Here is a 230686-nt window from a genome sequence, read left to right as displayed (position 1 = left end):
AGGCGCGCCGCCACCTCGTCCACGTGTACGACGGCGGGCTGGCCCACGACGCGGGGGACCGGGCGTTCCTGGTGATGGAGTTCGTCCAGGGCACCACGCTCGCCGCCCAGTTCGAGACCCTGAAGACCGTGCCCGCCAAGCTGCTGTTCAACTGGGCCCGGCAGATCTGTGTGGCGCTGCGCGGACTGCACGCCCTGGACCAGCCGTTGCTGCACCGGGACCTCAAGCCGGACAACGTCCTGCTGGGCTCCGACCTGACCGTACGGCTGATCGACTTCGGCCTCGCCGCCCGGCTGCTGGAGTCCGGGACCGTCCCCGGAGTCGCCGGCACCCTGACGTACATGGCACCCGAGACCTCCCAGGGGCAGAGCGTGCCCGCCTCCGACCTGTACTCGCTCGGGGTCCTGATGTACGAGGGGCTGACCGGCCGGCTTCCCTTCGCGCACCTCATACCGCCGCCGGGGATGCCCGACACCCTGCACGGCGACTGGCTCTACCAGCAGAAGAAGGCGAGCCGCGGGGTCGCCCCGCCGTCACGGCTGAACAACACCGTGACGCGCGAGACCGACGCCGTCGTCCTGCGCTGTCTGGAGTTCGATCCCGCCCGGCGCTTCCGCAGCGCGGCGGAACTCCTGGACGCGCTGGCGGCGGCCGAGGCCGGGGCCCATCGCCCGCCACCCGGCGAGAGCGCGCTCGAACAGGCCCGCGAGCAGGCCGCCGACGGCGATCCGGCCGCCGCGTGCCGGACCCTGCGCGCCTGTCTGGACTCCGCCTCAGAGGATCTCCCGCCCGCCGTCCGGCTGGCCCTGCGCAACGAACTCGCCCGGCTGCTCGACGCACAGGGCGACCCGGCGGGCTCCGCCCGGCAGCTCGCCGAGGCCTGGCAACTGGTGCGCGACAGCACCCTCCTGCGGACCCGGAAGGAACGCCGCGCCCTGCTGGAGCGTACGGCCGACGCCTACCGGCGGGCCGGGAACGCCTACCAGACAGCCCACTTCGAGGACCTCCTGCGGCGCGAGAGGGGCAGGGGGTGAGCGCAGCGGCATGAGCCCGCCCTCGTCCTTCGGTGACCTGCTCAGCCCCTCGGGGAGGCTGCGCAGGCAGTGGAAGGCGGCCCTCGACGACCCGGATCCGCAGAGCGCTCTGGCGCGGCTGCGCGAGGTCCGCGAACGGATGGAGAAGCGCCCGGAGGCGGCCGCCGAGATGTGGACCGGCTTCCTGCGGTCCATGGTCGGGCAGCCGTTCCGGCAGTTGCTCACCGAGCCCGACTTCGAGGCGCTGGAGCGGATCGGCGGGCTCGTCGCGCGGGCCGGGGCGCTCCCCCTCGACCAGGCGGTCAGGCCGCTCGCCACGGCGCTCCTGGGACGCGGTGAGGAGCAGCGGGCCAACGACCTGCTGACCCGGCTCTACTGGGCGGAGTCCGTCCAGGAGGGGGCCAGGGCCGGGCTGGCGGACGATCTGGCCCGCTCCGGCCAGCGGGACGTGCCCCGGCTGGAGGTCTACGGGGACCTGCTCGGCCGGCCCGGCCCACGCCCTCCCTCGGTCGTCGAGCTCGCCACCGACGTGCTGCGGGTGGACTTCTCCTCCGGCCCGGTACGGCTGCGGCAGGCGGCCTCGCTGGCGGCGGCCGGGCTCCCGGGGGCGGACCGCGCGGCCGGGCTCCACCGGCTGCTCGTCACGGGGGACACCGACGCGGCCCTGGGCCACTTCCTCGACGCGTGCGCGGCCGACCCGCGCGACGAGACCGCCCTCCTCGGACTCCTGGTCGCCCACATACGCGACGGCCGGGCCGCGGACATCCCGGAGTGGGCGTTCACCGCCGCCCGGAAAGCCTCGCCCAGGCTCGCCGCGGCGGCCCAACTCGGCCGCCTGCTGGCCTGGTTCGACGCCGCCACCGACACACCCGCGCCGCCCGCCGGCCGGCTGGTCGCACTCGACCTGAGCCCGGAGGCGGGCCGCTGGCCCGACTACGCGCTCGGCCGCCTGCACCTGCTGGACGGTGACGCCGCCCGCGCCCGCGATCTCCTCGTCCCCCTGGCGTCCGACGACTCCGCGCTCCCGCAGTGGCGCTACCACGCCGCCTGGTCGCACCTGCTCTCCGGCGACCGCGCGGGGCTCCGGGCGCTCACCGGCACCGTGACCCGGAGCCCCGACGACTGGGCGCTCGCCCGCCTGCTGCTGGACAGCGGACCGGACGCGGCGCCCGGCACCGACGCGGCCCACGCCGCGACGGCCGCCCCGCCCGGCTACGAGCGGATCGCCCGGGTCCGCGAGGCCCTGGCCACGGGGATACGGCCGGCCGCCGACGCGGACGCGTCCCCGGCGGGGCTGCCCGCCGGGGACGGGGGTCTGCCGGAGCGGCTGGAGGCGTTGCGTACGGCCCTGGGCGAGGCGTACGGCCGGGCGGCGCGGGCAGCGGGGGCGGCGGACATGGCGGCGCTGCTGCGGGAGCCGCTGTACCGGCGGCTGCCGCGGGCCGACCGGCTCCTGTGGTCGGGGCTGCACGCGCTGCGCGAGGAGCCGGAGGAGGGGCGCCGATTACTCGGCGCGGCCCTGGCGCTCGGGCACGAGCGGGCGGCGCTGGTGCTGGCGGCGCACCACCTGGAGGAGCGCCGCCCGGCCAGGGCGCACCGGCTGCTCGCCGGACGGAGCGGCCACAAGGCGCAGCTGCTGAGGGCATGGGCCGAGGAGGCCGGCGGCGGGCCGGACACGTCCGCCGCGGACGGCCTGGCGGAACTCGCGGACCGGCGCCTTCCGCAGCTTCCGTACACGCGCGGCGTGATCCGGCTGCACCAACTCGCCGGGGAGGGACCGCTCCTGGACCCCGAGGACGCCCCGTACCACGCCCGGCTGGCCGCCAGGGACCTCGACAGGGCCCTCGCCGCCGGGGCGGACGCCCTGCCCCCGGACGCCGCCGAACTGCTGCGGGCCGCGCGGACCGTCGCCCACGGAGTCATCCCCGGGCCCGCGGAACCGTCGCCCGCCGTCCCACGGCACCCCTGGGCCGAATGGGTCCTGGGCCTGGCACGGCTGGCCGAGGACCCGCAAGCCGTCGGCCTGGGGCTGTGCGGGCGGCTGATCGCCCTCGCGGAGGAGTCCGGCGAACCGCGCTCGCGGGCCGTGACCGTGCTGGCCGCCGCACTCGCCCGTGCGGGCATGATCAGCGAGGACCCCGGCCGGCGGAACGCCCTCGCGCTGCTGGTGCGCGACCTGGCGGACCGGCACCCCTCGCCGGAGGTGGACGCGCCGGCCGACCGGGTCACGGCCGCCGCGCTGGCCCTGCCCGCCGTCGGCCGCCCACCGCTCCCGGCGGCGCGTCCGTCCGGCGCCGTGCAGCCCGTACTGGCCCTGGCCTTCGCCGCGGGCGACCTCGCGCGGGGCGATCTCGGCGGCGCCGTAAGGCAGTTGAGGACTGCCCCCGAGGACAGCGCCGTGTGCGCCCTGCTCGCCGACACCCTGGACGGCCGCCCGCCCGCGGCGCCCCCGCCGGACGGCTCCGGGGAAGAGACCGCCCTGCTCCGCGTCATCCACGCGGCAGGGCTCGTCGAGAGCGATCCGGGCCGGTGCCTGGACCTGCTCTCCGCCGCCGCGGCCGACTGCGACCTGGCCGCCGTCACCGACGTCAACAGGCTGCTGCCCGGACTCCTGTCGCACTCCGGGGGCAAGCCCGGGAACGGCGGCAGACCGGCCAGGACCGCGGCCGCCAGGAACCGCCCCGGCCAGGCCCACCCGCTGGCCGGTCTCGTCAGGCGGCTGACCGACACCGGAGCGGCCGGATTCGACCCGGTGCTCCTGGCGGGCTGCGCGACCGCCGTGGGGGACTACGAACTGGCGGAGGAGCAGTGGACGCTCGCGTACACCGAGGCGGGCCAGGGGGAGCGCGACCCCGGCCCCGTCCTCGTGCAGTACGCCCGGCTCCTCTGCTACCGGGCCGTCACCGCACGCAACGCGCGGGATCCGCTGCGGGGAGCGGAGCTGCTGCGCCGGGCCGCCGGTCTGCAGCCGGCCCGGGGGCCCGCGCTGAAACGCGTGCCGTCCCGCGACGGAGCGCACGCGCTGGCGCGCGGCCTGGAACTCGACGTCCACGTCGGCCGCCTGCTGGGGCACGTCTTCCCCGACGCCGGACGCGAGGCGGTGCCCTGGGAGCGGCCCGGCCGGTACGCGGCCCTGGAGGCTGCCGTCGAGGACGACGCCGGGCTGCTCGGCGCCCTGAGGTCGGGCGGGCGCAAAGGCGTCCGGCGGCGCTGGGCCGATTCCCTGAAGACCCGGGAGTACGACGTCCGCCTCCACCACACCCTGGCCCTGCTGTACCGGGGCATGGCGCTCAACGCGCCCTCGTCCGCCGCGGAGACGGGCGGGCACCTCGCCCGTGCCACCGTGCTGTGGACCCTCCTGCTGGCCTCTGAAGGGTTCTGGGAGCAGCACGGGGAGACCCCCGCCGGACCCGAGGCCCAGTCGCGGCTGCGCCGCGTCGTGTGCCAGGAACTGTTCGACCTGCACCGCGGACTCGGGGCCGAGGCCCTCCAGGCGGGCGAGAGGGAGACGGCCCGGCTGCACCTGCGGGTGCTGGAGTCCGCCCGTACCGGGGAGTCCGCCGTCCACGGCCTCCTGCGGGAGTTCGGCATCCCGTGGTCCGTGCCGGTCGACGCGCGGCTCTGGGCCGAGATGTCCGCGCTGGCCGGTTCGGTCACCGACGCGTGGTGCGCCGAGGTCATCAGCACCGCGGAGAAGGCGGTCAGGGACCCGGCCGCCATCGCGCGGCTGTCCGAGGGGATCGACAAGGACTACGAATCCGGCATCCGCGGCCTGGAGCCGCTGATCGGTCTCGACGTCCCGCTTCCCCGCCTCCTGCAGACCGGACTCGACTGGTACAACGAGCTCCAGACCTGCCTCTACCAGATGCGCAGGACCGAGGAGATCCGGAAGGTGACCGGAAGGGCGCGCACGTTCGCCGACGCGCTCGCGCCGCTCTGCACCCCGGGCAAGGGATACCTCCCGGCCAACAGCGCGCTCGGCCGGCACTTCGTCTTCCGCGGGCTGTACGTCGCGCAGGACGACCGCACCGCCGGCCAGGCGTACGAGACGGCGCTGAAGTGGGACCCCGGCAACGTCAGCGCCCCCCAGCTCCTGGCGGACACACGGTTCGGGGACGCCCTGAAGCCGGTGCGACGGCACCTCGACGCGGGCCGCCACCGGGACGCGCTGGCCGCGGCGCGCGAGGCGTACGAGTGGGCCGCGACCGACGAGAACCGTGCGGTGGCGCTGATCTACCAGGGCCTGAGCCACTTCGGTGCCGGAAGCCGCTCCGAGGCCTTCGCGTGTGTGACCCGGGCCCTGAGGTTCGACCCGTCGTCCGACGCGGCCCGCACGCTCTACGACCGATACCGCACGTGACCGTGAAGGAGACCCATGAAGCCCAATCCGTTCCATGTACTCGGACTTCCCGTGTCCGCGAGCGACGAGGAGGTGGCGGAGCGCTTCCGGGAGCTCGCCGTGACCGGGGAGCAGGACGCGGGCGCCCTCGCCGAGTGGGCCAAGGACGAGCTGATGGGCCTCCCGGAGACCCGTGAGCTGCACGTACTGCTGGAGGCGCCGGGTGCGGACTACCGGGGCGAGCGGTGGGAGGACTTCGCCCGGCAGTACGGGCGCCCTCCCGTCGCGTTCGACGCGTCGTCCGGCCGGGTGGAGGCGCCCCGGGCGGCGGACTTCGACCTCGCCGCCGTGGCCCGGCGGCTGCTGGACGGGATGCTGACCGCGCCCACCGTCGACATCCGCCCCGCCCTGGACCACGCCCCGGTGCCGCTGCGCCTGGAGCGGCCGCCGCTGGAGGTGCGTGATGTCCTCTTCGGCTGAACCCTCTGCGACCGAGCCCTCTGTGGACGGGTCTCCCGCGGCCGGCTCTTCTCCGGACGGGTCTCCCGCGGCCGATCCCGGCTGGGACGACTTCGAGGAGCGCCCGCTGCCGGAAGGGCCGGGCGGGCCGGAGCAGCCGGACCCCGTCAGTCCGGGCCGTGAGATGGCCGCCGTGCTCCAGCGGTACTGGGCCGACCTCCAGCGCGAGAGCAACAGGGTCGACAAGGAGTCGGCGGCGGCCCGCAAGATCCTCACCGAACTCGCCGTCCACGTCGCACGGTTGGACGCCCTCCTGCGGGAGGCGGCCGGCCCGCTGGAGGAGGCCGGAGCCAAGGCGCTGGGCCGTCGGCTGGACGTGGCCAGGAAACAGGTGCTCGAACCGCTGCACGCGATGGACATCACCACGCAGGACCCCACCGGCAAGCCGTACGAGTCGGTCGCGGACGTCGTCGACATCGCCGGATGGCGGTACGGGCCCGAGTTCACCGCCGAAGTGGTGGCGGAGACCGTGGAGCCGATCGTGCTCGACCGCGGCACGGTCGTACGGCTGGGACAAGTGATCATGGGCGCCCCGCTGAGCGCCGGAATGGAGAACGACGCATGACGCAGTACGTGAGCAAGGCCGTCGGGATCGACCTGGGGACCACCAACAGCGCGGTCGCGGTGATGAATCCGACCGACACCGGCATCGTGATCCACCAGGGCGGGATGAACGCCCGCACGACGCCGAGCTGCGTGTGGCGCAACCCGCGCAACGGCGAACTGGTCGTCGGCCGGAAGGCGTTCGCGAGGGTGGGGAGCGAGCCGGAGCCGATCACCTCCGTCAAGCGCCTCATGGGCTCCCGCAGAACGGTGACGCTGGCGGGCGAGGAGCGCACCCCGGTCGAGATCTCGGCCGACATCCTGCGCGAGATGAAGCGGCAGATCGAGGAGGACGTCGCGGAGTTCAACACCCCGGACGTCAACTGGGTGGTCGACCGCGCCGTCGTCACCGTCCCCGCGTACTTCGACCAGCCGCAGATCGACGCCACCCGCAACGCCGCGGAGGCCGCCGGCCTGCGGGTGGTGGACCTGCTGCACGAGCCGACGGCCGCCGCGAGCCACTACTGCTGGCGGACCGGCACCCGGGACGGCACCTTCTTGGTCTACGACCTCGGCGGCGGCACCTTCGACGTGAGCGTGGTGCGCTGCAAGGCGGCCGACTTCAGGGTGCTCGGCATCAGCGGCAACACCATGCTCGGCGGGGACGACATCGACACCGCGCTCGCCCGCCACCTCCAGCAGCTCCTCCAGGACGACGACTGGGCGATGGACCTGGACCTGGAGAACGACGCGGAGGACCGGCTGCGCTTCCGGCGGCTGAAGTCCCTCGCGGAGTCCGTGAAGAAGGGGCTGTCCAACAGTACGGAGTTCATGCTCCGCGACTCCGGAGGGCTGACCGACAAGGACGGGCAGCGCGTCGTCATCGACACCGTGATGGAGCGTTCCCAGCTGGAGGCCATCGCCCGGCCACTGCTGGAGCGCACCTTCCAGTACTGCGACGAGGCCCTGGACCAGGCGACCAACGAGGCCGGGGTCACCCTGGCCGACGTCGACCAGGTCATCCTGGCCGGCGGGTCCACCCATCTGCCGCTGGTCCGCGAGATGGTGCGCGGCCGGCTCTGCTCGCCCGCCCCCGGGGCCGCCGCCCCCGACTCGCCGCGGGCCAGGTGCACCGAGCCGGTGTACGAGCAGGTCGACACGGTCGTCGCGCTGGGCGCCGCCGTGCGGGCCTCCGCGGTGGGCGGCCTGGACATCCTGAACGAGGAACGGACGGTCCGGGTGGGCTTCCGCGGCACGGTGGTCACGGCCGCCGACCGCACGGTGGTCGGCGGCACGGTCGAGGCCCTCGACCCCGATCTCGACCTCGACGGCGGTTCGGTGCGCCTCAGCACCGAGGAGTACGAGGACGAGGCGCAGCTCAAGGCGGGCGGCAGCTTCGCGTTCACCCGCATCCCCGTACAGCCCGACGCGCAGAGCCTGCTCACCTTCGAAGTGTTCGACGCGGACGGTGAGCTGCTGGCGACCGTGGGGCGCGCGGTCGTCCACGACCGCGACGCCGGGGCCAAGCCGGTCGGCAACCCGGTCAGCGCGGCCATCAACGCCAAGCCGATCCTGCTGGAGGTGTCCCGCGAGGGGCGTACGGAGCGCGAGGAGCTGATCCCCGCGCTGCGCTCGCTGCCGTTCAAGGAGCGGTACGCGTTCAGCCACCCCGGTGACACGGACACGGTGGACTTCCGCCTCTACCAGCAGGCCCGCCAGATCCAGGTCATCACGGTGCCGGTGCCGTCCTCCACCTCCAGGGGCACGGCCATCGACCTCGACGTGGAGATGGACGTGCACGCGCTCATCACCGTGCGCGGCTCCATCGGCGACCACCCCTTCGAGGCCCTCGTCGAGCTGCCACCGGAGGCCGAGCTGCCGGGTGAGGAGAAGGTGGCCGAGCTGAAGCGCGCCTTCGAGCAGGGCGTCGAGTTCCTGCCGGCGGGCGAACGCAGCGTGAAGAAGGCCAAGATGGAGATGGCGCAGACGGCCTTCTCCCAGGCCCTCGCGGGCGGCGAGAAGGCGGTCGCGGGCCACGAGTTCGAGGAGATGCAGGCCATCGCCGACTCCGTCGGCAAGCCCCAGGACGGGGCCCTCCAGCCGCCGAGGCCGGACTTCGAGCAGCTCGTCAAGGACTGCGGCCAGCTCAACCGGTACGTGGCCACGATCAGCGACAGGACCGAGGCCCCGCACGACGAGCGGGAGATCGCGGCGGCCGTCGAGGTCCAGCGGGAGCAGGGCGAGCGGGCCCTGGACGCCGGTGACCAGCGGTCGTACTCGGAGGTCATCACCCAGCTCCAGCACGTCTTCGACCACCTCCGGTCGGTGGCCTACCGCCACCAGCAGGAGAACGATCCGGTCGCCCCGACCGAGATGGCCGCGTCCCGGCTGCGGAGCGCCCTGGACATGCTCGACGAGGTACGCAGGCTGGTTCAGGCCTCCGGTACGGCGACGGCCCGGCACCGGCAGGACGTGGAGGACATCGGGCAGCGGCTCGCCGGACTGCAGGGCCTCATCGCCCAGGACCCGAACCGGGTCCAGCAGGAGGCGTCGCAGGAACGCCAGCGCCTGATCCAGGTGAAGAGCATCATCACGGGTTCGTCCGACGAAGGGCGCGGCCCCGCCATTCCCGAGGCCATCCACCGGGGGCCGCGGCGATGAGCGTCCGCTGCCCGGTGCTCCTGTGCCGCGAGGAGAACGCGTACGGGGCGGAGCTCTGCGCGGGCTGCCGCACGCCGCTGGCCGGTTACGCGCGGCTGCACACCTATCCGGCGTACCTGTTCAACCGGGGACTGGCCGCGGCGCGCGCGGGCCGCCTCGCGGCCGCGCGGGACTGTTTCGCCGCGGTGGTGCACTGGTGTCCCGGCGACACCGAGGCGCGCAACGCACTGGCCCTGGCCGGGCTCCGGCTCGGTGACCGCGCGGAGGCGCACCGGCAGTGGACGGAGGTACTCGACCGCAGGCCCGGTGATCCGAAGGCGGTGCGGGGGCTCGCACAGCTCGCGGAACCGGCGGAGGCGAGCCGGAGCAGCGGGCTCCCCGACGTCAGCGGTCCCGCCCCAGGGACCGGATGAGCAGGTCGGGGTCGACCCCGATCCTGTTCATCAGCTCGCGCCCCGACGACTCCTCGTCCTGCAGCAGGGCGAGGAGGATGGCGGCCTCGCCGACGCGGCCGGCGGAGGTGCGCCCGGCCGCGCTGCGCCGGCGGGCCCGGTCCAGCGCGTCATGGACCCGGGGGGACAGGTCGCGGCGCCGGGGGGTGAGCATCCCGGAGAGCTGCCGGTAGGCCCGTTCCCCGGCCGCCCCCTGCTCGTGCATGGCGCGCCGCAGCACCTCGCTGCCCATCGCGCCGAAGGCGAGCAGGAGCGTGTAGGTGCCGATCACCTCGCCGCGGGTGTCGGCCAGCAGGTTCGCGAGCCGCACGATGCCCACGGCGCTGCGGCTCAGGTCGTCCATCGGCAGCCGCTCGTCGCCGTTCGGCAGGAGCGCGATGTCCGTGACGGAGGTGTCCGCCCCGGTGCCGCTGCCCGTGCCGCTCCCGGTCTCCCCGTCCGTGTCGCTGTCCGCGTCGCTGTGCGGCAGCAGCCGGGCCAGCGGGACCCCGCACAGTTCCAGCAGCCGGGAGGCGACACCGCCGCCCACGGCGACGAAGGCCTCGGTGATGTCGGCCGTCGTGACGCTGCTCCTGCCGTCCGCGGCGGCGCGGGTGGCCGCGTCCGCGAACACCCGGTTGACCGTGTCGGACAGGAGGCTGATGTCGTGGTCCGGGCCCGTGCCGTCGCCGTCGGAGCCGGAGTCGTCGTCCGGGCCGCCCGAGCTGCGGCTGAGCACCTGATCGATCACCTGGTCGAGAGCTTCCATGACGTCCGCCCCGATGCTCTCCTCGATCCGCTGCCTGATGTCGGCCTCGCCGAGCAGTCCTTGCAGCAGATCGACCGAGGCGACCCCGCCCCGGTCGGCGGAGGCCGCGTGCACCCGCCGCATCAGCCGCTGGGCGTCGGGGGCCAGCGTGGTCGTCAGGTCGTCGTCGGGCGGTCCGGGCGGCTGGGGGTTCCCCGGGGGCGCGTTCCCGGCGATGCCCGCGGCCGGGTCGCCGTACAGGACGAAGGAGGCCCAGGCCGCGTCCGGCCGGTCACGGAGCGCGGTGCGGGCCGCCCGGACCGCGGCGCCCGCCGGCCGGCCCGCGAGCAGTTGACCGTAGAACTCGGCGGCGAACCGCCAGGCGCCCTCGTCGGCCACCTCGGTGCGGGTGCCGACGACGGTCTTCGCGCCCAGGACCATGAAGGACATGCACATGTTGGCCACTTCGCCCTCCCCGGCGGAGGCGCAGCCGTTGATGAAGGCCACGGGGGGCGCGCCCCGCGACGAGAGGGTCTGCAGCACGACCTCGCCCAGCAGCTGGCGGTCGTGCATCATCAGCCCGGTCGTGCCGGAGCCGGTCGCCACATGACCGCAGAAGTGGAAGAGGTCGTAGGGCGTGTCCTCCGAGGCCAGTTCCGTGACGACGTCGAGCAGGGTGGCCTCCTGCCCCAGCAGGACCGTGCACGCGATGCCCCGGTCACCGAGCCACGCCGCGACCTTGGCCACCTCCTCACGGGCGGAGGGCAGGTCGCCGAGGGTGTCGCCCACGATGAGCGCGCGGCCGACCCGGCTGATGGCGCGCCCGCCGACGACGGGGCGTTTGCCCATCAGCCGGCGCCCGAGGTCGTGTTCGAGACCGAGGAAGTCCGTACCGTCGTGCAGCAGTTCCCACGGGACCTCCTGCTCGTTCGTACGGACCAGCAGCGGACCGGACGACGCGTGCAGCCGGGTCACCAGCTCGGCCACACTGCCCTGCACCCGGGGGAACAGATGCTCGTGGAGCAGCCTGCCCCACTTGGCCAGCTCCTTGGCCGGTCCGGGGCCCGGCTCCCCGGCGGCCGCCTTCGTCAGGGCCTGGTCGATCCGGGCGCGGCAGCCCCTCACCAGTCCCGGGTCGACCTCGACCGTGTACTCCATCTCGAGCGGAGGACTGTCGCCGGCGGAACCGCCGACCCGCAGGTCGTATTCGTAGCGAACGGTCATGCCCTGCGCGGTGACCCGGACGTTCAGTGTGTCCGGTTCGCTCATGCCGGTTCGCTCATGACGGGCTGTGCCGCCGGATGAACGCCTCGACGAGCCGCTCCTCGGCCGCGGTGGAGGGCTGGATGATCTCCACCTGGTCGTCGCCCATGATGACCGTGATCGACGTGACGCGGCCGGTGCCGTCCGCCGGGCCCGTCCCGTTCCCCGGCGGGGCGTTACGTCCCTCGATCAGCCAGCCGCGCACCGTGTCGATGATCGGGACCAGGCTCCCGGCCCAGGTCACCACGAGGGTGGCCACCTCGACGACACCGCCGGAGCGCCGTCCGGGCGCGGGCCGTGCGGCGTACGCCGGTACGACCCGCTCGGCCCCGTTCTCGGACAGCTTCCGGCCCAGCGCGGCGCCGGCTTCCGCTCGGGCATCCCCGTTGAGGACCAGTTCGCAGGCGAACCTTCCGTCGGGCTTCGGCTCCACCACGTAGGACCTCCGTCTCTGCCCACAACCCTATGACGCACCGCCGCCGTACGGGAGTTGTTCGCGGACATGCCCGGGGACGGAGGACGGGGAGGGGCAGTCCCTCAGGCCGCGCGGCGGGTGACCGCCCAGGACGCGGCGGCCACCGTGCCCGCCACGGTGAAGACCGCCGGCCAGGCGCCGATCCTCTTGGCGAGCGGGTGCGATGCCGCGAAGGCGGCGACATAGGCGGTGGTCAGCCCGGCGGCGGCGCGCGGCCCGGCCTGCCGGTTCCACTCGTACGCCGCGGCGGTGCCCGCGGCCGCGAGGGCGACCCCGCCCAGCGGGCGCTTCCTGGTCCACCGCGCGACGGCGTAGCCGCCGACCAGTCCGCCCGCCGCCACCGCCGCTGCCGGAATCCTCGCCATCGCAGCCACCTCCACCTGTTCTCGTCTTCTCGTCCGGACCCGCTTCCCGGACCGGCTCCCCGGATCCGCGCTCCGGGCCCGCTGTCCCGGATCCGCTTCTCCGACCCGAGGCTAACGCGGCCTTCCCGCGACCCGTCGCCGAGGGGGTGTACGTACGTTTACCCTAGGGGTGAACGCACGTACACCCCCGCCTTCACGCCGAGCACCGTACGGAGAAACATGCCCGCGGACATACCGGTCCCCGTCGATCCCACGACCCCCGCCGTCCAGGCCCCGCACCCCCGCTTCGCCGTCGGCGTGCTGGCGTTCTGCGGTGTCGTGGTCGCGGTCATGCAGACGATCGTCGTCCCGCTGCTCCCGCACATCCCCGCACTGACCGGCGCCACGCCCGCCGCCGCGAGCTGGCTGGTCACCGTGACCCTCCTCACCGGCGCCGTCTTCACCCCGGTGCTGGGCCGGGTCGGCGACATGTACGGCAAGCGGCGGGTGCTCGTCGCCTCCCTCGCGGTGCTGGTGGTGGGCTCCGTGCTCTGCGCGGTCAGCTCCCACATCGGGGTGCTGATCACCGGCCGCGCACTCCAGGGCGCGGCGATCGCCGTCGTACCGCTGGGCATCAGCATCCTGCGCGACGAGCTCCCGCCCGAGCGCGTCCTGTCCGCCGTCGCGCTGATGAGCTCCACGCTCGGGATCGGTGCGGCCATCGGCCTGCCGGTCGCGGCCCTGGTCATCGAGAACTTCGACTGGCACACCATGTTCTGGGTCTCCGGCGTGATCGGCCTCATCGACATCGCGCTGGTCCTGCGCTGTGTCCCGGAGTCCCCGCTGCGCAGCCGCGGCCGCTTCGACGCCGTCGGCGCGCTCGGCCTGTCCGTCGCGCTCGTCTGCCTGCTGCTCGCGGTCACCCAGGGCGCCGACTGGGGCTGGGGATCGGTCCGGACGGTCGGCCTGCTCGCGACGGCCGTCGTGGTGGCACTGCTCTGGGGCGCGTACGAGCTCCGCGTCGCGACGCCCATGGTCGACCTGCGGGTCTCGGCCCGCCCCGCCGTGCTGCTCACCAACATCGCGGCCCTGCTGATCGGCTTCGCGTTCTACGCCAACTCGCTGGTCACCGCCCAGATGGTGCAGGAGCCGAAGGCCACGGGCTACGGGCTCGGTGTCTCGCTCGTCGTCAGCGGGCTGTGCCTGCTGCCGGGCGGTGTGGCGATGGTCGCGCTCTCGCCCGTCTCGGCGCGGATCTCGGCCAGGCGCGGCCCGAAGGTCAGCCTGGCACTGGCCGCCGGGATCATCGCCGTCGGCTACGGGGTGCGCTACTTCACCAGCCACAGCCTGTGGCTGATCATCGCCGGTGCCACGGTCGTCGCCTCGGGCACCGCGATCGCCTACTCGGCCCTGCCCGCCCTGGTGATGCGCGGAGTCCCGGTCAGTGAGACCGGGGCCGCCAACGGTCTGAACACCCTCATGCGGTCGATCGGACAGGCCTTCTGCAGCGCGACGGTGGCCGCCGTGCTGGCCAACATCACGTTCGTGGCGGGGGGCCGGACGGCCCCGACCCTCCACGCGTACCAGCTGGTCTTCGTGATCGCGGCGGGAGCGGCGCTCGCGGCCCTGGCCGTCACGCTGTTCCTGCCGGGCGGCAAGCCGGCCGCGGCGGGTACGGTCGGGGAGAGCCGCAAGGCGCCGGGCATCCGCCAGGGCGGTGTACGGACAGCACAGATCCAGGAGGGCGCATGACCGGCGGCCAGGCCACCGCACCGGCCCCCGGGTCCGCGGACGCGGACGCGGGCACCGGCCGGGGCGCGATCCTGCGCGCGGCGCGACGGGCGTTCACCCAGCGCCCGTACGCCGAGGTGACGATCCGGCAGATTGCCGCGGACGCCGGGGTGAGCCCGGCCCTCGTGGTCAAGCACTTCGGCCGCAAGGAAGAGCTGTTCAACACCGTGGCCGACTTCGGCCCGGCCGCCGCGGAACTGTTCGACGCCCCGCTCGCCCTGCTGGGCCGCCACATGGTCGTCACGCTGGTGACCCGCCGCCGCGCGCTCCAGTCCGACCCGCTCCTGCGCGTGGTGTTCTCCCTCGGCAACCAGGACGAACGCTCGCTGCTGCGCGACCGGTTCCACGAACAGGTCACCGACGCCCTGACCGCCCGCCTCTCCGGCCGGGACCGCGCGCTGCGCGCCGAACTCCTGGCCGGACACCTTCTCGGCCTCGGCGCGACCCTCAGCCTCCACCGCGAGGGAGCCGGCGCCCTGGCCACCCCGGAACACATCGCCGACCTCTACGCGCCCGCGCTCCAGAAGCTGATCACCGGCTGAACGGCCGGGGTAGGGTCTGGGCCATCCGACGAGGGGGGCCTCCTGTGACTGTCCGAATCCGCGCCCGCGGAAACGCCGCGGCACTCGCCGCGGCGGTCGCTCTGGTGACATCCCTGGCGGGCTGCTCGGAGGCGGCCACGTCCCAGGGCACCGGAAGCGATGTCCCGCAGGTGGCCACGTCGGCGGACGAGTCGGCCGACCGGGCGGGGGCGACCGAAGCCGCCGCGGAGACGGCGGGCGCGGGCGGGGACGCGCAGGAGGCGCCGCAGTCCGGGGCCGAGAAGGTACGGGACGCCTTCGCCGGCCTCCAGGCCACCCTCGACGACACCTGCACCCCCGGCGCCGGGGACTGCGCCTACTTCCTGGGCCGGGTGAACGAGGAACTGGCCGGGCTGGACGCGTCGATGAAGGCCGACCAGCAGGGCCCCGGCCGATTCAAGGAGCCCCTGGCGTGGACGGCCGCGCTGCGCACCGCGCTGGCCGGTGACACCTCGGCGGCCAACCTGGAGAAGCACTTCAAGGACCTGACCGGCACGCGCGACCGCGTCAACACCTGGATGCAGGGCCACCCGGAGGACTACCGCTGACCCCCGGGGCCCCGGAACGGGGCCCGGCCGCCGCGTCACTTGCCCAGCTTCGCCGCCAACGCCGCACGCCGGGCGAACATCTCGTCCTTGGACGTCTCCATCTCGCGCAGGGCCGTCTTCCGCTCCCGCTGTGCGAGCCGGTCCAGATAGAGGTGACCGCGCAGGTGGTCCGTCTCGTGCTGGAGGCAGCGGGCGAAGTAGCCGCGCCCCTCGATCACCAGCGGACCGCCGTCCTTGTCCCGGCCGCGCACGACCGCACGGTCCAGGCGCGGCACCATGCGGTAGGGGCCGGGGACGGACAGGCACCCCTCGGACTCCTCGACCAGCCGGCGCCGCTCGGGCGCCACCTCGTCCAGGACGGGATTGGCGATGTGCCCGACGTGGCGCACCCCCCACTCGTCCGTGATGTCCCACATGAACAGCCGCAGGTCCACGTCGACCTGGTTGGCGGCGAGTCCGGCGCCCTCCGCCACCTGGTTGGTGGCGAACATGTCGTCGACCAGCCGCGCGAGCTCCGGGGTGCCGAACTCGGTGACCTCCCGGCACGGCCGGCGCAGGATCTCCTCCCCGACGACGGTGATGCGGCGCACCGCACCCCGCTCCACCTCCGGCGCGAACCGGGGAAACGAGTCGACGGGCACACCCTGCACGCGCACCCGTAGGTCCTGCGAGCTGTCGTCGAACCGAGCGGCCATGGAGTACCAACACCTTCCGCGCATACGGGAGTCGGCCGGTGGCTGCCGACGGCGGCCAGCTTGACCGAACGCTTTGCAAAGTAGCACTCTTTGCAAAATGAGCGATGAAAAGCGTCAAGCCGCCTCCACGGGACCGCTGCCCCACCGCGCCCGCAAACCGCTCCCGGACCACCCCGTGCGCGTGGCCCTGCTGGATCTGCTCGCCGAGGCCGGCACGGTGACGTCCACCGAGGCCGCCGCCCGCCTCGGCCACAGCTCCGGCCTCTGCTCCTTCCACCTGCGCCAACTCGCCGCGCACGGCCTCATCGAGGAGGCGCCGCACAAGGGCGGCCGGGTGCGGCCGTGGCGGCTCCGCTGGGAGCCCTCCGGCGAGCCGGGCCGGGAGGAGGAGGCGCCGGAGGAGTTCCACGCGCTCGCACGCGGGCTGGAGGACGAGAGCTACCGGCACTGGCTGAGCCATCGCGATCGGGCGCCGGCCGAGTGGCGGCAGGACGAGTCCTTCAGCACCGTGGTCCACCTGACCCCGGCGGAGACAGCCGAACTCGCCGCCGCCGTACGCCGCTTGCTGGCCGGCTACCGCGACCGCGACCGGGACCCCGGAGCGCGCCCCGCGGACGCGGTGGCCGTGGCCGCGGTCACCCGGCTGTTCCCCCTGCTGCCGGACAACCCCGTTCAGGCGTAGGGGCGTTGACCCGCTCGTCGGGCCTTCATGGCTGCCTGTGCGGTCCGGCCCGTCTACGGGCGCGGGGCCGGCCCCAGCTCCAGTTCGGCGACCACCTGGTCGCCGCTCAGCTCGCCGGTCGTCCGGAAACCGAGCTTGCGGTAGAACCCCTCGGGCCCGCGCGCGCCGGGCACGTACGAGACGGTCGTACGGGTCTGCCCGCGCCGCCGCAGCTCGTCGTTGACGGCCTCCACCGCGAACCGTCCGTATCCGCGTGCCTGCTGTTCGGCGGCGATGTTCAGCCGCCAGAGCCCGGAGCGCGGCCGGTCGTCCGGCTGTTCGGGACGGAACCTGACGTCGAGGAAGGCCATGACGAAGCCCACGAGCCGCTCGCCGTCGACGATCAGCCGGGGCCATGCGGTCGCGGGCGTGGCATAGGCCTGGGCCAGCGACCAGGCGACCGGTTTCACCAGCCCGTCCTGGTCCGGCCGTACCTTGAGCGCGCAGGCGTCCTCGACGTTGTCGGAGGTGACCGGTACGAGGCGGAGTGCGGAAGACATCCGTGCAACCTACATTCCGGCCCCGCACCGCGCCCGGCCATTTCGGCGGCGGAAAGGGGAACGGGGGTGCGCCGTGAACGCGAACGGCGCACCCCGGATCAGGATCAGCTGAAGACGACCGACCGGAGCTTCAGCCGGCTGGAGGCGTGGCCGCCGTCGGGTCGCAGGGTGTAGTGGGCGCCGTCGCAGTCCGGGCCGGTGAACACCGTCGCGGTCGAACTCGTGTTGTTCCAGGGGGTGTCGGCCGGGTCCGAGGTGTCCGGGTCGTCCAGTCCGGGCAGGGTGACGCACTCCCGGCCGGGCGGGTCGAGCAGGGCGACCGTCTGCCGGTAGCCGTGGGACGTGGTGTACGTGTAGCTGAAGTCGCCGTCGGCCGCGCTCGCGGAGCCGGGCAGGCTCACGATGAGCGCGAGCGCGCCGAGGGCAGCGGCCGCAGTGGTACGAAGTCGCATGGTGGGGGCACTCCTTGTGGAATTCATCGCGCGGTTCATCCGAGATCGGACCGGAACGGGACAAGATCGTTCCGACCCGAGTCTGTCCCGGCACCCACCGCGCCGGGCCACGGATTCACTCGCACGCTGTACGCGCTCACCCGTACGGGAACGGCCGCATCGGTTCACTGTCGGCCATGTGGGTCACGCCCTGGACGGACTGCCCGAAACCGGCTGTGTTGTGCAACCCGCACGACCGCGCCAGGATCGGCACCACAGCGCAGCACCCCCGTCGCACCGCACGGAACTCGATCTGGAGGCCCCACCGTTCATGAGTGACTTCAGCATTCACCGCGGACAGGTGCACCACGCCTGGGACCGGACGGTCAAGCCCGTCGCCACGCTCGCCCCCGGTGACGAGGCGGTCCTGGAGTTCCAGGACGCGAGCGGCGGCCAGCTCACCGCCGGGTCGACCTCCGCGGACCTCGAAGAGCTCGACTTCGGCACCCTCAACCCCGTCACCGGGCCCCTGTACGTGACCGGGGCCGAGCCCGGTGACGCGCTGGTCGTCGACATCCTCGACGTACAGGTCGGGGAGTGGGGCTGGACGGCCTGCCTGCCCGGTTTCGGGCTGCTCGCCGAGGACTTCCCCGACCCGTACCTGCGGATCTCGACGATCGCGGGCGGGCACGCCGAGCTGCTGCCCGGTCTGCGGATCCCGGTGGTGCCGATGATCGGGACGATCGGCGTCGCCCCGCCCGAGCCCGGACCGCACTCGGTCATCCCGCCCCGCCGCTGGGGCGGCAACATGGACATCCGCCACATCGGCCCCGGCGCCCGGCTCGTCCTGCCCGTCGGGGTCGAGGGCGCCCTGCTCTCCGCGGGCGACGCGCACGCGGCGATGGGCGACGGCGAGGTCTGCGGTACGGGTATCGAGACGCGGGCGACGGTGCGGCTGAGGGTGGACGTCCGCAAGGCCGCCGCGCCCCGCACCCCGGTCATCGAGACGGACCCGGTCAGCGCCCGTACCGGCGCCGCCCTGGCCACGACGGGCATCGGACCGGACCTGATGGAGGCGGCGAAGGACGCCGTCCGCGCGCTGATCGACGAGATCTCGGCCCGTACGGGGCTCGTTCCGCAGGACGCGTACCTGCTGGCGAGCGTGGCGGCGGACCTGAAGATCTCCGAGATCGTGGACGCGCCGAACTGGGTGATCACGGCCCATGTGGAGCGGGCGCTGCTGAACGGGGCCCACGCATAGGCATGGACCCGCACCCGCCCGGTGGTCAGCCGGGCGGCGCCGGAGCCCCGGGGGCCGGTGCCGAGGTTCCGCGGCCGTCTGTGACAATTCCGGTCATGCCGTACTTGGTCGCTCCCGCGATCCCTGCCGGTGCACTGGCCGCGACCGGCCAGCCCACCCTGCCCGTCGCCGGCGGGGCGCTGTTGCGCCCCTGGCTGCCGGCCGACGCCGCAGCGGTGCGGGAGGCGTTCGAGGACCCGGCGATCCAGCGCTGGCACGTGCGGCGGGCCGATTCGGTGGCCGAGGCGCAGGGCTGGATCGAGGCGTGGCGGAGCGAATGGCCGTCGGAGACGGGCGCCCACTGGGCACTCGTCGACGCGGAGAACGACACGCTGTGGGGCAGGGTCGCGCTGAAGTCCTTCGCGCTGCGCGACGGTACGGCTGAGATCGCGTACTGGACCGTCCCGTCGGCACGCGGCCGGGGCCTGTGCCCCCGGGCGGCCGCGGTGGTCACCCAATGGGCGCTGTACGAGCGGGGGTTCCACCGCATCGAACTTGAGCACTCGACCGCCAACCACGCGTCCTGCCGGGTGGCGGTGAAGGCCGGATTCGAGGCGGAGGGCATCCGGCGCGGAGCGTGGCTGCACGCGGACGGCCGGCACGACGTACATCTGCACGCCCGGGTCCGTTCACCCCGTCCGGAGCTGTCCGGGGGCGGTCCGGCCGCTACCGGGGCGGGTTGAGCCTGCGGAAGTACGTCCAGCTGGTCTCGTTCGGCTCGCTCCACTTCTCCGGGGCCCGGCTGAACTCCGGGTGGTGGTCGGCGATGTACGCACGGGTCCGCTCGGGGACCTCGGCGTACGAGCCGAGCTTGCGGCCCCGGCAGTGGAAGGTGAGGCCGCCGGGCCGTTGGCCGCGGGCCATCCACGGGAGCCACGGGGACATCCGGGTCCACGACATGGTGGCCGGGACGCCGGGCGCCGGTCCGGCCAGGTCGGCCCGGTCGGCGAAGAACTGGAAGAGCTCCAGGGCCTTGTACGTGTCACCGGCCGAGTGGACGGGGTACTGGGCCACCGGCAGCGGCGAGGGGTAGGCGAGCGGGATCTCCAGGCTGAAACAGACCTGGCCGCCCAGTTCGGTCGTCGGGATCGGGAAGGGGCGCCACTTCTGGTTCGCCGGGTCGTTCCAGACGTGCACCACCGGCAGGTCCTGCCAGGTCTCCAGGATCTCGCGGCTTGCGGGGTCCAGGTAGAACGCGGCCTCGCGGGTGAGCAGTTGGTAGGCATCCGGTCCGGCCTCGGCGTCCTGGACCAGGCGGGAGACGTTGAGCCCTTCGAAGCCGAAGACGCGCTGGTAGGGCTCGTCGGGGGACCAGGCGTACACATCACCGGACCACCAGTACGTGACCTCCTCGCCGTCGAGCGAGGCGCGGGTGCGGGCGAAAGAGCGGAGCAGCTCTGCGGGTGTCGTCATACCCACTACTCTGCGCGGCCGTTGCCCCGGCCGGGCCGCAAACACCCCGGTCTCCGTCGGGATTCGCAGGAGACTGCGGCCCCACCCCGGCACCGAACCGCGCTCCCCGTCATCTGTATCAGGGACCGGGAGAGGCCCGGAAGCAGGTGGGGGAGAGGACGGGGAACCGTGCACGCATCGCATCGCCTGTGGTGTCTGGCTCTGTCCTGCTGCGTGCTCGCGGCCGCGACAGTGTCGTCCTGTACGGAGCCGGCGCCGGTCAGGGACGAGAAGCGGACGGCCCGGGACGCCTACGCGGCCGGGTACGAGAAGGGCCGGGCCGTGCGGGAGTCGGGCGGAAAGGGGGCGTCGATCGCCGAAGTCGTATGGGGCGGCTGTACGCGACGGGCGCTCGACGCGGGGCGGGTGGCCGAGGCGGACCGGGGGGCCTGGGTCAGGGGATGCCTGGACGGGGTCAGCGAGCGCGCCAAGGACCCACCGGACGGCCGGGTGACCGTGAGGACACAGGAGAAGGGCCTCCTCCCCGAATTCCTGGAATGGCTCGAAGAGGACAACCACGCGCTCGTGGCACACGTCAGCGCGATCACGGTCGTGGAACTGGGCACTCCCGGCCTCGACTTCGACATCGAGGTGACGACGGACTACCGGCCCCGCGCCGCCGACAGGTTCGACGCCGAGGAGATGTCGGCCGAGTTCGTCGAGTGGTGGGACGGGGACGACGGGGACGGGAAGGCACAGAACCTCGTCGTCCGCGGATCCCGTGGGGAGAAGATCGCGGCACGCAGACTGTAGGGCTGCGGCGCCGGCTGAGGTGGCCGCCCCGGCCGGGGGGCCGAGGGCCGCAGGGGAGGAGAGCGCGTGGAAGCCGCGATTCCCGTTGCGCGCCGGAGGGGTCTGTTTGATCATGACGGCCGAGGACCGCCCGCCCCGTGGCGGCCGCCGTGGACGAAAGGGCCTCCGTGCGCAAGCTCGTGTACTTCATCGCCTCCACCCTGGACGGCTTCATAGCCGGTCCGGACGGCGCCGACCCCAGTGGACCGGACGGATTCTGGCCGATCCCGGAGGACTACATCGGCCACCTGATCGCCGAGTACCCGGAGACCCTGCCCGGCCCCGCCCGTACCGCCCTGTCCGTCTCGGCGCAGGGCACGCACTTCGACACGGTCGTCGAAGGGCGCAGGTCCTACGAGATCGGCCTCGCGGCCGGCCTGCCCGACGCCTACCCGCACCTGCGGCACATCGTGTTCTCCCGGACGCTGGGCGAGAGCCCGGAGACCGAGGTGGAGATCGTGGCCGGCGACCCGGTGGCGCGGGTCAGGGAGCTGAAGCAGGAGGAGGGCAAGGACATCTGGCTGGTCGGCGGCGGGGAACTGGCGGGCGCGCTGTACACCGAGATCGACACGCTGATCGTCAAGCTGGGTCCGGTGACCATCGGCGCGGGCATCCCGCTCTTCTCCGACAAGGCCACGTTCGACCCGTCGAGCTGGACGCTCACGGATCACACGGTCCTGGACAGCGGGGCACTGTTCCTGACGTACGAACGCGCCACCACGACCGTCACCCTCTCCGTCGCCGACTGACAGAGCCGTCCGGCCACCCGCCACGTCCTCGACTTCGCCGGAACGCCGATGCCCCTGTTGTCGACGGCACTGAACTGGCGCCCAACTGGCAGTCGTTCGATATGAGTTCGGGGATGCGCAGCAGTATGAGCGGTGCGAACGGGGACGGCCGCGGCGGGCCGGAGAGCTACGTCGACGGGGGTCTCGAACCGCTCACCGCCTTCGACCCGCCACGCATCGGACCGTACCTGCTGCTCGGTCGGCTCGGAGCCGGGGGCATGGGGCGGGTGTTCCTCGCCAGGTCGGACAACGGGCGCACCGTCGCCATACGTACGGTGTCTCCGCCTGGGCGGAGACGTGGTGCGGAAAGGCCTCCCAGTGAGCGCGGCGTAAGGCTCCGAGGAGAACTCCTCCGCGGAGCCTCCTCAGCCGATCCCGTCCAGGAACCCGGAGATCACGGCGTGCAGCGCGTCGGGCCGTTCCAGGTGCAGGTCGTGGCCGGTCCCGGGGAAGCTGACGGCCGTGGTGGCGGGGCGCCGGCGCAGCATCTCGTCGAACTCCTGCGGCGAGACGAAACCGGCCTGGCCCAGGGCGAGCAGGGTCGGGCAGGTGACGGTGTCCCACTCGTCCCAGAAGGGGCGCCGTGCGTTCTCCGCGATGGAGCCGACCATGACGTCCCGGTCGAACCGCGGCCACCAGCCGCCGTCGCGTTCCTCCAGTCCGCTCGCCCAGCCCTCGCCGAGCGGCCCTCCGCCGAAGAAGCGGACGGCGGCCTCGCGCGAGGCGAACGGAGTCGGCCATGTGTCGAGCCAACCGCCGATCTTGGCAGGGGTGTTCGGGTCGGCGGTGCCGGGACCTGTCTCGACGAGGACGAGCGCGCGTACGTGCGCGGGGTGGGCGGCGGCGGTGAGCATGGCGGTGTGGGCGCCCAGGGACTGGCCGATGAGGACGGGCCTCCGCAGTCCGAGCTGATCGGCCACGGCGACGACATCGGAGACGTAGGCAGCGCGGGAGACGTCCCGCGGACGGCGCTCGGCGGCGCCGTGCCCGCGCTGATCGACCGCGACGACGCGGTATCCGGGGCTCAAGGACCGGGCCAACACGTCCCATTCACCGGTGTGCCCCGCCAGGCCGTGCAGCAGGACGACGGGCTGCCCGGGGCCGCCTCCGTCCCGGCACACGAGCCGGACACCGTCCCGCACCACGATGTGTTCGGACCAGGACATACGGGCCTCCGGGTGCGTGAAGGGCCAGTAGATCAGGAGCGCCATGGGAGGACCAGCAGGTTTCGCGCGCCGACCGGCACGGGACGGTGGCCCGGCCGGTCGGCGCTGTGACGCGGTGTGCGACGGCCGCGTCAGGCGCCGGTGCAGGTGGCGCCGCTGAGGGTGAACGCGGTCGGTGCGGTGTTCGTGCCGCTCTGAGCGCCGGTGAAGCCGACGGTGACCGATCCGGCGGCGGCGATCGTGGAGGTGTACGAGGCGGGGGCGACGCTCACCGAACCGCCGGTCTGGGTGGGGGTCCCGCCCCACATGTTGGTGACGGTCTGGCCGTGGGCGAAGGAGAACCCGAGCGTCCAGCCGTCGATGGCGGTGGTGCCGGTGTTGTGGATGGTGATCTCGCCCTGGAAGCCGCCGGGCCACTCGCCGACGACGCGGTACCCGACGGAGCAGCCGACACCGGGCGTCGTACCGCCCGACTCCGTGGTGACGGCGACCGTGGCCGAGCGCACCGATCGGTTCCCGGCCGCGTCGCGGGCGTAGACGGCGAAGGTGTACGCGGTGTCGGGGCTGAGCCCGGTCACGGCAACGGAGTTGGTGGTGGTCGAGGCGACGGTGCTCTCCGTGCCACCGCTGACGCGGACGACGTCGTAGCCGGTGACGCCGACGTTGTCGGTGGCGGCGGCCCAGCTCAGCGTCGCGGAGGTGGCCGTCACGGCGGAGGCGGTCGGAGCGCCGGGGGCGGTCGGGGCCTCGGTGTCGTCCTCCGCGGCACCGCCGTAGACGGTGGCCTCGCGGGAGGTCCGGGCGATGCCGTCGGCGCCGTGGAAGATGCGCTCGCCCCAGGAGCTGAGCCGCGTGGGGTCGAAGCCGATCGTCAGGTCGAGGATCGGGTCGGTGTTGCCGCTCCACGACCAGGCGATGTAACCGAGCCCCAGCCGTTCGGCGGTGGCCATCATGGTGTCCTCGTCCGGATCGCCGTACTGATCGGCGGGTCCGCCGAACTCGCCGATGACCAGGGGCAGTCCGGCGTCGACGAAGGCGTTCAGGTAGTCGGTGACCTTCTGGGCGGTGTTGTAGACGCTGTACATGTGGATCGAGAAGATCAGGTTGCCGGTGGAGTCGGCGTCGTAGACCGCCTGCGCGTTGTCGCGCATGACGTTCTCCCAGTCCTGCCCCCAGTTGGGCGCGTCCACCATGATCGTGTGCGCGAACCCGGCCGTGCGCAGCTTCTGGATCGCGGCGGTGGTGGGAGCGGTCCAGCCGGCCGGATCGGTGTTGCCCCAGGGCTCGTTGCCGATGTTGATGACGACGTAGTCCTCCTGACCGGCGAGGACGTCCTTCAGGCTGATCCAGTAGTCGGCGGCGTGATCGAGGGTGCCGGCGGCGGAGTCCTCTCCGTAACCGGTGGTGTCGTGCACCTCCAGTACGCAGATGAGCCGGTTGGCCTTGCACTGGGCGATGACGGCGGCGACGTCCTGCGGGCTGTTCCTGCTCCAGCGGAATCCGTCGGAGAGGACGACGCGCACGGTGTTGGCGCCGGTCGCCTTGATGTCGGCGAGCGACTGGGTCTCGCCCGGGTACCAGGTGTGGGCGTGGTTGACCCCGCGCATGACGAAGTCGTTCCCGTTGCCTTCGAGCAGCCGGCCGTCACTGATGTGGAGGCCGGTGGCGGCGGCGGGTACGGGGGCGGTGGCGGCCTGCGCCGGGGCGAGACCGCCGAAGGCGATCAGTCCGAGGAGGGTGACCAGGGCGGTCAGAAGGGCGGTGGCGGGGCTCCTGCGCGCTGGGTTCTTCGCCGTGCTTCCTGCTGTTCTCACTGCGGCTCCAGAGGGTGGGCGGATCAAGAGCTGAGCAACGACAGACGTTCCAAGGCTTCATGGGAGCGCTCCCATATTTGCGCGCTCCCATGAAGCCATCCAGTCAGGGGCACGTCAAGAGAACGGGCAGGGCCGGCGGTGGCCGTCAACCGCTCCGAGGCTTTGGCGGTGCCGCGTCGCCGGGGCGGGCGGGAGCGCTTCGCGGAGTCCGATCCGGTGACTTCGAGGCAGGACACTCACGCTTATTGGCTGATAATATTTCGACGAATTGAAGACGCGGGGTGGGTGACGGCGTGAGAGGTGCGGCGCGGTTGCCGGCACGCTCGGACGAGCTCCTCGCGGCAGCGGAGCGCGCGTTCGCGAGGCGTGGTTACTTCGGGACCTCGACGGCCGAAGTGGCCGCTGAGATGGGGGTGTCGCAGCCTTACGTGACGCAGGCGTTCCGTTCGAAGCGGAATCTCTTCGTACTGACCCACCGGTTCTCGGGCGAGAAGGTCCTGCGCGCCTTCCGCACCGGCCTCGCGGACGGGGGTTTCGACCCGGCCCGCATCGGCTCGGCCTACCGCGAACTCGTCCTGCGACAGGGGCCCGCCGTGCTCGTCTTCGCGCACGCGTTCTCCGCGGCCGCCGGCGAGCCGGTGATCGGGGAGGAATCGCGACGCCTTTTCGGCGAGATCCACCGGCTCCTGGCTTCCTCGGGCGCGACGGAAGCGGAGATCGCCGGATTCATGGGCCGCGGGATGCTGATCAACACGCTGCTGCTCATGGAAGGTCCCCACTACGCCGCCCGGCACGGCTTCGAACCGCTCACAGGGCTGGTTCTCGGCTCCTGACCAGCGGCCCGCTGCGACGCCGACGCCGGGTCGACGCCGGGCCGATGCCGGGGTCGGCCCGTTGATCGAGACAGAGAGTAGAAGCAGAAATGGGAACAAGACGTGTCTGAAGCCGTTCCGTTCACCGACAACATCCGCGACCTCTCCAACACGCAGGGCTACCAGTTCGAGTTCCACTGCGAGCGCTGCGGCAACGGCTACCGCTCCGCCTTCGAGCGCGACCTCCGCGAAACCGGCCAGAACCTCGTGCGCGGGGTGAGCAGTCTCTTCGGCGGGTCGTTCAACAACATCAGCAACGCCGCCGACCGCTTGCTGGACCGGGGTACGAACTCCGCCGCCAAGGACAAGGCGATGCGCACCGCCGTCGACGAGATAGCCAACCGCTTCAACCAGTGCCGGGGGTGCGGCGACTGGGTCTGCGGAGAGATCTGCTGGAACGGCCAGGTCGGCCAGTGCGCCCGCTGCTCCCCCATCGCCACGGAGGAGATCGCCCAGCTCCAGGCCGAGGCCCGGCGGCGCCAGATCGCGGACCGGCTCCAGAACACGAACCTCACGCGGGGCCTCGACGTCGGCCGGCAGGCGCAGCCTCGGTGCCCGTCCTGCGGGGCACAGGCGCTCGGCGGAAGCTTCTGCGGCGAGTGCGGTTCCTCGCTGCGCCAGGAGAAGACGTGCGGCTCCTGCTCCACCGTCAACACGGCGGCGTCCAGGTTCTGTTGCGGCTGCGGAAACGGCCTGAACTGAGGGCTTCCACCTCGTTGTCCACCGGGCGGCCTTGCCTCTGCTCGCCTGTTGCCGGCCGCCCGGTGGAGGACGTAGAAGCATCAGGAACGCGGACCCGGCCGTCCGCCCACACCGCGAGGGTGTCCGACGCCCCTGCGCCACGGGACTGAACGCCTCGCGAGCGAGCCGGAGCACCGCGAGCCGGAGCACCGCGAATCAGAGCACCAAGAATGGCCGAACGGCCACACCACGCCAGGAGAGCTCCCTTGTCCGGAAAATCCCCCGATACCATCTCCTCGGTCTGGGCACAGATCGAGGAGTGGTACGCCGAGCGCGACGCCACCCACTTCCTGCTGCCCCCGGCCACCGCCGAGGACATCGCCGCGGTCGAGACGGAACTGGGTGTCTCCTTGCCCGAGGCGCTCACGCTGTCGCTCCGGAGACACGACGGATCGAGTGACAGCGGCTGGCCGGCAGGCCAACTACTGTCCTGCGCCAGGATAATCAGCGAGACGACGGTCTGGCGGGACCTCCTCGCGGACGGCACGTTCGACGACGAGGCGGACTTCAACGCGAACGACGCGGACGCCCAGGCGCTCCAGCCGGGCTGGTGGAACCCCGGCTGGATCTCGCTGGACGCGGACGGCGGCGGAAACGGCTCCGCCCTGGACCTGTCACCGGGCCCCGACGGAACCGTCGGGCAGATCATCGACATGGACCACGAGGTGGGCCCGAGCGGCCCCACGGCACCCGACTTCATCGGCTACCTGAGCGACAGGCTCGAGGAGCTGGAGGACTGCACGGTGGTGGACGGGAAGTACGTGGAGGCCGGCTGAGCAGGCAAGCGGGGGGCTTCGGGGCCAGTCGACCCTTGTTGGGCGGCCCGACACGGAAGCTGCCGGGGTCAGCGCCCCAAGACGCTGTCTGAGAGGGCCACGAGCCCGACCATCGGGGGCCCGTAGGCCCGGCGCACCTTCACCACGTTCCCAGGCTCGGGATCGCTCGTCATTCCGTGACCGAATCGGTCGTCCTTCGTGCTCCCCGCAGGCGGTGCACCTGGGCATGGTGATTCCAGGGGGCATTCATGCGCAGACTGCTTGGTCTACTGCTCCTTCTTCCGTTGCTCGCCGGTTGCTTCGCGCCGGCACCGCCGCGCCTTGCCGCGTCCCAGGAACCCGAGGACGCGTTTCGTGTGCCACTGCCCGTGCCGACGGACGCCTCGGGCGGCTGGGCGCTGGTGAGCCGCCGCCTGGGGATCATCGGGCACGGCAGGGTGGCGGCGAGGATCGACGAGAGCGGGAAGGTTCTCTGGCGCACGGCACTGCCGGTTCAGTTCGCACTCACCGGACGGCCGGGGCAGACACATGCCGTCGCCACCCCGTCCGGGAGCGGGGTGACGCTCGTCGGCGCGGCCGCGTCCGGCCGGTTGCCACTCATGGCAGCACTCGATTCCCGCACCGGCCGCCTCACGAAGCTCGCCCCGCCCCCGGCCCGTCCCCCGGGGGAGTTGCGGCTCGTCACCGTCTCGTCGACACCGGGTACCGCCCGTCAGGCGGTGGCCGCTACCTGCCTGCCCAGGTCATCCTGCACATTGACCGCCTGGAACGCCTCCACCGGCCAGGTCATGTGGAAACAGCGAACCCGAGGCCCGGCCGTCTTCGCCGCCCCCTGCAAACAGGAAGGAGAGGCCGGACGTGCGGGCTCCCACGAGAATTGCGAACCGCTGGTCCTCGTCGCCGACGGCCTCCTCATGACTCTCCGGCACGGTGAGGACCGGCTCCGCACACGGCCCGTCGAGCTGCCCCGAGGCCACATCGCGCAGGTGCTCCCCACCCTCTACCGCATCCTCGTGACGACAGACCCCATCGGACCCGGTTGCCGCGCACAGGCAGCGGCGTACGACCTCACAACCCAGTCGCCCACCCCGGTCTGGCAGCGCACGGTCGCCTGGGACCAGCCCCAGGCGACTCTCCACGAAGGCTGCCGCAAGGACCCGTCGATCCCGCTCCTCATGGCCCACCGAGTGACCCTGCCCGACTCGGCGGGCGCCTTGGTCGGAAACGACTTCGACGGCACGTTCCCGCTGCGTCTGGAGCCCGGCGAGTACCCCGTCGCCCACGGCAGCGCTGTTCTCGCCCATCGCGTGGACGGCAGCTACCGCGATCCGTATCCCGTGCCGTCCGCTACCACCCGACGCAGCCGCCCCAGCGAGCTCAGCCCCACCGCAGAGAACCTGGGGCAGGGTGCCTGGTACCTCCCAGGGAGGGGCCGGAGGGGCGAGATCATCGCCGTCGACGTCCACGGGAAGATCACGTGGCGGCGTGCCACCAGCGGGCCGCCGTTCTTCCTCACGGACAACCGGCTGGTGTATGCCGACGGTTCGAACCTCGTCGCGATCCGCGCATCCGGCTGAGCGCCCTGCTCACCCGGCTCTCGGATCCTGCCCACGCCGCTCGCCGCCACGGACGGGTGCGCTTCGGGCGGGGGCGACAGACCGTGCCCGCGAGTTGGGCATGCGCCTGACCGTCTCACCGACGATCGTGGGCGTAGCCCTGCTGTTGTCCGCGACGCCGACGAGGTGGCACGGGGGCGAGTGCGGGAGCCGGCAGTGTCTGTGAACGGCCATGGGCGGTGACCGGCCGGAACTGTCAGTCCCGCATGGCATGCTGACCGCGGTCGACTCAGAGCGGCGAGGGAGACAGAGGCGATGGGTGCTGCGTATTACCGAGCCGACAGTGAGGACGGGGATCACATCGACGACCCGTCCGAGGACGCGCTGTTCATGCTGATCGACGACCTGAACACCTCGGACAACACCTTCGTCGTCATCCACCCCGAGGGCGACGACCCGGTCTGGTTCGCCTCCGTCGCGGTCCTGGACGAGGGCGGCTACGAAGTCGTCCGCCGAGACACCACCCGCCCCGAGCAGGACATCGCCACGGAGACCAGCATCGGGCGGATCGCCGCCGACCTCACGATCTGGATGGCCGCCCGCGACTTCGCCGGGCGGCTCACCCAGCACACCGACAACGCGTAGAGCGCGCCCGGTGCCGGACCGCCTGTGGCAGTCCGGCGGTGAGATGCCTGGGGCGAGCGGCTCTGACCGGTACGCCTGCTGCCCTCACCGTGGAGTCCGTGGAGTCCGTGGCCGCAGGGCTGCGACTGCCCGGCCGCCGGGGCAACCACGTCTCTCTGTCTGTCAGTACAACGCGCCTATGCGCACCGATCCGACGAAGTCCGCCCAAGCCCCTGGGCTTACGTGGAACCGCCCTTCGCCCGGCCGCTTGCTGTCGCGCAGGGAGGCGCCGACGGGCGTGAAGGCCGCCTCAACGCACTCGGTCTCGTTGCCGCCGCTGTGCGACGACTTGAACCACGCGGACTCCGGAACCTCAGTGTTCGTCCTTCGCATCTTTCAGATCCTCCTTGGCACGGCCGATCAGCTCCCGGGAAGCTTCGATGTCCAAGGCTTGTGCGCGCAGGTATTCGAATGCAAGTCGGTAGCGCTCCAGTTCCTCTTCCTTCTCCATGAAGACTGATCCGACATGGAGGTCCACGTACACCACGTCAAGCGACGGTTCGGTGCCGCCGAGGATGACGAAGCTGCCGAGAGCGGCACAGTGGGCGCCTCGGGAGAACGGCAGAACCTGAAGTGTCACGTTCCCGGAGCCGCTGCTGGTGAGGAGGTGGTCGAGCTGCTCGCGCATGATGGCCGTCGAGCCCATCACCCGACGGAGGACGGACTCATCGAGGATGGCCCAGAGGTGCGCGGCGCTGGGACGGTCGAGGATCTCCTGGCGGCGCATGCGGATGTCCACCAGACGTTCGATGTCCTCGGGAGACCGGCGCATCTCGTTGGCCTGCTGTAGCGCAGTCGTGTACCTCCGAGTCTGGAGCAGCCCCGGAACGTACACGCAGGAGAAGTGGTCCTCGCGTACCGCCTCGTCTTCGAGGGTGAGCATGAGGTTCATCGTCTCGGGGATGTGATCGGCGAACGAACTCCACCAGCCCTGCTGCTTGGAGTCCTTCGCCAGAGCGACAATCGCCGCGCGCTCGGCATCCTTTGCTCCGTACTCGCGGCACAGCGCGTCAATCACGAGCCACTTGACCGGCCCTTCGGTCGTCTCGTACCGGCTGACGGTGGCCTTGGAAACGCCGACGAGCTGTCCCGCCTCCTCCAGTGTCATTCCCGCGCGGGCACGCAGCTTGCGCATGGTTGCACCGAGGTGCCGGCGACGGGTGGTGGCCCTGGCTGACATGCGGATTCCTTCCAAGAAGTGACGAGTATGCCGGCCCAACGAGGCTAGATCGTCATTGAGTTGCCTCACTACCGGATTCACTCGATCGATAGGCGTGAGAAGTTACACAGCGAGATGTCTCGATGGCATACTCGCACCCCGGGCGCTACGCAGCGCAGTCAGTTCGTCACGGCAGTGCGACTCCTGTCGTGACCGAGGAGGGAGTGTCGATATGGCCGGGTGCAGCAGTTCTCAGACTCCGCACCGATATGTGCTGCTCTTCAAAGCGTGTCCCGAAAACATGCGGCAGCTACGCCGAGCCGTGCGCGCGGAGCTGCGCCCCTGGGGGCTGGCCGCGCTTGTGGATGAGGCCGAGCTCGTGGTTACCGAGCTCGCGACGAACGTGGTCAAGCACGTGGGTGTGGGGAGCGCCGCAACGCTGGTCATCGAAGTTCTCGCCGGCGCGGTTCGGGTGGAGGTTCATGACACCAGTAGCCAGGTTCCTGTTCTCACGGAACCCGGCTGCACCTCGGAGTGTGGTCGCGGACTCCATCTTCTCGTCGCCATGGCCCGCAACTGGGGCTCTCAAGTCACTGCGTCGGGCAAAGCTGTCTGGTGCGAGCTGGCCCTGTCCGAAGGCAGTGAACGAGTCCGGATCTACCGCGCCGACGCGGTTCTCGGCACGTACCGAACGCTGGTCGGGGCGGCTGCTGTGCCGGCACTTGGCCATTCGCAAGCGCAGAAGGAGGCGGCGACCACGTTGATTGTCGATCTGCTCCATTGGGCGGTCTCTCAGGGGTGTGACCCCGATGACGTCCTTGACCGGGCGCAGCGGCACTACGAGGCAGTGCTGGATGCGGCCGCGTGAGCGCGAGAGCATCTCGTCAGACGTGGGTCCAGTCAGGGCTTCTCGGCATGGGCCATATCGTATGAGTGTTCGCTGTCACGTGTGGGGCGGTCGGAGTGCATTGATGCGTGGCGCACACTTGAAGGCGGTCGCGTTGTCAGTGGGTTCTGTCACCCTCTGTGATGACTGGTGGGGAACCGTGCCAGTCGGGCTCGTTTGGAAGGAGGGTGCATGACCAGCACCGAGAGGACGTTTACCTCGGTTGAGATCTGCGCTGGGGCGGGTGGGCAGGCGCTAGGGCTGCACAATGCGCTGTTCCGGCATCTGGCGCTGATCGAGATCGATCCCCATGCGGTGGAAACCCTCCGAGCAAATGTGGAGGGGAACGAGGACTGGGACGGCTGCATGGTCAAGCAGGCCGATCTGACGAAGCTCAAGCCGAAGGACCTGAGACGAGAACTGGGGCTGGAGCCAGGCGATCTTGATCTCTTGGCCGGCGGTGTACCCTGCCCGCCGTTTTCGGTCGCGGGCAAGCAACTGGGGCGGGACGATGAGCGGGATCTGTTCCCCATCATGCTCGACCTGGTTGACGAGCTTGAGCCCAAGGCAGTAATGATCGAGAACGTCCGAGGGCTGTTGGAGCCCAAGGAGAAGTTCCAGGGTTACCGGGAAGAGCTGCTAGCGCGCCTGGAGTCCATGGGCTACAAGAAGTGCTACTGGACAGTGCTGGAAGCCAAGGATTACGGCGTGCCTCAGCTTCGGCCGCGCGCCATCCTGGTCGCGCTGAAGCAGGAGTACATCCCCTACTTCTCTCCTGCCAAGCCGGAGAAGCGTGAGCTGTGCACGGTACGGGCGGCGCTGGACCAGTCGATGGCTGCCCGGTTCGCTGAGGTCGATGACCCGCGAGCCGCGGACACACTGAAGACCTGGCGTGAGAACGCGATGAAGGGTGTTGCGCCCACTCTCGTTGGAGGGTCGAAGAAGCACGGTGGCGCTGATCTAGGCCCGACCCGGGCGAAGAAGGCATGGGCTGCACTTGGTGTCTGCGGGCTGGGGGTAGCAAATGACTCACTCGAAATGAAGCGGCAGAAGAGCGAGGATCGTGATCTTTTTGCCGACGCGGGGCCAAAGCTCACTGTCGCGCAGGCCGCGATCATTCAAGGCTTCCCGCAGAGCTGGAAGTTCAAGGGCAAGAAGACTGCTGCCTACCGGCAAGTGGGCAACGCCTTTCCGCCACCGGTAGCCCAAGCGGTAGGTCAGCAGATCATCACCGCGCTCAGGGCCGCCAAGGAGGCCGGTGTTGTCCCTCGCGTCCGGCAAAAGCGCACAGCTACTGGTTTGCAGGATAGCGAGCTGCTGTTCAAGCTGACTGAGATCTCAGGGCCTGCTGTTCCGATTGCGGCTGACCGCAGCGGCGATCGTGAGGGCGCAGCTGTCGGGTGATTCGTGTTCCCAGAATCTGAGCACCGTCCAGCCCGCTGCCTGGAGACGCGTGTCCGTGTCGCGGTCGCGGGTGACGTTTCGCAGGACTTTGGCGGACCAGTAGCCGGAATTGGTCTTCGGCGGGACGTAGTGGTCTGGGCAGCCGTGCCAGTAACAGCCATCGACGAACACAGCCAGTTTCGCCGGACGGAAGACGATGTCTGCCGTCCGGCGAAGGTCCGGCAGGGGCTTCGCGGCCACTCGGTACCGCAGCCCCTGCGCGTGCAGCAGACGGCGGATACGTAGCTCAGGCTTGGTGTCCCGGCTGCGGATTGCCTGCATATTGCGACGCCGAGCGGCAGAGGATGCCCAAGTGCCTCCCGGAGGGATCCAGCCGATCTCTTCACCCCTCATGCGTGGGCACCCTCATATGTTCGAGTAGCGCCCGGAGATCCGTGGCATCCATGCCATAGGGTGCCACCTCCTCTTCCGGATCAGCCAGCTCCTGCACCGAGGGGTCGTCGAGGATCTTCCCCATGAACTCCAGTTTACGTCCGAGCCGCCTATGGACGAGTTCATCGATTGTTCCTCTTGCGAGGAGAATGGTGATGCGTGTCTTGGTATCGGGAGCGAGCCCAAGGCGATGAATTCGATCCAAGCTCTGCAAGAACCGACCCGCAGCGAAGTCCCGATCCACGTAGATGGCATCGTGACACACATGATGCAGGCTTATGCCTTCCCCGAGTGTCGCCGGGTTGGATAGCAGGACCATGCAGTCAGGGTCTTTGCGGAACCTACGAATCTGCTCATCACGATCAAGGCTTCCGCCATACACAATCGCTGGTTTGAATTTAGCTAGAATGCTGCCCAGTGTGGTCAAATTTCGTACAAATGTTGACCACACGAGAGTCTTGCGTCCTGCCCGAGCATTTTCAGTGACTGTCTGAAGGACAGCCTCGTATTTTGGTGACAATTCATAGCGGGGAAGGTTGCGCATGAGGTCGCGAAGCGAATCAGTTTCCGATGTGTTAGGTGAAGGGATATAGAAGGGCAGTGGTTCGTAGCGGTCCAGTCCCTTCTCTAGCAGTGCCGGACTAGTGCTGGCCATCATTAGATAGGCAAGAGTTTTCCCCATTCTGGCGAACTCGTCCTGCTCTGGACCGAAACCTGCAGATTTTGCGCATAGAGCTGAATATAGTTTCCTGTGGGCGCTTGGAAGTTCCACGGAACGCACCTGAAGATCCACAGGAGGGAGGCCAAGTTCGTTTTTCGTCGTCCTAGTGAACAATGGGCGAAGGATTTTGCTCGCATATTTCAGATCCCCGCCACCCACGGCTTTGTCCACGGCATGGCGGCCGTGTCCTGGCCATACAAAAGAGAGAAGACTCTCCAGGTCTTTGGCACCATTCGGGGCAGGCGTACCTGTCAGAATGAGCCGATGGCGGGCCAGCGGACCGAGGGTCATGCAAGTTGTGCCGTAGGTGCCTCTGACACCCAGTTTCATCCGGTGGGCCTCGTCCAGAACCATCAGGGCAGGCGCCGCGCTCAGCCAGTCCGCAAGCTCTGCTTGGTACCTGTGCAGCCGCTCGTAGTTGACCAGCAGTACCTCGGCCGCGCTGTCCAGCTGGCGTTCGAAGATGCGGACCGGCAGTGGTGTCGTGAAACAGTGCTCGCATTCATCCTGCCACGCTTCATATGCGGATTTTGGGCTGACCACTAGCAGCCGCTTAACCATCCCCGCTTCACGAAGCGCCGAGTAGACAGCAATCGCTGTACGCGTCTTTCCTGCTCCCGGCACGCTGAAATTTGCCCCGTGCGTAAGCGAAAGAAGTTTAGCAATATCGCGCACCTGGAACTCTGTCAGTGGCGCTTTCCATATCCCGCCCAGCCGGCCTGCTACGTCCTCTGGAGCTACGGTGCCGACGAACTCTACTCCCTGACTGCCGGCGGCAAGGCGAGACTCGATCGCCTGTGAGTCCCGGACGGAACCTTCTGCCAATGCCATCAGGTCAGGAGTAAAGGAAACGCCGGAGGGGTCATGCCACTGATTCAGTAGAGTGAGATGAGAGAGGAAGTCTTCAAGGTCAACTTCGGCGGCCAGCGCCCCTCGCTGGCTACCGCTACTGAATCGAGCAGTCAGCTTTACCAGTGACGCGTGGTTCTCTGGCTGAGTCCGCAAGATAATTTTTGTGCGAGACTCGTCAAAACTAAGCTGCAGTGACTGGGCTACCGGATGAGTCACGACTAATCCTCGCTCGCTTTGATGAGCCATTCCATGCCGGCACCAGGTTCGAGAATTCCGCGATGCGCCTGCCTGGCAAGCTTTACGAGGCTACCCCTGACCCGCAGTAGAGCACTATCGAATCCCGCTTTATCCAAGCTATTGCTAGCTAGCGCCTGAGCTAGATCATTAACGCTCTGGTCAATAGCGGCACTGGCATCATCGAGGCGCTCCGCCGTTGTCTGTTGGACTCGCTTCAAGCGATCGTCACGCTCAGCCGAATCGAGGGCCCGCCGCATTCCCTTGCGAGCTGAAATGACGGTCCGCCGGGCCGCTTCACGGGAATCCGTGGATACATGGCGAGCAGATTCCGTGGCCTTGGCTTGCAGGATGTGATCAGTAATAGACCGTGCTTTCATGACAAAATCCGATGGAGGAGCCACAGATACGCTCAGTCCCGGGATCGCGATGCGGGCGGGAGCCGCGGGAATCATCCTATCGAGTTCCGAAGGGAGCGTTTTCGCGAGATAGTTATTGAGAAACTCTCTGTCAATCAAGCGCGTTTTCGTCTTTGCGAAATCGAGCATGATTGCTGCAATGCGATTTTCTTTTACCTGCTCAGCGAGTTCCTGGCTAGTTGCCTCATATTTGATATAATTCCGATGCAGTTCCTTGAAGTTCTCCTTGTGTCCCTCGAAATCGGTCAGGCTGAGCTCTGCGCCGTCCTTGGTCCGACTGCGTTCAATCATTTCGCGAATAACTCCAAGGATCCACCTCTCTTGTTTGAACGTCTTCAGCTGGACATGGAAATCTCTGGCGATGTCTATTGCGGATCGCCCCATAAGCTCCTGTTCTTCCATTGCGATCAACCGGTTGATATAGGAATAGTCTCTGCGCTCGTCCGGTCGCAGCTGAAGCGAGAGCTCTACTGTATTGATGTCCTCCCAAGTGAATGAGAGAGGCAGCACTCCGACGCGGATCGAGGATTTCTTCAGTCTCCGCAGTGCTGCGACTCGAGTGTTTCCGTTTACCAGAATCCCTTCATGAGTGATCAGTCCCGGTTCCTGCTGACCCACGCTGTTGAGGCTGGATGCTAGATCCGCGAATTCCGGGTCGGGTTCGTCAGGATTCGTCGGCTTGCTGATAAGCAGACGGTGCAGGTATTCCTGGCTCTCGTCGAGCCATGGATCTGTTCGCAGACTCTCGGCGAGCACCTGATCATGGCCGAGTTGTGCTCGAATTCTGTGCGTAGCGGGGTTGTAGTAGAGGTCGCGCAGTGGCATGTCGATCACACCAACATGGAGCGGGCGACCATTCCATTCCACCGTGACCGTCTCCCGTGATCCCTCTCCCTCGACGGCCTCCTTGAGTCGCTTTGCGATGAACTCGACGTTTTCAGCCGCTTTTGGTGGGAGGGTGAACTTCAGCATCTTCGTATTTCTCCTCTGTCTCCAGTGGTACTTGACCTCGCAGTGCCATCTGTGACTCCGCTCAGTGCTCAGTTGGCCTTGAGCGTATTCTGGACTGTCTTCCGGGCCTCTGAGGGGAGAGTCCGGTACTCGCCCCAGAGTTGCTCCATAATGCTGAAGTCCCGCTGGTCAGATTCCACCCACTGAGTGAAGTGGGCCCGCTCGATGTGACTCATCTGACTCAGAAGGCCGAGAACTCTGGCTAGGTCAGCCTGATTTCCTCGGCCTCCGATCCGGCAGCGGCGGCATTCGGTGACCATCTCCACTTCGACCCTTGCTCCTGGCTTGAGCACATCTCGTCGCGCGACGTCGAGTTGGGCGGTCTCCACGCCTCCCTCATACGCTTCGCCGGCGGCGATGCCACAGACTCGGCACAGGTGGCCATCGAGCTCGAAGATCTCGCGTCGCTGCGTTGCGGTAATGCTCGCTGCCGGCGTCTTGGCCTTCGCCTGTCCTGGCTTCCACACCTCTGCACCCATCTCAACGAACCGGTGCTCGCTTGATGTCAGCGTCCGGTCGTCGCGGTTGGTTGCGATCCTCCACCCGCGGTCCCGGAGGTCTCGCATCCGGCGGTCGATCTGGGAGGTCTCAGGGAAGGCGTCTCGGAGTTCGGTCTTCGTGAAGACCTCACCCACACCCACCTCGGTGATCAGCCAGAGGGCACAACGAGCCATCGTGCCTCTGCCGGTGTCTCGCCATGAAGGAATATCCTGGAAAATCACACTTCCCGCCTTTCGTATCCAAAAATGAAGTTCGGGCAACGAGTCGGCATGCCAAGCGCAACCGCGGTGTATGGCGGCCGTATCCACCATTGGACCTCTGGTGGAGCAGCGCGGCAAGCCTCTTCTGGTCTTTGCAGCCGAACGCAAACATGTCAGCTGACGAGAGTGCAGTAAACGCAAACACCGGCACCCGCAGGTCTAGTCAGCCGCAAACAAGCGGTAACCCGGAAGGGTTCGTTCCGGGTTGCGCTCGGGTGCACTCTGGAGAAAGGTTGACTCTCCTCAACACGTACTCAAGCAAGGGGGATTCATGGCTGCAGTCGGCCATGTCAGAGAGAGCTACTGGGAAGGGTGCAGTCCCGACCGCATAGAGTTCGTCCGCAGCTTCCGGCAGTTGCTCGGGACGATGCCCAACCCGAAGCAAAGCGCGCGGGCGTTGCGCCTGAACGTGCCTCTGAGCAGTCTGTCCTGCTACTGGAGTGGTCGTCGCGTGCCCGGGGTCAACCGGCTGCGGGCGATGCATGAGGCGCTGTCTGGTTCTATTGCCCCGGAGCGAGCGCCCGTTAGCCTCGCGGAGCTTGAGCTGCTGCGCAGCTCCGCTGTGCGGCGGTGCCGTGACGTCGCGGCGGCATCGAACCTGTCCAGGGGGCCGATCTCTGCCCTCGCGTTGGCCCCGGGCGAAGCAGTCGGCACTCTTGCGGCACCTCTTCGGGCAGTGGACCGGCGCGACGCCATGAACGGTGCCGCCTTCCAGATGCTAGATGCGCTGGTAGCTGCACATGCTGCCGGGGACCGCAGGACTGTGCTCGGAATCGCATGGTCTACCAGCAAGACGATGTCCATGAACGAGATCTGTACGACCGTGTGCGAACTTCATGCCAGGGGGCACGCGGATCTGGTCGAGGCCGTCCTCATGGGCGGGCGTGAACGCAGCCAGGAGGACGCCATCCGGATTTCTCTCGCTCTCATCGCTCGTGGGCTGACCACGTACGCCGAGCTGGTCATGAGTGTTGCTCTTCCCCCCGAAGGTCGCTGACCCCGGCAGACATCCGCGGCTGGCCGCCCGGCTCGCCCTTGCCTCAAGTCGCGGCCTCAGACTCTGGCCAACCGTTGGCTCAACAGCGGCCAGGTGCACGTTCATCTGTCCCCTTAAGTACTCGCGGAGAACCTCATGGAGAAATTTGGTGACCGGCGCAGCCGCTGGTCCGAGATCACGACCCGTGTCGAGCGGAGCGTTGACCTGCAACCTACGATTCACCAGAGCGGAGATTGGTCCACCATCGAAACGGTAACCGTGACGGTGGTACGCAGCGGTAGCGCAGACACCATGCCCGCTGAGACTTCAGACTGAGTCGCAGCTGGCTTCAGACCTGTTGCGGCTTCATTTGGGCGTGCCCTCCCAGGCAGATCGTGGGGATGCCGGGCGACAGGCTCGATGGCCCTGATGCTGCCTGGGCGCGTGGGAAGACGTGTTGAGTGGGCTTCCCACGCGTGCTGGCTCCCTCAGGCTGCGGATCTCGTGAGTGGGCGGTCAGCGTGGTGGCAGTTTTGGTGCCGGCCGGTCAACCGCTTCGTCCTGGCTGACCGCGACCCACTGGCATCCGTCGAGTTCGGCAGACGGGCGGTCGCCGTGCTCTGGACGTGCGAGGGCGACCCGAAAGCTTACGAACTCGCCCTTTTCTGGTACTGGCCCGCCGAGGTCCTTGGCTACTGCTCGGTGGTTCGTTGAGTCGCCAGTGATGATGATTCCCTCCTCCCGCAAGGCAGGCCGTGCACGCGTTCCGTTTTTGTCATCCCGGACCCTGGCCATGTAGTCGTACTGCATGGCCAGGGTTCTGACTACATTGCGGTCGATCTGGCGGCGCTGAACTCGCCGGAACAATTCGTTGACCTTCTTTTGCCCTGATTTTGGAGCGAGAATTCTTGACCGGAGGGATGAGTCGAGGTGTAGCAGGAGGTTTTCTTTCAGAGGCTGGCGACGCCAGAGCCAGGTGACCATCGAGTGATGATCTCTGGTCAAGCGAAACTTTCCGTCGCGGTTACCTTTCTTGGTGATGTTGCCACTTACCGTCAACTTCTGTCGGTCAGCGCGGATGAGGCCGGCGCTCCACAGACCCCGATCCTCGTGGTCGTCTGCCCAGACAACGAGACAGATTTCGTCCAGGGCTTCCGGGGGGATCATCCAACCGAATTCCTTCTGCGAGAATTTGCAGTCGACTTCGATGCCTTCGATCAGATAGTCCATGTCCTGGCCACTGGTGAACCCGAACTCACGGAGTAGGTTCAGCTCCACGAGTGTGCCGGCGTGAGTCTTTTCCGTCTTGTGGAGGTCTTTCCAGTCGAAACGGCCAGTGTGCTCACCGTCGAGCAGTTGATCTATGGCGTCCCGGAGTACCCTGGCGAAGCGCTGTCCTTTTGGGTCCAGGCTCATCAAGTGCTGGTGCACCAGCATGAGTTCCGGATCGTCGCAGACCCCAAGCGCCGGGCCTGGCATGCCGAACAAGGTCACCTTCTTCTCCTTCCGGGAGAGATCACAGCGGTACCTGTCAGTACTCTTGAAACGGTGGGGTAGTTCCCGCGAGACCGAGGAACTCGGTCTCGCCCGATCCCGCAGCGGGCCACTGCTGCAGAAGGCCGTGCACTGGGACTCGGTGTCTTTGGCCGGCCAGGGTCCGTCAAGCACGGTGGGGTGATTCGGGTCCGAGGTTCCTGCCTCGCAGCTCCCGCACGTACCCCACCCCCCGCTTCCCGTTCAGAACCACCTCCTCGCCCGTCGCGACGAACCCCGTTCGCGTCAGGACCGCCCGGGACGCGGTGTTGGTCACGGTGGCCGCCGCACGCAGTGTCGTCAGGGCGTACGTCGCCTCGCACAGGTGGAAGATTCGGCGGACCGCCGACGTGGCCAGGCCGCGGCCCGTGGCCTTCTCCGCCAGGCGGAAGCCCAGGTCCGCCGTGCCGTTCGCCGCGTCGACCAGGTTGAAGCGGCCCAGCACCTCGCCGTCCTCCGCGACCAGGAGGTGGAAGTGGCAGGTGCCGGCCGCCTGCTCGGTGAGGAGGGCCTCGTGGCGGGCGGTGAAGTCGGTGAAGTAGGCGTCGCCGCGGTCCGGTATCGAGGCCGCGAAGAACGCGCGGTTCTCCCGCTCGAACGTGAGGAGGGCCGGGGCGTGGTCGGCGCGCAGCCGCTGCAGTTCGGGTATCGAGGAGGGTATTGAGGGCATGGAGGGTGTGGAGGGCATGGCGGGACCGTAGCCAGTCGGTTCGCGCCCCGGCATCCGGATATTGACGCGATCGTGCTGCCGCCCCCGGGGCCCGCCTCCTACAGCGTGCCCCCGTGGCAGTCGCGGTACGGGCGGCCCGTGCCGCACCAGCAGGCCGCGCTCCTCGCCGGGGGCCACGGGACCGCGCGGCCGCGGGCGGCGAGGGTGGTGGCGTACTGGGGGAGGAGGTCCGGGTCGGCCGGGGAGGCGGCCTCGGAGGCGGCGAACGCCTCGTACGACGGGACCGTGCCCGTCACGATGCCGAGGTTCGGGGTGCCCGTCGCGTGGAGGTCGCGCAGGGCCGTCTCCAGGCGGGCCAGGTGGTCCGGGTGGGAGGCGTACTCGCTGCCGAGGCTCGGGTACGCGGTGAGGAGTTCGCTCAGTTCGGCCTCCGGCCAGTGCAGCACCGCCACCGGGAAGGGGCGGGAGAGCGCGGTGCGGTAGGTGCCGAGTTCGGCGCGGAGGCGGGTGATCTCGGCGCGCAGCTCGCCCGGGTCGGAGGAGCCCAGGGCCCACAGGCGCTTCGGGTCGTGGAGTTCGTCCAGCGGGACGGCCGCCGTGTGCAGGGTGTCGGCCAGCTCGTCCCAGGCGTCGTGCCGGACGCCCATCAGCCGGCGTACCCGGTGGCGTCCGGTCAGCAACGACTGGGTGGCGTACGGGACTTCCTCGCCCGGTGCGATGAGCAGGGTGAGGGCCGTGGAGAAGTAGTCGTGGGCCGCCTCCAGCTCGTCGTGGGCCTCCAGGGTCTCCGCCGCGATCTCCCAGGGAGCCGCCTCCAGCGGGCCCGCCGCGCGGATGCCGTCGATGATCGCGCGGGCCTCGGCCTCGTGGCCGTACTCCCACAGATTGGCGGCGTTGAGCGCCTTGACCAGGTGCGGGTGTTCGGTGCCGGGGGCGCCGAGCAGTTCGTCGTAGAGCGTCGTGGCGCGGGCGCGGTCGCCGGCGAGCTCCAGGTGGGCGGCGGCCTGGAGGAGCAGCGGCTCGTGGTCCTCGGGATACCGCGCCGCGGTGCGCAGCAGGCGCTCGGCTTCGGTGGTGTGGTCGGCAGGCGTGTCGGGGCGCATGAACCACACCGTACTGCTGTACGGCCGTCGGACGGAGAGTTGTTCCAGCTCTGGAGAGTTACGGGGCTTGGCCCTATCGTGCGGGCCGTGCGGCAGCGGATACCTGTGGTGGTGCAGCGGAACTCGCGAGGGCGGCGGGCCGCTGTGCGCGGGCTGTGGACGAGCGCCGAGCTGGTGGTGACCCTCGGCGTCGTGCTGCTGCTGCTCGTCGCCCACCAGCTGTGGTGGACCAACCGGCAGGCCCGTGCCGGCGCCGCCCACACCGTGCAGGCCCTCCAACGGGGCTGGGAGGATCCGGTGCCCGAGCCGTCGGGAGGGGCCGCGGAGCCGGAGCGGCCCGCGGACGACAGCCCCGCCGTGTCGACGGGCGACGGGAAGGACAGGGCCGGGGGCGCGGCCACCACCGTGCCCCGCCGGTCCCAGGCCTACGCCGTCATCCGGATCCCGCGCATCGGGCTCACCGCACCCGTCGCCCAGGGCATCAGCAGGAGCGGCGTCCTCGACAAGGGGTACGTCGGCCACTACCCCGGCACCGCGCAGCCCGGCGCTTCCGGGAACTTCGCGCTCGCCGCCCACCGCAACACCCACGGCGAACCGTTCCGCTACATCAACCGGCTGCGCCGCGGCGACCGGGTCACCGTCGAGACCCGGGACACCGTCTACACGTACACCGTCGACAAGACCCTCCCCCAGACCGGTGCGGGGGACGGCGGGGTCGTGGCCTCCGTGCCGCGCAGCAACGTGAGGCCGTACGTCGGGTACCGGGCGGCCGGTTCCTATGTGACGTTGACGACGTGCACGCCCGAGTTCACCTCCCGGTACCGCCTCGTCGTGTGGGGAAGGCTGACGGATGTGCGGGGGAGGTAGGGGGCCGCGGGGGATGCGGGGGGAATCGGGGGATGTCGGGGGCGGGCGCCGGGTGGTGGTGTGCGGACGGGGCCGTTTCACTAGACTTTCCTGACGTGCTCAGACGACGTCCGCAGTTGTTGTGGTTGCTGGTTCCCTACGTGCTGTACCTGGGGGTGCTGCCGCTGGTGAACCGGGTCCGTCCCGTGGTTCTCGGGCTGCCGTTCCTCTTCTTCTGGCTGCTCGGGGCGACGGTGCTGACCCCCGTCGCCGTCTGGCTGACCCGGCGGGGGGACCGCCGGTGAACGCCGCCGTCGCGACCTCCGTCTTCGGGGTCTTCATGGTCGCCACCGTGGCCCTCGGGCTGTTCGCCGTGCGCGGGCGGCGCGGGCGGGGCGGGGGAGAGGGCGGCGGGCTCGCCGAGTGGTCGGTGGGCGGGCGCAGTCTGGGGACCGTCTTCATCTGGGTGCTGATGGCCGGCGAGGGCTACACCAGCTTCAGCTATCTCGGCGCCGCGGGCTGGGGCTACAACTACGGGGCGCCGGTGCTCTATGTGGTGGCGTACATGTCCTGCGGCTACGCCGTCGGCTATGTCGTCGGCCCCATGCTCTGGGCGTACGCGCGCGAGCACGGCCTCGTCGGGATCACCGACATGGTGGCGCACCGCTTCGCACGGCCCTGGCTCGGGGCGCTCGTCGCCGTCCTCGCGACCGTCTTCCTGCTCCCGTACATCCAGCTCCAGATCACCGGCATGGGCGTGGTCGTCTCGACCATCTCCTACGGTGCCATCAGCCTGAACTGGGCCTACTTCATCGCCTTCGCCGTCACGACCGGCTTCGTCGTCGTCAGCGGGCTGCGCGGCAGCGCGTGGGTGTCCGTGCTGAAGGACGTGATGGTGATCGCCACGCTCGGCTTCCTCGCCGTCTACGTACCGATGCACTACTTCGACGGCTACGGGCCCTTCCTCGACCGGCTCGTCACCGAGAAGAGCGAGTGGCTGACGTTCCCCGGGCACGGGGACAGCGGGCTCGGGCAGGCCTGGTTCATCACCACCTCGTTCCTCAACTCCCTCACCGTCGTGATCTTCCCGACGACCGTCGCCGGCTACCTCGGCGCGAGGAACGCGGACGTGCTGCGGCGCAACGCGATGTGGCTGCCGGCCTACAACGTCCTGCTGTTCGTGCCGATGCTGCTCGGGATGGCGGCCCTGTTCGTCGTGCCGGGGCTCGTCGGGGCCGAGTCCAACCTGGCCCTCTTCAAGCTGGTCGTCGACTCGCTGCCGGCCTGGTCGGTCGGGGTCATCGGTGTCGCGGCCGCCCTCTCGTCGATCGTGCCGATGGCCGTCTTCATGCTGGTCATCGGCACGATGTGGGGACGCAGCGTGCTCTCGCTCGTACCGCGCTGGGAGCAGCGGCAGAAGGGCGCGGCCCAAGTGGTCGTCGTGGTCGCGGGAGGCCTGGCGCTGCTGCTCACGTACACCGCACCGAACACCCTCGTACGGCTCTCGCTGATCTCGTACGAGGGGATGGCGCAGCTGCTCCCCATGGTGCTGCTCGGGCTGATGTGGCGGCGGCTGACGCTGCTCGGGGCGATGAGCGGGCTGGTCGTCGGGGTGGGTGTGGTGTGCGGGTTCGTCTTCACGGAGAACGATCCGGTGTGGGGTGTGAACGCGGGCATCGTCGCGCTCGGCGCGAATCTGGCCGTCGCGCTGGCGGTGACGTACGCGGGGCCGCGCGAGCACGACGAGCGGCCGGACGAGGACGTGCTCGCCCGGGACGAGCTCGACGCGACCGACGACGGGGAACGCGCGGTGGCCGTGGGATGAGGGGGCTGTGGCGAGTGCCCGGTGCGCCGTTCCCGTACCGCCCGAGGACATCGAGACGCGGCCCGGTGACGGGCTGGACCCGGACCCGGACAATCCGGTCTGCCTCCTACTGCTCCGGCCCCGGCGGCTCCTGCTGCCGCTCGGGACCGATCGCGCCTGAGGCCGTTGACGGCGATCGTGTATAACGGTTAAAGGTTGAAGTGCGCTTCACGGCGCGGCCGCAGGAGTGCGAGAGGGGGAGGACCCATGGGCGCAGGTGCCATGAACCGCTTGCGCGGTGCCCTCGCCCGGCTGCTCCGTCCCGCCGGACTCCTGCTCTTCTTCCTCACCGAGGTCCTGCTCGCCGAGGGCGGCAGCCTCTCCGCCGCCGTCGCGCTCGCCGCCACCGCGGCCGCCGGTACCGCACTCGTCGCCTGCTCGGTCATCAGCGCCCGCTGCGCCGTCCCGGTGCCCCGCACCCGGGTCCGTACCGCCATGCGCGACCGGGAGAAACGCACCGCGTTCCTGCCGCAACGAGATCCCGACGCCAAGGGGCGCAGGCGCCCCCGAGCTCCCGGCCGTGTCCTCCTGACGGCCGCGTAGGGCTCCCCTCTCCTCCTTCGTCCAGGTACGTGTACGCCGTGTGCGTACGCGTGGGCGCCCCGCGCGGATCGTCATGCCGAAGCTGATCCACTTCCCGGCACGACGAGACCCCCGGAGGGCTCATCCATGTCCGCCTTCATGTCCGCGTTCGCCAGCCTGGTCGGCGCCTTCGCCGATCTGCTCCACCCGTTCTTCCAGACCGCCTCCACCGCCGCCGCGATCGTGCTGTTCACCGCGCTCGTCCGGCTCGCCGTGCACCCCCTGTCTCGGGCCGCCGCACGCGGGCAGAAGGCGCAGCGCCGACTCCAGCCGCAGATCGCCGAACTGCGCAAGAAGCACAAGAAGAACCCCGAGCGGATGCAGAAGGCGCTCATGGAGCTGCACAAGGAGGAGAAGGTCTCGCCGCTCTCCGGCTGCCTGCCCAGCCTGCTCCAGATGCCGGCCTTCTTCCTGCTCTACCACGTCTTCTCCAGCCAGAAGATCGGCAACGGCCCCAACGAACTCCTCGGTCACCAGCTCTTCGGCGCCCCGCTCGGCGAGCGCTGGCACGACGCGCTCGCGCACGGCGGGGTGTTCGGGGCGCAGGGTGCCGTGTACCTGGGACTGTTCGTGATCGTCGCCGCGGTCGCCACGTTCAACTACGGGCGGACGAAGCGACAGATGGCCGCCAACCCCGTCACCCCGGCCACCGGCCCCGACGGACAGCCGGTCCCCGGCATGGGGGCGATGGCGAAGGTGATGCCGCTGATGTCCTTCTTCACGCTCTTCACCGTGGCCTTCGTGCCGCTGGCCGCCGCGCTGTACGTCGTCACCAGCACCACCTGGACCGCGGTCGAGCGGGCCTACCTGTACCGCGACATGCCGGCCGCGGGCGCCGCCGTGGCCACCGCCGCCTAGAGGCGTTCCGTGCTCGCGGACGCGAGGGTGCCGGTCCAGTGTGTGAACAGGGTCTTGCGGAGTGATCGGATGTCTTGGAGGATCGGACAAGCCTGCGATGGCCGCAACCCATCCGACGGGCCCGATCTCGACCAAGGGGAGACAGACCGTTGAAGCTGCTTCGTGTGGGTACGGCAGGCGCGGAACGACCGGCACTGCTGGATGAGGGCGGAACCCTGCGCGACCTGTCGGGAGTCGTCTCCGACATCGACAGCGCGCTGCTCGCCGACGAGGACGCGCTGGCCCGGGTCCGCGCCGCCGCGGCCGCGCCCGGCGAGCTGCCGGTGCTCGACGCCGAGGGGCTGCGGGTGGGCCCGCCGCTCGCCCGGATCGGCAAGATCGTGTGCATCGGGCTGAACTACCACGACCACGCCACGGAGACCGGCGCGCAGATCCCGCGCGAGCCGATCCTGTTCTTCAAGGCGCCGGACACCGTCGTCGGGCCCGAGGACACGGTGCTCGTGCCGCGCGGCAGCGAGAAGACCGACTGGGAGGTCGAGCTCGCGGTCGTCATCGGGCGCACCGCCCGCTACCTGGACACCGCCGAGGACGGGCTCGCGCACGTCGCGGGGTACGCGGTCGCGCACGACGTCTCCGAGCGCGAGTTCCAGATCGAGCGCGGCGGCACCTGGGACAAGGGCAAGAACTGCGAGACGTTCAACCCGCTGGGGCCGTGGCTGGTGACGGCCGACGAGGTCGCCGACCCGCAGGCGCTGCCGCTGAAGCTCTGGGTCAACGGTGAGCTGAAGCAGGACGGTACGACGGCCGAGCAGATCTTCCCGGTCGGTGAGGTGGTGCGCTACCTGAGCCACTTCATGACGCTGTACCCGGGCGACGTGATCAACACCGGCACGCCGGCGGGGGTGGCGATGGGGCAGCCCGAGCCGAAGCCGTATCTGCGGGCCGGGGATGTCGTGGAGCTGGAGATCGCGGGGCTGGGGCGGCAGCGGCAGGAGCTGAAGGGGGCGTAGGGGGAAGCGAGTTCTGCCCGGGGGCCGCTGTGTCCTCAATCGCCGGACGGGCTTGAGGTAAACATCGGAGGGGTGGGGCTACCCGTGGCAGCGGGCCCACCCCTCCGGCGCGTCAGCCGCTGATCGTCGTCGCGAACCGTTCCAGCGCCTCGACCACCAGCGCGTGGTCCTCCGCCTGGGGCAGGCCGGAGACCGTGACCGAACCGATGACGCCCGCGCCCTCCACCGAGATCGGGAACGAGCCGCCGTGCGCGGCGTACGTGCCCGGGTTCAGGCGCGAGGCGTCGTCGAACGTCGTCCCCTTGGCCCGGAACCGGGTTCCGACCAGGTAGGAGCTCTCTCCGTACCGTTCGACGACCCTGCGCTTGCGGTCGATCCAGGCGTCATTGTCCGCACTCGAACCCGGCAGCGCGGCGTGGAACAGCTGCTGCGCCCCGCGCCGGATGTCGATCGCGACCGGTGCGTGCCGTTCCCGGGCCAGCGAGACGAGCAGGCCGCCGAGCGCGTACGCGTCGTCGTAGCCGAAGTGCGGCAGCGTCAGCCGGCGCTCCTGCGCGATCAGCTCGGAGATGGTCGGAGCGGTGGGGTTCATGCGGACGGCTCCTCGGTGGGGGACCCGGGGGTCGCGGGCAGGGTGACGGTGACGCCCTCGCGGGCCGAGCGGCGTGCGGCCTCCAGGACGTCCAGGGCCGCGGCCGCCTGGAGGGCGGTCACCGGATTCTCGCCCTTTCCGCGCAGCGCGTCGGTGACCGCCGCGTAGTACGCGGGGTAGTCGCCCGGCAGGGTGCGGACCGGGGCGCCGCCGCCCGTGAGCGGGGACTCGCCCGAGCCGAGCCGCCCCCACAGCTCCTCGGCCTCCTCGCCCCACGGCCCGTCCGCCGACGGGCGCGCGCCCTCGCGCAGGGCGGCCTCCTGGGGGTCGAGGCCGTACTTCACATAGCCGGCGGTGGAGCCGAGCACCCGGAAACGCGGGCCGAGCTGGGCCGTCGTCGCGCTGACGTACAGGTGCGAGCGGACCCCGCTCGCGTGGGTGATCGCCAGGAACGTGTCGTCGTCGGCCGCCGCACCCGGCCGGCGGACGTCCGACTCCGCGTACACCCGCACCGCCGGACCGAACAGGACCAGCGCCTGGTCGACGACATGGCTGCCCAGGTCGAACAGCAGCCCGCCGATCTCCCGCGGGTCGCCCGACTCGCGCCAGCCGCCCTTCGGCTGCGGGCGCCACCGCTCGAAACGGGACTCGAAGCGCCGCACCTCGCCCAGTTCGCCGTCCGCGATCAGCGCGCGCAGAGTGAGGAAGTCGTTGTCCCAGCGGCGGTTCTGGAAGACCGAGAGCAGCACCCCGTGCTCCTGCGCCAGGGCCGCCAGCTCCCGCGCCTCCGCGGCCGTACCGGCGATCGGCTTGTCCACGACCACCGGCAGGCCGGCCCTGATCGCGGCGGCGGCGATCGGGACATGGGTCCTGTTCGGTGACGCGATCACGATCAGGCCGAGTTCGTCCGCCCGCTGCCACAGCTCGTCCGGCGAGGCGGCGAACCGTACGCCGGGGAATTCGGCGCGGGCCTGCTCGCGCCGGTCCTCGTTCGACGTGACGACCGTGTCCAGGACGAGGCCGTCGGTCGCGGCGATCAGCGGGGCGTGGAACACGGAACCCGCCAGGCCGTAGCCGACGAGTCCGACGCGCAGGGGGGCCGGGGCCGTTCCGGAGGGCTCGTGAGTCGCGTGGGCAGTCATGCGTTCCACTTTGGCAACGCTGTTGCCAAAGTGCAAGCGGCAGCGACAATGGGTCGGTGAACAGGAGTAAGAGCGGCGCCAACCTGCCGACGCTGCGCAGCCACAACGGGGCGCTCGTGCTGGACCTGCTGAGGGTCGCGGGCGAGCGCGGGATCAGCCGGCTCGAACTCGCCGAGCGGACGGCGCTCACCCCGCAGGCCGTCAGCAAGATCACCGCCCGGCTGCGGGCCGAGGGCCTGGCGACGGAGGCGGGCCACCGCGCCTCCACGGGCGGCAAGCCCCGGACCGTGCTGCGGCTGGTGCCGGACGCCGGACACGCGGTGGGGCTGCATCTGGACCGCGACGGGCTGACCGTGGTGCTCGTCGACCTCGCGGGCACGGTGGTCGCAAGCCGTACGGCCCCGCTGGACTTCGGCGCCCCGGCCGACGAGGTGGTCGCCGCGGCGGCCGGCGCGGTCGCCGCCGTGCGCGGCGACGGTACGCGGCCGGTGCTCGGCGTGGGGGCGGCGGTGCCGGGGCCGCTCGACCACCGGGGCGGGGTGCTGCACCGCGTCACCGGGTTCCCGCAGTGGGACGGCTACCGGCTCGGGGACGCCCTCGCGGCGCGGACCGGGCTGCCCGTCGTCATCGACAAGGACACCAACGCCGCGGCCCTCGGGCTCGCCCTCCAGGCGCCGGGTCCGGGCGACTTCGCGTACCTCCACCTCGGGACCGGACTCGGCGCGGGGCTGGTGCTCGGTGGGGCGCTGCACCGCGGGACCCGTACCGGGGCCGGTGAGTTCGGCCACCAGACGGTGCAACTGGACGGGGTGCGGTGCGGCTGCGGCGGACGTGGCTGCATCGAGGCGCTCTGCCTGGCGGCCGTCGCCCGCGGCGATGTCGCAGAGGCCGCGCGGGTGCTCGGCACCGGCGCCGCCAACCTGGTCGGGCTGCTCGGCATCGACCGGGTGGTGCTGGGCGGACGCACCGTCGCCGCCGACCCCGACGCGTACGTCCGCGGAGTGCGCGCCGTGCTCGACGAGCGGGCCCGGCGCGAGGGCGTCGGCGGGGTGCCGGTGCCGGACGTCACCGCCGGGGGAGGCGACCGGCCGGTCGCCGAAGGGGCGGCGCAACTGGTCCTCGCCCCGCTGTTCGGCCGCGTCGGCGGCAGCGACGACCCCGAGCGGGCCCGGGACCGCCACCCGGAGCCGGACGGGGAGGGCGCCCCGGAGCGGCCCCGGCTCGGCTGATCGAGGGGTTCGCCGCCGCCGGCCGGGCGGCCTCGCGGCAAGTCTGCGCGGGGGCGCACCCCCGGGCGTGGCAGCGTCGCCGGTCCATACCGGTGAACTCCGGGTCCGGGGCGAGCCGACTTCTTCCGCGAGCAGCGAAGGCCGCCCCCATGCCCTCCGTGCCCCCCACACCGCCCCCGCCCGCCACACCCCCCGAACACCCCGTGCCCGTGCCGGGGCCGCCCGCATCCGCCGGGCGGCCCCGGCACGGGCACGGGCTCGCACTCGGGCTGGTCGCCGCCAGTGTGGTCCCCGCCGTCGTGCTCGGCGGGGCGGGGAACGCGTCGGCCGCCCCGCAGCGCAATCCGGCCGCCACCCCGGCCACCCCGCCGGCCGCGGCACTGGCGGCACTTGCGGCCCCGGACGCGTCCGCACCGGTCGCCGTCACCGCCGACCAGCAGCCCGCGTGCGGTGATCCGGAGGCGGCCGAGTTCCCGATCGACACCCGGATCCACGGCGGCCCCGACACCTACGCCTCCGGCGGCGGCTACGGCACCTGGTTCCTGGACCTGACCAACACCACCTCGCGGTCCTGCCGCGCCATCCACCCGGTCCTGGTCCTCACCGACGCCGACCGCAAGCTGACCTCGGACCAGATCCAGCTGAAGTTCTCCGAGCGCGCGCATCCGGACGTGGAGCACCGCGTCACCTGGGAGACGACCGACCGGGACGAACACATCGGCGTCTTCGGAGGCGTCGGCGGCGATGCCTTCGGGGGCTTCACCGTGCCCGCCGGCCGCACCGTCACCGTCCAGGTCAGGCTGGCGTTCACCTCCGACACCAGCCCCGGCCGGATCACCGCCAACGCCGCGATCGTCCAGCGGAAGCACCCGCCGGGCGGCAGGAACGACAGCGGCGCGGTGCCGGAGGGCAGTGACGGGGAGTGGGTCGGAGAGTCCGGGGACTATCCGTTCACCGTGATCGAGGACGGCGGGGGAGAGGGCATGGACAGCGACAGGACCGGCAAGCAGGAGGACCGCACCGGCGAGGTCGGCGAGGTCGGCAAGGGCCGCGAGACCGGTGGCACCGGCAGGGAGAGCGACGGTACGGGCGAGGAGTCCGGCCGCCTCCCCGACGGGACCCGGCCCAGCGGCACCGCCGCCCCGCGCCCCGTCGCACCGGGCCGGGACCCCGCCGGGGTCCCTGAGCTGGCCAGGACCGGCATCCCCGTGCCGTTGCCGCGGCCCGGTCTCACCGTCTCCGGGTTCCTGATCGGGGGCGGGGCCATGGTGGTCTGGTCCCGCCGGACGCGCCGCGCCCGCCGCTGACTTCGAGCCGTTCCGGGCCTGCGCGTCCACCGGTGTTCATGTCCGTCTGCCACCATCGGGCCGTGGACTACCCGCGCGACCAGGCACCTGGCGCACCGATTCGCTCCGGCATCCCGGAGCACGGCCGTATTCCCAAGTACTACGCCGTGAAGGCCCATGTCTCCGTCCTCGTCGAGGAACTGGGCGAGGGCGGCATGCTGCCGCCGGAACGTGACCTCGCCCTGCGCTACGGGGTGTCGCGCGAGACCGTGCGCCAGGCGCTGCGCGAACTGCTCCTGGAGGGGCGGCTCGCCCGGCAGGGCCGCGGCACGGTCGTCGCGGGCCCCAAGCTGGAGCAGCCGCTCTCCCTCGCCAGCTACACGGAGGGCGTGCGCCGCCAGGGGCGCACCCCGGGCCGCCACCGCCGCCGAACTGGCCGGCGGCAGCCGGGACGCGGTCTTCGTCCACCTCGACAACGTCGACCACGCGGGCCACAGTTACGGCGCCGCGAGCTCCCAGTACCTCGACGCGATCCACGGCGTCGACACCCAGGTCGGCCGGCTGGTGGCGGCGGTGAAGGGCCGGGCCACGTACGGCTCCGAGGGCTGGCTCATCATGATCACCGCCGACCACGGGCACACCGACGCCGGCGGCCACGGCGGCCACGGCGGCTCCAGCGCGGCCGAGCGGCAGACCTTCCTCATCGCCGCCGGTGGCGCGATCACCGCGGGCTCGACCCGGTACGACATCAAGATGCCGGACGTGGCCGTCTCCGCCCTCGCCCACCTCGGCACAGCCGTGGACCCGGCCTGGGGCCTGGACGGGCGCCCGCTCCAGCAGCCCGTCCCCGACGCCTTCGACGCCCTGCGCCCGAAGCTGCAGACCCGGGTCGACGAGACGGGTACCGGCAGCACCGTCCTCGGCTTCACCCACACCCCGCCCGCCGGATGGACCGTCGACAACAGCGCGATGGGCACCGGCGGCGTCACCGAATGGCGCGGCTGGACCTTCACCACCGACGAGTTCTGGACCTCCGCCGAGCGCGGCCAGTGGCGCGAGACCAACGTCAGGGCCCGCAACGTCTTCGCGGTCGCCGACGGCGACGAGTGGGTCGACAAGAGCTGTACGGGCACCTTCGACTCCACCCTGATCAGCCCCGCCTGGCCGGTCACCGGCGGCCGCGCCGCCACCCTCGCCTACACCACCCACTACCGTCAGGAGGCCCCGCAGAAGGGCGAGGTCCTCGTCTCCTACGACGGCGGCACACCGGTCGCGGTGAAGGCGTACACCGCGGACACCGTCTCGAAGACCGAATCGCTCACCCTCCAGGTCCCGTCCGGGGCCACCACCGCCCAGGTCCGATTCCGGTACACGGGGGGCAACAACTGGTTCTGGGTGGTCGACGGGGTGACGGTCAAGGCCGCGTGATCCGGCGCCAAGATCAGGTACGGGTGATCAGGCAGTACCCGCCGGTCGAACGGGCAGCCTAAAATCGGGGACGTCGGCGCTGCACAACGCGGTGCCGCCGGCGTCCCCGCACCCGGCGTACGGCAAATCAGGAGTCCCGCATGGCAGAGCGCAAGCCGATCTCGTCCTGGCTCACCGACATGGACGGAGTCCTCATCCACGAGGGGACCCCGATCCCCGGCGCGGACGCCTTCATCAAGCGGCTGCGGGAGTCGGGACTGCCCTTCCTGGTCCTCACGAACAACTCGATCTACACCGCCCGCGACCTGCACGCCCGGCTCAACCGGATGGGCCTCGACGTGCCCGTCGAGAACATCTGGACGTCCGCGCTCGCCACCGCCCAGTTCCTGGACGACCAGCGGCCCGGCGGCACGGCGTACGTCATCGGCGAGGCCGGGCTGACCACCGCGCTGCACGACATCGGCTACGTCCTCACCGACCACGAGCCCGACTACGTCGTCCTCGGTGAGACCCGTACGTACTCCTTCGAGGCGCTCACCAAGGCGATCCGGCTGATCAACGGCGGCGCCCGCTTCATCGGCACCAACCCGGACGAGACCGGCCCGTCCGCCGAGGGCCCGCTGCCCGCGACCGGGTCCGTCGCCGCCCTCATCACCAAGGCCACCGGCAAGGCCCCGTACTTCGCGGGCAAGCCCAACCCGCTGATGATGCGCACCGGGCTCAACGCGATCGGCGCCCACTCCGAGTCCAGCGCCATGATCGGCGACCGGATGGACACCGACGTGCTGGCCGGCCTGGAGGCGGGCATGCAGACGTTCCTGGTGCTCACCGGGCTCACCACGGTGGCGGACATCGACAAGTACCCGTTCCGGCCGTCCACGGTCGTCGACTCCATCGCCGACCTCGTGGACCTCGTCGACCTGGGCTGACACCCGGTCCGGGGGCGGGGGTGCGTGCGCGCCGCGTACGCACCCCCGCACTCCACCGGCCCAGTGCCGCGGCCCCTGCGGATGCGGAAAGCCGCCGCACGCGTGAACCTTCCATAAGGAGGTTCACGATGCGTTCAATACCCCTCACGTTCTGTGCCGCCGCGGTGGCCGCGGCGACCCTGATGCCCGCTTCCGTCGCACTGGCCAGTTCCGGTTCCGTCCACGACCAGGAGTCGCGGTCCCGGGTCACCCTCTCGGTCTCCCCGTCCTCCGTCGCCCCGGGCGGTGAGGTCGACCTGGAGGTCGACGGCTGCAAGGGCAAGGAGGCCAAGGGGAACTCCGATGCCTTCGTCTCCGAGGCGCGCTTCTCGCCCGGTGACGGCAGGACGCTCTTCGCAGAGGCCCGGATCCGCTCCGACGCCGATGCCGGCGACTACGACGTCCAGGTGGTGTGCAAGGACGACAAGCACGCCAAGGCGTCCGCCGTCGTCACCGTCGTCCACCGCAACCGGCCCATGCCCGTCGCCCCGGTCCGCGCGGGCGGCGGCGGCACCGCCGTACTCGCGGACCAGGCCGCCCAGCAGGAGGGCCCCGGCACCGCCCACGCGGTGATCGGCCTCGCGCTCGCCGCCGTCGCCGCCGTCGCGGTCGCCCTCCGCAGCGTGCGCCGCCGCCGCCCGGCCACCGACTGACATGTCCTCCTCCGACCGCTCGACCGGGCACGGCAGGCTGCTCACCGGAGTGGCCTGGGCCGTGCTGCTGCTGGGCCTGTGGCTCTGGGGCCGCGGCATCACCGACGGCTCCGGCACCGGCTCCGCCCCGACCACCGGGGACGTCGCCGCGGTCGGACGCCCGCTCGGCGTACCGCTGCCCCCGGCACACGACCCGATCGAGGGCGGGACGCCGCGGAGCGTGGAGATTCCGTCGATCGGCATCCGGGCCCCCGTCGTGTCCCGGGGCCTGGACGAGGACGGGGCGATCACACCGCCGTCCTTCGACACGCCCCAGACGGTCGGCTGGTACGGCAGCGGCACCGAGCCCGGCGCCAAGGGGCCGGCGCTGTTCGTCGGCCACGTCGACACCGAGACCAAACCGGCCGTCTTCTACGGGCTCAGCGCGGCCCGCCCCGGCGCCAAGGTCGAGGTGACCCGGACCGACGGCACGATCGCCGAGTTCACCATCGACGACGTCCAGGTCTTCACCCGCGAACGCTTCAACGCCCAGAAGGCGTACGGCCCCCGCAAGGACGGCCGGGCGGAGCTCCGGCTGATCACCTGCGGCGGTACGTACGACCGTGCCGCGCACACGTACACGGCGAACGTGGTCGTCTCGGCGTACCTGACCGGCGAGAAATCGGCGGAGAGGGCGAGCGGGAAGGCGGGCGCGAAGGCGGCCGCCGGGATCGGTGCCTGATCCCGGGGGTACGCGGACCGGCCGGCCGCCCGGTTCTCCGGGCGCCGGCCGGGCCGGTCCTCGACCGCGGTGCGCGGGCCGCGGGAGTGGCCCGGCGCGGACACGGGAGGTCGGTGGCGTCCTGGGTCGCCGCACGCCCACTGTAGGACGCCGAACTGCCCACGCCCAGCTACTTTCTGACGGTACGTCGATAACCAGTCACGCTCCGCACGCGGCCAAGCCGGGCAGAGCGTGGTGAACCCGCCGTAACAGCTCTTCGACGAAGTCGTGAGGGGCCGGGCCGCTCCCGGGCCCTGTGCCAGGATGGGCGGCGATGTGACGTTCCCCGTCTGCGCCCCGGCGGCCGGTGAGCACCTAAGGGGAGTGAATGTACGGCAGCCACAACGGCCGGTTCGGCATGCGGGGAGCGGGCGTGGCCGTGCTCGGCGCCGCGCTGCTGCTCGCGGGATGTTCCTCTTCCGGCGACGGTGACAAGGACGGCGGGGCGGGGAAGAACCCCGCGGCCATCGCCCAGCAGCCCAAGGGCACCGATCCGTACTGGGTCAACCCCGACGGGAACGCCGCCCGGCAGGTCGCCCGGTACACCGAGGACGGCGACGCGAAGAACGCGGCCCTGGTCCGGAGGATCGCGCGGCAGCCGGTCGGTGAATGGATCGGCCCGGACAACCCGGAGGCCGAGGCGAAGGGCTTCACGGAGGCCGCCGCGAAGGCCGGCCGCGAGGCGCTGCTGGTCCTCTACAACATCCCGCACCGCGACTGCGGACAGTTCTCCAAGGGCGGCGCGGCCGACGGTGACGCGTACCGAAGCTGGCTGGACGGCGTGGCCAAGGGCATCGGTGACCGCGGCGCCACGGTGATCCTGGAGCCGGACGCGGTGCTGCACCTGGTCGACGGGTGCACTCCGCGGAAGTTCCACGAGGAGCGCTACGACCTGCTCAAGGGCGCGGTGGAGCGGCTCAAGCAGCAGCCGGGCACCCGGGTCTACGTGGACGCGGGCAACGCGGGCTGGCACACCCCGGACGCGCTCTTCCAGCCGCTGCGGCAGGCGGGCATCGACGCGGCCGACGGCTTCGCGGTGAACGTCTCCAACTTCCAGACCACCGAGGTCAGCGAGGACTTCGGCAAGCGGCTGTCGGCGAAGGTGGGCGGCAAGCCGTTCGTCATCGACACCAGCCGCAACGGCAACGGCCCGTACACCGGCGGCGCCCCCGAGCAGAGCTGGTGCAATCCGCCGGGACGGGCCCTCGGCGCGACCCCGACGGCGTCCACGGGCGACGAGCTCGTCGACGCGTACCTCTGGATCAAGCGCCCGGGGGAGTCCGACGGCGACTGCCGGGGCGGGCCGAAGGCCGGCGACTGGTGGCCCGAGTACGCCCTCGGCCTGGCCCGCGGCACCGGATAGGACGGGTCCCGTCCGGTGCCGCGTGAGGTGACTACGGCACCTCCACCCACGTTCCCTCCGACGGTGTGCCCTGGTCGTCGGTGACGAAGAGCATGTACCAGCCCGACGGCACCAGCGCCCGGTTCTTCGGCACCGTCACCGAGATCCCGCCGTCCGTCTTCTTCAGGTCCAGCGCCACCGACCGCTGGTCGGTGTCCGTGACGTGGGTGACCGCGCTCGGCCGCATCAGCTTCGCCGACGTGATCGTCGAGGCCTGGTTGGTCGTGAACATCGCGGTGCCGCCGCGCTTCACGCTCTTCGGCCCGGCGGTCAGCTCGGGCCGCGAGTCGCGGTACAGGTAGGGCGGGGTGTAGATCTCGATGCGCTGCTCGAAGACGCCCGGCCGGGTGTTCGCCTTGTCGGAGTAGAGCGAGTCCGAGCCGAAGATCATGACCCGGCCGTCGGGGAGGAGCACCGACCCCGAGTGGTAGTTGCGCCCCACCGCCGGGTCCGCGACCCGCTGGTAGGTGTCCGACTTCGCGTCGTACAGCCGGGCCTGGAGGACGTCGGAGCCGCCGCGGCCCCGGTAGTCGTCGGAGCCGCCGGTGACCAGCAGGGAGTCGTCGGGGAGCAGGGACGCGCTCGGGTAGCGGGTGCCCTCGTCCAGGGAGGCGCCGTCCTTGAACCTCGGATCGGCGTCCTTGAGGTCGACCAGCCGGGACTTCTCGCTGGACTTGTCGGACTCACCGACGCCGCCGCCGCCGATCACCATGAACTTCTCGTCCTGGGCCGGGGGAAGCCGTACCGTCGCCGAGGTCTCCATCCGGTCCGGGTCGCTCAGGCCGGGGATCTTGGTGAACTTGTTCGTCGCCAGGTCCCAGACGCCGGGAGCGCGGCCGACGGTGGCGGGGCCGTAGCCCGCGTTCGAGCCGGAGTAGAAGAGCTTGCCGTCGTTGAGGAGGAAGACCGCCGGGTAGGTGGGGAACTTCCGGATGACGCCGGTGTACTCCCACTTCTTGGTCTCCGGGTCGTAGACCTCGTCCTTGCCGGGCACGATCTGCCCGATCTCGTCCAGGCCGGAGAGGGCGAGGACCTTGCCGTCCTCGAGCGTGGTCAGCGTCGGGTACCAGCGGGCCTCGTTCATCGGGTCGACGGTGATGTACTTCTCCGCCACCGGATCGAACTCGAAGGCCTCCCGGATGCCCTGGAAGTCCTTCTTGTCGAGGGCGAGCTTCTGGGCGATCCCGTACACGTTGCGGGTGTCGGAGCCGGACAGGCCGGCTATGCGGTAGTTGTCCTCCGCGCCCGTCTCGTACTCCGTACCGGACTTCTGGGCCTCGACGTAGATCCGGCCGAGACCGGGGTCGTTGCGCAGGAACGCGCCGGTGTTCTTGTCGAAGACCTTCTTGGCCTTCTCCACCAGCACGGGGTCCTTGGTGACGAAGGTCCTGCCGTTGTCCTTGCCGGTGAATCTGGTGCCCGCGGGAAGCGTGATCGGCTTGTCCGGGTCCTCGTTGTGGACGATCATCAGGCCGCCCGCCTTGGTGACGTCGCCCTTGAGCTTCTCGTACTGCTTCGTGCCGCCGGCTATGAGCAGCTTGCCGTCGGGCAGCTGGGTGTGACCGGCGCAGAACATGTCCTTGGGCGTGGGTATGTTCTTGAACTCGTTGGTCTTCGGGTCCCACAGCACCGACCGGAAGCTCTTCGCGTCGAAGTTCTTCTGGTTGTTGCCGGAACCGGCGACGAGCAGCACCTTGCCGGTGTGCAGCAGCGCCGCGTGGATCGTGTTGATCCTGAACTCGGACGGGATGTCCAGGAAGTCCCAGTGGCCTTTGGCGGCCTTGTAATCGGACTTGTTGATCTTGTAGTCGTGGTAGCGCTCGGTGCTGAAGCGGTACAGCCACGGCCCGTTCGCCCCCGCGAGCGCGAGAACCACCGCCGTACTGATCGCCATGCGGCGGGTACGGCGGCTCGGACGGTACTTCATGGTCTACGTCCCCCAAGGGCGATCTGCATGGTCTGTTCGTTGCCGTCCCAGCCGGGCTTCTCCTGGCCTGCTTGGGCGGGCGGGCCGCTCGGCGGCGGTGGTCCCGCGCGCCGCTTCCTCTTCTCCGCCCGCACGGTGTACCGCCAGCCGAAGATCGGTGCCGCGGTGATCAGCAGCGCCAGGGCCGCCCAGGTGAGCATCGCCGGATGGCTGTGGCCGAGGACGAACGACGCCACGATCGAGCCGCCGAAGACCAGGATGAAGAAGAGGTGGATGCGGAAGGTCCCGAAGAGGGTGTCCGGGCTGGAGGAGTCGCCCTTGGGCGTGACGACGAACGAGCTCTTGCGGCGCAGCACGGCGTCCATCAGCGAGCGCGCGTAGATCGGCGCGGAGAGCGCGGACATCATCATGCCGGCCAGGCCGCCGGAGCCCTCGGGCTCGTGCGGCGAGACGTTGTGCCGGCGGTTCCAGATGTACAGGCCGATCTGGAGCGCGGACGCGTTGCCGTACAGCATCATCCAGACGACCGGGTCGATCTGCACGCCCGAGGCGCCCATCCCCAGGAACAGCGCGCAACTGAGCGCGGCGAGGATCCAGTTCATGGCGGACATCGGGTAGAAGATGATCATCATGGTGTAGTTGAAGAGCTTGCCCACGGGCAGTGAGCAGACGCCCTTCCAGTACTGCTTGAGGATCGTCTCGTACGTCCCGCGCGACCAGCGCAGCTGCTGGGTGAAGAAGTCGGTCCACGCGGTCGGGCCCTCGCCCACGGCCAGGACGTCCGGGGTGTACACCGAGCGCCACTTGCGGCCGGTGCGCGGGTTGCGGGCGCGGTGCATCTCGAAGCCGGTCGCCATGTCCTCGGTGATCGAGTCGTACAGGCCGCCGATCTGCTTGAGGGCCGAGATCCGCACCGCGTTACTGGTGCCGACGAACATCGGGGCGCCGTAGCGGTTGCCCGCGCGCTGGATCAGCGCGTGGAAGAGGAACTGCTGCGACTCGGCGGCCTTGGTGACGAAGCTGTCGTAGTTGCCGTACACCTGCGGGCCGATGACGAAGCCGACGTCCGGGTCGCGGAAGTAGCCGAGCATCCGCTCCAGATAGTTGGGCATCGGGACGTGATCGGTGTCGACGGACGCGAAGAAGTCGTACGTGTCGCCGTGCGCGTCGAGCCAGGCGTTGTAGTTGCCGTGCTTGGTCTTCGCGCGGTGCGGGCCCTTGGCCTGGTTCCAGTGCGCCACGCCCTTGCGGGAGAAGTGGTGCACCCCCAGCCGTTGGCAGACCTCCTTGACGGCGGGGTCGTCGCCCTCGTCGAGGAGCCAGACGTGCATCAGTCCGCGGTGGCGGATGCGGACGGCGGCCTCCAGGGTCTTCGTCACCATCTCCAGGGGCTCCTTGCCCGGGACGAAGGAGGTGAGGAAGGCGACCCTGGTGCCGTTCTCCGGCACGACCGGCACCGGGTCACGTGCGACCAGGGTGGCGTGCGCGTTGGAGAGGACGTTCAGGGTACGGAAGAGCTCGATGAGACCGATCGACACCAGCATCACGATGTCGAGGATCAGCAGCGTGTCGTTCTTGAGGTTCGGGTCGCGCTGCGTCCAGTGCTCGGGCTGCATCAGCCAGGCGAACAGGCCGAGCGAGACGAGCGGCGCGGCGCCCAGCAGGAGGGCCGCGCGTATCCGGTGCGGCTCCTGGGAGAGGAGCGAGCGGTACCGCACGGTGTACGGCTTGGCCGGATCGGGTTGGGTCAGTGGCCCGGCGAGCCGGCTGTAGTGCTCGTAGTCGTAGCGCGGCAGCTCCTTCTTCGGGCGCCGCCGGTGGCCCCCGGGCCTGAGCTGCGGGGGTATCCGGAGCTGCGTGGTCCGGGAAGAGTCGTTGTCCTGCCGGGCGCCTGGCGGCGTCGACGTCATGGGTCATCCCCCTGCACACAGGCGGGCTGTGTGGTCGGTCGGTCCTTTCGCCTGTCGCGTGCCCCCCAGGAACGCGACCGACGGCTCAGTGGCGGGCCACCCTTCCTGAGACACGGAACGGAGCCCTTCCGGTTGCATGATGCCTGTTCGGTATTTGCTCGTGTGCGAGACCCCCACCTCACCTCGCACACAACCGGAACATCTCCCTCACATGCCCCCAACTGCTGTGCCCGTCAGCTCGGTTGGCGCCGACAGTATCCAGACAGGTTGGCCGACCCGGGCCGTGATCGCAAGGGTGAAACGGGCGGTTAACCGCTCATACGCACGATTTGGTGGCCCTCGCGGCGAGGTGATGTGGGGGCGCGGGCGGGGGTGATCGGAGTGACCGTGAAGCGCCCTCGTGCCACCGGGTGACCAACTGGTGACTGTCCGTCGGGTGTGAGTGGGCTGTGCGTGAGCAAAGTATGCACTGTGGGGTGTCGGTGCGGAGCGCCGGAGAACGGCCAAGGCCCCCTCGCGCGTGGCGAGGGGGCCTTGACTTTGCGTGCGCCGCCAGGGACTCGAACCCCGGACCCGCTGATTAAGAGTCAGCTGCTCTAACCAACTGAGCTAGCGGCGCCTGCTGACCTGGAGAACTCTACCCGATCCGGGGTGGTGGTCCCGACCATTTCCCCTCCACCTCGGCCTGTCGGATGGTCGTTTTTTCTCTTCTATCCGTCAAAATGCGATATGTCAGGAGAGTTGAGAGACTGACGCCCGTGCAGATGCGCCCAAAGATCTTGACGACTGCGGAGGGAACCGCATGGCTGTGCCGGCCTTCGAGGAGTACGTACCCGCCATCGACTGCACCTGTGCGGGGTGCGCCGTGCAACGGCGAACCGCAGCCGCGGCACTGCCCACGCGGCAGGGAGGGCATCCGGCCGCGCACGGCGCGCGGCGCGCGCTGGTGCTGGCCACCGCCGCGGGAGTGGTGCTGAGCGCCGGTCTCGCGGAAGCGGCGACCGCGGTGGCCGACCCCGCCCCGGTGACCGACCCCGCCCCGGTGACCGATCCGGCCCCGGTGACCGATCCGGGGCCGGACAGCCCGCAGGGCGGACCCGGCCCGTTGCAGGGCGCGGGGGCCTCCGGCCCGTCGGCCTCGCAGGCGAGTACGTCCACCCTGCGCAGGACCACCCGGGCCGAGATCATCAGCCGCGCGAAGAAGTGGGTCACCGCGCAGGTCCCGTACAGCATGAGCAGGTACTGGTCGGACGGGTACCGCCAGGACTGCTCCGGCTATGTGTCGATGGCCTGGGACCTGGCCGGAAACGAGTGGACCGGCAGCCTCGCCTCGTACGGCACGCGGATCGCGCGGGAGGATCTCCAGCCCGGTGACATCCTGCTCTTCCACAATCCGGCCGACCCCGCGAAGGGCTCGCACGTCACGATCTTCGACGGCTGGACGGACTCCGCGCACACCCATTACACGGCGTACGAGCAGACCACGCCGCACACCCGCAAGCGGACGACGCCCATGGCGTACTGGAGCAACTCGGGCAGCTACGCCGCCTACCGCTACAAGGGGCTGAGCACCGGAACCGGCGGCAGCGGCTCGACGACGAAGTTCCCGGGGGCCGGGAAGTTCGGCCCGGGTGCGAACAACGCCTACGTGACCCAGCTCGGCAAGCTGCTCGTCGCGCGGGGCGGCAAGCGCTTCTACAGGGTCGGCCCCGGCCCCGCCTGGGGCAGCGCCGACCGGCAGGCGACCGCGGCGTTCCAGAGGGCCCAGGGCTGGAAGGGCAAGGAGGCCGACGGCATCCCCGGCCCCGGCACCTGGCGCCTGCTGACCACCGGGACCGGCCGCGACATCGCCGCCGCGGGCGGAACCGGCCAGGGCGGTTCGACCGGTGTGTCCGCCTTCCCGGGGCGGGGCTATTTCCGGTCGGGTCAGTCCAACAGCCATGTCGACAAGCTCGGGAAACAGTTGGTGAGGAAGGGATACGGCAAGTACTACGTGTCGGGCCCCGGACCCCGGTGGACCGAGGCGGACCGGCGCAATGTCGAGGCCTTCCAGAAGGCGCAGGGCTGGCGGGGTGCGGAGGCCGACGGCTATCCGGGTCCGGAGACCTGGCGGCGACTCTTCGCGTGACACGACGCACATGACGGAGGCGGGAATGCGATCCACGGTGTCGGACAGCTCCGGGAACCCGGAGAACGGGGAGAACCCGGAGTACGGCGAGGAGAGGTACGGGGCGCTCCCGGTGCGGGAGTGGGCCGTACCGGACCGGCCGGGGCGCGAGGCGGACGCGTCGTCCCGCGCGGACGCCCCGCCGGGCCGGGACGGCCCGAGGGATCCGGTGAGCGGGCCCTACGGCTGGTCGGCGTCGGAACCGGGTCCGGGTCCGGGGTCCGTGGTCGATCTGGTGCTCGACCTGACGCCCGGCGAGGGCGAGCGCGGGGGCTCCGCGTTCGGCGCGACCTCGGCGTCGGTGTCGGTTCCGGGCGTGGCGACCGAACCGGACGTGCGTGAGGACGTACGCGACGAGGTGCGTGAGGACGTACGCGACGAGGTGCGCGATCCGGGACGGCCGGGGCAGTCGGGGCAACCCGCCCTGCCGGGACCCTCGTTCCCTCCCGGGCCGGGGCTCTCCCCGGTCCGCCGGGACGCCGGGCCCTCCCTCTCGCTGTCCTTCTGCGGCGCCGACACCGGCGAGCTCCGCACCGACGTACGGGTGGACACCGGCCGGCACCACTCGGTCATCGCCAACGAGCGCACCGCCTCCATCCCGGTGCACCTGCTCTTCCGCGACGATCCCGAGGTCGCGGCGGACGCCGCCGCGCTGCCCGCCACCGTCGTGCGCAGGGCCTCCGGGATCGAGTCGACGGCCGGTGTCCGGCGGCCGCCGGTGCCGCGGTCGCCGCAGGTGCGGCCCTCCACCCGGCCCGCGCCGGTCGCCGACCCGAGGCTGCGCGAACAGCCCGGCCCGGCGCTGCCCGGCTGGGCCGCGCTGCTCGCCGGCCTTCTGGGACTCGCCGGCTCCGGCGGGGTCCTGTGGTGGACGGGCGCGCTGCCGGGCGGAGTGCTGCACCGGCTCGGGCTCGGCCCGCGGCCGTACGACGGTATCGGCCTCGGCGCCTGGGCGGCGCTCGCCCTGCTGCTGACCACGGTGCTCTTCGCGCTCGGCGGCCTGACCCGCGGCCGGGTCGGGTACGCCTGGGTGCTCACCCTCTTCGGCCAGTACCGCGGCAGCGTGCGGCGCACCGGGCTGATGTGGGTCAGCCCGCTGCTGCTGCGGCGCCGGGTCGACGTACGGCTGCGGCACTGGCGCAGCGAACCGCTGCCCGCGGTGGACGCGAACGGCACGGCGCTGCGGGTCGTCGTCCTCGTCGTGTGGCGGGTCGAGGACACCGTGCGGGCGACCCTGGGGATCGCCGACCACGAGGAGTATCTGCGGGAGCAGGTCGAGGCGGCGATGGCGCGGGTCCTCTCCCAGCTGCCCGCCGACGCCTTCCACGAGGACGCCCACACCCTGCGCAACGCCGAGGCCGTCGGGGACGCGCTGACCCGGATGCTGAAGGCGGACTGCGAACCGGTCGGCATCGAGGTGTACTCCGCGCAGCCGACCGGAATCGAGTACGCGCCGGAGGTGGCCGCGGCCATGCAGCGGCGCCGGATCGCGGCCATCGACGCCAAACACCGGGACAGCGTGCTGACTTCGGTGGTGGACGCCGTGGACGACACGGTCAACCGGCTGACCGCCCGGGGGCTCGTGGAGCTCGACGACTACGAACGGAAGTCACTGGTCAAGGACTTGACCGTCGCGTTCTACACCGGACGCGGTGGCGGAGACGGTGTCTGAGGCGGCTCGGCCGGCTCTTCCGGGGCCAACCGGAATCCAACTCCCATTGGTCTGGACATGTTCATGATCCGTCAATAATCTAGGCCTTGGTCTAGACCGCACGACACGCGCGCAGCAGTGCTCATGGAACCTCCCCCACGAATCCGAGGAGCTTCAGCAATGCGTAAGAAGACAGGCGCGGCCCTGGTGGGCCTTGCGGTAGCGGGCGTCTCGATGTTCGCGACCAGCAGTGCCGGCAGCCACGGCTACACCGACAACCCCATCAGCCGCCAGAAGCTCTGTGCCAACGGCACGGTGACCGGCTGCGGCAACATCCAGTGGGAGCCGCAGAGCGTCGAGGGCCCCAAGGGCTTCCCGGCGTCCGGCCCCGCCGACGGCGCGATCTGCTCCGGCGGACACGGCGAGTTCGCCCAGCTCGACGACCCGCGTGGCGGCAACTGGCCCGCCACCCACGTCACCGCCGGGCAGGGCTTCAGCTTCCGCTGGCAGTTCACCGCCCGGCACGCCACGACGGACTTCCGCTACTACATCACCAAGAACGGCTGGGACCCCACCAAGCCGCTCAAGCGCTCCGACCTGGAGTCGCAGCCGTTCATGACGGTGCCGTACGGCAACCAGCAGCCCCCGGCCACGCTGACCCAGCAGGGCACCATCCCCACCCAGAAGACCGGGAAGCACATCATCCTGAGCGTCTGGAACATCGCGGACACGGCCAACGCGTTCTACTCGTGCTCCGATGTTCAGTTCTGACGCGTAGTCAGTTACCGTGCGGCGCCATGAGGAGCGCAGGCACCGTCGCGGAGCTCGTACAGCGCCAATGGGGCGACCACCGGCCCGGATTGAGGCACGAGGGCATCGTCCTCAGCCACCACCAGGTCGCCTCCGGCGCTGCCGCACGGGCCGCGCTCCTGGCGGATCTGCTGCCGGCGGGCAGTGAACCGCACCTCGGGGTGCTGCTCGACAACACCCCGGAATTTCCGCTGTGGTTGAGCGCGGCGGCCCTGGCCGGGGCCGCCGTCGCCGGCATCAACCCCACCCGTCGCGGGGCCGAACTGGCCCGCGACATCCTGCACACCGAATGCCGGGTCCTGATCACCGAGCGCGCCCATCTGCCGCTGCTCGACGGCCTGGAGCTGCCGGGCGTCCGAGTGCTGGTCACCGACACCGAGGCGTACGCCGCGCTGCTCGCCCCGTACGCCGGGGCGGAGCCGGGCGACACCGCCCTCGGCCGCCCCGGGCCCGGAACCCGGATGCTCCTCTACTTCACCTCGGGCTCCACCGGCGCGCCCAAGGCCGCCGTCTGCACCCAGGGACGGCTCGCCGCGGCCGGCCATTCGCTCGTCGGGCACTTCGGCATCGGGCGCGAGGACGTCCACTACATCTGCATGCCGATGTTCCACGGCAACGCGGTGATCGCCGACTGGGCGCCCGCCCTGGCCGGCGGCGCCGCCGTCGCCCTGCGCCGCCGCTTCTCGGCCTCCGGCTTCCTCGACGACGTACGCGCCCACGGGGCCACGTACTTCACCTATGTCGGCCGTGCCGTGCAGTACTTGCTGGCCACCCCCGAGCGCCCCGACGACCGTGAGCACCCGCTGCGCATCGGCTTCGGTACCGAGGCGGGCGCCGTGGACGCGGCCCGCTTCCGTGAGCGGTTCGGGGTGCGGCTGGTCGAGGGCTACGGCTCGTCGGAGGGCGGTGCGGCGATCCAGCGGACCCCGGACACCCCGCCGGGCGCGATCGGCCGGGCCCCGGACCGCGACGACCTCGCCGTCGTCGACCCTTCGAGCGGCCGCGAACGCGTCGCCGCGGTCTTCGACGAGGGCGGGAAGCTGCTCAACGGCGCCGCCGCGATAGGGGAGCTGGTCAACCGCGGCCGGACCCCGTTCGAGGGCTACTGGCGCAACGAGGAGGCGGACGCGGCCCGGGTGCGCGGCGGCTGGTACTGGACCGGTGACCTCTTCTACCGCGACCCCGACGGCTTCCTCTACTTCGCGGGCCGTACGGAGGACCGGCTGCGGGTCGACAGCGAGAACCTGGCGGCCGCGATGATCGAGAACATCCTCGCCCGCTGGGCGGACGCGGCGGCCGTGGCGGTCTACGCGGTGCCCGACCCGGTCGCGGGGGACCAGGTGATGGCGGCGCTGGCGCTGCGCGAGGGGGCCGGATTCGATCCGGCCGCGTTCGCCGCGTTCCTCCGGGACCAGCCCGACCTGGGTACGAAGATGGCGCCCCGCTTCGTACGGATCGTGCGCGCGATGCCGGTGACGGCGACGAACAAGGTCCACCGGGTCGGGCTGCGCCTGGAGGGGTTCTGGTCCGGGTCCGCCGTCTGGTACCGGGACCCGGAGGGCACGTACGTCCCGTTCGGTGAGGAAGACCTGGCCTCCCTCACCGCCGAGTTCGAGGAGCACGGGCGCACCGGGCTGCTGTCCTCAGACACCGGACGGGCGTGAGAGGACCGCCCGCCTCAGCTGCGTCACCGCCAGGACGGCCCCCGCCAGCAGGAGCAGTGACCCCGCGACCGACGCGAACTGCATGCTGTGCACGAAGGCCTCCCTGCCGAGCGAGATCAGCGAACCGTCGCCGGTGGACAGCGCCCCCGGCAGCGTCTTGCGGGCCGCCTCCGGCGCGGAGTCCGGCATCTCGGCGGCGTAGACCGCGGTCGCCACCGCGCCCAGGAGCGCCATCCCCAGCGCGCCGCCGAACTCCTGCCCGGTCTCCAGCAGCGAGGCCGCCGAACTCGCCTTCTCCGGCGGACTGCTGGACAGCGCCAGGTCCGAGACGAGCGCCATCACCGTCACGATGCCACTGCTCATCACGGCCGATCCGACGAGCAGGACCCACAGCGAGTCGGTGCCCGACAGGGCGAGGATCCCGAATCCGGCCGCCGCGATGACGAACCCGGCGCAGACGACATGGCCGCGCTCGGTCCGCTGGGCGACGGCCGTGGCCGCCGGAGCGGCCGCACCGACCGCCAGCGACGGCGCCAGGCTCCACAGCGAGGCCTCCATCGTGCCCATCCCGAGCACCGACTGGAGGTACTGGGTGGTGAAGAAGGCGGAGCCCATCATCGCGAAGGACGCCAGCGCGTTCAGGCCGATCCCGGCGGCGAAGCCGCGGCCGCGGAACAGCTCCCGGCTGATCATCGCGTCGCCGCGGCTCCGCTGCCGGCGGACGAAGACCCAGCCTACGGCGAGCCCGGCGAGGACGATCAGCCCGTTGCGCGCGTCCACGCCATGGGCGGCGCTCTCCTTGACCCCGTAGACCACCGGCAGCACCGAACCCATCGACAGGGGCACGCTGAGGAAGTCGAACCGCCCGGGGCGCGGGTCCTTGAACTCCGGCACCAGCACCGGCACCAGGACCAGCAGCAGCACCATCGCCGGCACGTTGATCAGGAAGACCGAGCCCCACCAGAAGTGCTCCAGCATGACGCCGCTGAGCACCGAGCCGAGCGCGATGCCGCCCGCCATGGCACCGGACCAGATCCCGACGGCCCGGCTGCGCTGCCGCTCGTCGCGGAACATGTTGCGCACCAGGCCCATCGTCGACGGCATCAGCGTCGCACCGCCGATCCCCAGCAGGGCGCGGGCCGCGATGAGCATCTCGGGGCCGGCGGCGTAGGCGGCGCCGGCCGAGGCCGCGCTGAACGCGAAGGCGCCGATCATCAGCAGCTTGCGGCGGCCGATCCGGTCGCCGAGCGAGCCCATCGTGATGAGCAGGCCGGAGAGGGCGAAGCCGTACACGTCGAAGATCCAGAGCTGCTGGGTGGCGCTGGGTGCGAGGTCCCGGTCGATGGACGGGATCGCGAAGAAGAGGACGGACACGTCCATCGAGACCAGGAGGAGGGGGAGCAGCAGGACCACGAAGGCGGTCCACTCCCTGCGCCCGGCGCGCTCGCCGGGCGCGGTGGCGGTGCTCGGAGGTGTTGTCATGCCAGGAAATATACGAGCGTTTAAAACATCCGTCTAGTACGCATGTGTAAAACATCTGTATACCTCGATCGTCAGCCCTCGGTGCCGAGCCGGACGTCCTCGATGTCCTGGTCCAGGAACGCGGTCAGACCCTGGGCCTCGGCGCGGACCGCCTCCTGTTCCGGGCCGGTGAGGGGGCGGAGGGCGCTGATGCGCAGGAGGCGGTCGCGCACGGCCCAGGTGGCGGTGACGCGGCCGTCGACGAGGACCGTGCGGTGGCCCGCGACGGACAGGCCGAGGTGGCGGGCGTCGATGATGCGGCTGCGGTCGTGGTAGCCGAGGATCGCGTTGTCGAAGGCCGGCAGGAACCGGACGGGGGCCGGGGTGTCGGGGTGGGGGCGGGGCGCGTCGGGCAGATCGAGCAGTTCGCGGCCGCGTTCGTCGCGGAAGGCGACGAGCTCTCCCCGGATCGCTCCGACCGCGGCGGGAAGACCGGCGAGGCCGCACCAGGCGCGCAGGTCCGCGCTCGCGGCGGGCCCGTGGGCGGCGAGGTAGCGCCGCAGGAGTCGCTGCCCCACCGGATCGTCGTCCCCGGTGGGCAGGGGGTCGATGTCCCGCTCCAGCCAGGTGGCCAACGGCAGGTTGCGTACGCCGGAGGTCTGCTGCCACAGGCCCCGGGGCGGAAGCTGGGCCATCGGGACGAGGGCCGCCACGAGCAGCTCGCCCAGGGCGCGGCGCGGTGGGCCGGGCCAGCGGTCCGCGAGCGCCAGGACGAGCTCGCCCATGGTGCGGGGCTGCCGGTCGGCCATGACCGCGCGCCCGGCGGCGGCGACCTCGTCCAGGTCGATGCCGGCCAGTTCGCGCCGGTAGGTGCCCAGCACCCGCTGGCGCAGCATGGCGTCGTGGCGGCCCCGCCAGGCGAGCGCGTCGTCGGAGGTGACGAGGTGGACGGTGCGGCGCATCAGGTGGGTGCGCACCACCGTGCGGCCGGTCAGCGCGTCGTCCAGCTGTCCGGGCTCGAACGCGGCCAGCCGGGACCACAGCCCGGTGAACGGTTCCTGCGGTTCCTGCGCCTGGAGGCCGCACAGGTGGGCCACTGCCTCGGGCACGGAGGCGCCGCTGCGCGTGAGCAGGTGCTGACGGGCGAGGGTGGCGCGATTGAGCGCGCGGCTGTCGAGGACGGTCCTGGTGTTTACGGGCTTTCGCGTCGGCATGGTGATCCGCTTCCTTCGGCTGCTGTGTGTCCGGTGCTCGTACGCCACGATGGCGGAGGTAGCGGACAGAGCGTGTCCTCATGCCGGGGGGACGGATCACCTGCCGGGAGCACGCCGCGAGCACACCGGGGACATGCCGAAAACGCACGAGGCGGCCCCGTTGAACGGAGACCGCCTCGTGCGTTGTCTGTGCGCCGCCAGGGACTCGAACCCCGGACCCGCTGATTAAGAGTCAGCTGCTCTAACCAACTGAGCTAGCGGCGCCTGCTGACTCGAAAATAATACCTGGTCCTCAGGGGTGCCTCTGACACGTGTCCGGTACGGGCCCTAAAGGGCCAGGGACAGCAGCACCGGCGCCGCCCGCCGGTTCAGGGTGTCCGCCGCCTCGCGCAGGCGGTGCGCGTCCTCGACCGGCAGTGAAAGAGCCAGGCATCCCGCCGACGCCCCGGCGGTCAGCGGCACCGCCGCGCACACCGTGCCGACCGCGTACTCCTGGAGGTCGAGCACCGGGACCGTCGCCGGCTGGCTGTCCAGCTTGGAGAAGAGGACCTTCTCGCTGGTGATGGTCCTCGATGTCAGCCGTGCGGTCTTGTGCCGCGCGATGTGGTCGCGCCGCCCGTTCTGGTCCAGCTGGGTCAGCAGGCACTTGCCGATCGCCGAGGCGTGCGCCGAGGACCGGAAGTCCACCCACTCGTTGACCGCAGGGGCGCCCGGACCGTCGGCGCACTGGGTGACGCGGATCTCGCCGTCCACGTACCGGCTGAGGTAGACCGCCGCGCCGACCGAGTCGCGCAGCTGGACCAGCGCCTGCTGGAGCCGGGCCTCCACGGCCTGTCTGCGGGCGGCGCCGGAGCCGAGCAGCAGCAGCGAGGCGCCGATCACGTACGCGCCGTCGGCGATCTGCTCGACGTACCCCTCGCGGCGCAGCATCAGCAGGAGGGAGGCGAGATGCCCGACGGGCAGTCCCGTCTCCCGGGCGATCCGGGCGTCCGTCACACCGTTGCCGTGCTTGGAGACCGTTTCGAGAACGCGGAGGGCGTACTGCACCGAATGGAACGGCGCGGTCGGTTCGGGCTTCAACGCCACGGTTTCCCCCTACCAGGTTGTGACCGCAAGCTCTGCCCTCACGATAGCGGCCAAAAGCCTCTTCGGGGGCGGGTGTTGGCGACTCGGTGGTGCGCCCCGGCTCCGCTAGCTGGGGCGCACCCCTCTGGCATATGCCAGAGTCATGAGCAATCGACGGATGCCGAGGTCACAGCACCGCGTTGAGGAATTCGCGCGTACGTTCGTGCTCCGGATCGGAGAAGATTTTCTCCGGCGAACCCGACTCCACGACCCGCCCGGCGTCGAACATCAGCACCTTCTCCGAGACGTCCCGGGCGAAGTTCATCTCATGGGTCACACAGAGCATGGTGATGTCGGTGTTCCGGGCGATGTCGCCCAGCAGCTCCAGCACACCCGCCACCAGCTCCGGGTCGAGCGCGGACGTCACCTCGTCCAGGAGCAGGATCTCCGGCTCCATCGCCAGCGCCCGCGCGATCGCGACCCGCTGCTGCTGGCCGCCGGAGAGCTGCGAGGGGTGGGCGTCGATCTTCGCCGAGAGGCCGACCAGGTCGAGAAGCTCCTTGGCCCGGGTCTCCGCCTTGTCGCGGTCCATGCCCAGGACGTTGACCGGTGCCTCCGTGATGTTCTGGAGCACCTTCATGTTGGGGAAGAGGTTGAACTGCTGGAAGACCATTCCGATCTTCTTCCGCGCCTCGCGCAGATGCCTCTCGGACGCCGGCTTCAGCGAGCCGTCCGCCGCCACCATGTGCGTCAGCGGGTCGCCGTTGATCCGGATCACACCACCGCTGACCTTCTCCAGCGTCATCAGCAGCCGCAGGATCGTGGTCTTGCCCGAGCCGCTGGGCCCGATCAGGGTGACGTGCTCGCCGCGCTCGACCGAGAAGTCCAGCTGATCGAGGACGACATGGTCGCCGTACCGCTTCACGACCTTGTCGAAGCGGACCAGCGGATGCCCGCCGTCCTTGTCGGTGGCCGCCACGACGTCCTCGGGCGCCGTGGCCGCCGTCTTCTGCAGGGGGAGAGGTTCAGTGGCCAAGGCGCTTCTCCAGTTTTCTCATCAACAGCGAGGTCGGGTAGCTCGCGACCAGGAAGAGCACCCCGGCGAGCGTGAACACCTCGGTGTACACGAAGTGCTCGGCCCCGTACTCGCGGGCTTTGAAGACCATCTCCTGCACCGTGATCACGGCGAGGAACGGGGTCTCCTTGAACATCAGGATCGCGTAGTTCCCGAGGGCCGGCAGTACGTTGCGCACCGCCTGCGGCAGGATCACGGCCTGCCAGGTCCGCCGGGGCGACATCGACAGGGCCCGGCAGGCCTCCCACTGCCCCTTCGGGACGCTGTCGATCCCGGCGCGGTACACCTCGGAGGTGTACGTGGCGTAGTGGACGCCCAGCACCACGATGCCGATGGTCAGCGGCTCCACCGAGTTGAACACGGCTGCCGCGCCGACCAGTTGGATCAGCAGCGGGGTGGAGCGGATGAACTCCATCACCACCTTCACCGGCACGGTCACGAACCGGCTCGGAGCCCGTCCGGCGACCGCGATGGCCAGCCCGAGCACCGCGGCGACCACCGTGCCCAGCAGCGTGGCCAGCAAGGTGACCTTGAAGCCCTGGAGGAGCAGGGGCAGGGCCTCGCCGACGGCGTTCCAGTCGAATCCCTCGTTCACCGGGCACCTCCGGCGGCCGCGGCGGTCACGGCGCTGCGGGACTTCAGCAGGCTGCGCCCGCCGGTCTCCAGGCCGAGCCGCCGTTTGGCGGACCGCTCCAGCAGGTTCATCAGCAGGGTCAGCGCGTACGCCAGCACGAAGTAGCAGGCCAGCAGGGTCACATACGCGGTGAGGGTCTCACCCGTACGGCTGCGCAGCTTCTCGACCGCGGTCATCAGGTCGGCCGCCGAGATGAGCCACAGCAGCGGCGTGCACTTCAGCAGCTGGATCAGCAGGTTGGTGAGGGAGGGGAGCATCTGCACCCAGGCCTGCGGGAGGATCACCTTGCGCATCCGGTGCAGCGGCGTCATGTTCAGCGCGATGGTCGCCTCGTACTGGGCGCGCGGCACGGAGTTGATCGCCCCGCGCACCACCTCGGCGCCGTATGCACCGTAGTTGAGGCCGAAGGCGAGGACGCCGCAGAGCAGCGGCGACAGTTCGTACCCCGTGAGCGGCGGCATCGCGTAGTAGAACCAGAACAGCTGGACGTACAGCGAGGTGCCGCGGAAGAACTCCACGACCACGCGGGAGACGCCGCGCGACAGCAGCAGCCGGCTGATCGACATCAGACCGAGGACGAACGACAGCACCAGGGCCAGCAGCGCGCCCAGGATCGTGGCCTCCAGGGTCACCCACAGGCCCGAGCGCAGCTGTGGGAGATCGTCCATGAAGGCGGAGAAGAAATCGCTCATGCGGTGGGTTCCGTCCCTGTCAGCCCTTGCACAGATCGGCCGTCTTCAGCGTGGTCGGCGGGAGCTCGGTGGCCCCGAAGCCGTAGTCCTGGAGCAGGCTCACATAGCGCGACCTGTCGGAGACGATCTTCTTCAGCTCGCGGTTGAAGGCGTCCCGCAGTTCCTCGTTGCCCTTGCGGAAGACGGCGCCGCCGGGGCTGTACTGCTTCTGCCCGTCGAGCTCCGGCAGGAAGGCGTCGGTGACCTCGGTGCCCGCGTTGGTCTTGGCGAGCCAGCGCAGCGAGATGCCGGTGAGCAGGAACGCGTCGATCCGGCCGCCCTTGACCGCGTCCGCGCCGTCCTGCGGCTTCTGCAGCGTCTTGATCCGGCCCTTGGAGATGCCGGCGCCCTTGGCGTACGAGCCCTCGACCGCGCCCGCCATCACACCGATCGTGACCCCGGCGGCCTTCGCGGACGCCAGGTCGGTGATCTTCTTCGGGTTGCCCCTCTTCACCATCATCGCGGTCGGCGAGATGAACTCGGGCTCGGAGAACAGCGCGTTGGCGCAGCGCTCCGGGGTGATCGCCATACCGGCGCTGACCACGTCGTACTTGCTGGCCTGCAGGCCCGGGATCAGCCCGTCCCACTCGGAGAGGGTGGGCCGCAGCTCGTCGACACCCAGGGCCTTGAAGATCTCCCGGTGCAGGGTGGGCGCCTCGCCCTTGAGCTGCTTGCCCTCCATGTAGCCGTACGGGGCCTCGTCGGCGTACGCGACCCGGACGAAACCCTGCTTGCGGAGCTTGGCGAGGGCCCCCTCGCCGTCCGCGGAGTCGGCGCCGGTCTTGCTGCACGCGGTGAGCAGGCCGGGGACGACGAGCAGACCGCCCACGGCTGCCGATCGGTTGAGAAAGCCCCGGCGGGACAGGTTCGGGAAGTCAGCCATGGTTCGCAGTCTCCTGGAAGGGTCGAACAGTCCGGACAGGGTGAACGCCTGCCCGCTCCCGTACGTCTATTCAGGAAGCGCTCGCATGTAACCGAACGGTGGCCGGAGGGTGACCTTCCCGTGTCCGGAGTTTGGCGGAGCGCGACGAGATGTGTGCGGGGCGTATTTCCTTACGGGATGCGGCAGATGACGGGGTGTTATCGGCAGATGTCCGTAATGGGACGGTGAAGTCGGTATCGGGCGGGCCGGGTTGGGATCACTCGTCCAGGTCCGTCCCCGGGATGTAGCCGAGCCGCTTGTCCACCACGTTCGGCAACGGCGCTCCGGCCGACCACCGTTCGTACATCGCGACGAACTGCTCACCCAGCCGGTCCCGCCAGCCCGCCGTGTCGCCGCTCATGTGGGGCGACACGATCAGACCGGGCGCGTCCCAGAGCGGGCTCCGCGGGCCGAGCGGTTCCCGCTCGAACACATCGAGTGCCGCGCCCCCGATCCACCGCTTGCGCAGGGCGTCCACCAGATCGCCCTCGACGACCATCGCTCCGCGCCCCACGTTGATGAACCGGGCCGACGGCTGCATCAGCCCGAAGAACCTGGTGTCGAACATCCCCCGCGTCCGCGGGGTCAGCGGCGCCGCGCAGATCACCCAGTCGGCCCGCGCCGCCAGCCGGTCCAGATCCTCCGCTCCGTGGATCGTGCGCCGGGCCGTGCGTCCCACCAGCGCCACCTCGACACCCAGCGCCATCAGCAGCCGGGTGATGGCGCGCCCGACCGGCCCGGCCCCGACGACCACCGCGCGGGAGCCCGCGACCGGGGCGCTCTCGCGGTGGCGCCACCGCCTCCGGTGCTGGAGCTCCAGCGTGCCGGGGAGGTCCTTCGCGAACGCCAGCACCAGCCCCGCCACGTACTCGGCGATCGGCTGCTCGAAGACGCCCCGGGCATTGGTCACCACCGTGTCGCTCTCCGCCAGCTCCGGGCAGAGCAGCCGGTCCACGCCCGCGCTCGCCGTATGCACCCAGGCCGGACGCGGACCGTCACCCGGCCAGGCCTCCCGCACCGCGTCGGAGGCGAAGTCCCAGACCAGCAGGACATCGGCACGGGGGAGCTGCGCGGCCAGACCGGCCCCGTCGACGTGCCGGACCCGGACCCGTCCGGCGAGCCGGCCGAGCCGGGGCGGCGGATCGGCGTCCAGGACGAGGAGAAGGGGCTCCGGCATGGGGGACGGTTCCTCCCGCGTCGGCCGAGGTGGGCGCAGGCACCACGCTCGCAGCCGCTCCCGCCCCCGTCAACAGGTCAGGGCGATGACCGGGGCGGATGGGGGAATACTGGAACGGAGGCGGGGGAGTTCCGGACCACAGGAAGGGTGGACATGACGACCGTCGGTTTCCTCTACCCGGGCCATTTCGCGGAGGACGACTTCCCGCGGATGGAGATCCTGCTCGACAGCACCATCAGACTCGTCGTCAACCACACCGAGTGCCCCGACGACGCCTACCGAGAGGACGCCCTGCGGGCCCTGGGCACCCCCGAGCGGCTCGCGGCCGGCGCGGAGGAGCTGCAGCGCTCCGGGGTCGAGTCCGTCGTCTGGGCCTGCGACGGCGGCAGTTTCCTGTACGGCCCGCAGGGCGCCCGCGCCCAGGCCGCGACCGTCGCCCGCGCGCTGGGCGTGCCCGTCTCCAGCACCTCCATCGGCTTCGTCCACGCGGTACGGAAGCTGGGCGCCGCCCGGGTCGTGGTGGCCGCGACGTACCCCGAGGAGATCGCCGCCCACTTCACCGCGTTCCTGCGGGACGAGGGCGTCGAGGTGCTCGCGACCCACGCGGCCGGTGCCACCACGGCGGCCGAGGCCGCGGCGTGGGGCCCGGACCGGCTCAAGGAGCTGGTCACCGCGGCCGACCGCCCGGACGCGGACGCGGTCCTGCTGCCGGACACGGCCCTGCACACGGCCGGCCACCTCGCGGAACTGGAGGAGCTGCTCGGCAAACCGGTCCTCACCGCGAACCAGGTGGCCGTCCGGGAAGCCCTGCGCCTTGCCGACCGCCACGCCTGGGCCGCGCGGCTGGGCACGCTCTTCGCGGCAAGGGAGGCGCCGCCGGCCCCGGCCGAGCCACCGGCCCGGGGCGTCTGGGGCAGCGGACGCAAGTACGCCCACGGCCAGAACGCGTACGGCCGCGGATGCGGATCCGCCGGGCAGTAGACCGCGGCAGGTCCCGGGCCGTCCCCCGAACAGCCCCGGGGGCGGCCGCGGAATAAACGGAGCCATCCTCCTGTTCGTGTTCTCCGCAGGTACGAGCAGGTACGAGGGACTAAGAGCACCATCGGAGAGGTCAGGACGTGGACGAGATTCGAGGCGACGAGATCCGTGGCAAGGCGGAGGGAACGGCACCCGTTCCGCTGTCCGTGCTCGATCTGGTGACCGTGGGCCAGGGCCGCACCGCGAGCCAGGCCCTGCGGACCGGGGTCGAGATCGCGCAGCTCGCCGAGCGGCGCGGCTTCCACCGCTACTGGGTCGCCGAACACCACTCCATGCCCGGCGTCGCCTCCTCCTCGCCGGCCGTGATCCTGGCCCACACCGCCGCCCACACCGAACGCGTCCGGCTCGGCTCCGGCGGCGTCATGCTGCCCAACCACGCCCCGCTCGTCATCGCCGAGCAGTTCGGCACCCTGGAGGCCCTGGCCCCCGGCCGCGTCGACCTCGGCCTCGGCCGCGCCCCCGGCACCGACGGCGCCACCGCCGCCGCCCTGCGCCGCACCGACCGGCTGAACGAGGGCGCGGAAGACTTCCCGCAGCAGCTCGCCGAGCTCACGCGCTTCCTGGACGACGACTTCCCCGACGGCCACCCCTACGCCCGCATCCACGCGGTCCCCGGGCCTGTCCAGGCCACCTCGGAGGGCGGCGTCCAGTCCCCGGCCCGCCCGCCCCTGTGGCTGCTCGGCTCCTCCGGCTTCAGCGCCCGGCTGGCCGGCATGCTCGGCCTGCCCTTCGCCTTCGCCCACCACTTCTCGGCCCAGAACACCGTGCCGGCCCTGGAGCTGTACCGGGAGTCCTTCAAGCCGTCCGCGGTCCTGGACGCCCCGTACGCCCTGATCGGCGTCGCGGCCCTGGCCGCCGACGACGAGCGCGAGGCCCGCCGCCAGGTCCTCACCGGCGCCCTGTCGATGCTCCGCCTGCGCTCCGGCCGCCCCGGACTGGTCCCGACGCCCGAGGAGGCGGAGGCGTACGCCTTCACCCCGATGGAGCGCGAGTTCGTCGACAGCTGGCTCGTCAACATCGTCCACGGCACCGCGGACGAGGTCCGCACCGGCCTCGACGACCTGGCCAAGCGCACCGGCGCCGACGAGCTGATGATCACCGCCAACGCCCACGGCGGCGATGCCCGCCTGCACAGCTACGGGCTCATCGCGGACGCGTACGGGCTGCCGGGAGCCTGACCCGGCCCTGACCCGGCTCCCGGCCGACCGCCGGGGGCCGCGTCCGCCGTCTCAGGCCTCCAGCGCGCGGGCGCCGAGCAGTTCGGCGATGCGCTCCGGGGCGACCGCGCGGGAGTAGAGCCAGCCCTGCCCGGTGTCGCAGCCGATCCGGCGCAGCCGCTCCGCCTGGCCGGCCGTCTCCACGCACTCCGCGGTGACGGTCAGGCCCAGCCGGTGCGCCAGCTGGACCATGGCCTCGACGATCGTCTCGTCGGCGGGGCTGGGGTGCGTGCCGTCCTCGTAGCGGAAGCCGCGCACGAAGGCGCCGTCCAGCTTCAGTACGGAGACCGGCAGCCGGCTCAGGTAGGCGAGGTTGGAGTAGCCGGTCCCGAAGTCGTCGATGGCGATCCGGACGCCCATGTCGCTGAGCGACTGGAGGGCCTGGAGCGGGCGGCCCGCCGAACCCATCACCGCGGACTCGGTCAGCTCCAGCTGCAACAGCGCCGGGTCGAGGCCGGTCTCCGCGAGGATCTCCGCCACATCGGTGACCAGGTCGGAGTCCCAGACCTGGCGGACCGCCACATTGACGCTGATGAACAGCGGCGGCTCGGCCGGGTGGTCGAGCTGCCAGCGCCTGGCCTGACGGCACGCCGCCCGCAGCACCCAGCGGCCGAGCTGCACGATCGAGCCGTCCTCCTCTGCGATGGCGACGAACCGGTTCGGCGAGAGCATCCCGAACTGCGGGTGGTTCCAGCGGACCAGCGCCTCCACCCCGAGCACGACCCCGTCGGCCATGCCGACCAGCGGCTGGTACTCGATGGTGAACTCGCCGCGTTCGACGGCCGGCCGGAGGTTGGACGAGAGGGCCTGGCGGGTCATCCGGTGGGCGTTGCGCTCCGGGTCGAAGACGGTCCAGCGCGCCTTCCCGTCGGCCTTCGCCCAGTACAGCGTCGTATCGGCCGCCTGCATCAGGCCGGTGGCCGAGGTGCCGGCGACCGGCCGCTCCACCACGCCGATCGACGCCGAGACGGAGAGCCGCTGCCCGGCCAGGTCGAAGGGCTTCTGGAGCGCGGCGAGGACGGTGCGGGCGAGGTCGGTCAGCTGCTGCGTACCGGTGGACTCCTCGACCAGGATCGCGAACTCGTCCCCGCCCAGGCGCGCCACCAGGGGGGCGCTGGTGGGGTGCGGGCCCTCCCGCTCCGCGCAGTCGGTGAGCCGGGCGGCGACGGCGGCGAGCAGCCGGTCGCCGATCCGGTGGCCCAGGGTGTCGTTGACGGCCTTGAAGCCGTCCAGGTCGAGGTAGCAGAGCCCGATCCGGCCGCGTCCTGGGTGGGCGTCGTCCTGGTACGGCGGGGTCTCCAGGACGGCCGAGAGCCGCTCGAAGAAGAGGGTGCGGTTGGGCAGCCGGGTCACCGGGTCGTGCATCTGGAGATGGCGCAGCCGCTTCTGGAGCTCGCGCCGGTCGCTGACGTCCGCGACGGAGAGCAGCACCCGGCCGGGCGGGCGGTTTACGTCGTCCGCGCCCGGTGTGCCGCCGTCGCCCTCGCCCTCGCTGTCCGCCTCCGGCGCGGGGATCGGTACGACGGTGATCTCGGCCCACATCGAGCGCCCGTCGGGGTGCTTGAGCCGGCGGGTGCAGCGGAAGCGGGAGCGCCGGCCGTGCAGCACCTCGCGGTACGCGTGCCAGGTGCGGCCGTCCGCCGCGAGGTCGACCAGATCGGAGGCGGACTGGGCGGTGAGCGCCGGGGCGGCGATGCCGACCAGGGCGGCCAGGGCCTCGTTCGCCGTGACGATCAGGCCCTCGTGGTCGACGACGGCCATCGGGACCGTCGCGGCCCGGAAGGCCGCCCGGTAGTCGTGCGCCCCGGAGACGGCCGCTTCCGGGGCGGCGTCCTCCGCGATGTCCTCGGCGACGTCCGGGGCGGGTTCCCCGGTGACGCCCTCGGTGGTCCCCCCGGTGGGCCATGAATCATGACGCTCCGTGACCGTTGGTCGTGGGGAAGAGGGTGCTGTGCCTGCCGGGGGCCTCGGCCCATCGGAGGTTGCGCTCACCGTTCGCTCCCGCCATGCAGTTCTGTCCCGGACAGGTCTGGTCGGACTGGCCCGCCGCGTGGAGCGCCGTTGTCAGGGGCGGAAAGCGCGGAGGAAAGCGAGGTGAAGCATAAAGGCTGGCGGCTCGGCCGTTCCAGCGCCCCGACGGTTCCGGACCCCGCGCCCGACGTGCATGGGCCATTCGTGCACCTATCCGGTTTGCCCATGCCTGATCGTTTCTGCGCGGCTCTGTTCTCTCGCGTTGCATCGGTGATCGATTGTGACTGTCTGTGAAGGAGGGGCGCGAGTGGGCCGCTGACCCGACTGGGGCAGCTCAACAGGACGTAACACCTGAATCGCCACAGGGTGGTCGGGAGGGTGCTGAAGATCCCAGGCGTCCGCACCCCGCACCCGGAGGTAGATGTGCCGCGTCAGCACGGACCCGGAGGAGTGGTGAGACCGAGTCCGCGCGCCGTGACGGCCGGGCTGATCTCCCTCCTGGCGGTCGCCGCCACCTCGCTCGTCGCGGGACCCGCCGCGGCCGCCACCGGTGCTGCCGACGCCTGCGCGCTGCCCCGGACCGAGGCCCACCACTCGCTGGGCCTGGACGGCTGGAACAGCGCCTACCCGCGCCCCGACCATCGGCTCGACGCCGTCATGGTCTTCCTCTCGTTCCCGGACGCCCGGCCCGTCACCACCCCCGCCGAGCTCACCTCCGACTACTTCCCCGCCACCACCCGGTTCTTCCAGCGCGCCTCGTACGGGAAGTTCACCCTGCGCCCGCACCCGCAGAAGCGGTGGATCCAGATGCCCAGGCCGTCGGTCTGGTACGGCATAAAGCGTGACTGGGCCAACGACCGGCGCAGCGCCTATCTGCGCGACGCGATCGACGCGGCCGACCCCGAGGTGGACTTCTCGAGGTACGACATCGTCTATCTCGTCGCCGACCCGGACGCCCCGGGCGTCGACTCCGACGCCACCAAGGTCGTCAACTTCGACCGGCCGCTGCACGCCGACGGTACGGACATCAGGCGCGTCGTCACCGTTTTCGAACAGCACCCGCCGGACCACAACGTGCTGGCCCACGAGACCGGCCACGTCTTCGACCTGCCCGACCTCTACCACCGGCCCTCGGACGGCAAGGGTGACTGGGACACCTACGTGGGCGACTGGGACGTGATGGGCAGCCAGTTCGGGCTCGCGCCCGACCTCTTCGGCTGGCACAAGTGGAAGCTGGGCTGGCTGGACGACCGGCAGGTGACCTGCATCCAGAGCGACCGGGTCGTCACCCTGGAGTCGATGGCGGCCGTGCCCGTGCCCGGCGCGTCCATCGGGACCCGGCTCGCGGTGATCAGGACGGGCGAGGGCAGCGCCGTGGCGATCGAGGCCCGCAGCGCCACCGGCAACGACCGCTCGACGTGCGGCGAGGGAGTGCTGCTCTACCGGATCCGCAACGAGACCCCGTCGGGCGGCGGCCCGGTCGACGTCATCGACACCCACCCCGACACCGACGCCTGCTGGGACCGGTCGGTCTATCCGCCGCTCGCGGACGCCCCGCTGCGGGTCGGCGAGACGTTCTCCGTCCCCGGCGGACACACCACGATCGAGGTCGCCGACCGGACCCCGTCGGGCGCCTGGACGGTCCGGATCACCACCGGGACGTAGGTCCTGTTCCGCCCCGCCCCAGGGGCTGCGTCGACCACGACGAAGAAGCCCCCTCGCGTGAGCGAGGGGGCTTCTTGTGTCTGTGCGCCGCCAGGGACTCGAACCCCGGACCCGCTGATTAAGAGTCAGCTGCTCTAACCAACTGAGCTAGCGGCGCCTGCTGACGTCGTAGACCTTAGCACCCTGATCGGTGGGAGGAAAAATCGAAATACGAGGCCCGGAAGAGGGCACGGAGCGGGCCACCCGCACGCACGCCCAGAGCAGTACGTCGGGCCCCGGCAGCCAGGGGCTCCGGGTGTCGGGGGCGACCACCCAGCGGGGTCCGGACGTATTCGGTTCGCAGGTCAGGGGCGGCACGGTCACCGCGTCACCGGTGCCGTGACAGAGCAGCGGGGGCACCTTCCGGCCGCTCTCGTCCTGCCCCGCCAGATCCCCCGCGGACCGGGCCGCGGCGCCCCCGCCCCACTCCTCCCAGTCCAGCAGCGAGGGCAGCCGCTGGGCGGTCCCCGGAGAGGCGAACAGCAGCATCCGGCCGCGGTGCGTGGCGACCGGTCCGGAGCCCGGACCGTCCGCCCAGAGGTGTTCGAGCATCCGGCGCCCGAAGAGCGTGGGCACGTTCACCACGTCGAAGGCCGAACCGCACGGCAGGACCCCGGGAGCGGACGGGTGCGACTCCCACTGGGTCAGGGCGCTGCGCGGATACGCCGCCGCGCCGGCCAGCCAGGCGGCGCCGGCCGCCGTCACCTGAGCCGTCTGGTTACCGGCCTGCCGGCGCAGGACGGCGAAGACGTCGGCTTCCCGGTAGGGGCCGTCGCCGTGATGCAGGGTCGTTTCGTCTGGCAGCCATGCGGTCATGCACACAGGTCTACCGGGAGTGATCGAGCGGAATCCGAGAGTTGCCGGAAACCGGGACAGCTTGGGGTGGCGAGGAGTATCTTGCCCCCGGGCATATGCCAGTGGTTCTACCCACAGTCAGCGCCGGTCGAGATCAGCAGGCGCCGGGCGGCGCCGGAACCGGGAGCGGGGGAGCCGGTCCGCCGTCGGGAAGCCGGGGCGGCAGGGCCCGTCAGGGCCTCGGGGCGTTCAGCAGGCTTCGGCCGAACTCGACCATCTTCGCCGCGTAGTCCTCGGTCCACTCCGCCCGCCGCGCGATGTCCGCCGTCGTGAGCCGGTCGAACCGGCGCGGATCGGCCAGCTGGGCGGCCGCCATCGCCTGGAACTCGACCGCCCGGTCGGTCGCGGCACGGAACGCCAGGGCCAGCTCGGTGGAACGGCTCAGCAACTCCTTCGGATCGTCCATCGACTCCAGGTCGAAGAAGTGCTCCGGATCGGCGACCGCCGCCGACGGCTCGAAGAGCAGGGGCGCGGGGCGCAGCCGCTGCCGCTCGTTCCGCTCGGGTTGTGCCATGGGGTTGTCCTCCTCGGATGGGTCCGACGGCCACCCTCTATTGTCCAGCCCGCCGCAAGGGCGCTCACGGGGGCGTGCGCGGAGCCGCTACCGGCAGCCGCGCCCCGACGCGCCCCCGGACTCAACGCCCCCACCGCACGCGGTGTTCCGCCAGGTGCGCCAGCACCCGGTGGTTCGCCTCCCAGCCGTCCGGGAACTTCACCGTGACGCCCAGCTGGACCGGCTCCGTCGACGGGTGCTCGTCCAGCAGCTCGGCGACGCCCGCGCGGCAGACCACGACGCAGGCGTGGCGGTGGCGGGAGGCCAGCACGCACAGCCGGCCCGTCTCCAGGTGGAACGCGGTGGCGTCCGGCCGGCCGGAGAGCGGGTGCAGGACCACCGTCACATCGAACTCGCGGCCCTGGAGCCGGTTCGCCGTGTCCACCGCGACCCCCGTCACCCCCAGTTCCGCGAGCGCCGCCCGCACCGCCGCCGCCTGGTCGCGGTGGGCCGTGCCGACCGCGACCCGGTCCGCCGTGACCGGGACCGGGTCGGGGGAACGCTCGCTGGTGGCCGCGCCGCCCCGGTCCAGGAGCCGGCGCACCACCGCGGCGACCGCCCGCACCGCCTCCGGGTCCGTGCGCGGGGTGTGCCGGGCGGGAAGCTCCAACAAACCCCAGCCGGACTCCGCGGCCTCGTCCAGCACCCGGTCGGCCGCAGAGCCGTCGGACCCGACGCCGAACGACAGCAGCCGGTCCCCGTGGTCGGTACCGCTGCGGAACGGGGTGTACGGGTAGAACGCGTCCGAGACCAGCTGCGCGGCCGACGCCGACAGCCGCCAGGAGACCGGCAGCCGGCGCTGCGGCAGCTCCGGGTTGTGCGCCAGCAGGGTGGAGACCGCGCTCGCCGACGGGTCGTAGCTCAGCCCCGCCCACTGGTCCGCGCCCACGATCGAGAACGGGTCCAGCTGGCCCGGATCACCCACGAACAGGGCCCGCTCGAAGAGTCCGGCGACGGCCAGCAGCGCGTCCGAGCGCATCTGGTACGCCTCGTCGACGATCGCGTGCCCCCACGGCTCGACGTTCTTCACATGGGCCCACTTGGCCGCCGTCGAGATGACGATGTCGAGCCCCGCCAGATCCGCCGCCTTCGCCGACTTCCGTACGTTGGCCAGCCCGTCCAGCACCTTGTCGTACGGGTCGGAGTCGCTGCTGTGCAGCCGGCCGACCGGCAGCCCGGGGTCCTTCTCGGCCAGCCGCACCACCAGGTCGTCGACCTGGGCGTTCGTCTGCGCGACGACCATCAGCGGGCGCCCGGCCGCGGCGAGTTCGAGCGCGGCGCGGACCACCAGCGTCGACTTCCCCGCACCGGGCGGGGAGTCCACCACGATGCCGCGCGCCGTCCCGTTCAGCGTGTCGTCCAGGATCTGGGCGGTGGCCCGGCCCGCCGCCGCTCCCGGGTCGAATCCGTCGCTCACAGCACGTCCTCCGGGGTCACGGGGTCAGGGCTCTCGACGGCCGCACCGGAGCCGGGCGGACCGCCGTGGGTCCACGGCGTCTCCTCCGCGTCCGGCAGCTTCGGGCCGCCGCGCTGGTCGTGCTCGAAGAGGGTCCAGGCGATCCGGTCACCGTGCTCCGGCACCGAACCGGGGGCCGGTTCCCTGCCGCGGCCCATCCGGTCGGTGATCCGCAGCACCAGCGCGGGCGCGGCGCCTTCCTCCTGCGGCCCGTACCCGGCGAACTCGGCGGTCTGCGGCTTGCCGTCCAGCGAGCGGTAGACCTTGACGCGGTCGGCCAGGTGCGGCTGCTCGTCGGTGCGGACGGTGACCAGCGGGCGCGGCGAGGGGCGCTTCGACTCGGTGTACGTCATCTCCACCCCGGTCACCTCCCCGAGGAACGCCTCGCCCGCCAGCCGGCGGCCGGCCAGCACCAGCGGATCGTCCAGCGCCTCCTGGGCCTCCAACTGCGCCTGTGCGGTCTCCCGGGAGGCGAGCTTGCGGGCCGCCGTCACCGCGTCGTCCCGGCGCGGCTGCGGCGGCTCCCCCGACCGCACCCGGTCGCGGTGGCCGGTGAACGACCAGCGGTCGCGGGTCCAGCGGTCCTCGGTCCTCGCCCCCTCGGGCAGCTCCCGCAGCAGGTCCAGGCCCCGCCACACGGCGTCCCAGGTGGGCCGCAGCACCCCCGCCAGCAGGGCCCGGATCTCCCGCTCGGCCGCGGTCAGCTCGGCGAGCCTGGCATCGGCCGCCAGGCCGTCCTCCGCGGCGGCCAGCGAGGTGCGCGCGCGGTCGTACTTCTCGATCGCGGGGGCCAGCAGCCGGTTGTCGAAGTCCGGGTCGGTGGCCGGTCCTGCGGGCGGGCACAGCAGCTGTCCCTCGCGGTCCCGGGCCAGCTCCGCGCGGAACGCGGCCTCGGCCCCTGACTCCCCGGCCGGCGGGTCGATCCAGGCCAGCAGGGCGCCCAGATGCTGGTCCTCCAGGGTGGACTGGCCGGTCGCCCAGTGCCGGCCGAGCAGATCCGTGCCGGCCAGCAGCAGCGAGGAGCCCGGCACCCGGGCACGCTCGCCGTAGTGCGTGAGCCAGCGGCCCAGCAGCGGGACCCGGGCGGGCGCCGGATACGGGGTGTCGGGGTCGTCCTCCGCGGTGCGCCGGAACCGCATGGAGCGGCCGAGCAGCCGGACGAACTCGATGCCCGCCCGGCTCGGCACGATCAACTGCGCCGCGTCCGTGCACAGCTCGGTCTCGACCTTGACCTTCTTGCCGGTCGCGGGGTCCGTCTCGCTGCGTTCCGCCGGCTCGATCACATCGGCGTACGACTCGATGTGCGGCAGGACCGCCTCGGCCAGCTCCGCGAGGAACGCGAACCGCAGATCCCGGTCGCGCGGCTGGGCCACGACGAGCAGCCGCGGCGCGTCCCGGTCGGTGCCGACGAGGGCGCCGAGCGGGGCGCCCGCCTCGCCCGCGGTGGTGAGCGGCACCAGGACCAGCGGCCGGTCTGTGAGACGGCGGTGGCGTACCGTGGCCACCGGCTGCGCGCGGCCGCTCTCCACGGCCTCCAGCCGGGCCAGGGTGGAGATCAGTGACATGAGGGGCCGCCTTCCAGCGCCTCGGCACGCAGGGCCGCCGCGCGGCGCAGCGCGGAGACCGTCGGATCCGCCGGATCGCCCTCCTTGCCCGCGGCCGCGGCCAGCACCGCGCCGACCGTGGTCAGCCCGCCGAGCTCGCCCCGCACGCTGCGCCCCAGCGCCTCCACCGCGCCCTCGGCGCGGGCCCGGCCCCGGCAGTGGAAGGCGAGTTCGCACGCGGCCAGGCACTCCGGCGCGTACGCCGCAGCGACCGACTCGACGGCGCTGTCCAGCTCCTCGGGGGCGCGCTCGGGGTCGAACGTGGTGCCCTCCGGCAGGGCCGCCGCGATGTCCTCGATCCGGGTGAGCCTGGTCAGCTGGCGGAGGGTGACCGCACGCTGCTTGCGCACGTCGACGACGGACGCGGCCGGCAGGTTGGAGAAGTCCCTGGGGCAGACCAGCAGCACCCGGTGGCCGACCTCCGCCCCGTCGGTGACCTCGGCGATCCGCTCCAGCGCCAGTACGTAGACCGCGGACTGGCGGGCGGCCGCGCCGACCTTCGCCGCGTCGGCGGAACCGTCGATCATGGGGAAGGACTTGATCTCGACGACGGTCCAGGTGCCGTCGGGGTGCACCACCACCGCATCCGGCTCCAGATAGGCGGGCGAGCCCGCCACCTCAAGGGCCAGCATCGGGTGGTCCAGCAGCGCCCAGCCGCCCGTCCCGGTCGCCTCCCGCAGGGCCAGCGCGGTGCGCGCGGCACGGCCCTCGGGGCCGGCGGCCGTCAGATCGGGGACCGCGACGTCGCGCGGCGGCTCACCGGGCCCGCCGAGCCGCTCGTGGAGCAGGCGCATCAGCTCCGTACCGCCGTCGGCCTTGACCTTGGCCTCGAAGGCGTTGCCCCGCATGAAGGCGAACTGGGACTGGCCGAAAGCGGCCGGTGAACCGAGCGCGGTGGCGAGGGCGGCCTTGTCGACGCCGGCCCCGTCGAGCAGGGCGCGCCGCTTGCAGCCGGGGTTCGCGGCGAGGGCGGCCAGTGCGCGGGCGTCCAGCGGACGCGGTGGGACGGCCGGGCCTCTCAGCTCAGCGAGCCGCTGCCGCAGCGTCACCGCCCGCGGCTCTTCCCGCGGGGGCGGGGACGTCGGCCGGGGCAGGTGGACCGGCCGGTGCCGCGGCATCGGTGGGGTCTGCGGAGGAGGTCCGCTGGCCGGGGATTCGCTCACCCGCGGAAGTCTTGCATCCGGCACTGACATCCGGGGACTTCATGACCGTGCCCACCGGTGCGAAGCGGGTCAGGACCGTGTCACCGACCCGGTTGGCGAGCCGCGTCACGGGCCGGGCCACCAGGGCGCCGATCCCCATCACGGCGGCGCCGGCGACGGCGTCGAGGAAGTAGTGGTTGGCGGTACCCATCACCACGAAGACGGTGATCAGCGGGTACAGGATGCCGGCCGCGCGCACGAGCGGGTGCCGCCCGTGGCGCCATATGAGGATCCCGCACCACAGCGCCCAGCCGACGTGCAGACTCGGCATCGCCGCGTACTGGTTGGTCATTCCGCCCATGCCGCGCGGGGCGCTCGCCTCCGTGCCCCACCAGCCGTACGAGCTGTACTGCGCCATCGTGTCGACGAAGCCGTGTCCGGCGGCCAGCAGCCGCGGCGGGCAGGTCGGCATCAGCGTGAAGCCGATCAGACCGAGCATCGTGGAGGTCATCAGCCAGGTGCGGGCCCTGCGGTAGGCCTCAGAGTGCCTCCGGAACATCCATATGAGGACGGCCGGGGTTATCAGGTAATGCAGCGACGCGTACGCGAAGTCGGCGGGTATCCCTATCGACGAGTGCGCGGTGAGCAGCCGGTTGAGGGGGTGCTCGAAGTTGATCCGGAGCGACTGTTCCAGGTGCAGGATGCGCAGTCCGTGGTCGACGGCCGTCGACACGTCGCCGCGCACCAGCAGTCTGCCTCCCGAGTACGCCGCGTACACCAGGGCGAGCAGCGGCAGCTCGGTCCACCAGCGGGGCCGGGGGCGCGGCGCGGGCGCGGCGGTGGCATGCGGCATCCGGAAGTTCTCCATCATGTGTTCATGCGGCCGACGGCGGACGTTCAACCGTACGGTGCGGGTCGGCCGCGATTCCCCCAGGGGTGCCCTTCGGCACCCCTCAGCTGTTCGGATGTGTCTGCGATGGGTGGGACGCCGGTGCGGGCCCGCAGGTTGCCTCGTGGGTGGGTGCGCGATGATGGAAATCCGGACGATCCGTTCCCACCGTTCCCCCGTACTGTGCCGGACGGTTCCGTCCCCGTCGATGTCCAAGATCTCAGATCCACGATCAGAGGTCTCAGTTTCAGGGAGAGCCGTCACATGGCACCGCGAATCCTGCTTGCCCGGCACGGCCAGACGGAATGGTCCGTCAACGGCAATCACACCGGCAGGACGGACATCCCCCTGCTCGACACCGGACGCGCGGGCGCCAAGCTGCTCGGCGAGCGGCTGCACCGGGGACCGTGGGCGGACCTGCCCGGTCTCGAGGTCCGGACCAGCCCGCTCGCACGGGCCGCCGAGACCTGCGAGATCGCCGGGTTCGGCGACCGGGCCGAGCGGTGGGACGCGCTGATGGAGTGGGATTACGGGGCGTACGAGGGGATGACCCCGGCCGCGATCAAGGCGATCCGCCCGGACTGGTTCATCTGGCGTGACGGGGTGCCGGAGGGCGAGACCCTGGCCGAGGTGTCGGCCCGTGCCGACGAGATCGTCGAGTGGGCCCGCTCGGCCGACCGCGACGTCCTGGTCTTCGCCCACGGCCACATCCTGCGGGCGCTCGGGGCGCGCTGGCTGGGCGAGGACGTGTCGTTCGCGGCACGCATCCGGCTGGATCCGACGTCGCTGTCGGTGCTGGGGTGGGCGTACGGGGCGCCGGCCCTGGAACGCTGGAACGACACGGGGCACCTGGAGCGGTAGGGGCGACCACTCCAGCCCGTCCGGCGTTTGAGGACGGAACCCCTGTACCCCGGTCCGGGGTCGGCCACCTCTGCCCTCAAGCGCCGGGCGGGCTGGTTTCCGCGCCCCGGTCCCGCCGGAGGGTTCCGTCCTCAGACGCCGGACGGGCTGGGCGGGTCCGGAGCAAGTGGGATCTCGCGCACACGCCGCGGACGGGCTGAGTGGCCGGCCAACCCGGGCCCGGGCCCTACGTCTTCGTGCCGGAGGCCGTGTGGCGGTCGAGGAAGTCCGTGATGTCGACCGATCCACGGCCCCGCGGCCGCAGGACCGCCACCGCTCCGGCCAGCATCGCCCTGATCCGGGAGGACCGGACCTGGTCCAGCAGGTCCAGCACCTGGTGGCCCGTGGCCGCCGCCTCCTCCGCGAGGCCCGCCCGCGCCAGGTCCGTGGTCAGCTCGGCCCGGTACAGCGCCAGGTTCCGGGTGAAGTGCGGATCCTGCAGCCGCGTCGCCCGCCGTGCGTGCCGCACCGCCCGCGACCAGTCGCCCAGCGCCGCCCAGCACTGTGCCTCCAGCATCTCCAGCTCCGCCTCGCGGAAGAAGCTCATCCACTCCGGGTCCGTGGGCGACGGCCCCTGCCCGAACGCGGTGTGCGCCCGGCCGAGCGCCCGCTCGCAGCCGGTGCGGTCCCCGAGCCCCGCCCGGCCCCCCGCCTCCCGCAGGGAGAGCAGCGCCATCAGCCGCGGTGAGCCCAGTGGCCTGGCGGCCCGCTGCCCCGCCTCCGCGGCGCGCACGGACTCGCGCGAGCGCCCGGTGTCCCGGGCCAGGAACGACGCGTTGCAGAACGCGTGCGCCTCCAGCGCGTGGTCCCCGGCGACCCGCGCCGTGGCCAGCGCCTCCGCGTAGTGCGAGCGGGCGTCCTCGAACCGGCCCGAGTCATGGGCCAGCCAGCCCACCGAGATGGCCAGCTCACCGGCCCCGCTGTGCAGCCGGTCCGCCGTGGAGCGCCGGGCCGCGGTCCCGGAGTCGAGCAGCGCGTACGCCGCGCGCAGCGGCTGCGCGGCACGGCGGTACAGGCCGTCACCGCCGTGCCGGTCGTCCAGCAGGCGGATCTGCCGCACCGCCTTCTCGACGGCGTGCACCTCCGTCTCGCCGACCCGGCGCTGCGCGGGCAGGGACACGGAGGCGGTCATGCCACCGAGGCCCAGGCCCAGGGACGCCGCAGCCATCGTGGTGGAACCACTCGTCATGAATACGCGACGCAGCACGTCGCACTCCTCGTCGGTGTCGCTGCCGAGCAGCGGTGAAGTCGGGGGCGAAGGGACGTCCGCCGCGGGCCTGGCCCCCCGGCCGCGTACCGATTCACGCGGTGAGAAGCCCAGGTCCACGAGGTCCGCCCCGGGGAACATGTGCAGGAAGACCCGCTCGTACGCGTAGTTCGGGCAGCGGATCTCGCCGGACTCCACGCGCCCGATGTACCGGGCGTCGCACGCGACCTGCTCGCCGATCTCGCGGGCGGACCTGCGTACCGCGGCAGCGAACTCCCCGGCGGAGCGCTGTCCGCGCAGCCGCCGGAAGGCGAGGTTGGGAACTGCCCGTGTCGACACCATGGCGGGCCCTCTCTGGCGCGAGCCGGGCGTTTGTCTCCGGTGTCCCGGCGGAGCAAGAACGTACCTGTTGTGACAACGCACACACACTGCGTTTGCGGATGAATCGGGCATCTCGCCCATGATCCGCCATGAACTGCCACCCTTTGCAGCGGTGTGGGCCCGTAGCCCTTGACGTGGTCGGCGCGTTGCTCCATGTGGCGACGGAGTCCGGCTCCGCCCGGCGATGAGAGGAGAGGTCCCTTGTTGCATCTCGACCTGGCGACCGGCTCGCGGACGACCGCGACGACGGCCGCGACGACCGCGACGACCGGCCCCGTGGCACCCACAGAGGTGCCCGTCCCGCCGGGCCCGCCCCCCGGCGGGGAACCCTGCGACCTGGTGACCGTCCCCGCCCGTCAGGGCCTGGAGGCGGTGGACATCCTGCGCCGCGGCGCCGACCAGGAGGCCGTCGGCCCGGTCCTCCACGACGGCCAGTGCGCCACCCTCGGCTTCCTGGTGCCGCCCGGCACCGCAGAGGCCTGGGACGTACCGGGCAGTGCCTGTACGCAGACCAACGGCCGCGGGCTGCGCATCCCCGCCGAGCCGCCCGTCTCCGGGAGCGGCTGGCTGCTGCCGCCCGGCGACGACACCTCGGTCACCGACCCGGCCGTGCTGCGGGCCGCACTCGACCAGGCCGCCCGGCTGATCGAGGCGGCGGACAACTGCCGCTGAGCTCATAATGGCCGCAGGGCGGGTCAGCACGACCGCCCGTCCCGGCCGGTCCCGGCCGGTCCCGGACCCGATGAGCAGTGAGCAGGTACGAGCGGCAGTGGCACGTCGAGGAGCGGCCGGCGGAGCGGGGAGCCGCAAGCAGAGCGGGGACCGCAGGACCGACCGCAAGGCGGCACGCGGCGCCGAGCGCCCCGGCAACGTCTCCGAGCCGGTGGACGGCGGCCTCGCCGAGCTGGTGCCCGACCGGGAGCGCAGGAACGCCTGGACGCTGACGATCGACGGTGCGCCGCAGTCCCACGTGGACCTCGACGACCCGGCGTACCTCTCCTTCGAGTACCAGCGCAGGATCGGCCACATCGCCGATCTGGCCGCGCCCGCAGGGCAGCCGCTGCACGTCGTGCACCTGGGCGGCGGGGCCTTCACGCTCGCCCGCTACATCGCCGCGACCCGCCCCCGCTCCACCCAGCAGATCGTCGAGGTGGACGCGGCCCTCGTGCAACTGGTGCGCCGGGAACTGCCGCTGGACCCGCAGGCCAGGATCAGGGTCCGCGCCACCGACGCCCGCGCCGGGCTCGGGAAGATCCAGGACGGCTGGGCCGACCTGGTCATCGCCGATGTCTTCAGCGGGGCCCGGACCCCCGCCCACCTCACCAGCACCGAATTCCTCGCCGAGGTGCGCCGCGTCCTGAAACCCGGCGGGACCTACGTGGCCAACCTCGCGGACGGCCCCCCGCTCGCCCATCTGCGCGGCCAGATCGCCACCGCCGCCACGGTCTTCCCCGAACTCGCGCTCGCCGCCGACCCGACCGTGTTCCGCGGCCGCCGCTTCGGCAACGCCGTACTGCTCGCCTCTGACGTGAAGCCGAAGGTCGCGGAGCTGACCCGCCGGGTGGCGACCGATCCGCACCCGGGGCGCGTCGAACACGGGCGGGCCCTCGCCGACTTCACCGGCGGCGCGGCCGCGGTGCACGACGCCGACGCCCGGCCCTCACCGCCGCCGCCCCCCTCGGCCTTCGACTGAGAGGCTGCCGGGAAGCGGTTGAGAAGCGGTCGGGTGACCGCCGGGCGGGCTGCAACTCCACGGTCACCTCACGATGTCGACCTGCGGCGGATGGTCGTTCCAGGTGCAGAACACCGAGACCGTCGTGCCGTCGTCCTGGGCGAAGTTCACCCGGATCCAGGTCGAGTTCGTCCAGACCCGCATCGACCAGCCCGGCTCCGGTGTCGCCGACACCAGCTTCGCGCTGTCCGCGCCCTGCTCGAAGACGACCCGCCCGCCGTCCGTCGAGTAGCCCTTCGCCGTGCCCGAGGGAGTGGCGGAGGGCGAGGGCGGGGGTGCGGACGGAGACGGGCGCGCGGAGGCGTGCGACCGCGAGGGGGAGGAGACGACGGACGGCTTCGGGGCGGCAGGGCGCGTGCTGCTGGGCGACGGGGACGGCTCCGGGCGGTGCGTCGAGGACGACAGCGTCTCCGTGCCCGCCGGACCGCCCCGGGCGCTCGCGGAGATCGGCACCGCGCGCGGCGGGTCGTACGCCGTCCCCGCCATCACGGCGCGCACCCCCCACCACGACAGCGTGACCGCCGCGCCGGTGGCGAGCGACCACGCGAGCGCGTGTACGAGTCCTCGGTGCATCCGGCACATCCTGCACCACCGGCCCGCCCGGTGTCCCCACTACCGCCACCGGGCGGACCCGGGGATGCCGGATGGCGTACGGTGCCGCCCATGCCAAGTGTGCTCGTGGTCGAGGACGACCAGTTCGTACGTTCCGCCCTCATCCGGCACCTGACCGAGGCCTCCCACACGGTACGGAGTGTCGGCACCGCGCTCGAAGCGCTGCGCGAGGTCGCCCACTTCCGGTTCGACGTGGTCATCCTCGATCTCGGGCTGCCCGATCTCGACGGGTCGGAGGCACTGAAGATGCTGCGCGGCATCACCGACGTGCCCGTCATCATCGCGACCGCGCGCGACGACGAGAGCGAGATCGTCCGGCTGCTCAACGACGGCGCGGACGACTACCTGACCAAGCCGTTCTCCGTGGAGCACCTCGCCGCGCGGATGGCCGCCGTGCTGCGCCGCTCGCGGGCCGCGGAGGGCCGGGCGGCCTCCCCGCGCGTCATCCGGGTCGGCGGGCTCTCCATAGACCCGCTGCGGCGCCGGGCCGAACTCGACGGCGCGGACCTCGACCTGACCCGGCGGGAGTTCGACCTGCTGACCTTCCTGGCCGGCCGGCCGGGCGTCGTCGTCGCGCGCAAGGAACTCCTCGCCGAGGTCTGGCAGCAGTCCTACGGGGACGACCAGACCATCGACGTCCATCTCTCCTGGCTCCGCCGGAAACTGGGCGAGACGGCCGCCCGGCCCCGCTACCTGCACACCCTGCGCGGCGTCGGCGTGAAACTGCAGCCGCCCGCCGCGCCCCCGGAGCGGCCCGCATGAGATGGGCGCTGGTCAAGGTGTGCCTGGCCGTCACCGCGATGGTCGTGGTCGCCTTCGCCGTACCCCTCGGCCTCGTCGTCAAGGAGATGGCCCGCGACCGCGCCTTCTCCGACGCCGAACGGCAGGCCGCGATGATCGGCCCCACCCTCTCCATCACCACCGACCGCGCCGAACTCGAAACGGCCGTGCTCACCACGGAGCCCGGCGCCGCCGGCCGGATGGCCGTCCACATTCCCGCGGCCGGCGAGGCCGACAGCCGGGCGGTGGAGATCGGCAGCCGGCGCGCCACCCGCGAGGACCTGGAGACCGTACGGGAGTCGGGGCGCGCCTCCATCACCGAGGTGCCCGGCGGCTCCGCGCTGCTCCAGCCCACCGCACTCGGCTCCGGGGGCATCGCCGTCGTCGAGGTGTTCGTGCCCCAGGACGAGGTCTCCAACGGCGTCGCCACCGCCTGGCTGATGCTGGCGGGCGTCGGCATCGCGCTGATCGTCGGCTCGGTCGCCGTGGCCGACCGGCTCGGCGTCCGCATGGTGGAGCCCGCCCGGCGGCTCGCGGGGGCCGCGCACGACCTGGGGGAGGGGCGGCTCGGGACCCGGGTGCCGGAGGAGGGGCCGACCGAACTGCGCTCCGCCGCCGTCGCGTTCAACTCCATGGCCGACCAGGTCGTCCAGCTCCTCGCCAACGAACGGGAGCTGGCCGCCGACCTCTCGCACCGGCTGCGCACCCCGCTCACCGTCCTCCGGCTCAACGCCGCCTCGCTCGGCGAGGGCCCGGCCGCCGAGCAGACCCGGGCGGCCGTCGAGCAGTTGGAGCGCGAGGTCGACACGATCATCAGGACCGCCCGGGAGCAGCGCCCGCAGACCCAGGGGCAGGGCGGCGGTCCGGGAGCCGGCTGCGACGCCTCCGAGGTGATCCGCGCCCGCATGGACTTCTGGTCGGCGCTGGCCGAGGACGAGGGCCGCGAGGTGCGCCTCGCGGGAGTGGACCGTACGGTACGCATTCCGGTGGCCCGCCCCGAACTGGCCGCGGCCATCGACGCGTTGCTGGGCAACGTCTTCCGGCACACCCCGGAGGGCACCGCCTTCGCCGTGGACGTGCACCACAGCGGTGACGCGGTGATCGTGCTGGTCTCGGACGCCGGCGGCGGCATCGCGGACCCCAGGGCCGCCCTGGCGCGCGGCGGCAGCGGCGGCGGTGCGAAGGACGCGGTGGGCTCGACCGGGCTGGGCCTCGACATCGTCCGCCGGGTCGCGGAGTCCACCGGCGGCGATGTGCGGATCGGGCGCTCGGTGCTCGGCGGCACGGAGGTGCGCATCTGGATCGGGCTCGGCGGGCAGCGGCCGAAGGGGCGCGGGCACCGGGTCGGACGGCGGCGGCGGGCGGTGACCCGGCGGAACGCGGGGCCCCGGTTCCGCTCCGGAACGGGCCCGAACCTTTAGACCGGCCGATGCGCTCCTTAAGCCCACCCTAAGAACATCGACGCGGGTCCCGAATGCGGCATGTGCCGGATTCGGTGTCGCTAGCGTGCTCTCGCATCCCCCACTTCCGTATGGCGAGGCAGGAACGCGATGGGCACCAGCACGCACCGGCGCACGGCGAGCACCAGGACCAAGGCGATCGGCGCGGTCGTCGCCGCGGCCGTGATCGGCGGAACGGTCTTCGCCCTCACCGGCACGGCCCAGGCGTCCTCCGTCGGCGCCGCCTACACCAGGACCAGCGGCTGGACGGGCGGATACACCGGGCAGTACGTCGTCACCAACGACACGGACAAGGCGAAGTCCGGCTGGACCCTGGAGTTCGACCTGCCCGCGGGCACGAGGCTGAGCTCGCTGTGGAACGGCGAGCACACCGTCAGCGGCAGCCACGTCACCGTCACACCGGCGAGCTGGGACAAGGAGCTGGCCCCCGGCACGTCCGTCACCGTCGGCTTCGTCACCAGCTCGGACGACAAGGCGGCCGACCCCACCGGCTGCCTCATCGACGACGCCACCTGCTCCGTCGACACCGGAGCCACCCCCGAGCCCAGCGGCCGCCCCACCGGGTCCGCGACCCCCACTCCCACGGACCCGCCGGCCGGGACCCCCACACCCACCCCCACCAAGACGGACGCGGGCAGCGGCGGCACCGCGAGCGGGGCGGGCTTCGCCCCGTACGTCGACACCTCGCTCCACCCCGCCTTCGACCTGACCGGCACCGCCACCAAGACCGGCGTCAAGCAGTTCACCCTCGCCTTCATCACCTCCGGCGGCGGCTGCGCCCCGCTCTGGGGCGGTGTCACCGGCCTCGGCGACGACCAGGTCGCCTCCCAGATCGACGGCCTGCGCGCGGCGGGCGGCGACGTCCGGGTCTCCTTCGGCGGCGCGTCCGGCTCCGAGCTGGCACTGAACTGCACCTCGGCCGACGAACTGGCCGCGGCCTACGGCAAGGTCGTCGACGCGTACAAGCTGACCAAGGCCGACTTCGACATCGAGGGCGGCGCGCTGCCCGACACCGCGGCCAACTCCCGCCGCTCCCGTGCCATCGCCCAGCTCCAGAAGTCCCACCCCGGCCTGGACGTCTCCTTCACCCTGCCGGTGATGCCCGAGGGCCTGACCCAGCCCGGTGTGGACCTGGTCGCCGACGCGCAGAAGAACGGCGTGGACGTCGGGGCGGTCAACATCATGGCGATGGACTACGGCGCCTCGTACAGCGGCGACATGGGCACGTACGCGATCCAGGCGGCCACCGCCACCCAGGCCCAGATCAAGGGCGTGCTCGGGCTCTCCGACGCGGACGCCTGGAAGGCCGTCGCGGTCACCCCGATGATCGGCGTGAACGACGTCAGCACCGAGATCTTCAAGGTCGAGGACGCCACGCAACTGGTCGGGTTCGCCCAGGAGAAGGGCCTCGCCTGGCTCGCCATGTGGTCGGGCACCCGGGACAAGGAGTGCGAGGGCGGCGCGAAGCCGTCCGCCGACGCCTCGTGCAGCTCGATCGCGCAGGAGCCGCTCGCCTTCACCAAGGCGTTCGGCGCCTACGAGTAGCCACCACCCCCCGCGCATCCCGGCCGGTCCCCACTCCCCCCACCTCCGGCCGGGGTGCGCCCCCATTCCCGCGGGCGGGGACCGCGGCGGGCGGGCTACCGGGCCCGGTTCACCGCGGACAGGACCGCCGCCACCGACGACGCGAGGGCGGAGGCGTCCTGGCCCGCCCCCCAGCGCACCTCACCGCCGACCCGGCACTCCACGTACGACGTCACCGTCGACCACGCCGCGTCCGTCCCGTGCTCCGAGAAGTCGAGGAGCGTGACCTCCACCCCCGCGGTCGCCAGCGCGTCCGTGAACGCGGCCACCGTGCCGCTGCCCGTGCCCTCGTAGTCGCCCTCGCGCCCGTCCACCCGCAGCGTGCAGACGAACCGGTGGCCACCGGCCGGATCGAGCTCCGCCGACCAGGACGTCAGGGCGATCGAACCGTCCCGCCCGGGGACCAGATACGTCGCCTCGAACAGCTCCCACAGGTCCTTCGGCGTGGCCTCCAGACCGCTGTCGTCCGTCGCGTTCTGCACCGTACGGGAGAAGTCCGCCCGCATCCGGGCCGGCAGGTCCACGCCGTGGCTGCTGCGCAGCAGATGGGCGATGCCGCCCTTGCCGGACTGGCTGTTGACCCGGATGACCGCCTCGTAGGTACGCCCCACATCCGCCGGGTCGATCGGCAGGTAGGGCACCGACCACACCTCGGAGCCGCTGCTCTCGTGGTGGGCGAAGCCCTTGCTGATCGCGTCCTGGTGGGTGCCGGAGAACGCGGTGTACACCAGGTCGCCGCCGTACGGATGGCGCGGCGGCACCGGCAGCCGGTTGCAGTGCTCGACCGTGCGGCGGATCTCGTCGATGTCCGAGAAGTCGATCATCGGATCGACGCCCTGGGCGTGCAGGTTCAGCGCCAGGTTGACCAGGTCGACGTTGCCGGTGCGCTCCCCGTTGCCGAACAGGCACCCCTCCACCCGCTGCGCCCCCGCCAGCACCGCGAGCTCCGCGCACGCCACCCCCGTACCCCGGTCGTTGTGCGGGTGGACGGAGAGGATCACCGAGCCGCGCCGGTCCAGATGGCGGTGCATGTACTCGATCTGGTCCGCGTACACGTTGGGCGTCGCGATCTCCACCGTGGCCGGCAGGTTGTGGATCACCGGCCGGTCCGGGGAGGCGTCCCAGACCTCGGTGAGGCTGTTGCAGATCTCCAGTACGAAGTCCGGCTCGGTCAGGATGAAGACCTCGGGCGAGAACTCGAACCGGATGTCCGCCCCGGGCCTGGCCCGCGCCAGCCGCTCCATCTGCCGCGCGGCGTCCAGCACCACGCCGTGCACCTCGGCCCGGTCGCGTCCCAGGACGACGTCCCGCCAGACGGGGGCGGTCGGGATGTAGAGGTGGACGACGACCCGGTCCAGACCCGCGACGGACTCGAAGGTCCGCTCGATCAGATCCGCCTTGGCCGGGGTGAAGACGACCACCGTCACGTCGTCCGGCACGGCCCCGCTCGTCGCCAGGTGCCGGACGAAGTCGAAGTCGGTGCGGCTCGCGGACGGGTAGCCGACCTCGATCTCCTTGAACCCCATCGCGACCAGCAGATCGAACATCCGGCGCTTGCGCGGGGTGTCCATCGGCTCGGCCAGCGCCTGGTTGCCGTCCCGCAGATCGACGGGCACCCAGAGCGGGGCCCGTTCGATCCGGGCCTGCGGCCAGGTGCGCCCGGTCAGCGGGATGCCGACGCGGTCGAAGGCGGAACGGTAGCGGTGGGACGGCATCGAGCTGGAGCGCTGCCGGTTCCAGTGGGGCGCGGCCTCGGGTACGGGCCCGCGCGGAGTGCAGATCGTGGGGAAGCTGTGCATCGGGGACAGCACGTCGGACGTGAACTCGGACATGAACGCGGTCTCTTCTCGCATCGCGGGACGCGACCGGCACAGCACGGCACCCCGCGGCGGGGTGCCGATCGCTTCAGGCCCCGCCGCGGCAGCCGAGAAGAAGGAGACCGCGGTACGTCATGATCGGTACAGTAGCCAGAAACCAAGTCCTCAGACAACCTGACAGGTGAATCCCGTGTCCTCGCTCGGCCCGCTCCGCCCCAGCCCCCTGGTCGAACAGGCCACGAGCCATCTGCGCGCGCAGATCACCGAGGGGCACTGGCCGGTCGGCACGAAGATCCCCGGCGAGACCACCCTCGCCAAGACGCTGGGCGTGGGCCGCTCCACCGTCCGCGAGGCGGTCCGCACCCTCGCCGCGCTCGGCCTGCTCCAGTCCCGCCAGGGGGCCGGGGTCTTCGTCATCGCGGACCACGCGGCGCAGGACTGGCCGGTCCGGCTGCGCCGGGCCGCGGTCGCCGACGTCCACGAGGTGCGCATGCTGATCGAGGTCCAGGCCGCCCGGCTGGCCGCCCGGCGCCGCACCGACGAGGACCTCGCCGCCCTGGACGCGGCCCTCACGGCGCGGCGGGCCGCGGGCGCCGGGCCGGACGACGGGTTCGTGGACGCGGACATCGCCCTGCACCGGGCCGTGGTGGCGGCCGCCCACAACCCCGTACTCACCGATCTCTTCGGTGAGTTCGTCCCCGTGCTCCGGCAGGCGCTCATCGACCTGGTGGAGCTGACCGGCCTGCGCCGCGACGACCCGCACCACGGTGACGCGGCACACCGGGCCCTGGTCACCGCGGTCGTGGCGGGCGACGCCGAATCGGCGGGCCGGGCCGCAGAGGCGGAGCTGGAACAGACCCTGGCCCGCCTGCGTACCACCTGACCCGCCGCGGGGGAGTTCCGCACCGTGCCCACGGCGGGATCCGGGCCCCCGGGTTCGGGGAAAGAACACGGGAGCGCTCCCCGGTGCCCCCGTAGCGCGTTCTCCCGTTCACCTTCCGGCGGGCGGTCCGGGGGGAATCGGGGGTGGCGGAGGGTGTTTCCGGGGGGCGGCGGAAAACCGGAGAGGTCATCGCCGCTTCCCGGCGCCGACGGCGCGATCCTGCCCCAACAAGCCTGTCACCTGCGGGAATTCGGGAATGAAGGATTCCGCATCCCCTGTCCACGCGCTTTGGCAAGCCTTTGGCCGGACACGGTCTCGTGACTTGCAGGACACGCTCGCGCAACGGAAGCGTCTTCAAGTCTTGACACCCACCCCTCCCAGGCAGGAACCTTCCGACATCGACGCATGGGAGCGCTCCCACATCGCAGGAGGATTTCTCGTGCGAACGGCACTGCCCGTGTCCTCCCCCCTGAACCACCTGGCACCCGCACCCACCAGCGCGTATGTCACGCAGTCAGAACGCCAGTCCCACCCTGGAACAAGGAGTAGTGGAATGCGTATCACCCGCACCGTCGCCGGCCGAAGCCGCAAAGCCGCGGTTCTGGTCACCACGGGCCTGACAGCCTCGGCCCTGATGCTGACCGGCTGCAGCAGCGACTCGGACTCATCGGACACGAGCTCCGATGCGAACGGGAAGATCACGCTGACCGTCGCCGACTACGGGCAGTTCGGCTACAAGGAAGCCGGCCTCTTCGACAAGTACCACGAGCTGCACCCGAACATCACGGTGAAGGAAGACACCACCGCCGAAGAGCAGAAGTACTACCCGAAGCTGCTCCAGCAGCTGAACTCGGGCAGCGGACTGGCCGACGTCCAGGGTCTCGAGGTCGGCCGGATCAAGGAGATCGTCGACACCAAGGCGGACCAGTTCGCCGACCTCAGCAAGGTGATCGACGTCAACGAGTGGGTGTCCTGGAAGGAGAAGCAGGCCACCACCAAGGACGGCAAGGTGATCGGCGCGGGCACCGACATCGGCCCGATGTCGCTCTGCTACAACACAGAGCTCTTCAAGAAGGCCGGTCTGCCGACCGACCGCGAGGACGTCGCCGCCAAGATCGCCGGTGGCTGGGAGGACTACCTCAAGCTCGGCGAGGAGTTCAAGAAGAAGGCGCCCGCGGGCACGTACTTCATGGACTCCGCCAGCGCGATGTTCAACGCCGTGGTCAGCTCGAACGCGAAGCAGTACTACGACGAGTCCGGCAAGCCGATCTACAAGGACAGCCCCAGCGTCAAGCAGGGCTGGGACCTCTCCGCGGAGGCGGCGGACAAGAAGCTGACCCAGGGCCTCGCCCAGTTCGGCGACCCGTGGAAGGCCGCCCTGCGCAAGGGCACCATGGCCACCGTGGTCTGCCCCGCCTGGATGGCCGGTCAGATCTCGCTCGCCGCGGGTGACGGCAACAAGGGCAAGTGGGACATCACCACCGCCCCCGGCAAGACCACGGCCAACTGGGGCGGCTCCTTCCTCGGTGTGCCGAAGTCCGGCAAGAACGTCGACGAGGCCGGCAAGCTCGTCAAGTGGCTGACCGCCCCCGAGCAGCAGGCCGCCGTCTTCAAGGCGATCGGTGTCTTCCCGTCCAACAAGGGCGCGTACGACCTGCCCGACGTGAAGAACGGCACGCTCCCGTACTTCAACGACGCCCCGATCGGCCAGATCTACGCCGACGAGGCCAAGTCCATCCCCGAGACCGTTCTCGGCCCGAAGGACGCCGCCATCAAGGACAGCATCTCCACGCAGATCAACAACATGGAGCAGCGTGGCACCAAGCCGGACGCGGCGTGGGAGGCAGCGACCAAGGCCATTGACAAGGTGATCGGCTGACAGTCGCAGCAGCGGGCGGCCCCCGGGCCGCCCGCGCCTGCGTGTCCCCGTCCCGCGCGGGCGCGGCCCGTCTCCCGGCGGGCTTGCGCGGGGTGGCCGGGAACCTCCCGGCCACCCCGCGCAAGCCCACCGCGGACAGCGCCCCCCGTACCCGGGCAACCAAGCAATCCAGGGAAGGACTCCCGCCCGTGGCCACCTCGACTCCCACCCGGGACGCATACGCCCCGCCACCGCGCGGCTCCCAGAAGAAGCCGGTGAACGCCCGTCGCCAGACGTGGCGGAGCCGGATCTGGCGGTTCGACGACAAGGCGTCGCCGTACGCCTACATAGCCCCGTTCTTCCTCATCTTCGGCGCCTTCGGGCTCTATCCGCTGATCTACACCGGGTGGATCGCCCTGCACCGGGTCGAGATGACCGGGCTGGACCAGATGGAATGGGTCGGCTGGGGCAACTTCGACACGATCCTGCACGACGCGGAGTTCTGGACCGCCGTCAGCAACACCTTCCTGATCGGTGTCATGTCGACGGTCCCGCAGCTGCTCGTCGCACTGGGTCTGGCCCATCTGCTGAACTACAAGCTCCGCGCCAGCACCTTCTGGCGGACGATCATCCTCACCCCGTACGCCACCTCGGTGGCCTCCGCGGCCCTCGTCTTCGCCCTCGTCTTCCGGGCCGACGGCGGCCTGCTGAACTGGGTGCTGCACTTCGTCGGCCTCGGTGACACCAACTGGGCCAACGGGCACTGGACGTCCAAGATCGCCATCTCGGTCATCGTCATCTGGCGCTGGACCGGCTACAACACCCTGATCTACCTGGCGGCAATGCAGGCCGTGCCCACCGACCTGTACGAGGCCGCCTCGCTCGACGGCGCCTCGCGCTGGCAGCAGTTCCGCAAGGTGACCATCCCCTCGCTGCGGCCCACGATCCTCTTCACGATCGTCATCTCGACCATCGGTTCCATGCAGCTGTTCGGTGAGCCCCTGCTCCTGGAGGGCGGCACGCTCGGCGCGACCGGCGGAAACGAGAATCAGTACGAGACCCTCAGCATCTACCTCTACAACTACGGCTGGAACCTGGGGCATCTCGGTCCGGCCGCCGCAGTGGCCTGGGCGATGCTCGCCCTCCTGCTGATCATCGCCGCGGTCAACTGGCTCTTCGGCCGCTTCGTACGCAAATCCGCGGTCTGACCGGGAGCGAATTCCATGACCATGACCAGCCCCACCCAAGTGCCGGAGCTCGGCCTCCCGGCACGCACCCCACACCGCACGCCGAAGCGCGCGAGCCGCTTCAAGCCCGGCGCGGGCAAGCAGCTGCAGGGCGGCCCGTTCGCCTACATCGCGCTGGCCGTCGTCGGCATCGGCTCACTGCTCCCGCTGTACTGGACCCTGGTGGCCGCGTCCCACACCCAGGACGAAGTACTGGCCTCCACCCCGCCGTTCCTGCCGGGCGGCCGGCTGATGCACAACCTCGACGCCGCCTGGAACCAGGCCCACCTGGGCAAGGCGATCGTCAACACCTTCATCGTCTCCTCCTGCATCACGGCGGCGACGCTCTTCTTCTGCACCCTGGCCGGCTACGCCTTCGCCAAGATGCGGTTCCGCGGCCGTGGTGCCCTGATGACCGGCGTCATCATGACCCTGACGATCCCGCCGCAGCTCAGCGTGGTCCCGCTGTTCATGATGATGGCCGACCTCGGCTGGGGCGGAAGCCTGGAGTCGGTGATCTTCCCGACCCTGGTCAGCGCGTTCGGCGTGTTCTTCATGCGGCAGTACCTGAGCGAGGCGCTCCCGTACGAGCTGATCGAGGCCGCCAAGATCGACGGAGCGAACAACTTCCGCATCGTGCTGAGCATCGTCCTCCCGGTGGCCCGCCCCGCGATGATGGTGCTCGGCATGCTCACCTTCGTCCAGGCGTGGAACGACTTCTTCTGGCCCTACCTCGCACTGAACCAGCAGAACCCCACGCTCCAGGTGGCCCTCGGCCAGCTGAGCGCCTCCTACACCCCCGACCAGAGCATCGTGATGGCCGGCGCGCTGATCAGCACGCTGCCGCTGCTCGTGGTGTTCGTGCTCTTCGGAAAGCGGATCGTCGGCGGGATCATGTCCGGCGCCGTCAAGGGCTGACACCCCGTCGACTTCCGTCTCCGGAAGCCCCGTACGGCCCGTACCCGACCGCGGGCCGTACGGGCTCCGGAGTTCCACCTCCCCCCTGCCCCTGTCCGTCCACACCTGGGAGCGCTCCCGCATGACTGCTGTACGACCCGACATCGCCCCGAAGCAGGCGCCCGAGGCAACGAGATTCCCGACAGGCTTCGTCTGGGGGGCGGCCACCGCCGCCTACCAGGTCGAGGGCGCCGCGGCCGAGGACGGCCGCACCCCCTCCATCTGGGACACCTTCAGCCGTACGCCGGGCAAGGTCCGCAACGGCGACACCGGCGACATCGCCGCCGATCACTACCACCTCTACCGCGACGACGTCGCGCTGATGAAGCGGCTCGGACTGAAGGCGTACCGTTTCTCCATCTCCTGGTCCCGGGTGCAGCCCACCGGGCGCGGCCCCGCCGTCGAACGCGGCCTGGACTTCTACCGCAAGCTCGTCGACGAGCTGCTCGAAGCCGGCATCGCCCCGGTGGCCACCCTCTACCACTGGGACCTGCCCCAGGAGCTGGAGGACGCCGGCGGCTGGCCGCAGCGGGTGACCACCGACCGGTTCGCCGACTACGCCGCGATCATGGCCGGAGCCCTCGGTGACCGCGTCACGACGTGGACCACCTTCAACGAGCCGTGGTGCTCGGCCTTCCTCGGATACGGCTCCGGTGTGCACGCCCCCGGCCGCACCGAGCCCGCCTCCGCCCTGCGGGCGGCCCATCACCTCAACCTCGCCCATGGCCGGGCGATCGAGGTCCTGCGCGGTCAACTCCCCGCTGCCGCGCAGACCTCGGTCACCCTCAACCTCCACCAGGTCCGCCCGCTCACCACGAGCGCGGCCGACGCCGACGCGGCCCGCCGGATCGACGCGGTGGGCAACCGGATCTTCACCGGCCCGATGCTGCGCGGCGAGTACCCCGAGGACCTGATCGCAGACACCCGCCACCTGGTGGACTGGTCGACGCTCGTCCAGGACGGCGACCTGGCCGCCATCTCCCGCCCGATCGACGTCCTCGGCGTCAACTACTACACGCCGACGCTGGTCTCCACCCCCGACAAGGGGGCAGGCAGCTTCCGCAACGACGGTCACGGCGCCAGCGACTACTCCCCGTGGCCCGGCTCAGAGCACGTCGCCTTCCACCTCGCGGAGGGCAAGCAGCGCACCGCGATGAACTGGGCGATCGACCCGGACGGGCTGTACAACCTGCTCATGGACACCAGCCGGGACCACCCGGAGATGCCGCTGATGGTCACCGAGAACGGCGCGGCGTTCGAGGACTACGTCTCGCCCGAGGGCCGGGTGGAGGACCCCGAGCGGATCGCGTACCTGCACGGCCACCTGGACGCCGTGCAGCGCGCGGTGGCCGACGGCGCCGACGTCCGCGGCTACTTCCTGTGGTCGCTGATGGACAACTTCGAGTGGGCGTACGGCTATTCGAAGCGCTTCGGCACCGTGTACGTCGACTACGCCTCCCAGCGCCGCATCCCCAAGGCGAGCGCCCACTGGTACGCCGACGTGATCCGGCACCACGCCCTGCCGCCGACCGGCCCTTCCTGAGGTGAGGCCGGTCAACACCCGCTGACCTGGCGGAGGTTGACCGGCACCGCCCGACCAGGTGCCACCCCTGAGACCCGGCCCCGTGCCGGGTCTCAGCCATGTCCGGACACCGGCCGCGCGCGGCCGCGCCCCCGTCCCGCGTGTTCCGCTTGACCACGCGCGTAGAGTGGGAGCGCTCCCACGGTGGGGGCGGGGGAGCGGCCGACCGGTCCCGTCGAGTGTCAAGAGAGCCAACACCAGGACTTGGTTTGGTTATCCGACTGTGAGAAATTGACCGCGAACGGGAGGCAGCCATGACGGCAGCGCGAGTACGGAGCGGGGGCCGGCCCACGCTAGAGGAAGTCGCGGCACGGGCGGGAGTGGGGCGGGGCACGGCCTCACGGGTCATCAACGGCTCACCGCGGGTCAGCGCGCACACCCGGGAGGCGGTGGAGGCGGCCGTCGCCGAACTGGGCTACGTACCCAACCGCGCCGCCCGCGCCCTGGCCGGGAACCGTACGGACGCCATCGCGCTCGTGGTGCCGGAGTCGGAGAGCCGCTTCTTCGCGGAGCCCTACTTCTCCGACATCGTCCGCGGGGTCGGCGCGGCGCTGGCCGACACCGAGATGCAACTGCTGCTCACCCTCGTCGGCAGCGACCGCGAACGCCGCAGGCTGGCCCAGTACCTGACCGCGCACCGCGTGGACGGCGTGCTGCTGGTCTCGGTGCACGCCGACGACCCGCTGCCCGACCTGCTGGAGCAGCTGGGCATGCCCGCCGTGATGAACGGCCGCAGGTCCGCCACGGAGCCGCTGCCCTCGGTCGACTCCGACAACTTCGAGGGTGCCCGCAGCGCCGTCGAGCACCTCGCCTCCCGGGGCCGCCGCTCGATCGCCACCATCACCGGGCGGCTGGACGTCTACGCCTCCCAGCGGCGCCTGGACGGGTACCGCAAGGCGGTCTCCGAGGCCGGTCTCGAACCGGACGAGCGGCTGATCGCCCTCGCCGACTTCTCCGAGGAGGGCGGCGTCCGGGCCATGCGCGAACTGCTCGACCGCCGCCCGGACGTGGACGCGGTCTTCGCCGCGTCCGACCTGATGGCCGCAGGAGCCCGCCAGGTGCTCCGCGAGGCCGGCCGGAGGATCCCGGACGACGTGGCCCTCATCGGCTTCGACGACTCGGCCGTGGCCCGCCACATGGACCCCGCGCTGACGAGCGTGCGGCAGCCGATCGAGGAGATGGGGCGCACGATGACCCGGGTGCTCCTCGACATGATCGCGGGCAAGAGCGACGACCGGCCGCAGATCGTGCTCCCGACGGAACTGGTGGTCCGGGACTCGTCGTGAGGCGGGGGCGGCGGTTCCTCAGCGCCGCTGCTCTGCCGGGATCTCGCACAGCACCTTGTGGACGAGGATCGTGATTCCCGGCCCGGTCGCGCCCGGAATGTCGTAGGACTCGGAGTCCTCGGGCCTCATCGGCTGGTCACACCGGGCGCAGATCATGTCCGGAACCTCCTCCACGTCCGGCGCAGCCGGGCTCCGGACGGGCAGGCTCGGCCCTTGTCGCATGCTGCGCAGCGCACGGTGTGGCCGAGCAGGAGCCGGTACGCCCACGACTCCGCGCGGTCCGGACCCGGCAGGAGTGCCGCGGGCACAGGGTGCTTCGACGGATCTGCTCCGGCGCGGCCCGCCGCGCCTCGACGAGGTGGCGCAGGGCGGCGTCGACGTGCCCGGTCTCCATCTCGACAGTGGCGCGGTCGACGAGGAACCGGGCGCGCCGTGAGGCCAGTGTCGCCGCAGGCGGCTTGACCATCCGTGCCTGCCTCGGCGCGTCGTCGTACCTCCGCATCGTGATGGCGGCACCCATCTCGTGGAGTGCGACGTTCATGTGGCCGAAGGGGAGCCAGTGAACCTCGGGTCTGCCTCGGCGGCGAGTGCTGTGACCGGCCTGTCGGTCACGGGTTCCTGAACGAGGTCGTACAGATCGAGAGCCTCGCGGACCGGGCCCAGCAGGGCGGCGAGGCGTCCTCGTCGCACTTCGGGTACCTGGGGGAGCCCCTGGAGCACGGCAGCGTCGATGCCGAGGGCTGCAGCGACCGCGCAGACAAAGGCGTCTGTGGCCGGTCGAGCCCCGCACTCGACCTGGTTGAGCGGGCTGTGGGAGTACGGGAGGCGCGCGGCCAGTTCCCGCCGGCTGAGGCGGGCAAGCATGCGCTGCTCCTTGATGCGGGCACCTGCGTGGTTGTCGTCCAGGGTGGGCATGCCGGTCTCCGTTCCTGACGCGTGACCGGAAACGCTAGTCGCGTACGCCCATGTTGGGACCCGCATCGCCCTGGACTCCACCGGTTCGGGGGGCAGTTGCGTGTCCTGGGTCCGGCGGGTGGGATGGGGGCATGGAGACCCTGTACCTGTTCGGCTGTGCCGCCCCTCCCGTCTTCGACGCAGCCCGGGTGGTGCAGAACGCTCAGGCCCGTGGCTGGGACGTGTGCCTCGGCCTGACGCCGACGGCCGCGGTGGCTGGAGCCGCAATTGCCGGAGCTGGAACGGCTGACCGGGCGCCCGGTGCGGTCGGAGTGCAAAGTGCCGGGCAAGCCGGATGTGTGGCCCGGGGCGGACGCGATCCTGGTGGCGCCGGCCACGTTCAACACGGTCAATGAATGGGCGCTCGGCCTGACCTCGAAATTTGTGGTGGGTGTCGTGGCGGAGGCCATCGGGAAGCAGATCCCGACGGTGGCCATGCCGTGTGTGAACGCCGCATATGTGCGGCACCCGGCCTTCGACCGGTCGGTGGATGTGCTGCGGGACGCTGGAGTGACGATGCTGTACGGCCCGGGTGGGTTCGTCCTCAACCAGCCGGGGGAGCGGCGGGCGGACGGCTTCCCCTGGGGTGTGGCACTCGACGCGATCGAGAACGTCCGGGGGCGCCCCCGGACCGGCCCATGATCCGGGCGGGGGCCCGGCCCCCGGGGGCGCCAGGACGGCGGAACAAGGGAAAGGCCCCGGTCGATGACCGGGGCCTTTCCTGTGAGGGTGAGTAACGGGACTCGAACCCGCGACATCCTGGACCACAACCAGGTGCTCTACCGTCTGAGCTATACCCACCATGTCCGGGCGTTTCCGACCGGCCGAGAAAAAGTGTACAGGGTCCGGGAGGGTGCTCGCGCCCTCATTGTTCTGCCGCCGGTCCCGGCCCCCGAAAGGGCCGTGACCAGCGGTTTTCTCAAGGACCTAGGCCGAGGGCTGCGACACGCGCGCGGCGATCGACTTCGCGCGCTCGGAGTCCGGTCCCGGCTGCGGGACGAAAACCGCCTCGCGGTAGTAACGCAGCTCCGTGATGGAGTCGCGGATGTCCGCGAGCGCCCGGTGGTTGCCGTTCTTTTCCGGGCTGTTGAAATACGCCCTCGGGAACCAGCGGCGGGCCAGCTCCTTGACCGAGGAGACATCGACGATCCGGTAGTGGAGGTAGCCCTCCAGCGACGGCATGTCGCGCAGCAGGAAGCCGCGGTCGGTGCCGACCGTGTTCCCGCAGAGCGGGGCCTTGCCGGGCTCCTTCACGTGCTCGCGGACATAGGCCAGGACCCGTTCCTCGGCGTCGGCCAGGGTGGTGCCCCCGGCCAGCTCGTCGAGCAGGCCCGAGGCGGTGTGCATCTGCCGCACCACCTCGGGCATGGTCTCCAGGGCCGCGTCCGGCGGGCGGATCACGATGTCCACCCCGTCGCCGAGCACGTTCAACTCCGAGTCGGTGACCAGTGCGGCCACCTCGATGAGTGCGTCTTCCGTCAACGAGAGCCCGGTCATCTCGCAGTCGATCCACACCATGCGGTCGTTCATGCGCCCCACCCTACGGGGCGCTCCGCTGACCCGGCAGGGCCGGGCGTCCTGCCGTGTACGCGTCGGAGCCCTGCCTCCCGTGTTCGGCGCGGCCCGTGTCCAGCGCTGCCGGGGCAGCGGCGGACTGGCCCGCGGGAGCCGTCGCGGCGGTGCGGCGGTTCGCGGGACTGCCCTGGGCGGGCACCACCTGCTCGGTGACCGGGGCGACCGGCTCCGGACCTCCGCCCTGCGGACGGCGGGCCCGGTAGGCGGCCCGGTACGCGGCGGGGGAGGAGCCCAGCTGACGCCGGAAGTGTCCGCGCAGCGCGACCGGCGAGCGGAAGCCGCAGCGGCCCGCGACCTCGTCGACCGAGTAGTCGGACGTCTCCAGCAGCCGCTGCGCCTGCAGCACCCGCTGGGTGATGAGCCACTGGAGCGGTGCGCTGCCGGTGAGCGAGCGGAACCTCCGGTCGAAGGTCCGCCGGCTCATGTAGGCGCGCGCGGCGAGCGTCTCCACGTCGAACTGCTCGTGCAGATGCTCCAGTGCCCAGGCCACGACCTCGGCGAGCGGGTCGGAGCCGATCTCTTCAGGTAAAGACCTGTCGAGGTAGCGCTCCTGACCGCCACTGCGTCGCGGCGGCACGACGAGCCGGCGGGCGAGTGCCCCGGCGGCCTCCGTGCCGTGGTCCGAGCGCACTATGTGCAGGCAGAGATCGATGCCCGCCGCTGTGCCCGCGGAGGTGAGCACATCGCCGTCGTCGACGAACAGTTCGCGCGGATCGACGTGGACCGACGGATAGCGCTTGGCCAGCGTCGGCGCGTACATCCAGTGCGTGGTCGCCGGGCGGCCGTCGAGCAGTCCGGCCGCGGCGAGGACGAAGGCCCCCGTGCACAGCCCGACGATTCGGGCGCCCTCCTCGTGGGCGCGGCGCAGTGCGTCCAGTGCCTCCACGGGCGGTGGCGAGGTGATGGAGCGCCAGGCGGGCACCACGACGGTGCCGGCCCTGCTGATCGCCTCCAGCCCGTAGGGCGCGGTGAGTTCGAGTCCCCCTGTGGTGCGCAGCGGCCCTTCTTCGCCGCTGCACACGAGTAGCCGGTAGCGCGGAACTCCCGCGTCCTGGCGGTCGATACCGAATACGGAGAGCGGAATGGAGCTCTCGAAGATGGGGCCACCGCTGAACAGCAGTACGGCCACGACCTCTCGGCGCCGGCGCCCGCTCAGCTTCCGTACAGCCTCCGTTGCGGTGGCGGAGTCCTGGCTCATGACGCTAAGCCCCCCTCGGTGTTCGCGTCTTCCTGGTCCTTACGGGCCTGTCGCACCTGCACATGTCCCCTCGGTCGTGCACGAGTCCCCAGCCTTCGACACCCAAGATCGAATCTACTGCGTCCCGTGGTGCCGTCGTGACAAGTTCACCAACCGGCTTTATGTCGACAAGGCAACCTGGCGGGAAGCATTCGATCACGAAGCGTTTCACTCGTGAGTCGTGCAGGGAAGTACGCCTGGCGTTCATGGCCCGTCCCCGTTGGGTGGAAGCGTACCGCGCGGTCTCTTCCTGCCTGCTGGCAAGGGGGTTGATCGGCCATTTCGACAAGGAATCGACCTGCGCATGAAGTTGGCTGAAAACATACGGTCGCGTGTGCGGAAATCAGTCGTTCAACCGGCGCACGCCCCGAAGGGGCGGCCGCCTCGATACGCCCCCTCGGCCGGTCGGGAGTTGGGGCGGCCGGTGCCAGTGGGTGGCCGGACGCCGGCCGGGGGCCGTGCCGGCGGCCGATCGCGCGGCGGGTTCCGGACGGGTGGGCGGGGTGTGTTCGGACGCGGGATCGCGCTCCTGAGTCGTCCGGTTGCGCCGAGGTCGGTACCGGACGGTCGGCGAACCCGGTCCCGGGCCCGTGGGCGGCGCGCTGCGGGGCGGTGGAGCCGGTCGGCCGGCCCGGCCCCCGCCGGTCGCCGATCGCGGCCGTACGGCTCCCGTGACGTCGGTGTACAGCGCAGCCGGCATTGCCATACGGGGCGGTCTCGGGCATGCTCCGTGAAACGTCGCGCGCGCTTTGCGCGGGTCTGGGCTGTGGAGGAGTGGCGCCGTACCCTTGGGGGTAAGGGGTTGGGAAGATGATTCCCGGACACCGCCACACCGCCCACTGACGCAGCTCCCCAAGCAGCTCTCCTCACGAGGACTCTCTTCGCCGAGACACCGATGGCCGGTCACGAAATCCCCGAACCCGCGGACCGCAAGCAGGTAGCCGACCCCGAGTCGGGCCCGCAGGCGGCCGAAGAAACACGTCATTCCTGCGATCCCGCGTTCCGGCACGGGGTCGTCGTCGGCTTCGACGGCTCGACCTCCAGTGAGCGAGCCCTCGCCTACGCCATCGGCATGGCCCGAAGATCCGGCTCCGGCCTGATCATCGTCCATGTCGCCAACAGGCTCCCGACCACCGTCTGGGCAGGCTGCGAGCCGCCCGTATTCGTCGACGTGCCCGATCACCGCACCGAGGTGCTCGGCCTGGAGCTCGCCTGCGCGGACTACCTCACCGAGGTGCCGTGGGTGCTCGTGGAGCGCGGCGGGGACATCTGCCACGAGCTGGAGGAGGTCGGCCGGGAGTACTCGGCCGACGCGATCGTGGTGGGTTCCACGCAGGGGATCGTCGGCCGGATCTTCGGCTCGGTGGCGGGCCGGCTGGCGCGGCGCGCCCAGCGCCCGGTCGTCGTCATCCCGTAGCCCGTTCTTCCCTCACTCTTTCGAGGCACTGTCCGCCCGCCGTCCGGAACATCCGGGGCGGGCGGTCTCGTTCCGGCCGCCGCTCCGGAGCCCGGTGGCGTCAACTCGACTACGAAAACAGCGGGATGAAAGAGACTACCGATCCGTAGATGTGGATTGTGTCCTTGTGAAGGGTGCATAAAAGTCACGGGCGGCAGCGCGATTGCATGTGAATCCGCCCGCGCGGAAGAGCGGCCCCGCGCCCACGTCAGGTGGGTGCGGAGCCGCTCCTGGCCGGTCGGTGGCGGGCCGCTACTCGACGGTGACGGACTTCGCCAGGTTGCGCGGCTTGTCGATGTCCCGGCCCATGGCAAGGGCCGTGTGGTACGCGAAGAGCTGGAGCGGGATGCCCATCAGGATCGGGTCCAGCTCGTTCTCGTTCTTCGGCACGACGATGGTGTGGTCGGCCTTCTCCTGCACATGGTGGGCCACGGCGAGGATGCGGCCGCTGCGGGCCTTGATCTCCTCCATCGCGGCGCGGTTCTTCTCCAGCAGGTCGTCGTCCGGCACGATCGCCACGGTCGGCATCGCGGGCTCGATCAGCGCGAGCGGCCCGTGCTTCAGCTCGGAGGCCGGGTAGGCCTCCGCGTGGATGTACGAGACCTCCTTGAGCTTCAGCGAGGCCTCCCGGGCGACGGGGTAGCCGCGGACCCGGCCGATGAACATCATCGACTTGGCGTCCGCGTACTCCGCGGCCAGCCTCTTGATCTCGTCCTCGTTGTCGAGGATCTCGCTGATCTGGGCGGGCAGCCGGCGCAGCCCCGCGATGATCCGCTTGCCGTCGGCGACCGACAGGTCCCGGATCCGGCCCAGGTGCAGGGCGAGCAGTGCGAACGCGACGACGGTGTTGGTGAAGCACTTGGTGGAGACGACACACACCTCGGGGCCGGCGTGCACGTACGTACCGCCGTCGGCCTCCCGGGCGATCGCCGAACCGACGACGTTGACCACGCCGAGCACCCGCGCGCCCTTGCGCTTGAGCTCCTGGACGGCGGCCAGCACGTCGTACGTCTCGCCGGACTGGGAGACCGCGACGTACAGCGTGTCGGGGTCCACCACCGGGTTGCGGTAGCGGAACTCGGAGGCGGGCTCGGCGTCCGCGGGGATGCGGGCGAGCTCCTCGATCAGCTGGGCGCCGATCTGGCCCGCGTGGTACGAGGTGCCGCAGCCCAGGATCTTGATCCGGCGGACCCCGCGCGCCTCGCGGGCGTCCAGGTTGAGGCCGCCCAGGTGGACGGTGGCGAAGCGGTCGTCGATCCGGCCGCGCAGCACCCGGTCGACGGCCTCGGCCTGCTCCGAGATCTCCTTGTGCATGTACGTGTCGTGGCCGCCCATGTCGTACGACTCGGCCTCCCACTCCACGGTGGTCGGCGTGGCCGTCGTGGTCGAGCCCTCCGTCGTGTACGTACGGAAGTCGTCGGCCTTGAGGGTGGCCATCTCGCCGTCGTCCAGGGTGACGACCTGGCGGGTGTGGGCGACCAGGGCGGCGACGTCCGAGGCGACGAACATCTCCTTCTCGCCGATGCCGAGGACGACCGGTGAGCCGTTGCGGGCCACGACGATGCGGTCGTTGAAGTCGGCGTGCATCACGGCGATGCCGTACGTGCCCTCGACCGAGCGCAGTGCCTCGCGGACCTTCTCCTCCAGGGTGTCCGCCTGCGAACGGGCGATCAGGTGGACGAGTACCTCGGTGTCGGTCTCGGAGAGGAAGACGACGCCCTCGGCCTCCAGCCGGGTGCGCAGCTCGGAGGCGTTGTCGATGATCCCGTTGTGGACGACGGCGACCTTGTTCCCGGCGTCCAGGTGCGGGTGGGCGTTCTCGTCGCTCGGGGCGCCGTGGGTGGCCCAGCGGGTGTGGGCGATGCCGGTGGTGCCGGTGAACCGCTTGGGGACCCGGGCCTCCAGCTCGCGGACCCGGCCCTTGGCCTTGACCATCTTCAGCGCGGCGGGCTTACCGGCCGCCGGCTTTCCGGTGATCACGATGCCCGCGGAGTCGTAGCCCCGGTACTCCAGCCGCTGCAGCCCTTCCAGCAGCAGCGGAGCCACATCACGCTTTCCGATATAACCGACGATTCCGCACATAGCGTCTCTGCCCCTCCGTGAATCCGACGACATACAAGCAAGTGGACGTACAAGTGAGTGGGTGCCCGGCCGCGGACCGGTCTCAGCCGTAGACGATGCGGCGCAGCTGCCGGAGCGAGAGCTCCGGCGGCGCGACCGCCCGGTGCGGCAGTTCGGCCGCGATCCGTTCGAAGATCTCCGCGTTGACCAGGCCGCCGGACTGCAGTTCGCGGTGGCGGCGGCGGACGAAGTCCTCGGTCGTCTCGTCGAAGTACGCCAGCACGTCGAGGATCACCCGGGAGGCCTCGCCGCGCTGGAGCGCGGTGCTGCGCACCAGGTGGTCGATGAGGTCGTCGTACGAAGAGCGGCGTTCGAGCACTCGTCGATACTGCGGCGGCAGGGCCTCAAGCGCAACAATTCTGCCCGATATCGGGCATGAGGGGAGGCGAGTGGCTCTCGTTCTGTGTGCCGCGAGGGTTTCGGGGTGTCCCTTGATCGTTCCCCGGGTCGTTCCCTGAATCGGCCGCGTGTCGCTCGCCGGTCCGGGCGGTCGACGGGGCCGCCGGGATGAATTCGGCCATGGGCCCCGGATCGTCGGCCACGTTCCGGCGGGGACAACGCGGGGAAGTGGTCTACACCTTGACCATCCATTGGGTAAGCGGTACGCATGGCGACGGTTCGGTTGGTCAGGAGATCCGCAGATGTGAACCCGTAGAAAGGGACCCGGCTTGTGAGACTGCACACCGCGCGGCGCAGTGCTCTTCCCCGTGCTCTACCCCGTCTTCTCGGCTCGCTGCTCCTCGTCGCGGCGGCCGGTGTCTCCGCCGCGTGCGCGGCGCCCACGGCGTCCGCGGCGGGCAGCGACGACGCGGCCGGGGTGCCGCGTCCGCTCGGCCAGATCGTGCCCGCCCCCGCCTCGGTGAGGCCGGGCGGCTCGCCGTACTCCCTCGACGACGGAACCAGGATCCGGGTCGACGGCTCGTCCGGCGAGGCCCGCAAGATCGGCGAGTACCTGGCGGGTGTGCTGCGCCCGTCCACCGGATACGCCCTGCCGGTCACGGACAAGGACGGTGCCGACGGCATCCGGCTCCGGCTCGGCTCCCGCGACAGCGGGCTGGGCGCGGAGGGGTACACCCTCACGTCCGGCCGCGGTTCCGTCACCATCACCGCCCGCAAGCCGGCAGGGCTCTTCCACGGCGTCCAGACGCTGCGTCAGCTGCTGCCGGCCCGGATCGAGGCGCACAGCCGCCAGAAGGGGCCGTGGAGCGTCGCGGGCGGCAGCCTCACCGACACGCCGCGCTACGGCTACCGGGGCGCGATGCTCGACGTCTCGCGGCACTTCTTCTCGGTCACCGAGGTCAAGCGCTACATCGACCAGATCGCGCTGTACAAGATCAACACGTTCCACCTGCACCTCTCCGACGACCAGGGCTGGCGGATCGCCATCGACTCCTGGCCGAAGCTGGCCACGTACGGCGGCTCGACGGAGGTCGGCGGCGGCACCGGCGGGTACTACACCAAGAGCCAGTACAAGGAGATCGTGAACTACGCGGCCTCCCGCTACCTGGAGGTGGTGCCGGAGATCGACATGCCCAGCCACACCAACGCCGCCCTCGCCTCGTACGCGGACCTGAACTGCGACGGCGTCGCGCCGCCGCTCTACACCGGCATCGAGGTCGGTTTCAGCTCGCTGTGCGCGAACAAGGACGTCACGTACGACTTCATCGACGACGTCATCCGTGAGGTCGCCGCGCTGACCCCCGGCAAGTACCTCCACATCGGCGGTGACGAGGCGCACTCCACCAGCCATGAGGACTACGCGAAGATCATGAACAAGGCGCAGGCCGTCGTCGGCAAGTACGGCAAGACCGTGATGGGCTGGCACCAGCTCACCGGGGCCACGCCGGTCAAGGGCGCGGTCGCCCAGTACTGGGGCTACGACAAGACGAGCGCCGCGGACCGTCAGCAGGTGGCTGACGCCGCGAAGAACGGCACCAAGCTGGTGCTGTCGCCGGCCGACCGGGTGTACCTCGACATGAAGTACACCGAGAAGACCGTGCTGGGCCTGAAGTGGGCCGGTCTGGTCGAGGTCCAGCGCTCCTACGACTGGGACCCGGCGACGTACCTCTCCGGCGCTCCGGCGGACGCGGTCCTGGGGGTCGAGGCGCCGATCTGGGCGGAGACCCTGACGGACAGCGACGACATCGACGCGATGGCGTTCCCGCGGCTGCCCGGAGCGGCGGAGCTGGGCTGGTCCCCGGCGGCGACGCACGACTGGGACACGTACAAGCTGCGGCTGGCCGCGCTCGGGCCGCGGTTCACCGCGATGGGGATCGACTACTACAAGTCGCCGCAGGTGCCGTGGCCGGCGGAGCCGGCTGCGGCGGGGTGACGTGAGGTGATCGGCCGTCCGGCGCTCGGGGGCGTTGCCCCCAAGCGCCGGACGGGCTCGATCCTGTCGACCGGAACGACTGCTTCCGGGGTCAGACGGCCTTCTTGGCGTCCTCGATGGCCTTCGCGAGGTCGTCGAGGAGCGGCGCGCACTTGCCGTAGCTGAAGATCGGCTCGGTGGTACGGGGGATGACCTGGCCGGCCTTGACGGCGGGCAGCTGCGTCCAGGTCGGCTTGGACGTCAGGGCGTCGGGCTGGAGGGCCGAGGACCGGTTGTCCATCATGATGATGTCGGCCTGGTACTTGTCGACGTTCTCCCAGCTCAGCTCCTCGAAGAAGCCGGCCGCGTTCACCTTCGGCTCGACGAACTTCACTCCGAGCTCCTGGAAGTACAGCGTGTCGGCGGCGGTCTTCGCGAGCGTGACGTAGAAGAGGTCCTGGCTGGCCGAGCCGATCAGGACCTTGATGTTCGGCTTGGACTTCGCGGCGGCGCGCAGCCGGGCCGCCGCCTTCTCGAAACGGGCCTTCGCGTCCGTGACCGCCTTGGCCTTCACGTCGGCGCCGAGCGAGGCGGCGAGGTCCTCGTGGCGCTCGATGGCCTTGGGGATCGTGGTCTGCGCCGCCCACAGGGCGACGCTCGGCGCCAGCTTGAGGATCTTGTCCTTGGACTGGTCCGGCACGTACCAGAGGGCGTCCTTCTCCCACATCGCGGTGACCAGCAGCTCCGGGCCGAGCGCCGCGTACTTCTCGACGTTGAACTCGCCCCAGACGTTGCCGAGGATCTCGACCTTGCCGATGTCCAGGTCGCCGGCCTGCACATCGGCCTTGCCGTCCTTGGTCTTCGTGGGGCCGAAGACGGCCTTGACCTCGATGCCGTAGTCGTGGAGCGCGGCGGCGACACCGGTGAAGGCGACGATGTTCTTCGGGACGGACTTGGCCTCCGCGGTCTTGCCGCGGTCGTCCTTGAAGCTCCACGGCCCGGCGTCGGCGTTCTTGGAGCCGGCGGAACCGGAGTCCTTCGAGCCGCTGTCACCACAGGCCGCGAGCACGGCACCGAGACCTACGGCACCGCCCATGGCCAACAGGCCACGGCGGGTGGGGCGGGACGCTCGGGCAGTGCGCATGACAGGTTCCACTTTCGTACGAGCCGGAGACCGGCCTTGAGCCGGTCCGGAGGAAGGGTAGCCTAACCTTCTGTGTGACCGACCGGTCCGGGTGCCCGCCCCTCACCAGGCCCCCGGCCGACTCACCCGCCGAACTCCGCGCGGCAGCCGTCGAGCCCCTCCACCGTGACCTCGACCGAGCGGTGCTCCTCCCAGCGGGCGCGCTCCAGCCGCAGCCGCTGCAGCGTGACGGGGGCGCCCCGCAGCGCGGCGGTCTCCAGCCCGTCCGGGAGGTAGCCGAGCCGCCGCGAGACGCCCAGCGAGCGCGGGTTGTCGGTCATGGCCGCGGAGACGGCCGCCCCGGCGCCGAGGCCGGCGAAGGCGAGGTGAAGGGCGGCGGCCCGCATCTCGGTACCGATGCCCCGGCCCTGGTGCGCGAGGCCCAGCCAGGACCCGGTGCTGACCTCGCCGGTCACCGCGAAGTCCCGCGCCATCACGTCCTGCCGTCCGACGACCCGGCCCTCGTGCAGCACCGCGAGGCTCAACGCCCAGTCCCGCACCGACCAGTTGGCGACGGAGGCCAGCACGTGCTGGAACACCGCTCGGCCGCGTTCGGCGGGCGGGCCGTCGGTCCAGGGGACGCTGAACGGCATGGAGTCCGGGGCGTGCACCCCGTCGGCGGCGACCGAGGCCAGCTCGTCCAGCAGCTCCAGGTCCGGGAGGCGGAGTTCCAGTCGGGGCGTGCGGATGCGGAGCCCGTACAGGGGCCAGTGTCGCGGTTTCATGGGCGAACACTGCCGGGCGGGGCCATCGGTGTCGAACGAATTGCGGGGCGGGCGGCGGCCGCCGTTCAGGCCGGCCGCTGTGGCCTCAGCGGCCGCCGTCGGCCCCGTCCGCCACGAGCCGGCTCGTGAAGCCCGCTCGGCGCAGCCGCTCGTAGGCGGCCGCCACGTTGTCCGGAACGGGGTCGTGAACCATGAAGCCCTGGACCGGATAGATCATCAGGCGCTGCAACGCGCCGACGAGCATGTCGATGACCAGGCGGTCGTCCTGGATGGAGGCCAGGTATTCGGCGAACGTCATCTGGTGCGACGCGCTCACGAACTCGACGCCCGGCCACAGCTTGCGCGCTGTGGCGTGGGCACGCCGTTCCTCGTACGGCTTGCTGATCAGCAGCACGGACGAGACGTCCACACCGGCCTCTTCGAGCAGTGCCCGGGAGAAGCGGATGTTCTCGCCCGTGTTGCGAGCACGCGGTTCGACGAGTACCGCGCTGCCGGGGACGCCGAGTTCGAGTGCCCGCTCCTGGTAGTGCACGGCCTCACCGCGCGGCATACGCGCACGCGTGGTGCGGCTGGTCGCGCCGGTGAAGACGATCAGGGGCGTCATGCCGCGCCGAAAGAGGTCCACGGCCGTATCGGCGACCTGGAGGTCATGACTTCCGAGGCCGACCGCCACCGAGCAGGGGCGCGGATCGTGGTGCATCAGGTGGTGGTCCCAGAGGACTTGTGCGTCCGACCGGGCCTGTGAGGAGATCACCGCGCATTGCCCTTGCTGCGTGCGGAGTCCGGAACTTCGACGTCGTACGACCATCTGAAGCGGGTCGACTCGGGACGGCGGGATCGCCGGGGCGGGGCGGACCCAGCCCCCCGGGTCCGCCCCGCCCGTCCGCCGCCCCGGCTCAGGCCGGCATTCCCAGCTCGCGGGCGATCAGCATCCGCTGGACCTCGCTCGTGCCCTCGCCGATCTCCAGGATCTTGGAGTCGCGCCACATCCTGGCCACCGGGTACTCGTTCATGAAGCCGTAGCCGCCGTGGATCTGGGTCGCCTCGCGGGCGTTGTCCACCGCCACGGTCGAGGAGTACAGCTTGGCGATCGCCGCCTCCTTCTTGAACGGCTCGTCCGCCAGCAGCCGCGAGGCCGCGTCGCGCCAGCCGATGCGGGCCATGTGCGCCCGCATCTCCATGTCCGCGATCTTGAACTGGATCGCCTGGTTGGCGCCGATCGGCTTGCCGAAGGCGTGGCGCTCGGCGGCGTACTTCACCGACTCGTCCACACAGCCCTGCGCGAGGCCCGTCGACAGCGCGGAGATGGCGATCCGGCCCTCGTCCAGGATGCGCAGGAACTGCGCGTAGCCGCGGCCCTCCTCGCCCAGCAGGTTCTCCAGCGGGACCCGTACGTCGGTGAAGGACAGCTCGCGGGTGTCCGAGGCGTTCCAGCCGACCTTGGAGTACGGGGCGGCGACCGTGAAGCCGGGGGTGCCGGAGGGCACGATGATCGAGGAGATGCGCGGGGCGCCGTTCTCCTTGCGGCCGGTCACCGCGGTGACCGTCACCAACTCGGTGATGTCCGTACCGGAGTTGGTGATGAAGCACTTGGAGCCGTTGATCACCCACTCGCCGCTCGCCTCGTCGCGCACGGCCGTCGTCCGGGTGCCGCCCGCGTCCGAACCGGCGTCCGGCTCGGTCAGGCCGAACGCGCCGAGCGCCTCGCCCGAGCAGAGCCTCGGCAGCCACCGCCGCTTCTGCTCCTCGGTGCCGAAGCGGAACACCGGCATCGCGCCGAGCGAGACCCCGGCCTCCAGGGTGATCGCCACCGACGAGTCGACCCGTGCCAGCTCCTCCAGCGCGATGCCGAGGGCGAGGTAGTCGCCGCCCATCCCGCCGTACTCCTCCGGGAACGGCAGCCCGAACAGGCCCATCCGCCCCATCTCCCGCACGATCTCGTACGGGAACTCATGGCGTTCGTAGAAGTCGCCGATCTTCGGTGCGATGACGTCGTGCGCGAACTCCTCGACGGTGCGACGCAGTTCCTCGTGCTCGGCGGTCAGCCGGTGGTCCAGGGACATCGGGCGATCACTGCTCCTTGTGGGACAGGGCGCGGACGGTGCGGGACGGGCTCGGTCGGCCCAGTTGTTCGGCGAGCCACACGCTGGTGGCGGTGAGCGCGTCGAGATCGACCCCGGTTTCGATGCCGAGGCCGTCGAGCATCCACACGAGGTCCTCGGTGGCGAGATTCCCGGTCGCGCTCTTCGCGTACGGGCAGCCGCCGAGACCGCCCGCGGAGGCGTCCACGGTGGTGACGCCGTGCTGGAGGGCGGCCAGGGTGTTGGACAGGGCCTGTCCGTACGTGTCGTGGAAGTGCACCCCGATCGTGTCGGTCGGCACCCCCGCCTCGTTCAGCGCGGACAGCAGCGCCCGTACGTGGCCCGGTGTGGCGACGCCGATGGTGTCGCCGAGCGAGAGCTCGTCGCAGCCGAGGTCCATCAGGGCCCTGGCCACCCGCACGACCTGGGCGACGGGGACGGACCCCTCCCACGGGTCTCCGAAGCACATCGACAGGTAGCCGCGCACATGCACCTCGTCCGCCTTGGCGCGGGCCACGACGGGCTCGAACATGGCGAGCGACTCGTCGACGGTGCGGTTGAGATTGCGGGCCGCGAACGTCTCCGTCGCGGAGCCGAACACGGCGATCCGGCGGGCGCCGAGTGCGAGGGCCCGGTCCAGGCCCCGTTCGTTCGGCACCAGGACCGGGAGCGCCACGTCGCCCACGTCCCCTATGTCGCCGAGCAGCGGGAACAGCTTTTCCGCGTCGGCCAGTTGGGGCACCCACTTGGGGTGCACGAAGCTCGTCGCCTCGATCGTGGAGAGCCCGGCGACCGCGAGCCGGCGGATGAACTCCGCCTTCACCCCGGTCGGCACGACCGTCTTCTCGTTCTGGAGTCCGTCGCGGGCGCCGACCTCGTGGATCCGGATCCGGGCGGGCAGGTCCGGCGCGGGCACGGTCATCGGCAGGGTGCGGGTGGTCGTCATGCTTCCTCCCCGGCGGCGGCCACGGGGGTGACCACGGCCAGTACCTGGTCCATGGCGACCGTGGTCCCGGCGGTGACATCGAGTTCGGTGACGGTGCCCGCGTGCGGGGCGGAGATGACGTGCTCCATCTTCATCGCCTCCACCACCAGCAGGCTCTGCCCGGCCACGACCTCGTCGCCGACGGCCACCTTCACCACCGTGACGGTGCCGGGCATGGGTGCGGCGAGGGTGTCCGCCCCGGAGCGGGCGGCGCCGGTCAGCGACGCCTCCACCGGGTCGTGGTCCCGGACGTGCCAGGTGTCGCCGTCCCGGCCGAGCCAGCGGCCCTCCGGGGACACGGCGTGGGCGAACGAGTGGGTGACACCGGCCAGTTCGAGGGTGACGTGGTGACCGTCCGCGGTGATGAGCCGGGCCGTCTCGGCGCCGCCGGGCAGCGGGCCCAGCGGCCCGCAGGTGCCCGAGTCGGGGACCGGCGGATGCGTGCCCTCGCCGACATGGCCGAAGGTCAGCTCGGTGGCCGCGCCGCACGGACGCAGGCCCACCTGCACCGGTTCGTGGCCGGGGATGCGGAAGTGCCGCAGCGTCCGGGCCGGGGTGCCGCCCAGGCGCCAGCCGTCACCGGCCGAGAACGGGTCGGCCCAGGTTCGCGGGCCCGTCGCGGCGGGGGAGTGCTGCCGCAGCAGCGCGGCGGCCGCGTACACCTCCTCGGGGACCCCGTCCGGCACCAGCGCGTCCACCTCGCGCTCCACCAGGCCCGTGTCGAGATCGCCCGCCACCACGGCGGGGTGGCCCAGCAGCCGGCGCAGGAAGCCCGCGTTCGTCGGGACGCCCAGGACCACCGTGTCCGCGAGCGCCGCCCGCAGCCGGCGCAGGGCCGTCGCCCGGTCGGGGCCGTACGCGATCACCTTCGACAGCATCGGGTCGTAGAGGCTGCCGACCTCGCCGCCCTCACCGAGCCCCGAGTCCGTCCGCACCCCGCCACCCCGCGGCTCGTGCAGCGCCAGCACGGTGCCGCCCGAGGGCAGGAAGCCGCGCGCCGGGTCCTCGGCGCAGACCCGGGCCTCGACCGCGTGCCCGGTGAGCGTGATGTCGCTCTGCGCGTAGGTGAGTTGTTCGCCGGCCGCGACCCTCAGCTGCCACTCCACCAGGTCCAGGCCGGTGATCAGCTCGGTCACCGGGTGCTCCACCTGGAGACGGGTGTTCATCTCCATGAAGCAGTACGCGGCGGGGTCGCCGCCCGGGACGATGAACTCCACCGTGCCCGCGCCGACGTAGCCGCAGGAGCGGGCCGCCCGGACGGCGGCCTCGCCCATCGCCGCCCGGGTCCCCTCGTCGAGCAGGACGGACGGCGCCTCCTCGATGATCTTCTGGTGGCGGCGCTGGAGCGAGCACTCGCGCTCGCCGAGGTGCACCACGTTCCCGTGCGCGTCCGCCAGGACCTGGATCTCGATGTGGCGCGGCCGGTCGATCCACCGCTCCACGAGCAGGGTGCCGTCGCCGAAGGAGGCACGCGCCTCGCGCCGGGCCGCGGCGATCTCGTCCGCGAGCAGCGCCGCGTCGTGGACCAGCCGCATTCCCTTGCCGCCGCCGCCCGCCGAGGGCTTCAGCAGCACCGGCATGCCGATCTCGTGCGCCGCGTCGGCCAGTTGGCCGTCGGTCAGGTCGCTTCCGGTGGAGCCGGGGACGACCGGGACACCGGCCGCGGCGACCGTCTCCTTGGCCCGGATCTTGTCGCCCATCAGCGCGATGGCGGCGGCGGGCGGGCCGATGAAGACCAGACCCGCGTCCGCGCACGCCTGGGCGAAGGCCGCGTTCTCGGCGAGGAAGCCGTAGCCGGGGTGGACGGCCTGCGCACCCGTGCGGCGCGCCGCCTCCAGCAGCCGGTCCGCCGAGAGGTAGCTCTCGGACGCCGGGGCGGGGCCGATCCGTACCGCCGTGTCGGCCTCCCGTACATGCCGGGCGTCCGCGTCCGCGTCGCTGAAGACGGCGACCGAGCGCACCCCCAGCTCGCGCAGGGTCCGGATGACCCGGACCGCGATCTCGCCGCGGTTGGCGACGAGAACGGTGTCGAACATCGTCATCTGTTCCTCACATCCGGAAGACGCCGAAACCGGCATCGCCCAAGGGGGCGTTGGCGCAGGCGGTCAGGGCGAGCCCCAGCACCTGCCGGGTCTCCATCGGGTCGATCACACCGTCGTCCCAGAGCCGGGCGGTGGCGTAGTACGCGTTGCCCTGGGTCTCGTACTGCTCGCGGATCGGGGCCTTGAAGGACTCCTCGTCCTCGGCGCTCCAGTCGTCGCCCAGCTGGTCGCGCTTGACCGTGGCGAGGACGGACGCGGCCTGCTCGCCGCCCATGACGGAGATCTTGGCGTTGGGCCACATCCACAGGAAGCGGGGGCTGTAGGCCCGGCCGCACATCGAGTAGTTGCCCGCGCCGTAGGACCCGCCGACCACCACGGTCAGCTTCGGCACCCGGGTGCAGGCGACGGCGGTGACCATCTTGGCACCGTGCTTGGCGATACCGCCGGCCTCGTAGTCACGGCCCACCATGAATCCGGAGATGTTCTGCAGGAACACGAGCGGGATGCCGCGCTGGTCGCACAGCTCGATGAAGTGCGCGCCCTTCTGGGCGGACTCGGAGAACAGGATGCCGTTGTTGGCGACGATCCCGACCGGGTGGCCGTGGATGTGCGCGAAGCCGGTGATCAGCGTCGTCCCGTACTCGGCCTTGAACTCCGCGAAGCGCGAACCGTCGACGACCCGGGCGATCACCTCCCGTACGTCGTACGGGGTGCGGGAGTCGACGGGCACGGCCCCGTACAGACCGGCGGGATCGACCGCCGGCTCGTCGGCCGGCCGCACCGACCAGGGCAGCGCGCCCCGGTCCGGCAGGGTGGCCACGATGTTCCGCACGATCCGCAGCGCGTGCGCGTCGTCCTCTGCGAGGTGGTCGGTGACCCCGGACGTACGGGAGTGGACCTCGCCGCCGCCCAGTTCCTCGGCCGTCACGACCTCACCGGTCGCGGCCTTCACCAGCGGCGGCCCGCCCAGGAAGATCGTCCCCTGGTTCCGGACGATCACGGCCTCGTCGCTCATCGCGGGGACGTACGCCCCGCCGGCCGTGCAGGAGCCCAGCACCGCCGCGATCTGCGGGATGCCGGCCCCGGACATCCGGGCCTGGTTGTAGAAGATCCGCCCGAAGTGCTCCCGGTCCGGGAACACCTCGTCCTGCATCGGCAGGAAGGCGCCGCCCGAGTCCACCAGGTAGAGGCAGGGGAGGCGGTTCTCCAGCGCCACCTCCTGGGCCCGCAGGTGCTTCTTCACGGTCATCGGGTAGTACGTGCCGCCCTTGACCGTGGCGTCATTGGCGACGATCACGCACTCCCGGCCGCTGACCCGCCCGATCCCGGCGATCACCCCGGCGGCCGGTGCAGAGCCCCCGTACAGCCCCTCGGCCGCCAGCGGAGCCAGCTCAAGGAAGGGGGAGCCCGGATCGAGCAGGGCGTCCACCCGCTCCCTGGGCAGCAGCTTGCCGCGCGCCACATGCCGGGCGCGGGCCTTCTCACCCCCGCCGAGCCTGGCCGTGGCGAGCCGCTTGCGCAGCTCGTCGGTGAGCGCGTGATGCGCCGCCTCGTTGGCCTGCCAGGCCTCGGAGGCGGGATCGGCCGCGCTCGCCAGCACCGGTGCCTGCTGCATCCTGTCGAGCCCCCTTGCCCGTACCGCGGTGGTGACGCCCCCGCCCGCGACGTCGGCGGGAGAGGGTGTTAGTGAGCGTTAACCTCTCTTCAGGTTAACGACCGCTAACCCCCCTGTCTAGAATGACTGGTCATGAGCACCCATGCCGCCGCCCGCGTCGCGGCTCCCACCCGCCGTGAGCAGATCCTCAAGGAGGCCGCGCGCCTCTTCGCCGAGCGCGGCTTCCACGGCGTCGGCGTCGACGAGATAGGCGCCGCCGTCGGCATCAGCGGCCCCGGCCTCTACCGCCACTTCCCGGGCAAGGACGCGATGCTCGCCGAGCTGCTGGTCGGCATCAGCGAGCGGCTGCTGGCCGGCGGGGAGCTGCGCGTGTCCGAGGACGCGGCCTCCGGCGACGGGTCACGGGAAGCGCTGCTGGACGCGCTCATCGAGGGCCACATCGACTTCGCCCTCGACGACCGCCCCCTGATCACCCTGCACGACCGGGAGCTGGACCGGCTGCGGGACACCGACCGCAAGCGGGTGCGCCGGCTGCAGCGGCAGTACGTCGAGGTGTGGGTCGGCGTCGTCCGCGACCTCTACCCGGACCTCCCCGAGCACGAGGCGCGCGCCGCGGTGCACGCCGTCTTCGGCCTGCTGAACTCCACCCCGCACCTGGGCCGCCCCGGCGCGCTGCCCGACCGCACGGACACGGCGGCGCTGCTGCACCGGCTGGCCCGGGGCGCGTTCGACGCGGCGGGCGGCGCGCGGACGGCGCCGGACGGTATGACGGAATAGGCCGCCGGAAAGCCCGCCCCGGACCCCCGGGTGCGAATCCGCGCCGACTTTTCCCCACGACTCCCTTTCGCCTGAGTTGTTTCCGCGAGGCGCGGACATAGGCTTCGGGACGGTCGCGTCCGCGCCTGATGGGGAACTGAATGAAAAGCTGCCAGGTATCGATCGTCGTCCCTTGTTATAACGAGGACGAGGCCGTCAAGGCGTTTCACCGCGCACTGGTCGCCGCTCTCGAACCCACCGGGAAGAGCTTCGAGGTCTGCTATGTCGACGACGGCAGCGAAGATCTCACCCGCGCCGAACTGATCCACCTGGCCGCCGTCGACGAACGCGTCCGGTACACCGCCTTCAGCCGCAATTTCGGCAAGGAGGCCGCCATGCTCGCCGGACTCCGTATGGCCCGCGGGGATTCCGTGGTGCTCATGGACGCCGATCTCCAGCACCCGCCCGAACTCCTGCCCCGCATGATGGAGCTGAGCGGGCACGGATACGACCAGGTGATCGCCCGGCGCGACCGCGAGGGCGAGGGCGCCCTGCGGTCGTTCGCCAGCCGCTCCTACTACCGCGCCATGGGGCACTTCATGGACGTGTCCGTGGTCGACGGCGAGGGCGACTTCCGGCTGCTGTCCCGCCGCGCGGTGGACAGCGTGCTCGCGCTCCCCGAGTCCAACCGGTTCTCCAAGGGGATCTTCTCCTGGATCGGCTTCGACACCACCAGCTTCACCTACCACAACGCCCAGCGGGTGGCGGGACGCTCGAAGTGGGGCGGCAGACGGCTGCTCAACTACGGCATCGACGGGCTGATCTCCTTCAACAACCGCCCCCTGCGGCTCGCCGTCTACGCCGGCCTCCTGATGGCCCTGGCGGCGATGGGGTACGCCCTGTGGATCATCGTGGAGGTGGCGCGCAACGGGGTAGGGGTGCCCGGCTACACCACGCTGCTCACCGCCGTCGTGGCGCTCGGCGGGATCCAGCTGGCCACGCTCGGCATCGTCGGTGAGTACGTCGGCCGCATCTACTGCGAGACGAAGAACCGCCCGCACTACCTGATCCGGGAAACCAGCGAGCAGCCCGCTCCCGCCGCTCCCGCCGCACCCGAGATGCCGTTACGGGTGCGGGGCGGCGGTGCGAGTGCCTTTGGTTCGGGCCGTTCCCGGACCGTGCGCCAATTCATCACCTTCGCCATGATCGGGGTCGTCAATACGGCGGTCTACCTGTCCGTGTACGCGACGCTCAACCACTGGATTCCGTATCTGACCGCCCATGTCATCGGCTACTGCGTCAGCATTGTCGGCTCCTTCCTGCTCAATTCCTACATCACCTGCCGGACCAGTCCGACCTGGCGGGCCTTCGTCCGCTTTCCGCTGTCGAGCCTCGTCAATCTCATCCTGTCCGGGGCGCTGCTCTACATCGGCGTGAGCCATCTGGGCATGGGAAAGAACGTCGCCGCGCTCATCGCCGGAATTCTCGCCACCCCGTTCTCCTTCCTGCTCGCCCGGTGGGCCATCACCTCCGGTGCGGCCGTGTCCCGGCAGCCGGAACCGCTGGCCGACTCCCGGGCCGGCCGCACCGGCGACTGACCGCCCGCGGCACCGGCACGGCACACGTACACGACGGCACCGCACGAAGGGCACCGGCACCTCCATGACCGCGGAAGCATCGGGAACAGCGGACACCCCGCCCGGGCCGGGGGGCGCGTCCCACCGGCCGGACGGCGCACGGGCCCCGCGACGCCTCATGCCGCCCTGGGCGGCCGTCCTCACCGCGTTCCCGCTGGTCCTGCTGGGCGTGTCCTTCTGGATCGGCCGGCTGGTGCGGCCGGGCGGCGACGACTGGTGCTTCCTGCCCGTACTGCGGGACGAGGGCGTCTCCGGCATGATCGGGAAGTTCTACCTGCACGACAACGGGCGCGTCGCCAACGCGCTGATGGTCGCGCTCTACGGGGCCGGGGGCGTGGCGGGCCAGCAGTGGTACGCGACGGTCAGCGGGCTGCTGATCCTGGCCGTGGTGTGGGCGCTGGTCCCGGCCGCGCTGCGCGTGTCCGGGCGGACCGCGCCGCGCGGAGTGCCGCTGCTCGTCGCGTCGATGACCGTGGTGGTGTTCTTCTTCGCGACCCCCAACACGTACAAGACGTTCTACTGGCCGGCCTCCTCCGTCTCGCACACCGTCGCCCCGGCGCTGGCCGCCGCCGCGGTGATCCCGTTGCTGCGGGCCCGGTCGCGGCGCGGGCGGATCCTCGCGCTGTGCGCCGCCGTCGTGGCCGGGCTCTTCGTCGGGACCCTCTCGGAGGGGACCGCGATCGTCTCGGGCGTCCTGCTCTGCACCGCCCTGCTGCTCAGCCTCCGGTCGCGGCCGGGCCCCGCCCGGCACCGCACCCGCCTCTGGTGCGGCGCCGCGCTGGCCGCCGTGGTGGCGGGGATGATCATCATCTACACCTCGCCGGGCTCCCGTGTCCGCCGTGAGCGGTTCGGCACCGGCGCCACGTCCGTCGTCGACACCGGATCGCTGGCCGACGCGCTGCGGACCTTCGGCGACATCCTGGGGACCGTCCTCACCACCTGGACCTACCTCGGCGCACTCGCCGTCGGCGTCCTGCTGGGCCTGCTGCTGCGCGGGGGCGACCCGGCCGGCGACGGACCGCTGCGCGGCCGGCCGCTCGTCCCGGCCCTGGCCGCGGTGGCGGCGTTCCTGGTGTCCGGCTACCTCTGCACCCTCGTCACCCTGCCCGCCTTCGAGCACAACATGATGACGTATGGCACCCGCACCTGGAACGACTTCCTGTTCCTGTTCGTGCTGCTGCTCGCGGGACTCGGCGCCCTGCTCGGTGACGCCCTGCGCGCCCGGGGCACCGCCGCCGTCCCCCTCGTCACGGGAACGGCGGCGGTGCTCTGCGCGGCGGTCTGCGTGGGGCTGTTCGTGCCGCTGACCGGGCTGGCGCACGACATGGGCGTACGGGCCCGGCACTGGGACCGCCAGGACCGGCTGCTGCGCAAGGAGGTGGCCGGGGGCGCGACGGTCCTGCCGTACGTACCGGCCTCCGTGGGGCAGATGCGCGACCCGTTCGGCCACCACGGCCGCAGCATCTGGCCGGCCCCCTGCACGGCGCAGTACTACCACCTGAAGCGGATCACCTACGCGACCCGGCCGGCTCCCTGACCGACACGCTGACCTCCGCCACCCGCATCGGGTGACCGGGCTCCGTCGCGGGACCCGGTGCCGCCCCGTCGGCGGCCGGCAGCGCGCCGCCCACCGCCACGTTCAGGATCAGGAACTGGCCCCGCTTCACCGCCCGGTCCCAGGTGGCCGCGTCCATGCCGGACGCCTTCACCCGGTGGAACACCCGGCCGTCCAGATACCAGCGGACCTCCTCTGCGCCGGGCGCGCTGTCGACCTCCACGGCGTACGAGTGGAACGCGCCGCGACAGCCGGAGCACTTCTGCCGGGGCGAGCTGAGCCCCACCGGCTCCTGGCAGGGGCCGCCGTCCAGGGTGCCGCAGTGCATGGTGCCGAACACGGCGTCCCGGCCGTTGACGGACTCCATCACGTCGAGTTCACCGGTGGCCGGCCACCCCGTGTACCCGTCGCGCAGCTCGGCGCCCATGGTCCAGAAGGCCGGCCAGTAGCCGGCCGCCGCGGCGCCGGTGACGTCCGGCAGGGCGATCGACGCCTCGATCCGCAGGACACCGCCGGGCGGCGGGGCGAAGTCGGAGCGCCGCGACTCGACGCGGCCCGAGTACCACCGCCCGTCGCGCCGGGTGGGCACGATCTCCAGTGCCCCCTTCCCGTCGAGGCGGACGTTGTCCGTGGAGTCCGTCATCGTCTCGATCTCCCCGGTGCCCCACCGCGGGGCCGGGCAGCCCGGGTAGCAGGTGCCGCGGTCGTACTGCCACCGGGAGGCGGCCGGGCGGCTGCCCGCGGGCCCGTCGAAGCTGTCGTGCAGCAGCCGGGTCCAGCCGTTTGCCGTCGGCGCGCCGGTCCGCATGAGCAGCCGTTCGAGCCGGGGTGCCAGCACCACGGCGGCGACGTCGGTCAGATGGGCGTCGTCCCGGTAGAGCAGGATCCGGTCCAGGACCGCGGGGCAGGTGGGCCGGGCGGCCGGGCACAGCACCGAGTTCACCTCCACGGCCCGCACCCCGGGCAGGGCGCCGGCCGCCGCCTGCCGCGCCAGCGGATCGGGCCAGTGGGCCTTCTCCCGGCCGAAGGCGCAGGCCTCCGGGTCCGTGAGGTGGCCGGAGACGCACGCCGGGACGTCGGTCCCCGGTACCGGGGTGTCCTCGATGTAGACCAGCGGCACCCCGAGCGCGCGCAGCGGCTTCAGGGTCTTCTCCCAGCCCTTGAGCAGCAGTTCCTGGTCGTCGGTGTAGCGGTTCAGGGAGCCGATCACGATCAGTTCGGGTTTCGGCCCCTTGCGCAGCCGGGCCAGGCTGTCGGCCCGCCAGCTGTCGCACTCGTGGTACGTGCGCCCCAACTGAGGGTTCACCACGGACAGTTCGGGGAGCGGGCAGCCCTGCTTCACCAGCTCCTGGAGGGCCCAGCCGCGCTTGGCCGCGAGGCTCAGCAACGGCGAGAACCACTGCCCGGCGTGCGAGTCGCCGAGCAGGACGACCCGGTGCGGACTGTCCACCGCCCCGAACAGGCAGGGCGGGCTGCTCGTCACCGGCGGCGCCACCTCGCACGCCCCGTCCGGCGGGAAGCTCTTGCGGGCCTGCACCGGGCTCGGCACCACGGGGCCGCCGGGCGGCGCACCGGTCCGCGTCAGCAGCGAGGGGCCGTCGGCCGCCCCCGGCGGCAGCCCCTTCGCGTCCACCGGGGCGGCCGGGCCCAGCAGGTGCAGTGTGGTGGTGCCCACCACCAGCGCCAGGGCCACCGGAACTACCACGGCAGCGAGCCCCAACGACAGTCCCCGTCTGGGAAGTTCGGAGAGAGTACTGCTGTGTCTCAGCGGCCGTTCCACCCAGCGCGCCGTCGCCAGGGCGGGCAGAACGGAGGCCAGCGTGAGCGCCGTTCTCGCGGGCCAGCCGAGGGCGCCGAAGCGGGCCTCGGCCAGGACGAGCACCGGCCAGTGCCAGAGGTACAGGGTGTACGAGAGCCGGCCGACCGCCCCGGGAGCCCGCATCGACAGCAGCCGCCCGACCCCGACCCCGACCCCCGCCCCGTACCCGGCCGCCCCGTCCGGGCGCCGTCCGGGTGTCCCGGCCAGGATGACCGCGGCCGTGGCCAGGGTCGGGACGAGCGCCGCGTATCCGGGGTACGGCGTCGAGGCGTCGTAGCTCAGCACGCACCATACGAGCGCCGCCGCCCCCGCCCAGCCGCACAGCAGCCGCAGCGGGCGCGGCCCGCGCAGCAGATGCCACGGGAGCAGGGCCAGCAGCGCGCCCACGCCGAACTGCCAGACGCGCGACGGCGTTCCGAGGTAGGCCAGGGAGACGGAGTCGCCCGTCCAGCGCAGCGAGAGGGCGAACGTGCCGAGCGTCAGCAGGGCGGTGACGGCGAGCGCCGCCGGCCGCAGCGCACGCCCCCGGCGCGCCGAGCGTGCGGCGAGGACCGCGAGCACGGCGAGCAGCGGGGCCCAGCACAGATAGAACTGTTCCTCCACCGCCAGCGACCAGAAGTGCAGCAGCGGGCTCTCGTCCTGCCCGGCGGCCAGGTAGTCGGTCTGCTGCTGGACGAAACGCCAGTTGGCGACGGACAGGGCCGACGCCACGACGTCGTTCTCCAGGTCCGTGCGGCGCAGCGGGACGGTCAGCCAGGCCCCGGCCACCGCGACCGCGACCAGCACCACGGCGGCCGAGGGCAGCAGCCGGCGGGCCCGGCGGGCGAAGAACTCGCCCAGCCGGATCCGGCCGGTGGTGACGGCCTCCCGCACCAGCAGTCCGGTGATCAGGTAGCCGGATATGACGAAGAAGACGTCCACGCCGACGAACCCGCCGGCCAGTGCGGGTACGGACGCGTGGAAGGCGAGGACCGAGAGGACCGCGAACGCGCGCAGCCCCTCGATGTCGGGACGGAACGCGGACCGGCGCGAACCCGTGGCGCCGGGTCCGGGGCCGGCGCCGCCGGACGGTGGCCCGTGGGTGGCGCTGCTCCCGGGCCGCGGAGCGGAAGGGGCGAGGGTGGGCATCGTACGAGGGCCTTTCAGCTCAGCCAGGGCAGCATGGGATCGACCCAGCCGGACGCGAGCAGGGCGGTGAGCAGGAGCGTGACCGTCACGGCGAGCGTTTCGGGCCAGCGTCTGGGCAGCACGGAGCGGGTGCGCCGCCGGGCCGGCGCGGGGCGCCGAGGGGCGGTGGCCGGGCGGAGTCCGGTCACCAGGTCCCTGATCAGGGGGACGTTGATCTGGAGCTGCACCAGCAGATAGAGGCCGAGTCCCCAGTTGGGCGCCCAGCCGTTGCGGGCGACGGCCAGGGCGAGGCCGCCCGCCGCCGCCCCGGTGGAGCAGCAGAGCCAGCCGAGCGAGACGAGGACCACGCGCCGCGCCATCGTGCCCGGCTTCCCGCCGCCGGCCCCGGTGGGCACCCATGCCGCGCTGTGGCCGCGCAGGGTGTGCAGGAAGGCGGCTCCGGCGGCCACGCTCATCAGGACGTTGGCCCGGATCACCTCGATCCGCCAGCGGGTCCGGCTGATCCGCGGCAGCAGCACGTGCCACAGCCACAGCGGCGCGAGTAGCGGCAGCACGTGCCAGGGCCGGATCTGGTCCGGGTACCAGAACATCATCACCAGCGGCGGCAGCGGGGCCGCGAAGGTGTTCACCACCGTCGTCAGGTAGCCGACGACGCCCTCGTGGAAGCAGAGCCGCATCCGCCACGGGGCGCCCATCCGCTTGAGGACCGGGGTCCCGATCAGATGCAGGTTGCCCATCGCCCAGCGGTACTGCTGGTTGAGGAAGGAGGCGAGGTTGTCCGGCGAGGTGCCCTTGGCCACCAGCACCGGCACGTACAGGGTCCGGAACCCCTGCTCGTACAGGGCGAGTCCGGTGTACAGGTCCTCGCTGTGGTCGAGCCGGGCGAAGCCGCCGGCCAGGTCGATGGCGCTGCGCCGGTAGACCGCGTTGCTGCCGCAGCAGATCGCCGCGTCGCTCGCGTCCCGGGACGGCTGGATCCAGCGGAAGAACCACTCCTGCGCCGATCCGGCGGCGCGCTGGATCCACTCCATCGTCTCGTCGGTGTCGAAGCACTGCGGGCTCTGCACGATGCCGACGCCCGGGTCGGCCAGGTACGGCACGAGATGGCGCAGGAAGTCGGGCCGGGGCGCGAAGTCGGCGTCCAGGATGGCGATGTACTGAGCGCTGCTCAGGGTGAGCGCGTGATTGAGGTTGCCCGCCTTCTTCAGATGCCCCCGGTCGGGACGTACGACGTAGCGGTAGCCGAACTCAGCTGCCAGGGCGGCCACTTCGGGGCTGTCCGCGTCGTCCAGCACCCAGACGGTCAGCGCTCCGGGCCAGTCCAGGTCCGCGACGGCCCGGTAGGCGTTGTCCAGGACCGGCAGGGGTTCCCCGCAGGTCGGCAGGTAGAGGTCGACGCTCGGCAGTTCGGCCGGGGCCCAGGCGTGCACGAGCACTTCGTGCGAGCGCCTGGTGAGCCGGCGCTGACGCAGGCTGTTGACCGACGAGAGCGCGAGGGCGACGACGTTCAGGGAGAGCACCGCGAGAAAGGCCCACAGGGCCGGGGTCCGCAGGGCGAAGGTGAACATGGCCGCCGCCGTGAGCACGAAGGCGAACGAGGAGCTGATCAGTACCCAGCGGCGCTGTGGCCCGAAGTACCAGTAGAGCTCCTGGTCGGACGGAGGTTGAGGTAAGTGATGGACAGTCATGAAGCCCCCCACGGCTGTGCATGTCCCGGTATCGGGGGACCCACCCTAGCGCCAAAGGTATAGACCATTTGCCGATGATCGGAGAGTGAGACGTCGGCCGGGCGCGCGGGGAGTGGTCCGGAATTCCTCCGGGAGTGGTCTGGACCTATTTCATGATCCCGTCCGGATGGAGCGGGAAGTTCCAGGTCACACGCGGGTTAACAGTCACCCAACATCCCGAGGAGGCCGTACCCCGGCTCCGGACCCGCGCCACCGGCGGCATCGGGCCACCGCCGCGGCGGCCTCCGCCCCGCGTTCCCGGGCCCGGAATCGCCGACCGCTTCATACGAACGGCACACAGCGCACACCTGACGGCACAATGGGTTCATGCCGATACCCAGCCGCGCCGCCCTCGTCGAACAACTCGTCCGTACGCGTATAGCCGGAGACGTCGCGACCCCCCGCGACAACAACCTCTCCCACTACCGCAAGCTCGCCAACGGCGACCGCCACTTCTGGCTGGGCCTGGAGCTCGGCGACCGCTGGCGCGACGAGCAGGACGTGCTGGCCGTGATGGCCGAGCGGTGCGGGGTCAGCGACGACCCGGAGCACCGGTTCGGCCAGGACACCATCGACCCCGAGCTGACCGTCGCCGCCCTGGACCGCGCGGCGGCCCGGCTGCGCAAGGCGGCCGACGGCTCGGAGCGGGTGCTGTTCGCCACCGGGCACCCGGGCGGTCTGCTGGACGTCCACCGCCGGACGGCGGCCGCGCTGCGGGCCGCCGGCTGCGAGATCGTCCGCATCCCGTCCGGGCTGACGGCGGACGAGGGCATGGTCTTCCAGTTCGCGGACGTCGCCGTGCAGGAGCGCGGCGCGACTCTCTGGCACACCCACTCCCCGGCCCCGATGGCGGCGATCCTGGACGGCCTGGAGCGGGAGGGGCGCCCCATGCCCGACCTGGTCGTCGCCGACCACGGCTGGGCCGGATGCGCGGCGCAGCGCGGTCTCGACGCCATCGGATACGCGGACTGCAACGACCCGGCGCTGTTCCTGGGGGAGTCGGAGGGCACCCTCCAGGTGGCCGTCCCGCTGGACGACCACGTGCTGGACCCGCGGTTCTACGACCCGATGACGGACTACCTGCTGGACGCGGCCGGACTGGTCTGAGCCGGGGCGCCCGCGCGGGACCTCAGGGGTTCTGCGCGTCGTAGGCGGCCTGGCTCCGCTCGATGCCGGGGTTGTGGTCGACGGCCTACTCGGCCGGCTTCACGGCGGGCCCGATCAGGGTGCGCCCCGTCGCGGTGAGCTCGTACTCGACGCGCGGCGGGACCTCGGGGTACGCCGTGCGGGTCACCAGACCGTCGCGCTCCAGGTGCCGGACCGTACGCGTGAGCATCCGCTGCGAGATGCCCGGGATGCGCTGCTGGAGCTCGGTGAAGCGTATCCGCTCACGGTCCCGACGGGGCTGGTCCGGGCCATCGGCGCCGTCGAGATCCTGGGTGCCGCAGGCCTCGTACTGCCGCCCCTCACCGGGATCGCACCCGGCCTCGCGATGGCGGCGGCGATCGGCCTCCTGGTGCCCCAGGTGCTGGCGACCGCCCTGCACCTGTCACGGAGCGAGGTGAAGGAGACCGGCCTCGACGTCGCTCTCATCGTGCTCGCCGCGGTGGCGGCCCGGCTCGCCACGACGTGGTGACGGAGGCGGGGCCGCGCCCCGGCGGCGGACTCAGTTCTCCTGCCGGTCGGTGAACAGCCCCCCGCCGTCCCCGTTGCCCTCCCCGTCGCCGGGCCCGACCACCGGATCCTCCCCGGCGGCGCGGGCACGGCGGCGCTGGGCCATCCCCGGGGTCGGGTCCAGGTACACGCGCTTGATCGACGGGTACCGCTCGCGCAGCTGCTGTTCCGCCTCCTCGCAGGCCCACTCCACCTGCTCGGCACTGACGACGTCCCGGAAGTCGACCTTCGCCGCGATCATGACCTCGGACGGTCCCTGGATGAGGGTGGTCAGCTCCAGCACCTCGATGATGTGTGGCACGGAGAGCAGCTCCTCGCGCACCCCCGTCCGCATCGACTGCGGTACCGGGCGGCCGATCAGCAGCTGGGCGTTCGAGCGGCCGAGCACCCAGGCCACGTACACGAGCAGCACCCCGATCAGGATCGACGCGATCCCGTCATAGACACCGGAACCCGTCAGCTGGCCGCCGAGCAGCCCGCCCGCGGCCAGCAGCAGTCCGACCAGGGCCGCCGAGTCCTCCATCACCACGGCCTTCACCGCGGTGTCGGGCGTGCGGCGGAAGTAGCGGGAGGGGTCCGCGCCGATCCGCGCCGCCTCGCCGCGGACCTGGCGCAGCCCGGTGCGCAGGGAGTAGCCCTCCAGCAGGAAGGCGATGCCGAGCACGATGTACGAGACCAGCGGATCACCGAGGTCCTCGCCCGCCATGAGGGTGTGGACGCCGTCGTACAGGGAGAAGACCGCACCGCCGACGAACGTGGCGACGGAGGCGAGCATCGCCCAGATGTAGCGTTCGGGGCCGTAGCCCAGCGGGTGGTCCTCGTCGGCCGGCTTCTCGCTGCGTTTGAGCGAGGTGAGCAGCAGTACCTCGGTGACGGTGTCGGCGACCGAGTGCGCCGCCTCGGAGAGCATCGCGCTCGATCCGCTGATCAGTCCCGCGACGGCCTTCGCCACGGCGACGCCGAGGTTGGCTGCCGCGGCGACGACAACCGTGAACGTGGACTCCCCACCCGCTGATTTCTCGTCACTCATGGTGGGGAGTATGTCCGCAGCCGGGGCGGCCATGTCCCACGCGCGGCCACGGGTTCCGTTCAGCCCTTCCGGGGGACCCGGATCACGCCCTCCTGGATGACGGTGATCGCGAGGCGGCCGTCCTGCGTGTAGATACGGGCCTGGCCCAGCCCGCGCCCGCCGGACGCGGACGGCGACTCCTGGTCGTACAGCAGCCACTCGTCGGCCCGGAACGGCCGGTGGAACCACATCGCGTGGTCCAGGCTCGCGCCCACCACGTCACCGACCGCCCAGCCGCCGCGCCCGTGGGCGAGGAGCACCGAGTCGAGCAGCGTCATGTCGGAGACGTACGTCGCCATGCAGACGTGCAGCAGCGGGTCGTCCGCCAGCTTGCCGTTGGTACGGAACCACACCTGCGAGCGGGGCTCGCGCGGCTCCCCGACGGTGCCGAACGGCGGGGCGTCCACGTACCGCAGATCGACCGCGGCCCGTGCCTCGATCAGCCGGTCCACGACACCCGGATCGCTGAACCGGTCCGCGTAGCGCGGCAGCATCTCGGCGGCCGTGGGCAGCGTCTCCGGATCGGGTGCGGCCGGCATGTCCGCCTGGTGCTCCAGGCCCTCCTCGTACGTCTGGAAGGACGCGGAGAGGTGGAAGATCGGCTGCCCGTGCTGGACGGCGACGACCCGCCGGGTGGTGAAGGAACGCCCGTCCCGGATGCGGTCGACGCTGTAGACGATCGGTGCGCCCGGGTCGCCCGCGCGCAGGAAGTACGAGTGCAGCGAGTGGGCGGTCCGGTCGGCCGGGACGGTGCGGCCCGCGGCGACCAGCGCCTGGGCCGCGACCTGTCCGCCGAAGACGCGGGGCACGAGCGCCGAACGGCTCGTGCCCCGGAAGATGTCCCGCTCGATCTGTTCCAGGTCGAGCAGCTGGAGCAGGTCGAGCAGGGAGTCGTGTGCTGTGCTCATGGAGAAGAACGTAGCCGCTCTACAAGCCCATGGACTTGGCGATGATCGACTTCATGACCTCGCTGGTGCCGCCGTAGATCCGGTTGACCCGGTTGTCCGCGTACAGGCGGGCGATCGGGTACTCGTTCATGAAGCCGTAGCCGCCGTGCAGCTGGAGGCAGCGGTCGATCACGCGGTGCGCGACCTCGGTGCAGAACAGCTTCGCGGAGGCGGCCTCCGCGGCGGTCAGCTCGCCCTGGTCCAGCGCCTCGAGCGCGCGGTCGGCGACGGCCTGGGCCGCGTCGACCTCGGCCTGGCAGGCGGCCAGCTCGAACTTGGTGTTCTGGAACGAGGCGACGGTCTTGCCGAAGACGGTGCGGTCCAGCACGTACTCCTTGGCGAACCGGACGGCGGCCGCGGCCTGCGCGTACGCGCCGAAGGCGATGCCCCAGCGCTCGGAGGCCAGGTTGGTGCCGAGGTAACCGAAGCCCTTGTTCTCCTCGCCGAGCAGGTCCTCGGCCGGGACCTTGACATCGACGAACGCCAGCTCCGCGGTGTCGGAGACCTTCAGGCCCAGCTTGTCGAGCTTGCGGCCGACCGAGTAGCCCTCGGACTTGGTGTCGACGGCGAAGAGCGAGATGCCGAAGCGGCGGTCGTCCTCGCGGGGGGCGGAGGTGCGGGCGCAGACGATGACCCGGTCGGCGTGCACCCCGCCGGTGATGAAGGTCTTGGCGCCGTTGAGGACGTAGTGCGTGCCGTCCTCGGAGAGCTTGGCGGTGGTCTTCATGCCCGCGACGTCGGAGCCGGTGCCCGGCTCGGTCATCGCCAGGGCCCACATCTCCTCGCCGGTGGTGAACTTCGGCAGCCAGCGCTTCTTCTGCTCGTCGGTGGCGAGCATCTTGATGTAGGGCAGGCCGAGCAGGGTGTGCACCCCGGAGCCGCCGAAGGAGACGCCCGCGCGGGCGGTCTCCTCGTAGATGACGGCCTCGTACTTGTGCGAGTCGATGCCCGCGCCGTCGTACTCCTCGTCCACCGTGATGCCGAAGACACCCAGCTCGCCGAGCTTGAGGTAGAAGTCGCGCGGGGCCTGGCCGGCCGCGAACCACTCGTCGTACACCGGCACGACCTCGGCCGCGATGAAGGCGCGGATGGTCTCCCGGAACGCCTCGTGGTCCTCGTTGAATACCGTACGGCGCACGGGGTGCCTCCCTGGTCGGCTTCGCTCGGCTCGGCTAAGCGCTTGCTCAGCCTTGGTTAAAAGTTACCCGGCGGTCACGTGAGCTGTCCAGGGTGATGCTGAGCACGCCTTTCCGGGTGCGCATCCCGACGGCGGCACGAGTGAGGGCAGGCGCTGGAATGATCAGCCGTTCGGCAACCCGATCAAGGCGAGGGCGGTATGTTTCGGGAGGTCGAGGCCGGTTCTCAGACGCCCGGATGCCGGGGTCGGCCATTAGTCTGACCGCGAGAACATGTGAGAGCAGGACGCCGTGCTGCTGAGATTCCGCGTTTCAAACTTCAGGTCCCTTCGTGACGAGCAGGAGCTGTCCCTCGTCACCGCATCGGACGAAGGCCACTCGGCAGCCCGACAAGTGGAGTTGGCCGACGGGCCCGTCTCCGTGTTCCCTCTGGTCGGCATCTTCGGCGCGAACGCCTCAGGCAAGTCGAACGTGCTCGACGCTCTGGCCTCGATGAGGACGGCCGTCCTCAACTCCTACGCACAGTGGGCTTCGTATCGGGGCATCCCCCGCGAGGTCTTCGCACTGGACGCGAAGAGCACCGCCGAGCCGACCTTCTTCGAGGTCGATGTGGCCATCGACGGTGTTCGCTGGACCTACGGATTCGAGCTCGGCGAACAGCGCGTCGAGTCCGAATGGGTGCACAGCTATCCTCTGGGCCACCAGCAGGAGTGGATGGACCGGGACGCCTCACGGTCCGACGTCTACAGATGGCCGAGCAGCCGCGTGAAGGACCGCGCCCAACTGGTCCGCCGGACTCGCCCCAACGCCCTGCTGCTCTCGACGGCGGGCACGGACAATCATCCGCAGCTGTCTCCCCTCTTCCACTGGTTCCGGAGCCTGTGGCAGATCGGCCCGGAGACGGAGCGCCCGCAACGCGAAGCCTTCACGGCGTCGAAGCTCACAGGTGAGCAGGGATACCGCATCAAGGAACTGCTGCGCGTCGCCGACCTCGGCATTACGGACGCAGTGGTCGAGTCGTCCGCGAACGGGCCCGGCAAGGTCCGGCTGCTGCACCGCGCGGCGTCGGGTGAGGTCGCACTCGACTGGCAGCGGGAGTCCTTCGGTACCCGTTCCTGGTTCGCTCTCCTGGGCCCCATGCTGCTGACTCTCGACGACGGAGCGGTCCTTCTGCTCGACGAACTCGACGCGAGTTTGCACCCCCGGTTCGCCGCTGAGGTCATCCGCCTCTTCAAGGACCCGCTGTCCAATCCGAACGCCGCCCAGCTGGTGTTCACCTCCCACGAGGCGACGGTGCTCAGCACGCCGACCGGAGAACGGCTCCTCGAAGCCGGACAGGTCTGGTTCACGGAGAAGGACAAGGACGGCGCCACCGAGCTCTATCCGCTGAGCTCCATGTCGCCGGGCGCCCACGAAGACCTGGCGAAGTCCTACCTGGAAGGTGTGTTCGGCGGCGTCGGCACGCTCAAGCAACCGGGACCACCGATGACGTCCAGATCGCCAATGCCTCGGACGAGGGATCGCAGCGCAAGCCGCTGATCCTCGTGGAGAAGGCGATCGCCTTGCTTCGCGAGAAGAGTAGGGAGGCCAAGCGGGCCGGTGGGGAACTCGCCAGCCCACGTTGCCTTCAAGAGGTGTCCGGGCATGTAGTCCGACTCGATCTCGATGGAGAAGTCGGCGTCGAGTGCCAAGCAGGCCATGGCTAGCGGGGCCAAGGCGACCCATCCGTAGCAGGAGTCGGCTCGCTCCTGATCAGTTGTCCAATAGGCCTTGTGTGCGCGGAGCGCCTTCTCCAGTGAGCCGAGCTGACCTGCATGGCGCTGATCCATGCTTCCCAAGTGGGTAGCAGATCTGCCTCGGTGTCCAACAGGCAGTGCGACGTCACCGGGCCACCGGGCGCTTCTCCTTCCAGGCTGCGGCTCGGCAAGTAGTCCAACAGGTAGACGCTCAAGGAAGAGCTCATGAGACGAACCTTATGCGGTGCCGCTGACACGCTTGCGAGATGCGCCGGACGGCACGGTAGGGATCAAACGAAGGCCGCTCAACATAGCCTCGGCTCAAGGCTCTTGGTGTGCCGCCCGGCCTTGCGGAGAGAAGGGTGCCGGGCTGTGGCGGACTGTTCAACCGCCGCGGCCAGTGGTCCGAGGGTCAGGAGACGCAGGGCAGGACCGCACAGCCCCGGACTGGGGTGAGCCCCCGTTCGCTATCCCTTGATCTTGTGGGTGCAGCCCTTTTCGGTTTTCCCCTCGGCATTGTCGGTGACCTTCTTGCCGTCGACCTTGATGACGCACGGCCCCATCTGCAAGGTGCCGTCAGCAGCGGTGACGGTTCCCGGAACGACCGAGACGAGGTACCCCACCCGCTGTTCGGCGGCCGTGAGCTCGACGGTCTCCGTGAGGGTCCACGGGAGCTTCTGCTCCTCGAAACCCTGGCTTGCGGCGTTGTACATGATGTTGGTCCTGCCCTTGCCCCCGGCCTCCAAGGTCACTTCGTGAACCCCGCTCTTCGACTTGGCCTCGGGGGAGGGGCTCTTGGAAGCGGGCACCTCGGCGCCGGAATGAGCAGCCCCGCCCTTTCTGTCCTTCGACCCGCTGTCGCTTCCGCAACCCGTCAGCAGTACCGCCACTGCGGCGGCGAGAGCCATTCCCATAACCGTCTTGCGCATGTTCCCCGTTCTCCTTCTCATTTGCTCTGATCAGCTATACAGGGTGTTTTTTCGGCACTGTGTTGATGTCGTCGCTCTCCCAGGCAGATCAGCCAACCAGGGGTGCTTCGCCAATGCGCGGAGCCAGGTGCGACATCAATTCCGAATGCGCGGTCATTCGCCCGATCTCGACGGACTCTACAGGTGGCGCCATACCCGCTTCGAATGCTCGACGGCCGCTGAGAACGAATAGCCCTACGTCCGCGTTCCCTGCAGGAAAGGGGTGACGGGGAAACAGTGGCGATCAATGCTCTTCTCCTCAGGAGGCCATCAGGAAGGTGTCAGACGGGGAACTCCCCGACCCAGCTGCGCTGGAGCAGGTGTTTCGGGAGGTACGCAGACTCGATGTCGATCGGCATGTCCGCGTCGTACGCCATGCACGCGATGGCCAATGGGCCCAGGGCGACGAGGCCGTCGCCGCTCAGCGAGCGGGCCTCGTCCGCGGTCCAGTACTCCTTGTGCCAGGTCAGGGCTGTCGCCAGCGAGTCGGTGAAGGCTTGGTTCTCCCGGCGCAGGTAGAGCTGGAAGAGTTCCAGTGGCGGGTAGAGGATCTTCAGCATCAGTTCGGTGCTCGCGATCCGGGCCTGGTCGGGCGCGGTGCCCTGGATCGCGCTGACCAGGGAGTCCCACGTCTGGGGGCGGCCGAACCAGAGGTGCTGGAGAGTCTCGATCCAGGTGTAGACGTACTCGTCGAACTCAGCACCGGAAGCACGCAGAAACGGCACTGGAACCTGGGCCAGCTGGTTCACCCGGTCGTTCTCGCGGCAGATCACGGCCAGGTAAAAGGAGGTGAGCCAGTTCCCAGCGTGCAGGTAGTCCTGTGGACCTGTCCCTGGGAGCACGCGTACTTCGTCCAGGGTTCCGACCCGGCAGGCCACCGTGCTCTCCTGCGTGGTGCCGGCGACGAAGAGCGCGGAGCCGACCTGCATAGCACGCACCCAGGACTCCCAGGTGTCCAGCTCACTCGCCTCGGGATCCAGCAGACACTGCCATTTCGCGGCGGCAAGCGCGAATGTCAGGGCGTCGTAGCGATCGTCCTCAGACGTCTCGATCCCCTCGATGGCCTCCTGGGCGGCTGCGACAACAGGCTTCATGGCCTCCGTGGCGTCGTCCGTACGGAAGTCGTGGCGCGGAATGCGCGTTGTCATGCACTCTCCTGCAGCTAGATCTTGAATTCCTCTATCATGGCCCCAGCGTAGAGGCCGTTAGTGTCCTCTACTGCTTTGACCAGCACATACCTCAGCTTCCCAGCCTTCAGCGCGGTGCGGAGATCTGCGGCGATCGTGGCGTCCTTGCCACCTCGGGACGTCATCTCGGCCAGAATCGTCCGGATGTAAGGCTTGGTGCCCTGTTGGACCCGCATGCCCTGAGCGCCGCCGTGGTCGCTCGGGTTCCGCGGGTCGGGATCGGATTTGCCTTGGCGCCAGTCGGGATCGTTGGACGGGGCCTTTTCCTCTACGAGCAGGCGTTCCCCATCGGGTAGTTCGTAGGCGCCATCGAACATGTGTGCGCCGTTGGGGGTCTTCGGGAGATCGATCACCTGCGCTCGGGGGAATTCGTGCGGGATCACGTGAAGCACCGCCGCCCGGTTGCCCAGCGCTTCCGGGATTTTACTGTTGTTGGGAACTCCGGGGAGTCGGGCGTCGTATGCCGCCCGGGCCAGCTTGACGGCCTCGCGGTGCGCCGGAGTGTCCGCCCCCTTCAGCTTGAGCTCCGCGTTATTCAGGTCGACATACACGCGGCGATCGCCAGCGGCCTTGTTCAAGTCCGGCAGAACCTCGCCCGGGATTGAGCTTGCGTCCAGCGTCTTGGGGTTGAACCGGGCCTCCCGTGGCCCGTTCGGCAAGTCGTGAACGGAGATCCACTTGCCGTTGGCATCGAGGGTCAGTTGTGGAAGTTCGACACCGTCCACCAGGTTGACGATTCGTTTACGGCGGCCAAGCGTGTTGTAGTGCTCCAGACGCCAGGCCTCGTTTGTGTTCGCCAGCTCGACGTGCTTCTGCTGGAGCTCTCTGAGCCGCTGCACGCTCGTTTCTTCGCCGCCGTGGCGTGTGCCTCCGGCGGCATTGCCCGGGGCTCCGCTGTCGACCGCCGAACCGGCAGGCACGTCACGGCCGCCTGAACCCGTGGGTTCGGCGTGGCCCTCGCCGTGCGTTCCGCCACTGTGACTGTTCGTGGGCTGGTGGTTGACCGGGCCGCCCCGCTCGGGGCCGCCCGGCCCGCCGCCGTCCAGGCTGTTGCTTGGCATGTGGTGGCCGGCTGAGGCGCCTGGCAGATTGTTCGCCGCCCCGCCGGGCGTCCTGCCGAGATCGGTGGCGTCGTTGCCCCCCCGCCCTGCGCCTCCCAGGTCGTCGCCCATCCGGATCGCCCCGTCCGCGTTGCCGCCCACCGTGTGCGCGCCGACCAGTACCGGCTGCTGGGCCGGGGTCAAGGGGGCCGGGGTCTCCGCCCCGGTGTCCAAACCCTCCCGCTTCGCGGCGCTGTGGTGTTGCTTGAGGGTGCCGTCCTCCTTCAGGACGTTGCCCGGGCGGTCCAGGTAGACCGTGTTGCCGTGCTCGTCCGTGCCCTTGAGCACGTTCTCGGGCAGGGCCGTCGTGCCCTCGGGAAGTTTGAGGGCGCCTTCCGGGATGCGGAGGGAGCCGGCCGGGGGTGCCATGCCCTCGGGGAGGCGGACCACGCCGTCGCCCAGGTCGATCGCCCCGGCGGGGATCTCCGTGCCGTCGGGGAGCTTGAACGAGTTGCTCGGGACCTCGAACGCGCTGTCCGGGATCGCCGAGCCCTCCGGGAGGTGCAGGGTCCCGTCAGCGAGCTTGAACCCGCCCTCCGGCAGGGTGACCGCGCCTTCCGGCAGGGGAGGGATCTCGGTGGTGCCCAGGCCCTTGAAGCCGGCCATCACGTCGCCGATCTTCGTCAGGCCCATGCTCGCGCCCTTGAAGACGTACGTCATCGGGTCGACAAACCGGCCCACCTTCCCCGCGGTGGACAGGGCCTTCGCGGCGAGGGCTGCCTTGCCGGCGCCGGAGGCCGCGCCGCCGGTGCCGCCGGTGAAGACCGTCGTGATCACGTTGAACGTCACCGCGCCCGCGGCGCGGGACGGGTTCTCGCCCCACTGGTCCCAGGCCAGCAGCGCCTTGCCGGTCTCCTTCATCGCCCTGCGGGAATCACGCAGGTAGGAGGGGAGCTTGTCCTCCGGGACGGCCCAGAGCAGGTTGCCCATCGGCAGGATGCTGATCGTGAGGCCCGTGGCGAGCTTGCCCAGCCCCGACCAGGCCTGCTTGGCCGAGTCCCATCCATCCGTGCCGACCAGGGTGCCCAGGCCCTTGATCGTGCCCCAGACACCGTCAACGGCGAAGCCCTTGATGAAGTCCCAGGCGTGTTCATGGAGCTGGTACCACGGCTTGGACTCCTCGACCGGGTCGCCCCAGGGCAGGCCCTCGGCGTGCTTGAGGGCCTCGGCCTCGTAGCCGTACGTCCCCTTCTTGCCGGAGCCGTCGTCGATCTTCAGCGAGGAGCCGCCGACCAGGGCGACGATCTTGTCGTGGCAGGCCCGCTCCACGGCCTGGAACGCCGTCCAGGCCTCGGTGACCTCGTCGTGGCGGTGGTTGTTCTCGTCGGTCAGGTCGCCGTCCTCGCGCCACTTGTCGTCGTCCCTGATCTGAACGACGAAGGCGTCGGCTTCGCGCTTGAGTTCCTTCAGCTTCTCGACCAGCGGATAGGCGTCGTTCGAGTACGTGCTCAGCGCACCCGTGATCGTGGCCAGGTCCGACTTCAGAGAGGTCCCGCGGTCCGCGACCGGCTTCGTCGTCGCGAACAACTGGTCGGCCTCGGGCGCCTTGTAGAAGGCCTGGAGGCCGCCGAAGCTGCTGTGCACGTCACCGGCGGCCGTCGCGATCGACTCCCCGCTCTTCGCCAGCGCGCCCACGCTGCGGTCCAGCAGGGCGAGGTCGCCGGTGAAGACCGGTATGCCCGACGGGTTGACCGCCTCGTTCTTGCTCACTTTCCCGCCCCCATGTCCTTCAGCAGGTCCAGGCGGACGGACTTGGCGGCGTCCTGGGCCTGCTTGGCCGCCTCCAGGTCGCCCTCCACGTACTCGTTCGTCGCTGTCGCCGCGCCCAGCACAGCGGCCTGGATACGCTCCGCCATCGACTTCAGCTGCGGCTTCCGCGCCGTCAGGTACTCGCCCAGCGCCGCCGCGACGGGCCCCAGCGTGGGATGCGACAGCGGTTCCGCCCCCACCGCCACCGGCCCGGCCACCGGCAGCGACGCCGCCGTGCCCGGTACCGCCGTACCCGCATGCGTCGCCGCCTCCGACATCGCGGTGACCATCGCGTTCAGCGCCTTCTCCAGGTCATCGGCGTGCGTGCCGACCACCTTCAGCCTGCCCTGCACACCCTGCGGCTTGATGTCCCACGCCGTCACTGAAAACACGCCCCCGTACCCGTACCCGTACCCGATGCCGAACCATCGCGCCCACCGGAAGAGGAAGGAACGATTCCTCCGGTGGGCGTCACAGCGAGACCGCTCAACCGATGTTGTCGACCGCGGCCTTGGCGCGCGCCAGCGTCTGCTGTGCGGTGCCGTCGTTCTTCTCCAGCGTCGAACGCAGCAGCTGGATGATGTTCTTGACCTCCTGCGAGGTCGTGTTCCACCGCAGTTCCTTGCCGTGGTACTCGTCCGCCACACCGTCGGCCGCGAAGTCGCTCATCGCCGCCTTCACCTGCGTGTCCCGGGCCGTGATCACCATCTCCAGCTGGGCGATCACCACCTGGATGTTGCCCTGCACCTCGGTGGATGCGCCCGTGTCGTACGCACGCCGGTCGGTGTCGCCCGCGTTTCCTGCCATCACCCATCACTCCCCGTCAGAAATGCGAAAACCCGTCATACGAAAGCCCGGAAGACGGAAACCTGCCGCCCTGCGGTCGGGCCGGCCTGTGTCAGCGGCCCGAGAACCGGGCCGCGTCGAAGTTGGCCGACGCCATCTGCGTCTTCGCGTTCTCGCCCTGCTCCTGGTCACCCGAGCCGAACGCCGCGTCCATCCCGGACTGGCCGCCCAGGATTCCGGAGAGCGAGGCGTTCAACGCCGCGGTGATCTCGTCGGATCGGTTCTTGAAGTCGTCGAACGCGACCTTGCCCGAACCGTGGAACTTGCCCTCCAGCGGCTCCGCCGCGGCGATCAACTGCCGGATCAGCGTGCCCAGATCCGTACTGGAGCCCTGCGACTTCGATATCAGGGTCGAAAGGACCGAGGCCCCCATGGTGAACTTCATCAGCTTCCCCCGCCCACTCGAACGAACGCCTTAGTGATCGAATACATGTCTATCAACTCACGCATCGCTACTGCAATCAGCAATCGGACAGATTGTCGTTGTTGCCAAGCCATGACATCGGGCGCGGTCACGGCGCCCCCTTGAGATGGCGCATCAGCCGCTCGAAGTCCTGCCAGCCCGACAGGTCCGACGGGTCGCCCGGCAGCGGGTAGTACAGCGCGGGGCGCGTTTTCGGGCCGAGGGGGAGGGGTGCCGCCGGCAGGGGCGTGCGGCGGGCGCGGTCGCCCGGCAGGGCGCGGACCTCCTCCGCGCCGAGCACGAAGGCCAGCGGGACGCCCGGTCCCTCGAAGTGCGCGGGTACCGCCATGTCACGTCGCGCTTTGCGAAGTTGTACGAGCATCGACTGGAGGGGGTGCCGGGTGGCGAGGGCCTCCGCGACGGCCGGCAGGGCGTCGGTCGGAACCTCCTCGCCGCTTCCGTAGCCGAGCGCCATCGTGACGTGCTCCTCGACGCCCGCCTCCGTGCGCGTGATGCGTACGGTGGCCAGGCCCGGCCGGTCCGGGCCGCCGACCACGACGAGCCACGTCGGTTCCGGCGCCCTGCGATGAGCCACGTCGGTCAACTGGCGCGGAGACCATGGCAGGTTGGCCGGTTCTGACGTACCCCAGCCGGCCGGGGGCCTCCCCGTCAGCTGCCGCCACACCGTCTCCAGGCCGCCGCCCAGCACCAGCCGGTCGTCCGCCGGGTGGACCATGCGGAAGGTCAGGCCGAGCTGGCGCTCGCCCGTGTCCGCTACCTCCTGGTAGGCGGCCGCCACCTGCGTGTGCGGGTCCTCCTGCGAAGCGTCCGGGGAGGCCGGCGGGCTGAACGCGCCGTCCTGCCACCGCAGTACGGCGCCCGTGAGGCCGTCGTAGTACCCGTCCCGCTCGTCCTGGACGATCCAGCGCGACGGCCATCCGCCGAGGCTGTCGCGTACGGCGGGGGAGAGCGTGGTCCCCGCCGGGCTGACGATCTGGAGGCCGAGCCCCGCCTCGGCGGCCGCGCGGAAGGCGTCCGAGAGCCAGGCCGTCATCGCGACAACCGGGCGGTCCTGGATGACGACGGCGACCCTCTCGGTGAGCACGTCGACGGCGGGCTGCGCGGCGGCCGGTGCCGGGGCGACGCTCACCCCGTCCGACGGCACCACGGTGAGCGAGCCCGCGGCGTCCGGCGGCCAGGCCGAGCCGCCCACCAGTGCGGTGAGCCGGGTCGCGAACGTACCCGCGAGCTGTTCCGCCTCCGCGACCCCCGTGGTGGCGCGGGCCTCCGTCCACCAGTACGGCACGGGTGGAGGTGTCGCACCGAGCAGCCGCTCCGCCTCGCCCTCCACCGCGACCAGCAGCGGTGCCTCGACCGAGACGAGCGGGCGCCCCTGCGTGTCGCAGAGCTGCACCACGGCGCCGTCGCCCCGCGCGCCCACCAGCTTGTCCGGGCCGCCGGAGAGCAGGCCCGCGAGCACGGTCCACGGATCGGGCATACGGGCGGTGAGTGCGATGACGTCCTTCGTCATGGAGTCGTCCGGCCCTTCGTCGTTCGGCAGCGGTCGTTACGGTGGTCCACCGGGTCGCTCACGGCGCGTACACCGTCTGGACCAGCCGGTTCGGGCGGCCCCGCTGGATGAACGTGCCGCGGCCCGGGGCCTGTTGCGAGGCGTACACCCCGGGGAACAGCTGGCCCTCGCTCCGGTCGCCCGTCATCACCAGGGCCGAGGCCCCCGACTCCCGCAGGCCCTGCACCAGCGGCTCGTACATGCCGCGCGACGCACCGGCCACCCGTCGTGTCAGCACGAAGTGGAGACCGATGTCGACCGCCGACGGGATGTACGGGAGGAACGCGGCCAGCGGTGACTGGCCCGCGGTCGTCAGGACGTCGTAGTCGTCGACCAGGACCACGATGCGCGGGCCCTTGCCCCAGCTGCCCGGCTCCAGGTCCTCCAGGCGCGCGTTCTCGTCGGGCAGCCGCTTCTCCAGCTCGGTGGCGATCCCGGCCGAAAGCCCGGCGCACAGCTTGGAGTTGTACGCGTAGCCGCCGTTGAACTCCTCCGGGACCACCCCGCGCAGCGAGCGCCTCGGGTCCATCACCGCGAACACCAGATCGTCCTCGCCGTAGCGGTCGACGAGGCCGTGCGCGACCGTCCGCAGCAGGTTCGTCTTGCCGCACTCGCTGTCCCCCAGCACCAGCAGGTGCTGGTCGTGGCCGAACAGGTCGAGCAGGGCGGGCGCGAGGGCCGACTGGTCGAGGCCGAGCGGGACCCGATGCGGCTCGGTGACCGGACCCGGCAGCAGCTTCGGCTCCAGGACGTGGGGCAGCACCCGGACGGGCTGGGCGACATCACCGTGCCAGGTGGCGCGGACCGTCCGCGCGGCGCGCTCCAGGACCGCGCCGAGGTCCGCCGTGTCGGCCACCCCGTCCGTACGGGGAAGGGCGACCTGGGCGAAGAGCTTCCCGTCGGTGAGGATCCGGCCGGGCTCGTCGGGCGACAGGGTCGCGGCGAGCTTGCGGTCGACACTCGACTCGCTGGGATCGTTCAGCCGCAGTTCGACGCGGGTGCCGAAGTTGGACTGGATGGCTATGCGTACGTCGTTCCAGCGCAGCATGCCCGCGACGACGTGGATGCCGTACCCGCCGCCGCGCTTGAGGATGTCCGCGACCGCGTCGTCGAGGTCGTCGAAGTCGTCGCGCAGCGCGCCGAATCCGTCGATGACGAGCACGATCTCGGCGGACGCCAGCCGCGGCAGCCGCCCCGCCGCGTGCAGGGTGCGCAGCTGCTCGACCGAGTCGATGCCGTGCTCGCGGAAGAGGTCCTCGCGCACGGCGAGCATGGCGCGGACCTCCTCGACGGTGCGGGCCGCGCGCTCCCGGTCGGCGCGGCCCGCGATGCCACCCACGTGCGGCAGCTCCGCCAGCGCCTGGAGGCCGCCGCCGACCAGGTCGAGTCCGTAGACGCCGACCTCCTGCGGGGTGTGGGTCAGCGCGAGGGAGAGGACGAGCGTGCGCAGGAGCGTCGTTTTTCCGGACTGCGGGCCGCCGATCACGGCCGCGTGGCCGCCGGCCACCGTCAGGTCCAGGAACCACTGTCCCTGCCACTGCTTGGCCGGGTCGTCCAGCAGGCCGAGCGGCACCCGGAGCGGACCCTGCTGCCGCGTACCGACCCGGCCGCCGCCCGTGCGGGCCCCGGCCAGGCGCATGCCGCGCGGGCCGACGTCCAGCGGGCCGGCGACCGCGTCCAGGGCGATCGCGGAGGGCAGCGGGGGCAGCCAGATGCTGCGCACACCGGGCGCGGCACCGGTCAACTGGGCGACCATGATGCCGAGTTCGGTCGGGCCGGTCTCGCGGCGGCGGGACGCGGGTTCCCGGTCCTGCTGGGTGCTGTCCGGTCCGGCCAGGGTGTTGAACGCCTCGTACTCCAGGGCGAGCGGCCCGGTCTCCTCCTCGTCGGCGCGCCGGGCGGGCCCTCGGTATCCGCCCGAGACGTAGCCCGCCTTGAACCGGGCGTAGTGGCTGGTGTCGACCTTGAGATAGCCGAAGCCGGGCAGCGGCGGCAGGTGGAAGGCGTCCGTGGTGTCCAGGACCGTGCGCGACTCGTCGGCGGAGAAGGTCCGCAGGCCGAGCCGGTAGGAGAGGTAGGTCTCCAGGCCCTTGAGCTTGCCGCCCTCGATGCGCTGGCTGGAGAGCAGCAGATGGACGCCGATGGAGCGTCCGATCCGGCCGATGGAGAGGAACAGGTCGATGAAGTCCGGCTTGGCGGTGAGTAGTTCGCCGAACTCGTCGATCACGACGAAGAGGTGGGGCAACGGGTCGAGGTCCGGCCGCCTCGAAGCGCGCAGGGCCGCGTAGTCCCCGATGTCGGCGACGTTGCCCGCGTCCTTCAGGGCCTGCTGGCGGCGCTTGACCTCACCCGCGAGCGAGGAGTGGACCCGCTCGACGAGGCCCGCCTGGTTCTCCAGGTTGGTGATGACGCCCGCGACATGGGGCAGGTCCGCGAACGGGGCGAAGGTGGCGCCGCCCTTGTAGTCGACCAGGACGAGCGCGAGGTCCTCGGGTGGATGGGTGGCCACCAGGCCGAGGACCAGGGTCCGCAGCAGCTCCGACTTCCCGGATCCGGTGGCGCCCACGCACAGCCCGTGCGGGCCCATGCCGAGCTCGGAGGACTCCTTGAGGTCCAGCAGCACCGGCTCGTGGGAGTCGCTGATGCCGATCGGGACGCGCAGGAAGGCCCGCTCCCCGCGCGGCGCCCACAGCCGGTCCAGGTCGAGCCGGGCCACGTCGTCGATGCCGAGCATCGCGGCGAACTCGACCGGACCGGACAGCGGGGCGTCCACCAGCGACTCGGCGGAGAGCCGCATCGGGGCGAGCATCCGGGCCAGGCCCTCGGCGAACGGCACACCGACCTCGTCCACCGTGCCGTGGGCCTGGACCGGCTCGGCCTCGCGCAGGTCCTCGATGGTCACGTCGGTGCCGTCGACGGTGATGCGTACGTTGACGTGTCCGGGTTCCTGCACCCGCTGTTCGAGCAGGTGCACCACGGTGACGCCCATCTCGCGCAGCCCGACGGCGTCGTCGGGACGCGGCAGGTCGACGGCGTCCTCGCCGTGCCCGTCGGTGACCACGAGCAGCCGGGAGTTCATGGACAGCGCGTCCCGCCCGGCCAGTCCGCGGCGGACCTCGGCGGCGTAGGAGGCCCGGCGGCGCAGTTCCGCGTCGAGCCGTCGGGCCAGCTGGGGTGCGGACGGTGCGATGCGGCGGGCGGCGACCGGGCCGTCGAACTGCTCGGGATCGAGCAGGTGGGGCAGCCACTTGGCCCACTCCCAGTCCGCTATCCGGTCGCCCGGTGCGGCGACGGCGACGGCCACGTCGTCGGGCGCGTGCAGCGCCGCCGCCTGGACGAGCAGGGCACGCACGAGGCGCAGGCCGTCCTCGCGGGGGCCGATGACGCTGACGTTGCCGACGCGGTCGAGGGGGACGGTCAGCGGCAGTTCGGTCCCGTTGCGGAAGCGGTTCACCACGGCGGAGGCCTCGTTGAGCATGAAGAGGTCGGGCGGCGTGAGGACGGACGAGCCCGGCTCGGCGATCTGCAGGTCCCGCACCGGCATCTCGCCGGTGCCGACCCGTACCCGCAGGAAGTCGTCGTCGACCCGTCGCCGCTCCCAGAGGCGGGCCGGGTCGCGCACGATGTCGTACAGGGAGTACGGCGACGGGTTCAGCACGTCCGCCCGCCCTCGCCGTTCACGCTCCTCGGCCGACAACTCCTCGCGCAGGTCCTCCACATAGGCGAGGTAGGCCTCGCGCTGCGTACGGCGCGTGCGTTGGGCCTTGCCGCGCTGCGAGAGGAGCAGGGCCGCGGAGCCGATGACGGTGACCACGAGGATGATCGCGCCGAGTCCGGCGAACTGGCTGTTGCGGACGACCGTCATCATCACGACGGACGACATGACCCCGGCTACCGGCAGCAGCGACATCGCGATGTTGCCCGCCTTGCCCTCGGGCAGGTTGGGCGGCGCCTCGATGGTGCGGGGCGCGGTCACGGCCGGCGGGCGGGTGGTCCGGGCGGGGCGGTGGATCAGGCGGGTACTCATCGGCTCCGTCCGGAGTTCACGGCCGGTTCGTGGTGCGTGCGTGGGCTCGGGGGTGTCATCGGCCTCGGTACCGGCGGTGGTGCTGGTGCCGCTGTCGCTCGGGGACTCGGGGACGGCTTCATCGCGGTCACCGGCGCTTCTGGGAGAGCTCGAACACCTCGGCCGCCAGCCGGGTTGCGGCCAGCCGCGTCGGCCGGGCGAGCAGTTCGGTGCGCAGGGCCCCGCCCGCCGCCAGATGCCGGTCGTAGGGCAGGACGTGGACGTTCGCACCGGTGGACCGGAGCCGGTCCGCGGCCGCCTCCACGTCGATGCCGGGCCGTGCCACCGTGCTGGACAGGACGACCACGGTCCCGGCGATCACATGACGGGGCAGCCCCTGCAGCCACTGCAGCACCGCGTACGTGCTCGTGACGCCGTCCAGCGTGGCGGGGGCGGCCAGCACACGGGCCTGGGAGGCCGTGAGGGCGACCCGGGCGACCTCGGCGGGAAGCGTCTCGCAGTCGACCACGGTCACGCTGAAGTAGCGGCGCAGCGCCACCATGACCCGTTCGTACGTGGCGGTGTCCAGCATCGCCCCGATCCGGCCCTGGCTGCCGGGCAGCAGCCAGGCGTTTTCGGGGAGCTGGACGAGATAGCCGGTGACGTCGAGCAGCGACATCTGCGGCTCCACGATGTCCGCGAGATCGGCCGTGGTCCACCGCAGCGTCTCGGCACCGAGCCGCAACGGCAGCGAGCCGAGGGCCGGATCGGCCTCGACGAGGAGGACCGGGTCCTGGCGGTAGTGCGCGTACGCCGTGCCGAGCAGCGCGGCGACGGTCGTCTTGCCCGCACCGCCCCGGATGGACGTGACGGCGATCTGCCGCCCGGTCGTCACCGGCCGCTGAAGCACCTCGGCGGTACGGGTGATCTCGGCGACCTCGCGCGCGGCAGAGGAGGAAACGATTCGGCGCAGGGCGCGCGAGGCCCGTACGGCGAGCGACTCACCCTGCCGCGGCCGCCGCGCCGTGCCGGCCAGCTCCCGGTCCACCACCGCCCGCGAGTCCGGTGCGCCGAGGGGCCGGGCGCCCTGCGCCTGCACCTGCACCTGCGCCGGCGCAGGTGCAAGCGCCTGGGCCTGGGCCTGGATCTGGGCCCGGACCGGCGCCGGTGCCGTCCGTTCGCCGGTGTCCGCCGTGCCCGGCCTGCCTGTCGTGCCCGTTGTGCCCTGCGGGGCGGCGGTGCCGCTCAGGTCGCGCAGCACATCGCTCTGCCAGTTGTCCGCGTTCGGCATGTCTGTCCTTCATCCCCGCTTCGATGCCCCGCCCGGAGCGCCCGCGCATGTGGTGTCAGTCGTCAGAACTTGTTGAGCAGCTGCCCGTACATGCCGAACACGCCGACGGTGAGCGGGAAGAGCCCCACCACGCCGATGGACTCGACGAGGTCGGCGGTGCGCCGCAGCCGGACCCGTACGTGCTCCGGCGGCTCCACCGCCAGCGCGAGCAGGGGCAGCAGCGCCGCCGCGCACAGCACGGCGATGGGCCCGGCGCCCCCGGCGTGATCCATCCAGAGCATCACCAGACGGACGACGAGGACCGCGGCGGCCGCGGAGAGCGCCACCACCTCGGCCACCAGCGGGAACGCGCGGGCCCGGGACAGGAGCACCACCGCGACGAGCGAGGCCAGCAGCACGGTCCACACGGTCGGCCGGCCGGCCAGGGTGAGGAGCCAGCCCGCGGCGGCCGCCGACACCGAGGTGGCGAGGGTCGCGAGGGCGAGCCCGCGATGCGTGGCGGCCAGCGCGTTGCCGACGTCGTGACGGCTGACGGACACCCCGCCCGAGCGCCGGTCGTCGAGCGCGGTGAGCCCCGAAGCCATCAGGGCGATCCGGGGCAGCACGCCGAGCAGCACCACGGAGACCACGGCCATCACGGCACCGAGCCGGGCGACGTCCGACGTGACGGCGGCGACGGCCTCCCAGACCACGGTCAGGGAGGCCGTCGCCATGGCGCCGATGAGGCCGCCCCGGCCCAGCGGTGAGAAGAAGCCGAGCAGCGCCAGCGACAGGGTCACCGCGCCCGCCACGGCGGCCAGCCGGAGCGCCCCGGACCAGTTGTACGCGTCGGCGGCCGTCCAGGCCGTGAGGATCCCGAGCACGCTGGAGGCGAGCAACAGCGCGGTCGCCAGACCGCGGTTGCCCCGCCCGAGCCGGGCGACGAGCGCACCGGCCACCAGCAGGACGACGGTGACGGCCGCCAGGGCGCCCGCCAGCGGGGTGAGCGGGAACTCGCTGCGGGCGAGCAGCGCGGCGATCACCGCGAAGGCCACCGTCGTCGCCCCCGCGGCGGCCCGCCGTGCGGCCGGACGCCAGCGCCAGGCCTGCATGTCGAGGTTGTCGGCCACCTGGTCCGTGACGTCGTGGACCACCGGTGCGGGCGGCGCGGCGTGGGTCCGGACGAGCCGCAGCACGGCGCCGTCGCCGATCCCGGCCGACGCCAGGGTGCTGTCGTGCGGAAGGGCCGAGCCGTCCGCGGTGAGCAACTGCCGGGTCAACGGCCGCGATGCGGCCCGGTCGTCCAGCAACTGCAGGATGTCCGGAAGGAGTTGACCGACAGGAGTGTCGGAGGGCAGCACGATGTCGGCCCGACGCCGCTCACCCACCAGGGTCACCCGGCTCATTTCCGCCCGGGAAGTCATTGCTGTACTCACCACTTACGAAAACCTATCATCGCGATTTCCCGGAATTTCGGGCCAATTGGGCAAAGCGAACCAAGCGAACCAAGCGAACCAAGCGAATGGAGCGGTCCGCGGTCCCGTGGAATCCGGTCTCGGTGAATCCCGGCGCACGCACGAGCGCTGCCTACGGCTGCGCCGGCCTCGTCGAACCGGCCGGGGCCGAGGGCGTGGGCGAGGGCTGCTCGTACTGCTGCGCCTGCCGCTGCTGTTTCTCCTGCTCGGCCTTCTGCTTGTCCAGGGTGTGCTGGAGGAACGACCACCCCACGCACCCCGCGCACAGCACCGCCGTGATCGCGATCCCCGCGAACACCTTCCCGAGGCGTTCGTCCGCCGTTCGCCGGGCGCGCTGGGCGCCGAACAGGAGCGCGTCCCGCATCCGGCGCCGGCGTACCCCCACCGATTCCAGCAGTTGGCTGTCGTAATCCCGTGCCATTCGGCCCCCCCTTTGCCACTGCAATATGTCATGTGCCGACGGGCGGGACACATCAGGGTGGCCGGAACGGGACCTCCGTATGCCTGGTGCGTGCGGGATCACTCCTGGCGCAGGGCGAGCCACAACTCCGTACGTACGTCCATGTCGTCGAGATCCGCTTCCAGCAACACCCCGCACCGCGCGATGCGTTGACGGACCGTGTTGCGGTGGACGGACAGGGCCACCGCCGTGCGGTCCCAGCTGCCGTGCAGGGAGAGCCAGCACCGCAGGGTCTCGGCGAGCGGCTCGGTGAGCGGGGCGAGCAGGGCGCGGGCGTGCGCCTCCGCAGCCTCCCTCGGGATCAGCGCGGCCAGTCCGCGGCCGGTGTCCGCGCGGTGGTACGAGAGCGGGGTGCGGGTCGCCTCCGCGCGGCCGAGGGCGCGTGCGGCCCGGGCGTCGGCCACGTCCAGCGCGGTGATCGCGGCGGGGGCGGACGCGCCGAGTGTCCAGCCGGGCTGCGGGGTGATCCGGTCGCCGCCGGGCACCAGCACCCGTACCGCGTCGCGGCCCCGGCCCGCGTCGACCAGCGCCGAGCCCAGGGCCGCACCGAGAGCGCCCGCGGTGAGCGGGTCCGGCGCCGCCCCGCCGCTGCGGCGCGCGTGCACCACCGTCCACTGCTCCGCGCCGCCCAGCAGCGGGGCGACGCCCGCCGGGTCCGCGCCCAGCAGCAGCCGGACCAGCGCCGCCGAGCGGCCCGCGGCGTCGGCGCCCTGGTGCGGGGCGGCCAGCAGGGAGAGCAGCACGACCGCGATGCCGGCCACCGTGTGGTCGCCCGGCTCGCGCCGCTCCGTCGCCAGCGTCAGGACGAGCCCCTGCCCGCCGCCGAGCGCGTACGCGGCGAGATGGGTGGTGCCCAGGGTGTCGGTGGCCGAGGCGGGCGCGGGGCGCAGGACCGGTGCGACCACCCGGGAGAGCCGGGTGAGCGCGGCCCGTACATCGGGGGCCGGCGTCCGGCCCGCCGCGTGCAGCTCCTCGCCGTCGGCCGTGAGCAGGGCCGCCCGCCCCTCCAGCTGGGCCGCCAGCTGGTGCAGCACGGCCGGTACCGGATCGGTCCTGGCCGCCGCCGTCGCCAGGGCCTGCTGGGCCCGCGTCACCCGGCGCAGCTCGCGCAGCCGGGCCTCCGCCATCAGCCGCCACACCGCGCGGGCGATCGCCGTGAACGGGGTCTTCGGCGGCACCTCGATCAGCGGCAGCCCGTACCGGTCGCACGCCGCGACCAGCTCCGCGGGCACCGTCTCGTGCACCGGCCGCACCCCGAAACCCAGCGCCGCCGCCCCCGCCTCGACCAGCCGGGACACATAGGTGTCCGGGTCCGTGAGCAGCACCCCGGCGCTCAGCAGCAGCTCGCCGCCGAGCAGGTACGGGTACGGGTCGGCCATCTCCGAGGTGTGCACCCACAGCAGCTCCGCCTCCGGCGGCCCCGCGATGCCGCGCAGCCCGAGCTCCTCCCGGGCGAGCAGCTCGGTCAGCCGGATGGGCGGGGTCGGCGGTGCCGTCGGTCCTGCGGGGAGTTCCGGCATGGATGGTTCATCCGTTCAGTGCGGCGAGAATGGATGAAACGTACACTTCAGGCCGGCTGTCCGGCCGCCTAGCGTCATCAGCGGACCCGTGTGCCCGCTTCCGTGCCGTTCCGGGAGATCCGGCACACTCGAAGCAGCGCGTCATCGAAGGAAAGGCCAGCCACCCCATGAGCAGCACAGAAACGCCGCGCGGACCCGTCGACTCCTCCCGCGTCCCGCGGTACGCGGGGCCGGCGACGTTCGCCCGGCTGCCCCGGCTCGACGAGGTCGGCCGGGCCGATGTCGCCGTGGTCGGCGTGCCCTTCGACAGCGGGGTCTCCTACCGGCCCGGCGCCCGGTTCGGCGGCAACGCGATCCGGGAGGCCTCGCGGCTGCTCCGCCCGTACAACCCGGCACAGGACGCCTCGCCGTTCGCCCTCGCGCAGGTCGCCGACGCCGGTGACATCGCGGCCAACCCGTTCAACATCAACGAGGCCGTCGAGACGATCGAGGCCGCGGCCGACGAGCTGCTCGGCACCGGCGCCCGCCTGATGACGCTCGGCGGCGACCACACCATCGCGCTGCCGCTGCTGCGTTCCGTCGCCAAGAAGCACGGCCCCGTCGCGCTGCTCCACTTCGACGCGCACCTCGACACCTGGGACACCTACTTCGGCGCCGAGTACACCCACGGCACCCCCTTCCGCCGGGCCGTCGAGGAGGGCATCCTCGACACCTCCGCGCTCTCCCACGTCGGCACCCGCGGCCCGCTGTACGGCAAGCAGGACCTCACCGACGACGCCAAGATGGGCTTCGGGATCGTGACCTCCGCCGACGTCATGCGGCGCGGCGTCGACGAGATCGCCGACCAGCTCCGGCAGCGCATCGGTGACCGCCCGCTCTACATCTCCATCGACATCGACGTCCTGGACCCGGCGCACGCCCCCGGCACCGGCACCCCGGAGGCCGGCGGCCTCACCTCCCGCGAGCTGCTCGAAATCGTGCGCGGGCTGTCCTCCTGCAACCTGGTCTCCGCCGACCTGGTCGAGGTCGCCCCCGCGTACGACCACGCCGAGATCACGTCCGTCGCCGCCTCGCACACCGCGTACGAGCTGACGACGATCATGACCCGCCAGATCGCGGAGGCCGGGCAGGAGAAGAAGGAGGCCGGGCAGAAGTGAGCCACGACCACCACGACGAACGGCCCGAGCTCACCCCCGCGCAGATCACCGCCGCGCTGAACCCCCCGCCCGGCCGCAACGGCGGCGACCTCGTCGTCGAGACCCTCCAGGGCCTCGGCGCGACCACCGTCTTCGGGCTGCCGGGACAGCACGCGCTGGGCATGTTCGACGCGCTGCGCCGCTCCTCCCTCCGCTACGTCGGCCTGCGCGTCGAGAACAACGCGGGCTTCGCCGCCGACGCCTACGGGCGCATCACCGGCGAGGTCGCCCCGCTCCTGCTGTCCACCGGGCCCGGCGCGCTCACCTCGCTCGCCGCGCTCCAGGAGGCGGCCAGCGCGTCCGCCCCCGTGCTGGCCGTATCCAGCCAGATCCCGACCGCGGGGCTCGGCGGCGGACGCCACGGCTACCTGCACGAACTGCGCGACCAGCAGGCGTCGTTCCGCGACATCGTGAAGTCCGTCCACACGGTGCGCGCCGCCTCGCAGATCCCGTCCGCGATCGCCGCCGCCTGGGAGTCCGCGCTGACGGCTCCGCACGGCCCGGTCTGGATCGAGATCCCGCAGGACGTGCTCCTGGCCGAGACGACGCTGCCCGTCGTCACCGCGATGGACGCCACCCCGCGCGAACTGCACGCCCGCCCCGAACTCATCGCGGTGGCAGCCCACTTGCTGTCGAACGCCGAGCGGCCCGCGATCATCGCGGGGGGCGGGGTCGTACGCTCCGACGCGTCCGGGAAGCTCCGGGCGCTCGCGGAGCGGATCAGCGCCCCGGTCGTCACCACCTTCGGGGGCAAGGGCGCCTTCCCGTGGGAGCACCCGCTCTCGCTCCAGTCCTGGCTGGAGGACCGGCACACCACGGACTTCCTGGAGGACGCCGACGTCGTCCTGGTCGTCGGCTCCGGACTTGGTGAACTCTCCTCGAACTACCACACGTTCGCCCCGCGCGGCCGGGTCGTGCAGATCGAGGCGGATGCCGGGAAGCTGGAGTCCAACCACCCGGCGCTCGGCATCCACGCCGACGCCAGGGACGCCCTGGCCGACCTCCTCGAAGCGGTCACCCCCCGCGCGGACCCGGCCGCCGCAGAGCGCGTCGCCGCGGTGCTCGGCCGGGTACGGGAGAGGATCGCCGCCCAGGGACTCACCCTGGAACAGCACCTCGTCGCGGAGATCAGGGCGGCCCTGCCCGACACGTCCCCCAGCTTCTGGGACATGACGATCCTCGCCTACTGGGCCTGGTCCGCCTTCGACGCCCGCCACCCCAACACCATGCACTCGGCCCAGGGCGCCGGCGGCCTCGGCTACGGTTTCCCGGCGGCCATCGGCGCGGCGGCCGCCGACGTCACGAGGCCGGTCCTGGCGGTCTCCGGCGACGGCGGCGCGATGTACTCCCTCGCGGAACTCGCCACCGCCCGCCAGTACGACCTCCCGGTCACCTGGCTCATCGTGGACGACGGCGGCTACGGCATCCTGCGCGAGTACATGACCGGCGCCTTCGGCGAGACCACCGGGACGGAACTGTCCCGACCGGACTTCGTCGCACTCGCCGAGTCCTTCGGCGTCCCGGCGGTCCGTACGAGCCCCGAGACGCTCGCGGACGACCTGGCCAAGTCCTTCGCGCAGCCGGGCCCCTCGGTCGTCGTACTCCCGGCGCTGCTCAGGATGTTCGAGCCGACGCACCTCTGAGGGCCTCGACGCCGGCCGTGTCGCACCCGGAGCCGTAACGGGCTCCGGGCGCGGCCCGTTGATCCCGTCGCATACAACTTTCCGGCTGTCCGCGAGTCATCTCTGACAGGCGTGCCGGGGGGCGCGCCCGCAGCAATCACTCAGGGGACAGGGAACGCATCAATGACCACACCTCACATATCCCGCCGTGCTCGCGGCGCGCTCTGCGCCGCGCTGGCCACCGGCGTGCTCGCACCCGTGGCGCTCTGCGCGGCGCCCGCCGCCGCCGCGACGCCGACGGCGAGCTGCACCTCGGGCCGGTCCGGACTCGCCGCCAAGCTGTCCAAGGACATCACCGCGGCGCTCAAGGGGCGCAAGTCGACCACCGCGGTGGCGCTCCAGGACCGCACCACCGGCACGACGTGCACGCTGCGGTCCACATCGAAGTACGACTCCGCGAGCGTCGTGAAGGCGACCGTGCTGGCCACGCTGCTCTGGGACAGCGCCAAGCACAACCGCCACCTCACCCAGCGCGAGACCAGCCTCAGCACCGCCATGATCACCAAGTCCGACAACAACGCCACCACCGGCCTGTGGAAGCAGCTCGGCGCCGCCAAGGTCGCGGCGTTCCTCAAGGCGGCCGGCATGACACACACCACACCCGGGTCCGGCGGCTACTGGGGGCTCACCCAGATCACCGCGCAGGACGAGCAGCGGCTGCTGAGCCTGCTCACCGCGAAGAACTCCGTGCTCAGCGACAACGCACGCGCCTACGAGCTCGGGCTGATGCGCAAGGTCATTTCCTCGCAGCGCTGGGGAACACCCTCCGGAGCCCCGGCCACGGCCACCGTCCAGCTCAAGAACGGCTGGCTCCAGCGGTCCACCCACGGCTGGCGGGTGCACAGCATCGGCGCCTTCACGGGCAACGGCCACGACTACGTGCTCACGGTGCTCACCCAGGACAACAAGACGATGAGCGACGGCGTCAACACCATCCAGGCGGTCGCGCGGGCCGTGCACAAGGACCTGAACCCGCGCGTCATCAGGTCGAGGCCCGCGAACCAGTAGCCGGCGACCGGCCCGGGCCCCTGGTCGCTCCATTGAGGAGCGGGCTGCGCCGATGGTCCCGTAATTTGTTGCGGAGGGATGAAATCCGCAACCGGCCGCGTTGGTGCCTTGCGGCAGAGCAGGTCGAACGGGAGGCATCGGGTGTCGGACGCAGGGGAGACAGGCGACGGGCCACAGCCCCGTGGCTGGGCGCGCAGGCTGATCGGCTACGCCTGGCGCTACCGGCGCAACGTGCTGCTGGCGCTCGGCTCGTCACTCGCCGGAATGGCGGTGATGGCCCTCGTCCCGCTGATCACCAAGGTGATCATCGACGACGTGGTCGGCAACCACACCCGCTCCCTCGCCGTCTGGACCGGACTGCTCATAGGGGCCGCCGCGCTCGTGTACGTCTCCACGTACATCCGCCGCTACTACGGCGGCCGGCTGGCCCTGGACGTCCAGCACGATCTGCGGACCGAGATCTACCGGACGATCACCCGTCTGGACGGGAAGCGCCAGGACGAGCTGTCCACCGGACAGGTCGTCGGGCGCGCCACCAGCGACCTCCAGCTGATCCAGGGGCTGCTGTTCATGCTCCCGATGACCATCGGGAACGTCCTGCTCTTCCTGCTCTCCCTGGTGATCATGGCGTGGCTCTCGCCGCTGCTGACCCTCGTCGCCGTCGCCGTCGCCCCCGCACTCTGGTACATCGCCCGCCGCTCCCGCACCCGGCTCTTCCCCGCCACCTGGTACGCCCAGTCGCAGGCCGCGGCCGTCGCCGGAGTCGTCGACGGAGCCGTCTCCGGCGTCCGCGTCGTCAAGGGGTTCGGGCAGGAGGACCAGGAGACCGGCAAGCTGCGCGAGGTCGGACGCCGGCTCTTCGCCGGCCGGCTGCGCACCGTCCGGCTGAACTCCCGCTACACCCCCGCCCTGCAGGCCGTCCCCGCGCTCGGCCAGGTCGCCATGCTGGCCCTCGGCGGCTGGCTCGCCACGCGCGGCGAGATCACCCTCGGTACGTTCGTCGCGTTCTCCACGTACCTCGCCCAGCTCGTCGGCCCGGTCCGGATGCTCGCCATGGTCCTCACCGTGGGACAGCAGGCCCGCGCCGGTGTGGAACGCGTACTGGAACTGATCGACACCGAGCCGACGATGCGGGACGGCACCAAGCAGCTCCCCACCGATGCCCCGGGCAGCGTCGAGTTCGACGACGTGCGCTTCGGCTACGACGAGGACCGCCCCGTCCTCGACGGCTTCTCGCTGACCATCGAGCCCGGCGAGACCGTCGCCGTCGTCGGCGCGTCCGGCAGCGGCAAGTCCACCGTCTCGATGCTGCTCCCGCGCTTCTACGACGTGACGCACGGCGCCGTCCTGGTCGGCGGCCACGACGTCCGCGAGCTGACCCTCGACTCGCTGCGGGCCGCCATCGGCCTCGTACCGGAGGACAGCTTCCTGTTCTCCGACTCCATCCGCGCCAACATCGCCTACGGGCTCCCGGACGCCACCGACGAACAGATCGAGCAGGCCTCCCGCGCCGCCCAGGCCCACCGCTTCATCGCCGAACTGCCCAAGGGGTACGACACCGAGGTCGGCGAGCACGGGCTGACCCTCTCCGGCGGCCAGCGCCAGCGCGTCGCCCTCGCCCGCGCCATCCTCACCGACCCCCGGCTGCTCCTCCTCGACGACGCCACCTCCGCCGTCGACGCCCGTGTCGAGCACGAGATCCACGAGGCGCTGCGCCAGGTGATGGCGGGCCGCACGACGCTGCTGATCGCCCACCGCCGCTCCACCCTCAACCTCGCCGACCGGATCGCCGTCCTGGAGAACGGCCGGCTCGCCGACATCGGCACGCACGAGGAGCTGGAGCTCCGCTGCGCGCTCTACCGGCGCCTGCTCACCGACCCGGACGAGCTCGGCGGCACCTCGCCCGGCCACCAGCCGGTCGCCGCCGCCGCCGACCCCGTGGACGACCGCGCGCTCCAGGAGGAGCTGGACGCCGAATTCGACGCCGAGCGCGGCATCACCCCCGAGCTGTGGGTCCGCAAGGAGGGGGGCCGGGAGACCGACGCGGCCGGCACGCCCGCCACCCCCGAGCTCCTCGCCCAGGTCGACGCCCTGCCCCCGGCGACCGACACCCCGGACATCGACGAGGCCCGTGCCGTGCACGCCGAGGAGTCCTACGGGCTGCGCCGGCTGCTGCGCGGCTTCGGACTCCCGCTGCTGGCGAGCCTCGCCCTGGTGGCCCTGGACGCCGGATCGGGACTGCTCCTCCCGGTGCTGATCAGGAACGGCATCGACCAGGGCGTCACCCAGCTGGCGCTGGGCGCGGTCTGGACGGCCTCCGCCCTCGGCCTGCTCGTCGTCCTCGTGCAGTGGGTGGCCCAGACCGGTGAGACCCGGATGACGGGCCGCACCGGCGAGCGGATGCTCTACTCGCTGCGGCTGAAGATCTTCGCGCAGCTCCAGCGCCTCGGTCTCGACTACTACGAGCGCGAGCTGACCGGCCGGATCATGACCCGGATGACGACGGACGTGGACGCGCTGTCCACGTTCCTGCAGACCGGTCTGGTCACGGCCTTCGTCTCCGTCGTCACCTTCTTCGGGATCATGGTCGCGCTGCTCGTCCTGGACGTCGAACTGGCGCTGGTGGTCTTCGCGACCCTCCCGGTGCTGGTCATCGGCACGTTCTTCTTCCGCCGCAAGAGCGTCGAGGCCTACGAGCTGGCCCGTGAGCGCATCAGCGCCGTCAACGCCGACCTCCAGGAGTCCGTCTCCGGGCTGCGGATCGTGCAGGCCTTCCGCCGCGAGCGGGACGGCGCCGAACGGTTCGCCGGGCGCAGCGACTACTACCGCGAGGCCCGGGTCCGCGGCCAGTGGCTGATCTCGGTCTACTTCCCGTTCGTCCAGCTGCTGTCGTCGGTGGCCGCGGCCGCCGTGCTGATCGTCGGGGCCGGCCGGGTCGACAACCACACGCTCACCACGGGTGCGCTCGTCGCCTACCTGCTCTACATCGACCTGTTCTTCGCGCCCGTGCAGCAGCTCTCCCAGGTCTTCGACGGCTACCAGCAGGCCACGGTCTCGCTGGGACGGATCCAGGAGCTCCTCCAGGAGCCGACGTCCACCGCCGACGGGGACGAACCGCTGGACGTGCTGTCGCTGCGCGGCGAGATCGCGTTCGAGGACGTGTCCTTCGCGTACGGCGGCGAGGAGGCGGCGCTCACCAATGTCGACCTGCGTATCCCGGCCGGGCAGACGGTCGCGTTCGTCGGCGAGACCGGTGCGGGCAAGTCCACCCTCGTCAAGCTCGTCGCCCGGTTCTACGACCCGACGGCCGGCCGGGTCACGGCGGACGGCACCGATCTGCGCAGCCTCGGTCTCACCTCGTACCGGCACCGGCTCGGAGTCGTGCCGCAGGAGGCGTACCTCTTCGCCGGCACGGTGCGCGACGCCATCGCGTACGGGCGGCCGGAGGCCACCGACGCGGAGGTGGAGGCGGCGTCCAGGGCTGTCGGCGCGCACGACATGATCGCCACCCTGGAGGGCGGTTATCTGCACGAGGTCGCCGAGCGGGGCCGCAACCTCTCCGCCGGACAGCGGCAGCTGATCGCACTCGCCCGCGCCGAACTCGTCGACCCGGACATCCTGCTGCTCGACGAGGCCACCGCGTCGCTGGACCTCGCCAGCGAGGCGCTGGTCAACCAGGCGACCGACCGCCTCGCGGGCCGGCGCACCACTCTGGTCGTCGCCCACCGGCTGACCACCGCCGCCCGCGCCGACCGGGTCGTGGTGATGGACCACGGCCGGGTCGTCGAGGACGGCACGCACGACGAACTCCTCGCCCTGGACGGGAAGTACGCCGTGCTGTGGCGCACGTTCATCGGGGAGGACGAGCCGGCCGGGGTGTGACCGGCGGGCGCGTCCCGGCCGGTCAGCCCTGGATGGCGGAGATCTTCCCGGTCCCGAGGTCCTGCCGCACGGTCAGGTACGTGTACGTCCGGTGGGCGGTCGTGCCCCAGGTGAGGCGGACGGTCGACCAGGTGTGGCCGGCGCCGCTGTCGCCCGGGGTGACCTTGAAGCCGGCCGGGACGTCCTGGGCGCGCAGCACCCCGTCGGCGTGGTTCTTCGCCTCCCACTTCTTGAGCTCCGCGCGCAGGGCGGGCGTCAGGTAGAAGCTCCGGAGCGCGGTGGCGAGCTTGCCGCCGCCCTCCGCGGCGATGGCGTCGAGGTAGGAGCCGTAGAAGTGGGCGACCAGCTGGTCGCCCGCGTCATCGCGGCTGTGCGCCGGTGCGGCGGCCGGCGCCCCCTGCGGTGCGACCGCCGCGGCGGCGGGGACGGCGGCGACGGCCGTCAGGAGAGCGGCCGCGAGGAGCGTGCGGCCGATGACGCGGCGGCCGCGGGGGCGCTGAGGGGTGTGGAGTCGGGTCATGGGAGTGCTTTCCTTTCGGGTGGCTTGTCCTGTTGGAGCCCTCGTGTGGCGGTTCGGTTGCCCGGGATGCCGAGTGCGCCGTGTGCAACCTCCGGATGGCCTCCCGCGTCGTACGCAGATACACGTATGTGCGCTCACGCGTCGGGAAGGGGCGCATGTGTTCGATGAGGTGATGGGGTGGCTGGTGAACAGAGCGACGATCGGACGGGCCGAGGTGCCGGACGGGCGCGCGGGGCGCGGGAGCTCCCCGCGGCTGCTGGTACTGGCCCTGACCACCGTCCTCGGACTGCTCCTCGGCGGGGTCGGGGCGACCGGCGCCACCGCCGCGTCGGTCTGCGCCGGACGCCCGGCGAAGACGCTGACGTTCGGCACGGGCGAACTGCGCGTCTACCGGACCCGCTCCTACGCCTGCGCCCTCGCGGTCGCCGCCAAGCCCGGTGCGCGCCGCCGGATGTCCGTCCAGATCCAGCCGCGCGGCGGGCGCCCCGTCGTCGACAGCGGCAACTTCACCCGGCAGGCCGGACCGGTGACGGTCCATGCGCTGAACCGCTGCGTCCGGGTCTCCGGCACCATCTCGGGACGGACGGGATCCACGGGCTGGATCCTGTGCTGACGGGGTGAGCCCTGTGCTGACCGGGTGATTCGAACTGACCGGGCGGCAATGAGGTCTGGCGGCACCGGTGTTGCCCCGCTAGGTTCACGTGGTCTGTTGTGAATCAAGGGGAGGGTGTATGCGCAAGGCGCTCAGAGGTTTCCTGTCGCTCGCGATGCTCATCGGCACAGTGAGTGCGACGGGTGCCTCCGCCGGGGCGGCCACCGCCGCCGAACCGGCCGCGCTCCGTTCCGCCGTCAGTGACAGCGGTACGAGCACGGACATCAAGGACCGCATCCTGGCCATCCCGGGAATGAGCCTCGTCGAGGAGAAGCCGTATCCGGGCTACCGCTACTTCGTCCTCGACTACACCCAGCCGGTCGACCACCGGCACCCGTCCAAGGGCACGTTCCAGCAGCGGATCACCCTGCTGCACAAGGACACGTCCCGTCCGACGGTGTTCTTCACCAGCGGATACAACGTCTCCACCAACCCCAGCCGCTCCGAGCCGACCCGGATCGTGGACGGCAACCAGGTCTCGCTGGAGTACCGGTTCTTCACCCCGTCCCGCCCGTCGCCCGCCGACTGGTCCAAGCTCGACATCTGGCAGGCCGCCAGTGACCAGCACCGGGTCTTCGGCGCGCTGAAGAAGATCTACTCGAAGAACTGGCTGACCACCGGCGGTTCCAAGGGCGGTATGACGGCCACGTACTACGAGCGCTACTACCCGAAGGACATGGACGGCGTCGTCGCGTATGTCGCTCCCAACGACGTGGTCGACAAGGAGGACTCGACGTACGACCGGTTCCTGGCGAACGTCGGTACCAAGGAGTGCCGCGACAAGCTGAACGGCGTGCAGCGCGAGGCGCTGATCCGCCGCGAGCCGCTGGAGGCGAAGCTCCGGCAGTACGCCGCCGACAACGGCTACACCTTCACCACCGTCGGCTCCCTCGACAAGGCGTACGAGGCCGTCGTCCTCGACTACGTCTGGGCGTTCTGGCAGTACAGCCTGCTCGCCGACTGCGACTCGATCCCGGCCGCCGGGACCGCCACCGACCAGGCGATCTGGGACTCGGTCGACTCGATCTCCGGCTTCTCCGCCTACGCCGACCAGGGCCTGGAGAAGTACACGCCGTACTACTACCAGGCGGGCACCCAGCTCGGTTCGCCCGACATCAAGCAGCCCTGGCTCGGCAAGCTGAGCCGGTACGGCTACCAGCCGCCGCGCACGTTCGTGCCGCGCTCCATCCCGATGAAGTTCCAGCCCGGGGTGATGCGTGACATCGACAACTGGGTGAAGCACCACGCCGACCACATGCTGTACGTGTACGGGCAGAACGACCCGTACGGCGCGGAGCGCTTCCGGCTCGGCGCCGGCGCGCGTGACAGCCACGTCTTCACCGTGCCCGGCGGCAACCACGGGGCGACCGTCGCCGGTCTGGTCCCGGCCGAGAACGCCACGGCCACCGCGGCCATTCTGCGCTGGGCGGGCGTCGCCCCGGCCGCCGTCCAGACGGACCCGGCGAAGGCGAAGCCGCTCGCGAAGTTCGACGCGGTGCTCGACCAGCGGGACCTGACGACCGAGCACCGGCTCGGCCACCGGCGCCCGTAGCGGGACACGCGCCGGCGGCCACCCCCTCGGGCGGCCGCCGGCGCGGGAACCTCCGTCAGTACGAGAGGCCGTGGCCCACCGGGTACAGCACCTGCGCGGGGTCGTCCGCGCGCTGGACCGGCACCGGCAGGGTGCCCTCCGGTTCGGCGCGGCCCGCGATCACCCGGGCCGCCGCCCGCAGTTCGACATCCGTCCAGGAGTACGCGGCCAGGCTCGCCGCGTACCCCGTGCCCACCAGCTGGGCGATGTCGTACGGATTGCGGATCGCGACCGTGATCACCGGGACGCCGGTCGCGGCCAGCGCACTCACCAGGGTCCGCTGCGAACCGGTCGCCGTGACGTTGTACGTCCCCACGACCACCGCGTCCTTGCCCTGCGCGGCCGCCACCGCCGCGTCGATGTCCGCCCGGGTGGGCGCGGTGCCGGTGGACAGGGCGGTGGCCGCGTACCCCAGCTCCTTGAACTCCGCGGCCAGGGTGGCCGTCGGCGGTCCCGTCGTGCCGGACGGGGACGCCGGATCGGCCCCGACCACGAGCAGGTTGCGGTGGGAGCGGCGCGACAGCGGCAGCAGCGCGCCCTCGTTGGCCAGCAGCGTGGTCGTGTGCTCCGCGATCCGGTCGGCGGCGGCCAGGTGCGACCGGGTGCCGACGGTACGGTCCACGCCCCGGTGACTGACGAACGGGTCCTCGAACAACCCCAGCTTCGTCTTCAGCCGCAGGATGCGCAGGATCGATTCCTCGATCCGGGCCTCACTGATCTCGCCGCTCTTGACGGCCGCCAGCAGGGCGTTCCAGGAGACGTCCAGGCTGGGCGGGTTGAGCAGTTGGTCGACACCCGCCTGCACGGCGAGCACCGGCACCCGCTTGTCGCCGTACTTCGTCCGCACGCCCTCCATGCCGAGCGAGTCGGTGACCACGACGCCGTCGTACCCCAGCTCCTCGCGGAGGATTCCGGTGAGGATGGGCCGGGACAGGGTCGCCGGGTCCTCCGAGGGGTCGAGCGCGGGCACCACGATGTGCGCCGTCATGATCGAGTCGATGCCGGCGGCGATCGCGGCCCGGAACGGCGGCTCGTCCAGCTCGGCCCACTGCTCGCGGGTGTGGGTGATCACCGGCAGACCGGTGTGGCTGTCGGTGCTGGTGTCGCCGTGGCCGGGGAAGTGCTTGGCCGTGGAGGCGATCCCGGCGCTCTGGTACCCCTTCACCTGGGCGGCGACCATCCCGGCCACCGACTGCGGGTCGGAGCCGAAGGAGCGCACCCCGATCACCGGGTTGGCCGGGTTGACGTTGACGTCCGCGTCCGGGGCGTAGTTCTGGCAGATTCCGATCGCGGCCAGCTCGGCGCCCGCGATCTGCCCCGCCTTGCGGGCGTCGGAGCGCGAACCGCCGGCGCCCAGGGCCATCGCGCCCGGCATCAGTGTGGCGGGTTCGCCGACCCGGCAGACGATGCCGTGCTCCTGGTCCGTCGAGACGAGGAGCGGCAGCGGCGTGGGACCCGCCAGACCGGCACGCTGGATGCCGTTGGAGAGATCGGCGATCTGGTGCGGGTCACGGGTGTTGTGCGCCCAGGTGAAGTAGATGATGCCGCCGACGTGGTACTTGGCGATCATCTCCGCGGCGGTGCGCACGCCGATCTCGGCGAGGTTGGCGTCGATGTCGGCCTGGTCGGGCTCCGTGGCGGAGTGCCCGTAGACCCGCATGACGAACAGCTGGCCGATCTTCTCCTCCAGGCTCATCCGGGAGATGAGCCGCTTCAGCCGCCGGGTGGTGGCTGCGGAGTGGTGACTGCCGCCCGCGGACTTCTGGGCGGCGACGGCGCCGGGGGCGACTGCCGCACCCGTCGCCGCCACGACTGCGGTGGCGGCGGTGGCGGTGAGGAGGGTGCGTCTGGAGGTGCGGTGGTGCACGTGAGCTCCTTCGGCCGTACTCGGTGACGAGGGGGTGGTGAAAGAAACTTCCAAGGATCACGGATATCCAGAAAATAACTTCCGGTCAAGAGCCCCGACCGTTTGAGCGCGTCCCGCACGGGTGGGGAGGGGGACGAATCCCTCACCTCCTCCCACCTCGCCTCCTCACGTCATTCCACCCGGGCCGGCCCCGGCTGACGCAGCCCCACGCCCGGCCCGTGCGCCTGGAGCGCCGCGACCGCCGCCCTGATCGCGGGACGCCGCGCCGCCTCCGTACGCCACAGCGCGTACAGCCGGCGTACGGGCACGGGCTCGATCCGCACCTCCACCACCCCGTCCGGCAGTGGCCCGCGGCCCAGCCGAGGGATCATCGCGACGCCGAGACCGGCGGCGAGCAGGGCCAGTTGTGTGTGGTTCTCCTCGGCCTGGTGGCGGATGTCCGGCTCGTAGCCCGCCGTGCGCAGCGTCCGTACGAGCCAGTCGTGGCAGACCGTCCCCGGCGGCTGGCAGATCCACCGCTCCTTCGCCAGCTCCTCGCGGCGCACCCCGTCCCGGCCCGCCAGCCGGTGGTCCGCCGGCACCAGCAGATCGCAGAGGTCCTCCCCGATCAGCGCCTGCGCGACACCGTCCGGGGCGGGCAGCGGTGCGATGTCCCAGTCGTGCGCGACGGCCAGGTCGATCACGCCCTTGGCCACCAGGTCGACCGAGAGGTGCGGATCGACCTCGGTCATCCGGACGTCCAGGGCCGGGTGCTCGCGGTCCAGCTCCGCCAGCACCCCGGGCAGCAGTCCGCGCGCGGCCGAGGCGAACGCGCCGATCGACAGCCGCCCTGTCGGCAGCCCCCTGCGCTCCTCAAGGCTTGTCTCCGCGCGTTCCACGATGGCCAGCAACTCCTGTGCGGTGGCGGCCAGCCGGACCGCCTCCTCGGTGAGGGCCACCCCCCGGCCGCGCCGCTCCAGCAGCGTCGTACGGGTCTCCCGCTCCAGCTTGGTGATCTGCTGCGAGACCGCCGACGGGGTGTAGCCGAGCGCCGCCGCGGCGCCCGCGACGGAGCCGTGGACGGAGATGGCGTGCAGCGCGCGCAGCCGGGAGAGATCGAGCACCGGAGCCTCCTGGAACCCATCGATTCATTAGCAACACTCAATTTCACCATGAAGAAATCCGCGCTGGTGCTAAACGGTTGATGCGGGTGATCCTCGGGACATGCGTCCCCTCCACATCGCCCTGGCCGCCCTGGTGGCCGCCGTCTGGGGTGTCAACTTCGTCGTCATCGAGCTCGGGCTCGACCACTTCCCGCCGCTGCTCTTCTCCGCCCTGCGCTTCCTGGTCGCGGCACTGCCCGCGGTGTTCCTCGTCGGCCGGCCGAAGGTCGCCTGGAAGTGGATCGTGGGGGTGGGGCTGGCCCTGGGCGTGGCCAAGTTCGGCCTGCTGTTCATCGGCATGGACCGGGGCACGGGGGCCGGGCTGTCCTCCCTGGTGCTCCAGGTGCAGGCGGTCTTCACCGCGCTCTTCGCGGCGCTCGCACTCGGTGAACGGCCGGGCAGGACAAGGGTGCTGGGGATGGCGGTGGCCCTCGCCGGGATCGGTGTCGCCGCCGTGGACGAGGGGGCGGACGGGCCCGTGCTCGCCTTCGTCCTGGTGATCGCGGCGGCCGCCTGCTGGGGCGTGTCCAACGTGCTGACCCGGAAGGCCGCCCCGCCCGACGCCCTCAACTTCATGGTCTGGGTCTCCACCGTCCCGGTGCTGCCGCTGCTCGGGCTCTCGCTCCTCTTCGAGGGGTGGGACCGCGATACGGAGGCGCTCGCCGCGCTCGACTGGAGCGGAGCCGGGATCATCGTCTACGTCGCCTGGATCACCACGGTGTTCGGCTTCGGGGCGTGGGGTTTCCTGCTGAGCCGGTACCCGGCGTCGTCGGTCGCCCCGTTCACCCTGCTCGTCCCCGTCTTCGGGATGTCGTCGGCCGCCCTGCTGCTCGACGAGTCGGTGAGCCCGCTGCGGTGGTGCGCGGCGGCGCTGCTGGTCGGCGGTGTCGCGCTGACCTCGCTCGCCGGGGCGCGGCGCCCCCGCCCCGCCACCCCTGAGCTCGCGGAGTCGCGGGCCGCGGGGGCCGCCTGACCGCTCTACTGCTTCGGCGCACCCAGCCGCAGCAGGTGCTCGCGCCCCGCGCTCAGCAGTCCGGGCAGCTCCGCCGCCTCCGGGTGCCAGCGCTTCTCGTACTCCCAGCAGACCCAGCTGTCCGGGTCCAGGGTGTCCAGGCAGGCCCGCAGCGGCAGCACCCCGGCGCCCAGGGCGAGGGGCTCGGTGGCCTCCGCCGACGCGATGTCCTTCACCTGGACGTAGCCCAGGTGCGGGGCCAGCACCGCATGGCTCGCGACCGGTTCCTCACCGGCCAGCCAGGTGTGCATGACGTCCCACAGCGCGCCGACGCTCCCGTGCCCCACCGTGCCCACCACACGGGCCACGGCGGCGCCCGCGCGGTGCGAGTCGTGGGTCTCCAGCAGGATGCGCACGCCCATGTCGGCGGCGTACGGAGCGGCGGCGGCCAGCCTGCGGGCCGCGGTCGCGTCCGCCGCGTCGGGGTCCTGGTCGCCGCCGCCGGGGAAGACCCGGACGTTCCGCGCGCCCAGGTCCCGGGCCAGCTCCACCAGCGCGGCGAGCTCGTCCAGCACCGGCTGGTCCTCGCCCTCGGAGGCGGCCCGGACATAGCCGGCCACGGTCAGGATCTCGATCCCGCCCCGCTTGAACTCCTCGACCACATCGGCCCGCTCCAGCATCGAGAGGCCGGGGTGCACCGGCTCCTCCGGGTGGGCGCGCAGCTCCACCCCCTGGTAGCCGTGTTCGGCGGCGAGCCGGACGACCTCGGGTATCGGCAGCCCCGGCACCCCGAGGGTGGAGAAAGCGAGCTTCACGTGCGTGTCCTTCCGTCGTCTGCGCCGGCCGTGGCTCGCGGAGCCCGGTTCAGCAGGGCTCCCGGAGCAACTGCTCCAGGTTACCCAGCAGTCTCAGCGCGTCCGCCCGCTGCCGCGGCCCCAGCCGCTCGCCCCCCTCCCGCCGTTCGCGGTCGGCCGGTGCGAACGACACCACGCGCAGCGCCGCGGCCGCCTGCCGGGCGAACATCGCGAGCAGGTCAAGCTCCCGCATCTCGGTGCGGGCGCGCGGGGACGGATCGAGCACCTCCAGGACGCCGAGCACCCGGCCGTCGCTGATCAGCGGCGCCGCCATCAGCGCGCTGGGCACGAACTCGGTGGACTCGGCGAGCGACCGGTCGAAGGAGGGGGTGACGCTGAGGTCGTCCACCACCATCGGCTCCCCGGAGGTCGCCACCCAGCCCGCGATCCCGCGCCCGGCCGGGAACCGGCGGCCCACCAGGAACTCCTCGCCCTGGCCGGAGACCGCCTGGAAGACCAGCTCGTCGGTCTCCTCGTCCAGCAGGAAGACGGAGCTGGCCGCCGCGCCGAAGATCGCACGGGCCACGTCGACGACGGACTGGAGAAGCTCGTGCCGGGGCGATCTCGCCGGCGGCACCGTTCCCGGGGCGGACGCTGGTTCAGTTCTCGGAGTCATCACAGGCCTCTCCTGCCGGGATGGAAAGCCGCGGGCCGAACCGCACGTTGGCCGCGGAGAGATAGAGGGCGTTCTTGAGCTGAAAGGCCGTCATCCTCGGATGCGCCGAGAGGAGACGCGCGCACAGCCCGCTGATGTACGGGGTCGCGAAACTGTTCCCGGTGGTACGTATCGAGGTGCCGCCCAGCCAGGGAACCGTCACGTTCTGGCCGGGGGCGAAGAACTCCACCGGCGGATCGGGGTTGTAGAGGTGCATGTCCGGACTCTCTTCCTGGTGGCTGCCCACGGAGATCACCGACGCGAACCGCCACGGATAGCTCTCCACCGGCGAGTTGTGCGCGGAGGCGACGACGACCGTGCGGTTGAAGTAGGCGTGGTCGGCCAGCGCGTGCAGTTCCTCCGCGAACCGGGCGCGGGTGGTGGACAGCGACAGGTTCACCACGTCGAAGCCCTGCTCGACCGCCCACCGCAGCCCGGCGAGCAGCACGTCCCCGGTGCCGGAGAACCGCTCGCCCAGCACCCGGACGCTGTGCAGTTCGCACTCCGGTGCCGTCCGGCGGATGATGCCCGCGCACGCGGTGCCGTGACCGCAGGAGTCCCCGGTGCTGGTCGCCCTGACCTCCGTCCCGCCCGTCTCCGGGTCCTTGACGACCACCCAGGACCCGTCGACCGGGCCCACCCCCGGGTGGTCGCGCTCGACCCCCGAGTCCACCACGCAGACCCGTACCCCCCGCCCGGTGCCCGGTACGGCCGCGCCGTCGCCCGGTCCGGGACCGGGGTCCGCGAGGACCGCCACGTCCTGCGGGCCGCGCCCGCGCAGACTCCACGTCAGCCCCGGTGTCGTGTCCGTGGTAGCCATCCGTCAGCTCATCTCCGTCGTGGCCGCCGCCGGTCCTGCGACGAGCCGGGCGGCCCACCGCTCACCCGGCAGATGTCCCTTCTCCGCGAACCGGTCCCGCGCCTCCCGCGCCGCCGCCGTCGCACCCGCCTGATCGCCCAGCAGCGCCAGCGTCCGTGCCTGGTCCAGCGACGCGGTGGCCCGCACCAGCGGGGAGTCGGTCAGCAGGGAGTCCCGTACGGCCCGGTCCGCGTGCCGCAGTGCCGCGGCCGCGTCACCGGCCCCCGCGGCCAGCCGGGCCCGCAGCCCCGCCAGGTCCACCCGGTCCGCGTGCGGCAGCGACTCCGGTGCCCCGACGGCATCGAGCCACGGACCGGCGCCCTTCGGCCGACCCTCGTCGAGCAGCAGCCGGGCCGTCTCCAGCCCGATGGCCGGACGCATGGACCGGGCGCCCGAGTGCGCGGCCGCCCGGTCGGCCCGCACGAGCAGGTCCAGCGCCGGTCCGGTGTGCCCGAGCAGCGTCTCGACCGTCGCCCGGAACACCGGCAGGAAGACCTCGGCCTCCGCGTACCCCAGCTCCTGCGCGAGCCGTTCCGCCTCCGCCAGGCACTCCCCGGCCCGGTCCGCCCGGCCGTTGAGCGCGTAGAGCACGGCCAGCGGACAGTTCAGCGTGGTCCGTACGGCCGGTCGCCCGGCGCCGTGTGCGGCGAGCAGGTCCCGGCAGCGGGCCACCGCGACCGGCACCGGCTCGGGGCCGCGCCACAGCGAGATCCCGATGGCTCCGAGCGCCGCCGCGCGCTCCGGCTCCGCCTCGGCCCGCACCGCGTGGTCCAGGGCCAGCGTCAGGTCGCGGTCCGCCTCCTCGTGCCGCCCGGCCAGCTGCAACTGCTGGGCGAGCCGCAGCCGGGCCCGTGCCTGTCCGACGGAGTCCCCGGCGGACTCGAACAGGGGCAGCACCGAGCGGGCCGTGGCCGACACGTTCACCGCGGCCGGGTCGAGCACCGCCAGCGCGAGCCGGGCGTGCGCGGCCTCGACCGGGGCGGTCCCGATGGCCAGGACCTGCCGCAGCAGGCGCTCCCCGTCCTCCGGACGGCCGAGCGCCAGCCGCACCTCACCGAGCCGGCGCAACGCGGGCGCCGCGGCCGGGTCGCCGTGCGGGTGCAGGTCCACGGCCCGTTCCAACAGGCCCTGCGCCCAGTGCAGATCGGAACGGGCCAGGGCCTGCGCACCGGCCGCGGCGAGCGCGGCGGCGGCCCGGCCCCGCAGCGCGGCGGCCCGGTCGTCGGCGAGGCCGAGTTCGGCGCGGTACCGGTAGGCCCGTTCCAGATGCCCGCCCACCGCCGCCTCGCCCGCCGCCGTCACACTGGGCAGCTCCGACGCCCAGGCGTGCCGGTCGGCCTTGGACCGCTTGGACAGCGAGGCGTACGCGACCTCCTGGACCAGACCGCTGCTGAACCGGTGCCGCCCCGCGCCCGGATCGCCACCGGGCGTGGTCTCGACCAGCCGGCGGCGGCGCAGCCGGGCCAGCGCCCGCACCACCCGGCCGCGGTCGTCGTCCGGCGCGTCGTCCGGCGCGGCCGGGGCGGGCCTGGCCGGGTCCTCCGTCTCGCGCACCGCCCGTGTCAGCCGGACGAGTTCCGGAGCGGTGAAGTCCCGGCCGACGACGGCGGCCAGATCGAGGGTGCTGCGTTCGGTGCGCTCCAGCGCGCCGATCCGGGCGCCGAGCAGCGCCTGAAGGGTCGGCGGCACCGCCGCGCCCTCCTCGGCCTGCGCGCCGGACGGGTCGGTACCGGCCGGTACCAGGAGCTGTTCCAGGTAGAGCGGGTTCCCCTCGGCGCGGTCGTACAGGTCTCCGTCGATCCGGGCGGTCCGCGTGCCGGTTCCGGCCAGCTCGCGGACCAGCAGGTCCGCCTCGGCGCGCGGCAGCCCGGTCAGCGGCAGGATCTGCGGGGGGCGGGCGGCGGGGTCCGCGGCGGACGAGGGCCCGTCGGGACGGCCCGGACACACGATGAGCACCCCCGCCCGGCCGAGCGGTCCGGCCAGCCGGTTCACCGTCCGCACCAGCAGCGGCTCGGCCCAGTGCCAGTCGTCCAGGACCAGCAGCGCCGGGGGGCGGCCCGCCGTCCGGGCCAGCACGGTGATCAGCGCGGCGCACATGTCCTCGAACGGGGCGTTGGGCGTGCCGTCGTGCAGCAGCCCGTCACGCAGCAGCGCCCGCGCGTCCGCCACCGAGGCCCCGGCCCGCCCGGACGCCGCGTCGAGGGCCTCGCGTGCCGCGGGGGCCTCCAGCACGTCCCGGACCGCGTCGGCCAGGGGCGTCAGGGTGCCGTGGTCGCCGTAGCTGCGGCAGCGCCCGGTGCCGACGACCGGCCCGCCCGGCCCGGCGAGCCCGGCCAGCCACTCGCGCGCCAGCCGGGTCTTGCCGACCCCGGCGTCGCCGACCAGGCGCACCAGCCCCGGACCCGCCCCGCGCACCGTCCGGTCCAGCGCCTCGTCCAGCACCGCCTTCTCCGCGGCGCGGCCGATGAACGGCACGTCGAATCGGCGCAGCAGTTCCGGGTCGTCGGCGCCGAGCGCGATCAGCCGGTAGGCGTGCACGCTGTCGCTCTTGCCCTTCAGCCGCAGCGGGCCGGTCCCCTCCACGACGACGGTCGGCCCGGCGGCCTCCACCGTCTGCGGGCCGATCAGGATCTCGCCGGGCGCCGCGTTCTGTTCCAGCCGGGCCGCCACGTTCACGGTCTCGCCCGAGACCAGCGCCTGCCGGGTGCTGGCATCGGAACTCGCCACGACCTGACCGGTGTTGACGCCGATCCGGATACTGAGCCGGATGCCCAGGGTGGCCTGGAGCTCGGTGTTCAGCTCCGCCAGCGCCTCGCGCATGCCGAGCGCCGCCGAGAGCGCCCGCCGGGCGTCGTCCTCCCGCATCACCGGCACCCCGAACACCGCCATCACGGCATCACCGATGAACTTCTCCGGGGTGCCGCCCCGGGCCTCGATCTGCTCGCTCATGGCCGCGAAATAGCGCAGCGTCACGGTGCGCAGGGTCTCCGGGTCCAGCACGCCGGACAGCGCCGTGGAGCCCACCAGATCGCAGAAGACCGCGGTGACCAGCTTGCGTTCGTCCTCCGGCGCCGCCGCGACGGGCGCCGGGCAAGGGGTGCCGCAGGCCGGGCAGAACCGTGCGGCGGTGGGCAGTTCGTGCCGGCACGAGATGCAGTTCATCAGCGCTTCCTCTCTGCTTGGTCCGGCCGGAGCGGTGGGCCGGGTCACGGGGGAGCCGGCCCGCCGCGCGGCGACGGTCGCCACGGGCGGGCCTTCACGGACACGGCCCTCAGAACAGGGCGCCGCCCGCGATCTCGCCGTGTGCCTGCACCTCGGGTCCGACGTCGTCCAGCCGGCTCTTGATGTCGAGCAGCAGCGTCAGTTCCTCGGGTGCGAGATCGGTCAGGACCTGCCGCTGTTCCTCGGTGAGCAGATCGACGGCGAACCCGGCGCCGTACAGCACGGCGAGCCGGTCCGGTGGTTCGTTCATACCTGGCCTCCTGTCGGGACGGACCGCCCCGCTCCCCGCACCGGCGGTGCCGGTCCGGTGCGCCCGAGCCGGACGAACAACTGGGTGAGCGCGTCCGTGGTGTGCAGGGCGCTGACGGCGACGGCCGCCTCGTGTCCCCGCGAGAGCGGCAACCGGTCGAGCAGTGCGTACAGTTCGCCGGCGTGGCCGTCGTCGAGCCGCGCGTGTTCGTGCACGGTGCGGAAGGCCGGGGCGGGCAGCCCGGTCAGCCGGGCCAGCCGGGGGGCCAGTCCGGAGGCCGGGGCGTGCCCCTCCAGGACGGCGATGTAGCCGAGCAGCGCCACCGGGTGGTGGTGCTCGATCCAGTAGTACTGGGCGCCCGCCAGGGAGGCGACGAGCGGAGGCGGCACCGGGTCCAGCGCGGCCCGCGGGCCGCTGCCCGCCGCGGTCAGGTCGTCGAGCAGCCAGGAGTCGTGTTCCGCCTCCTCCCGGATGTGGTCGTGCAGGTACGCGGCCAGCGGCGCGCCCAGCGGATCGCCGTGCCGCGCCATCGACGCGGCCCGTTCGGCGGCCCGTTCCATCAGCGGTACGGAGGCGCGGATGACCGTGTGCATCGCGCACAGGTACGCCCGGTAGCGGGGCAGCAGCCCCTCGGCCCGCCACAGCACGGCCGCCGAGGCGTGCAACGCCCCTTCGGCGAGGGCGAGTTTGACCCGCAGCCGCTCGGAGGCCGGCAGCCCGCACTCCCGCCGCCCGGCGGCGGACGATGCCGTGCTCCCGGCCGGGACCGGGGTCTGTCCGGCGGCCGTCACGGTCCGGTGCCTTCCGGTACCGGACGCGGGCCGTGCGCCGGGCCCGGCGTCGCCACCAGGTCCGCGTACGGGGCGCATCCGTGGCGTCGTACCAGGGCCACCGGTCCGTCGTCGTGCTGGCGACGGGCCGAGGTCAGGTCGAGCAGCGCGCCCGCGGCGCCGCCCGCCACCGCGTCGGCCGCCGCCACCACCTCCGGCCGGTCGCTCAGCCCGCGGCAGTCCCCGCAGTAGGAGCCGGCCGGTGTGGCCGGCGACCAGCGCGCGCGCAGGTGGGCCGGGCCCACCGTGCGCACAAGCCGCAGCAGCGGTGAGCGGAGCGTACCCGCGCGCACGGCGGCCCAGCCGTCCTCGGCGACATGGCCGAGCCGCAGATGGGGCGGGGCCGGGCGGCGGTCCACCGTGTCCTGGTTGCAGCAGGCCAGGACCGTGCCGTCGAAGGCGACCACCGGCCAGGCGGCCATGGCGCACGGCAGCGCGCCCTCGCCGTCCGGCGCGGTACGGGCGGGGCGGGCCCAGGCCGCGGCCCGGCCGAACGGCCGCACCTCGTTGACCAGGGCCGGCACCGTGCCGCCGAACGTCCGGTGGATGTCCGCGGTGACATCCGCGAGGTAGTCGTCCTCGGGCCCGGTCCCGGTGAGGTGGAAGCTGACCGCCACCCCCAGCTCGCGGATCTCCCGCACGGCCCTGAACACCCCGGCCCGCGGCACCTCCCGCTCGTGCGGCAGGTCGAGGCTGGCGGAGAAGTGGTCGAGCGTGCCCACCGCCCGCCGTATCGCGGGCGGAAGCGTGCCGGAGCGGGCGAAGAACATGCCGCTGAGCAGCGCGGTGCGGGTGCCGGACTCCCGCGCGGAGCGGGCGAGCGAGGCCACCAGGCCCGGCCGCAGCAGGGGTTCGCCACCGGTCAGCATCATCACCTCGGGCCGGTCGTCCGCGGTGAACGAGGAGACGAACCGCCGGAGGTCGTCCGCCCCGGGCTCCTCCCGCACCTCCGGCGCGGAGCCGGTGGAACAGTGGGCGCAGCGCAGCGGGCAGCGCCGGGTCAGAGTGATCAGCACTCCGGCGGCCGGAACCGGCCGCAGTCCGATGAGTTCGGCGAGCTCCATTCGGCCGTCTCCTCCGGGCGTAGTGGGGTGCGGCGCGCGGCCGCGATGCGCGAACACAGCGTCCGTCCGCACGGTTCGGCACCGGTCCGGGCCCGGTTCGCCGCCGGTATGGCCGCAGGCCGGACGGCCCGCGGCGGGCCGCCCACGGGCCCGGCGGACGCACCGGCGGCCGTGTCACCCCCCGCTGAACTGCCCCGATACCGGGGCCATACCGGCGCCGAGCCGTTTGCCAGGCCCGGCCTCCTAACTTTCTGGTCAGCGGAAGGCACCCGCCGGCCGCAACCGGAAGGAACGGGCTCAGCCCGGACCGGCCGGAGAACGACCCAGACAGACGAGTGGACGGAGACCACCATGTCCGAGAACACGAAGCCCGCCGCCGACGACAACAACGAGACCCCCGAGGTCGAGGCGCACTCCGTCCTGGACCTCCAGGAGACCGCCGGTGTGCACGAGCGCTCGCTGGACGGCAACTGCGTCAGCACCGTGAGCCTCGTCCTGTCGGAGCAGTAAGGACTGACGACCGGGCCGCGGCGCCACCTCCGGGAAGTACCCCTTCCCCGTGGCGCCCGGCCGGCCGAAACGGGGCGGCTCCGTGACCACGGGGACCGCCCCGCCTCGATTTCCCGGGCCGCTGTCCGGGCCCTGTCCCCGCTCACCGACCGGGAGCCGACGATGGCCACCGCCCTTCGAACCAACCGGGACTTCCGACTGCTCTGGATGAGCGGCCTGTTCGCCGTCCTCGGTACCCAGATGACCGCACTGGCACTGCCGCTGCTCGTACTGCGCGAGACCGGATCGGCCGTTCAGGCCGGAGCGATCGGCACGGTGTCCGTCGCCGCGGTCCTGATCACCATGCTGCCCGGCGGGGTGATGGCCGACCGGGTGGAGCGCCGCAGGCTGATGCGCCTGTGCGACGTGGGCAGCTTCTGCGTCGTCAGCGCCCTGGTCGTGGCCGTGTGGACCGGCCATGTCCCGCTGATCCTGGTGCTGCTCGTCGCGGGCGCGGGCGCCGTCATCGGCAGCTTCTACGGGCCCGCCGTCTTCGGGCTGATGCGCAGCGTCGTGCCCGCCGACGAGATGGGGACCGCGACCGCCCGTCTCCAGGCCCGCACGGCCACCGCACGGCTGGTGGGGCCGCTCATCGGGGGCGGGCTGTTCAGCCTGCACCCCGTCCTGCCGTTCCTCGCCGAGGCCGTCGGGCTGCTGCTGTCCACGCTCTGCGTGGCCCTGGTAAGGACCCGCTCCAGGGCGGAGTCCAGGGCCGGTTCCGTGTTCAGCCGGGCCGAGCTGACCGCAGGGGTGTCCTTCCTGTGGAAGCTGCCCTATCTGCGGACCGTGCTCCTCGTCTTCGGGCTCGGCATGAACTTCGCCTTCGGCGCCATGACCTTCACCGCGCTGACCGTGTTCTCCAGCGGCGGCAGGTCCGGTCTCGGCGGCGGCACCGTCGTCTCCTTCATCTCGGTCGGGGCCCTCGCCGGCGCGCTCCTCGCCCCCCGGCTGCGCCCCGAACGCCGGACCTGGGCGCTCACCGCCGCCACCTGCTGGTTCTGTGTGGTCACCGCCCTCGCGCTGGCCTGGATCCGGGTCCCGCTGTTCGCCGGGCTGCTCTGCGCCGCCTGCATGTGCCTGTCCACGGTCGCCAGCATCGGCTTCCTGTCCACCCTGCTGACCGTCACTCCGGGCGACCGGGTCGGCCGGGTGCAGAGCGCCGCCGGGTTCCTCTCCTCACTGGTCCAGCCGTTCGGGCCGCTGGCCGGGGGCGCGCTCCTGACCGCCTTCGGCAGCCGCACCGCCTTCGGGTCGATCGCCGCGGTCCTGGCCGTGTCCGCCGCCGTCGTCACGTTCGCCCCGTCCGCCCGGCCGGTCCCGCCGCCGGGCGAGGCCGCCGGGGACGAGACCGCCGCGGACGAGCCCCTCACGGACCGTACCGGGGCCGGCAGCCCCCGCCCCTGATCACGAGCCCCCAGGAGGTATGCCGTGCCCGGCATCCAGGAGACCCAGCTGTACTGCATCGCCGACCGCCGCTACTACGAGACCCCGGCCCGGCTGCCCGACGAGGACACCCGCTACCCGCTCGACCGCGCCGAACCGCCCGAGGGCTGGCGGCGCGGCCGGGGCGGACTGTGGACCGCACTCCACCCCGACTCCGCCGAACTCCCCGAACAGGGCTGGAAGATCCACATCTCCACCGTGGCGGCGGACGCCGAGCGCACCCTCGCCGACACCGCCCGGATCTGCCTGGAGCAGGGGGTCCCGTTCAAGTTCCTGCGCAGCGAGCGCGCCCTGCGGCTGATGTCGGCCAAGTACATGAACCGGTCCGGCGCGGGGAAGTTCCTCACCCTCTACCCCGCCGACGAGCCCGCGTTCCTGCGACTGCTCGACGCCCTGACGCTGGCCCTGGACGGGCGCAGCGGACCGTACATCCTGAGCGATCTGCGGATCGGGAACTCTCCCGTCCACGTCCGCTACGGCGCGTTCGTCGAACTCTGGTGCCAGGACACCGACGGGACCAGGGTCCGCGCGATGCGCCACCCCGGCGGCGCACTCGTCCCCGACACCAGGGGCGTGGTCTTCCGGATACCGGACTGGGTGACCGTCCCCGAACAGCTGCGCCCCCACCTCGCCGCCCGTGCCGCCGCCCGCGACGACGACTTCCCCTACGTCGTCACCAAGGCGCTCCAGTTCTCCAACGCGGGCGGCATCTACCTCGCCGAGCACCGCACCACCGGGCAGCGGGTGGTGCTGCGCGAGGCCCGGCCGCACTGCGGTCTCGACCCCGCCGGGCACGACGCCGTCACCCGGCTGCACCGGGAGCACCGGGCCCTGACCCGGCTCGCCGGACTCGACTGCGTGCCCGAGGTGTACGGCGTCCGCACGGTCTGGGAACACCACTTCCTGATCGAGGAGTACATCGAGGGCACCACCCTGTTCGACGAGATCGTCGACCGCTTCGTCCTGGTGCGCGGTGAGCGCACGCCCGCCGAACTCGACGCCTACTCCCGGTGGGCCGAGTCCGTCACGGCCGGCCTCGGCCGCGCCCTCGACCGGATCCACGCCCGCGGGCTGCGGTTCGCGGACGTGCACCCCGCCAACGTCATCCTGCGCCCCGACGGCAGGGTGGTCCTGATCGACTTCGAGTACGCCACGGACCTCGACGACGAGGACACCCCGCTGGCGGGCGCCCCCGGCCTCCAGGCTCCGCTCGGCACCGCGGGAGCGGAGGCGGACGACTACGCGCTCTGGGCGATCTGGCTGCACATCCTGATGCCGCTGATGGAGGTGTCCGAGCACGACCGGGGCAAGGTGCTCAGCATCGAACGCTGGGCCCGCGCCCGCTACCGGCTGGGCCCCGACGCGGGACCGCCCCGCCCGGCCGTCCTCTCCCGGGGGCTTCCGGCGGACAGCGGTGAACCGACGGTGGACCTGCTGCTGCGGGGCCCGGTGCCCGACTGGTCCGGCATCCGGGAACGGCTCCTGGCCGGCATCCACGCCGACGCCACCCCGGACCGCACCGACCGGCTCTTCCCCGGCGACCTGGCCGGCTTCGCCACCGGCGGCATCTGCGCCGCGCACGGCGCCGCCGGGGTGCTGTACGCCCTGCACCGCGTCGGCGCCCCGGTCCCCGCCGAGTACGTCGACTGGCTGGCCCGGACCGCCCTGCGCCGCGCCCCGGACGCCCCCGGCGGGCTGTTCGACGGACTGCCCGGCGTCGCGCTGGTGCTGGCCCGGCTCGGCCGCCGCGAGGAGGGCCGCGAACTCCTCGACCGGGCACTCCGGGCAGCCGCCCCCGCCTCCGCCGACCTGCTCACGGGCACCGCGGGAACGGCGCTGGCGGCCCTCCGGCTCGCCACGGACGGTGATGGACCGCCCGACCGGGAACTGCTCGACCGGGCCCTGCGCACCGCCTGGGAACTCGACGCGCTGGTCCGGGGCGAGGCCACCGGCGGCCCGCCCGCCCCGCCCTCGGCGGGACTGCTGCGTGGCTTCACCGGGGCCGCGCTGCTCCAGCTCGAACTGCACGCGCTCACCGGTGAGGAGTGGCTGCTCGACGCCGCCGGGGCGACGCTCGCCCGCGAGGCGGAGCACTGCGTGACCATGCCGGGCGGCAGCGTGCAGGTCAAGGACGGCCAACGCCACTTCCTCTACCTGGACCAGGGCAGCGGCGGCGTCGCCCTGGTGGCCCAGCGCTACCTGGCCCACCGGGAGGCCCCCGCGCTCGCAGCCCTGCTGCCCGGCGTCCGGCAGGGCTGCCTCCTGGAGTTCATCCGCGAACCGGGCCTCTTCACCGGCCGCTCCGGACTCGTGGCCACCGCCCACCAGTTGTCCGGCGGCGAGCCGGACGCCGAGGTGCTGGACTCCGTGCGCAACCTCTCCTGGCACCTGGTCGCCGAACAGGACCGGCTGCTGGTGCCCGGGGCGCGGCTGCGCCGCTTCTCCGCCGATCTCGCGACCGGGGCGGCGGGCGTGCTGCTCGCCCTGCACACGCTGTCGGCCGCGCCGGAAGAACGGCCGGACCTGCTGGACGTACTCACCCTGGGGTGACTCAGGGCCCGCGGGCGCGGCGACACCACGTGTATACGGCACTTCCGGACCCCGGAAGTGCCGTATACACGTGCGCGGGCGCGACGGCTACGCGCTCGTCGCGCCGATCACCGTCGCCACGCCCGCCGGCACCGCCGTGCGGTGAGCCGCCGCCACGTCGACAGCCGCCGCTGCCGGGACGGCCCTCAGCTCGCGGACGAACAGGCCCACCAGGCGGGGCAGTTCGTACAGCACGGAGTGCGCGGTGACCTCGCCGCTGGGGGAGGTCACCGCCCCCGCGTCGATCAGTGCCTCCACCGTCCGCAGCGCCTGCCGTTCGTCGCAGCCGAGCGCCGCCGTCGCCTCCGGCAGGGTGAACAGCCCCTCGCGGACCGAGGAGGCCAGCCGGGTCAGCGCCAGCCCGCTCCCCGCGGAGAGGTCCTGCCAGCCCGACATCAGCCGGGCGCGCACCGAGATGTCACCGGCCACCAGTTCGTCCAGGGCCCCCGCCGGATCGGCCAGCCGTTCCGCGTACTCGGCCAGCGGCAGATGGCGCAGCACCGCCAGCCGCATCCCGCTCACCCGTACCGCCAGCGGAAGGAGTCCGCAGGCGTCGGCGATCCGCAGGGCGGCGGCCCGGTCCAGACCCACCCGCCCCGCTCCGATCAGCCGCCCCAGCAGCTCCAGCGCCTCGGCCGGGGCCAGCGGCGGCAGCGCGATCCGGTGCACGGGCGACAGCCCGGCCAGCTGTTTCCGCGCGGTCAGTACGAAGGAACTGCCGCCGGTGCCCGGCAGCAGGGCCCGCACCGCCGCCTCGTCCGGTACGTCGTCGAGCACGACCAGCGAGCGGTGCCCGGCCAGCCAGTGCCGCCAGTGCTCCGCGTCCGCCATCGGCTCCGCCCCGTGCGGGCCGCCGGTCAGCCGGGCCAGCTCGCCGAGGACCGCCGGGGCGGGGCGCACCGCCCCCTGTTCGTCGCGGACCCGGATGTGGATCCGGCCGTCCGGGTACCGGTCCGCCAGCAGGTGCGCCGCCTGTACCGCCAGGGCCGTCTTCCCCGCTCCGGCGGCCCCGGTGACCGCCACCACCCGGCCGTTCGCCCCGCCCAGCACATCGAGCAGCTCCCGCAGCTGTTCGCCGCGACCGGTGAAGTCGGTGACGGCCGCGGGCAGCACCGCCCGCAGCGCGGGTGTCCGGTGCGCGGGCGCCGCAGCGCGGGGGCGTTCCGCGCCGTCCTTGCCGGTCAGCATCGCGCGCTGCCGGGCGACGATGGCGGCTCCGGGCTCCAGCCCCAACTCCCGTGCCAGCAGCTGACGGTAGTCGTCGTACACGGCCAGCGCCTCGGCCCTGCGGCCGGTCCGGTGCAGCGCGTCCATCCACGCGGCCAGGACGCGCTCGCGCAGCGGATGCCGTTCGGCCAGGTCCCGCAGCCCGTCCACCACCGCGGACGCCCGGCCCAGCGAGATCTCCGTCTCGGCCCAGTCCTCGTGCACGGTCAGACACCGGGCCTCCAGCCGCTCCGCCTCCGCGGCCACCTCGGGCGAGTCGCGCAGGTCGTGCAGCGGCGGCCCCTGGCACAGGTCCAGGGCCCTGCGCAGCAGACCGGCGGCGGCGCGCGGATCACCGTCGTCGGCGGCCCGCCGGCCCGCCGCGGCCAGGGACCGGAAGCGCAGGGTGTCCAGCTCGGCCGGGCCGATCCGCAGCAGGTAGCCGCCGCAGGAGTGCACCAGCCGCTCCCGGCCGCCGTCCGGCCCGTCGGGACACCAGGTGCCGAGCAGCGTCCGGGCCGAACTGACGTACACCTGGAGGTTCTTGCGGGCGGTCCTGGGCGGCGCGTCCGGCCACACCGCGTCGGTGAGGACGTCCACCGGCACCGGTGTGTTGGGGCGGCTGAGCAGCATGGCCAGGACCAGCCGCTGTTTGCGCGGCCCGAGTGACAGCGGCCGCCCGTCGGCCCATCCGGAGAGCGGGCCGAGCAGCGAGAGGCTCAGCACGCCGGGTGCGGGCGTGCGAGTGGGGGGTCGGGTCATGGGCGAGCCTCCGAAGCACCGGGGGACGGGGGTGGCGGTCTGCCGGTCGCACCCTTGGATCGTCCGCCGGGGACGGCGCCCCCGCATCGGTGCCGGGCCCGCATGTTCCGTGCCGGGACCCGACCAAATCCGCTCCGCACCCCCATGTTGGGCACCCCGGCCCCGTACCCCGCCCGCACGGGCCCCCACCTGCACGTGTCCATGCGCCCGGAAGCGCGGCTCGAAGCGCTGCGGGCGGCCGTGGGGGAGCCGATGGGTCAGCGGGAGGGGCCGACGTGCGTCAGTCGGGTTCCACCGCGTACTCGGCGGCGAAGTCGCAGAGCGCGGAACGGTCCTGACGGCCCGTCTTGCTGAGCAGGCTCGCCATGTGCTTCTCGACGGTGCGCGGCGAGATGGAGAGCCGCCGGGCGATCTGCTGGTTGCCGGGCCGCTCCGCCAGCAGGACGAAGACCTCGTACTCGCGCGGCGTCACGCCGCTCGTCCGCAGCGGGGCCGGGATGCGGTCCCAGCCGCCCCGGTGCTGCCCGACACTGGCGCCCGCCTGCCGCAGCGCCGCCCGGCAGGCGGCGGCGACGGGCTGGATACCCGCCCCGTAGAAGTACTCCTCCGATGCCCGCAGCCAGCTCACCGGCTCGCCCCAGCCCTCGGCGAGCGCCGCGCCGGCGGTCAGCCGCAGTCCCAGGTGGCGGGCGAGCGGGAAGGCGGCGGCATCGGCGAACGCGGAGCCGACCGACCGGGCGGCCGCCGCCGAATCGCCCTCCCGGCCCAGCAGGACCCCATCGGCCAGCCGCAGGAACAACTGGTTCCAGGCCAGGTCGGCGCCGGGGCTCTCCAGCGCGGCGGAGAGCTCCGCCCGGCCGTCCTGCCCGTCGAGGACCCGCAGCAGCGGGCGCAGCCCGTAACGGCCGCTCAGATAGAAGAAGCTGGGGTGTTCGCGTTCCCAGGCCAGCGAGTCGTCCAGGTCGGCCAGCGCGCGCCCGCGGTCCTCCTCCAGCAGAGCGGCGAAGGCGCGGCACAGGCCCAGTTGCAGCGGCACGAGCAGGGACTCCTCGCCGCCCGCCCGGCGGAACCGGACCAGGGCCCGGTCCAGCTCCCGTCTTCGGCCCCGGTGCGCCGCGAGGGCCGCCGAGGCCAGCAGCAGATACCGGTGGGCGCCCAGATTGCGGACCCGTGCGCTGGCGGCCACCGACCGCTCGATGATCTCGTGCGCCCCGTCCCAGGCGCCGCGCATCACCGCGTTCATGGCGAGCAGCCCGTCCACGGTCTGTGTCGGCACCAGCGCGCCCAGCGAGAGCGCGGCGGTCCTGGCCGTCTCCAGCCGGGCGGGGTCACCGGTCCGCATGAACGTATTGGCACCGAGCCGCACCAGCGCTTCCACCCGCCACACCGGCAGGGCGTGCTGCTCGGACACGGCGAGCATCCGCTCCAGACAGGCGTCGGCCTCGTCGAAGCCGCGCTCCCGCGAGAGCAGGGCCAGCAACTGCCAGGCCTGGCAGGCGACCACGGGGAGGTGGTGCTCCTCCGCGACGGCGGCCGCCCGTCGTGCCGCGTCCTGCGCGGACCGCTGCGGTACGCGCGGGACCTGGCCGGGCAGCAGGGCCAGATGGCCGTCCACCACGTCGAGCGCGGCCTCCTGTCCGGGACGGACGGCCGCACCGAGCAGGCTCCGCGCGGTCCGGATCTGGTCGGCCGCCTCGTCCGCGCGCTCCGCCATCACGGCCGCCCAGGCGATCCGGACATGGGTCTCGCCGCGCTGCTCCGCCGCCTCCGACCGGGGCGGCACCGGAGGCAGCTCCGCGGCCAGCGCCAGGGCCGCGTCCAGTTCGCCGGCCTCGGCCCGAGCGACGGCGAGCGCCTCGGTGACGCCCCTCAGATCGCTCGCGTGGGCCAGCGAGCGGGCCCGTTCCAGCAGGATGACGGCCGAGCCGGACGCCCCCGCGGTCAGCATCCGCCGGCCGACCGCGGCGAACTGCCGGGCGGCGCCGTGGCGGTCGCCCCCGGCCAGTTGCAGCGTCGCCATCAACTGGAGCTGTTCGTCGCCCAGTTCGTCGGTCACCGCGGCCAGCGAGGCAGCCGCCCGCCGGGCGGTCGCGGCCCGTTCCGCCGGGGCCAGCGAGGCCACCAGCGCCTCGGCGGTCAGCGCGTGCCGGAAGGTGTACCGGTCGGGGTTGGCACCGTCGGGGGCGATGATGCTCGCCTCGACGGCGGAGCGCAGATGGCTGAAGAGCGTACGGTCGTCGAACCCGGTGACGGTCTGCAGCACGCTGACCGAGAACTGACTGCCCAGCGTGGCCGCGCACAGGAGTAACTCGCGCACCGGTTCGTCGAACCGGTCCAGCCGCCGTGACCAGCTGCGCACCACTCCGGTGGGCACCGCCGCGTCCGGGTTCCCGTACGCCTGCCACCGGTCGCCGGTGCGCCGCAGCTGACCGGAGTCGAGCAGGTCGGCGAGCAGGATCTCGATCAGGTACGGATTGCCGCCCGCCCGGTCGACCAGCCGCTCGTGGGTGGCCTGCGGAACCTCGTCCGGCGTGGCCTCCAGGCACGACGCGGTCATCCCCCGCACCTCCGCGTCGCTGAGCGGTGCCAGCTCCCGCACGGTCGCGACCTGCCTGCGCTCCGCGGAACGCACCAGGTCCAGCGCGACGCCGGGTTCCGGCCGCAGCGTGCCCAGCAGCAGCACCGGCACGTCCGCCACGTTGTCGATGACGTACTCCACCACCGCCATCGTCTCGGTGTCGGAGTCGTGCAGGTCCTCCAGCAGGATCACGCAGCCGTGCTCCTGCCCGAGCACCGACAGCAGCCGCAGCAGCGCCTCCGCCAGTTCGACGACCGTCTCCGGGTAGCCGGGGGAGGAGCCCTGCCGCCACTCCGGCACCAGCCGGGCCAGCGCCGGGCGGTACGGGTCCAGCTCCGGGTCCGAGGGTGTGCCGGCCGCCCGGAACCGTGAGGACAGCGCCTCGACCAGTGGCCGGAACGGTACGACGAGGCCGGTCGAGGTGGCCCTGCCCCGGAGCACCGGCATGTCCCGCTCGTACGCCCGGTACGCGCACTCCCCGGCCAGCCGGGACTTGCCGATGCCGGCGTCCCCGACGAAGAAGATCGCACGCCCCGAACTCCGCGAAGCGGTGTCCAGGGCGCTGCTCAGCAGACCGGTCTCGGCGGCTCGCCCGATCATCACCGACGAAGTGGCACGCATGGGCGCAGGTTACTTGAGCGGAACCCCGCCGGGTAGTGCGCCAAATCGCTTGGGAAGCAACCGACTTGGCTCAGAACGGTGAGGTCATCGTGGTGAACGGCAGATCCAGCGTGTATCCGGTGTTCCCGTCGACGGCGCTGAGGATTCTGCTGCGCAGCCCGAGCCCGCCGGCCGCGCCCAGGGCGATCTGTCCGGCGGGGTGCTCGGAGGCGGAGTCGTCCGTGAGCTCAGTGGTCAGGAAGGCCGAAGCGTCGTTGCTCTGCATGGTTTCTGCCTCTTCTCGTGGGAGGTTCCGGTGCGGTGTGCCGAGCGGTGGTGCGTCTGTGTGCATCGGTGGTACGCCGGTGGTACGGGGGAATCAGGGGGTGCGGCCGGTCAGGCGAGCAGCAGCAGTGACGGCACCCGGTCGGGGAAGCCCGCCCGCAGCAGCCCGTGCCCGATCCCGGCGAGCCCGGTCAGCAGCCCCGGATGGGGGACCAGGCCCGGTGTCCCGCAGCGCGGTCCGGCCCGGTCGGCCGCCGCGAGCAGGGCCCCGGACCGCTCCACCCACCGGGTCCGGGTGCCGAACGGCTCTGCCCGGCCCAGGAGTTCGAGGACGCCGAGTTCCCCGTGGCACAGGCTGTCGTCGAGCGGCGGTTCGCTCCGTGCGATGTCCGCCACCGCCTCGCGCGCCCAGGCGGACAGCAGCGGATCGGCGCGGGCGGCCGCGCTGTCCAGTACGGCCAGGGCCACGCCCGTCCGGCCCCGGCACCAGGAGACCCCGGCGTCCACGCTGCCGGTCGCGGACCGCAGTGCCGCGAGCCCCGGGGCGCGGTACGGCTCGCCGCCGCCCGCCTCCGCGAAGCGCAGCAGGGCCCAGCCGATTCCGGCGGCCCCGTCGGCGAATCCCGCGGTGTCCGGCAGCGGTGCCTCGCGCAGCAGCCCGGCGCTGTGCTCCGCCCGCCGCCACACATCGGCCCGTCCGGTGGCCCGGTACCCGGCGAGCAGGCTGACCAGCCCGCCGGCCGTGCCACCGCGCACCCCGTGCTCGCTCTCCGCGACGGCCGCCGCGCCCGTCAACCGCAGCGCCGGCACCACCAGTTCGCGCAGGCGGCGGTCATCGAGCGTCTCCGCGACCTGGATCAGCGCGTAGGCGATCCCGCCGAGCCCGGCGAACGCGCCGGAGCCCACCGGCCCCAGGTCGTCCGGACGCGCGTGCAGCACCTCCAGCAGTCCGGCCAGCGGAGCCAGCGCGTCCCGGGCCGCCGCGGCGTACCGGTCCGCCCCGGTGAGCGAGGCGAGCTGGGCCAGGAACTGCGCCGTACCGGTGTAGCCGCTCGCCAGGTCGGCGGCCATCGGCCCCAGCCGCCAGTAGCGCTCCCCGAGCAGCTCCAGGCCGATCCAGTTCAGCCGGGTGGGTCCGGAGTACGCCTGCGACACCAGCTCGTCGCCGACCGACCTGGCCGCCGCGAGCAGCTGTTCCGGCTCCGGCGCGGTGGCGGCCGTACGGGCCCGGCGCGGCCCTGTGCCGCCCGCGTGGGCGGGCTCGCGCGAGGTGGTCACCATCGCGGCGCAGATGATCCGTTCCTGGTCCTGGCGGTCCACCGTGTCCAGGCCCGCCAGCTTCTCCCGGACCAGGGAGAGCCCGGTCCGGGCGAGCGGCCCGGACAGCAGCCGGCCGGCCCCGCTCCACAGGTCGGTGCGCTCGGGCAGGGCCGTGAACAGGGGCACGTCCCCCGACCACAGCTGGGCGAGTTCCTCCTCCAGCAGGCCGGGCAGCGCGGCGGGACCCATGACGTCGGTCCCCAGCAGCGCCAGCACCTCGTGCCGCGCGGCGGCGTCCTTCATCAGGTCCGGGTGCGTGGACTCGTCCAGGAGCGAGGTGTAGACCCAGGTGGGCCGGGCCACCACCCGCACCTCGTCGTGCGCGAACCGCTCCAGCAGCCCGCCGGGGCACAGGAGTTCGGCGCGGGCCTCCTTGACCGCGGTGTACCCGGCGCTGAACCCCTCGCACAGCGGGCCGACGAAGGCGGACGGATCGGCGGGCGCCCCGGCCAGCCGGGGCCGGTTCGCGGACTCACCGAACCGAGCCGTCCGGCGCACCAGCCGCATCCGGTCGGTCCCCGCGTCCGCCCAGTCGGCGCTGCGCACCGGAGAGGCGGCGGCCTGCCCGCCGCCGATCCCGGACATGTCGAGCGCCGTGTCGTCCCCGACGAGCAACTGCGGCAGCAGACCCACCCGGTGCACAGAGCCGTGCAGGGCGCGGGCCGCCGGATCGTCCGAGGCCGAGGCGGGCAGCGGCGGGTGGAACAGCGTCTCGACGTCGACGAGCACCGGGTGCTCCCCGTCGGCGATCAGGTTCTCGTGGTGCAGGTCGGTTCCGTCCAGCACGTGCAGCAGGGCCAGCAGCGCGCCCTGGCGCCGGTAGAAGGACTCGATCTGGCCGACCGAGCGGCAGGGCCGTGTCGAGGCGAACTCCACCCACCCGTAGGACCCCCGGTCCAGCAGGGCGAGCGTGCGGAGTCCGGGGGTGCCGGGCAGTGCGTTGAACCAGTTGACGAGCTCGTTGAAGTGCCGGTGGGCGGCGAGCGGACGCGGCTTGTAGACCAGCCGGGAACCGTCGTCGAAGCGGAGCAGCATCACGGTCCGCCCGCCCCGGTGGCTGTCCCCGGCGCCGGGCTCCACGCCCACCAGCCGGGCGCCCCGCACGCTGTCCGCCGCCGCGCCCGAAGCGGCGCGGCCCCTCGGCAGCACCGGCCGGTCCGCCGCGAACCGGACGAGCATCTCGGCCAGCGCCGCGGCGGCGTCGAGCGCGGTCCGCGCCAGGATCCGGGCCAGCACGGGGTAGCCGGTGAGGAGCGCGGCCAGCCCCGGCCGGGCGCCGGTCAGCCGCAGGAAGTCCGTGAACCGGCCCTCGGAGTCCTCCCCGGCGAGCCGCCCGGCGCGCCGCGCCACGTGCAGTTCCAGGACCAGGGTGCGGGCGGCGAGCCGGGCGAGCCGCCGGGCCAGGTGCCGCTCGAAGTCGTTCCGTACGGTGTCCAGGTCGGCGCAGCGGCCCACCCGCTCGGGCAGGGCGTCCAGCATCCGCACCGCCGCGCGGGCGGTGAGCGGGGCGAGGACGCGTGCGAAGCCGCGCAGTCCCGGATGCCCGGCCCCGTCCGCGCCGGCCCCGTCCTCGATGTCCGCGTTCTCGGGGGCGGTGGAGAGCACGTCCTCGACGAACTCCACCCAGTCCGGGGTACCGGCGGGCGACGGTTCGAAGGCCAGTGCCGCATGCCACCAGGGTCCGTCGGGCCGGGAGGCGCCGGGGAGGGCCGCGGCCGGATGCGCGGCCGACGTACGTGCGGTGGGGCCGGCCGGGGAGGAGACGCGCACCCGCTCGCGGCTGCCCGGATCGTTCTCCGCCATCGCACCTCCTCGGTCCGGCGCCGGCACCACCGGTCCGCCGCGACCCATACTCCCGGCGGGGCGCCCGGCGGACATGGGGGGAGCGCCCCCATCTTCCTGCCCCTGGCGCTCACGCCACCCGTGGTACCGCCGTGGAGCCCCGCACCATCAGCTCCGCCGGGATCGTTGCGATGCCGCCGGGCGGCGGGGTCTCCTTGCCCATCGCCAGCCGGCCCGCCCGCGCCCCCGCCTCGAAGAGCGGCAGCCGTACGGTCGTCAGCGCCGGGACCACGTCCACCGAGAACGGCAGATCGTCGAAGCCCGCCACCGAGATGTCCTCGGGGATGCGCAGGCCGCGGTCGCGGATCGCCGCCGCCGCGCCCAGCGCCACCGTGTCGTTGGCGGCGACGACGGCCGTGATCCCCGGCTCGCGGCGCAGGAGTTCGACGGTGGCGTCGTAGCCGGAACTGCGGTCGTAGGAGCCGTGCACCGTGAGCCGCTCCTCGTCCCCGGCCGTGTCCCCGGACCCGTCCCCGTACAGTCCCGCTGCCCTCATCGCGTCGCGGTGGCCCTCCAGCCGGTGGCGGGTCGTGGTCCGCTCCAGCGGTCCCGCCGCATAGCCGATCCTGCGGTGGCCCAGCGAGACCAGGTGCTCGGTCAGGCGCCGGCCGCCGCCCCGGTTGTCGAAGGCGAGCGCGGCCAGGACCGATTCGCTGTCCGGCAGCGGGGGCCGCCCGCACAGCACCACCCTGGTTCCCGCGTCCGCGAGCTTCGCCAGCTTCGCCGACATCGCCGCCTGGTGCGCCGGGTCCTCCACCGCGCCGCCGGTGAGGACGACGGCGGCGGCGCGCTGGCGCTGGAGCAGGGTGAGGTAGGTGAGTTCGCGGGCCGGGGAGCCGCCGGTGTTGCAGACGACGGCGAGCTTCTCGCCGCCCGCCCGGCCCGAACCGTCGCCCGGACCGCCGATCTCCGTCTGTGCCGCGCCCGCCATGATCCCGAAGAACGGGTCGGCGATGTCGTTGACCAGGATGCCGATCAGGTCGGAGGTGGCGGCCGCGAGCGAGCTGGCCGGCCCGTTGAGCACGTAGTCCAGGTCGTCCACCGCACGCAGGACCCGCTCCCGAGTGGACGCGGCCACCGGGTAGTTGCCGTTCAGCACACGGGAGACGGTGGCCGGGGACACCCGGGCGCGCGCCGCCACGTCCGCCAGGGTGACTGTCATCGCATTCCTCCGAGGAGTGATGAGGGGAGAGGACCAATCAGCGTGCCCCCTCTTGTCCGGGCCGCTGTCGGCAGGCTAGCGTCCTCCCGTATAGAAAGCGCTTGCTACGGCTGTATGGAGGAACTTTCGTGACACGCAGGACAGTGCGCATCGCCATGAACGGCGTCACGGGTCGCATGGGATACCGGCAGCACCTGGTGCGCTCGGTTCTCGCGATCCGGGAGCAGGGCGGCCTCGACCTCGGCAACGGCGACGTGCTCTGGCCCGAGCCGGTCCTCGTCGGCCGCCGGGCCCACGCGCTGGAGGCGCTCGCCGAGCAGCACGGCCTGACCGAGTGGTCGACCGACCTCGACGCGGTCCTCGCGGACGAGACCATCGACATCTACTTCGACGCCCAGGTCACCTCGGCGCGCGTCGACGCGATCAAGAAGGCCGTCGCGGCGGGCAAGCACATCTACACCGAGAAGCCCACCGCCACCGACGTCGGGGGTGCCCTGGAGCTGGCCCGGCTCGCCCGGGAGGCCGGGATCAAGCACGGCGTCGTCCAGGACAAGATCTTCCTGCCGGGCCTGCTGAAGCTGAAGCGCCTCATCGACGGCGGCTTCTTCGGCGAGATCCTCTCCGTGCGCGGCGAGTTCGGCTACTGGGTCTTCGAGGGCGACTGGCAGGAGGCCCAGCGCCCCTCCTGGAACTACCGCTCGCAGGACGGCGGCGGCATCGTCGTCGACATGTTCCCGCACTGGGAGTACGTGCTCCACGAGCTGTTCGGCCGGGTCACCACCGTCCAGGCGCACGTCCAGACGCACATCCCGCAGCGCTGGGACGAGCACGGCAAGCCGTACGCCGCGACCGCCGACGACTCCGCGTACGGCATCTTCCAGCTGGAGAGCGGCGCCGTCGCGCAGATCAACTCCTCCTGGACGGTCCGCGTCAACCGCGACGAGCTCGTCGAGTTCCAGGTCGACGGCACCCACGGCTCCGCCGTGGCGGGCCTGCGCAACTGCCGCGTCCAGCACCGCTCGGCCACCCCCAAGCCGGTCTGGAACCCCGACCTCCCGGTCACCGAGTCCTTCCGCGACCAGTGGCAGGAAGTCCCCGACAACGCCGTCTTCGACAACGGCTTCAAGGCCCAGTGGGAGCTGTTCCTGCGCCACATCGTCCTCGACGAGCCCTACGCCTGGGACCTGATGGCCGGCGCCCGCGGCGTCCAGCTCGCCGAGCTCGGCCTCAAGTCCTCCGCCGAGGGCCGCCGCTTCGACGTCCCGGAGCTGACCCTGTGACGCCGCGCCCCACCCCCGTCGTCGTCGCCCCGGAACGGACACCGTGACCATCCACCTCCCGCAGGGGCCGTACGAGCCCCGCGCCACCCCGCTCGACCTCGCCCCCGGCGGAGCGGCCCTGGCCTCCCGCACGGTCTTCTCCGCCGCCCATGTCGTCGCCGACCCCTACGCGGACATCAGCCCCGACTCCCCGGCCGCCGTCGACTGGGACGCCACCCTCGCCTTCCGCCGCCACCTCTGGTCGCACGGCCTCGGTGTCGCGGAGGCCATGGACACCGCCCAGCGCGGCATGGGCCTGGACTGGGCGGGCGCCGCCGAGCTCATCCGCCGCTCGGCCGCGGAGGCCAGGTCCGTCGGCGGTGCCATCGCCTGCGGCGTCGGCACCGACCAGCTCCCGCCCGGCCCCGCCTCGCTGGCCGAGGTCCGGTCCGCGTACGAGGAGCAGCTCGCCCTCGTCGAGGGCAGCGGCGCCCAGGCCATCCTGATGGCCTCCCGCGCGCTCGCCGCCGCGGCGAACGGGCCGCAGGACTACCTGGAGACGTACGCCCACCTGCTGCGCCAGGCCACCGAGCCGGTCGTGCTGCACTGGCTCGGCCCGATGTTCGACCCGGCGCTGGACGGCTACTGGGGCTCCGCCGACCTCGACGCGGCCACCGACACCTTCCTCCAGGTCATCGCGGAACACCCGGACAAGGTCGACGGCATCAAGATCTCCCTCCTCGACGCGGAGCGCGAGATCGACGTCCGGCGCCGCCTCCCCGGCGGGGTGCGCTGCTACACGGGCGACGACTTCAACTACCCCGAGCTGATCGCGGGCGACGACCGAGGCTTCAGCCATGCGCTGCTGGGGATCTTCGACCCGCTCGGCCCGCTGGCCGCGCACGCGGTCCGGGTGCTGGACACGGGCGACACCAAGGGATTCCGCGAACTCCTCGATCCGACGGTCGAGTTGTCGCGCCACCTCTTCCGGGCGCCGACCCGCTACTACAAGACGGGCGTGGTCTTCCTCGCCTGGCTGGCCGGCCACCAGGACCACTTCACGATGGTGGGCGGCCTCCAGTCGGCCCGCTCGCTGCCGCACCTGGCGAAGGCGTACGAACTCGCCGACCGGCTCGGCCTGTTCCCCGATCCGGAGCTGGCCGAATCCCGGATGCGCGCCCTGCTCACCGTGCAAGGAGGCTCCCGATGACCGATACCCGTAACGACCTCTCCCGGCTCTCCCTCAACCAGGAGACCATCAAGCAGTGGTCGCTGCCCGAGCTCGCCGAGGGCTGCGTGAAGGCGGGCATCGGCCAGGTCGGCCTGTGGCGGGCCCCCGTCCAGGAGTACGGCGTCGGGCGAACCGCCCAACTCCTCGCCGACTCGGGCCTGTCCGTCACCAGCCTCTGCCGGGGCGGCTTCCTCACCGCCCCCGATCCGGCCGGCCGGGCCCGCGCCCTGGACGACAACCGCGCGGCGCTCGACGAGGCGGCCGGCCTGTCCACGGACACCCTGGTCCTGGTCTCCGGCGGCCTCCCGGCCGGAGCCAAGGACCTGTACGGCGCCCGCGAACGCATCGCGGACGCCCTGGGCGAACTGGCCCCGTACGCGGCCGAGCGCGGCGTACGCCTGGCGATCGAACCGCTGCACCCGATGTTCGCCTCCGACCGCTGCGTCGTCTCCACCCTGTCCCAGGCCCTGGACCTCGCGGAACGCTTCCCGGCCGACCAGGTCGGAGTCGTCGTCGACACGTACCACCTCTGGTGGGACGACCAGGCACCCGCCCAGATCGCCCGCGCGGGCGCGGGCGGCCGCATCCACTCCTTCCAGCTCGCCGACTGGATCACCCCGCTCCCGGCGGGCGTCCTGGTCGGCCGCGGCCAACTGGGCGACGGCTGCGTGGACTTCCGCGCGTTCCGTACGGCGGTCGAGGCGACCGGCTTCGACGGTCCGATCGAGGTGGAGATCTTCAACGAGGACCTATGGGCGCGCGACGGCTCCGAGGTACTGGCGGAGGTCGCCGCGCGGTATCTGGAACACGCCTGCTGAACAGGGATCCGCGGCGTACGGGACACCGCGCCCGTCTCCGCTGGTTGGCCTGATCCAACGAAATCGAGTGCTGATACTTTCGCACCCGTGATCGTTTATGCGCTGTGGCATGTAGGCCACCAGAACGAGGCCGGCGACGACGGCGCGACCGTGCACGTCGATGACAGCGGAGTGTTCTGCGACGAGACTGATGGTGATGACGTGAAGCTGCTCGGCTTCTACTCAACCCTGGAACGAGTGGAGGAGCGTATGCGGCAGGCTCGACTTCTACCAGGGTTCCGGGAGGAGCCTGACTGTTTCTACTTCGATGCCTGCGCACTCGATGAGGATGATTGGACCGAGGGCTTCGTTCGGGTTCCACCGGGCGAGTAGATCCGCTGGATTCCCTTGCCGGTGTTCAGTGAAACTCCTGGCGGGCGCGAGTGATCTGGACCGACCACCCGCCTGTCAGGAGCTTCGTCGTCCGCGCGGTTCACGCTCACCGACCTTCCGGCACCGCGCTCAGGTGGGAAGGAAATCAGTCATCGATCGTGACCACCTTGTACGTGAGCTGGTAACTCGCACCATCGTTGCCCAGATCCCTCACGTGTTCGCCCGGGGGGTCGAACCTCGAGATATTTGTTGAGCCCAGTCTGTCGTCCGCCCCGAAGGTGGTGTCCCCGAAGAGGGCGATATTCATGTTGTCGCCCTGGAACGTGAACCTTTGGTTGATGTCCACGCTGTTGAGTACCGCAATGGTGACGAAGCTTTCCGGGTCTTCTCCCGGCGGCCACTTCTTCACGCCATCGATTTGCATCTTGACGTCGTCGGAGCCTTTGCCGCCGCCTGCGGTAGCCAGGCATTTCAGCTTTATGATCTTGGCGTCGAATGATGTCATGGCTCCACCCTCCTTCTTCGGCCACTCTCCTTCGTTCGACTATCGACCACTTCCAGTGGAAGCCCGCTGGAGTCATTACGCAACTTGACAACTCCTCATATGTGCAAGGTATGTACAGGGAATGGAGTACGCAGGGAGCGGAACCGATGAGCGCTGCGGCTCGTTGCGACCCACCCATGGGGAACGGCACCTGACTCCGAGCCTGTGACGACGATGCGCCTGGCCCGTCGGTCCGCGGCCAAGGGGCATCGGGCCCCGGACCTCTGAGGCAAAAAGGATGCCAGAGGCGTACAACCGTCGAGTGCCCTGCTGAGTCATATCTGTCGTCGGACGCTTCCGGGGGGATCCGGGGGGATGGGGGAAGCCCCGACCGAGGGGGATAGCGAGTGGGGTCCGGTCGGAAGACCGGGCCCCGTTTCGCCGTAACCGGGCGCGTATCTGACGCTGTGACAGGACGCGCAACGTCAGACCTGGGTGATGGTGATCGACACCGAGTCGGCCGAGTCCGGCACGGCTGTGTATCGGGTGCCCGGTCCCCAGGGCGAGTTGTTGGCGCGAGTGACGCGTTGGCGGGGAAGCATCTGGACGGCACGTAGCCGGCCTCGGCCTCGGCACCATGTCCAAGCTCGACCTCGGCAGCCGTGCGCAGGCGGTGGTGCCGGCGTACGAGTCCGGACTGGTGCAACCGGGTCGCCGGGGTCTTCCCTGCTGATCCGCCCCGTCCCGGGTCTCGCAGACCTCGCAGACCCCGCCGGCTTCACGGCCCACCCGGCCCGTCCTGCGGCACCGACGCGGCGGCCACCTCCTCGTACGCGTCCCGTGCGTCCAGCAGTTCCGGCAGATGCGCTCCGGCCCACGCGCAGCAGGCGGCCATCGGGGCGAGCAACGACCGCCCGAGCGACGTCAGTTCGTAGTCGACGCGCGGCGGGATGCCGCCGTGGGCGGTGCGCGTGATCAGTCCGTCGCGTTCCATCGCGCGCAGCGTCTCCGTCAGGACCTTCGGTGTGATGCCGCGCAACGGGACCTGGAGTTCGGAGAATCGGCGGGTGCCGGGTTCGAGGCACCTGATGATCTTCGCGGTCCATTTGCCGCCGAGCTGGATCAGCGGAGTGGCGGGGGAGCAGTCCATGAACATTTCGGGATCAAGTGGTTGGCTCACCCTGGCGAGCGTACGTAACTATCGTTGCGGAAACCATGGGGTCCGCGGCTAGCGTCCGGGGCATCGGCCGGCGGTCCGCCGGCCTCGGCGAGGGGAACCCCATGAGCAGCAGGATCGTTGTCTTCGGAGCCGGTGGACGGGCCGGGCGGCGGGCGGTCGCGGAGGCCGTCGCCCGTGGGCATCAGGTCACAGCCGTGGTGCGGGACGTGGCCGCGTACACGGGGCCGACCGGTGACGGCGTCAGCGTCGTCGCCGGTGATGTCACCCGGGCGGACAGTGTCGCGGAGGCCGCGGCGGGGCACGACGCCGCGATCAGCGCGGCCGGCCGGATGGACGTGCCGTCGCGGGACTTCTACGTGAGTGCGGCGCACGCCCTGCTGGACGGGCTGGCGCGGGCGGGCGTCGGGCGGCTGGTGCTCATCGGCATCGGGTCCGTCCTGGAGACCGCGCCCGGCGTGGCCGTCCACGACGCTCCCGGTTTCCCCGAGGAGGCGCGGGCCTTCTCGCTCGGGCACTCTGCCGAACTCGACGTGCTCCGCGCCGCAGCGACGGACATCGACTGGCTCGTCATCGCCCCGCCGCCCGTGATGCTGGACGACGAGGCCCCGCGCACCGGCCGGTACCGGGCGGGCGGCGAGCAGGTGATGGCCGACGGCGCCCCCTCCTTCTCCTATGCGGACCTCGCGGTCGCGCTGATCGACGAGATCGAGACCCCGAAGCACCACCGCTCCCTCACCGCGGTGGCAGGCTGACCGCACCGCACCGCGCGCGGTCAGGCATTTCACCGGGTCGGACGTCACGGAGGGCCTTGGGTCTCTGCCCCGTAGCCCTCTGGGGTCTCGTCCGGCGGAGTCTCGTCCGGGTCGTCGGCGAAGGCCCGGTACCCGGGGACGTACTCGAACGGTTCCCGCAGCCGCCGTGTCCGCTCCCGCTGGTCCTGCCGGTAGTGGCTGACCCAGGTGATCGCTGTCGCCACCACCGACACCGCCACGAGGAAGAAGTAGAACCACGCCGAGTTCCACACCGAGGCGAGGGAGGTGTAGGCGCCGTCGCCGGCCGCGAGCACGGTGTCGCCGGAGCCGGCCGACGCGGAGTGGACCGTCCCGGCACCGGTGCTGCCGTCGGGGAACTCCCACGACGCTTCGCAGGACGGGGCCGGCGCCGTCACACCGGTTCCCTCGCTGCAGCTCCATGTGGAGGTAAGTGTCGCGGACCTCCCCGCGAACAGCACGTACAGGGCCGAGCGGAAGGGCAGCGCCACGACAGCGCAGATCGCAAGGGGAGCCCCGAAGATCACCAGCCACTCCTGGACGGTCGGCCGTTTCATCGGCGCCGCCGGGGGTTCCTCCGCACTCTCCTCCAGGCTTGCGTCGTCCCCGCTGTAGTCGTCCCCCGTTCCCATGCCGTAGCCCCCACTACTTCGTCGTCGTGGTCCACTCAGTTGCCCTCTCCGACGGCAGGGGGTGCACCGCCGGTTCCCCGCAAGGGCTTTCGGCCGGATACCGGACCGCGTGATGTCAGCGCCACCCGGTAGCGTCACGGGCATGTCCACCATGTCCTCCGCGACATCGTCCCCACCGAACATGGCCGTCCTCGAAGGGGTCCTTGAGCGGATCACCTACGCCAACGAGGAGAACGGGTACACGGTCGCCCGCGTCGACACCGGACGCGGCGCCAACGATCTGCTCACCGTGGTCGGCTCGCTGCTGGGCGCACAGCCCGGCGAGTCGCTGCGGATGGAGGGGCGTTGGGGTTCGCACGCGCAGTACGGCAAGCAGTTCACCGTCGAGAACTACACGACGATCCTGCCCGCCACCATCCAGGGCATCCGCCGCTACCTCGGCTCCGGCCTGATCAAGGGCATCGGTCCGGTGATGGCCGACCGGATCACCACCCACTTCGGCGTCGACACCCTCGACATCATCGAGCAGCAGCCCAAGCGCCTCGTCGAGGTGCCCGGCCTCGGCCCGAAGCGGACGAAGATGATCGCCGCCGCCTGGGAGGAGCAGAAAGCGATCAAGGAGGTCATGGTCTTCCTCCAGGGCGTCGGCGTCTCGACCTCCATCGCCGTCCGTATCTACAAGAAGTACGACGACGCCTCGATCTCCGTCGTGAAGAACCAGCCCTACCGGCTGGCCGCCGACGTCTGGGGCATCGGCTTCCTCACCGCCGACAAGATCGCCCAGGCGGTCGGCATCCCGCACGACAGCCCGGAGCGGGTCAAGGCCGGACTCCAGTACGCGCTGTCGCAGTCCACCGACCAGGGCCACTGCTTCCTCCCCGAGGAGCGGCTGATCGCCGACGCGGTGAAGCTGCTCCAGGTGGACACCGGGCTGGTCATCGAGTGCCTCGCCGAACTGGCCGAGGACCCGGAGGGCGTCGTACGGGAGAAGGTGCCCTCGCCCGAGGGCGGCGAGCCGGTCACCGCCGTCTATCTGGTGCCCTTCCACCGGGCCGAGATCGCCCTCGCCGCCCAGGTGCGCAGGCTCCTGCGGACGCCGGAGGAGCGGATGCCGGCCTTCGGCGACGTGGACTGGGACAAGGCCCTGAAGTGGCTCGCGGGCCGCACCGGAGCGAAGCTGGCGCCCGAGCAGGAGGCCGCCGTGCGGCTCGCGCTCAGCCGGAAGGTCGCCGTGCTGACCGGTGGGCCCGGCTGCGGGAAGTCGTTCACCGTCCGGTCCATCGTGGAACTGGCCCGCGCCAAGAAGGCCAAGGTGGTGCTCGCCGCACCGACCGGCCGGGCGGCGAAGCGGCTCTCCGAGCTCACCGGGGCCGAGGCCTCCACCGTGCACCGGCTGCTCGAACTGAAGCCGGGCGGCGACGCGGCGTACGACCGGGACCGTCCGCTGGACGCCGATCTGGTCGTCGTCGACGAGGCGTCGATGCTCGATCTGCTGCTCGCCAACAAGCTCGTCAAAGCCGTGGCACCCGGTGCCCACCTGCTGCTCGTCGGGGACGTGGACCAGCTCCCGTCGGTCGGCGCGGGGGAGGTGCTGCGGGATCTGCTCGCCGACGGCGGACCCGTCCCGGCGGTCCGGCTGACCACCATCTTCCGCCAGGCCCAGCAGTCCGGCGTCGTCACCAACGCCCACCGGATCAACTCCGGCGTACCGCCGCTCACCCAGGGGCTCAGCGACTTCTTCCTCTTCGTGGCGGACGAGACGGAGGACGCGGGCGTGCTCGCCGTCGATGTCGCGGCCCGCCGCATCCCCGCGAAGTTCGGTCTGAACCCCCGTCGTGACGTGCAGGTACTCGCTCCGATGCACCGCGGCCCGGCCGGTGCGGGGCATCTCAACGGTCTGCTCCAGCAGGCCATCACGCCCGCCCGCCCCGACGTGCCCGAGAAGCGGTTCGGCGGCCGGGTGTTCCGGGTGGGCGACAAGGTCACCCAGATCCGCAACAACTACGACAAGGGCGAGAACGGCGTCTTCAACGGCACGGTCGGCGTGGTCACCGCCCTCGACGTCGACGAGCAGAAGCTGACCGTGCTCACGGACGAGGACGAGGAGATCGGTTACGACTTCGACGAGCTCGACGAGCTGTCCCACGCCTACGCCATGACGATTCACCGCTCCCAGGGCAGCGAGTACCCGGCCGTCGTCATCCCGGTCACCAAGAGCGCCTGGATGATGCTCCAGCGGAACCTGCTCTACACGGCTGTGACGAGGGCCAAGAAGCTCGTCGTCCTGGTCGGCTCCCGGCAGGCGATCGGGCAGGCGGTCCGCACGGTTTCCGCAGGCAGACGTTGTACAGCGCTGGATTACCGGCTGCGGGGAGGTACGGAAGGAGGATCCGCCGAAAAAATGATCGATCAAATCGGTGGGAAACATCACGGAGGTCTTCCGGAACCGCAGTCAAGGGGGCAGGATGAATAAGTTCGCGGCACTCAGTGCCGCGAGTAGGTCCAATGGACGACCCCGAGTGCACTCTCCTGAGCCAAATGGGGGAGGGTAGAGACAGTCAGGGAACCTCGAAGAAGAGGCACTACGTCGGTGAGGGATGACGTGAGCGACAACTCTGTAGTACTGCGGTACGGCGATGACGAGTACACCTACCCGGTGATCGACAGCACCGTCGGCGACAAGGGCTTCGACATCGGGAAGCTCCGGGCGAACACCGGCCTGGTGACGCTGGACAGCGGATACGGCAACACCGCTGCTTATAAATCGGCCATCACCTACCTCGATGGCGAGCAGGGCATCCTGCGGTACCGCGGCTACCCGATCGAGCAGCTCGCCGAGCAATCGACGTTCCTCGAGGTCGCGTACACGCTCATCAACGGTGAGCTTCCGAAGGTCGACGAGCTGTCGGCCTTCAAGAACGAGATCACCCAGCACACGCTGCTGCACGAGGACGTCAAGCGGTTCTTCGACGGCTTCCCGCGCGACGCCCACCCGATGGCCATGCTGTCCTCGGTCGTCAGCGCGCTGTCCACGTTCTACCAGGACAGCCACAACCCGTTCGACGAGGAGCAGCGTCACCTCTCGACGATCCGGCTGCTGGCCAAGCTGCCGACCATCGCGGCGTACGCGTACAAGAAGTCGATCGGTCACCCGTTCGTCTACCCGCGCAACGACCTCGGTTACGTCGAGAACTTCCTGCGCATGACCTTCTCGGTCCCGGCCCAGGAGTACGTGCCGGACCCGGTCGTCGTCTCGGCGCTGGAGAAGCTGCTCATCCTGCACGCGGACCACGAGCAGAACTGTTCGACCTCCACCGTGCGTCTGGTCGGCTCCTCGCAGGCGAACATGTTCGCCTCGATCTCCGCCGGTATCTCGGCGCTGTGGGGCCCCCTGCACGGTGGCGCCAACCAGTCGGTGCTGGAGATGCTCGAGGGCATCCAGGCCAACGGTGGCGACGTCGACTCCTTCATCAGCAAGGTGAAGAACAAGGAGGACGGCGTCCGCCTGATGGGCTTCGGCCACCGGGTGTACAAGTCCTTCGACCCGCGCGCCAAGATTATTAAGGCCGCGGCCCACGATGTGCTGTCCTCGCTCGGCAAGTCCGACGAGCTGCTCGACATCGCGCTCAAGCTGGAGGAGCACGCGCTCTCCGACGAGTACTTCGTCTCGCGCAACCTCTACCCCAACGTGGACTTCTACACCGGTCTGATCTACCGGGCCATGGGCTTCCCGAGCGAGATGTTCACGGTGCTCTTCGCGATCGGCCGGCTGCCGGGCTGGATCGCCCAGTGGCACGAGATGATCAAGGAGCCGGGTTCCCGCATCGGCCGCCCGCGCCAGATCTACACCGGCGAGGTCCTGCGCGACTTCGTCCCGGTCGAGGGCCGCTGAGCCCCGCACCACCCCTGCGTCACCCCGGGCCCTCTCGGCCGGTTGCCTTCGCCCCGACTGCCGCGCTTTCGCACAGAGCGCGGTGTCCGGGGCGATTTGCTTGCCCGGACGCACCGTCATCGCCTGGGCGACGCGTCCGGACCGCGATCCGTCCTGACATGCGAGAAGCGCCCCGCCATCGATCCCCCCACGGGCCGACAGCGAGGCGCTTCCCATGTCCCGGAGCGGATTCCCCCCACGGGATCCGGCCGGGCGTTCAGTGGGAGCCGAAGCTCCTGGGTGTTCCTCGGGTACTGCGTGTCCTGCGCTTACCTCTTGTACAGCCATCCTCCGTGCAGCCTGCCTGCCGGCGGTCTGCCGGGGTACGTACCGACGGGAGGGCCGCTCAAAGCTCCCCGGTGCACGTGCCCCGGCCAACGCTTGCCCGGACCGTCCCCCAAGACGTTCCGTCGGACGTCCCCCAAGACATCCTTGGCATCGCACTCTTAGACTCGCGAACCCACCGAATGGTTACCCCATAATCGGTGTGATCTAGATCTCTTTGTGGAAATTACGTGAAGGACCTCAAGCGCAGGCTGTTCGTTACGACGAAGACCGATGACATGGCCATCGCCGCTCCCGCAATCATAGGGTTGAGCAGGCCAAATGCCGCAAGGGGTAGAGCAGCAACGTTGTAACCGAATGCCCAGAAAAGGTTGCCCCTGATGGTGGCCAGGGTCCGCCGGGAGAGCCGGATGGCATCGGCGGCCACCTTGAGATCTCCACGAACGAGCGTCAGATCGCTCGCTTCGATGGCCGCGTCCGTGCCGGTGCCCATCGCCAGACCGAGGTCGGCGGTGGCCAGTGCGGCGGCGTCGTTGACCCCGTCGCCGACCATCGCGACGGCACGCCCCTCGGCCTGCAACCCCACGATGACGTGCGCCTTCTCCTCGGGAAGCACCTCGGCCCGCACCTCGTCGATCCCGACCGCGCGGGCCACGGACTCCGCCACGGCGCGGTTGTCGCCGGTGAGCAGGATGGGGGTGAGGCCGAGTGCGCGGAGCTTCTTGATGGCTTCGGCGCTGGTGTCCTTGACGGCGTCGGCGACTTCGAGGACGGCGCGTGCTTCGCCGTCCCAGGCGACGGTGATGGCTGTGCGGCCCGCTGTCTCCGCTTCGGCCTTGTGGCGGGCGAGTTCGGCGGGGAGGTGGATTTCCCACTCGGCGAGGAGCTTCTCGCGGCCGACGAGGACGGCGTGTCCTTCGACGATGCCCTGGACGCCGAGTCCGGGGACGTTGGCGAAGTCCTCGGGGGTGGGCAGGGGGCCGGTGGTGCGTTCGGCGGCTCCGGTGGCGACGGCCTGGGCGATGGGGTGTTCGGAGGCGTGTTCCAGGGCGCCGGCGAGGCGCAGGACGTCGGTTTCCGTGGCGCCGGGGGCGGTGTGGACGGCCTGGAGGGTCATCTTGCCGGTGGTGACGGTGCCGGTCTTGTCCAGCACGATGGTGTCGACGCGGCGGGTGGTCTCCAGGACTTCGGGGCCCTTGATCAGGATGCCGAGCTGGGCGCCGCGTCCGGTGCCGACCATGAGGGCGGTGGGTGTGGCGAGGCCGAGGGCGCAGGGGCAGGCGATGATCAGCACGGCGACGGCGGCGGTGAACGCGGCCGTCACGTCGTCCGTGATCAGCAGCCAGGCGACCAGGGTGACCAGGGCGATCAGCAGGACCACGGGGACGAAGACCGCGGAGATCCGGTCGGCGAGGCGCTGCACCTCGGCCTTGCCGTTCTGCGCGTCCTCGACGAGCCGGGCCATCCGGGCCAGCTGGGTGTCGGCACCGACCCGGGTCGCCTCGACGACGAGCCGGCCGGAGACGTTCACGGTGGCGCCGGTGACGGAGTCCCCGGTACCCACGTCCACGGGGACCGACTCACCGGTGAGCATGGAGGCGTCCACCGCCGACGCGCCCTCGACGACGGTGCCGTCGGTGGCGATCTTCTCGCCGGGGCGGACCACGAAGCGCTCGCCGACGGCGAGCCGGGCGACAGGGATGCGCACTTCGGCGCCGTTCCGCAGGACCGCGACGTCCCTGGCGCCCAGATGCATCAGCGCCCGCAGGGCGGAACCCGCCTTCCGCTTGGACCTGGCCTCCAGGTAGCGGCCCAGCAGGATGAACGTGACGACTCCGGCGGCGACCTCCAGATAGATCGTGGACGAGGCGTCCGCGCGGGAGACCGTGAAGTCGAAGCCGTGCCGCATGTGGGGCATCCCGGCATTGCCGAGGAACAGTGCCCAGAGCGACCAGCCGAAGGCGGCGAGGGTGCCGACCGAGACGAGCGTGTCCATGGTGGCCGCGCCGTGCCGGAGGTTGGTCCAGGTCGCCCGGTGGAAGGGCAGTCCGCCCCAGACGACGACGGGGGCGGCCAGGGTGAGGGAGAGCCACTGCCAGTTGTCGAACTGGAGGGCCGGGATCATCGCGAGCAGGACGACGGGGGTGGCGAGGACGGCCGACACGATGAGCCGCCGGCGCAGCGAGGCGAGGGCGGCGGCGGGGCCGTCGGGGCTCGTGGGGCTGTCGGGGTCAGTGGCGTGGTCGGGGGCGGTGGTGGCTTCCGGGGCTTCCCGGGTTCCTCCGGCGTCCGTGGCCTCCCCGGCGTCTGTGGCCTCCCCGGCTTCCTGGCTGCCGGTGGGGGGCGGGGGTGGGGTCGCCGCCGACGAGCCCGACGCGGGGGCGGGCTTCGTCGGTGCGGGGCGGTGCACCGGCTCCGCCGTGTAGCCCGTCTTGCGGACGGTCGCGATCAGATCCGCGACACCGGTCTCCGGGCCGAAGACGACCCGGGCCCTCTCGGTGGCGTAGTTCACGGTGGCGGTGACCCCGTCCATCCGGTTCAGCTTCTTCTCGACGCGGGCCGCGCACGAGGCACAGGTCATCCCGCCGATCGCGAGCTCGGCCTCCGAGCTCTCCGCTGCCGGGGTTTCGGTCTCTGTCGCGCTGTGCATGTCCGAACTCCTGAAACGCCGACCGGGCCGTACCCCACCAGTATCTGCTGGTCGGTCCGGCCCGGCGGCGAAGGGGGTATTGCGTGTGGGAACGGATCCCTGGGTGCTCAGGCCTGGCCGGCGAGCTCGTAACCGGCCTCGTCGACGGCGGCGCGTACCGCCTCCTCGGCCAGCGGGGCCCGGGAGGTCACCGTCACCTGGCCGGTGGACGCCACGGCCTTCACGGAGGTGACCCCTTCGATCTCGGAGATCTCGGCGGAAACGGCGCCCTCGCAGTGGCCGCAGGTCATGCCGGTCACCTGGTAGACCGTGGTCACGCCGCCCTGCGTCGTGGCGTCGGCGCTCGCGTCGTCGTGGCAGGAGCCGCTGGGCGAGCAGCAGGAGCCGGTCGCCTGGGGGAGCTGGGTCTCGGCGGTCATCGTTTTCTCCTCTTCGACGGGCACATGTGGGTGTGAAGGCAGGGGCCCAGGAGGCTTCCGGGAAGGCCGATGCGCCTCCACACTCATCAGACTATACCCCTAGGGGGTATAAACGCGAGCGTGTCGAGGTCGCTAGCGGCCATTCGGGGGAGCGGGAGGGGTGGTGGAGGGTGCGGCGCGAGGTGCCGTGAGGGGGGTGGCGTCGCAGGCCATCGGTTCGACGTAGCGGAAGAGGACCGTCTTCAGCTCCTTGACGTACGCCTCCCGCTCCGCGCCCTCGTGCGCCATGATCAGGTCCAGTCCGGCCTTGAAGAGGATGAAGATCATCGTGGCGACACGGTTGATCTCGGCGGGAGGGGTGTCCGGGAGGTAGCCGGTGAGGATCGTCTCGACCCGGCTGAGCATCGTCGTGTGGACGGAGTCGTGGTCCCGCGTGATCGTGCCGGGGATCTCGGAGCCGTGCATCAGGACCGTGAAGGCCGGGTTCTCGCAGTTGAACTCGATGAGTGGATCGAGGATGGCGTCGAGCATCCGGTCCAGCGGGAGTTCGAGGTGGCTCGGGAGGAACGCGGCTCCGTACGTCTCCTGCCAGCGGTTCAGCAGCTGGTCGCCCAGCTCGACCGCGATCGCTTCCTTGTTGGGGAAGAACTGGTAGAGCGTGCCCGGTGAGACCCCGGCTTCCCGGGCGATGGCGTTGGTGCTCGCGGCGGTGTAGCCGTTCGTGCAGAAGACGCGGGAGGCCGCCTTGAGGAGCTGGGCGATGCGCGCCTCGCCCCGGGCCTGGCGGCGGCGCGGGCGGGCGGTGTCGGCCGCCCCGCCTGTGGTGGCCGCTGCGTCTCCTGCGGCGCCTGCGGCTCCCGTGGGCCCTGTGGCTCCCGTGGTCTCTGCGCCTCCGGTGCTCTCGGTTCTGGCCTCCGACACGGTGTATCCCCAGCTTTCGTGCGCGGTTGACAAACGCGAGTGGCCGCTCGCATTCTTGTGGAACGCGAGCGATGACTCGTGTTTGCCCAGTGTATGTGGCAACGACTGATCCATGCTGCCCTGTGCGGCTGCCTCGCGCTGCCGCTCAGGGTCCTGGATCCGGGGGAAAAGGGGACACCGCACCATGCCTCAAGTCAACGGCCCGGAGCGCCTCGGGGGCTGGACCCGTTTCGTCACCGCGCGGCCACGGCTCGCGCTGCTGGCGGCCCTGGTCATCACGGCGCTCGCCGTCTTCGCGGGCAGTGGGGTGGCCGACCGGATGGGCAGCGGTGGCTGGGAGTCCCCGAACGCCGAATCGGCCTATACGACCAAGGCGCTGGAGCGCGAGTTCCCGGCGTCCCAGCCGAATCTGCTGCTGCTCCTCGACAGTGGCGGTGTCTCCGTCGACGATCCCGCCGTGGCCGCGGAGGCGGCGCGCCTCACCGAGCGGCTGGCCGGCGAGAAGGACGTCACGGGCGTCGGCTCGTACTGGCAGAGCAAGGCACCCGCGCTGCGCGCCGAGGACGGGCGGGAGGCGCTGATCGCGGCCCGGATCGAGGGTGACGAGAAGGCGGTGGGGGCGGTCCTGGACCGGATAGCCCCGACGTACCGCGGTGCGCACGGACCGGTCGACGTCTCGGTCGGTGGCCCCGTCGCCGTGAGGCACGAGATGCAGACGATCATCCAGGACGACCTGCTGCGGGCCGAGATGATCGCGCTGCCGGTCACGCTCGTGCTGCTCGTCATGGTCTTCGGCAGCGCGATCGCGGCTCTGCTGCCGCTGGGTATCGGCATCGTCGCGATCCTGGGCACCAACGCCGTGCTGCGCGGCATCACCGAATTCACCGATGTCTCGGTCTTCGCCCAGAACCTCACCACCGCACTCGGCCTCGGGCTCGCCATCGACTACGCCCTGTTCATCGTGCGCCGGTTCCGCGAGGAGCTGGCGGCCGGGGCGGAGGTCCGGGCGGCGGTGGGCACGACGCTGCGCACCGCGGGGCGGACCGTGCTGTTCTCCGCGCTGACCGTCGCGGTCTCGCTCGCCGCGATGCTGGTCTTCCCGCAGTACTTCCTGCGCTCCTTCGCCTACGCGGGGATCGCCGTGGTGCTGCTCGCCGCCGCTGCCGCCCTCATCATCCTCCCGGCCGCGCTGATGCTGCTCGGCCCGAGAGTCAACTCCCTTGACCTGCGCAGGCTGCTGCGCCGGGGGCGCGCGGAGCCGTCCGCCGCAACCGGGCCGGGCAGGGGCTGGGGCCGGTTCGCCGCGCTGGTGATGCGCAGGGCACCGCTCTTCGCCGTCGTCACGAGCGTGGGGCTCGTGCTCCTCGGGCTGCCGTTCCTGGGGGTGAAGTTCGGTACGGCGGACGACCGCCAGCTGCCGGCCTCCGCCGAGTCGCGCGTGGTCCAGCAGCACATCAGGGACGGCTTCCCCGGCAGCCCCGGCGGAGGCCTCGAAGTCCTCGCGGAAGGGGCCGCGACACCGGCCCAGTACGCCGAGTACCGCAGCCGGATCGCGGCGCTCCCCGGTGCCCAGCGGGTCGACGGCCCGGTCGTCGAGGGAAGTTCGGCCTACTTCAGCGTGCTGCCGAAGGAGGCGTCGGTGGGGGAGGAGTCCCAGGCACTCGTGAAGGATCTCCGGGCCGAGCCCGCTCCCTTCGGCACCTCGGTGACCGGTGCCGCGGCCGTGCTGGTCGATTCGAAGACCGCCATCGCGGACCGGCTGCCCTGGGCGCTGGGCATCATCGCCGTGGTGACGCTGCTCCTGGTCTTCCTGCTCACCGGCAGCGTGCTGATACCCCTCCAGGCGGTCGTGCTCAACGCCCTCAGCCTCACGGCGATGTTCGGAGCGGTCGTCTGGGTCTTCCAGGACGGACATCTCTCCGGTCCGCTCTCCTTCACCAGCACGGGGGACATCGAGACGACGCTGCCGGTGCTGATGTTCTGCGTCGCCTTCGGGCTCTCCATGGACTACGGGGTGTTCCTGCTCTCCCGGATCAAGGAGGAGTACGACCGGACGGGCGATCACGAGCGGTCGGTCACCTTCGGGCTGAGGCACACGGGCGGCCTGATCACCGCCGCGGCCGTGATCCTGGCCGTGGTGATGGTCGCGATCGGCACGTCCGGGGTGACCAACACCAAGATGCTGGGCCTCGGCATCGCACTGGCCGTGCTGATGGACGCCATGGTCGTGCGCAGTCTGCTGGTCCCGAGCGTGATGAAGCTGATGGGCCGGGCGACCTGGTGGGCCCCGGCACCGCTGCGGGCGTTCCACCGCAGATTCGGCCTGAGCGAGGGGGAGCCCGCACAGCCGGCGGCCGAGGAGATACCGGAGCCCGCGGACGAGCGGGACAGCGTGACGGCCGGCAGGGCGTAGGGCGGAGCGTAGATTCGGCCGTCCGGAATACGAGGCGCGGGCGAGGGGCGGGGCGTATGAGGGCAGTGGTGTTCGAGGAGTTCGGAAGGGACGCCCGGGTCCAGGACGTGGCGGATCCCAGCCCCTCCCGGCAGGGGGTGGTGGTCCGGGTGGAGGCCACCGGGTTGTGCCGCAGTGACTGGCACGGCTGGATGGGCCACGATCCGGACATCACCCTGCCGCACGTACCCGGCCATGAACTGGCCGGTGTGGTCGAAGCGGTGGGCCAGGACGTGGTCAACCGCAGACCGGGCGACCGGGTCACCGTGCCGTTCGTCTGTGCCTGCGGCCGCTGCTCGGCCTGCGCTGCCGGGGCCCAGCAGGTCTGCGAGCGGCAGACCCAGCCGGGGTTCACCCACTGGGGCTCGTTCGCCGAGTACGTCGCGCTGGAACAGGCCGACGTCAATCTGGTCCCCGTCCCCGACGGGATGTCGTTCGGTACGGCCGCCGGTCTGGGATGCCGGTTCGCCACGGCGTTCCGGGCCGTGGTGGCCCGCGGCCGGGTGGCGCCGGGCGAATGGGTCGCCGTGCACGGCTGCGGCGGGGTCGGGCTCTCGGCCGTGATGATCGCGGTGGCCTGCGGTGCCCGGGTCGTCGCCGTCGACGTCTCGCCCGACGCCCTCCGGCTGGCCCGGACCTTCGGCGCGGCGGAGTGCGTGGACGCCTCGGCGCATCCGGCGGGCGCCGACGGGGCGGTGCGTGAACTCACGGGCGGCGGGGCCCACCTCTCCCTCGACGCCCTGGGGTCACCGGTCACCTGTGCCGCCTCGGTCCGGAGCCTGCGCCGCCAGGGGCGCCATGTGCAGGTCGGGCTGCTCCCGTCGGCGGCCGGTGACCCCGTCGTCCCCATGGCGAGGGTCATCGGCCTGGAGCTGGAGCTCCTCGGCAGTCACGGGATGGCCGCGCACGCCTACCCGCCGATGATGGACATGGTCCGGTCCGGCAGCCTCCGCCCCGACCTGCTGGTGACCTCCACCATCGGGCTCGACGCGGCCCCGGCGGCGCTCGCGGCGATGGGTACGGCACCGGCAGCCGGAGTGACGGTCATCGAGCCCCCGCGCTGAGCGCCGGGCGATGTGGGGCGGGTCAGTCCCGGCGGCCCCGGTTGCCGGGGCGGGTGGCGACCCAGGCACGGATGGTGTCCGCGTACCAGTAGGGCTTGCCGCCCTCCACATGATCCGGTGACGGAAGGAGACCGTGTTTGCGGTAGGAGCGGACGGTGTCCGGCTGCACCCGGATGTGCGCGGCAATGTCCTTGTAGGACCAGAGTCCTCTGTCCGTCATAAGTGACACCTCTCTGCACCACAGCGGCAGCCCGGGGGCCGTCGGGCGAGCTGCGGAACGGACGCTGACGATCACTCAGCCTGTGTCCGGTGAACGAGGGCGGAGAAAGGCGGGAAGGGGCTGTCGAGCGCCCGTGACGGAAACCCCATGTAACGGAGATATCTGTGACGAAGGAGTGATCTCTGTGACGGAACTAGAACAATGGTGCAAACAGGGATTGCCTGCCCCAGTGGCAGGCGTTCCGCCTGCCACACCCTCAGATGTGCCTCAACTCCGGTCATGCCGACGCCGGCTCCGGGCATGATCGATTCATGACTGGTTTCGGGAAGCAGAACATGGCCCTCCTCGTAGTGCGCGAGGCGGACGACATCGGCGCCGCGCTCCAGCGGGCTCTGGACACCGCGTCCGCCGAGGAGCGCCCCGGCCTGGAAAGGGCCCTGGCCCTCACCGCCGAGGCCGGTGCGGTTCCGGACGCGGAACTGCGCGGCCGCTGGGCCCTGCGAAGGATGGCGTCGGCCGGGTACGACGGGCCGCCCGGCGCGGTGGCCGGGGTCAAGGCGCTGCGCACGGCCGAGCGGGGGCTGAGCCTGCTCCAGGCGGTGAACCTGTCGAAGGACGCGGAGGCCGTCCGGGCGGCGGAGCCGGCCGCCCCGTAATCCGGAGGCAAGGGCGGGCCGCGCTGTACCAGACTGCGCCCGTGACCGCCGACCCACCGCACCCACTTCAGCCACCGCGCCCACCACGTCCCCACCCGCTCCCCTCGCACCCACCACTGCACCCGCACCCGTCTGACCCACCACGGTTCCCGCTCGCGATCCCGCACCCGCACCCGCACCCATCGGACTCGGCGCAGGTGCGCGCCCTGAGGCACGTGGCCTCCCTCTCCTCCGGGCAGCCGCTCGACCGCTCCGTGCCGCTGACGCTCAACTTCCACCCGGACCGGATGGCGGGCGATCGTCCGATCCTGGTCGGGCTCGCCCAGGACGGCGCCTACCGTTCGCAGTTCGTCACCGGCACCAGCAACGGCGGGCTGACGGCCCGTCCGGGCGGTGACCGGTGGCGCTGGGAGAGCCGGATCTTCGGTGGCGCCTACGACAGCGTGCCCGGCGAGCAGCGGCCGGTGTACGGGGCGTTGAACTTCCGGCGTCAGGAGACCGGGGCGGCGCCGCGGTTCGGATCGTCGCACTTCAGGCTGACCGCGCAGATGCTGGAGCGTGCCACCTTCTGCTACCCGGACAGCGCCGCCGAGCCGTCGGATTTCGGCGTGGCCGACCGGATGCGCCTGATCGGCCTGGCGGAGTCCGACAGCCAGGACGCGCTCGACGACTACATCGAGGCGCAGGTGCACGGCCCGGTCCTGCTCGATCGCCATCTGGAGGCGCTGGTCCTGGACCCGAGTTTCCGTGGCACCGCCGTGGAGGAGGCCGCGCGGAGGCTGCCCTGCCGCACGGAATGGCACGGCGGATTCCGCCTGACCGTGGCGGAGCTGCGCCGTCATGCCGACTACCGGGGACAGGAGTTCGTCGATCTGGGCGCGGAGATCTCCCGGGGCGGCCTGCTCGATCCCCGGATCATCGGGGACGCCGCCCGCACGGGCCGTTACGCGGCGCAGTCCCTGAAGAAGGTCTGGCACTGCCTGGCCCGTTTCGGCGCCCCGCCCCGCCGCGCCCCGTAGCCGGGGCACGGTGCGGCGCGGGGCCTGCCGCCCTCAGCTGTCAGGCGTGCCGGAGCGCTGACCGGTGCCGCAGGAGCGCAGGAACTCCCTGGTCCGCCGGGCGATCGGGAACGGCTGGTCGGGCGGGCACGGGTACATGTCCTGCTCGACGATCGCGAACAGGTCGACGTCCAGCCGGCGGGCCGCCTCCAGGACGGGCGCGAGAGCGGGCACCCCGCCCGGCGGTTCGCACATCACCCCGCGCGCCACGGCGGGCCCGAACGGCGTCTGGTTCGCGACCACTTCGGCCAGGATCTCCGGGTCGACCTGCTTGAGGTGCAGATAGCCGATCCGCTCTCCGTAGGTCTCGATCAGCTTGACGCTGTCGCCGCCGCAGTAGGCGTAGTGCCCGGTGTCGAGGCAGAGCGAGACCAGGGCGGGATCGGTGGCGTCGAGGAAGCGGCTGACGTTCTCCTCGCTGTCGATGTGGGTGTCGGCGTGCGGGTGGACGACGATGCGCAGGCCGTAGCGGTCCTGCACCTCGCGGCCCAGCCGCTCGGTCTGGGTGGTGAGGTCACTCCACTGCTCCGCCGTGAGGGTGCGGTCCTCCAGCACCTCGCCCGTCTTGTCGTCGCGCCAGAAGGACGGGATGACCACGAGATGGTCGGCGCCCATCGCCCGGGTGAGTTCCGCGATGTCCGCGACATGCGCCCAGGTCCGTTCCCAGACGCCCGGACCGTGGTGCAATCCGGTGAAAACGGTGCCCGCCGAAACGGTGAGCCCGCGGCTGCGGGTCTCGTCGGCGAGGCGGGCCGGGTCGGTCGGGAGGTAGCCGTACGGGCCGAGCTCGATCCACTCGTAACCGGCGGTGGAGACCTCGTCGAGGAAGCGGTGCCAGGGCACCTGCCGCGGATCGTCGGGGAACCACACCCCCCAGGAGTCGGGCGCGGAGCCGATGCGGATGCGGGCCGGAGCGGATGCGGAGGTGGTCATGCGGTCCAGCCTCACCGCCGGGGGAGATGAGTGTCAAGCATTAGTCCGTATGTCCGGACCAATCATTGACAGCATTCCGGGGAGGAGTTAGACCGGGGGCGACAGTTGCGAACGCCAACTGCCGCACCGGTCGCCGAAGGGACACAGATGCCTGAGCCGTACGACGTGATCACCATGGGCCGGATCGGAGTGGATCTCTACCCCCTGCAGACGGGCCTGCCGCTCGCCAGGGTGGACGCCTTCGGGAAGTTCCTCGGCGGTTCGCCCACCAACGTCGCCGTCGCGGCGGCCCGTCTCGGCCGACGCGCCGCGGTGGTGACCCGGACGGGGCAGGACGCGTTCGGGGAGTACCTCCACCAGCAGCTCAGGGAGTTCGGGGTGGACGACCGGTGGGTGACGGCCGTCGACGCGTACCCGACCCCGGTCACCTTCTGCGAGATCTTCCCGCCCGACGACTTCCCGCTCTACTTCTACCGGCAGCCCAAGGCCCCGGACCTGGAGATCCACGCGTCGGAACTGGATCTGGAGGCGGTGGGATCCGCCCGGGTCTTCTGGATGACCGGCACCGGACTCTGCGCCGAACCCAGCTGCTCCGCGACGCTCACCGCGCTGCGGGCCAGGAACCGTTCGGGCATCACCGTCTTCGACCTCGACTGGCGCCCGATGTTCTGGGACGCGCCACCGGACACCGCGACGAACGCCAGGCCGGGCGCCCCGCCGGACTCCTCACCCGGCACCCCGCCGCACAGCCCGCCCCACCCCGTCGCCTCCGCGCGCTACCGCGAGGCACTCGCCCACGCCACCGTCGCCGTCGGCAACCTCGACGAGTGCGAGATCGCGACCGGCGAGCGCGAACCGTACGCCGCGGCCCGCGCCCTCCTCGCCGCCGGGGTCGAGCTGGCCGTCGTCAAACAGGGCCCTGCGGGCGTCCTCGCGGTCCACCGCGACGGCACGGTGTCCGATGTCCCGCCGCTCCCCGTGGAGGTGGTCAACGGCCTGGGCGCCGGTGACGCGTTCGGCGGCGCGCTCTGCCACGGCCTGCTCGCCGGCTGGGAGACCGAGCGCATCATGCGGTACGCCAATGCGGCCGGCGCCATCGTCGCCTCCAGGCTCGCCTGCTCCTCCGCGATGCCGTTCCCGTACGAGGTCGAGGCGGCCCTCGCCGCGGGCTCCGTCACCGCCACGCCCCCACCCCAGGGCGCCACCACCACCTCCACCTCCACCACGTCCCCCGCCCCCACCGAATCAGGGGCGGCCTCATGACGGCCCCGGCCTCTTCCGTCTCCGACCTCGTCCACCTGCGCATGCGCCATCCGGAAGCCGTGGCCGAGGCCGCCGCCCGGCGGCGCAGACGGCCGCTCGTCGGCAGCAGCGGGCGGCTGATGATCATCGCCGCCGACCATCCGGCCCGCGGCTCCCTCGCCGTCGGCGAGCGCGAACTGGCCATGGCCAACCGTTTCGAGCTGCTGGACCGGCTCTGCCTGGCGCTCTCCCGACCCGGCGTCGACGGAGTCCTCGCCACCGCCGACATCCTCGACGACCTGCTGCTCCTGGGCGCGCTGGAGGACAAGGTCGTCATCGGCTCGATGAACCGGGGCGGGCTGGCCGGTGCCGCCTTCGAGCTGGACGACCGGTTCACCGGCCACCGCCCGGAGGACCTCGCCCGGCTCGGCTTCGACGCGGGCAAGCTCCTGCTGCGCATCGACTACCACGACCCCGGCTCCCTCGACACGATGCACACCACCGCCCGCGCGATCGACGCCATGGCCGCGCACCGGCTGCCGGTCTTCGTCGAGCCGTTCCTCTGCCGCCGCACCGGCGGCAGGGTCCGCAACGACCTCAGCGCCGCCGCGGTGAGCACCTCCATCGCCATCGCCTCGGGACTCGCCGGCACCTCCGCGTACACCTGGCTCAAGGTCCCTGTCACCGAGAAGCCCGAGGACATGGCGCAGGTCATGGAGAGTTCCACGCTGCCCGCGGTGCTGCTGGGCGGCGAGGTGGGCGGGGACCAGGACGGCGCGTACGAGAGATGGCGCACCGCGCTGCGACTGCCGACCGTCCGGGGACTGGTGGTGGGGCGGTCGCTGCTCTACCCGTCCGACGGGGACGTGGGCGCCGCGGTCGACACGGCCGTCTCACTGGTCGAACCGGGCACCACGGGTGGGGAAACGGGTAGGGAAGGGGAATGAGCATGCACGGAGAACCGAGGTACCACGTGACCGCCGGCAGTGCGGCACGCGGTCCCTACGCCCTCGACATCGGTCCGGAACAGGCCGGCTGGGAACGGTCGAGCCTGCGTGTGCTGGAGCTCGAACCGGGCGGTGTTCACACACTTGTCACCGGAGAGTGCGAGTGGATCGTGCTGCCGTTGACCGGTGCCTGTACGGTGCACATCTCAGATGAGATCTTTGAACTGCTGGGCCGGAAGAGCGTGTTCAGCGGGGTATCCGACTTCGCGTACGTACCGCGTGACGCCCATGCACAGATCGCCTCCGGCGCAGGCGGCCGCTTCGCCCTGGCAGGAGCGAAGTGCGAGCGACGACTCCCCGCTCGCTACGGCCCCGCGCCGGAGGTACCCGTTGAGCTGCGCGGCGCCGGCGACTGCTCCCGCCAGGTCCACAACTTCGCCGCCGCCGACACCTTCGACTGCGACCGGCTGATCGCCGTCGAGGTCCTCACCCCCGGGGGCAACTGGTCCTCCTACCCGCCGCACAAGCACGACGAGCACCACCCCGGCGAGGAGTCCGTCCTCGAAGAGATCTACTACTTCGAGGTGGCGGACGACGGCCTCGGCTACCACCGGGTGTCCCCGTCCCGCCCCGGCGGTACGGACGTCCTGGCCGAGGTCCGCAGCGGCGACGCGGTCCTCATCCCGGACGGCTGGCACGGCCCGTCCATCGCCGCCCCCGGCCGCACGCTGTACTACCTGAACGTGATGGCGGGCCCGGGGGAGGAGCGGCGGTGGCTGATCCGCGACCACCCCGACCACGGCTGGATCCGCGACAGCTGGCCGTCCCAGCCCATGGACCCCAGGCTCCCGCTCCACGGACCGGAGGACCACGCGTGAGTACGCGCCGTCTCACCACCGCTCAGGCACTGGTGGACTTCCTCGCCGTGCAGTACACAGAGCGCGACGGCAGCCGCCACCGGCTGATCGGCGCCACCTGGGGGATCTTCGGCCACGGCAACGTCGCGGGCGTCGGGCAGGCGCTCCTGGAGGCCGGGCCCGCCATGCCCTACCTCCAGGGCCGCAACGAGCAGGCCATGGTGCATGCGGCCGTCGGGTACGCCCGCCAGTCCGGCCGGCTCTCCGCGCACGCCGTCACCACCTCCATCGGTCCGGGCGCCACCAACCTCGTCACCGGTGCGGCCCTCGCCACCATCAACCACCTCCCGGTCCTGCTGCTGCCCGGCGACACCTTCGCGACCCGCCCCGCCGAGCCCGTGCTCCAGCAGCTGGAGGTCCCCTCCGCGGGAGACGTCTCGGTCAACGACTGCCTGCGCCCCGTCTCCCGCTACTTCGACCGGATCAACCGCCCAGAGGCGCTGATCCCGGCCGCGCTCCGGGCCGTGCGGGTCCTCACCGACCCGGCGGAGACCGGTGCGGTCACGCTCGCGCTGCCGCAGGACGTCCAGGCCGAGGCGTACGACTGGCCGGCCGAGTTCTTCGCGAGACGCGTCTGGCACGTACGCAGACCGGCCCCCGATCCCGATGAACTCGACCGGGCGGTACGGGCGTTGCGGGCCGCCCGCCGGCCGCTGATCGTGGCAGGCGGCGGGGTCCGGCACAGCGCGGCCGAGGAGGCACTGGCCGCCTTCGCCACCGCCACCGGGATCCCCGTCGCCACGACCCAGGCGGGCAAGGGCTCCCTGCGCCACGACCACCCCGCCGACGTCGGGGGCATCGGCCACACCGGCACCGCGACCGCCGACGCCCTGGCGCGCACCGCCGACCTGGTGATCGGGGTCGGCACCCGCTACACCGACTTCACCACCGCGTCGGCCACCCTCTTCGCGAACCCGGACGTCCGCTTCCTCAACCTCAACATCACCGGCTTCGACGCCCACAAGCTCGGCGCGCTCCCGCTCGTGGCCGACGCCCGCGCCGGGCTCGAAGCCCTCACCACCGGGCCGGCCGGCGGCCACCGTACCGACGCCGCGTACGTGAGCGAGTACACCGGCGCCAAGGCCCGCTGGGAGCAGCGCGTCGACGCCGCGTACGCCACCCCCGACCCGGACGCCCGCCCCACCCAGGCCCAGGTCCTCGGCCTCCTCGACGAACTGGTCACCGACGACGACATCCTGATCAACGCGGCCGGTTCGCTCCCCGGCGACCTGCACCAGCTCTGGCGGAGCCGGTCGCCGCGCCAGTACCACGTCGAGTACGGCTACTCCTGCATGGGATACGAGATCCCCGCCGCGATCGGCGTCCAGCTGGCCGCCCCCGGCAGCCCGGTCTGGGCGCTCGTCGGCGACGGCACGTACCTCATGAACCCCACCGAGATCGTCACCGCCGTCCAGGAGAACCTGCCCGTCAAACTGGTCGTCCTGCAGAACCACGGGTACGCGTCGATCGGCGGGCTCTCCGAGTCCGTCGGCGCCGAACGCTTCGGTACGGCCTACCGCCACCGGTCGGCGGACGGCGGCTTCACCGGCCCGCCGCTCCCCGTCGACCTCGCGGCGAACGCCGCGTCCCTCGGTATGCGGGTGCTGCGCGCCGGCACGGTGCGTGACCTGCGGGAAGCCCTCGCCACTGCCCGTACCGCCGACCGTCCCACTTGTGTCTACGTCGAGACCGAAACGGCAGACACAGTGTCGGGGCCCCCTCCGGCACAGGCGTGGTGGGATGTTCCCGTGGCCGAGACGGCCACTCGCCCGTCGGCGGCAAGAGCCCGGGAAGAGTACGAACGTCACGTCACCGACCGACGCAGCCACCTCTGAAGGAGTCACAGCATGAAGACCGTCAACCACTGGATCGGTGGCAAGACCGTCGAGGGCGCGTCGGGCAACTACGGCCCGGTCACCGACCCGGCCACCGGCGCGGTCACCACCCAGGTCGCGCTTGCCTCCCCGGACGAGGTCGACGCCGCGGTGGCCGCGGCGAAGGGCGCGTACGCGACGTGGGGCACGTCCTCGCTGTCCGCCCGCACGGCGATCCTGTTCCGCTACCGCGCGCTGCTGGACGCCCACCGGGACGAGATCGCCGCGCTGATCACCGCCGAGCACGGCAAGGTGCACTCCGACGCGCTGGGCGAGGTGGCCCGCGGCCTGGAGATCGTCGAGCTGGCCTGCGGCATCACCACCCAGCTCAAGGGCGAGCTGTCGACCCAGGTGTCCAACCGCGTCGACGTCTCCTCGATCCGCCAGTCGATCGGTGTCGTCGCCGGCATCACGCCGTTCAACTTCCCCGCCATGGTGCCGATGTGGATGTTCCCGCTCGCCATCGCCTGCGGCAACACGTTCGTGCTCAAGCCCAGCGAGAAGGACCCGTCGGCCGCCAACCTGCTGGCCGAGCTGGCCTCAGAGGCGGGTCTGCCGGACGGCGTCCTGAACGTCCTGCACGGTGACAAGGTCGCCGTCGACGGGCTGCTGAACCACCCGGACGTCTCCGTCGTCTCGTTCGTCGGGTCGACCCCGATCGCCCGCTACATCCACGCCACCGCCTCCGCCAACGGCAAGCGCGTCCAGGCGCTGGGCGGTGCGAAGAACCACATGCTGGTGCTGCCGGACGCGGACCTCGACGCCGCCGCCGACGCCGCCGTCTCGGCCGCGTACGGCTCCGCCGGCGAGCGCTGCATGGCGATCTCCGCGGTCGTCGCCGTCGGTGCGATCGCCGACGACCTCGTCGCCCGGATCAAGGACCGCGCCGAGAAGATCAAGATCGGCCCCGGCAACGACCCGGCGTCCGAGATGGGCCCGCTGATCACCGCCGTCCACCGCGACAAGGTCGCCTCCTACGTCACCGGCGCCGCCGTCCAGGGCGCCGACGTCGTCCTCGACGGCACCGGCCACACGGTCGAGGGCTTCGAGGACGGCCACTGGATCGGCCTCTCCCTCCTCGACAACGTCTCGACCGACTCGGACGCGTACAAGGACGAGATCTTCGGCCCGGTCCTGTGCGTGCTGCGCGTCGACACGTACGAGGAGGGCGTCGCGCTGATGAACGCCTCGCCGTACGGCAACGGCACCGCGATCTTCACCCGCGACGGCGGCGCCGCCCGCCGCTTCCAGCTGGAGATCGAGGCCGGGATGGTCGGCGTCAACGTCCCGATCCCGGTGCCGGTGGGCTACCACTCCTTCGGTGGCTGGAAGGACTCGCTCTTCGGCGACCACCACATCTACGGCAACGACGGGGTGCACTTCTACACCCGCGGCAAGGTCACCACGACCCGCTGGCCGGACCCGTCCGACGCCACGGCCGGCGTGGACCTGGGCTTCCCCAGCAACCACTGATCCGGCAGGTCCACGCATCCGGCCGGGAGCGCACCCCGCTCCCGGCCGGTTCCCTGCCCGGGGCCCGGTTCAGGCGACCGTCAGCGAGCGCGTCGCCTTCCTGACGTCCGACAGGCAGGTGACGACCTGCGGGTCCCTGCGCCACGGCTCCGGCGAACGGCCGTAGACGCGCGGGTACTCCATCCCGCGCAGGCTCCCCAACCGGGTGAAGAGGTTCAGCGACTCGCGCCCCAGGTGCAGGCTCTGGGCGAGGTCGCCGTTCTGGGCGTGTGCCGATGCCAGGACCGACAGCCGGACGCTCCGCGAGCGGGCGAACGCGTCCGACGGCATGGGGCCGATGGCGTTCCAGGCGAAGGCGGCCCGGTGGTTGCCGAGGTCGCGGAAGGCCTCGGTCGCGTCGGTGATGATCCGCTGCTGGCCGAAGAACCCGATCCAGGCGGGTCCCTCGCTGTCCGCGCCGCATGCCGCCAGCCGCTCCGACTGCGTGATGCAGGCGCTCGTCGCCCGTTCGTCGCCCGCGCGGGCGTGCGACCGGGCCTCGATCAGTTTGGCGAAACCCGCCACCCGCGGATCGAGGGTGTTCCCGCGCTGGTACGCGCCCTGGGCCATGTCGATGGCCTCCGAGGTGAATCCGCGCATCAGCGACTGCATCGCCATGGTGGTGAGGATGTACGCGCCCAGATCGGCGTCGCCCCCGGCCCGTGCCAGCCGTAACGCCTGGATGAAGTGACGCTGGGCGATGTTGTGCCGTCCCGCGTCGAAGGCCGTCCAGCCGGCCGGCCGCGCCATCTCCGCGGTGACCCGGAACAGATCACGTCCCACCGCCTCGGAGTAACTCCCGCGGAGCAGCGGTGCGACGCGCCCGTACAGGTACTCCGTGAGCGACGTCGACTTCCTGTTCGCCCCGCCGAAGCGGGAGTCCCACAGACGGGCGCTGTCAGCGGCCTCCCTGAGCTCCGCGATGTGCTCCCGGTCGACGGACGGCCCGGCGGTGGCGCGTGCCCGGGTGGAATCCGCCGGATCGATGAGCCAGCGGGTGAACGGGGTGGCGAAGGCGGAGATGGCGAACGTCTGGCTGGTGAGGAACTGACGGCTGTCAGTGTCCGCCGGTGACCCACGAAGCGGCCGCACGGAAACCCGTTCGCCGACTGCGCACCGGCGGTGCTGTGATGAGGCCATGACCGCACCGACCCCGCCGCGGCACGAGATCCGCGCGCTGCACACCGACACGACCGTCACCGTCTACCAGGCGTACTCCCCGTCCCTCGGTCTCCCCGCCGCCCGCGACGGACGCTTCCCGCCCGCCTGGAAGCGCGACCGCATGACATGGATCAAGCCGAGCTTCCTGTGGATGATGTATCGCTGCGGCTGGGCGATGAAGGAGGGCCAGGAGACGGTTCTGGCGGTCGAGATCACCCGCGAGGGCTTCGACTGGGCGCTGTCGAACGCCGAACTCTCCCACTACGAACGGGGCGTGCACCCCGACCGCGCCACCTGGCAGCGCACCCTGCGCCGCGCCCCGGCCCGCGTCCAGTGGGACCCCGAACGCGACCTGCACCTCAACCGCGTCCCGTACCGCTCCCTCCAACTCGGCCTCGCGGGTGAGGCGGCGCGGCGCTACGCGGACGAGTGGACGGTGTCGGTCCGCGACGTCACCCCGCTGGCCCGGGAGATCCACGAACTGGTCCGGGCGGGCCGGGACGACGCGGCGGCCCGGCTCCTGCCACAGGAGTCGCCGTACGCCGCACCCGTCGCACCGACCGTCCTCGCGCCGGCACGAGCGGGTTCCTGACCGGGCCGTGAAGCCTTCGAGGGGGCAAAGGGGCGGCTCCTCCAAGCCGAGGTCATGGGATGGAGACCCTGCGCAATCGCCTTGACCGGCCGCTCCGGCCCCCTGGTAGGAAGATCACCGCCGGTGCGCCGCGCCGGTTCACAGCGGCACATGAGCACGGAGGAACCACATGACATGCTTCCGGATCTGCCTCCGCACACGGAGCTGATCGACAGCAGCCTGGCGCGCGGTGCGGGTCGTTCTCCGGCGCCGGGTGGACCTGGCCCATGAAGTCGCCGTCGATGACCGTGTGCGGGCTCCCGGCCTCCCGCAGCCGCGCCGACACCTCCCAGGCCACGGTCGCTTTCCCCACGCCCGCGCGTCCGCCGATGAGCAGCACCTCTGAATGAGCCATGCGGGCAGGGTGCCGGCCCGGCCGGAGCGGCGCGACGGGATTACGCGGGCAGCTGGTTTCCGCCGTATTCGCTGTGGGTCTTGAACTCTGCGGCTCGCATAATCTACTCTGCCCAGGCATTTGTGTGTGCGTATGCAAATATGTAGTGAGGGGTGGGCGTGGCGTTCTGGATGGCGGCGGCATCGGTGTGGGGTGTGCTGCAGTTGCTGCTGCTCTCCTGGCCGGTTCGTACGGTGCGATGGTCGACGGTGCTGCTGGCCCTCGGTGTTGGCGCCTATGGCAGTGGTGTCGCTTCGGTGTTGGTCGAACTGTTCGTGGCGCGGCGACTGGCGGCCTCCGGGGGGAGTTCGCTTCATGACGTGCTGGGCACGGTGATGTGGACGACGGCGCCGGTGGCCGAGGAGCTGCTGAAGATCGCTCCCCTTCTGCTGGCCGGCTGGGCGTTGCGTGGGCGAATGCAGTGGGGGATGTCGGACTTCGCCGTGCTGGGTGGTGCCGTCGGGGCGGGCTTCGGGCTGGTGGAGGCCGTTGCTCAGTACGCGTTGGCACCGGATGCGGTGGTGCGCCCGGTGGAGGGCGGCTGGATGGTGGGCAGCGGCTTCTCGGCGCCGTTCGTCGCGGGATTCCCCGAGCTGCTGGGGCATTGGTTTCCCGCGCCGGTGGGCACGGTGGCGCTGGGGAGCTTCGACGTGAGCATCACGGCTGAGCATCATGTGGTGTGGTCGGTGCTCGGGGGCCTGGGGGTGGGGCTGTTTCTGCTCGGGCGCGCATGGTGGGCCCGGCTGGTCGGACTGGTACCGCTCGCACTGGCGATTGCCCAGCACATGGTGGTCAACTACGCCGCCGAAAAGCAGGGTTCGGACGGTTGGCAGCTGGAGTGGTACGACCGCCTGGCGGCGGCCGGCTGGTGGACGGTACTGGTCTGTCTGGCCCTGGCCGCGCTCTGGGACATCCGTGCCGGGCGCCGGGGCGAGCGCCTGGAGCCGGCCGTCCGGCTCGCTGCGGAACGCGAGGGGACCCCGGCGGGTGCGGCGCTGGCGAACTTCGCTCTGCTGCGACTGCCCTGGACCGCTGCGGTGGCGCTGGGATACGCCCGGCAGCGGCGCGCCCTGCTGTACGCCGCGGTGCACCCCCGCGTCGACCCCGAACGTCTGCGGGCGCTACGCGAGTTGGTCACCCGACAGACGGAACGGATGGACGCGGCCACGAGCGAGCCCGCATGGAAGGGCATCGGGGTCCGGCAGATCTGGCGGCAGCTCCGTGCCCGTCGTGGACGCCGGCCGTGGTGGGAGAAGGTCCTGCTGGTCGCCAGTGCGCTGTTGCTGATACCGGCCGGTGTCCTGATGGCGGTGCGGGCCTTCCCCCGGGCCAAGGACTGGGAGAAGTCCTTCACCACGGGAACCGGCTGGCAGCTGCTGGTCGCGGCGGGCCTGGCCGGGCTGCTGCTGGGATTCATCCGCCTTGTGCTCACGGTACGCGGACTGCGTGCGGCGCGCCTTGAGGCGCTCGCCGAGCGGCACGCGGCGTCGATGCTGCGGGTGGTGACGCTGACGGGGGCCCTCCTGGCCGGTGCCTGGCTGTGGTCGCGTTCCGGCCATTTCGCTCCGGAGGGAGGTGTGTTCGACCAGTACCAGCCGGCGACCTTCCTCCTGGAGAAGATCGTCCAGTTGGCTCCGGCTCTGCTGATGGCGCTGCTGATGTTCGCCGGCCCGTTCGGTATGCCACTCGAACTGCTGCTGGGTGAGTCGATCATGGGCGATCTGCTCATGATGGCGGGCTCGCGGCTGCTGGCCCCGGTGGCGGAGCGGGTCGCGGTCAGGATCGCCGAACGCGAGGCGATGGCCTGGGCCCGCAACGCGGCCCGGCGCGGGCACGGCCTGTTCGCCCGCACCCGGGACCGCATACGCCACGGCCGCACCGACCCGGTGGACCTGGCCACCGGACGCATGTTTCTCCCCCAGACCGACATCGAACTGCCAGGAGTGCTGCCCCTGGCCTTCTCCCGGCGTGCCGACTCCGGCTACCGAGGCGGCCGATGGTTCGGACCCGGCTGGGCCTCGACCGCCGACCAGCGCCTGGAGTTCGATGAACAGGGAGTCGTCTTCTTCACCGAGGACGGCTTGCTCCTGGCCTACCCGCACGCGGCACCGGGTGTCGAGGCGATACCCGAGGACGGCCCGCGCTGGCCCCTGTTGCGGACAGCGGACAGCGGACGGCACCTGCACCGTCACCGATCCCGAAACCGGCCACGTCCGCACCTTCACCCCGCACCGCGAAGGGCCGGCACCGCTCACGGAGATCGCCGACCGGAACGGCAACCGCATCACCCTCAGCTACACCGCTGACGGCACCCCGCTGGAAATACGCCACAGCGGTGGCTACCGCCTCCGGCTGACCGCTGCGGACGGCCGGATCACCGCCCTGCACCTCGACGACATCCCGGTCATGGGCTACGGCTACACCGCCGGACACCTCAGCACGACCACGAACTCCTCCGGCCTCCCGCTCCGCTTCACCAACGACCCCGCAGGCCGCATCACCGCCTGGACCGATACCAACAACCGCTCCTACACCTATGACTACGACGATCAGGACCGGGTCGTCGCGGAAGGCGGCGAGGGAGGTCACTTCACCCTCCGCCTCGCCTACGACGGCGCCCACCCGGACTTCCCCGGCCTGAAGACCACCACTCTGACCTCGGCGAGCGGGGCCGTGTCCCACTCCCTGATCGACCACCGGCACCTGGTCGTGGCCGAGATCGACCCCAACGGCGCCATCACCCGCACCAGTTATGACGAGGCCGGGCGACCCCTTTCCGAGACCGATGCGCTGGGACGCACCACTCACCTGGGCTACGACGCGGACGGCCGCCTGAGCCACCTCGTCCGCCCGGACGGCAGCAGCTACTCACTCACCCGTGATACCCGGGGCAACCCGGTGGAGATCACCTCCCCGGACGGCACTGTCCGGCAGCAGACGTTCGATGCCCGGGGGAACCTGACCGCAGTCACCGACCCGCTCGGAGCCACTACCCACTACCTGTACGACGCCCGTGGCGGCCTGCTCGCCGTCACCAATCCACTGGGCGCCACCACCAGGGTCCGCTGCGATGCCACAGGGCTCCCCACGGAGATCACCGACGGGCTCGGTGCCACCACGCATCTCCACCGAGACGCCTTCGGCCGCATGGCAGCCGAGACGGATCCCTTGGGAGCCACCACTCACTACCAACGTTCGGTGGAAGGCCACCTGCTGCGCCGGACGGATCCGGACGGCACGGCGGAGTCCTGGACCTACGACGGCGAGGGCAACTGCCTCACACACACCGATGCCAACGGTGGTGTGACCAGCCACGAATACACCCACTTCGACCTGCTCGCCGCCCGCACCGACCCAGACGGCGCCCGCTACACCTTCACCCACGACGCCGAGGCCCGTCTGATCCAGGTCACCAACCCGCAAGGCCTGACGTGGCACTACAGACACGACCCGGCCGGTCACCTGATATCGGAGACCGACTTCGATGACCGCACCATCACATACGTCCACGACCGGGCAGGCCAGCTCGCGACTCTGACGAACGCCTTGGGGCAGCAGACCACCTATACACACGACGAGCTGGGACAACTGGCCGAGCAGAGCTCAGCAGGCCGCACCTCCGTGTTCCGCTGGACGCCGTCCGGCCAGCTCTGTCAGGCCGTCGGTCCGGACACCGAACTGGCGAGGCAGTACGACCCAGCCGGCCGCATGATCTCCGAAACGATCGACGGACACACGCTCCCCTCACCTACGACATCGCCGGACAACTCATCACCCGTCGCACCCCGGCAGGCGTGGAGACCAGCTACACCTACGACACGGCCGGCAGGCGCTCCGCCCTGGAAACGCCGGACGGAGAGGTCACCGCAGACCACGACGCAGCGGGACGCACCTCTCACCGCCGTTGGAACAACGGCCTGTCCATGGCTCGGGCCCGGGACACCACAGGCCGCACGCTCGGGGACTCGTACACCGTTGCCGGGCACCACACACCTCTGTGGGAACGTGCCTACAGCAGGCGCCCCGACGGCCACCTCACCGGCATCGACGACAGCATCATCGGCCCCCGCCGACACACGCTGACCGCGTCCGGACGGGTCACCCGCATCAAGGGCGACAATTGGACGGAGTCCTACGCCTACGACCAGGCAGGCAACCAGACCCAGGGCAACTGGCCTTCCAGCCACGCCTATGCCGAAGCCACCGGCGAACGTACCTATGCCGGTACCCGCATCCAGAGCGCGGGCAGGATCCGCTACGAGCACGACGCCGCGGGACGCACCACTCTCCGACAGAAGACACGCCTGTCGGCCAAGCCGGACACCTGGCACTACACCTGGGACACCGAGAACCGCCTGACTCAGGTAGCCACCCCTGATGGCACCACCTGGCGATACCGCTATGACCCCCTCGGCCGCCGCGTCGCAAAGCAACGACTCGGCACTGAAGGCATGGTGGCCGAGGAAACGCGCTTCACCTGGCACGGCCCCACCCTGATCGAGCAGTCCGCGGCCTCCGCTTCGTGGTCCGGCGTCGAGACCTTCACCTGGGAACACGACGAGGCCGGACTGACTCCACTGGCCCAGACTCGCCGCTACAGGTCCACCACAGACGCTCCACCATCGGAAACCGACGCCCGCTTCTACGCGATCATCACCGATCTCATCGGTTCGCCAGCCCTCCTGGTTGACGAAGCCGGTGAGACCGCCTGGGAGCAGCGCTCCACCCTTTGGGGCACGACCACTTGGTCACCGGAAGCAACTGCGTACACACCCCTACGCTTCCCCGGTCAGTACCACGACCTCGAAACGGGTCATCACTACAACGTTCACCGCTACTACGACCCGGAGACAGCGCGCTATCTGAGCCCGGATCCACTGGGGCTTGCACCATGCCCGAACCCTCTGGCTTACGTCGCGAACCCACAGGCTTGTACAGATCCTCTCGGACTTTCACCATGCGTGCCATCCACAGCCGTTCAACCGGGTCAACGCGCAGCCGCCGACCGGGTGCATATTTTCCGTAATGTCGATGCCCGGGAATTCGATGCGATCGCTTCGACCAACCAGTTCGGGACCGGTTTCGGTCAGATGGAAGGAAAATGGTTCGCGACTCAGGGCGCGCACGCTGATCGCTGGGGTGAGCTGCTCAATGGAGGAGACGGCCTGACCGTCACCACCGGATTGCCCAGATCGTTGGCAGACAAACTGCACTTTCACGCGGGGAAGCTCGACGGTGTCGGCCCCGGCTACTACGCCGACGGGGACCAGCTCGCCCAGATCAACAAAATGATGGATGGGATTAGGCTGTGGCCATGATGGAGAAGATCGAAGACCCGGTGGCCGAGGCGGTCGTGTGCTGGCGCTCGGCTGAGGAAGGGGGGCGGCGGTCGGGGCCTCCAACGGCCCCTGTCTATATGGCGACAGCTGTATTCGTCCAGGGCGACGACCGCGAGCTCCAGCCCGGATGGCCTGCTTCCGCCGACCAGCTGAGCATCTTGTTGGAGGAGACCGCCGTCCGCGAGGACGGCTCCAGGACATGCAAGGTCGATTTCCTCGTACGCGACCTCGCACTTCCATACCTGGTCCCTGGTGGCGAGATCCTGATCATGGAGGGTCCCCGAGTCGTCGCCTCAGCTCGTGTCGACACCGTCCACGTAGGAGATTGAGGTCGGGCAACTCTCTTTTGCAGCGTCAGAGAGGGCGTAAGCGGGAATAATGCTGGATGTCTTGGCACGGGAATTACGGGTTGACTTCTGCCCGGTGGTGTTCCGAATGGAGATCAAGAACTCCCTCCCGATCCTTATATGGCCATTGTTGTCGAGACCGACGCCGCGCCACATGCCGTAGCAGCCCCGCTCCCGAGGCGCTGCGGTGAGCGCCCGTGTCAGTCCTCTGAGGTGCCGGTCGGCTTCGAGTTCGGCGACGGTCGTGACGCGGCGAAATTCCACCGAGTGGTCCGCGACGGACCTTCAGGAGGCCCGGCCGGGGCGGGGGACCGGCAGGCATACCGCAGGCGGAGTACGCCCGGGGATCGCCGTACGCCCTGAGGAGGCCGGGGACCTCCCCCTGGGGGCAGCGTGGGCGGGCTGTTGTCCCGCTTAGGCTCGACACATGGAGACCCCTCACGCGCGTACGTCCCGGTGGCGGCGCCTGCTGCCTCGCAACCGAGGCCGGTGGGCGGCCGGTGTCGCCGCGCTCGTCGTGCTGGCCGGGGCGGGCACCTGGACCGCCACCGCCGACGACAGCTCGCCGGCCGTGCACCGCCAGGACCGGATGATGCGCATCGACGGGGTGTCCATCGACACCTCGTACTTCACCACCGGCGGTTCACGGCGCAGGCCCGCGGTGCTGATCGGGCACGGCTTCGGCGGCAGCAAGGCCGACAACCGGGCACAGGCTCAGAAGCTGGCGGCGGACGGATACGCCGTGCTGACCTGGTCCGCCCGCGGCTTCGGCAAGTCCGGCGGGAAGACCTCGATCAACGCACCCGGCGCCGAAGTGAAGGACGTCTCCCGGCTGATCGACTGGCTGGCGGACCGGCCCGAGGTGCAGCTCGACGCCGCGGGCGACCCGAGGGTCGGGGTCACCGGCGCCTCCTACGGCGGAGCGATCTCGCTCCTCGCCGCCGGGTACGACCGGCGCGTCGACGCCATCGCCCCGGAGATGACGTACTGGAACCTCGCCGACGCGCTGTTCCCCGACGGGGTGTTCAAGAAACTCTGGGCCGGCCTCTTCGTGACCACCGGCGGCGGCTGCCGGAACCTGGAGAAGCAGCTCTGCGAGATGTACGAGCGGGTCGCCGTCAACGGTAAACCGGACGCCGCCGCCCGCGCGCTGCTCACCGAGCGGTCGCCGAGCGCCGTGGCCGACCGCATCGAGGTGCCGACGCTGATCATGCAGGGTCAGACCGACTCCCTCTTCCCGCTCGGACAGGCCGACGCCATGGCGAAGGCCATCAAGGCGAACGGCGTGCCCGTCTCCGTCGACTGGGTCGCCGGCGGACACGACGGCGGCGACAAGGAGTCCCAGCGGGTGCGGCAGCGGGTCGGCAACTGGTTCGACCGCTACCTGAAGGGCGACAAGGGCGCCGACACCGGCCCCGGATTCCGCGTCACCCGGACCGGCGGCATCGACTCCACCGACGGCGCCGCCCTCACCCGCGGCGCGAGCAGCGCCACCTACCCGGGGCTGACCAGCGGGGAGGAGCGGATCGAGCTGCGGGGACGGCGGACCCAGACGTTCGCCAACCCCGCCGGCTCCAGCCCGCCCGCCATCTCCGCCGTGCCCGGCATCGGCGGCGGCCTCGCCCAGCTGTCCACGCTCGGCGTCGGGCTCTCCGTCGACTTCCCCGGGCAGAACGCCCGCTTCGAATCCGCCCCGTTGAAGACCGCACTGCACGTCACCGGCTCGCCGACCGTCCGCGTGAACGTGAAGGCGGGGCAGGGCGACGCGGTCCTGTTCGGCAAGGTGTACGACGTGTCGCCGGACGGCAAGCAGCAGGTGCTGCCCTCCCAGCTCGTCGCCCCCTACCGGATCACCCCCGACCAGCAGGGCAAGCCCCTGACGCTGACGCTGCCCGCCGTCGACCACGAACTCGACCCCGGGCACCGGCTCCGGCTCGTGCTGGCCGCCACCGACCTCGGCTACGCCTCCCCGGCCGCGCCGACCACGTACACCGTCTCCCTCGACGGCCCGCTCACCGTCCCCACCGCACCCGGCCTCACGACCGCCTCGGCCGCCCTGCCCTGGTGGACCTGGGGACTGCCGGCCGCCGCCGTCGTGATCGCCGCCGCCCTGCTGCTCACCATGCGGCGCCGGACCGCCGGCCCCGCCCCGGACCCCGCTCTCACCGACGTACCGCTCCAGATCACCGGCCTGTCGAAGAAGTACGCCGGATCGGCCGACCGGTACGCGGTCCGGGAACTGTCCTTCCGCGTCGAGAAGGGCCAGGTGCTCGGGCTGCTGGGGCCCAACGGCGCGGGGAAGACCACCACGCTGCGCATGCTGATGGGGCTCATCACCCCCGACGACGGAGAGATCCGGGTCTTCGGGCGGGCCATCCGGCCCGGGGCGCCCGTGCTGTCACGGGTCGGGTCCTTCGTCGAGGGCGCCGGATTCCTGCCGCACCTGTCCGGCCGCGCCAACCTGGAGCTGTACTGGCGGGCCACCGGACGGCCCGCCGCGGACTCGTACATCGAGGAGGCCCTGGAGATCGCCGGGCTCGGCGACGCACTGGCACGGGCCGTCCGCACGTACTCGCAGGGCATGCGGCAGCGGCTCGCCATCGCCCAGGCCATGCTGGGCATGCCAAACCTCCTCATCCTCGACGAACCGACCAACGGCCTCGACCCGCCGCAGATCCGCGAGATGCGCGACGTGATGATCCGGTACGCGGCCGGCGGCCGGACCGTCATCGTCTCCAGCCACCTCCTGTCCGAGGTCGAGCAGTCCTGCACCCACCTGGTGGTCATGGACCGGGGCCGGCTCGTCCAGGCGGGCCCCGTCGCCGAGATCACCGGCTCGGGCGACATGCTGCTCGTCACCTCGGCGGACGAGCTCACCGAACCCCTCGTGGAGAAGATCGCCGCACTGCCGGGCATCGGCTCCGCCGTCCGCACGGACGACGGGCACGGGCTCC

General features: G+C 71.5%; 189 protein-coding genes, 4 tRNA genes and 8 pseudogenes (2 of these 201 only partly in view). 100 read left to right on the top strand and 101 right to left on the bottom strand.

From position 1 onward, the window contains the following. The 6 genes in view from ACIQM0_RS03980 to ACIQM0_RS03955 are tightly spaced (at most 15 nt apart) and all read left to right on the top strand, a layout consistent with a single transcriptional unit that may run on beyond the window. Window positions 1-1034: the 3' portion of a protein kinase gene (locus ACIQM0_RS03980; protein WP_401283258.1), read on the top strand. It extends 256 nt beyond the left edge of the window; the window shows 1034 of its 1290 coding nt (coding positions 257-1290); its start codon lies beyond the left edge, outside the window; its stop codon occupies window positions 1032-1034. Between the two features lie 10 nt (window positions 1035-1044). Beyond that, window positions 1045-5394: a hypothetical protein gene (locus ACIQM0_RS03975; RefSeq protein WP_401283256.1), complete on the top strand. Its 4350-nt coding sequence runs from the start codon at window positions 1045-1047 to the stop codon at window positions 5392-5394. 15 nt (window positions 5395-5409) lie between these two features. After that, on the top strand, window positions 5410-5853 hold the full coding sequence (locus ACIQM0_RS03970; RefSeq protein ID WP_401283254.1) for a hypothetical protein: 444 nt from the start codon (window positions 5410-5412) through the stop codon (window positions 5851-5853). Further along, on the top strand, window positions 5837-6457 hold the full coding sequence (locus ACIQM0_RS03965; RefSeq protein ID WP_401283252.1) for a hypothetical protein: 621 nt from the start codon (window positions 5837-5839) through the stop codon (window positions 6455-6457). Before ACIQM0_RS03970 ends, ACIQM0_RS03965 begins: the two co-directional genes overlap by 17 nt. Continuing rightward, window positions 6454-9096 (top strand): Hsp70 family protein, encoded by a 2643-nt coding sequence (locus ACIQM0_RS03960; protein WP_401283250.1) that lies wholly within the window; start codon window positions 6454-6456, stop codon window positions 9094-9096. The genes ACIQM0_RS03965 and ACIQM0_RS03960 overlap by 4 nt, the downstream gene beginning before the upstream one ends. Further along, the gene (locus ACIQM0_RS03955) at window positions 9093-9509 is read left to right on the top strand and encodes a tetratricopeptide repeat protein (protein WP_401283248.1); all 417 of its coding nucleotides are present in this window, start codon (window positions 9093-9095) and stop codon (window positions 9507-9509) included. Before ACIQM0_RS03960 ends, ACIQM0_RS03955 begins: the two co-directional genes overlap by 4 nt. Here ACIQM0_RS03955 and ACIQM0_RS03950 read toward each other — a convergent pair. The 3 genes from ACIQM0_RS03950 to ACIQM0_RS03940 all read right to left on the bottom strand — a co-directional run bounded on the left by ACIQM0_RS03950 (window position 9481) and on the right by ACIQM0_RS03940 (window position 12378). After that, window positions 9481-11544, bottom strand: coding sequence for a CHAT domain-containing protein (locus ACIQM0_RS03950; protein ID WP_401283246.1), 2064 nt, complete (start codon window positions 11542-11544; stop codon window positions 9481-9483). The two genes, ACIQM0_RS03955 and ACIQM0_RS03950, sit on opposite strands and share 29 nt — an antisense overlap. A 10-nt stretch (window positions 11545-11554) precedes the next feature. Continuing rightward, window positions 11555-11974, bottom strand: coding sequence for a hypothetical protein (locus ACIQM0_RS03945; RefSeq protein WP_401283245.1), 420 nt, complete (start codon window positions 11972-11974; stop codon window positions 11555-11557). 101 nt (window positions 11975-12075) lie between these two features. Continuing rightward, window positions 12076-12378 (bottom strand): hypothetical protein, encoded by a 303-nt coding sequence (locus tag ACIQM0_RS03940; protein ID WP_401283243.1) that lies wholly within the window; start codon window positions 12376-12378, stop codon window positions 12076-12078. A gap of 219 nt (window positions 12379-12597) precedes the next feature. On the opposite strand from ACIQM0_RS03940, the gene ACIQM0_RS03935 reads away from it, so the two are divergent. The 3 genes from ACIQM0_RS03935 to ACIQM0_RS03925 are packed head-to-tail and all read left to right on the top strand — an operon-like array spanning window position 12598 to window position 15277. Then, window positions 12598-14109, top strand: a complete 1512-nt coding sequence (locus tag ACIQM0_RS03935; protein ID WP_401283241.1) for an MFS transporter — start codon at window positions 12598-12600, stop codon at window positions 14107-14109. Further along, window positions 14106-14690: a TetR family transcriptional regulator gene (locus ACIQM0_RS03930; RefSeq protein ID WP_385349461.1), complete on the top strand. Its 585-nt coding sequence runs from the start codon at window positions 14106-14108 to the stop codon at window positions 14688-14690. The genes ACIQM0_RS03935 and ACIQM0_RS03930 overlap by 4 nt, the downstream gene beginning before the upstream one ends. A 44-nt stretch (window positions 14691-14734) precedes the next feature. Beyond that, window positions 14735-15277, top strand: coding sequence for a hypothetical protein (locus ACIQM0_RS03925; protein ID WP_401283239.1), 543 nt, complete (start codon window positions 14735-14737; stop codon window positions 15275-15277). Between the two features lie 35 nt (window positions 15278-15312). Here the strand turns inward: ACIQM0_RS03925 and def are convergent, their stop codons facing one another. Further along, on the bottom strand, window positions 15313-15972 hold the full coding sequence (gene def / locus ACIQM0_RS03920; RefSeq protein WP_401283237.1) for a peptide deformylase: 660 nt from the start codon (window positions 15970-15972) through the stop codon (window positions 15313-15315). 97 nt (window positions 15973-16069) lie between these two features. Between def and ACIQM0_RS03915 the strand changes: the two genes are divergently transcribed. Further along, a complete protein-coding gene (locus ACIQM0_RS03915; RefSeq protein WP_401283235.1) occupies window positions 16070-16654 on the top strand; it encodes a winged helix-turn-helix domain-containing protein in 585 nt (194 codons plus the stop codon). A 53-nt stretch (window positions 16655-16707) separates the two neighbouring features. On the opposite strand, the gene ACIQM0_RS03910 is transcribed toward ACIQM0_RS03915, so the two are convergent. Next, a complete protein-coding gene (locus ACIQM0_RS03910; protein WP_401283233.1) occupies window positions 16708-17193 on the bottom strand; it encodes a GNAT family N-acetyltransferase in 486 nt (161 codons plus the stop codon). Between the two features lie 104 nt (window positions 17194-17297). After that, complete coding sequence (locus ACIQM0_RS03905) at window positions 17298-17645, bottom strand: hypothetical protein (protein WP_401283232.1); 348 nt, start codon at window positions 17643-17645, stop codon at window positions 17298-17300. Between the two features lie 310 nt (window positions 17646-17955). Between ACIQM0_RS03905 and ACIQM0_RS03900 the strand changes: the two genes are divergently transcribed. Next, window positions 17956-18885: an acetamidase/formamidase family protein gene (locus ACIQM0_RS03900; RefSeq protein WP_401283230.1), complete on the top strand. Its 930-nt coding sequence runs from the start codon at window positions 17956-17958 to the stop codon at window positions 18883-18885. Window positions 18886-18980: 95 nt separating this feature from the next. Continuing rightward, complete coding sequence (locus ACIQM0_RS03895) at window positions 18981-19607, top strand: GNAT family N-acetyltransferase (RefSeq protein ID WP_401283228.1); 627 nt, start codon at window positions 18981-18983, stop codon at window positions 19605-19607. Here ACIQM0_RS03895 and ACIQM0_RS03890 read toward each other — a convergent pair. Beyond that, on the bottom strand, window positions 19591-20337 hold the full coding sequence (locus ACIQM0_RS03890; protein WP_401283226.1) for a DUF1838 family protein: 747 nt from the start codon (window positions 20335-20337) through the stop codon (window positions 19591-19593). The genes ACIQM0_RS03895 and ACIQM0_RS03890 overlap by 17 nt on opposite strands. Window positions 20338-20505: 168 nt before the next feature. On the opposite strand from ACIQM0_RS03890, the gene ACIQM0_RS03885 reads away from it, so the two are divergent. From ACIQM0_RS03885 to ACIQM0_RS03875, 3 genes and pseudogenes are all read left to right on the top strand, one after another. Beyond that, window positions 20506-21129, top strand: coding sequence for a hypothetical protein (locus tag ACIQM0_RS03885; RefSeq protein WP_401283224.1), 624 nt, complete (start codon window positions 20506-20508; stop codon window positions 21127-21129). Window positions 21130-21296: 167 nt separating this feature from the next. Continuing rightward, on the top strand, window positions 21297-21917 hold the full coding sequence (locus ACIQM0_RS03880) for a dihydrofolate reductase family protein (protein ID WP_401283414.1): 621 nt from the start codon (window positions 21297-21299) through the stop codon (window positions 21915-21917). Window positions 21918-22042: 125 nt separating this feature from the next. Continuing rightward, window positions 22043-22234: pseudogene (locus ACIQM0_RS03875) on the top strand (serine/threonine protein kinase); the annotation flags it as partial. Window positions 22235-22321: 87 nt separating this feature from the next. Here ACIQM0_RS03875 and ACIQM0_RS03870 read toward each other — a convergent pair. Further along, window positions 22322-23122, bottom strand: coding sequence for an alpha/beta fold hydrolase (locus tag ACIQM0_RS03870; RefSeq protein ID WP_401283412.1), 801 nt, complete (start codon window positions 23120-23122; stop codon window positions 22322-22324). 131 nt (window positions 23123-23253) lie between these two features. Beyond that, window positions 23254-24936, bottom strand: coding sequence for a cellulase family glycosylhydrolase (locus tag ACIQM0_RS03865; RefSeq protein ID WP_401283222.1), 1683 nt, complete (start codon window positions 24934-24936; stop codon window positions 23254-23256). 311 nt (window positions 24937-25247) lie between these two features. Between ACIQM0_RS03865 and ACIQM0_RS03860 the strand changes: the two genes are divergently transcribed. From ACIQM0_RS03860 to ACIQM0_RS03840, 5 genes are all read left to right on the top strand, one after another. Continuing rightward, the gene (locus ACIQM0_RS03860; protein ID WP_401283220.1) at window positions 25248-25769 is read left to right on the top strand and encodes a TetR/AcrR family transcriptional regulator; all 522 of its coding nucleotides are present in this window, start codon (window positions 25248-25250) and stop codon (window positions 25767-25769) included. Between the two features lie 102 nt (window positions 25770-25871). Next, window positions 25872-26510, top strand: a complete 639-nt coding sequence (locus ACIQM0_RS03855) for a zinc ribbon domain-containing protein (RefSeq protein WP_401283218.1) — start codon at window positions 25872-25874, stop codon at window positions 26508-26510. A 245-nt stretch (window positions 26511-26755) separates the two neighbouring features. After that, window positions 26756-27325, top strand: coding sequence for an SMI1/KNR4 family protein (locus ACIQM0_RS03850; RefSeq protein ID WP_401283217.1), 570 nt, complete (start codon window positions 26756-26758; stop codon window positions 27323-27325). 356 nt (window positions 27326-27681) lie between these two features. Then, a complete protein-coding gene (locus ACIQM0_RS03845) occupies window positions 27682-28902 on the top strand; it encodes a hypothetical protein (RefSeq protein WP_401283215.1) in 1221 nt (406 codons plus the stop codon). 294 nt (window positions 28903-29196) lie between these two features. Beyond that, window positions 29197-29526, top strand: coding sequence for a hypothetical protein (locus ACIQM0_RS03840; RefSeq protein ID WP_401283213.1), 330 nt, complete (start codon window positions 29197-29199; stop codon window positions 29524-29526). A 162-nt stretch (window positions 29527-29688) separates the two neighbouring features. On the opposite strand, the gene ACIQM0_RS03835 is transcribed toward ACIQM0_RS03840, so the two are convergent. Continuing rightward, window positions 29689-29898 (bottom strand): DUF397 domain-containing protein, encoded by a 210-nt coding sequence (locus ACIQM0_RS03835; protein ID WP_401283211.1) that lies wholly within the window; start codon window positions 29896-29898, stop codon window positions 29689-29691. Further along, the gene (locus ACIQM0_RS03830) at window positions 29879-30745 is read right to left on the bottom strand and encodes a helix-turn-helix domain-containing protein (protein ID WP_401283209.1); all 867 of its coding nucleotides are present in this window, start codon (window positions 30743-30745) and stop codon (window positions 29879-29881) included. Before ACIQM0_RS03830 ends, ACIQM0_RS03835 begins: the two co-directional genes overlap by 20 nt. A 250-nt stretch (window positions 30746-30995) precedes the next feature. Between ACIQM0_RS03830 and ACIQM0_RS03825 the strand changes: the two genes are divergently transcribed. Beyond that, complete coding sequence (locus ACIQM0_RS03825) at window positions 30996-31592, top strand: ATP-binding protein (protein WP_401283207.1); 597 nt, start codon at window positions 30996-30998, stop codon at window positions 31590-31592. A 210-nt stretch (window positions 31593-31802) separates the two neighbouring features. Next, window positions 31803-33014, top strand: a complete 1212-nt coding sequence (locus ACIQM0_RS03820) for a DNA cytosine methyltransferase (RefSeq protein ID WP_401283205.1) — start codon at window positions 31803-31805, stop codon at window positions 33012-33014. On the opposite strand, the gene ACIQM0_RS03815 is transcribed toward ACIQM0_RS03820, so the two are convergent. The 4 genes from ACIQM0_RS03815 to ACIQM0_RS03800 all read right to left on the bottom strand — a co-directional run bounded on the left by ACIQM0_RS03815 (window position 32949) and on the right by ACIQM0_RS03800 (window position 37318). Beyond that, window positions 32949-33407 carry a very short patch repair endonuclease gene (locus ACIQM0_RS03815; protein WP_401283203.1) on the bottom strand — a complete coding sequence of 153 codons (459 nt, stop codon included), beginning with the start codon at window positions 33405-33407 and terminating at the stop codon, window positions 32949-32951. The genes ACIQM0_RS03820 and ACIQM0_RS03815 overlap by 66 nt on opposite strands. Continuing rightward, window positions 33397-35235 (bottom strand): DEAD/DEAH box helicase, encoded by a 1839-nt coding sequence (locus tag ACIQM0_RS03810; RefSeq protein ID WP_401283201.1) that lies wholly within the window; start codon window positions 35233-35235, stop codon window positions 33397-33399. Before ACIQM0_RS03810 ends, ACIQM0_RS03815 begins: the two co-directional genes overlap by 11 nt. A gap of 2 nt (window positions 35236-35237) precedes the next feature. Next, on the bottom strand, window positions 35238-36644 hold the full coding sequence (locus ACIQM0_RS03805) for a hypothetical protein (protein ID WP_401283199.1): 1407 nt from the start codon (window positions 36642-36644) through the stop codon (window positions 35238-35240). A gap of 68 nt (window positions 36645-36712) precedes the next feature. Then, window positions 36713-37318 (bottom strand): hypothetical protein, encoded by a 606-nt coding sequence (locus ACIQM0_RS03800; protein ID WP_401283197.1) that lies wholly within the window; start codon window positions 37316-37318, stop codon window positions 36713-36715. Between the two features lie 397 nt (window positions 37319-37715). Between ACIQM0_RS03800 and ACIQM0_RS03795 the strand changes: the two genes are divergently transcribed. Next, window positions 37716-38441 carry a hypothetical protein gene (locus ACIQM0_RS03795; protein WP_401283195.1) on the top strand — a complete coding sequence of 242 codons (726 nt, stop codon included), beginning with the start codon at window positions 37716-37718 and terminating at the stop codon, window positions 38439-38441. A gap of 495 nt (window positions 38442-38936) precedes the next feature. On the opposite strand, the gene ACIQM0_RS03790 is transcribed toward ACIQM0_RS03795, so the two are convergent. The 3 genes from ACIQM0_RS03790 to ACIQM0_RS03780 form a co-directional block, all read right to left on the bottom strand. Beyond that, a complete protein-coding gene (locus ACIQM0_RS03790; protein WP_401283193.1) occupies window positions 38937-39914 on the bottom strand; it encodes a NaeI family type II restriction endonuclease in 978 nt (325 codons plus the stop codon). Window positions 39915-40080: 166 nt separating this feature from the next. Further along, a complete protein-coding gene (locus tag ACIQM0_RS03785) occupies window positions 40081-40602 on the bottom strand; it encodes a GNAT family N-acetyltransferase (RefSeq protein ID WP_401283410.1) in 522 nt (173 codons plus the stop codon). Window positions 40603-40721: 119 nt separating this feature from the next. Further along, a complete protein-coding gene (locus ACIQM0_RS03780; RefSeq protein ID WP_401283191.1) occupies window positions 40722-41726 on the bottom strand; it encodes an SEC-C metal-binding domain-containing protein in 1005 nt (334 codons plus the stop codon). A gap of 87 nt (window positions 41727-41813) precedes the next feature. On the opposite strand from ACIQM0_RS03780, the gene ACIQM0_RS03775 reads away from it, so the two are divergent. The 7 genes from ACIQM0_RS03775 to ACIQM0_RS03745 all read left to right on the top strand — a co-directional run bounded on the left by ACIQM0_RS03775 (window position 41814) and on the right by ACIQM0_RS03745 (window position 46886). Further along, window positions 41814-42593, top strand: coding sequence for a class E sortase (locus ACIQM0_RS03775; RefSeq protein ID WP_401283189.1), 780 nt, complete (start codon window positions 41814-41816; stop codon window positions 42591-42593). A 125-nt stretch (window positions 42594-42718) separates the two neighbouring features. Further along, entirely contained in the window at window positions 42719-42877 is a 159-nt protein-coding gene (locus ACIQM0_RS03770) for a DUF3311 domain-containing protein (RefSeq protein WP_363023464.1), read from the top strand. Beyond that, window positions 42874-44397, top strand: coding sequence for a sodium:solute symporter (locus ACIQM0_RS03765; RefSeq protein ID WP_401283187.1), 1524 nt, complete (start codon window positions 42874-42876; stop codon window positions 44395-44397). Before ACIQM0_RS03770 ends, ACIQM0_RS03765 begins: the two co-directional genes overlap by 4 nt. A 7-nt stretch (window positions 44398-44404) precedes the next feature. Next, on the top strand, window positions 44405-44557 hold the full coding sequence (locus ACIQM0_RS03760) for a hypothetical protein (RefSeq protein ID WP_401283185.1): 153 nt from the start codon (window positions 44405-44407) through the stop codon (window positions 44555-44557). A gap of 86 nt (window positions 44558-44643) precedes the next feature. Continuing rightward, window positions 44644-44979, top strand: coding sequence for a DUF6412 domain-containing protein (locus ACIQM0_RS03755; protein ID WP_363023248.1), 336 nt, complete (start codon window positions 44644-44646; stop codon window positions 44977-44979). Between the two features lie 126 nt (window positions 44980-45105). After that, window positions 45106-45876 carry a YidC/Oxa1 family membrane protein insertase gene (locus ACIQM0_RS03750; RefSeq protein WP_401283183.1) on the top strand — a complete coding sequence of 257 codons (771 nt, stop codon included), beginning with the start codon at window positions 45106-45108 and terminating at the stop codon, window positions 45874-45876. A 149-nt stretch (window positions 45877-46025) separates the two neighbouring features. Beyond that, window positions 46026-46886, top strand: a complete 861-nt coding sequence (locus tag ACIQM0_RS03745) for a fumarylacetoacetate hydrolase family protein (protein ID WP_401283181.1) — start codon at window positions 46026-46028, stop codon at window positions 46884-46886. Window positions 46887-46998: 112 nt separating this feature from the next. Here ACIQM0_RS03745 and ACIQM0_RS03740 read toward each other — a convergent pair whose 3' ends face one another. Together ACIQM0_RS03740 and ACIQM0_RS03735 are read right to left on the bottom strand one after the other, a co-directional pair. Then, window positions 46999-47478, bottom strand: a complete 480-nt coding sequence (locus ACIQM0_RS03740; RefSeq protein WP_401283179.1) for a heme-degrading domain-containing protein — start codon at window positions 47476-47478, stop codon at window positions 46999-47001. Then, window positions 47475-48620, bottom strand: a complete 1146-nt coding sequence (locus ACIQM0_RS03735; RefSeq protein WP_401283177.1) for a Gfo/Idh/MocA family oxidoreductase — start codon at window positions 48618-48620, stop codon at window positions 47475-47477. The genes ACIQM0_RS03740 and ACIQM0_RS03735 overlap by 4 nt, the downstream gene beginning before the upstream one ends. Before the next feature lie 56 nt (window positions 48621-48676). Between ACIQM0_RS03735 and ACIQM0_RS03730 the strand changes: the two genes are divergently transcribed. From ACIQM0_RS03730 to ACIQM0_RS03695, 8 genes and pseudogenes are all read left to right on the top strand, one after another. Next, window positions 48677-49849 carry an ROK family protein gene (locus tag ACIQM0_RS03730; protein ID WP_401283175.1) on the top strand — a complete coding sequence of 391 codons (1173 nt, stop codon included), beginning with the start codon at window positions 48677-48679 and terminating at the stop codon, window positions 49847-49849. Window positions 49850-49998: 149 nt separating this feature from the next. Further along, window positions 49999-51156 carry a hypothetical protein gene (locus ACIQM0_RS03725; RefSeq protein WP_401283173.1) on the top strand — a complete coding sequence of 386 codons (1158 nt, stop codon included), beginning with the start codon at window positions 49999-50001 and terminating at the stop codon, window positions 51154-51156. A gap of 62 nt (window positions 51157-51218) precedes the next feature. Continuing rightward, window positions 51219-51557: pseudogene (locus tag ACIQM0_RS03720) on the top strand (GntR family transcriptional regulator); the annotation flags it as partial. Window positions 51558-51567: 10 nt separating this feature from the next. After that, entirely contained in the window at window positions 51568-52563 is a 996-nt protein-coding gene (locus tag ACIQM0_RS03715) for an alkaline phosphatase family protein (protein ID WP_401283408.1), read from the top strand. A 140-nt stretch (window positions 52564-52703) separates the two neighbouring features. Continuing rightward, window positions 52704-53492, top strand: a complete 789-nt coding sequence (locus ACIQM0_RS03710; RefSeq protein WP_401283171.1) for an HAD-IIA family hydrolase — start codon at window positions 52704-52706, stop codon at window positions 53490-53492. A gap of 128 nt (window positions 53493-53620) precedes the next feature. Beyond that, the gene (locus ACIQM0_RS03705) at window positions 53621-54184 is read left to right on the top strand and encodes a hypothetical protein (protein WP_401283169.1); all 564 of its coding nucleotides are present in this window, start codon (window positions 53621-53623) and stop codon (window positions 54182-54184) included. Window position 54185: 1 nt separating this feature from the next. Next, on the top strand, window positions 54186-54905 hold the full coding sequence (locus ACIQM0_RS03700) for a class F sortase (protein WP_401283167.1): 720 nt from the start codon (window positions 54186-54188) through the stop codon (window positions 54903-54905). Between the two features lie 367 nt (window positions 54906-55272). Then, window positions 55273-56307 carry a glycoside hydrolase family 6 protein gene (locus tag ACIQM0_RS03695; protein ID WP_401283165.1) on the top strand — a complete coding sequence of 345 codons (1035 nt, stop codon included), beginning with the start codon at window positions 55273-55275 and terminating at the stop codon, window positions 56305-56307. Between the two features lie 31 nt (window positions 56308-56338). On the opposite strand, the gene ACIQM0_RS03690 is transcribed toward ACIQM0_RS03695, so the two are convergent. The 3 genes from ACIQM0_RS03690 to ACIQM0_RS03680 all read right to left on the bottom strand — a co-directional run bounded on the left by ACIQM0_RS03690 (window position 56339) and on the right by ACIQM0_RS03680 (window position 60802). Continuing rightward, the gene (locus ACIQM0_RS03690) at window positions 56339-58273 is read right to left on the bottom strand and encodes a galactose oxidase-like domain-containing protein (RefSeq protein WP_401283163.1); all 1935 of its coding nucleotides are present in this window, start codon (window positions 58271-58273) and stop codon (window positions 56339-56341) included. After that, window positions 58270-60183 carry a glycosyltransferase gene (locus ACIQM0_RS03685; RefSeq protein WP_401283161.1) on the bottom strand — a complete coding sequence of 638 codons (1914 nt, stop codon included), beginning with the start codon at window positions 60181-60183 and terminating at the stop codon, window positions 58270-58272. The genes ACIQM0_RS03690 and ACIQM0_RS03685 overlap by 4 nt, the downstream gene beginning before the upstream one ends. Window positions 60184-60728: 545 nt before the next feature. After that, window positions 60729-60802 (bottom strand) — tRNA-Lys (locus ACIQM0_RS03680). A 183-nt stretch (window positions 60803-60985) separates the two neighbouring features. Here ACIQM0_RS03680 and ACIQM0_RS03675 point away from each other — a divergent pair. The 4 genes from ACIQM0_RS03675 (at window position 60986) to ACIQM0_RS03660 (ending at window position 66475) form a co-directional block, all read left to right on the top strand. Continuing rightward, entirely contained in the window at window positions 60986-62311 is a 1326-nt protein-coding gene (locus ACIQM0_RS03675) for a peptidoglycan-binding protein (RefSeq protein WP_401283159.1), read from the top strand. A 25-nt stretch (window positions 62312-62336) separates the two neighbouring features. Beyond that, complete coding sequence (locus tag ACIQM0_RS03670; protein ID WP_401283157.1) at window positions 62337-64022, top strand: SPFH domain-containing protein; 1686 nt, start codon at window positions 62337-62339, stop codon at window positions 64020-64022. Window positions 64023-64181: 159 nt separating this feature from the next. After that, complete coding sequence (locus ACIQM0_RS03665) at window positions 64182-64772, top strand: lytic polysaccharide monooxygenase (RefSeq protein ID WP_363023285.1); 591 nt, start codon at window positions 64182-64184, stop codon at window positions 64770-64772. A 26-nt stretch (window positions 64773-64798) separates the two neighbouring features. Next, on the top strand, window positions 64799-66475 hold the full coding sequence (locus ACIQM0_RS03660) for an AMP-binding protein (protein ID WP_401283155.1): 1677 nt from the start codon (window positions 64799-64801) through the stop codon (window positions 66473-66475). Here ACIQM0_RS03660 and ACIQM0_RS03655 read toward each other — a convergent pair. The 9 genes from ACIQM0_RS03655 to ACIQM0_RS03615 all read right to left on the bottom strand — a co-directional run bounded on the left by ACIQM0_RS03655 (window position 66455) and on the right by ACIQM0_RS03615 (window position 74754). Further along, on the bottom strand, window positions 66455-67957 hold the full coding sequence (locus ACIQM0_RS03655) for an MFS transporter (protein ID WP_401283154.1): 1503 nt from the start codon (window positions 67955-67957) through the stop codon (window positions 66455-66457). The genes ACIQM0_RS03660 and ACIQM0_RS03655 overlap by 21 nt on opposite strands. Before the next feature lie 71 nt (window positions 67958-68028). Beyond that, window positions 68029-69150, bottom strand: a complete 1122-nt coding sequence (locus tag ACIQM0_RS03650) for a winged helix DNA-binding domain-containing protein (protein WP_401283152.1) — start codon at window positions 69148-69150, stop codon at window positions 68029-68031. Between the two features lie 190 nt (window positions 69151-69340). Beyond that, window positions 69341-69414, bottom strand: a tRNA-Lys gene (locus tag ACIQM0_RS03645). Window positions 69415-69477: 63 nt separating this feature from the next. Then, a complete protein-coding gene (locus ACIQM0_RS03640) occupies window positions 69478-70236 on the bottom strand; it encodes an IclR family transcriptional regulator (RefSeq protein ID WP_401283150.1) in 759 nt (252 codons plus the stop codon). Between the two features lie 166 nt (window positions 70237-70402). Further along, window positions 70403-71251, bottom strand: a complete 849-nt coding sequence (gene ehuA / locus ACIQM0_RS03635; RefSeq protein ID WP_401283148.1) for an ectoine/hydroxyectoine ABC transporter ATP-binding protein EhuA — start codon at window positions 71249-71251, stop codon at window positions 70403-70405. Next, window positions 71241-71885: an ectoine/hydroxyectoine ABC transporter permease subunit EhuD gene (gene ehuD, locus ACIQM0_RS03630; RefSeq protein WP_363023296.1), complete on the bottom strand. Its 645-nt coding sequence runs from the start codon at window positions 71883-71885 to the stop codon at window positions 71241-71243. The genes ehuA and ehuD overlap by 11 nt, the downstream gene beginning before the upstream one ends. Beyond that, window positions 71882-72616: an ectoine/hydroxyectoine ABC transporter permease subunit EhuC gene (gene ehuC, locus ACIQM0_RS03625; RefSeq protein WP_123471285.1), complete on the bottom strand. Its 735-nt coding sequence runs from the start codon at window positions 72614-72616 to the stop codon at window positions 71882-71884. Before ehuC ends, ehuD begins: the two co-directional genes overlap by 4 nt. 19 nt (window positions 72617-72635) lie before the next feature. Then, window positions 72636-73538 (bottom strand): ectoine/hydroxyectoine ABC transporter substrate-binding protein EhuB, encoded by a 903-nt coding sequence (ehuB, locus tag ACIQM0_RS03620; RefSeq protein ID WP_401283145.1) that lies wholly within the window; start codon window positions 73536-73538, stop codon window positions 72636-72638. Between the two features lie 256 nt (window positions 73539-73794). Beyond that, entirely contained in the window at window positions 73795-74754 is a 960-nt protein-coding gene (locus ACIQM0_RS03615; protein WP_401283143.1) for a D-2-hydroxyacid dehydrogenase, read from the bottom strand. A gap of 153 nt (window positions 74755-74907) precedes the next feature. Between ACIQM0_RS03615 and ACIQM0_RS03610 the strand changes: the two genes are divergently transcribed. Continuing rightward, window positions 74908-75735, top strand: a complete 828-nt coding sequence (locus ACIQM0_RS03610; protein WP_401283141.1) for a decarboxylase — start codon at window positions 74908-74910, stop codon at window positions 75733-75735. A 137-nt stretch (window positions 75736-75872) separates the two neighbouring features. Continuing rightward, on the top strand, window positions 75873-76970 hold the full coding sequence (locus ACIQM0_RS03605; RefSeq protein WP_401283139.1) for an LLM class flavin-dependent oxidoreductase: 1098 nt from the start codon (window positions 75873-75875) through the stop codon (window positions 76968-76970). A gap of 51 nt (window positions 76971-77021) precedes the next feature. Here the strand turns inward: ACIQM0_RS03605 and ACIQM0_RS03600 are convergent, their stop codons facing one another. Continuing rightward, entirely contained in the window at window positions 77022-78770 is a 1749-nt protein-coding gene (locus tag ACIQM0_RS03600) for a putative bifunctional diguanylate cyclase/phosphodiesterase (protein WP_401283406.1), read from the bottom strand. A gap of 633 nt (window positions 78771-79403) precedes the next feature. On the opposite strand from ACIQM0_RS03600, the gene ACIQM0_RS03595 reads away from it, so the two are divergent. Further along, window positions 79404-80645 (top strand): M6 family metalloprotease domain-containing protein, encoded by a 1242-nt coding sequence (locus tag ACIQM0_RS03595; RefSeq protein WP_401283404.1) that lies wholly within the window; start codon window positions 79404-79406, stop codon window positions 80643-80645. Between the two features lie 83 nt (window positions 80646-80728). Here the strand turns inward: ACIQM0_RS03595 and ACIQM0_RS03590 are convergent. The 7 genes from ACIQM0_RS03590 to ACIQM0_RS03560 form a co-directional block, all read right to left on the bottom strand. After that, window positions 80729-80802 (bottom strand) — tRNA-Lys (locus ACIQM0_RS03590). After that, the gene (locus tag ACIQM0_RS03585; RefSeq protein WP_401283137.1) at window positions 80793-81500 is read right to left on the bottom strand and encodes a bifunctional DNA primase/polymerase; all 708 of its coding nucleotides are present in this window, start codon (window positions 81498-81500) and stop codon (window positions 80793-80795) included. The genes ACIQM0_RS03590 and ACIQM0_RS03585 overlap by 10 nt, the downstream gene beginning before the upstream one ends. Window positions 81501-81711: 211 nt before the next feature. Further along, window positions 81712-82053 (bottom strand): hypothetical protein, encoded by a 342-nt coding sequence (locus ACIQM0_RS03580; RefSeq protein ID WP_401283135.1) that lies wholly within the window; start codon window positions 82051-82053, stop codon window positions 81712-81714. 121 nt (window positions 82054-82174) lie between these two features. Next, on the bottom strand, window positions 82175-83509 hold the full coding sequence (locus ACIQM0_RS03575) for an AAA domain-containing protein (protein WP_401283133.1): 1335 nt from the start codon (window positions 83507-83509) through the stop codon (window positions 82175-82177). Continuing rightward, complete coding sequence (locus ACIQM0_RS03570) at window positions 83506-85113, bottom strand: hypothetical protein (protein WP_401283131.1); 1608 nt, start codon at window positions 85111-85113, stop codon at window positions 83506-83508. Before ACIQM0_RS03570 ends, ACIQM0_RS03575 begins: the two co-directional genes overlap by 4 nt. After that, the gene (locus ACIQM0_RS03565; protein ID WP_401283129.1) at window positions 85104-86270 is read right to left on the bottom strand and encodes a hypothetical protein; all 1167 of its coding nucleotides are present in this window, start codon (window positions 86268-86270) and stop codon (window positions 85104-85106) included. The genes ACIQM0_RS03570 and ACIQM0_RS03565 overlap by 10 nt, the downstream gene beginning before the upstream one ends. Continuing rightward, entirely contained in the window at window positions 86176-87147 is a 972-nt protein-coding gene (locus tag ACIQM0_RS03560) for a phosphatase PAP2 family protein (protein WP_401283127.1), read from the bottom strand. Before ACIQM0_RS03560 ends, ACIQM0_RS03565 begins: the two co-directional genes overlap by 95 nt. 300 nt (window positions 87148-87447) lie before the next feature. On the opposite strand from ACIQM0_RS03560, the gene ACIQM0_RS03555 reads away from it, so the two are divergent. Further along, the gene (locus ACIQM0_RS03555; protein WP_401283125.1) at window positions 87448-88044 is read left to right on the top strand and encodes a histidine phosphatase family protein; all 597 of its coding nucleotides are present in this window, start codon (window positions 87448-87450) and stop codon (window positions 88042-88044) included. Between the two features lie 226 nt (window positions 88045-88270). Here ACIQM0_RS03555 and ACIQM0_RS03550 read toward each other — a convergent pair whose 3' ends face one another. Then, window positions 88271-89632, bottom strand: coding sequence for a tetratricopeptide repeat protein (locus ACIQM0_RS03550; protein ID WP_401283123.1), 1362 nt, complete (start codon window positions 89630-89632; stop codon window positions 88271-88273). Between the two features lie 240 nt (window positions 89633-89872). On the opposite strand from ACIQM0_RS03550, the gene ACIQM0_RS03545 reads away from it, so the two are divergent. Continuing rightward, window positions 89873-90343 (top strand): hypothetical protein, encoded by a 471-nt coding sequence (locus tag ACIQM0_RS03545; RefSeq protein WP_401283121.1) that lies wholly within the window; start codon window positions 89873-89875, stop codon window positions 90341-90343. Between the two features lie 97 nt (window positions 90344-90440). Continuing rightward, window positions 90441-91364 carry a spermidine synthase gene (locus ACIQM0_RS03540; RefSeq protein WP_401283119.1) on the top strand — a complete coding sequence of 308 codons (924 nt, stop codon included), beginning with the start codon at window positions 90441-90443 and terminating at the stop codon, window positions 91362-91364. 63 nt (window positions 91365-91427) lie between these two features. On the opposite strand, the gene ACIQM0_RS03535 is transcribed toward ACIQM0_RS03540, so the two are convergent. Further along, window positions 91428-91976, bottom strand: a complete 549-nt coding sequence (locus ACIQM0_RS03535; RefSeq protein ID WP_401283117.1) for a hypothetical protein — start codon at window positions 91974-91976, stop codon at window positions 91428-91430. Between the two features lie 90 nt (window positions 91977-92066). Here ACIQM0_RS03535 and ACIQM0_RS03530 point away from each other — a divergent pair, with 90 nt between their 5' ends. The 3 genes from ACIQM0_RS03530 to ACIQM0_RS03520 all read left to right on the top strand — a co-directional run bounded on the left by ACIQM0_RS03530 (window position 92067) and on the right by ACIQM0_RS03520 (window position 95800). Next, complete coding sequence (locus tag ACIQM0_RS03530) at window positions 92067-92777, top strand: response regulator transcription factor (protein ID WP_401283115.1); 711 nt, start codon at window positions 92067-92069, stop codon at window positions 92775-92777. After that, window positions 92774-94216, top strand: coding sequence for a sensor histidine kinase (locus ACIQM0_RS03525; RefSeq protein WP_401283113.1), 1443 nt, complete (start codon window positions 92774-92776; stop codon window positions 94214-94216). The genes ACIQM0_RS03530 and ACIQM0_RS03525 overlap by 4 nt, the downstream gene beginning before the upstream one ends. Window positions 94217-94345: 129 nt before the next feature. After that, window positions 94346-95800, top strand: coding sequence for a cellulose binding domain-containing protein (locus tag ACIQM0_RS03520; RefSeq protein ID WP_401283111.1), 1455 nt, complete (start codon window positions 94346-94348; stop codon window positions 95798-95800). Between the two features lie 95 nt (window positions 95801-95895). Here the strand turns inward: ACIQM0_RS03520 and ACIQM0_RS03515 are convergent, their stop codons facing one another. Further along, a complete protein-coding gene (locus ACIQM0_RS03515; protein ID WP_401283110.1) occupies window positions 95896-97671 on the bottom strand; it encodes a 2-isopropylmalate synthase in 1776 nt (591 codons plus the stop codon). Between the two features lie 166 nt (window positions 97672-97837). Between ACIQM0_RS03515 and ACIQM0_RS03510 the strand changes: the two genes are divergently transcribed. The 6 genes from ACIQM0_RS03510 to ACIQM0_RS03485 all read left to right on the top strand — a co-directional run bounded on the left by ACIQM0_RS03510 (window position 97838) and on the right by ACIQM0_RS03485 (window position 105448). Beyond that, on the top strand, window positions 97838-98539 hold the full coding sequence (locus ACIQM0_RS03510; RefSeq protein ID WP_401283108.1) for a FadR/GntR family transcriptional regulator: 702 nt from the start codon (window positions 97838-97840) through the stop codon (window positions 98537-98539). 553 nt (window positions 98540-99092) lie between these two features. Beyond that, a complete protein-coding gene (locus tag ACIQM0_RS03505) occupies window positions 99093-100418 on the top strand; it encodes an ABC transporter substrate-binding protein (protein ID WP_401283106.1) in 1326 nt (441 codons plus the stop codon). 188 nt (window positions 100419-100606) lie between these two features. Beyond that, window positions 100607-101605: a carbohydrate ABC transporter permease gene (locus ACIQM0_RS03500; protein ID WP_401283104.1), complete on the top strand. Its 999-nt coding sequence runs from the start codon at window positions 100607-100609 to the stop codon at window positions 101603-101605. Window positions 101606-101620: 15 nt separating this feature from the next. Continuing rightward, window positions 101621-102541 carry a carbohydrate ABC transporter permease gene (locus tag ACIQM0_RS03495; RefSeq protein WP_401283102.1) on the top strand — a complete coding sequence of 307 codons (921 nt, stop codon included), beginning with the start codon at window positions 101621-101623 and terminating at the stop codon, window positions 102539-102541. 121 nt (window positions 102542-102662) lie between these two features. After that, the gene (locus ACIQM0_RS03490; protein ID WP_401283100.1) at window positions 102663-104123 is read left to right on the top strand and encodes a GH1 family beta-glucosidase; all 1461 of its coding nucleotides are present in this window, start codon (window positions 102663-102665) and stop codon (window positions 104121-104123) included. A 293-nt stretch (window positions 104124-104416) separates the two neighbouring features. Continuing rightward, window positions 104417-105448: a LacI family DNA-binding transcriptional regulator gene (locus ACIQM0_RS03485; RefSeq protein WP_401283098.1), complete on the top strand. Its 1032-nt coding sequence runs from the start codon at window positions 104417-104419 to the stop codon at window positions 105446-105448. A gap of 18 nt (window positions 105449-105466) precedes the next feature. Here the strand turns inward: ACIQM0_RS03485 and ACIQM0_RS03480 are convergent, their stop codons facing one another. After that, complete coding sequence (locus tag ACIQM0_RS03480; RefSeq protein WP_401283096.1) at window positions 105467-105604, bottom strand: hypothetical protein; 138 nt, start codon at window positions 105602-105604, stop codon at window positions 105467-105469. Between the two features lie 139 nt (window positions 105605-105743). On the opposite strand from ACIQM0_RS03480, the gene ACIQM0_RS03475 reads away from it, so the two are divergent. After that, window positions 105744-105884: a hypothetical protein gene (locus tag ACIQM0_RS03475; protein WP_401283094.1), complete on the top strand. Its 141-nt coding sequence runs from the start codon at window positions 105744-105746 to the stop codon at window positions 105882-105884. 101 nt (window positions 105885-105985) lie between these two features. Here ACIQM0_RS03475 and ACIQM0_RS03470 read toward each other — a convergent pair whose 3' ends face one another. Next, complete coding sequence (locus ACIQM0_RS03470; RefSeq protein ID WP_401283092.1) at window positions 105986-106363, bottom strand: helix-turn-helix domain-containing protein; 378 nt, start codon at window positions 106361-106363, stop codon at window positions 105986-105988. 131 nt (window positions 106364-106494) lie between these two features. On the opposite strand from ACIQM0_RS03470, the pseudogene ACIQM0_RS03465 reads away from it, so the two are divergent. Further along, window positions 106495-107044: pseudogene (locus ACIQM0_RS03465) on the top strand (flavoprotein). Window positions 107045-107130: 86 nt separating this feature from the next. Here ACIQM0_RS03465 and ACIQM0_RS03460 read toward each other — a convergent pair. The 3 genes from ACIQM0_RS03460 to ACIQM0_RS03450 all read right to left on the bottom strand — a co-directional run bounded on the left by ACIQM0_RS03460 (window position 107131) and on the right by ACIQM0_RS03450 (window position 109175). Beyond that, window positions 107131-107203, bottom strand: a tRNA-His gene (locus ACIQM0_RS03460). A gap of 126 nt (window positions 107204-107329) precedes the next feature. Further along, complete coding sequence (gene orn, locus ACIQM0_RS03455; protein WP_363023343.1) at window positions 107330-107932, bottom strand: oligoribonuclease; 603 nt, start codon at window positions 107930-107932, stop codon at window positions 107330-107332. A gap of 10 nt (window positions 107933-107942) precedes the next feature. Then, window positions 107943-109175 (bottom strand): helix-turn-helix domain-containing protein, encoded by a 1233-nt coding sequence (locus ACIQM0_RS03450; RefSeq protein ID WP_401283089.1) that lies wholly within the window; start codon window positions 109173-109175, stop codon window positions 107943-107945. Between the two features lie 934 nt (window positions 109176-110109). On the opposite strand from ACIQM0_RS03450, the gene ACIQM0_RS03445 reads away from it, so the two are divergent. Then, window positions 110110-110631, top strand: a complete 522-nt coding sequence (locus ACIQM0_RS03445; RefSeq protein WP_123471258.1) for a universal stress protein — start codon at window positions 110110-110112, stop codon at window positions 110629-110631. A 291-nt stretch (window positions 110632-110922) separates the two neighbouring features. On the opposite strand, the gene glmS is transcribed toward ACIQM0_RS03445, so the two are convergent. Together glmS and ACIQM0_RS03435 are read right to left on the bottom strand one after the other, a co-directional pair. Next, window positions 110923-112752 (bottom strand): glutamine--fructose-6-phosphate transaminase (isomerizing), encoded by a 1830-nt coding sequence (gene glmS / locus ACIQM0_RS03440; RefSeq protein WP_401283087.1) that lies wholly within the window; start codon window positions 112750-112752, stop codon window positions 110923-110925. 82 nt (window positions 112753-112834) lie between these two features. Then, window positions 112835-113110 carry a hypothetical protein gene (locus ACIQM0_RS03435; RefSeq protein ID WP_024489833.1) on the bottom strand — a complete coding sequence of 92 codons (276 nt, stop codon included), beginning with the start codon at window positions 113108-113110 and terminating at the stop codon, window positions 112835-112837. 351 nt (window positions 113111-113461) lie between these two features. Between ACIQM0_RS03435 and ACIQM0_RS03430 the strand changes: the two genes are divergently transcribed. After that, window positions 113462-115123: a beta-N-acetylhexosaminidase gene (locus tag ACIQM0_RS03430; RefSeq protein WP_401283084.1), complete on the top strand. Its 1662-nt coding sequence runs from the start codon at window positions 113462-113464 to the stop codon at window positions 115121-115123. Window positions 115124-115214: 91 nt separating this feature from the next. Here the strand turns inward: ACIQM0_RS03430 and ACIQM0_RS03425 are convergent, their stop codons facing one another. The 7 genes from ACIQM0_RS03425 to ACIQM0_RS03395 form a co-directional block, all read right to left on the bottom strand. Further along, the gene (locus tag ACIQM0_RS03425; RefSeq protein ID WP_401283082.1) at window positions 115215-116246 is read right to left on the bottom strand and encodes an ABC transporter substrate-binding protein; all 1032 of its coding nucleotides are present in this window, start codon (window positions 116244-116246) and stop codon (window positions 115215-115217) included. Window positions 116247-116368: 122 nt separating this feature from the next. After that, window positions 116369-117010: a GNAT family N-acetyltransferase gene (locus ACIQM0_RS03420; RefSeq protein WP_401283080.1), complete on the bottom strand. Its 642-nt coding sequence runs from the start codon at window positions 117008-117010 to the stop codon at window positions 116369-116371. Window positions 117011-117095: 85 nt separating this feature from the next. After that, complete coding sequence (locus tag ACIQM0_RS03415; RefSeq protein ID WP_401283078.1) at window positions 117096-117764, bottom strand: YdcF family protein; 669 nt, start codon at window positions 117762-117764, stop codon at window positions 117096-117098. A 142-nt stretch (window positions 117765-117906) separates the two neighbouring features. After that, window positions 117907-119073 (bottom strand): acyl-CoA dehydrogenase family protein, encoded by a 1167-nt coding sequence (locus ACIQM0_RS03410; protein WP_401283076.1) that lies wholly within the window; start codon window positions 119071-119073, stop codon window positions 117907-117909. A 7-nt stretch (window positions 119074-119080) separates the two neighbouring features. Beyond that, entirely contained in the window at window positions 119081-120013 is a 933-nt protein-coding gene (locus ACIQM0_RS03405) for a hydroxymethylglutaryl-CoA lyase (RefSeq protein ID WP_401283402.1), read from the bottom strand. 20 nt (window positions 120014-120033) lie between these two features. After that, entirely contained in the window at window positions 120034-122112 is a 2079-nt protein-coding gene (locus ACIQM0_RS03400) for a biotin carboxylase N-terminal domain-containing protein (protein WP_401283401.1), read from the bottom strand. Between the two features lie 13 nt (window positions 122113-122125). After that, a complete protein-coding gene (locus ACIQM0_RS03395) occupies window positions 122126-123733 on the bottom strand; it encodes a carboxyl transferase domain-containing protein (RefSeq protein ID WP_401283075.1) in 1608 nt (535 codons plus the stop codon). A 132-nt stretch (window positions 123734-123865) separates the two neighbouring features. On the opposite strand from ACIQM0_RS03395, the gene ACIQM0_RS03390 reads away from it, so the two are divergent. The 3 genes from ACIQM0_RS03390 to ACIQM0_RS03380 all read left to right on the top strand — a co-directional run bounded on the left by ACIQM0_RS03390 (window position 123866) and on the right by ACIQM0_RS03380 (window position 127663). Continuing rightward, window positions 123866-124510: a TetR/AcrR family transcriptional regulator gene (locus ACIQM0_RS03390; protein WP_401283073.1), complete on the top strand. Its 645-nt coding sequence runs from the start codon at window positions 123866-123868 to the stop codon at window positions 124508-124510. 140 nt (window positions 124511-124650) lie between these two features. Further along, window positions 124651-126087, top strand: a complete 1437-nt coding sequence (locus ACIQM0_RS03385; protein ID WP_401283071.1) for a glycosyltransferase — start codon at window positions 124651-124653, stop codon at window positions 126085-126087. 64 nt (window positions 126088-126151) lie between these two features. Then, window positions 126152-127663, top strand: coding sequence for a DUF6056 family protein (locus ACIQM0_RS03380; protein ID WP_401283069.1), 1512 nt, complete (start codon window positions 126152-126154; stop codon window positions 127661-127663). On the opposite strand, the gene ACIQM0_RS03375 is transcribed toward ACIQM0_RS03380, so the two are convergent. Both ACIQM0_RS03375 and ACIQM0_RS03370 read right to left on the bottom strand, forming a co-directional pair. Further along, window positions 127635-130628: an acyltransferase family protein gene (locus ACIQM0_RS03375; protein ID WP_401283067.1), complete on the bottom strand. Its 2994-nt coding sequence runs from the start codon at window positions 130626-130628 to the stop codon at window positions 127635-127637. The genes ACIQM0_RS03380 and ACIQM0_RS03375 overlap by 29 nt on opposite strands. A gap of 14 nt (window positions 130629-130642) precedes the next feature. Further along, entirely contained in the window at window positions 130643-132316 is a 1674-nt protein-coding gene (locus ACIQM0_RS03370) for a glycosyltransferase family 2 protein (RefSeq protein WP_401283065.1), read from the bottom strand. A gap of 366 nt (window positions 132317-132682) precedes the next feature. Between ACIQM0_RS03370 and ACIQM0_RS03365 the strand changes: the two genes are divergently transcribed. Then, a complete protein-coding gene (locus ACIQM0_RS03365) occupies window positions 132683-133462 on the top strand; it encodes a phosphatase (RefSeq protein WP_401283063.1) in 780 nt (259 codons plus the stop codon). Window positions 133463-133547: 85 nt separating this feature from the next. On the opposite strand, the pseudogene ACIQM0_RS03360 reads toward ACIQM0_RS03365, so the two are convergent. After that, window positions 133548-133751, bottom strand: a pseudogene (locus ACIQM0_RS03360) (winged helix-turn-helix transcriptional regulator); the annotation flags it as partial. Here ACIQM0_RS03360 and ACIQM0_RS03355 point away from each other — a divergent pair. After that, a complete protein-coding gene (locus ACIQM0_RS03355) occupies window positions 133668-133991 on the top strand; it encodes a DoxX family protein (protein WP_401283399.1) in 324 nt (107 codons plus the stop codon). The pseudogene ACIQM0_RS03360 and the gene ACIQM0_RS03355 sit on opposite strands and share 84 nt — an antisense overlap. A 30-nt stretch (window positions 133992-134021) precedes the next feature. Here ACIQM0_RS03355 and ACIQM0_RS03350 read toward each other — a convergent pair whose 3' ends face one another. The 3 genes from ACIQM0_RS03350 to ACIQM0_RS03340 are packed head-to-tail and all read right to left on the bottom strand — an operon-like array spanning window position 134022 to window position 137183. Continuing rightward, complete coding sequence (locus tag ACIQM0_RS03350) at window positions 134022-135059, bottom strand: cation diffusion facilitator family transporter (protein ID WP_401283061.1); 1038 nt, start codon at window positions 135057-135059, stop codon at window positions 134022-134024. A 59-nt stretch (window positions 135060-135118) separates the two neighbouring features. Then, window positions 135119-136006: an acyl-CoA thioesterase II gene (tesB, locus tag ACIQM0_RS03345; protein WP_401283059.1), complete on the bottom strand. Its 888-nt coding sequence runs from the start codon at window positions 136004-136006 to the stop codon at window positions 135119-135121. 19 nt (window positions 136007-136025) lie between these two features. Beyond that, the gene (locus ACIQM0_RS03340; RefSeq protein WP_401283057.1) at window positions 136026-137183 is read right to left on the bottom strand and encodes an acyl-CoA dehydrogenase family protein; all 1158 of its coding nucleotides are present in this window, start codon (window positions 137181-137183) and stop codon (window positions 136026-136028) included. A gap of 391 nt (window positions 137184-137574) precedes the next feature. Here ACIQM0_RS03340 and ACIQM0_RS03335 point away from each other — a divergent pair, with 391 nt between their 5' ends. Beyond that, complete coding sequence (locus ACIQM0_RS03335) at window positions 137575-138720, top strand: ATP/GTP-binding protein (RefSeq protein ID WP_401283055.1); 1146 nt, start codon at window positions 137575-137577, stop codon at window positions 138718-138720. On the opposite strand, the gene ACIQM0_RS03330 is transcribed toward ACIQM0_RS03335, so the two are convergent. The 13 genes from ACIQM0_RS03330 to ACIQM0_RS03270 all read right to left on the bottom strand — a co-directional run bounded on the left by ACIQM0_RS03330 (window position 138612) and on the right by ACIQM0_RS03270 (window position 155471). Continuing rightward, window positions 138612-139010 (bottom strand): Imm49 family immunity protein, encoded by a 399-nt coding sequence (locus ACIQM0_RS03330; RefSeq protein ID WP_401283053.1) that lies wholly within the window; start codon window positions 139008-139010, stop codon window positions 138612-138614. The genes ACIQM0_RS03335 and ACIQM0_RS03330 overlap by 109 nt on opposite strands. Window positions 139011-139384: 374 nt before the next feature. After that, a complete protein-coding gene (locus tag ACIQM0_RS03325; protein ID WP_401283051.1) occupies window positions 139385-139846 on the bottom strand; it encodes a hypothetical protein in 462 nt (153 codons plus the stop codon). A 320-nt stretch (window positions 139847-140166) separates the two neighbouring features. Continuing rightward, window positions 140167-141033 carry an immunity 49 family protein gene (locus tag ACIQM0_RS03320; RefSeq protein WP_401283049.1) on the bottom strand — a complete coding sequence of 289 codons (867 nt, stop codon included), beginning with the start codon at window positions 141031-141033 and terminating at the stop codon, window positions 140167-140169. 14 nt (window positions 141034-141047) lie between these two features. After that, a complete protein-coding gene (locus ACIQM0_RS03315; protein WP_401283047.1) occupies window positions 141048-143882 on the bottom strand; it encodes a hypothetical protein in 2835 nt (944 codons plus the stop codon). Next, window positions 143879-144304 (bottom strand): DUF6507 family protein, encoded by a 426-nt coding sequence (locus ACIQM0_RS03310; RefSeq protein ID WP_401283398.1) that lies wholly within the window; start codon window positions 144302-144304, stop codon window positions 143879-143881. Before ACIQM0_RS03310 ends, ACIQM0_RS03315 begins: the two co-directional genes overlap by 4 nt. Before the next feature lie 103 nt (window positions 144305-144407). Further along, entirely contained in the window at window positions 144408-144728 is a 321-nt protein-coding gene (locus ACIQM0_RS03305; protein ID WP_123471229.1) for a pore-forming ESAT-6 family protein, read from the bottom strand. Window positions 144729-144819: 91 nt separating this feature from the next. Beyond that, window positions 144820-145152, bottom strand: coding sequence for a hypothetical protein (locus tag ACIQM0_RS03300; protein WP_401283045.1), 333 nt, complete (start codon window positions 145150-145152; stop codon window positions 144820-144822). Window positions 145153-145279: 127 nt separating this feature from the next. Then, a complete protein-coding gene (locus tag ACIQM0_RS03295; RefSeq protein ID WP_401283043.1) occupies window positions 145280-146701 on the bottom strand; it encodes a DUF6177 family protein in 1422 nt (473 codons plus the stop codon). Between the two features lie 58 nt (window positions 146702-146759). Then, complete coding sequence (eccCa, locus tag ACIQM0_RS03290) at window positions 146760-150767, bottom strand: type VII secretion protein EccCa (RefSeq protein ID WP_401283041.1); 4008 nt, start codon at window positions 150765-150767, stop codon at window positions 146760-146762. 127 nt (window positions 150768-150894) lie between these two features. Then, entirely contained in the window at window positions 150895-152037 is a 1143-nt protein-coding gene (locus ACIQM0_RS03285) for a MinD/ParA family protein (protein WP_401283039.1), read from the bottom strand. Between the two features lie 62 nt (window positions 152038-152099). Continuing rightward, window positions 152100-153440, bottom strand: a complete 1341-nt coding sequence (gene eccD, locus ACIQM0_RS03280; RefSeq protein ID WP_401283037.1) for a type VII secretion integral membrane protein EccD — start codon at window positions 153438-153440, stop codon at window positions 152100-152102. A 163-nt stretch (window positions 153441-153603) separates the two neighbouring features. Continuing rightward, a complete protein-coding gene (locus ACIQM0_RS03275) occupies window positions 153604-153912 on the bottom strand; it encodes a hypothetical protein (protein WP_401283035.1) in 309 nt (102 codons plus the stop codon). Window positions 153913-154010: 98 nt separating this feature from the next. After that, complete coding sequence (locus ACIQM0_RS03270) at window positions 154011-155471, bottom strand: PucR family transcriptional regulator (RefSeq protein ID WP_401283033.1); 1461 nt, start codon at window positions 155469-155471, stop codon at window positions 154011-154013. Window positions 155472-155638: 167 nt separating this feature from the next. On the opposite strand from ACIQM0_RS03270, the gene speB reads away from it, so the two are divergent. The 4 genes from speB to ACIQM0_RS03250 all read left to right on the top strand — a co-directional run bounded on the left by speB (window position 155639) and on the right by ACIQM0_RS03250 (window position 163239). Next, window positions 155639-156628, top strand: coding sequence for an agmatinase (gene speB / locus ACIQM0_RS03265; RefSeq protein WP_401283031.1), 990 nt, complete (start codon window positions 155639-155641; stop codon window positions 156626-156628). Then, window positions 156625-158310 carry a thiamine pyrophosphate-binding protein gene (locus tag ACIQM0_RS03260; RefSeq protein ID WP_401283029.1) on the top strand — a complete coding sequence of 562 codons (1686 nt, stop codon included), beginning with the start codon at window positions 156625-156627 and terminating at the stop codon, window positions 158308-158310. Before speB ends, ACIQM0_RS03260 begins: the two co-directional genes overlap by 4 nt. A 162-nt stretch (window positions 158311-158472) precedes the next feature. After that, window positions 158473-159357, top strand: a complete 885-nt coding sequence (locus ACIQM0_RS03255; protein WP_401283027.1) for a serine hydrolase — start codon at window positions 158473-158475, stop codon at window positions 159355-159357. 141 nt (window positions 159358-159498) lie between these two features. Next, window positions 159499-163239, top strand: a complete 3741-nt coding sequence (locus ACIQM0_RS03250; protein ID WP_401283025.1) for an ABC transporter ATP-binding protein — start codon at window positions 159499-159501, stop codon at window positions 163237-163239. 22 nt (window positions 163240-163261) lie between these two features. Here the strand turns inward: ACIQM0_RS03250 and ACIQM0_RS03245 are convergent, their stop codons facing one another. Further along, window positions 163262-163759, bottom strand: coding sequence for a hypothetical protein (locus ACIQM0_RS03245; RefSeq protein ID WP_401283024.1), 498 nt, complete (start codon window positions 163757-163759; stop codon window positions 163262-163264). Window positions 163760-163916: 157 nt separating this feature from the next. Between ACIQM0_RS03245 and ACIQM0_RS03240 the strand changes: the two genes are divergently transcribed. Together ACIQM0_RS03240 and ACIQM0_RS03235 are read left to right on the top strand one after the other, a co-directional pair. Then, the gene (locus tag ACIQM0_RS03240; protein ID WP_401283022.1) at window positions 163917-164372 is read left to right on the top strand and encodes a hypothetical protein; all 456 of its coding nucleotides are present in this window, start codon (window positions 163917-163919) and stop codon (window positions 164370-164372) included. Between the two features lie 118 nt (window positions 164373-164490). Continuing rightward, window positions 164491-165963 carry a S28 family serine protease gene (locus ACIQM0_RS03235; protein WP_401283020.1) on the top strand — a complete coding sequence of 491 codons (1473 nt, stop codon included), beginning with the start codon at window positions 164491-164493 and terminating at the stop codon, window positions 165961-165963. A 55-nt stretch (window positions 165964-166018) separates the two neighbouring features. On the opposite strand, the gene ACIQM0_RS03230 is transcribed toward ACIQM0_RS03235, so the two are convergent. Then, window positions 166019-167869, bottom strand: coding sequence for a glycoside hydrolase family 3 protein (locus ACIQM0_RS03230; RefSeq protein WP_401283018.1), 1851 nt, complete (start codon window positions 167867-167869; stop codon window positions 166019-166021). A 170-nt stretch (window positions 167870-168039) separates the two neighbouring features. Beyond that, window positions 168040-168972 (bottom strand): LysR substrate-binding domain-containing protein, encoded by a 933-nt coding sequence (locus tag ACIQM0_RS03225; protein WP_401283016.1) that lies wholly within the window; start codon window positions 168970-168972, stop codon window positions 168040-168042. A 100-nt stretch (window positions 168973-169072) separates the two neighbouring features. On the opposite strand from ACIQM0_RS03225, the gene ACIQM0_RS03220 reads away from it, so the two are divergent. After that, window positions 169073-169984, top strand: coding sequence for an EamA family transporter (locus tag ACIQM0_RS03220; RefSeq protein WP_401283014.1), 912 nt, complete (start codon window positions 169073-169075; stop codon window positions 169982-169984). Window positions 169985-169989: 5 nt separating this feature from the next. On the opposite strand, the gene ACIQM0_RS03215 is transcribed toward ACIQM0_RS03220, so the two are convergent. The 7 genes from ACIQM0_RS03215 to ACIQM0_RS03185 all read right to left on the bottom strand — a co-directional run bounded on the left by ACIQM0_RS03215 (window position 169990) and on the right by ACIQM0_RS03185 (window position 177697). Further along, window positions 169990-170778, bottom strand: coding sequence for a sugar phosphate isomerase/epimerase family protein (locus tag ACIQM0_RS03215; RefSeq protein WP_401283012.1), 789 nt, complete (start codon window positions 170776-170778; stop codon window positions 169990-169992). Window positions 170779-170827: 49 nt separating this feature from the next. Next, window positions 170828-171433, bottom strand: coding sequence for a GAF domain-containing protein (locus ACIQM0_RS03210; protein WP_401283010.1), 606 nt, complete (start codon window positions 171431-171433; stop codon window positions 170828-170830). After that, complete coding sequence (locus ACIQM0_RS03205) at window positions 171417-172292, bottom strand: S8 family peptidase (RefSeq protein WP_401283008.1); 876 nt, start codon at window positions 172290-172292, stop codon at window positions 171417-171419. Before ACIQM0_RS03205 ends, ACIQM0_RS03210 begins: the two co-directional genes overlap by 17 nt. Window positions 172293-172295: 3 nt before the next feature. Then, the gene (locus ACIQM0_RS03200; RefSeq protein WP_401283006.1) at window positions 172296-175493 is read right to left on the bottom strand and encodes an adenylate/guanylate cyclase domain-containing protein; all 3198 of its coding nucleotides are present in this window, start codon (window positions 175491-175493) and stop codon (window positions 172296-172298) included. 109 nt (window positions 175494-175602) lie between these two features. After that, window positions 175603-175803: an aroma-sacti cluster domain-containing protein gene (locus tag ACIQM0_RS03195; RefSeq protein ID WP_363023424.1), complete on the bottom strand. Its 201-nt coding sequence runs from the start codon at window positions 175801-175803 to the stop codon at window positions 175603-175605. Further along, window positions 175800-176519 (bottom strand): iron-containing redox enzyme family protein, encoded by a 720-nt coding sequence (locus tag ACIQM0_RS03190; protein WP_401283396.1) that lies wholly within the window; start codon window positions 176517-176519, stop codon window positions 175800-175802. The genes ACIQM0_RS03195 and ACIQM0_RS03190 overlap by 4 nt, the downstream gene beginning before the upstream one ends. 71 nt (window positions 176520-176590) lie before the next feature. Beyond that, a complete protein-coding gene (locus tag ACIQM0_RS03185) occupies window positions 176591-177697 on the bottom strand; it encodes a radical SAM protein (RefSeq protein WP_401283004.1) in 1107 nt (368 codons plus the stop codon). Window positions 177698-178048: 351 nt separating this feature from the next. Here ACIQM0_RS03185 and ACIQM0_RS03180 point away from each other — a divergent pair, with 351 nt between their 5' ends. The 3 genes from ACIQM0_RS03180 to lanKC all read left to right on the top strand — a co-directional run bounded on the left by ACIQM0_RS03180 (window position 178049) and on the right by lanKC (window position 182239). Further along, window positions 178049-178207 carry a hypothetical protein gene (locus tag ACIQM0_RS03180; RefSeq protein ID WP_311305604.1) on the top strand — a complete coding sequence of 53 codons (159 nt, stop codon included), beginning with the start codon at window positions 178049-178051 and terminating at the stop codon, window positions 178205-178207. A 162-nt stretch (window positions 178208-178369) separates the two neighbouring features. Then, a complete protein-coding gene (locus tag ACIQM0_RS03175; protein ID WP_401283002.1) occupies window positions 178370-179650 on the top strand; it encodes an MFS transporter in 1281 nt (426 codons plus the stop codon). 24 nt (window positions 179651-179674) lie between these two features. Beyond that, window positions 179675-182239, top strand: a complete 2565-nt coding sequence (lanKC, locus tag ACIQM0_RS03170; protein WP_401283000.1) for a class III lanthionine synthetase LanKC — start codon at window positions 179675-179677, stop codon at window positions 182237-182239. Window positions 182240-182326: 87 nt separating this feature from the next. Here the strand turns inward: lanKC and ACIQM0_RS03165 are convergent, their stop codons facing one another. The 5 genes and pseudogenes from ACIQM0_RS03165 to ACIQM0_RS03145 all read right to left on the bottom strand — a co-directional run bounded on the left by ACIQM0_RS03165 (window position 182327) and on the right by ACIQM0_RS03145 (window position 192033). Then, entirely contained in the window at window positions 182327-184246 is a 1920-nt protein-coding gene (locus ACIQM0_RS03165) for a BTAD domain-containing putative transcriptional regulator (RefSeq protein WP_401282998.1), read from the bottom strand. A gap of 280 nt (window positions 184247-184526) precedes the next feature. Further along, window positions 184527-187445 (bottom strand): ATP-binding protein, encoded by a 2919-nt coding sequence (locus ACIQM0_RS03160; RefSeq protein ID WP_401282997.1) that lies wholly within the window; start codon window positions 187443-187445, stop codon window positions 184527-184529. 70 nt (window positions 187446-187515) lie between these two features. Next, entirely contained in the window at window positions 187516-187710 is a 195-nt protein-coding gene (locus ACIQM0_RS03155; RefSeq protein ID WP_401282995.1) for a hypothetical protein, read from the bottom strand. Window positions 187711-187826: 116 nt separating this feature from the next. After that, a pseudogene (locus ACIQM0_RS03150) lies at window positions 187827-190832 on the bottom strand (type 2 lanthipeptide synthetase LanM family protein); the annotation flags it as partial. 109 nt (window positions 190833-190941) lie between these two features. Further along, entirely contained in the window at window positions 190942-192033 is a 1092-nt protein-coding gene (locus tag ACIQM0_RS03145; protein ID WP_401282993.1) for a LacI family DNA-binding transcriptional regulator, read from the bottom strand. A 128-nt stretch (window positions 192034-192161) separates the two neighbouring features. Here ACIQM0_RS03145 and ACIQM0_RS03140 point away from each other — a divergent pair, with 128 nt between their 5' ends. The 4 genes from ACIQM0_RS03140 to ACIQM0_RS03125 all read left to right on the top strand — a co-directional run bounded on the left by ACIQM0_RS03140 (window position 192162) and on the right by ACIQM0_RS03125 (window position 195713). Then, window positions 192162-193313 carry a Gfo/Idh/MocA family protein gene (locus tag ACIQM0_RS03140; protein WP_401282991.1) on the top strand — a complete coding sequence of 384 codons (1152 nt, stop codon included), beginning with the start codon at window positions 192162-192164 and terminating at the stop codon, window positions 193311-193313. Window positions 193314-193356: 43 nt separating this feature from the next. Next, on the top strand, window positions 193357-194502 hold the full coding sequence (locus ACIQM0_RS03135; protein WP_401282989.1) for a dihydrodipicolinate synthase family protein: 1146 nt from the start codon (window positions 193357-193359) through the stop codon (window positions 194500-194502). Then, a complete protein-coding gene (locus ACIQM0_RS03130; protein ID WP_401282987.1) occupies window positions 194499-195341 on the top strand; it encodes a sugar phosphate isomerase/epimerase family protein in 843 nt (280 codons plus the stop codon). The genes ACIQM0_RS03135 and ACIQM0_RS03130 overlap by 4 nt, the downstream gene beginning before the upstream one ends. 87 nt (window positions 195342-195428) lie before the next feature. Further along, complete coding sequence (locus ACIQM0_RS03125; protein WP_401282985.1) at window positions 195429-195713, top strand: hypothetical protein; 285 nt, start codon at window positions 195429-195431, stop codon at window positions 195711-195713. A gap of 145 nt (window positions 195714-195858) precedes the next feature. On the opposite strand, the gene ACIQM0_RS03120 is transcribed toward ACIQM0_RS03125, so the two are convergent. After that, complete coding sequence (locus tag ACIQM0_RS03120; RefSeq protein WP_401282983.1) at window positions 195859-196218, bottom strand: hypothetical protein; 360 nt, start codon at window positions 196216-196218, stop codon at window positions 195859-195861. A 613-nt stretch (window positions 196219-196831) separates the two neighbouring features. On the opposite strand from ACIQM0_RS03120, the pseudogene ACIQM0_RS03115 reads away from it, so the two are divergent. Beyond that, window positions 196832-196930 (top strand): annotated as a pseudogene (locus ACIQM0_RS03115) (DNA-binding response regulator); the annotation flags it as partial. Window positions 196931-196975: 45 nt separating this feature from the next. Here ACIQM0_RS03115 and ACIQM0_RS03110 read toward each other — a convergent pair. After that, window positions 196976-197377 carry a winged helix-turn-helix transcriptional regulator gene (locus ACIQM0_RS03110; protein ID WP_401282981.1) on the bottom strand — a complete coding sequence of 134 codons (402 nt, stop codon included), beginning with the start codon at window positions 197375-197377 and terminating at the stop codon, window positions 196976-196978. A 101-nt stretch (window positions 197378-197478) separates the two neighbouring features. Between ACIQM0_RS03110 and ACIQM0_RS03105 the strand changes: the two genes are divergently transcribed. After that, window positions 197479-198129 (top strand): NAD(P)-dependent oxidoreductase, encoded by a 651-nt coding sequence (locus ACIQM0_RS03105; RefSeq protein ID WP_401282979.1) that lies wholly within the window; start codon window positions 197479-197481, stop codon window positions 198127-198129. Between the two features lie 44 nt (window positions 198130-198173). On the opposite strand, the gene ACIQM0_RS03100 is transcribed toward ACIQM0_RS03105, so the two are convergent. Next, window positions 198174-198779: a hypothetical protein gene (locus ACIQM0_RS03100; protein WP_401282977.1), complete on the bottom strand. Its 606-nt coding sequence runs from the start codon at window positions 198777-198779 to the stop codon at window positions 198174-198176. Between the two features lie 151 nt (window positions 198780-198930). Here ACIQM0_RS03100 and ACIQM0_RS03095 point away from each other — a divergent pair, with 151 nt between their 5' ends. Next, a complete protein-coding gene (locus ACIQM0_RS03095; RefSeq protein WP_401283394.1) occupies window positions 198931-201252 on the top strand; it encodes an ATP-dependent RecD-like DNA helicase in 2322 nt (773 codons plus the stop codon). A 129-nt stretch (window positions 201253-201381) separates the two neighbouring features. Next, window positions 201382-202671 (top strand): citrate synthase, encoded by a 1290-nt coding sequence (locus ACIQM0_RS03090; protein WP_363023452.1) that lies wholly within the window; start codon window positions 201382-201384, stop codon window positions 202669-202671. A gap of 550 nt (window positions 202672-203221) precedes the next feature. Here ACIQM0_RS03090 and ACIQM0_RS03085 read toward each other — a convergent pair. From ACIQM0_RS03085 to ACIQM0_RS03075, 3 genes are all read right to left on the bottom strand, one after another. Beyond that, on the bottom strand, window positions 203222-205645 hold the full coding sequence (locus tag ACIQM0_RS03085; RefSeq protein WP_401282973.1) for a heavy metal translocating P-type ATPase: 2424 nt from the start codon (window positions 205643-205645) through the stop codon (window positions 203222-203224). Window positions 205646-205752: 107 nt separating this feature from the next. Continuing rightward, window positions 205753-206064 (bottom strand): heavy-metal-associated domain-containing protein, encoded by a 312-nt coding sequence (locus tag ACIQM0_RS03080; RefSeq protein ID WP_401282970.1) that lies wholly within the window; start codon window positions 206062-206064, stop codon window positions 205753-205755. A 132-nt stretch (window positions 206065-206196) separates the two neighbouring features. Next, window positions 206197-206985, bottom strand: a complete 789-nt coding sequence (locus ACIQM0_RS03075) for a TetR/AcrR family transcriptional regulator (protein ID WP_401282967.1) — start codon at window positions 206983-206985, stop codon at window positions 206197-206199. A 184-nt stretch (window positions 206986-207169) separates the two neighbouring features. Between ACIQM0_RS03075 and ACIQM0_RS03070 the strand changes: the two genes are divergently transcribed. Further along, window positions 207170-209398: an MMPL family transporter gene (locus tag ACIQM0_RS03070; protein ID WP_401282964.1), complete on the top strand. Its 2229-nt coding sequence runs from the start codon at window positions 207170-207172 to the stop codon at window positions 209396-209398. Window positions 209399-209454: 56 nt separating this feature from the next. After that, entirely contained in the window at window positions 209455-210501 is a 1047-nt protein-coding gene (locus ACIQM0_RS03065) for a zinc-dependent alcohol dehydrogenase family protein (RefSeq protein WP_401282961.1), read from the top strand. 22 nt (window positions 210502-210523) lie between these two features. Here ACIQM0_RS03065 and ACIQM0_RS03060 read toward each other — a convergent pair whose 3' ends face one another. Continuing rightward, on the bottom strand, window positions 210524-210721 hold the full coding sequence (locus ACIQM0_RS03060) for a MarR family transcriptional regulator (RefSeq protein ID WP_363031386.1): 198 nt from the start codon (window positions 210719-210721) through the stop codon (window positions 210524-210526). Between the two features lie 311 nt (window positions 210722-211032). On the opposite strand from ACIQM0_RS03060, the gene ACIQM0_RS03055 reads away from it, so the two are divergent. Next, on the top strand, window positions 211033-211377 hold the full coding sequence (locus tag ACIQM0_RS03055) for a hypothetical protein (protein WP_401282958.1): 345 nt from the start codon (window positions 211033-211035) through the stop codon (window positions 211375-211377). A gap of 215 nt (window positions 211378-211592) precedes the next feature. Beyond that, window positions 211593-212396 carry a DUF3626 domain-containing protein gene (locus ACIQM0_RS03050; RefSeq protein WP_401282955.1) on the top strand — a complete coding sequence of 268 codons (804 nt, stop codon included), beginning with the start codon at window positions 211593-211595 and terminating at the stop codon, window positions 212394-212396. 33 nt (window positions 212397-212429) lie between these two features. Here ACIQM0_RS03050 and ACIQM0_RS03045 read toward each other — a convergent pair whose 3' ends face one another. Further along, window positions 212430-213368: a sugar phosphate isomerase/epimerase family protein gene (locus ACIQM0_RS03045; protein WP_401282952.1), complete on the bottom strand. Its 939-nt coding sequence runs from the start codon at window positions 213366-213368 to the stop codon at window positions 212430-212432. 147 nt (window positions 213369-213515) lie between these two features. On the opposite strand from ACIQM0_RS03045, the gene iolC reads away from it, so the two are divergent. The 5 genes from iolC to mmsA are packed head-to-tail and all read left to right on the top strand — an operon-like array spanning window position 213516 to window position 219821. Then, the gene (gene iolC / locus ACIQM0_RS03040; protein WP_401282949.1) at window positions 213516-214631 is read left to right on the top strand and encodes a 5-dehydro-2-deoxygluconokinase; all 1116 of its coding nucleotides are present in this window, start codon (window positions 213516-213518) and stop codon (window positions 214629-214631) included. Beyond that, window positions 214628-215557 carry a deoxyribose-phosphate aldolase gene (locus tag ACIQM0_RS03035; RefSeq protein ID WP_401282946.1) on the top strand — a complete coding sequence of 310 codons (930 nt, stop codon included), beginning with the start codon at window positions 214628-214630 and terminating at the stop codon, window positions 215555-215557. The genes iolC and ACIQM0_RS03035 overlap by 4 nt, the downstream gene beginning before the upstream one ends. Continuing rightward, window positions 215554-216435, top strand: coding sequence for a 5-deoxy-glucuronate isomerase (iolB, locus tag ACIQM0_RS03030; RefSeq protein ID WP_401282943.1), 882 nt, complete (start codon window positions 215554-215556; stop codon window positions 216433-216435). Before ACIQM0_RS03035 ends, iolB begins: the two co-directional genes overlap by 4 nt. Then, a complete protein-coding gene (iolD, locus tag ACIQM0_RS03025) occupies window positions 216432-218309 on the top strand; it encodes a 3D-(3,5/4)-trihydroxycyclohexane-1,2-dione acylhydrolase (decyclizing) (protein ID WP_401282940.1) in 1878 nt (625 codons plus the stop codon). Before iolB ends, iolD begins: the two co-directional genes overlap by 4 nt. Window positions 218310-218321: 12 nt before the next feature. Continuing rightward, entirely contained in the window at window positions 218322-219821 is a 1500-nt protein-coding gene (mmsA, locus tag ACIQM0_RS03020) for a CoA-acylating methylmalonate-semialdehyde dehydrogenase (protein ID WP_401282937.1), read from the top strand. Window positions 219822-219890: 69 nt separating this feature from the next. Here the strand turns inward: mmsA and ACIQM0_RS03015 are convergent, their stop codons facing one another. Continuing rightward, window positions 219891-220952, bottom strand: a complete 1062-nt coding sequence (locus ACIQM0_RS03015) for a sporulation protein (protein WP_401282934.1) — start codon at window positions 220950-220952, stop codon at window positions 219891-219893. Window positions 220953-220998: 46 nt separating this feature from the next. On the opposite strand from ACIQM0_RS03015, the gene ACIQM0_RS03010 reads away from it, so the two are divergent. Further along, window positions 220999-221613 (top strand): DUF4291 domain-containing protein, encoded by a 615-nt coding sequence (locus ACIQM0_RS03010; protein ID WP_401282931.1) that lies wholly within the window; start codon window positions 220999-221001, stop codon window positions 221611-221613. Window positions 221614-221836: 223 nt separating this feature from the next. Here the strand turns inward: ACIQM0_RS03010 and ACIQM0_RS03005 are convergent. Then, a pseudogene (locus ACIQM0_RS03005) lies at window positions 221837-222007 on the bottom strand (adenylyl-sulfate kinase); the annotation flags it as partial. A gap of 158 nt (window positions 222008-222165) precedes the next feature. Here ACIQM0_RS03005 and ACIQM0_RS03000 point away from each other — a divergent pair. The 5 genes and pseudogenes from ACIQM0_RS03000 to ACIQM0_RS02980 form a co-directional block, all read left to right on the top strand. Next, window positions 222166-224352 (top strand): DUF6531 domain-containing protein, encoded by a 2187-nt coding sequence (locus ACIQM0_RS03000; RefSeq protein ID WP_401282928.1) that lies wholly within the window; start codon window positions 222166-222168, stop codon window positions 224350-224352. Between the two features lie 100 nt (window positions 224353-224452). Then, window positions 224453-225610, top strand: a pseudogene (locus ACIQM0_RS02995) (type IV secretion protein Rhs); the annotation flags it as partial. 359 nt (window positions 225611-225969) lie between these two features. Continuing rightward, on the top strand, window positions 225970-227364 hold the full coding sequence (locus ACIQM0_RS02990) for an RHS repeat domain-containing protein (protein WP_401283392.1): 1395 nt from the start codon (window positions 225970-225972) through the stop codon (window positions 227362-227364). Continuing rightward, window positions 227361-227714, top strand: coding sequence for a hypothetical protein (locus ACIQM0_RS02985; protein ID WP_401282925.1), 354 nt, complete (start codon window positions 227361-227363; stop codon window positions 227712-227714). Before ACIQM0_RS02990 ends, ACIQM0_RS02985 begins: the two co-directional genes overlap by 4 nt. Window positions 227715-228159: 445 nt before the next feature. Further along, window positions 228160-230686 carry the 5' portion of an alpha/beta fold hydrolase gene (locus ACIQM0_RS02980; RefSeq protein ID WP_401282922.1) on the top strand. It continues 137 nt past the right edge of the window, so only the first 2527 of its 2664 coding nucleotides appear in the window; the start codon lies at window positions 228160-228162; the stop codon falls past the right edge of the window.

The sequence above is a fragment of the Streptomyces sp. NPDC091387 genome (genome assembly GCF_044756945.1).
Lineage (GTDB): Bacteria > Actinomycetota > Actinomycetes > Streptomycetales > Streptomycetaceae > Streptomyces.
Note: the sequence above shows the minus strand (reverse complement) of the source record. Positions and strands in the feature narration are given on the sequence as shown.

Bases quoted from the DNA above. Each gene is read 5' to 3' on its own strand.
- ACIQM0_RS03975 (WP_401283256.1), top strand. From the start codon at position 1,045: ATGAGCCCGCCCTCGTCCTTCGGTGACCTGCTCAGCCCCTCGGGGAGG.
- ACIQM0_RS03970 (WP_401283254.1), top strand. From the start codon at position 5,410: ATGAAGCCCAATCCGTTCCATGTACTCGGACTTCCCGTGTCCGCGAGC.
- ACIQM0_RS03965 (WP_401283252.1), top strand. From the start codon at position 5,837: ATGTCCTCTTCGGCTGAACCCTCTGCGACCGAGCCCTCTGTGGACGGG.
- ACIQM0_RS03960 (WP_401283250.1), top strand. From the start codon at position 6,454: ATGACGCAGTACGTGAGCAAGGCCGTCGGGATCGACCTGGGGACCACC.
- ACIQM0_RS03955 (WP_401283248.1), top strand. From the start codon at position 9,093: ATGAGCGTCCGCTGCCCGGTGCTCCTGTGCCGCGAGGAGAACGCGTAC.
- ACIQM0_RS03950 (WP_401283246.1), bottom strand. From the start codon at position 11,544: ATGAGCGAACCGGACACACTGAACGTCCGGGTCACCGCGCAGGGCATG.
- ACIQM0_RS03940 (WP_401283243.1), bottom strand. From the start codon at position 12,378: ATGGCGAGGATTCCGGCAGCGGCGGTGGCGGCGGGCGGACTGGTCGGC.
- ACIQM0_RS03935 (WP_401283241.1), top strand. From the start codon at position 12,598: ATGCCCGCGGACATACCGGTCCCCGTCGATCCCACGACCCCCGCCGTC.
- ACIQM0_RS03930 (WP_385349461.1), top strand. From the start codon at position 14,106: ATGACCGGCGGCCAGGCCACCGCACCGGCCCCCGGGTCCGCGGACGCG.
- def (WP_401283237.1), bottom strand. From the start codon at position 15,972: ATGGCCGCTCGGTTCGACGACAGCTCGCAGGACCTACGGGTGCGCGTG.
- ACIQM0_RS03915 (WP_401283235.1), top strand. From the start codon at position 16,070: ATGAGCGATGAAAAGCGTCAAGCCGCCTCCACGGGACCGCTGCCCCAC.
- ACIQM0_RS03910 (WP_401283233.1), bottom strand. From the start codon at position 17,193: ATGTCTTCCGCACTCCGCCTCGTACCGGTCACCTCCGACAACGTCGAG.
- ACIQM0_RS03905 (WP_401283232.1), bottom strand. From the start codon at position 17,645: ATGCGACTTCGTACCACTGCGGCCGCTGCCCTCGGCGCGCTCGCGCTC.
- ACIQM0_RS03900 (WP_401283230.1), top strand. From the start codon at position 17,956: ATGAGTGACTTCAGCATTCACCGCGGACAGGTGCACCACGCCTGGGAC.
- ACIQM0_RS03895 (WP_401283228.1), top strand. From the start codon at position 18,981: ATGCCGTACTTGGTCGCTCCCGCGATCCCTGCCGGTGCACTGGCCGCG.
- ACIQM0_RS03890 (WP_401283226.1), bottom strand. From the start codon at position 20,337: ATGACGACACCCGCAGAGCTGCTCCGCTCTTTCGCCCGCACCCGCGCC.
- ACIQM0_RS03870 (WP_401283412.1), bottom strand. From the start codon at position 23,122: ATGTCCTGGTCCGAACACATCGTGGTGCGGGACGGTGTCCGGCTCGTG.
- ACIQM0_RS03840 (WP_401283213.1), top strand. From the start codon at position 29,197: ATGGGTGCTGCGTATTACCGAGCCGACAGTGAGGACGGGGATCACATC.
- ACIQM0_RS03835 (WP_401283211.1), bottom strand. From the start codon at position 29,898: ATGCGAAGGACGAACACTGAGGTTCCGGAGTCCGCGTGGTTCAAGTCG.
- ACIQM0_RS03830 (WP_401283209.1), bottom strand. From the start codon at position 30,745: ATGTCAGCCAGGGCCACCACCCGTCGCCGGCACCTCGGTGCAACCATG.
- ACIQM0_RS03820 (WP_401283205.1), top strand. From the start codon at position 31,803: ATGACCAGCACCGAGAGGACGTTTACCTCGGTTGAGATCTGCGCTGGG.
- ACIQM0_RS03815 (WP_401283203.1), bottom strand. From the start codon at position 33,407: ATGAGGGGTGAAGAGATCGGCTGGATCCCTCCGGGAGGCACTTGGGCA.
- ACIQM0_RS03805 (WP_401283199.1), bottom strand. From the start codon at position 36,644: ATGCTGAAGTTCACCCTCCCACCAAAAGCGGCTGAAAACGTCGAGTTC.
- ACIQM0_RS03795 (WP_401283195.1), top strand. From the start codon at position 37,716: ATGGCTGCAGTCGGCCATGTCAGAGAGAGCTACTGGGAAGGGTGCAGT.
- ACIQM0_RS03780 (WP_401283191.1), bottom strand. From the start codon at position 41,726: ATGCGCCCCGACACGCCTGCCGACCACACCACCGAAGCCGAGCGCCTG.
- ACIQM0_RS03755 (WP_363023248.1), top strand. From the start codon at position 44,644: ATGGGCGCAGGTGCCATGAACCGCTTGCGCGGTGCCCTCGCCCGGCTG.
- ACIQM0_RS03750 (WP_401283183.1), top strand. From the start codon at position 45,106: ATGTCCGCCTTCATGTCCGCGTTCGCCAGCCTGGTCGGCGCCTTCGCC.
- ACIQM0_RS03740 (WP_401283179.1), bottom strand. From the start codon at position 47,478: ATGAACCCCACCGCTCCGACCATCTCCGAGCTGATCGCGCAGGAGCGC.
- ACIQM0_RS03735 (WP_401283177.1), bottom strand. From the start codon at position 48,620: ATGACTGCCCACGCGACTCACGAGCCCTCCGGAACGGCCCCGGCCCCC.
- ACIQM0_RS03725 (WP_401283173.1), top strand. From the start codon at position 49,999: ATGCCCTCCGTGCCCCCCACACCGCCCCCGCCCGCCACACCCCCCGAA.
- ACIQM0_RS03710 (WP_401283171.1), top strand. From the start codon at position 52,704: ATGGCAGAGCGCAAGCCGATCTCGTCCTGGCTCACCGACATGGACGGA.
- ACIQM0_RS03705 (WP_401283169.1), top strand. From the start codon at position 53,621: ATGCGTTCAATACCCCTCACGTTCTGTGCCGCCGCGGTGGCCGCGGCG.
- ACIQM0_RS03700 (WP_401283167.1), top strand. From the start codon at position 54,186: ATGTCCTCCTCCGACCGCTCGACCGGGCACGGCAGGCTGCTCACCGGA.
- ACIQM0_RS03695 (WP_401283165.1), top strand. From the start codon at position 55,273: ATGTACGGCAGCCACAACGGCCGGTTCGGCATGCGGGGAGCGGGCGTG.
- ACIQM0_RS03690 (WP_401283163.1), bottom strand. From the start codon at position 58,273: ATGAAGTACCGTCCGAGCCGCCGTACCCGCCGCATGGCGATCAGTACG.
- ACIQM0_RS03685 (WP_401283161.1), bottom strand. From the start codon at position 60,183: ATGACGTCGACGCCGCCAGGCGCCCGGCAGGACAACGACTCTTCCCGG.
- ACIQM0_RS03675 (WP_401283159.1), top strand. From the start codon at position 60,986: ATGGCTGTGCCGGCCTTCGAGGAGTACGTACCCGCCATCGACTGCACC.
- ACIQM0_RS03670 (WP_401283157.1), top strand. From the start codon at position 62,337: ATGCGATCCACGGTGTCGGACAGCTCCGGGAACCCGGAGAACGGGGAG.
- ACIQM0_RS03665 (WP_363023285.1), top strand. From the start codon at position 64,182: ATGCGTAAGAAGACAGGCGCGGCCCTGGTGGGCCTTGCGGTAGCGGGC.
- ACIQM0_RS03660 (WP_401283155.1), top strand. From the start codon at position 64,799: ATGAGGAGCGCAGGCACCGTCGCGGAGCTCGTACAGCGCCAATGGGGC.
- ACIQM0_RS03655 (WP_401283154.1), bottom strand. From the start codon at position 67,957: ATGACAACACCTCCGAGCACCGCCACCGCGCCCGGCGAGCGCGCCGGG.
- ACIQM0_RS03650 (WP_401283152.1), bottom strand. From the start codon at position 69,150: ATGCCGACGCGAAAGCCCGTAAACACCAGGACCGTCCTCGACAGCCGC.
- ehuC (WP_123471285.1), bottom strand. From the start codon at position 72,616: ATGAGCGATTTCTTCTCCGCCTTCATGGACGATCTCCCACAGCTGCGC.
- ehuB (WP_401283145.1), bottom strand. From the start codon at position 73,538: ATGGCTGACTTCCCGAACCTGTCCCGCCGGGGCTTTCTCAACCGATCG.
- ACIQM0_RS03615 (WP_401283143.1), bottom strand. From the start codon at position 74,754: ATGCCGGAGCCCCTTCTCCTCGTCCTGGACGCCGATCCGCCGCCCCGG.
- ACIQM0_RS03610 (WP_401283141.1), top strand. From the start codon at position 74,908: ATGACGACCGTCGGTTTCCTCTACCCGGGCCATTTCGCGGAGGACGAC.
- ACIQM0_RS03600 (WP_401283406.1), bottom strand. From the start codon at position 78,770: ATGGCCGTCGTCGACCACGAGGGCCTGATCGTCACGGCGAACGAGGCC.
- ACIQM0_RS03585 (WP_401283137.1), bottom strand. From the start codon at position 81,500: ATGACCGCATGGCTGCCAGACGAAACGACCCTGCATCACGGCGACGGC.
- ACIQM0_RS03580 (WP_401283135.1), bottom strand. From the start codon at position 82,053: ATGGCACAACCCGAGCGGAACGAGCGGCAGCGGCTGCGCCCCGCGCCC.
- ACIQM0_RS03570 (WP_401283131.1), bottom strand. From the start codon at position 85,113: ATGTCACTGATCTCCACCCTGGCCCGGCTGGAGGCCGTGGAGAGCGGC.
- ACIQM0_RS03565 (WP_401283129.1), bottom strand. From the start codon at position 86,270: ATGCCGCGGCACCGGCCGGTCCACCTGCCCCGGCCGACGTCCCCGCCC.
- ACIQM0_RS03560 (WP_401283127.1), bottom strand. From the start codon at position 87,147: ATGCCGCATGCCACCGCCGCGCCCGCGCCGCGCCCCCGGCCCCGCTGG.
- ACIQM0_RS03555 (WP_401283125.1), top strand. From the start codon at position 87,448: ATGGCACCGCGAATCCTGCTTGCCCGGCACGGCCAGACGGAATGGTCC.
- ACIQM0_RS03550 (WP_401283123.1), bottom strand. From the start codon at position 89,632: ATGGTGTCGACACGGGCAGTTCCCAACCTCGCCTTCCGGCGGCTGCGC.
- ACIQM0_RS03535 (WP_401283117.1), bottom strand. From the start codon at position 91,976: ATGCACCGAGGACTCGTACACGCGCTCGCGTGGTCGCTCGCCACCGGC.
- ACIQM0_RS03530 (WP_401283115.1), top strand. From the start codon at position 92,067: ATGCCAAGTGTGCTCGTGGTCGAGGACGACCAGTTCGTACGTTCCGCC.
- ACIQM0_RS03525 (WP_401283113.1), top strand. From the start codon at position 92,774: ATGAGATGGGCGCTGGTCAAGGTGTGCCTGGCCGTCACCGCGATGGTC.
- ACIQM0_RS03520 (WP_401283111.1), top strand. From the start codon at position 94,346: ATGGGCACCAGCACGCACCGGCGCACGGCGAGCACCAGGACCAAGGCG.
- ACIQM0_RS03515 (WP_401283110.1), bottom strand. From the start codon at position 97,671: ATGTCCGAGTTCACGTCCGACGTGCTGTCCCCGATGCACAGCTTCCCC.
- ACIQM0_RS03505 (WP_401283106.1), top strand. From the start codon at position 99,093: ATGCGTATCACCCGCACCGTCGCCGGCCGAAGCCGCAAAGCCGCGGTT.
- ACIQM0_RS03495 (WP_401283102.1), top strand. From the start codon at position 101,621: ATGACCATGACCAGCCCCACCCAAGTGCCGGAGCTCGGCCTCCCGGCA.
- ACIQM0_RS03490 (WP_401283100.1), top strand. From the start codon at position 102,663: ATGACTGCTGTACGACCCGACATCGCCCCGAAGCAGGCGCCCGAGGCA.
- ACIQM0_RS03485 (WP_401283098.1), top strand. From the start codon at position 104,417: ATGACGGCAGCGCGAGTACGGAGCGGGGGCCGGCCCACGCTAGAGGAA.
- ACIQM0_RS03480 (WP_401283096.1), bottom strand. From the start codon at position 105,604: ATGATCTGCGCCCGGTGTGACCAGCCGATGAGGCCCGAGGACTCCGAG.
- ACIQM0_RS03470 (WP_401283092.1), bottom strand. From the start codon at position 106,363: ATGCCCACCCTGGACGACAACCACGCAGGTGCCCGCATCAAGGAGCAG.
- orn (WP_363023343.1), bottom strand. From the start codon at position 107,932: ATGAACGACCGCATGGTGTGGATCGACTGCGAGATGACCGGGCTCTCG.
- ACIQM0_RS03450 (WP_401283089.1), bottom strand. From the start codon at position 109,175: ATGAGCCAGGACTCCGCCACCGCAACGGAGGCTGTACGGAAGCTGAGC.
- ACIQM0_RS03445 (WP_123471258.1), top strand. From the start codon at position 110,110: ATGGCCGGTCACGAAATCCCCGAACCCGCGGACCGCAAGCAGGTAGCC.
- glmS (WP_401283087.1), bottom strand. From the start codon at position 112,752: ATGTGCGGAATCGTCGGTTATATCGGAAAGCGTGATGTGGCTCCGCTG.
- ACIQM0_RS03425 (WP_401283082.1), bottom strand. From the start codon at position 116,246: ATGCGCACTGCCCGAGCGTCCCGCCCCACCCGCCGTGGCCTGTTGGCC.
- ACIQM0_RS03420 (WP_401283080.1), bottom strand. From the start codon at position 117,010: ATGAAACCGCGACACTGGCCCCTGTACGGGCTCCGCATCCGCACGCCC.
- ACIQM0_RS03410 (WP_401283076.1), bottom strand. From the start codon at position 119,073: ATGTCCCTGGACCACCGGCTGACCGCCGAGCACGAGGAACTGCGTCGC.
- ACIQM0_RS03405 (WP_401283402.1), bottom strand. From the start codon at position 120,013: ATGACCGTGCCCGCGCCGGACCTGCCCGCCCGGATCCGGATCCACGAG.
- ACIQM0_RS03400 (WP_401283401.1), bottom strand. From the start codon at position 122,112: ATGTTCGACACCGTTCTCGTCGCCAACCGCGGCGAGATCGCGGTCCGG.
- ACIQM0_RS03395 (WP_401283075.1), bottom strand. From the start codon at position 123,733: ATGCAGCAGGCACCGGTGCTGGCGAGCGCGGCCGATCCCGCCTCCGAG.
- ACIQM0_RS03390 (WP_401283073.1), top strand. From the start codon at position 123,866: ATGAGCACCCATGCCGCCGCCCGCGTCGCGGCTCCCACCCGCCGTGAG.
- ACIQM0_RS03385 (WP_401283071.1), top strand. From the start codon at position 124,651: ATGAAAAGCTGCCAGGTATCGATCGTCGTCCCTTGTTATAACGAGGAC.
- ACIQM0_RS03380 (WP_401283069.1), top strand. From the start codon at position 126,152: ATGACCGCGGAAGCATCGGGAACAGCGGACACCCCGCCCGGGCCGGGG.
- ACIQM0_RS03375 (WP_401283067.1), bottom strand. From the start codon at position 130,628: ATGCCCACCCTCGCCCCTTCCGCTCCGCGGCCCGGGAGCAGCGCCACC.
- ACIQM0_RS03370 (WP_401283065.1), bottom strand. From the start codon at position 132,316: ATGACTGTCCATCACTTACCTCAACCTCCGTCCGACCAGGAGCTCTAC.
- ACIQM0_RS03365 (WP_401283063.1), top strand. From the start codon at position 132,683: ATGCCGATACCCAGCCGCGCCGCCCTCGTCGAACAACTCGTCCGTACG.
- ACIQM0_RS03350 (WP_401283061.1), bottom strand. From the start codon at position 135,059: ATGAGTGACGAGAAATCAGCGGGTGGGGAGTCCACGTTCACGGTTGTC.
- tesB (WP_401283059.1), bottom strand. From the start codon at position 136,006: ATGAGCACAGCACACGACTCCCTGCTCGACCTGCTCCAGCTGCTCGAC.
- ACIQM0_RS03330 (WP_401283053.1), bottom strand. From the start codon at position 139,010: ATGGATCAGCGCCATGCAGGTCAGCTCGGCTCACTGGAGAAGGCGCTC.
- ACIQM0_RS03325 (WP_401283051.1), bottom strand. From the start codon at position 139,846: ATGCGCAAGACGGTTATGGGAATGGCTCTCGCCGCCGCAGTGGCGGTA.
- ACIQM0_RS03320 (WP_401283049.1), bottom strand. From the start codon at position 141,033: ATGACAACGCGCATTCCGCGCCACGACTTCCGTACGGACGACGCCACG.
- ACIQM0_RS03305 (WP_123471229.1), bottom strand. From the start codon at position 144,728: ATGGCAGGAAACGCGGGCGACACCGACCGGCGTGCGTACGACACGGGC.
- ACIQM0_RS03300 (WP_401283045.1), bottom strand. From the start codon at position 145,152: ATGAAGTTCACCATGGGGGCCTCGGTCCTTTCGACCCTGATATCGAAG.
- ACIQM0_RS03295 (WP_401283043.1), bottom strand. From the start codon at position 146,701: ATGACGAAGGACGTCATCGCACTCACCGCCCGTATGCCCGATCCGTGG.
- eccCa (WP_401283041.1), bottom strand. From the start codon at position 150,767: ATGAGTACCCGCCTGATCCACCGCCCCGCCCGGACCACCCGCCCGCCG.
- ACIQM0_RS03285 (WP_401283039.1), bottom strand. From the start codon at position 152,037: ATGCCGAACGCGGACAACTGGCAGAGCGATGTGCTGCGCGACCTGAGC.
- eccD (WP_401283037.1), bottom strand. From the start codon at position 153,440: ATGACTTCCCGGGCGGAAATGAGCCGGGTGACCCTGGTGGGTGAGCGG.
- ACIQM0_RS03275 (WP_401283035.1), bottom strand. From the start codon at position 153,912: ATGGCACGGGATTACGACAGCCAACTGCTGGAATCGGTGGGGGTACGC.
- ACIQM0_RS03270 (WP_401283033.1), bottom strand. From the start codon at position 155,471: ATGCCGGAACTCCCCGCAGGACCGACGGCACCGCCGACCCCGCCCATC.
- speB (WP_401283031.1), top strand. From the start codon at position 155,639: ATGAGCAGCACAGAAACGCCGCGCGGACCCGTCGACTCCTCCCGCGTC.
- ACIQM0_RS03255 (WP_401283027.1), top strand. From the start codon at position 158,473: ATGACCACACCTCACATATCCCGCCGTGCTCGCGGCGCGCTCTGCGCC.
- ACIQM0_RS03245 (WP_401283024.1), bottom strand. From the start codon at position 163,759: ATGACCCGACTCCACACCCCTCAGCGCCCCCGCGGCCGCCGCGTCATC.
- ACIQM0_RS03235 (WP_401283020.1), top strand. From the start codon at position 164,491: ATGCGCAAGGCGCTCAGAGGTTTCCTGTCGCTCGCGATGCTCATCGGC.
- ACIQM0_RS03220 (WP_401283014.1), top strand. From the start codon at position 169,073: ATGCGTCCCCTCCACATCGCCCTGGCCGCCCTGGTGGCCGCCGTCTGG.
- ACIQM0_RS03210 (WP_401283010.1), bottom strand. From the start codon at position 171,433: ATGACTCCGAGAACTGAACCAGCGTCCGCCCCGGGAACGGTGCCGCCG.
- ACIQM0_RS03205 (WP_401283008.1), bottom strand. From the start codon at position 172,292: ATGGCTACCACGGACACGACACCGGGGCTGACGTGGAGTCTGCGCGGG.
- ACIQM0_RS03200 (WP_401283006.1), bottom strand. From the start codon at position 175,493: ATGAACTGCATCTCGTGCCGGCACGAACTGCCCACCGCCGCACGGTTC.
- ACIQM0_RS03195 (WP_363023424.1), bottom strand. From the start codon at position 175,803: ATGAACGAACCACCGGACCGGCTCGCCGTGCTGTACGGCGCCGGGTTC.
- ACIQM0_RS03185 (WP_401283004.1), bottom strand. From the start codon at position 177,697: ATGGAGCTCGCCGAACTCATCGGACTGCGGCCGGTTCCGGCCGCCGGA.
- ACIQM0_RS03180 (WP_311305604.1), top strand. From the start codon at position 178,049: ATGTCCGAGAACACGAAGCCCGCCGCCGACGACAACAACGAGACCCCC.
- ACIQM0_RS03175 (WP_401283002.1), top strand. From the start codon at position 178,370: ATGGCCACCGCCCTTCGAACCAACCGGGACTTCCGACTGCTCTGGATG.
- ACIQM0_RS03165 (WP_401282998.1), bottom strand. From the start codon at position 184,246: ATGACCCGACCCCCCACTCGCACGCCCGCACCCGGCGTGCTGAGCCTC.
- ACIQM0_RS03160 (WP_401282997.1), bottom strand. From the start codon at position 187,445: ATGCGTGCCACTTCGTCGGTGATGATCGGGCGAGCCGCCGAGACCGGT.
- ACIQM0_RS03155 (WP_401282995.1), bottom strand. From the start codon at position 187,710: ATGCAGAGCAACGACGCTTCGGCCTTCCTGACCACTGAGCTCACGGAC.
- ACIQM0_RS03145 (WP_401282993.1), bottom strand. From the start codon at position 192,033: ATGACAGTCACCCTGGCGGACGTGGCGGCGCGCGCCCGGGTGTCCCCG.
- ACIQM0_RS03130 (WP_401282987.1), top strand. From the start codon at position 194,499: ATGACCGATACCCGTAACGACCTCTCCCGGCTCTCCCTCAACCAGGAG.
- ACIQM0_RS03120 (WP_401282983.1), bottom strand. From the start codon at position 196,218: ATGACATCATTCGACGCCAAGATCATAAAGCTGAAATGCCTGGCTACC.
- ACIQM0_RS03105 (WP_401282979.1), top strand. From the start codon at position 197,479: ATGAGCAGCAGGATCGTTGTCTTCGGAGCCGGTGGACGGGCCGGGCGG.
- ACIQM0_RS03100 (WP_401282977.1), bottom strand. From the start codon at position 198,779: ATGGGAACGGGGGACGACTACAGCGGGGACGACGCAAGCCTGGAGGAG.
- ACIQM0_RS03095 (WP_401283394.1), top strand. From the start codon at position 198,931: ATGTCCTCCGCGACATCGTCCCCACCGAACATGGCCGTCCTCGAAGGG.
- ACIQM0_RS03085 (WP_401282973.1), bottom strand. From the start codon at position 205,645: ATGCACAGCGCGACAGAGACCGAAACCCCGGCAGCGGAGAGCTCGGAG.
- ACIQM0_RS03080 (WP_401282970.1), bottom strand. From the start codon at position 206,064: ATGACCGCCGAGACCCAGCTCCCCCAGGCGACCGGCTCCTGCTGCTCG.
- ACIQM0_RS03070 (WP_401282964.1), top strand. From the start codon at position 207,170: ATGCCTCAAGTCAACGGCCCGGAGCGCCTCGGGGGCTGGACCCGTTTC.
- ACIQM0_RS03065 (WP_401282961.1), top strand. From the start codon at position 209,455: ATGAGGGCAGTGGTGTTCGAGGAGTTCGGAAGGGACGCCCGGGTCCAG.
- ACIQM0_RS03060 (WP_363031386.1), bottom strand. From the start codon at position 210,721: ATGACGGACAGAGGACTCTGGTCCTACAAGGACATTGCCGCGCACATC.
- ACIQM0_RS03055 (WP_401282958.1), top strand. From the start codon at position 211,033: ATGACTGGTTTCGGGAAGCAGAACATGGCCCTCCTCGTAGTGCGCGAG.
- ACIQM0_RS03045 (WP_401282952.1), bottom strand. From the start codon at position 213,368: ATGACCACCTCCGCATCCGCTCCGGCCCGCATCCGCATCGGCTCCGCG.
- iolC (WP_401282949.1), top strand. From the start codon at position 213,516: ATGCCTGAGCCGTACGACGTGATCACCATGGGCCGGATCGGAGTGGAT.
- ACIQM0_RS03035 (WP_401282946.1), top strand. From the start codon at position 214,628: ATGACGGCCCCGGCCTCTTCCGTCTCCGACCTCGTCCACCTGCGCATG.
- iolB (WP_401282943.1), top strand. From the start codon at position 215,554: ATGAGCATGCACGGAGAACCGAGGTACCACGTGACCGCCGGCAGTGCG.
- mmsA (WP_401282937.1), top strand. From the start codon at position 218,322: ATGAAGACCGTCAACCACTGGATCGGTGGCAAGACCGTCGAGGGCGCG.
- ACIQM0_RS03010 (WP_401282931.1), top strand. From the start codon at position 220,999: ATGACCGCACCGACCCCGCCGCGGCACGAGATCCGCGCGCTGCACACC.
- ACIQM0_RS02990 (WP_401283392.1), top strand. From the start codon at position 225,970: ATGGCTCGGGCCCGGGACACCACAGGCCGCACGCTCGGGGACTCGTAC.
- ACIQM0_RS02985 (WP_401282925.1), top strand. From the start codon at position 227,361: ATGATGGAGAAGATCGAAGACCCGGTGGCCGAGGCGGTCGTGTGCTGG.